General features: G+C 45.0%; 170 protein-coding genes, 2 tRNA genes, 2 pseudogenes, 1 riboswitch and 3 other annotated features (2 of these 178 cut by a window edge). Of the genes and pseudogenes, 63 read left to right on the forward strand and 111 right to left on the reverse strand.

The genetic code is table 11. From position 1 onward, the window contains the following. Positions 1 to 272, reverse strand: the start of a protein-coding gene (locus tag U4956_RS01040) for an RnfABCDGE type electron transport complex subunit C (RefSeq protein ID WP_323088353.1). It extends 1,039 nt beyond the left edge of the window; 272 of the gene's 1,311 nt are visible here — the first part of the coding sequence; the start codon lies at positions 270 to 272; its stop codon lies beyond the left edge, outside the window. Positions 273 to 1,334: 1,062 nt separating this feature from the next. Between U4956_RS01040 and tnpA the strand changes: the two genes are divergently transcribed. From tnpA to rd, 4 genes are all read left to right on the forward strand, one after another. Next, positions 1,335 to 1,835 (forward strand): IS200/IS605 family transposase, encoded by a 501-nt coding sequence (tnpA, locus tag U4956_RS01045; RefSeq protein WP_323091422.1) that lies wholly within the window; start codon positions 1,335 to 1,337, stop codon positions 1,833 to 1,835. Continuing rightward, positions 1,766 to 3,475 (forward strand): hypothetical protein, encoded by a 1,710-nt coding sequence (locus U4956_RS01050; RefSeq protein ID WP_323088356.1) that lies wholly within the window; start codon positions 1,766 to 1,768, stop codon positions 3,473 to 3,475. The genes tnpA and U4956_RS01050 overlap by 70 nt, the downstream gene beginning before the upstream one ends. A gap of 594 nt (positions 3,476 to 4,069) precedes the next feature. Beyond that, positions 4,070 to 5,296, forward strand: coding sequence for an FAD:protein FMN transferase (locus U4956_RS01055; RefSeq protein ID WP_323088358.1), 1,227 nt, complete (start codon positions 4,070 to 4,072; stop codon positions 5,294 to 5,296). A gap of 182 nt (positions 5,297 to 5,478) precedes the next feature. Then, a complete protein-coding gene (rd, locus tag U4956_RS01060; RefSeq protein WP_323088359.1) occupies positions 5,479 to 5,640 on the forward strand; it encodes a rubredoxin in 162 nt (53 codons plus the stop codon). 106 nt (positions 5,641 to 5,746) lie between these two features. On the opposite strand, the gene U4956_RS01065 is transcribed toward rd, so the two are convergent. Continuing rightward, a complete protein-coding gene (locus tag U4956_RS01065; protein WP_323088360.1) occupies positions 5,747 to 6,031 on the reverse strand; it encodes a hypothetical protein in 285 nt (94 codons plus the stop codon). Between the two features lie 169 nt (positions 6,032 to 6,200). Between U4956_RS01065 and U4956_RS01070 the strand changes: the two genes are divergently transcribed. The 3 genes from U4956_RS01070 (at position 6,201) to U4956_RS01080 (ending at position 7,542) form a co-directional block, all read left to right on the forward strand. Then, complete coding sequence (locus tag U4956_RS01070) at positions 6,201 to 6,674, forward strand: sigma-70 family RNA polymerase sigma factor (protein ID WP_323088361.1); 474 nt, start codon at positions 6,201 to 6,203, stop codon at positions 6,672 to 6,674. 23 nt (positions 6,675 to 6,697) lie between these two features. Then, a complete protein-coding gene (locus tag U4956_RS01075) occupies positions 6,698 to 7,285 on the forward strand; it encodes a zf-HC2 domain-containing protein (RefSeq protein WP_323088364.1) in 588 nt (195 codons plus the stop codon). Between the two features lie 125 nt (positions 7,286 to 7,410). Continuing rightward, the gene (locus tag U4956_RS01080) at positions 7,411 to 7,542 is read left to right on the forward strand and encodes a hypothetical protein (RefSeq protein ID WP_323088366.1); all 132 of its coding nucleotides are present in this window, start codon (positions 7,411 to 7,413) and stop codon (positions 7,540 to 7,542) included. 513 nt (positions 7,543 to 8,055) lie between these two features. Here the strand turns inward: U4956_RS01080 and U4956_RS01085 are convergent. The 5 genes from U4956_RS01085 to hpf form a co-directional block, all read right to left on the reverse strand. Next, positions 8,056 to 9,681 (reverse strand): transposase, encoded by a 1,626-nt coding sequence (locus U4956_RS01085; RefSeq protein ID WP_323088133.1) that lies wholly within the window; start codon positions 9,679 to 9,681, stop codon positions 8,056 to 8,058. Positions 9,682 to 9,849: 168 nt separating this feature from the next. Then, the gene (gene ileS, locus U4956_RS01090) at positions 9,850 to 12,579 is read right to left on the reverse strand and encodes an isoleucine--tRNA ligase (protein WP_323088368.1); all 2,730 of its coding nucleotides are present in this window, start codon (positions 12,577 to 12,579) and stop codon (positions 9,850 to 9,852) included. A gap of 37 nt (positions 12,580 to 12,616) precedes the next feature. Then, positions 12,617 to 12,827 (reverse strand) — a binding site (T-box leader). Further along, positions 12,822 to 13,727: a YlmH/Sll1252 family protein gene (locus U4956_RS01095; protein WP_323088369.1), complete on the reverse strand. Its 906-nt coding sequence runs from the start codon at positions 13,725 to 13,727 to the stop codon at positions 12,822 to 12,824. (Overlaps the previous feature by 6 nt.) Continuing rightward, positions 13,727 to 14,212, reverse strand: a complete 486-nt coding sequence (locus U4956_RS01100) for a cell division protein SepF (RefSeq protein WP_323088371.1) — start codon at positions 14,210 to 14,212, stop codon at positions 13,727 to 13,729. Before U4956_RS01100 ends, U4956_RS01095 begins: the two co-directional genes overlap by 1 nt. 790 nt (positions 14,213 to 15,002) lie before the next feature. After that, a complete protein-coding gene (gene hpf / locus U4956_RS01105) occupies positions 15,003 to 15,533 on the reverse strand; it encodes a ribosome hibernation-promoting factor, HPF/YfiA family (protein ID WP_323088372.1) in 531 nt (176 codons plus the stop codon). Between the two features lie 557 nt (positions 15,534 to 16,090). Between hpf and aroF the strand changes: the two genes are divergently transcribed. From aroF to U4956_RS01125, 5 genes are all read left to right on the forward strand, one after another. Next, positions 16,091 to 17,104 carry a 3-deoxy-7-phosphoheptulonate synthase gene (gene aroF, locus U4956_RS01110; RefSeq protein ID WP_323091425.1) on the forward strand — a complete coding sequence of 338 codons (1,014 nt, stop codon included), beginning with the start codon at positions 16,091 to 16,093 and terminating at the stop codon, positions 17,102 to 17,104. Next, on the forward strand, positions 17,105 to 18,061 hold the full coding sequence (locus tag U4956_RS01115) for a TIGR01212 family radical SAM protein (protein WP_323088373.1): 957 nt from the start codon (positions 17,105 to 17,107) through the stop codon (positions 18,059 to 18,061). A 187-nt stretch (positions 18,062 to 18,248) separates the two neighbouring features. Then, entirely contained in the window at positions 18,249 to 18,656 is a 408-nt protein-coding gene (locus tag U4956_RS01120; RefSeq protein WP_323088374.1) for a recombinase family protein, read from the forward strand. A 1-nt stretch (position 18,657) separates the two neighbouring features. Then, a complete protein-coding gene (locus U4956_RS14370) occupies positions 18,658 to 18,843 on the forward strand; it encodes a hypothetical protein (RefSeq protein WP_416347404.1) in 186 nt (61 codons plus the stop codon). Positions 18,844 to 18,858: 15 nt separating this feature from the next. Then, positions 18,859 to 20,595, forward strand: coding sequence for a zinc ribbon domain-containing protein (locus U4956_RS01125; protein WP_323088375.1), 1,737 nt, complete (start codon positions 18,859 to 18,861; stop codon positions 20,593 to 20,595). Between the two features lie 456 nt (positions 20,596 to 21,051). Here the strand turns inward: U4956_RS01125 and U4956_RS01130 are convergent, their stop codons facing one another. The 5 genes from U4956_RS01130 to U4956_RS01150 all read right to left on the reverse strand — a co-directional run bounded on the left by U4956_RS01130 (position 21,052) and on the right by U4956_RS01150 (position 26,413). Beyond that, positions 21,052 to 22,116 (reverse strand): TRAP transporter substrate-binding protein, encoded by a 1,065-nt coding sequence (locus U4956_RS01130; protein ID WP_323088377.1) that lies wholly within the window; start codon positions 22,114 to 22,116, stop codon positions 21,052 to 21,054. Positions 22,117 to 22,131: 15 nt separating this feature from the next. Beyond that, positions 22,132 to 23,421, reverse strand: a complete 1,290-nt coding sequence (locus tag U4956_RS01135) for a TRAP transporter large permease subunit (protein WP_323088378.1) — start codon at positions 23,419 to 23,421, stop codon at positions 22,132 to 22,134. Beyond that, positions 23,418 to 24,011, reverse strand: coding sequence for a TRAP transporter small permease (locus U4956_RS01140; protein WP_323088380.1), 594 nt, complete (start codon positions 24,009 to 24,011; stop codon positions 23,418 to 23,420). Before U4956_RS01140 ends, U4956_RS01135 begins: the two co-directional genes overlap by 4 nt. 276 nt (positions 24,012 to 24,287) lie before the next feature. Next, on the reverse strand, positions 24,288 to 25,049 hold the full coding sequence (gene aroD, locus U4956_RS01145; RefSeq protein WP_323088382.1) for a type I 3-dehydroquinate dehydratase: 762 nt from the start codon (positions 25,047 to 25,049) through the stop codon (positions 24,288 to 24,290). A 164-nt stretch (positions 25,050 to 25,213) separates the two neighbouring features. Further along, positions 25,214 to 26,413 carry an MFS transporter gene (locus U4956_RS01150; protein ID WP_323088384.1) on the reverse strand — a complete coding sequence of 400 codons (1,200 nt, stop codon included), beginning with the start codon at positions 26,411 to 26,413 and terminating at the stop codon, positions 25,214 to 25,216. A 1,743-nt stretch (positions 26,414 to 28,156) separates the two neighbouring features. On the opposite strand from U4956_RS01150, the gene U4956_RS01155 reads away from it, so the two are divergent. The 5 genes from U4956_RS01155 (at position 28,157) to aroE (ending at position 34,772) form a co-directional block, all read left to right on the forward strand. Continuing rightward, positions 28,157 to 29,107, forward strand: a complete 951-nt coding sequence (locus tag U4956_RS01155) for a LysR family transcriptional regulator (protein ID WP_323088385.1) — start codon at positions 28,157 to 28,159, stop codon at positions 29,105 to 29,107. Between the two features lie 202 nt (positions 29,108 to 29,309). Then, complete coding sequence (locus U4956_RS01160; protein WP_323091427.1) at positions 29,310 to 31,283, forward strand: FAD-dependent oxidoreductase; 1,974 nt, start codon at positions 29,310 to 29,312, stop codon at positions 31,281 to 31,283. Positions 31,284 to 31,502: 219 nt separating this feature from the next. Continuing rightward, positions 31,503 to 32,390 (forward strand): quinate/shikimate dehydrogenase, encoded by an 888-nt coding sequence (locus U4956_RS01165; protein WP_323088387.1) that lies wholly within the window; start codon positions 31,503 to 31,505, stop codon positions 32,388 to 32,390. A 477-nt stretch (positions 32,391 to 32,867) separates the two neighbouring features. Beyond that, entirely contained in the window at positions 32,868 to 33,707 is an 840-nt protein-coding gene (locus tag U4956_RS01170) for a shikimate kinase (protein WP_323088388.1), read from the forward strand. A gap of 195 nt (positions 33,708 to 33,902) precedes the next feature. After that, positions 33,903 to 34,772, forward strand: a complete 870-nt coding sequence (aroE, locus tag U4956_RS01175) for a shikimate dehydrogenase (RefSeq protein WP_323088390.1) — start codon at positions 33,903 to 33,905, stop codon at positions 34,770 to 34,772. 527 nt (positions 34,773 to 35,299) lie between these two features. On the opposite strand, the gene tyrS is transcribed toward aroE, so the two are convergent. The 9 genes from tyrS to U4956_RS01220 all read right to left on the reverse strand — a co-directional run bounded on the left by tyrS (position 35,300) and on the right by U4956_RS01220 (position 49,826). Then, entirely contained in the window at positions 35,300 to 36,538 is a 1,239-nt protein-coding gene (tyrS, locus tag U4956_RS01180; protein ID WP_323088391.1) for a tyrosine--tRNA ligase, read from the reverse strand. Positions 36,539 to 36,603: 65 nt separating this feature from the next. Further along, positions 36,604 to 36,799, reverse strand: a binding site (T-box leader). Between the two features lie 192 nt (positions 36,800 to 36,991). Then, positions 36,992 to 38,434, reverse strand: a complete 1,443-nt coding sequence (locus tag U4956_RS01185; protein WP_323088395.1) for a 6-phospho-beta-glucosidase — start codon at positions 38,432 to 38,434, stop codon at positions 36,992 to 36,994. Between the two features lie 158 nt (positions 38,435 to 38,592). Beyond that, on the reverse strand, positions 38,593 to 40,521 hold the full coding sequence (locus tag U4956_RS01190; RefSeq protein ID WP_323088397.1) for a beta-glucoside-specific PTS transporter subunit IIABC: 1,929 nt from the start codon (positions 40,519 to 40,521) through the stop codon (positions 38,593 to 38,595). Positions 40,522 to 40,568: 47 nt separating this feature from the next. Beyond that, the gene (gene licT, locus U4956_RS01195; RefSeq protein WP_323088398.1) at positions 40,569 to 41,435 is read right to left on the reverse strand and encodes a BglG family transcription antiterminator LicT; all 867 of its coding nucleotides are present in this window, start codon (positions 41,433 to 41,435) and stop codon (positions 40,569 to 40,571) included. Positions 41,436 to 41,811: 376 nt separating this feature from the next. Then, positions 41,812 to 42,060: a hypothetical protein gene (locus U4956_RS01200; protein ID WP_323088399.1), complete on the reverse strand. Its 249-nt coding sequence runs from the start codon at positions 42,058 to 42,060 to the stop codon at positions 41,812 to 41,814. Positions 42,061 to 42,465: 405 nt separating this feature from the next. Further along, on the reverse strand, positions 42,466 to 44,859 hold the full coding sequence (gene leuS, locus U4956_RS01205; RefSeq protein WP_323088401.1) for a leucine--tRNA ligase: 2,394 nt from the start codon (positions 44,857 to 44,859) through the stop codon (positions 42,466 to 42,468). Positions 44,860 to 45,357: 498 nt separating this feature from the next. Continuing rightward, complete coding sequence (locus U4956_RS01210; protein ID WP_323088403.1) at positions 45,358 to 46,302, reverse strand: NAD(P)-dependent oxidoreductase; 945 nt, start codon at positions 46,300 to 46,302, stop codon at positions 45,358 to 45,360. Positions 46,303 to 46,765: 463 nt separating this feature from the next. Beyond that, the gene (locus U4956_RS01215; RefSeq protein WP_323088404.1) at positions 46,766 to 47,950 is read right to left on the reverse strand and encodes a cation:proton antiporter; all 1,185 of its coding nucleotides are present in this window, start codon (positions 47,948 to 47,950) and stop codon (positions 46,766 to 46,768) included. Between the two features lie 502 nt (positions 47,951 to 48,452). Next, the gene (locus tag U4956_RS01220; RefSeq protein ID WP_323088407.1) at positions 48,453 to 49,826 is read right to left on the reverse strand and encodes an IS4 family transposase; all 1,374 of its coding nucleotides are present in this window, start codon (positions 49,824 to 49,826) and stop codon (positions 48,453 to 48,455) included. Positions 49,827 to 50,193: 367 nt separating this feature from the next. Next, positions 50,194 to 50,265, reverse strand: a riboswitch (Fluoride riboswitch). A gap of 351 nt (positions 50,266 to 50,616) precedes the next feature. On the opposite strand from U4956_RS01220, the gene U4956_RS01225 reads away from it, so the two are divergent. Further along, a complete protein-coding gene (locus tag U4956_RS01225; RefSeq protein WP_323088408.1) occupies positions 50,617 to 51,879 on the forward strand; it encodes an MFS transporter in 1,263 nt (420 codons plus the stop codon). 297 nt (positions 51,880 to 52,176) lie between these two features. On the opposite strand, the gene U4956_RS01230 is transcribed toward U4956_RS01225, so the two are convergent. From U4956_RS01230 to U4956_RS01250, 5 genes are all read right to left on the reverse strand, one after another. Next, positions 52,177 to 52,317, reverse strand: coding sequence for a hypothetical protein (locus U4956_RS01230; protein WP_323088410.1), 141 nt, complete (start codon positions 52,315 to 52,317; stop codon positions 52,177 to 52,179). Positions 52,318 to 52,692: 375 nt separating this feature from the next. Next, positions 52,693 to 53,322 carry a GNAT family N-acetyltransferase gene (locus U4956_RS01235; RefSeq protein WP_323088412.1) on the reverse strand — a complete coding sequence of 210 codons (630 nt, stop codon included), beginning with the start codon at positions 53,320 to 53,322 and terminating at the stop codon, positions 52,693 to 52,695. Positions 53,323 to 53,342: 20 nt separating this feature from the next. After that, on the reverse strand, positions 53,343 to 53,540 hold the full coding sequence (locus U4956_RS01240; protein ID WP_323088413.1) for a hypothetical protein: 198 nt from the start codon (positions 53,538 to 53,540) through the stop codon (positions 53,343 to 53,345). Beyond that, complete coding sequence (locus U4956_RS01245; RefSeq protein ID WP_323088415.1) at positions 53,537 to 55,228, reverse strand: ATP-binding protein; 1,692 nt, start codon at positions 55,226 to 55,228, stop codon at positions 53,537 to 53,539. The genes U4956_RS01240 and U4956_RS01245 overlap by 4 nt, the downstream gene beginning before the upstream one ends. Continuing rightward, positions 55,225 to 55,968 carry a response regulator transcription factor gene (locus U4956_RS01250; protein ID WP_323088417.1) on the reverse strand — a complete coding sequence of 248 codons (744 nt, stop codon included), beginning with the start codon at positions 55,966 to 55,968 and terminating at the stop codon, positions 55,225 to 55,227. The genes U4956_RS01245 and U4956_RS01250 overlap by 4 nt, the downstream gene beginning before the upstream one ends. Before the next feature lie 597 nt (positions 55,969 to 56,565). Here U4956_RS01250 and U4956_RS01255 point away from each other — a divergent pair. Then, a complete protein-coding gene (locus U4956_RS01255; protein ID WP_323088419.1) occupies positions 56,566 to 65,304 on the forward strand; it encodes an InlB B-repeat-containing protein in 8,739 nt (2,912 codons plus the stop codon). 198 nt (positions 65,305 to 65,502) lie between these two features. On the opposite strand, the gene U4956_RS01260 is transcribed toward U4956_RS01255, so the two are convergent. From U4956_RS01260 to U4956_RS01270, 3 genes are all read right to left on the reverse strand, one after another. After that, positions 65,503 to 67,191, reverse strand: coding sequence for a Na/Pi cotransporter family protein (locus U4956_RS01260; protein ID WP_323088420.1), 1,689 nt, complete (start codon positions 67,189 to 67,191; stop codon positions 65,503 to 65,505). Further along, a complete protein-coding gene (locus U4956_RS01265) occupies positions 67,188 to 67,730 on the reverse strand; it encodes a hypothetical protein (protein ID WP_323088421.1) in 543 nt (180 codons plus the stop codon). The genes U4956_RS01260 and U4956_RS01265 overlap by 4 nt, the downstream gene beginning before the upstream one ends. Positions 67,731 to 68,081: 351 nt before the next feature. Then, positions 68,082 to 69,122, reverse strand: a complete 1,041-nt coding sequence (locus U4956_RS01270; protein ID WP_323088422.1) for a pyruvate kinase — start codon at positions 69,120 to 69,122, stop codon at positions 68,082 to 68,084. 587 nt (positions 69,123 to 69,709) lie between these two features. Here U4956_RS01270 and U4956_RS01275 point away from each other — a divergent pair. From U4956_RS01275 to U4956_RS01285, 3 genes are all read left to right on the forward strand, one after another. Further along, on the forward strand, positions 69,710 to 70,579 hold the full coding sequence (locus tag U4956_RS01275) for an HAD family hydrolase (RefSeq protein WP_323088424.1): 870 nt from the start codon (positions 69,710 to 69,712) through the stop codon (positions 70,577 to 70,579). A 540-nt stretch (positions 70,580 to 71,119) separates the two neighbouring features. Next, positions 71,120 to 72,211 (forward strand): N-acetylmuramoyl-L-alanine amidase, encoded by a 1,092-nt coding sequence (locus U4956_RS01280; protein ID WP_323088426.1) that lies wholly within the window; start codon positions 71,120 to 71,122, stop codon positions 72,209 to 72,211. 24 nt (positions 72,212 to 72,235) lie between these two features. Beyond that, on the forward strand, positions 72,236 to 72,808 hold the full coding sequence (locus U4956_RS01285; RefSeq protein WP_323088428.1) for a GNAT family N-acetyltransferase: 573 nt from the start codon (positions 72,236 to 72,238) through the stop codon (positions 72,806 to 72,808). A 113-nt stretch (positions 72,809 to 72,921) separates the two neighbouring features. Here U4956_RS01285 and U4956_RS01290 read toward each other — a convergent pair whose 3' ends face one another. From U4956_RS01290 to U4956_RS01350, 14 genes and pseudogenes are all read right to left on the reverse strand, one after another. Beyond that, positions 72,922 to 73,296: a hypothetical protein gene (locus U4956_RS01290; RefSeq protein WP_323088429.1), complete on the reverse strand. Its 375-nt coding sequence runs from the start codon at positions 73,294 to 73,296 to the stop codon at positions 72,922 to 72,924. A gap of 67 nt (positions 73,297 to 73,363) precedes the next feature. Beyond that, on the reverse strand, positions 73,364 to 73,819 hold the full coding sequence (locus U4956_RS01295; RefSeq protein ID WP_323088430.1) for a prepilin-type N-terminal cleavage/methylation domain-containing protein: 456 nt from the start codon (positions 73,817 to 73,819) through the stop codon (positions 73,364 to 73,366). Continuing rightward, on the reverse strand, positions 73,809 to 74,507 hold the full coding sequence (locus tag U4956_RS01300) for a hypothetical protein (protein WP_323088432.1): 699 nt from the start codon (positions 74,505 to 74,507) through the stop codon (positions 73,809 to 73,811). The genes U4956_RS01295 and U4956_RS01300 overlap by 11 nt, the downstream gene beginning before the upstream one ends. 267 nt (positions 74,508 to 74,774) lie before the next feature. Beyond that, positions 74,775 to 74,915 (reverse strand): RRXRR domain-containing protein, encoded by a 141-nt coding sequence (locus U4956_RS01305; RefSeq protein WP_323088433.1) that lies wholly within the window; start codon positions 74,913 to 74,915, stop codon positions 74,775 to 74,777. Positions 74,916 to 75,201: 286 nt separating this feature from the next. Next, positions 75,202 to 75,633, reverse strand: coding sequence for a type II secretion system protein (locus tag U4956_RS01310; protein ID WP_323088434.1), 432 nt, complete (start codon positions 75,631 to 75,633; stop codon positions 75,202 to 75,204). Further along, complete coding sequence (gene comGC / locus U4956_RS01315) at positions 75,590 to 75,913, reverse strand: competence type IV pilus major pilin ComGC (protein WP_323088437.1); 324 nt, start codon at positions 75,911 to 75,913, stop codon at positions 75,590 to 75,592. Before comGC ends, U4956_RS01310 begins: the two co-directional genes overlap by 44 nt. Before the next feature lie 208 nt (positions 75,914 to 76,121). Beyond that, positions 76,122 to 76,802, reverse strand: coding sequence for a FadR/GntR family transcriptional regulator (locus U4956_RS01320; RefSeq protein ID WP_323088439.1), 681 nt, complete (start codon positions 76,800 to 76,802; stop codon positions 76,122 to 76,124). Positions 76,803 to 77,079: 277 nt separating this feature from the next. Further along, positions 77,080 to 77,445 (reverse strand): HTH domain-containing protein, encoded by a 366-nt coding sequence (locus tag U4956_RS01325; RefSeq protein ID WP_323088441.1) that lies wholly within the window; start codon positions 77,443 to 77,445, stop codon positions 77,080 to 77,082. 1,973 nt (positions 77,446 to 79,418) lie between these two features. Beyond that, entirely contained in the window at positions 79,419 to 79,682 is a 264-nt protein-coding gene (locus U4956_RS01330) for a DUF1653 domain-containing protein (RefSeq protein WP_323088443.1), read from the reverse strand. A 462-nt stretch (positions 79,683 to 80,144) separates the two neighbouring features. Continuing rightward, positions 80,145 to 80,474 (reverse strand): annotated as a pseudogene (locus U4956_RS14375) (IS200/IS605 family accessory protein TnpB-related protein); the annotation flags it as partial. 18 nt (positions 80,475 to 80,492) lie between these two features. Then, a complete protein-coding gene (locus U4956_RS01335) occupies positions 80,493 to 81,551 on the reverse strand; it encodes a hypothetical protein (RefSeq protein ID WP_323088444.1) in 1,059 nt (352 codons plus the stop codon). Between the two features lie 215 nt (positions 81,552 to 81,766). Next, complete coding sequence (locus tag U4956_RS01340) at positions 81,767 to 82,432, reverse strand: IS607 family transposase (protein WP_323088445.1); 666 nt, start codon at positions 82,430 to 82,432, stop codon at positions 81,767 to 81,769. Between the two features lie 252 nt (positions 82,433 to 82,684). Further along, positions 82,685 to 83,389 carry a YoaK family protein gene (locus U4956_RS01345; protein WP_323088446.1) on the reverse strand — a complete coding sequence of 235 codons (705 nt, stop codon included), beginning with the start codon at positions 83,387 to 83,389 and terminating at the stop codon, positions 82,685 to 82,687. 379 nt (positions 83,390 to 83,768) lie between these two features. Continuing rightward, complete coding sequence (locus U4956_RS01350) at positions 83,769 to 84,623, reverse strand: MurR/RpiR family transcriptional regulator (RefSeq protein WP_323088447.1); 855 nt, start codon at positions 84,621 to 84,623, stop codon at positions 83,769 to 83,771. A 368-nt stretch (positions 84,624 to 84,991) separates the two neighbouring features. On the opposite strand from U4956_RS01350, the gene U4956_RS01355 reads away from it, so the two are divergent. Continuing rightward, the gene (locus U4956_RS01355) at positions 84,992 to 85,849 is read left to right on the forward strand and encodes a Cof-type HAD-IIB family hydrolase (protein ID WP_323088448.1); all 858 of its coding nucleotides are present in this window, start codon (positions 84,992 to 84,994) and stop codon (positions 85,847 to 85,849) included. Positions 85,850 to 86,237: 388 nt separating this feature from the next. Here the strand turns inward: U4956_RS01355 and U4956_RS01360 are convergent, their stop codons facing one another. Then, positions 86,238 to 87,080 carry a DUF3737 family protein gene (locus tag U4956_RS01360; RefSeq protein ID WP_323088449.1) on the reverse strand — a complete coding sequence of 281 codons (843 nt, stop codon included), beginning with the start codon at positions 87,078 to 87,080 and terminating at the stop codon, positions 86,238 to 86,240. Between the two features lie 321 nt (positions 87,081 to 87,401). On the opposite strand from U4956_RS01360, the gene U4956_RS01365 reads away from it, so the two are divergent. After that, positions 87,402 to 88,088, forward strand: a complete 687-nt coding sequence (locus tag U4956_RS01365; protein ID WP_323088451.1) for an alcohol dehydrogenase catalytic domain-containing protein — start codon at positions 87,402 to 87,404, stop codon at positions 88,086 to 88,088. A 222-nt stretch (positions 88,089 to 88,310) separates the two neighbouring features. Here U4956_RS01365 and U4956_RS01370 read toward each other — a convergent pair whose 3' ends face one another. Both U4956_RS01370 and U4956_RS01375 read right to left on the reverse strand, forming a co-directional pair. Next, on the reverse strand, positions 88,311 to 89,684 hold the full coding sequence (locus tag U4956_RS01370) for an IS4 family transposase (RefSeq protein ID WP_323088407.1): 1,374 nt from the start codon (positions 89,682 to 89,684) through the stop codon (positions 88,311 to 88,313). A gap of 211 nt (positions 89,685 to 89,895) precedes the next feature. Then, on the reverse strand, positions 89,896 to 91,755 hold the full coding sequence (locus U4956_RS01375) for an ISL3 family transposase (protein WP_323088453.1): 1,860 nt from the start codon (positions 91,753 to 91,755) through the stop codon (positions 89,896 to 89,898). A 246-nt stretch (positions 91,756 to 92,001) separates the two neighbouring features. Between U4956_RS01375 and U4956_RS01380 the strand changes: the two genes are divergently transcribed. The 3 genes from U4956_RS01380 to U4956_RS01390 all read left to right on the forward strand — a co-directional run bounded on the left by U4956_RS01380 (position 92,002) and on the right by U4956_RS01390 (position 94,604). Beyond that, positions 92,002 to 92,391 (forward strand): zinc-binding dehydrogenase, encoded by a 390-nt coding sequence (locus tag U4956_RS01380; RefSeq protein WP_323088454.1) that lies wholly within the window; start codon positions 92,002 to 92,004, stop codon positions 92,389 to 92,391. A 340-nt stretch (positions 92,392 to 92,731) separates the two neighbouring features. Then, a complete protein-coding gene (locus U4956_RS01385; protein ID WP_323088455.1) occupies positions 92,732 to 93,679 on the forward strand; it encodes an ATPase, T2SS/T4P/T4SS family in 948 nt (315 codons plus the stop codon). Then, a complete protein-coding gene (locus U4956_RS01390) occupies positions 93,567 to 94,604 on the forward strand; it encodes a hypothetical protein (RefSeq protein ID WP_323088457.1) in 1,038 nt (345 codons plus the stop codon). The genes U4956_RS01385 and U4956_RS01390 overlap by 113 nt, the downstream gene beginning before the upstream one ends. Positions 94,605 to 94,807: 203 nt before the next feature. Here the strand turns inward: U4956_RS01390 and U4956_RS01395 are convergent, their stop codons facing one another. From U4956_RS01395 to U4956_RS01425, 7 genes are all read right to left on the reverse strand, one after another. Further along, entirely contained in the window at positions 94,808 to 96,172 is a 1,365-nt protein-coding gene (locus tag U4956_RS01395) for a hypothetical protein (protein WP_323088458.1), read from the reverse strand. Between the two features lie 85 nt (positions 96,173 to 96,257). Beyond that, on the reverse strand, positions 96,258 to 98,381 hold the full coding sequence (locus tag U4956_RS01400) for a RecQ family ATP-dependent DNA helicase (RefSeq protein ID WP_323088460.1): 2,124 nt from the start codon (positions 98,379 to 98,381) through the stop codon (positions 96,258 to 96,260). A 236-nt stretch (positions 98,382 to 98,617) separates the two neighbouring features. Continuing rightward, positions 98,618 to 99,250: an MBL fold metallo-hydrolase gene (locus U4956_RS01405; RefSeq protein ID WP_323088461.1), complete on the reverse strand. Its 633-nt coding sequence runs from the start codon at positions 99,248 to 99,250 to the stop codon at positions 98,618 to 98,620. A 148-nt stretch (positions 99,251 to 99,398) separates the two neighbouring features. Further along, the gene (rpmG, locus tag U4956_RS01410; protein WP_323088462.1) at positions 99,399 to 99,548 is read right to left on the reverse strand and encodes a 50S ribosomal protein L33; all 150 of its coding nucleotides are present in this window, start codon (positions 99,546 to 99,548) and stop codon (positions 99,399 to 99,401) included. A gap of 318 nt (positions 99,549 to 99,866) precedes the next feature. After that, the gene (locus U4956_RS01415; RefSeq protein WP_323088464.1) at positions 99,867 to 101,951 is read right to left on the reverse strand and encodes a penicillin-binding protein 2; all 2,085 of its coding nucleotides are present in this window, start codon (positions 101,949 to 101,951) and stop codon (positions 99,867 to 99,869) included. 346 nt (positions 101,952 to 102,297) lie between these two features. Next, entirely contained in the window at positions 102,298 to 103,671 is a 1,374-nt protein-coding gene (locus tag U4956_RS01420; RefSeq protein WP_323088465.1) for an IS4 family transposase, read from the reverse strand. 329 nt (positions 103,672 to 104,000) lie between these two features. Next, positions 104,001 to 104,882, reverse strand: coding sequence for a YitT family protein (locus tag U4956_RS01425; protein WP_323088466.1), 882 nt, complete (start codon positions 104,880 to 104,882; stop codon positions 104,001 to 104,003). Between the two features lie 718 nt (positions 104,883 to 105,600). On the opposite strand from U4956_RS01425, the gene U4956_RS01430 reads away from it, so the two are divergent. Both U4956_RS01430 and U4956_RS01435 read left to right on the forward strand, forming a co-directional pair. Beyond that, positions 105,601 to 105,675: transfer RNA gene (locus U4956_RS01430), tRNA-Cys, on the forward strand. Between the two features lie 7 nt (positions 105,676 to 105,682). Beyond that, positions 105,683 to 105,770, forward strand: a tRNA-Leu gene (locus U4956_RS01435). A gap of 363 nt (positions 105,771 to 106,133) precedes the next feature. Here the strand turns inward: U4956_RS01435 and U4956_RS01440 are convergent. The 5 genes from U4956_RS01440 to U4956_RS01460 all read right to left on the reverse strand — a co-directional run bounded on the left by U4956_RS01440 (position 106,134) and on the right by U4956_RS01460 (position 112,679). Further along, positions 106,134 to 107,324 (reverse strand): DHHW family protein, encoded by a 1,191-nt coding sequence (locus tag U4956_RS01440; RefSeq protein ID WP_323088467.1) that lies wholly within the window; start codon positions 107,322 to 107,324, stop codon positions 106,134 to 106,136. A gap of 80 nt (positions 107,325 to 107,404) precedes the next feature. Next, positions 107,405 to 108,700 carry an MBOAT family O-acyltransferase gene (locus U4956_RS01445; RefSeq protein ID WP_323088468.1) on the reverse strand — a complete coding sequence of 432 codons (1,296 nt, stop codon included), beginning with the start codon at positions 108,698 to 108,700 and terminating at the stop codon, positions 107,405 to 107,407. A gap of 407 nt (positions 108,701 to 109,107) precedes the next feature. Further along, positions 109,108 to 109,725 (reverse strand): hypothetical protein, encoded by a 618-nt coding sequence (locus U4956_RS01450; protein ID WP_323088469.1) that lies wholly within the window; start codon positions 109,723 to 109,725, stop codon positions 109,108 to 109,110. Positions 109,726 to 109,998: 273 nt separating this feature from the next. Beyond that, on the reverse strand, positions 109,999 to 110,742 hold the full coding sequence (locus tag U4956_RS01455) for a Bax inhibitor-1/YccA family protein (RefSeq protein ID WP_323088471.1): 744 nt from the start codon (positions 110,740 to 110,742) through the stop codon (positions 109,999 to 110,001). A 134-nt stretch (positions 110,743 to 110,876) separates the two neighbouring features. Further along, on the reverse strand, positions 110,877 to 112,679 hold the full coding sequence (locus U4956_RS01460; protein ID WP_323088473.1) for a hypothetical protein: 1,803 nt from the start codon (positions 112,677 to 112,679) through the stop codon (positions 110,877 to 110,879). 728 nt (positions 112,680 to 113,407) lie between these two features. Between U4956_RS01460 and U4956_RS01465 the strand changes: the two genes are divergently transcribed. Together U4956_RS01465 and U4956_RS01470 are read left to right on the forward strand one after the other, a co-directional pair. After that, the gene (locus U4956_RS01465; RefSeq protein ID WP_323088475.1) at positions 113,408 to 113,638 is read left to right on the forward strand and encodes a hypothetical protein; all 231 of its coding nucleotides are present in this window, start codon (positions 113,408 to 113,410) and stop codon (positions 113,636 to 113,638) included. Between the two features lie 738 nt (positions 113,639 to 114,376). Beyond that, positions 114,377 to 116,365, forward strand: coding sequence for a DUF885 family protein (locus U4956_RS01470; RefSeq protein WP_323088477.1), 1,989 nt, complete (start codon positions 114,377 to 114,379; stop codon positions 116,363 to 116,365). Positions 116,366 to 116,718: 353 nt separating this feature from the next. Here the strand turns inward: U4956_RS01470 and U4956_RS01475 are convergent, their stop codons facing one another. The 4 genes from U4956_RS01475 to U4956_RS01490 form a co-directional block, all read right to left on the reverse strand. Further along, positions 116,719 to 117,060, reverse strand: coding sequence for a hypothetical protein (locus U4956_RS01475; protein ID WP_323088479.1), 342 nt, complete (start codon positions 117,058 to 117,060; stop codon positions 116,719 to 116,721). 413 nt (positions 117,061 to 117,473) lie between these two features. Then, a complete protein-coding gene (locus U4956_RS01480) occupies positions 117,474 to 119,168 on the reverse strand; it encodes a proline--tRNA ligase (RefSeq protein ID WP_323088480.1) in 1,695 nt (564 codons plus the stop codon). A 137-nt stretch (positions 119,169 to 119,305) separates the two neighbouring features. After that, a complete protein-coding gene (locus U4956_RS01485) occupies positions 119,306 to 120,511 on the reverse strand; it encodes a U32 family peptidase (RefSeq protein ID WP_323088481.1) in 1,206 nt (401 codons plus the stop codon). A gap of 2 nt (positions 120,512 to 120,513) precedes the next feature. Then, positions 120,514 to 121,398 (reverse strand): U32 family peptidase, encoded by an 885-nt coding sequence (locus tag U4956_RS01490; RefSeq protein ID WP_323088482.1) that lies wholly within the window; start codon positions 121,396 to 121,398, stop codon positions 120,514 to 120,516. 593 nt (positions 121,399 to 121,991) lie between these two features. On the opposite strand from U4956_RS01490, the gene U4956_RS01495 reads away from it, so the two are divergent. Then, positions 121,992 to 123,002 (forward strand): aldose epimerase family protein, encoded by a 1,011-nt coding sequence (locus tag U4956_RS01495; RefSeq protein WP_323088483.1) that lies wholly within the window; start codon positions 121,992 to 121,994, stop codon positions 123,000 to 123,002. A 281-nt stretch (positions 123,003 to 123,283) separates the two neighbouring features. Here the strand turns inward: U4956_RS01495 and U4956_RS01500 are convergent, their stop codons facing one another. The 6 genes and pseudogenes from U4956_RS01500 to U4956_RS01525 all read right to left on the reverse strand — a co-directional run. After that, positions 123,284 to 126,757 (reverse strand): glycoside hydrolase family 2 TIM barrel-domain containing protein, encoded by a 3,474-nt coding sequence (locus U4956_RS01500; RefSeq protein ID WP_323088484.1) that lies wholly within the window; start codon positions 126,755 to 126,757, stop codon positions 123,284 to 123,286. 459 nt (positions 126,758 to 127,216) lie between these two features. Further along, complete coding sequence (locus U4956_RS01505; protein ID WP_323088486.1) at positions 127,217 to 127,993, reverse strand: amino acid ABC transporter ATP-binding protein; 777 nt, start codon at positions 127,991 to 127,993, stop codon at positions 127,217 to 127,219. 12 nt (positions 127,994 to 128,005) lie between these two features. Then, a complete protein-coding gene (locus tag U4956_RS01510) occupies positions 128,006 to 128,659 on the reverse strand; it encodes an amino acid ABC transporter permease (protein ID WP_323088487.1) in 654 nt (217 codons plus the stop codon). Positions 128,660 to 128,681: 22 nt separating this feature from the next. After that, entirely contained in the window at positions 128,682 to 129,539 is an 858-nt protein-coding gene (locus U4956_RS01515; protein ID WP_323088488.1) for an amino acid ABC transporter substrate-binding protein, read from the reverse strand. A 764-nt stretch (positions 129,540 to 130,303) separates the two neighbouring features. Next, complete coding sequence (locus U4956_RS01520) at positions 130,304 to 132,055, reverse strand: zinc ribbon domain-containing protein (protein ID WP_323088489.1); 1,752 nt, start codon at positions 132,053 to 132,055, stop codon at positions 130,304 to 130,306. A 22-nt stretch (positions 132,056 to 132,077) separates the two neighbouring features. Beyond that, positions 132,078 to 132,627 (reverse strand): annotated as a pseudogene (locus U4956_RS01525) (IS607 family transposase); the annotation flags it as partial. Between the two features lie 828 nt (positions 132,628 to 133,455). On the opposite strand from U4956_RS01525, the gene U4956_RS01530 reads away from it, so the two are divergent. From U4956_RS01530 to U4956_RS01540, 3 genes are all read left to right on the forward strand, one after another. Next, positions 133,456 to 134,361 (forward strand): ABC transporter ATP-binding protein, encoded by a 906-nt coding sequence (locus U4956_RS01530; protein WP_323088491.1) that lies wholly within the window; start codon positions 133,456 to 133,458, stop codon positions 134,359 to 134,361. Between the two features lie 160 nt (positions 134,362 to 134,521). Then, positions 134,522 to 136,180, forward strand: a complete 1,659-nt coding sequence (locus U4956_RS01535; protein WP_323088492.1) for a hypothetical protein — start codon at positions 134,522 to 134,524, stop codon at positions 136,178 to 136,180. After that, positions 136,177 to 137,616: an ABC transporter permease gene (locus U4956_RS01540; protein WP_323088494.1), complete on the forward strand. Its 1,440-nt coding sequence runs from the start codon at positions 136,177 to 136,179 to the stop codon at positions 137,614 to 137,616. Before U4956_RS01535 ends, U4956_RS01540 begins: the two co-directional genes overlap by 4 nt. A 677-nt stretch (positions 137,617 to 138,293) precedes the next feature. On the opposite strand, the gene U4956_RS01545 is transcribed toward U4956_RS01540, so the two are convergent. Together U4956_RS01545 and nifJ are read right to left on the reverse strand one after the other, a co-directional pair. Further along, positions 138,294 to 138,746 (reverse strand): hypothetical protein, encoded by a 453-nt coding sequence (locus U4956_RS01545; protein ID WP_323088495.1) that lies wholly within the window; start codon positions 138,744 to 138,746, stop codon positions 138,294 to 138,296. A gap of 289 nt (positions 138,747 to 139,035) precedes the next feature. Continuing rightward, complete coding sequence (gene nifJ / locus U4956_RS01550) at positions 139,036 to 142,569, reverse strand: pyruvate:ferredoxin (flavodoxin) oxidoreductase (RefSeq protein WP_323088496.1); 3,534 nt, start codon at positions 142,567 to 142,569, stop codon at positions 139,036 to 139,038. A 1,220-nt stretch (positions 142,570 to 143,789) separates the two neighbouring features. Between nifJ and U4956_RS01555 the strand changes: the two genes are divergently transcribed. After that, positions 143,790 to 145,100, forward strand: a complete 1,311-nt coding sequence (locus U4956_RS01555) for an enhanced serine sensitivity protein SseB C-terminal domain-containing protein (RefSeq protein ID WP_323088497.1) — start codon at positions 143,790 to 143,792, stop codon at positions 145,098 to 145,100. Positions 145,101 to 145,243: 143 nt separating this feature from the next. Here the strand turns inward: U4956_RS01555 and U4956_RS01560 are convergent, their stop codons facing one another. The 4 genes from U4956_RS01560 to U4956_RS01575 all read right to left on the reverse strand — a co-directional run bounded on the left by U4956_RS01560 (position 145,244) and on the right by U4956_RS01575 (position 149,332). Further along, a complete protein-coding gene (locus U4956_RS01560; protein WP_323088498.1) occupies positions 145,244 to 146,518 on the reverse strand; it encodes a HipA domain-containing protein in 1,275 nt (424 codons plus the stop codon). Further along, entirely contained in the window at positions 146,518 to 146,865 is a 348-nt protein-coding gene (locus tag U4956_RS01565) for a helix-turn-helix transcriptional regulator (protein WP_323088500.1), read from the reverse strand. Before U4956_RS01565 ends, U4956_RS01560 begins: the two co-directional genes overlap by 1 nt. A 422-nt stretch (positions 146,866 to 147,287) precedes the next feature. Next, the gene (locus U4956_RS01570) at positions 147,288 to 147,788 is read right to left on the reverse strand and encodes a pyridoxamine 5'-phosphate oxidase family protein (protein WP_323088502.1); all 501 of its coding nucleotides are present in this window, start codon (positions 147,786 to 147,788) and stop codon (positions 147,288 to 147,290) included. A 269-nt stretch (positions 147,789 to 148,057) separates the two neighbouring features. Continuing rightward, positions 148,058 to 149,332 (reverse strand): glucose-6-phosphate isomerase, encoded by a 1,275-nt coding sequence (locus U4956_RS01575; RefSeq protein ID WP_323088504.1) that lies wholly within the window; start codon positions 149,330 to 149,332, stop codon positions 148,058 to 148,060. A 436-nt stretch (positions 149,333 to 149,768) separates the two neighbouring features. On the opposite strand from U4956_RS01575, the gene U4956_RS01580 reads away from it, so the two are divergent. Both U4956_RS01580 and U4956_RS01585 read left to right on the forward strand, forming a co-directional pair. Next, positions 149,769 to 150,230: a divergent PAP2 family protein gene (locus tag U4956_RS01580; RefSeq protein ID WP_323088505.1), complete on the forward strand. Its 462-nt coding sequence runs from the start codon at positions 149,769 to 149,771 to the stop codon at positions 150,228 to 150,230. A gap of 15 nt (positions 150,231 to 150,245) precedes the next feature. Further along, positions 150,246 to 150,656, forward strand: a complete 411-nt coding sequence (locus tag U4956_RS01585) for a NifU family protein (protein ID WP_323088507.1) — start codon at positions 150,246 to 150,248, stop codon at positions 150,654 to 150,656. Positions 150,657 to 150,927: 271 nt separating this feature from the next. Here the strand turns inward: U4956_RS01585 and U4956_RS01590 are convergent, their stop codons facing one another. Beyond that, positions 150,928 to 152,883 (reverse strand): hypothetical protein, encoded by a 1,956-nt coding sequence (locus tag U4956_RS01590; RefSeq protein WP_323088508.1) that lies wholly within the window; start codon positions 152,881 to 152,883, stop codon positions 150,928 to 150,930. A 756-nt stretch (positions 152,884 to 153,639) separates the two neighbouring features. Here U4956_RS01590 and U4956_RS01595 point away from each other — a divergent pair. The 3 genes from U4956_RS01595 to U4956_RS01605 all read left to right on the forward strand — a co-directional run bounded on the left by U4956_RS01595 (position 153,640) and on the right by U4956_RS01605 (position 156,275). Continuing rightward, complete coding sequence (locus tag U4956_RS01595; RefSeq protein WP_323088510.1) at positions 153,640 to 154,209, forward strand: XRE family transcriptional regulator; 570 nt, start codon at positions 153,640 to 153,642, stop codon at positions 154,207 to 154,209. 29 nt (positions 154,210 to 154,238) lie between these two features. Next, on the forward strand, positions 154,239 to 155,117 hold the full coding sequence (locus U4956_RS01600; RefSeq protein WP_323088511.1) for an MBL fold metallo-hydrolase: 879 nt from the start codon (positions 154,239 to 154,241) through the stop codon (positions 155,115 to 155,117). A 783-nt stretch (positions 155,118 to 155,900) separates the two neighbouring features. Next, positions 155,901 to 156,275: a transposase gene (locus tag U4956_RS01605; RefSeq protein WP_323088512.1), complete on the forward strand. Its 375-nt coding sequence runs from the start codon at positions 155,901 to 155,903 to the stop codon at positions 156,273 to 156,275. Positions 156,276 to 157,117: 842 nt separating this feature from the next. Here the strand turns inward: U4956_RS01605 and U4956_RS01610 are convergent. Then, complete coding sequence (locus tag U4956_RS01610) at positions 157,118 to 157,861, reverse strand: esterase family protein (protein ID WP_323088514.1); 744 nt, start codon at positions 157,859 to 157,861, stop codon at positions 157,118 to 157,120. Between the two features lie 173 nt (positions 157,862 to 158,034). On the opposite strand from U4956_RS01610, the gene typA reads away from it, so the two are divergent. Both typA and U4956_RS01620 read left to right on the forward strand, forming a co-directional pair. Beyond that, on the forward strand, positions 158,035 to 159,879 hold the full coding sequence (gene typA / locus U4956_RS01615) for a translational GTPase TypA (RefSeq protein ID WP_323088515.1): 1,845 nt from the start codon (positions 158,035 to 158,037) through the stop codon (positions 159,877 to 159,879). Positions 159,880 to 160,158: 279 nt separating this feature from the next. Next, positions 160,159 to 160,956, forward strand: a complete 798-nt coding sequence (locus U4956_RS01620; protein WP_323088517.1) for a histidinol-phosphatase — start codon at positions 160,159 to 160,161, stop codon at positions 160,954 to 160,956. Between the two features lie 176 nt (positions 160,957 to 161,132). On the opposite strand, the gene U4956_RS01625 is transcribed toward U4956_RS01620, so the two are convergent. The 4 genes from U4956_RS01625 to U4956_RS01640 all read right to left on the reverse strand — a co-directional run bounded on the left by U4956_RS01625 (position 161,133) and on the right by U4956_RS01640 (position 167,199). Then, positions 161,133 to 161,483, reverse strand: a complete 351-nt coding sequence (locus tag U4956_RS01625; protein ID WP_323088519.1) for a hypothetical protein — start codon at positions 161,481 to 161,483, stop codon at positions 161,133 to 161,135. Positions 161,484 to 161,527: 44 nt separating this feature from the next. Next, positions 161,528 to 162,460 carry a pyridoxamine kinase gene (locus U4956_RS01630; RefSeq protein ID WP_323088521.1) on the reverse strand — a complete coding sequence of 311 codons (933 nt, stop codon included), beginning with the start codon at positions 162,458 to 162,460 and terminating at the stop codon, positions 161,528 to 161,530. 269 nt (positions 162,461 to 162,729) lie between these two features. Beyond that, on the reverse strand, positions 162,730 to 164,103 hold the full coding sequence (locus U4956_RS01635) for an IS4 family transposase (protein ID WP_323088523.1): 1,374 nt from the start codon (positions 164,101 to 164,103) through the stop codon (positions 162,730 to 162,732). Positions 164,104 to 164,577: 474 nt separating this feature from the next. After that, positions 164,578 to 167,199, reverse strand: a complete 2,622-nt coding sequence (locus U4956_RS01640) for a valine--tRNA ligase (protein WP_323088524.1) — start codon at positions 167,197 to 167,199, stop codon at positions 164,578 to 164,580. A gap of 274 nt (positions 167,200 to 167,473) precedes the next feature. After that, positions 167,474 to 167,716: a binding site (T-box leader), on the reverse strand. Positions 167,717 to 168,238: 522 nt separating this feature from the next. Between U4956_RS01640 and U4956_RS01645 the strand changes: the two genes are divergently transcribed. Together U4956_RS01645 and U4956_RS01650 are read left to right on the forward strand one after the other, a co-directional pair. Further along, positions 168,239 to 169,603 carry a sodium-dependent transporter gene (locus tag U4956_RS01645; RefSeq protein WP_323088525.1) on the forward strand — a complete coding sequence of 455 codons (1,365 nt, stop codon included), beginning with the start codon at positions 168,239 to 168,241 and terminating at the stop codon, positions 169,601 to 169,603. A gap of 342 nt (positions 169,604 to 169,945) precedes the next feature. Then, positions 169,946 to 171,115, forward strand: a complete 1,170-nt coding sequence (locus U4956_RS01650; RefSeq protein WP_323088528.1) for an aminotransferase class I/II-fold pyridoxal phosphate-dependent enzyme — start codon at positions 169,946 to 169,948, stop codon at positions 171,113 to 171,115. 92 nt (positions 171,116 to 171,207) lie between these two features. Here the strand turns inward: U4956_RS01650 and U4956_RS01655 are convergent, their stop codons facing one another. From U4956_RS01655 to U4956_RS01705, 11 genes are all read right to left on the reverse strand, one after another. Further along, on the reverse strand, positions 171,208 to 171,810 hold the full coding sequence (locus tag U4956_RS01655; protein WP_323088529.1) for a hypothetical protein: 603 nt from the start codon (positions 171,808 to 171,810) through the stop codon (positions 171,208 to 171,210). Positions 171,811 to 172,336: 526 nt separating this feature from the next. Continuing rightward, positions 172,337 to 172,918, reverse strand: coding sequence for a hypothetical protein (locus tag U4956_RS01660; protein ID WP_323088530.1), 582 nt, complete (start codon positions 172,916 to 172,918; stop codon positions 172,337 to 172,339). A gap of 239 nt (positions 172,919 to 173,157) precedes the next feature. Next, positions 173,158 to 173,430, reverse strand: a complete 273-nt coding sequence (locus U4956_RS01665) for a hypothetical protein (protein WP_323088531.1) — start codon at positions 173,428 to 173,430, stop codon at positions 173,158 to 173,160. Between the two features lie 557 nt (positions 173,431 to 173,987). Continuing rightward, positions 173,988 to 174,737 carry an ABC transporter ATP-binding protein gene (locus U4956_RS01670; RefSeq protein ID WP_323088532.1) on the reverse strand — a complete coding sequence of 250 codons (750 nt, stop codon included), beginning with the start codon at positions 174,735 to 174,737 and terminating at the stop codon, positions 173,988 to 173,990. Beyond that, positions 174,730 to 175,620: an ABC transporter permease gene (locus U4956_RS01675; protein ID WP_323088533.1), complete on the reverse strand. Its 891-nt coding sequence runs from the start codon at positions 175,618 to 175,620 to the stop codon at positions 174,730 to 174,732. Before U4956_RS01675 ends, U4956_RS01670 begins: the two co-directional genes overlap by 8 nt. A 400-nt stretch (positions 175,621 to 176,020) precedes the next feature. Further along, positions 176,021 to 177,082: an ABC transporter substrate-binding protein gene (locus tag U4956_RS01680; RefSeq protein WP_323088535.1), complete on the reverse strand. Its 1,062-nt coding sequence runs from the start codon at positions 177,080 to 177,082 to the stop codon at positions 176,021 to 176,023. Between the two features lie 626 nt (positions 177,083 to 177,708). Then, complete coding sequence (locus U4956_RS01685; RefSeq protein WP_323088536.1) at positions 177,709 to 178,782, reverse strand: hypothetical protein; 1,074 nt, start codon at positions 178,780 to 178,782, stop codon at positions 177,709 to 177,711. Positions 178,783 to 178,851: 69 nt separating this feature from the next. Beyond that, positions 178,852 to 181,425: a DEAD/DEAH box helicase gene (locus U4956_RS01690; RefSeq protein ID WP_323088537.1), complete on the reverse strand. Its 2,574-nt coding sequence runs from the start codon at positions 181,423 to 181,425 to the stop codon at positions 178,852 to 178,854. Between the two features lie 698 nt (positions 181,426 to 182,123). Further along, on the reverse strand, positions 182,124 to 182,684 hold the full coding sequence (locus tag U4956_RS01695) for a GNAT family N-acetyltransferase (RefSeq protein WP_323088538.1): 561 nt from the start codon (positions 182,682 to 182,684) through the stop codon (positions 182,124 to 182,126). A 253-nt stretch (positions 182,685 to 182,937) separates the two neighbouring features. Continuing rightward, positions 182,938 to 184,119, reverse strand: a complete 1,182-nt coding sequence (locus U4956_RS01700; RefSeq protein ID WP_323088539.1) for a toxic anion resistance protein — start codon at positions 184,117 to 184,119, stop codon at positions 182,938 to 182,940. A 263-nt stretch (positions 184,120 to 184,382) separates the two neighbouring features. After that, positions 184,383 to 185,111, reverse strand: a complete 729-nt coding sequence (locus U4956_RS01705; protein WP_323088540.1) for a hypothetical protein — start codon at positions 185,109 to 185,111, stop codon at positions 184,383 to 184,385. A 384-nt stretch (positions 185,112 to 185,495) separates the two neighbouring features. On the opposite strand from U4956_RS01705, the gene U4956_RS01710 reads away from it, so the two are divergent. Further along, on the forward strand, positions 185,496 to 187,466 hold the full coding sequence (locus U4956_RS01710; RefSeq protein WP_323088541.1) for a hypothetical protein: 1,971 nt from the start codon (positions 185,496 to 185,498) through the stop codon (positions 187,464 to 187,466). 224 nt (positions 187,467 to 187,690) lie between these two features. On the opposite strand, the gene U4956_RS01715 is transcribed toward U4956_RS01710, so the two are convergent. The 7 genes from U4956_RS01715 to U4956_RS01745 all read right to left on the reverse strand — a co-directional run bounded on the left by U4956_RS01715 (position 187,691) and on the right by U4956_RS01745 (position 198,936). Next, a complete protein-coding gene (locus U4956_RS01715) occupies positions 187,691 to 188,338 on the reverse strand; it encodes a hypothetical protein (protein WP_323088542.1) in 648 nt (215 codons plus the stop codon). After that, positions 188,322 to 188,810 carry a sigma-70 family RNA polymerase sigma factor gene (locus U4956_RS01720; protein WP_323088543.1) on the reverse strand — a complete coding sequence of 163 codons (489 nt, stop codon included), beginning with the start codon at positions 188,808 to 188,810 and terminating at the stop codon, positions 188,322 to 188,324. Before U4956_RS01720 ends, U4956_RS01715 begins: the two co-directional genes overlap by 17 nt. A gap of 334 nt (positions 188,811 to 189,144) precedes the next feature. Beyond that, a complete protein-coding gene (locus U4956_RS01725) occupies positions 189,145 to 190,545 on the reverse strand; it encodes a glycoside hydrolase family 1 protein (RefSeq protein ID WP_323088545.1) in 1,401 nt (466 codons plus the stop codon). Positions 190,546 to 190,804: 259 nt separating this feature from the next. Further along, positions 190,805 to 192,685: a beta-glucoside-specific PTS transporter subunit IIABC gene (locus U4956_RS01730; RefSeq protein WP_323088547.1), complete on the reverse strand. Its 1,881-nt coding sequence runs from the start codon at positions 192,683 to 192,685 to the stop codon at positions 190,805 to 190,807. A gap of 396 nt (positions 192,686 to 193,081) precedes the next feature. Continuing rightward, a complete protein-coding gene (locus U4956_RS01735; protein WP_323088548.1) occupies positions 193,082 to 195,238 on the reverse strand; it encodes a YhgE/Pip domain-containing protein in 2,157 nt (718 codons plus the stop codon). Between the two features lie 580 nt (positions 195,239 to 195,818). Further along, entirely contained in the window at positions 195,819 to 197,522 is a 1,704-nt protein-coding gene (gene ptsP / locus U4956_RS01740) for a phosphoenolpyruvate--protein phosphotransferase (RefSeq protein WP_323088549.1), read from the reverse strand. Positions 197,523 to 198,294: 772 nt separating this feature from the next. Next, entirely contained in the window at positions 198,295 to 198,936 is a 642-nt protein-coding gene (locus U4956_RS01745; protein ID WP_323088550.1) for an ECF transporter S component, read from the reverse strand. A gap of 331 nt (positions 198,937 to 199,267) precedes the next feature. Here U4956_RS01745 and U4956_RS01750 point away from each other — a divergent pair, with 331 nt between their 5' ends. Continuing rightward, positions 199,268 to 199,609 (forward strand): cupin domain-containing protein, encoded by a 342-nt coding sequence (locus U4956_RS01750; protein WP_323088551.1) that lies wholly within the window; start codon positions 199,268 to 199,270, stop codon positions 199,607 to 199,609. Between the two features lie 266 nt (positions 199,610 to 199,875). Here the strand turns inward: U4956_RS01750 and U4956_RS01755 are convergent, their stop codons facing one another. After that, positions 199,876 to 200,868 (reverse strand): macro domain-containing protein, encoded by a 993-nt coding sequence (locus tag U4956_RS01755; protein ID WP_323088552.1) that lies wholly within the window; start codon positions 200,866 to 200,868, stop codon positions 199,876 to 199,878. A gap of 922 nt (positions 200,869 to 201,790) precedes the next feature. On the opposite strand from U4956_RS01755, the gene U4956_RS01760 reads away from it, so the two are divergent. After that, positions 201,791 to 202,453, forward strand: coding sequence for a hypothetical protein (locus tag U4956_RS01760; protein WP_323088554.1), 663 nt, complete (start codon positions 201,791 to 201,793; stop codon positions 202,451 to 202,453). A 367-nt stretch (positions 202,454 to 202,820) separates the two neighbouring features. Further along, the gene (locus tag U4956_RS01765; protein ID WP_323088555.1) at positions 202,821 to 204,209 is read left to right on the forward strand and encodes a hypothetical protein; all 1,389 of its coding nucleotides are present in this window, start codon (positions 202,821 to 202,823) and stop codon (positions 204,207 to 204,209) included. A 125-nt stretch (positions 204,210 to 204,334) separates the two neighbouring features. Here the strand turns inward: U4956_RS01765 and U4956_RS01770 are convergent, their stop codons facing one another. Then, entirely contained in the window at positions 204,335 to 205,306 is a 972-nt protein-coding gene (locus tag U4956_RS01770; RefSeq protein WP_323088556.1) for a MurR/RpiR family transcriptional regulator, read from the reverse strand. Between the two features lie 589 nt (positions 205,307 to 205,895). Here U4956_RS01770 and U4956_RS01775 point away from each other — a divergent pair. The 6 genes from U4956_RS01775 to U4956_RS01800 all read left to right on the forward strand — a co-directional run bounded on the left by U4956_RS01775 (position 205,896) and on the right by U4956_RS01800 (position 210,102). Then, positions 205,896 to 206,171 (forward strand): sulfite exporter TauE/SafE family protein, encoded by a 276-nt coding sequence (locus tag U4956_RS01775; protein ID WP_323088557.1) that lies wholly within the window; start codon positions 205,896 to 205,898, stop codon positions 206,169 to 206,171. A 118-nt stretch (positions 206,172 to 206,289) separates the two neighbouring features. Next, positions 206,290 to 206,988 (forward strand): hypothetical protein, encoded by a 699-nt coding sequence (locus U4956_RS01780; protein WP_323088330.1) that lies wholly within the window; start codon positions 206,290 to 206,292, stop codon positions 206,986 to 206,988. An 84-nt stretch (positions 206,989 to 207,072) separates the two neighbouring features. After that, the gene (locus U4956_RS01785) at positions 207,073 to 207,372 is read left to right on the forward strand and encodes a transposase (protein WP_323088329.1); all 300 of its coding nucleotides are present in this window, start codon (positions 207,073 to 207,075) and stop codon (positions 207,370 to 207,372) included. Between the two features lie 17 nt (positions 207,373 to 207,389). Then, a complete protein-coding gene (locus tag U4956_RS01790; protein WP_323091419.1) occupies positions 207,390 to 208,313 on the forward strand; it encodes an IS3 family transposase in 924 nt (307 codons plus the stop codon). Positions 208,314 to 208,766: 453 nt separating this feature from the next. Continuing rightward, on the forward strand, positions 208,767 to 209,591 hold the full coding sequence (locus U4956_RS01795; protein ID WP_323088327.1) for a transposase: 825 nt from the start codon (positions 208,767 to 208,769) through the stop codon (positions 209,589 to 209,591). 7 nt (positions 209,592 to 209,598) lie between these two features. After that, positions 209,599 to 210,102: a sulfite exporter TauE/SafE family protein gene (locus U4956_RS01800; protein WP_323088558.1), complete on the forward strand. Its 504-nt coding sequence runs from the start codon at positions 209,599 to 209,601 to the stop codon at positions 210,100 to 210,102. A gap of 371 nt (positions 210,103 to 210,473) precedes the next feature. Here the strand turns inward: U4956_RS01800 and pcp are convergent, their stop codons facing one another. From pcp to U4956_RS01815, 3 genes are read right to left on the reverse strand one after another with little or no spacing between them, the layout of a single operon-like run. Next, entirely contained in the window at positions 210,474 to 211,118 is a 645-nt protein-coding gene (gene pcp / locus U4956_RS01805; protein WP_323088560.1) for a pyroglutamyl-peptidase I, read from the reverse strand. A 14-nt stretch (positions 211,119 to 211,132) separates the two neighbouring features. Further along, positions 211,133 to 212,086: a DUF979 domain-containing protein gene (locus tag U4956_RS01810; RefSeq protein ID WP_323088561.1), complete on the reverse strand. Its 954-nt coding sequence runs from the start codon at positions 212,084 to 212,086 to the stop codon at positions 211,133 to 211,135. Continuing rightward, a complete protein-coding gene (locus U4956_RS01815; RefSeq protein WP_323088562.1) occupies positions 212,083 to 212,781 on the reverse strand; it encodes a DUF969 domain-containing protein in 699 nt (232 codons plus the stop codon). The genes U4956_RS01810 and U4956_RS01815 overlap by 4 nt, the downstream gene beginning before the upstream one ends. 361 nt (positions 212,782 to 213,142) lie before the next feature. On the opposite strand from U4956_RS01815, the gene U4956_RS01820 reads away from it, so the two are divergent. Together U4956_RS01820 and U4956_RS01825 are read left to right on the forward strand one after the other, a co-directional pair. Further along, complete coding sequence (locus U4956_RS01820) at positions 213,143 to 213,430, forward strand: helix-turn-helix domain-containing protein (protein ID WP_323091428.1); 288 nt, start codon at positions 213,143 to 213,145, stop codon at positions 213,428 to 213,430. A 42-nt stretch (positions 213,431 to 213,472) separates the two neighbouring features. Further along, a complete protein-coding gene (locus tag U4956_RS01825) occupies positions 213,473 to 213,847 on the forward strand; it encodes a hypothetical protein (protein ID WP_323088564.1) in 375 nt (124 codons plus the stop codon). Between the two features lie 772 nt (positions 213,848 to 214,619). On the opposite strand, the gene U4956_RS01830 is transcribed toward U4956_RS01825, so the two are convergent. Continuing rightward, a complete protein-coding gene (locus U4956_RS01830; RefSeq protein ID WP_323088565.1) occupies positions 214,620 to 215,705 on the reverse strand; it encodes a hypothetical protein in 1,086 nt (361 codons plus the stop codon). 306 nt (positions 215,706 to 216,011) lie between these two features. Here U4956_RS01830 and U4956_RS01835 point away from each other — a divergent pair, with 306 nt between their 5' ends. Together U4956_RS01835 and U4956_RS01840 are read left to right on the forward strand one after the other, a co-directional pair. Continuing rightward, positions 216,012 to 216,311: a transposase gene (locus tag U4956_RS01835; RefSeq protein WP_323088329.1), complete on the forward strand. Its 300-nt coding sequence runs from the start codon at positions 216,012 to 216,014 to the stop codon at positions 216,309 to 216,311. A 17-nt stretch (positions 216,312 to 216,328) separates the two neighbouring features. Next, positions 216,329 to 217,069, forward strand: a complete 741-nt coding sequence (locus U4956_RS01840) for an IS3 family transposase (protein ID WP_323091429.1) — start codon at positions 216,329 to 216,331, stop codon at positions 217,067 to 217,069. 545 nt (positions 217,070 to 217,614) lie between these two features. Here the strand turns inward: U4956_RS01840 and U4956_RS01845 are convergent. Then, complete coding sequence (locus U4956_RS01845) at positions 217,615 to 217,911, reverse strand: hypothetical protein (RefSeq protein WP_323088566.1); 297 nt, start codon at positions 217,909 to 217,911, stop codon at positions 217,615 to 217,617. Between the two features lie 141 nt (positions 217,912 to 218,052). Here U4956_RS01845 and U4956_RS01850 point away from each other — a divergent pair, with 141 nt between their 5' ends. The 3 genes from U4956_RS01850 (at position 218,053) to U4956_RS01860 (ending at position 221,125) form a co-directional block, all read left to right on the forward strand. Beyond that, complete coding sequence (locus U4956_RS01850; RefSeq protein WP_323088569.1) at positions 218,053 to 218,352, forward strand: hypothetical protein; 300 nt, start codon at positions 218,053 to 218,055, stop codon at positions 218,350 to 218,352. A gap of 5 nt (positions 218,353 to 218,357) precedes the next feature. After that, complete coding sequence (locus U4956_RS01855) at positions 218,358 to 219,146, forward strand: abortive infection family protein (RefSeq protein WP_323088570.1); 789 nt, start codon at positions 218,358 to 218,360, stop codon at positions 219,144 to 219,146. 434 nt (positions 219,147 to 219,580) lie between these two features. Beyond that, positions 219,581 to 221,125: a transposase gene (locus U4956_RS01860; protein ID WP_323088574.1), complete on the forward strand. Its 1,545-nt coding sequence runs from the start codon at positions 219,581 to 219,583 to the stop codon at positions 221,123 to 221,125. A 193-nt stretch (positions 221,126 to 221,318) separates the two neighbouring features. On the opposite strand, the gene U4956_RS01865 is transcribed toward U4956_RS01860, so the two are convergent. The 5 genes from U4956_RS01865 to U4956_RS01885 all read right to left on the reverse strand — a co-directional run bounded on the left by U4956_RS01865 (position 221,319) and on the right by U4956_RS01885 (position 228,316). Continuing rightward, entirely contained in the window at positions 221,319 to 225,287 is a 3,969-nt protein-coding gene (locus U4956_RS01865) for an Eco57I restriction-modification methylase domain-containing protein (protein ID WP_323088576.1), read from the reverse strand. A gap of 14 nt (positions 225,288 to 225,301) precedes the next feature. Next, positions 225,302 to 226,306: a restriction endonuclease subunit M gene (locus U4956_RS01870; RefSeq protein WP_323088578.1), complete on the reverse strand. Its 1,005-nt coding sequence runs from the start codon at positions 226,304 to 226,306 to the stop codon at positions 225,302 to 225,304. 54 nt (positions 226,307 to 226,360) lie between these two features. Then, a complete protein-coding gene (locus tag U4956_RS01875; RefSeq protein ID WP_323088580.1) occupies positions 226,361 to 227,176 on the reverse strand; it encodes a TIGR02391 family protein in 816 nt (271 codons plus the stop codon). 91 nt (positions 227,177 to 227,267) lie between these two features. Further along, positions 227,268 to 227,819 (reverse strand): hypothetical protein, encoded by a 552-nt coding sequence (locus U4956_RS01880; protein ID WP_323088583.1) that lies wholly within the window; start codon positions 227,817 to 227,819, stop codon positions 227,268 to 227,270. Then, entirely contained in the window at positions 227,789 to 228,316 is a 528-nt protein-coding gene (locus tag U4956_RS01885; RefSeq protein WP_323088585.1) for a hypothetical protein, read from the reverse strand. Before U4956_RS01885 ends, U4956_RS01880 begins: the two co-directional genes overlap by 31 nt. 1,075 nt (positions 228,317 to 229,391) lie before the next feature. Between U4956_RS01885 and U4956_RS01890 the strand changes: the two genes are divergently transcribed. Continuing rightward, positions 229,392 to 229,844: a PH domain-containing protein gene (locus U4956_RS01890; RefSeq protein ID WP_323088588.1), complete on the forward strand. Its 453-nt coding sequence runs from the start codon at positions 229,392 to 229,394 to the stop codon at positions 229,842 to 229,844. A gap of 790 nt (positions 229,845 to 230,634) precedes the next feature. Here U4956_RS01890 and U4956_RS01895 read toward each other — a convergent pair. Further along, positions 230,635 to 230,686: the 3' portion of an MATE family efflux transporter gene (locus tag U4956_RS01895; protein ID WP_323088591.1), read on the reverse strand. 1,328 nt of this gene lie beyond the right edge of the window; the window shows 52 of its 1,380 coding nt (coding positions 1,329-1,380); its start codon lies beyond the right edge, outside the window; the stop codon is at positions 230,635 to 230,637.

The following is a 230,686-nucleotide window of genomic DNA, read 5'->3' on the forward strand; positions in this document are numbered from 1 at the left end:
AGGCTGTTGTGCGGACGTTTGGTAACTCCTTTAACCGTTCCGGATACACTGGAGTACAGAGGAACCGGAAAGGCGGATTTGGTATTGGCAAGGCGGGTGCCGATAAAGACATGATCGCCTTCAGAAACCAGCAGTTCGATCTGAGTATTGTTGCCGGCAAACAGAGGAATATAAACCTCTTTGGCTGGCATGAGTCTCTTCACGTCGCTGTGATCTGTCAAACCTTTTTTACCAGGAATGTGCTGACACATTGGCCCTAATAAAAGTGACATACTCTTCTTCCTTTCAGTTACAATCGATTCAATTTTAGGCAGGCATCCCATTAAAATCAATTTTGGCCCATAATCCATGGTTGTTTTACCCAAAAATAGCATGACTTCCGCAATCCAATCCCATAACAGGGCGGATTTTTCCCATAAGAAAAAGCGGAAGATGGTTTAGCTCTGCCAAGGAAAATGGAGGGGCTTACGAATGTCGGAAATCCTTATCATAAGAAACTCTCATCACAATTCGAAGCGTATTTTTTATCCTCGCGCAAATCGAAAGTTAACCCGGATTATTATGGCTTATGGTTTTGGGAAATACTACAAAAGATTAAAAGATTCTGAAAAATCGTTATTGTTTTAGTGAAATTTCGGTTAACAAACAGGTAAATCCGCGCATTTTATCTTTGCTTCATTCTTTTTCCATCGATTTTCTATAATTTGTCATCATGTTTCAGTCTGAAAACTATTTTTCAGGCATATTTTTCCCGAAGTTCAGGCGCGGGCGTTTCCCCGTCCAGACAATGAAGTTTCTCCCTTTTTTCTTTTCTTCCTCTTCCGCCCTCTTTTTCTTCCTTTTCCTCCCTCTCTTTCATGATTTGCTCACTGCTCATGATCTGTTCATCCTTCTGGAGGCTTTCTGTGGGTTTCCTTTCGATTCGTCAGGATCCAATTTGAACACCATAATCCGGGCAGACGCTGATGCTTTAGACTGCCAGAGCGATAGGTTATCAAGCTAGGGCGAATACCCCATGGCTTGCCATGGGGATGAAAGCCCTCTGAAAGATGCTTTTGAGACTTAATGATGTACAAATAAAATGAATGCGTTTTCAGTTTTTGCATTGCGCATTTTTTGCGTCTGATATACAATAGATATAGAAATGGAAAGCACTTTGTCAAAGGATGCAAAGCCGCAGAATATCGCAGAATATGCAGATTAATATCAGTCTTCCCAGAGTCTGGAAAGAATTGCTTGAAAACCTGGCCCGAATTATGGCTGCTGAAGAAAAGCATAATTTAAAATGGCATGATCTGATTCGAAGAGCGGTTAAAGAAAATCCGAGCTTCCAGATGAATAAATCCAGGCATTCGTCACATTCAACCTATCTGTGTAGGTACCATCTGATCTTCTGTCCCAAATTCAGGTTCAGGGTATTGAAAGATGGTGTGGATGAGACATTGAAAGAAATTCTCCAAAAGATTTGCGACCGCTACAGATACGAAATACAGGCGATGGAAGTCATGCCCGACCATATTCATTTTTTCTTATCCGCTCCTCAGACAGCGGCACTAACCGATATTGCCTGGACGATTAAAAGCATTTCCGCCATAGAACTGTTTAAAGCCTATCCCGATTTAAAACATTTTTATCAAAGGTGTGGACGGCTGTGGAGCAATGGCTATTTTATTGCCACCACAGGCGATGCTTCAGCTGAAACCATAAAAAAATATATCGAAGATCAAAGAAAGTCATCAGAACCCACTTGGAAAGGAGAACGCGTATGTCCAGAACAAAGAATTCCAGAGCTGCTCAGGCTAAAGCTGAATTATCCGATGCGGATAAAAAGCTGATCAAGGAACATCACAAGCATACAGCCAGACACACTCTGAAGCTGGAGCTGGCACTGACCGAAGACGAGAAGCGTCATGCTTTTCATATGGCTAATAATGCCAGAATCCTTTCCAACGATCTGACAGGGTGGATCTCAAAACGCCTGAAAGACCTGTTCCGCACAAAAGCCTACCGTGCACATCTTGCCATGTATAAAGAAGTCATGGAACGAAAGGTTACAACAGAAGAGGAACAGGAGCAGCAGGATCAGGACCGTGAAGCAGTCAGTCAGCTTCTTGCAGAAGATCAAAAGAAGTGGCGGGTTACGTTCGACGATCTTCGCCGCTATACGCAAAGCCGCTATCAGAATTTAAAACTGAACGCTCAGATTGCGCTTACTGTGGCTGAAGACGTCTGGTCTGGTGTCGAAAAAGTTCTTTACTCTGAGGGGAAGCATCTGCACTTTAAAAAACGGGGTGATCTTCCGGTTCTGCGAGGAAAACAGGTAGATCGGGCCATCATGCTCAAATTGACAGAAAAAGACGGAAAGCCACGGCTGACCGTAAGCATGAAAGGGGTATGCACAAATGCGAACCTGCTGATCAGAAAAAATGACATTTTCGCGCGCCGGGAACTGTATCGAATCCGCTCTTTTATGCAGCATCCTGAAAATGAGATTTTCTATGCCAGAAAGTGGGAGGAGACCCAGATCGCCCAGGATACTTACCGCCCCTGCTATGTATCCATTAAATGTGAGCAGATCAGAGGGAAACTGCGTGTGTTTGCCATCATCACCATCGAAGGAAAACCAGTCAATAAAATTCGAAAGGATGGTTCTGCACGCCATTCCAATGGCAAAGGCGTAGTCGGAATGGATTTAGGAACCCAGTCAGCGGCTGCCTATTCTGCAGGAAAAGACGTTCTTTTTATCAATCTTGGAGAACGAAATCAGAACTACTATCCAAAAAAAGAAAAACACATTGCCACTCTGCAACGAAAGCTGGATCGTCAGAGAAGAGCAGGCAATCCTGAACACTACAATGAAGACGGTACGATCAAATGCGGCATCCCAAAAAGAAAATGGAAAAAATCAAAGCGAATGCGCCAAACAGAAAACCATCTGAAAGAAGAACAGCGCAAGCTCGTCCTGACAAGAGAGTACGTACATAAACAGACAGTCAACACTCTGCTTTCTATGGGAGATGTTCTTGTCACAGAACCCTCCAATGCTCGCAAGCTTGCCAAAAGAAGCTCCAGACCAGCTGAAATCAATGAGAAGACTGGCAGATATAAGCGTAAAAAACGTTTTGGTAGGAGTATCAACCGTCGTGCGCCAGGCACGCTGTTCGCACTTGCCAAAGCGGCTTATGGTTCCAATTTTCACACCGTTCCTGGTAAATTTCGGGCCAGCCAGTACGATCATACGGATGACAGCTATAAAAAGAAAAAGCTGTCGGAAAGGACAGCTGTATTAAGCGATGGAAAGAGAATTCCAAGGGATTTATATTCCGCTTTTCTTCTGGCTAATGCCAGCAACGATTTTTCCTGTGCAGACCGTAGTCTGTGCATTGCCAATTACGAACATTTAAAGAAGGCTTCAGACGCTTTTGTCCAATACGCAAAAACGAATCATATGCATATTTTGAATTCTGGTATTTAATTGTCGGATGCTTTAGACGTTTTACCAAACCACTGACCATGGTGCAGTTCAAAGAAAGAAGGGCTTTTCCGGATTTCTGAACTGGGACAACCTGGATTCGTCCGGGCCCCGAAAGGGTTCTGGCACACCGGGACATGATAGCGCAGGAGGTCTCATTTGCCTCATGTCAAAAAGACTCATTTGTCGTTCTGATCACTGTCCTGTCTGCTCAGGTGCTTTGTTCATAAATTCAAGATGTTTATCGTCTTGGAACCTCCACCGCTTGCGGTGGGGTTTGGTCAGAGTTGTTTGTGGACTCTCGATTTTTACGCATGACCCGATAGATTGCGGTCTATTGCGATTTGAATGAATTTCTTATATATTGGCCTTTCCCTGCTCCTGCTGACAAACCAGCCAGTTTCAATGACCAGAATATTCATAATTTCTGAAGCTCTTGAAAGATGGAGTTCCTGAAAAAAAGATCCATCCAGATTTCCAGGCCAGGAAAATCCAGCTGATCGTTTCAGATCTTCCCCCATTTCAAGATCTGCAAAAAAATCCAGAACCCTCAGCGCAGCCAGTGAACATGACCAGTGAACATGAAAGGATACAAATATGACACCATCTTCCCCCGAAAATAAAAAAACAGATTCTTCAATATATATTGAAGAAAAAAAAGAAAACGAAACATCTTCGCCCCATGAGAAAACAACAAGCAAAAAAGATCCAAAAAAATCCGAATCGATTACTGGATGGATCGTTCTAGCCTGCTGTGTTCTTGTTCTTTGTCTTTGCGGCTATTTTTACCTGCAAAGTCCAAACCGGGCTGGCAATGAAATCAAAAGCCGCTCCATTACCCTGACCGATGTCGGCTTCGATACGCCAGTAACCTTCAAGACTACCGGAACCGAAAAAGACTTCAACAAGTACGTGGATATCATTGAATCCACGTATCAGGAATGCAATGAACTTTTCGATGCCTTCCATACCTATCCCGATAAAGTCAGCCTCAAAGAAGTCAATGACACGCCGCGCCACACACCCGTTGAAGTCGACCCAAAAGTCATTGAAGTTCTTCAGGACTCACTCAAGGCCCATGGCGTCAATTCCAAATTTGATGTCAGCCAGGGAAAACTGACAATGCTCTGGAAGCAGGCTTTTGGAGCGCAGACGCCTGCTTTGCCGGATGCCCAAGCCATTGAAGCCGCCAAAAACCCGGATTCGATGGATGCGGTTGTTGTCAAAGACAATACAATTACGCTGACCAACGAAGCAGCTGCACTGGACTTTGGTGCGATTGCCAAAGGCTATACCACTCAGCTGGCCGCCGACCGTTTGACTGAAGCGGGTCTGGAATATGGCTTTTTAAATGCTGGCGGCAACGTCATCCTGATTGGCGAAAAACCAGAAGATGAAGACTGGGTGGTCGGCATTCAAAATCCGGATGAACCGAATTCCCTGCTTGTTTATCGAAACCGCAAGCCAACCTGCCTGGTCACTTCTGGTGACTATCAGCGTTATATGGAAGTCGATGGTATCCGTTATGCGCATATCGTCGATCCAGATACCGGTTATCCGGCAGCGAATATGCGTTCGGTTACCGTCATCCATGAAGATTCTGCCTATTGCGATGCCATGTCGACCGCTCTTTTCTGCACAAGCGTTGAAGAAGGGCAGAAAATCTGTGAAGAATTCGATCTGGATGCGATCTGGATTGTCGATAAAGGAACTGTTGATCTCGTCCCGGATCTGTCCACTGATGCGTTTGATATTTATATCACCGACGGACTCAAAGACCAGGTTAAACTCAAAAACCAGGTTGAACCCAAGCAGGCTTCTTAATCCTGTTCAAACCTTGCAGGGATAATAAATGTATCCTGCTTTGAAAGAGAGAAAAAGAACAGAATCTCCCCTCCACTCAGGTGGTCAATCTCAAAGGTGCAAAGCGCGATCATGCTATAATGGTCCTGTTCAAAAACGATGCTGCCCCGCTTGAGGCGGCAGCAATCAAAGGAGAAAAATTTATGGATAAATATGTTTGCACGCTTTGCGGATACGAATACGACCCAGCTCTTGGCGATCCAGACAACGGAATCGCTCCAGGCACTCCATTCGAAGACCTGCCAGAAGACTGGACATGCCCTCTTTGCGGTGCTGCTAAATCCGACTTTGAAAAAGTTGAATAATCATCCTGTTCTCTAAGCCGATAAAAGCCATCCAATTGCGATGGCTTTTCTTTTGGCTTTTTTATGCTTTGAAAACAGTTTCGATCCATCCACCGTTTTCATTCCGCTATATGGCTGCCAGGCCATAGCGTTTCTTTTTGCGGTTTTGCGGTTTTCTATCGATTTCAGAAGATCCCTTCTTCTGGACCAGAGACATCATCATCCATAAAGACAGAAACAGGCAGTCAAAATCCGGACTCTTTTGCTTTGATTCAAAGACTGGTTTTGCAGACACATCCAAGATAAGAAAGCCGCTGCGGCAGTCTTGAAGTGAATTGCGTTTGCTGAAATCCTGACTGATCTGCTCAATCCAGATACTGTCCCCTGCCTTCAAACTTGGTTTTGAATCCATCAAGGCCTGGCTGGATCTGCCATGATGCCCATCCTGACCCGGCTGACTTGATGATCAAGAGAGTGATAAAAGATCATCAGCTCATTTTTAAATCCACTCCCCGAAAAAAATTTTATTTTTTTGTAACAAACGTGGGATCGAATTCGTCTAATCAGTGAAAGGAGGAAAAATGAATCAGGATCTAGAGCAGCTCTACCAGGCCTATTCCAGAAAAGTTTATTGCTATCTGCTCTCTCTTTGCCAGAATCCGGTCCTTGCGGAAGATCTGATGCAGGATATTTTTCTGAAAGCTGCCAAAAAAATCGATACGTTCAAAGAAAACAGTTCTTTGTCTTCATGGCTCTGTGCCATTGCAAAAAACCTTTACTATGACGCGATGCGCAAGCAGAAGAACACCGTTGCTCTCGAAGAAGAACTGCTGGTCTTTGATCCAAACCAACGGGATCTGCGCATCTTCAGCTGTCTGCATGATCTGTGCGACCCATACCGGGAAATCATCTATCTTCTCGTTTTCTGTTCCATGAGCTTCAAAGAAATCGGCGAAATTTTAGGCAGATCCGACACCTGGAGCCAAGTCATGTTTTACCGAGGCAAAGAAAAACTGCGTGCTTTATGGCTAAAGAAAGAGGGGAAATACCTGTGAAACCGTCAGAACATAGAAACAAAATGAATCGATCACCATCGAATACTCAATCGGCTGATCAAAAGAATAAGATCCAAAAGAATGTCCTTCATCCAAAAAACGAAGGAGAACCAAATCAGGATCCGGATCAGACATTCAGTGTTTCATCATCAGTCGATGACACTGCTCAAAAAGGGATGGAAGCTGTAGACAAAGCTCAAATTCTTCCTGCGCTTCCAGCAGACAAGAAGCCAGGTCAAGCTGATCCACAGGATTCCATCTGTGAGATCGTCCATGACCTGCTTCCGCTTTATACAGAAGGGCTTGCCACTCCTGCATCCGTTTTGCTCATTGAGACGCATCTGGAAAGCTGCCCTGATTGTACGATTCAGCTCAGAACATTGCAGGAAGCTGAACCAAAAATTCAGTCTTCCTTGGCCGATCATGCGCTCACCTGCGCTCTGAAAAAAACACATCAAGCAATGCGCAGAAATCATATTCTTCTGACTATCCTGCTGGTATTCTGTCTTGCATTAGGAAGTATTCTTGCCTGGAGCAGCTATCAGAATGTCAGGATGAATGCAGATGATGTCTATATCGCCAGCCAGAACGAATCTGAAAAAATCAACTGACGCTGGAACTGAAAACAACCAGCCCAAAGGAAGGTTTTCTGTCCAGTTCTGTTCAAGAAGTTGAAAATGGAATCTATGCCGTGGATCTTTATGGAGGCGCCGGTCTTTTTGATCAGTCGAAAACGATGGAACTATCTTTCACACAGCCAATCCATGAGATTCGTGTTGGTGAAGAGCTGATTTATCAGGATGGACGGCTGATTACGGAAGCTGAACTCCAGATTCTTTTGAATGCGCTGCATCCTGTCGCTGGATAGAACTGCTCTACATCTGAAGCGGCCAATTCTGCTCTGGAAAAATGAAGGAGACAAGAACCTGCGATGACCAGACTCCAGAAGCCGTACAAAATGGAGTTCTGCTCTGGGGCATCGCTGTTCAGAAGGTCAGCCATCCGGCAAAGATTTGATTGAAAACATAAAATGAACAATCGTCACCCCGATCCGATCGTTATGTGAAACGGCTGTCGTTTCGGTTTTTTTTGTTGCTGCAGTTTTCGCATAGCTGCCCGATCAGAATACTGAATTTCGGTGAGTTTTGCCTGGGCGAAGAAATAAAAAAGTGCATCATCAGACTTTTAATCAAGTCGAATGATGCACTTTCTCATTATAGGAGTAATTTGGTAATCGCTTGTTTCTCTTTTTGATCAGCCAGACCGAATTGAAAATCGGCCGGTCAATCTAAGTGGATCAAATATTAACCCTTAGATAATCGAAAAAGTAGAAGCACAACTTTGGATTTTAAACTAGTTTAGCTATACACATCAATGACTGTTACAGATGAGTATAGCCGCGCATTCTACTTCGTTCCTTATCAAGGTTTAGATGAGTTGGAATTTCTATATCTAAAATTTTATAAAATTGTTTTACGTGCTTGTTAGGAACTTCGATCACAACTTTTTTATTAGGTCCTAGGCAGCACATCAACGATTGGGTTTTCCCAAATAATCGTGATGTAGATACGCCGGTATTTTCCATTTGTTTTCGAACGAGCAACAGAATGATTGTATCGATAATATCGTGCAGGATTTTCCCTCTGACTGTTGTATCGCTCCATTTTGAAAGAGGAAGCAGTTCCAAATATTCTTTACTGGTTTTGAAAACTGTCTCTATCTCAGTGCGGCAGAAATACCGATAAAGCAAATCTTCAGGAGAAGTATCGATGTTGGATAGAAGAACAAAATATCCGAATTTGACAGTCATCCAGTCCTTGTCTTTATCCTTCATCTTTTGAAACTCATCTTTGTGGTCTTCAAGATAATCAATAAAGTGGTAAAGCGCATTGTTCTGATCTACATAAACGTAGGCGTATTCGTCATATTTTCCGTATAGTTTGATTTTCTTCTTTCTTCCGAAATAGGTGTGATCCTTACGAACAAACTGGTATTTCCCTTTATTTATCTGGTCTTTGAACTGCCAGTAGAGTTCTTTGAACGGGTACCCCCGTCTGGCTGGCATCCGGCTGATGACGGATTTTGAACTTCCAATATGGAAAGCGGCTATCAGCGGCTCACATACATAGCCAGCATCAAGAACCAGCGATTCAATTTCAATATCCAAAGTCGAAGCGACATCATTGACAATGTTCATCACCGTGCTTAAATCCAGCACATTGCCAGGAATGATGTCATACCAAACTGGCAGGCCAGTCGCATCGTCTAAAACCAAGACCAGGCGGATTTGAATTTCAGATGACGAAAGTCCATGGCAGCATAGTGCATTAAAAGGGTTGTTGGTAATCTGGTTTGGAAGAGGAGTAGAGTCTACGTAGCATCCCTGGCCAAATTTTGGATTTTGTTTCTTCATCAGCTTTATAAACTCTTTGAAGAATGCCACCCGGGTTTTATCGCTTCCCAGCAAAGAGAAAAAAGCTGTATCGGAGTGTAGGGATTGAATTGGCAAGTCTTCAAATAAATAAGATGCATAAGATTTTTCAAGAAAATCATCACAGCCAATTTTTGATCCATCTCTGAGAACTCCATGAAGAATATGAGCAAGAACCCTTTCCAGTTCTTCTTTTTTTGGAAAAACCGTTTTGAAAACCTCCAGCAGGCCACGTTTTTCTAAAAATTGTAGAAGTAGATATGAGTCACCAAAAACCGTATGAATTTGCGGCTCTGGGAAAACCAGCTTACATTGGTTCTCTTTTTCTTCTTCTGAAACAGGAGAAAAAGTATCCGTAGTCACGTTATAGTGAACTAAACCACGTGTTGGAGAAAGAAAAACCCCGGATTTCTTATCCTCAGCAAGTGAAATCACCTTGCCAAGACGTTCTAAAACCTGTTGAGCAGAATGGTTTTTCCTCTCTGGCGCATAAATAGACTTAACAATGGCCGCGGACCCAGAGACTATGTTATTTTCAGCATCACGAACGATTTTCTGAACCTTGATATAAGCCATAAGTAGAAGCACACTCCTCTATGCTTCAAAGTAGAAGCACATTTAGTATAGTTCTACCGAGGAAGATATGAAATTTAATTGATGCTTAAAGGGTTTGTTGGAAAAATAGACAGTGTGCTTCTACTTTCCTGATTATCTAAGGTTAACTGTTTAATATCCTTCTGAACCTTATGCTTTTTCAAGCACAGCAGCGCAGCGATCGCAAAGTCCGTCTTCGTGCTCGGATTCTGTGTAGTTCCAGCAGCGTGGGCAGACATGACCGGGAGCATGAGTGACTTCGATTTCGCTGACTTCATAAGGAGTCAGGTTGTCATCAACGAACTGAACATCGTAAACCATCAGCCACTGAGCCGGGTTGGTAATGACAGATTCAACCTGTTTTTTCAGCTCGTCACTGACATGGATGCGCAGAACAGCTTCATTGGATTTTTTGAGCAGACCCGAACGTTTTGCTTCTTCGAGAGCTTTCAGAACATCTTTTCGTAAGTTGAGCGCAGCTTCCATATCGGCTTTCAGATTGGCATCATCATGGTCAAGACCACTCTTGATGAATTTTGCCAGATGGATGGATTCCTCATCGAATTTCATCAGGTCGTTGAGTTCTTCTGTGGTATGAGCGAGAATCGGAGCCCAGAGTCTTGTCAGCATGGAAGCAGCCAGATACAGAACAGTCTGCACTTGTCGACGATCGCAGCTGTCTTTGGCATCGCAATACAGGATGTCTTTGGTGTAGTCGAGATAGTAGCTTGACAGTTCGTTGGTCATCAGGTTGGTCAGAGAAGTGACAACATCAGAGAAACGATATTCGTCATAGGCTTTTTCGCAGTCCTCTACAGCTTCATCAAGCAGAGCAAGGATGTACTTGTTCTGACGGGAGAGGGTGTTGACATCCACGAGGTCTTCTTTGGTGAACTGGTTTTCATCCAGGTTGGCCACTAAGAAACGGAAAGTGTTTCTGACTTTACGGTAGTTATCGGAAACCTGTTTGAGGATCTTTTTGCCCATAGAGCAGTCCGCCTGGTAATCAACCGAGCAGGCCCACAAACGTAAAATGTCGGCACCGAATTTCGAAGTGATTTCCGATGGAGCCATGGCATTCCATTGCGATTTGGACATCTTCTTTCCGTTTTCGTCCATAACGAATCCGTGAGAAAGAACCTGTTTGTATGGAGCCTGACCATAAACAGCGGTTCCTACGATCAAAGAAGAGTTGAACCAGCCGCGATACTGGTCACTTCCTTCAAAGTACAGGTCTGCTGGATAGCCAAGGCCGCGTTCGATCATGGCACCAGTGTGGCTGGAACCAGAGTCGAACCAGACGTCCATGGTATCTGTTTCTTTGGTGAACTTGCCGTTTGGCGAATGTTCGCTGGTATAGCCTTCAGGCAGCAGGTCCATGACATCTTTTTCAAACCAGACGTTGGATCCGCCTTCGCCGATCAGTTTGGCCACGTGAGCAAAAATTTCTGGATCCATTAATGGAGTTCCGTCTTCTCCATAAATAATTGGAATTGGAACCCCCCAGGCACGCTGTCTGGAGATACACCAGTCAGAACGATCAGAAATCATGTTGTGCATACGGCCTTCGCCCCATGCTGGAACCCAGCCGATGGAGTGAATCTGGTCGAGCAGTTTATCCCTGATTTTATCGATAGAGGCAAACCACTGCGTCGTAGCACGGAAAATGATTGGCTTTTTGGTGCGCCAGTCATGTGGATAGGAGTGGACAATGTCTTCATGATCGAGCAGGCAGTCTTTTTCTTTTAACCAGTCGATGACGATGCCATTGGCTTCATCAACGGTTTTGCCGGCCAGGCGTGGTCCGCAGACTTCCATCATGCGGCCCTGTTCGTCAACGTTAACAAATACAGGCAAGCCATATTTTTTACCGATCATAAAGTCGTCCATACCAAAGCCAGGGGCCGTATGAACAAGACCGGTACCGGAATCATCCGTTACATGCTCACCAACCATAACCAGCGATTCAACTTCTGGATACAACGGATGCGTTGCGGTCATATATTCGAGATCTTTACCTGGGATGATCTGGATCACTTCGTAGTTTTCAATTCCAAAGCGTTTCATCAGATCTTCAACCATGGAGTTCAGAACAATCAGATTACCCTGGTCTGTTTTGACGCGGGCATATTCAAATCGCGGGTGAACGGAGATCCCCAGATTGGATGGAATTGTCCATGGCGTGGTTGTCCAGATGACAAAGGAGTCGTCAGCACCCAGAATTCCCTTACCGTCTTTGACCGGGAATTTTACGAAGATGGTTGGTGAAGTCACATCTTTATATTCAACTTCCGCTTCAGCAAGCGCGGATTCTGAAGATGGAGACCAGTAAACAGGTTTGAGACCCTGATAGATCAGGCCATCCGCAGCCATCTTGCCGAAAATTTCAATCTGGCGGGCTTCAAAGTCAGGTGTCAGTGTGATGTAAGGATGATCGTAGTCACCGATGCTGCCTAAAGCCAGAAAACCTTTTTTCTGCCGTTCAACCTGCTCGAGAGCATAGTCGTGGCAGATCTTGCGGAATTCAGGAATTCCGATTTTCTTGCGGTCATACCCGAGTTTGGTTACAGCGGTTTCGATTGGCAAGCCATGCGTGTCCCATCCAGGGATATAAGGAACGCGATAACCTTCCATGAATTTTGATTTGTTGATGACATCTTTGAGAACTTTATTTAAAGCATGACCTAAATGGATGTCACCGTTGGCATAGGGAGGACCATCGTGTAATACGAAAGGTTCAGCCCCTTCTCGTCTTTCAAGCATTTTTTCGTACAGATGCTCATCCTGCCAGCGCTGCTGGAATTTTGGCTCTTTTTTAGCCAGATTTCCACGCATCTCAAAGCTGGTCTTTGGCATCTGAAGCGTGTCTTTATAATCCATTTTGCATCTTCCTTTCTACATAAAAAAAAGCCGTCCCAAAAAGGACGACTGTGCGCGGTACCACCTTAATTCTTTGAAGCTTAAACTTCCAAGCTCTTGCAGATAACGGTCTGTTCCCGGAAAAAGCTACTGAGTTTCGCCTTTTCGGCTCCAAAGGGATACCCATCAGAACGCTCATACAGCCTCGCATCACCCGGCTGCTTTCTGGAATCCTTTTCTGGTGGACCTGTCTTTGTCATTGCCTATTGATATTTATAGATGTGAACGATCAATCTGCCTTTTCTGCTGACGCCGTCGAGTTCCCCAATCCGGAATTTCCCGACTCGCCGCACAGAGATGGTGTCATTATTGCACAAGGTTTTCACAGATTCAAGAACCACGTCATTAACCTTAACAAAGCCTTGACAAATCATGTCTTTTGCGCCTGTTCGCGAACAATGAGCAAGCGCACTGACAATACAGTCTGCTCGCATACTGGCCGTATTGATTTTCAGATCCTCAAAACTGGCTTCAGGCATTCCCTGCACGCCAGCGGAGTGAAATTCAACGGGAACATGGCCAATGCGGGTAATGGTCTGTTCGATGTATTCTTTCAGGCTGGGCAGGCAGACAACATAAATCGACTGGTCATCGACCGCAATATCGCCAATCGCATCGCGCTCCAGTCCAGAGTGCATCAGTGCCCCCAGCACATCCGAATGGCTCAGGGTTTTCATGCGGGAGTCATAAGCGGACTTTAAAACGACCACAAAGCGCTCATCCACCTCTTCTTCCCGTTGAGCGGGCGAATCTTCCTTTTGCGTATGCAAACGCCCATAGCTGTCTGCCCCATCCGGATCGATTCCATTTTCAAAAGCGGCAGCCTCATTCCAGTCCGGTTCATCCCAGTTGTCAAAATTCCAGGATGAATCCCATGCCATGTCTTCTTCAAGATCGGCTTCACTTGCAACGACAAGTCTTGCTCGGGTCGCCCCTGCTCTGCCGCCTTCAAAACGATGTTCTACTTTGCCGCAAAGTGTTGCGGCCAGATTCTGCTCGGCCGGCGTTAAAAAACCGGTCATGAACGGTTTTCCTGATTTCTCGTAACGGGCAATCCCATTCGAGATCTGTTTTGAAAACTGTTCATGTCCGGTTAAAGGCTGTGACATTATTCGACTTTGTCTTCTTCGTCTACGTCGCCTGCTTTGCCAAGGTTAATCGATCCGGCCACGCCGATATCACTTGGGTAGCAGAGAATAACATTCTGACCAATCTTCTGTACATTACCATCCAGCGCAAAAACGACACCAGACAGGAAATCGATTGTACGCTGAGCGTATTCACGATCCAGTTTGTGCAGATTGACCACAACGGCTCTTCCCTCTTTTAAGCGGGAACCAACGACTTCTGCTTCCCCAAAGCTTCTTGGTTCAAACAGAACCATTTTGGTTTTTTCATCGAGTGGCGCTGGTCCATTGTGCGTTTTTGTTTCGTATGTGTTTGTATTTGCTGCCGGGACAACACGGTTAGGAGTTGCACTGACAGTAGATGTTACTGGTCTATTAACAGGCTGTTCAATAATTTCTTCTTCGCCTTCGTATTCTTCTTCATCATCTGGTTCAACGAATGCCTTAAGCTTATCCATAAATCCCATGATAGAAACCTCCTCTGTCGGGTGTATAGTAACACAAGTTCTAATGGTCTCAAATAACAGAAACGGGACACCAAATAAAAAAACGTAAGAAACCAATTTCTCCCATTTTCTGTAGCTGAGCCTGATTTCCGTCGCGATAAATGAGTATTTGAACTAACTGACATTATATCGTATTCGCCTGCAGATGCCCGGGGGATTCAATCTTTCATCTGAAAAGTTAAATTGAATCCGCCTTTTGTATGATAAAAATTTGAAAGAGAAAAGGCTTACGTGAAATGAATAGAGCTTTCATTTTTTGCAGTCTTTCTTCACCATCCAAGAATCTCTCTCTGGGCAGACAATCTGTACTCATTCTGAAACCGAGACCTGACAGGAATCTTAGCATACAGTAAGAATCACTCCTTCCTTTTTCGCTCAGTTTAAAACTCTGCACTCTTTTCTTCCTGCCTTCTCTTCTTTTGTGGACCTCTGTATTCTGTTATCTTTTTCTTTGTGTTTTTTCCACTATCCTGGATCCGTTTCAGGCTGTTCACAATCTATGCTCAAATTTTTAGACCAGAAAAAAACATCCGTCCTGAATCAATCCTTTCTCAATGTGCAGCCAGGGTAAACATTCCTGACTTCACTTCCAGACTGGACCGCTCTGGCATGAGCCTTCTGCTCCTTTTCCTGCATCCAGAATCTATAAACATTTTGAAGACCGGCTGTCGAAACAGCCGGTCTGAATGGGTTTATGAAAGGGTGGATTCGAGCCTGGAGATGGTTCGAACCGGTATGGCAGAAAATTCGGTTATTCGGTTTCAATCAATCCATAACCGCCATCGTTGCGGCGGTATACAACGGCGATCTTGTCGGTTTCATCATCTGTGTAGATGAAGAAGTTGTGGCCGAGCAGATCCATCTTGGCGATCGCTTCGTCCAGGCTGAGTTTTTCAGGAACGACGCTCTTTGTTTTTACGATTTCTTCGTCTGGATCTTCTTCGCCTAACAGATCATAATCCAGGAATGCTTCGTAAAGCGGAGTGCCTTTTTTCGAGCCAAGTCTTGTTTTCTGGCGGCGGATCTGGTCTTTAAGTTTTTCGATCACTTTATCGATGGCATTGTACATGTCCGCATCAGAAGTTTCCGCACGCAGAATCGCAAATTTTGTAGGGATTGTGACTTCAATTTTCTGTTTTGTCGGATAGGAGGTGAGCAGTACTCTGGCAGTATCTTCATCGCCAATCAGGAAGTACTTCTCAAGCCCTTTGAGTTTTTTGGTTACTCGATCCTCGAGGGCCTGGGTTACAGGAAAATTCATTCCAACAATGTTGATTTTCATAGAATCACGCTCCATTTCAGAAAGGTTCAACCATTTGAACCTCTTAACTATGGCTCTATTGTATGTCAGATTCAAAGGTGCGTCAAAATATGCCAAAATGGCCGATTTATCATCAAATCTGACCACCTGCTTGCATATCAGTGGATTCTGTTTTCTGAAAAGGAATGTAAATCTGCGAACTCTGTTTTCCTGATTCATTCTGATTTGATCGAATTTGCCGATGTTTTCGGCAAAAAACGAGCTCTTTCTCTGCTTTGCTTTCGCTCTTCGTCCTCATTTTGATTATCATAGGAAAGACACGCTTTCAGAGATGTTCCCCTTTTGCATTCACGGTTTTGAAATTCGAAAAGGAAGAAAAAAAGAAAAAAAGTTGTTTTCTGTGCAAATATTCGCATTTCTGCGAGTATTTCTGTCAAAACTTCATCTCTGTCTCTTTTCGGGTTCCGTTTGATGCGTTCTAAACAGACCGACAGCTTTATTCTCAAATGGTCTGGGGGATCTGCATCTTTGAAAGTTCGATGCAGTTCGTTATGAAATCTGCTGGAAAGGATTTTGAAATGATTATTACCCTGAAAAAGACCGCGCCTGAAAATGAAGTCAATGAGCTGATTGACCTTCTTGAGTCGCGCGGACTGAAGATCACAAAGATCGTCGGTGAAAACTATGACGTATTTGGCCTGGTCGGTGATACCGCTTCGCTTGACGAGCGTTCGATCCTGGCCAATCCGATTGTCTTTAACGTTCAGCGTGTAGCTCAGCCTTACAAACTTGCCAACCGTATGTTCCATCCGGAAGATACCATTGTCGATGTCAACGGGATTAAAATCGGCGGTCAGAAAATCGTCATGATCGCCGGCCCCTGTGCGGTTGAAGGCGAAGAGGCCATCTGCTCGGTTGCGGGCAAAGTTCTCGAAGCAGGCGCCGATATGCTTCGCGGCGGAGCCTATAAGCCCAGAACGTCTCCATATTCCTTTCAGGGCATGGGAACAGCCGGAATTGAAGCGCTGTGCAAAGCTCGTGAAAAAACCGGTCTGCCAATTGTCACCGAATTGATGAGCATTGATAAACTTGATGAATTTGTCGAAAACGTGGATATCATCCAGATCGGCGCCCGCAATATGCAAAACTTTGACCTGCTTAAAGCTGTAGGCCGCACCAATAAACCGGTTCTTTTAAAACGGGGCCTTGCCAATACGATTGAAGAGTGGATCATGGCGGCTGAGTACATCATGTCTGAAGGCAATCCGAACGTGATCTTCTGTGAACGTGGTATTCGTACGTTTGAAAAATATACCCGCAACACCCTCGATCTTGCTGTCATTCCAATTCTGAAAGAACGCACTCACCTGCCGGTCATCATTGACCCAAGCCATGCTTCGGGAGACTGGAAACTGGTGGAAGCGCAGGCTTTAGGCGCGATTGCCGCCGGTGCCGATGGATTGATTATTGAAGTCCATGAAGATCCTGCCCGGGCCTGGTCTGATGGAGCTCAGTCTTTGAAACCGGATAAATATGCAGAACTGGTCACTAAAGCCAGAGCCATTGCTAAAGTTGTAGGCCGCACGCTTTAAATGAACCAGATTCTTGATAACCCCTTTCCCTATTCCGATACCAATAAGCGTTACCATACCTTCTCGTATGCGATGAAAAAGAAATATGGAAAGAAACTGGCCAAGATTCCCCTCAACGCCGGTTTTACCTGCCCAAATCGGGATGGAAGCAAAGCCTATGGAGGATGCCGGTTCTGCTCGTCTGAAGGCAGCGGGGATACGATTCTCTGTGCCGGTGAGGATCTGAAAACGCAATACGAAACCAATCTGGAAAGAGCCAGACAAAAATGGCCCAAAGCCATCGGCATGGCTTACTTCCAGTCTTTTTCCAATACTTACGCTCCATTGGAAGAACTCAAGAAAATCTACACACCCTTCTATGAAAATCCCGAAGTGAGTGCAATTTCGATTGCCACCCGCACGGATTGCTTCACCCAAAAGATGGCCGAATGGTTTTCACAAATGCAAGCCAAGTATAACAAGCAGACCTGGCTGGAATTTGGCCTGCAAAGCATCCATCCTGCCACAGTCCAGGCCATGAACTTTGCCCATACCCCCCAAGATGCCTTCCAGGCCACTTCCCTGTGTCACAAATATGGACTGGCTTGCTGCCTTCATCTGATCAACGGTCTGCCTGGGGAAAGCAAAGAAGATATGCTGCAAACCGCCCGGTTTGCGGCTAAACTCCATCCGGATGCAATCAAGATCCATATGCTCCATCTGCTGGACAACTCTGCTCTGGGGCAGGCGTATCGAAAAGCACCCTTCCCTTTACTGACTCAGGAAGAGTATGTGGAGATCGTCTGTGACCAGCTGGAAATCCTGCCGCCGGAAATCATCATTGAGCGTGTAACTGGTGATGGCCTGGCCAGTGATCTGATTGCTCCATTATGGACAATGAAAAAGACGATAACTGCCAATGAAATTGATAAGCAGCTTTTAGCCCGTGACAGCTGGCAGGGCAAGTTTGTCTCCTGATCTCCCCCTGCTCTTATTTGGCTAAAAACGAAAAGGTCGTTCACCTTCTCTCGAAACTTTGAAAGATAAGGTGAACGACCTTTTTCAGTTCTTCTGGTAAAACGGATTTTAACAGTTGGTTATATTGGGTTTTTAAGGAAAAAGCAGGCCACAATGAATATAGATGGGTTATTATAAATACATGAGAATGAAGACGTCACAAGCCTGCAAATACCTTGGGGTTGCCAGGCACACCTTGTACAAAATGATTGAAGATGGAATGCCTGCCCATCGCTCTATTGGCGGACACTACATGTTTGACCAGGAAGAAATGGACCAGTACATTGGCAAAGCTCCTGCTCTTCCTGAACGAATGGCCGTTGGCTATTGCCGGGTTTCAACCAAAAAGAGAAAAGATGACCTTGAAAGACAAGCAGATGTGGTTGAAATCTATATGCAAAAGCAAGGCTGGAAATATCAAATCATTGATGATACTGGATCTGGGATGAACTATAAAAAGCCGGGGCTTTTAAAACTGATCGATCTTTTACTGGATCCGAAAGATCAGCCATATTATCATTACACACAAAGACAGGCTTCTTCGTTTTGGCTTTGAGTTGATTGAATATATTGCCAAAAAGATGGATACAGAAATCGTAGTTCTTAACCAGGGCGAAGAAAGAAACAGCGCCCAGGAATTAACAAATGACTTGATTGCGATCATTACTGTATTTTCAGGACGGCTGTATGGCTCCAGAAGTAACAAGAACAAAAAATCATTGAGGAAAGTAAACGGCTGTTGAAAGGAGATGGAGCAGATGAGCAAATCGAAGAAAACTATTCAGATGGTTTCAATCAAATTGAATGATGACCAGCAGATGTTCGCCGAGAATTTGTTTACTGCTTACATGGAAACCTATAACCTGCTCTCTCCTATTGCCTGTTCCATCAATTCTTATGGACGAAGTGCAGAAAAGATCCGGGACGATCTGCGCAAGCAAAAGCAGGTGTTAAAAGACATCACGACTCATGTTGCAAAAGTAACTGGGATCGCTTTTCCTGATGGAATGCTTCCATCCTGGCTATGGACAATGGCTTTGCATTCTGCAGTAACGAACCGCAAGTCTATGGATGAAGAAATCTTCAGGCGGATTCAGGAAGAGCTGTATGCAGATTACAAGATGACGGCCCATGAAGCGGCAGTTGTCATGTACGTGGCGAAATCTCCCAAAGTCTTCAAGAAGATCCTTCAAAAAAGAATGTTTGAAGTCCCTAAAAAATTTTCAAACAAAGAGATCAATGGCCATCTGCGGCAATGCGATCCTAAGCGGCTCCACAAACTCATTGCCCACGCAGCAAGAAGATACAGGCAATACCTTCACCCAGTTCATACGAATAAAAATACATGGATGAAGATCGATAAGAATGGATATGGCATCCAGCATAAAAATGGAACGACTTTTATTTCTATGCACAGCTTAGGCAGCCAGAAAGAATTCAATGTTGAACTGAAAGGAATCTTTTATACAGCCAAAACAGGCAAGACGAGAAGCAATCTTACTGTTGTCTATGACCGGGACAGGAAATGCTTAGTTTTCCAGAGAATGGTTGAAGTCAGAAACCGCCCGAACCAGTCAGAGACAAAGGTTGGGATGGATGCGGGAATCACGTCACTGCTCAGCACTTCCCATGATATGGCTTCTGCTTCTTTAAAAGAAGAAAAGCTTGCCAAGAAGGAAAAAGAACTGAAAGAGAAAAAGAGCAAGGCGGCTCAAACGCTTGACCATACAACCTTCAAGCAGTTCAGCTATTCTGCTTCTGATTTTCTCAGCGAGCGGGGAATCCAGCGCAACCGGATTCGAGACCGCAGGAAAAATGCCTTAAAAGAAGCAGACCAGATCCAGTTTTTGCTTAACGATTCGCAATCAAAATGCTCAGAAGACGAGAAAAAGAAACTGGAAGACCAGATCTATGCCCTTAGACGCAAAGCCAAGCGGATTGAGGAAAACAACCGAAGAGGAAACAAACGCTTTCGCAGGCAGTCCCAGAGAATCCAGGATCATTTAAAGACAATCACAAATGAAGAGATTGCCTTAGTTCTCAAAGCGGACTCGGATATTGGGCACATCATCATGGAAAATCTGGACATCAGGGGACAGGCAAGCACCTGGTCAACACTAAACCGCAGGCTGTCAGGCTGGATTTATGGCCTCTTGCAGGAAAGAGTGGAATACAAAGCTGGATTGAAGTCAATTAAAACTTCGTATGTCAACCAGGCTTACAGTTCCCAATACTGCCATATCTGCGGAAGCAAAATCCAAAGAGACAAATCTCATTATGAAAATGCGCGTTGTAAGCTGCATGGACAGTTCAATGCAGATATCAACGCCGCCCATAACCTCGTCTGGATATATGAAAATCATCCTGAAATCACCAAATGGACTCCAAGAAAAACGGTCCAGCAGTTTTATGAAAAAAGATCTGAATGTTATAACCAGACCGTGTGCAGCCTTATTGCATCATTAAAAGGGTTAAGCAGTGCAAAATCTGCCTAACCCTGCGTAATTAGTTTTTTCTGCACAAAAAATACGAACCAAAAACAAGTGCGAACACCAGGCACGAACCCATAGAAAATCCCCATATGAGTTTTGAACGCATATTTGTTTACTCCCCCTGCCGAAGCCGGCGGCGGAACGATCTTCGGATTGTGCCAAAGTCTCAAGGCTGGTCCTGCGTCGGCAAGGGGGATGCGGGATGCCAGTACTGCGATACTGGGCTGTATCCCATAAAATTTGGATTTGGATTCCCTTCGGGGAATTTTGGTCCTCAAAGCGGGGCTTAGATAAGGATCTTGTATCTTAACCCTTCTCCCGCCGGCTAATGCCGAACACTGTTCGCAGACAGGGATGTAACCGTTTTATCCTATCAGGGATAAAACAACCTCATTTAACGAAGGGAACAAATTGTCATTGATCAGGTTATCTTTGACAATTCAACCAGACAGGAGGCCATCAATCCACAACGCCGGCCGTATACGCCTGGTAAATATCGGGATCAATCGCCTGTTCGATCTGACTGTAAACACTTGAAGCCTTATGGCGGATTTCATCTCGGGTTTCAGGATCCAGCTCGATGATCTGCGTTCCACTGTTTTCGATTTCTTCAATCTTCTCATCAATCCGCTCATCGGACATTTCGCGGGCGTATTCAGTGGCAATCGAAGCTGCTTCATCGAGAATCTTTCGATCTTCATCAGAAAGATCCTGATAGAACTTGTCATTGACAATCAGGGTGATCAAATGCGGCAGATGGTTGGTTTCCACCACATAATCCTGCTGCTCATACAGCCGGTTGGAGACGATCACTTCATAGGGGTTTTCCTGGGCATCAATCGTGTGTTGCTGCAGGCCAATATACACTTCCGAAAAAGACATTGGTGTTGGCGCCGCGCCGATCGCTTTCCAGAAGGCCAGATGATACGGATTTTCCATTGTCCGGATTTTCTGGCCTCTGAAATCAGAAATGGAATGGACGGCTTTATTGGTCGACATCACGCGAAAGCCCTGATCGGCAATGCCAAGCAGATGATACCCACCATTGGTATAGACGGAATCAATTTCTTCATGGAAGTTGGGATCATCAATGCGCACGCGCAGATCTTCCAGATTATCAAAGACACAAGGCAAATCGAAGACAGCCAGATCTTTCATGAACGTCACCTGTGGGGCTGTATTCTGAACAACAAAGGGAATATCCCCATCCACACAGGATTCCAGCAGGTCCCGATCCCCGCCCAGAGTGGAGTTGGGATAGACTTCAATTTTCATACGGCCATCGCTTAAGCGGTTCACTTCCGAAGCAAAGGTTTCTGCATAAATCTGGGTGACCGTATCTTCTGGTGAAGCCGTTGCCAGCGGCCAGGCAAAGGTTTGCGTGTCCTCATCAAAAGAGCAGCCGCAAAGCAATGATCCGGCCAGGACAAATCCGCAAACCACGCCTGCAAAGCCTTTTTGAAGCCATCTTCTTCTTTTCTGTACAGGGACATCTTTTATTTTCTTTGAGGATTCAAATTTCACAACAAGCTCCCCTTTCTACAGAAGGCACAGCGAAATCGCTGGAATAAACGTAATCAGAAGCAGCGCCACCAAAAACAGGCCGATCATCGGCATAGCTTTTTGGGAAATCTTCATCAGCGGCACATCCGTCAGGGAACTGGCCACAAACAAGTTGACACCAATTGGCGGAGTGACAAACCCAATGGCCAGATTGACAACCATGATGACACCAAACTGAATTGGACTCATGCCAATAGCCTGCACGATCGGCAGCAGGATTGGCGTCAGGATCAGAATGGCTGGCGTTGTATCCATGACCATGCCAACAATCAACAGGAAGATGTTGATAATCAACAGGATGATCACCGGACTGTGGAAGTTATTCATGATCATTTCCGAAACCACCTGCGGCACATGCATCAAGGTCAATACGCGGGAGAACGCTGTGGATGCAGCCAGGATAAACAAGATCGGTGTATAGGTACGCAGGGCTTCCACCATGATTTTGACGATCTCATTGACCTTGATGCTCTTGTAAACGAACATACTGATGATCAAAGCGTAGAAGACCGAAATTACTGCAGCTTCAGTTGGTGAAGCAACCCCGGTATAAATGCATCCCAGAATGATGACTGGTGAAAGCAGGGCGAAAAAACTTTCCTTTAGTACCTGAAGCAGGCCTTTATCATGGAGAGCCTGAACTTCTTTATTGATCTTTTCCTTGTCTTCTCCATATTTATGGCAATGGAAAATCGCATAGCCCATTAACAGAAGTGCGATCAGGATGCCAGGAACGATACCCGCTAAAAACAGATCGCTGACCGAAGCCCCGGAAGCCATGCCATACATGATAAATGGAATGCTTGGCGGAATAATGACCCCAAGGCCTCCCGCTACCGCAACAATGGAGGAACAGAAGACTAGATCATACCCAAGCGAGGTCAGGATGGGAATGGTCATCGATCCAACTGCTGCCACTGTAGCGGGACCGGATCCGGAGATCGCCCCATAAAACAGGCAGGTCACAATCACCGCGCACGGCATGCCGGCGGGCAGCTTGCCTAAGAAGTAAGCAAAGACATCAAACAGACGTTTGGAAATTCCACCTTTGGCCATGATGATTCCGGATAAGACAAACATTGGAACAGCCAGCAGCGGGAAGGAATCCAGGCCGCCAAACATCGCCCGGATCAGGTACTTAGCTCCAACGGTAAATGAAGGATCAACAATGGATGGCAATACTGAAGTGATGCCAAGCGAAATGGAAACTGGAATGGCAATGATTAACAGCAGGGCAAAAATGACAAATAACAACAGTACATTCATTTGTTATGCCCTCCTTTTTTCGAATATTTCTTGGGTTCATTTTCTACACTGTTGGCTTCAATGAAGGATTCTTCCGTATTTCTTTCCGGATGAGCCGGATCATATACGTTCTGACCGAGCATGATGCGAAATTCAATGATCCATCTTTGCAGAATCCGGAAAGCAACGAGTACAAACGAAACAAAAGGCGCCGCCTGCACGTAGTACATCGGCAGCCCGCAGGCTGGTGAAACCTGACCATTGTGAACAGAGGACATCAGAAAGCTCCACGCAAATGGAATCATGTACACAACAAACGCCAGCTCAATGGTGTGGTTGATGACTTTAAGAACAGCACGACTGTGTCTGCTTAAAGAAGCTGCAAACTGCTCAATCTTGATGGAAATACAGTATTTCGTGCAATAGCTGACACTTAAAAACCCGCTCCAGATAAACAGGTAGCGCGTCAGTTCCTCAGACCAGGACAATGATGTCTGCAAAACATAGCGGGAAAAGACCTGGATACCCATAATGAGAGTCATCGCCGCCAGAAAGACACACAGCAGCGACTCTTCCAGATAAGCATCCAGCCAGTTCCAGATCTTTTTCATGGAATTTCATCCTTTCTTTTTTCTTCTGCCTGACCAGAGCAGGCCAAGCCAAAAATAAATCATTCTAAATCGATGATAGCAGTACTGGCCTTCATTTTGCCCAGCAATTTGTGAAACTACACGGAATTGTATGGGTTTTGATGTCTGCTTTGGACAATTATTTCCTGCCTATCCTGCTTCCGATCCAAAAAAGGCCAGCTCCGAAAATGGACTGGCCTTTGAAGTCACCACAAGACAAGACGAGCAGATCTGTCCTGTGGAAACCATTCTGTTTTCTTACATCGCGTTGTGAATGTCTTCAAGAACAACATCCAGATCCAGTACACCCATCTGACCTGGAGCAGAAGCTTTTTTGGCTGCACCGAAAGTCATGCTGGAACCAAAAGCTTCACCGGCCAGACGGCTGATCACGCCTTTTGGGCCCATGGACATAGTAATGATTGGACGATCCGCAAAATCGCTGGCCATTTCTTCAGCGGCTGCAAGCAAAGTCAGAACGTCTTTTGTACTCTGCGGCATTACAGCAATCTTTGGAATATCGGCGCCAAGATCCTGCATTTTGCGCAGACGGTAAACGATATCGGATTTGGAAGGAGTTTTGTGGAAATCGTGATTGGAAGCGACGACTTTCACGTTGTTAGCATGGGCGCCTTCGATGATTTCTCTGACCACGTCATCCCCGCTGAAGGCTTCAACATCAACCAGGTCAACCAGGCCGGTTTTCGCTGCATTGACATTGAGAGCAATGTAGTCTGCCATTTCGATTGGCTTTTCGCCGCCTTCTTTAGACGTACGGAAAGTCATCAGAATTGGAGTGTTGCCTAAAGCTTCACGAAGGCCTTCGAGAACCTCTTTGACCTGGCTGAAGTCATCGCTGCCTTCAAACCAGTCAACACGCCATTCAACGACATCAAGCGGCAGATCACCAAATGTTCTGGCTTCATTGACGATATCTTCTTTGGTGACGCCAACGATTGGAACAATGATTTTTGGTTTGCCGGATCCGATTTCAAGATCCCGTACTTTTACTGGATTCATAGTATCCTTTTTCCTTTCCGGGGATGAAGCCTCATCCCTGTTTTCAATCTTTTTTTTATGGCCTAGCTGTCACATTGTGGACCCTGAGCCGGTCAGACTGTGACCGGGTGGATCCGTATCCTCAATCTATCCGGGAAGATCAGACAGCCGGCCGATTTTTACGATTATTCAGAAACCATTTTGGAGTAACGCATGTTCACAAACAGACCAAGCGCCACACCAATGGCAGTTAATACGATATTCATGACCATAACGCCCGAAGGAGTCATGCTGGAAGCTGCCGTCAGGATGGTGTAGTTGCAAAGAGAGGAAGCAATCATAACCAGTGCGGTAACCGTTCCTTTGATTTTCGGGAAGATCATGTTGCAAACAGAAGTAACGATCTGTAACAGTCCGCCGGCACCAGCCCAGCCAATGGCAAAGGAACCGATAATCATCATGGCCTGACTTGGCATAATCAGAACAAGAATTAAAGTCGCCAGGCAGATCACTGGGTAAAACAGGATGAAACGTACATCTTTAATCTTACGAGTCAGGATGGCTGTCACAACCAGCGCAATCAGGGTGCCGGCTGAATACCAGGTCTGCATGATGGATGGGTTTTCCCAGCCAGCTACCGACGTGGCAAAGTTCTGCGCACAGTTGAGCCATAACTGGAAAGTACCTGTGCAGGTAAAGCCGATCAGGATCATAGCGATGGACTCTAAAGAGAAGTGGGTTGTCTTTAAAGAAGAAATAAGACCTTCTTTTTTCGCATTGTCACCTTTTTCAGAACCAGGAACCGGAACGATCAGGATCAGCACCAGCAGGACAACATAAGCGATACCGCAGATGTAGAACAGATGATTATAGGAAACAAGGCCGGAAGCCGTTGTCGCCACAGTCATACCTAAGATGAATGGCAGAATCATCTGGGCAATGGAGATGAATAATTTAATTCCCATTGTGGCAATGGAAGGGGCTTTGTACCAGATTTCAGCAAGGCCCGGATAAATCCCTGTATCCAAAAAGGAGTTGGCAATACCACCGATCACAGCGCAGACATAAGCGATGGAATAACCACCGTTTGCACCGGCATTGAAAGCCAGGGCAAGACCGATCAGATAGATCGCATAGGAGGCCGATCCGATGGCGATCGAAATCTTACGGCCGAGTTTATCGGAAAGTGGTCCGGCAAATGGCAGGGCAACCAGTCGGCCTAAACCAAGAGCAGCGGAGATGGCTGTGATCGACATGGCTTCAACACCCCATGCCGCACCAAGGGCTTCTTTAATGACTGCCTGTCCAAGAATCGAACATCCGATACCGTGGATGAAATAATTCAGGTACATGATCAGCAGTGCTGGCAAATACTTTTTTTTCATAAATTTCCTTTCTTTTTTAGGAGGCTCAAATCGCATTTTGAATCGTCACAAACAAAAAGCAGCGGACTCTCCTGACGCCGGTGGCGTTTACATGTTCATGATATATACTTCACAAACTCAGGTCTAATACCGTTTTTCTTCGAAATTGATACGATTTTTCTATCAATTTGGCAATTCCTGATTTATATTTTCCTTATATATGAACGGGTTTTATGCATTTTTACTATCTAATTTGTGAATTCACAAGCAAATTTAACTTTTGGTGAATGTTATGGGTTTTATTGTTGAAGATAAATTTCAAAATCTGCTCTAGTGTTTTTTGCCTTTTGGAGATTCAAAATCAAGTCTTGCCATATGTCTTGCCATATTTGGAAATGATGTTTTTAACTCCTGGACCGGTCTGTTTCTTAACCTCTAAAGTCAGGTCAATGACCCGTCCAAACTTCTTTGCAATTTGGATGGGTATCTTTGCCTGTCGTATGAAGTTCTGTATTTTCCGGACCGGAACCGGGTTTTGATTCTTTCCTTCGCGATCCTGAAAACAATTTCGAATATAAAAAATAAGAAAGTAAGACTGGAAGCGGCAGAATCCCTATCGCCTATTTTTTGCCACTCATAGCATTCAGGCATCTGATTTGAATCAATCTGGGCAAAAAGGGGGCAGATTTTCAGGTGGCTTTTTCTTCGAAAAACGACCTGCCCGAAAACTTTCCCAAAACGACTCTGTCATGGCCGCTCTTGGCAAAGCCTGAATCCAGCCGAAAGATCGACCGCACATCTGGTATGAATACAGAGACATAGATACATAGATTTGGAATTCCTCCAGATCCAATACCAGATCCAATAAAGGATGGATTTTGAAGAGAAATATCAGGACGTCCCAGACCCACCTGCTTTTGAATGCGTAAAAGGCAGAAAAGGACGCACACATCTTAAAAACCAGGATTCCGGAAACTAAAAGCTAAAAGCCCGAACAGATGGTGAGCTACAAAAGCATCGAAGATATTAAAAAGGCATCAAAAAAAATAAGCAAAAGAGAAATAGACAAGAAAGAGAAATAGACAAGAAAGAGAAATAGACAAGAAAGAGAAATAGACAAGAAAGAGAAATAGACAAGAAAGAGAAATAGACAAGAAAGAGAAATAGACAAGAAAGAGAAATAGACAAGAAAGAGAAATAGACAAGAAAGAGAAATAGACAAGAAAGAGAAATAGACAAGAAAGAGAAATAGACAAGAAAGAGAAATAGACAAGAAAGAGAAATAGACAAGAAAGAGAAATAGACAAGAAAGAGAAATAGACAAGAAAGAGAAATAGACAAGAAAGAGAAATAGACAAGAAAGAGAAATAGACAAGAAAGAGAAATAGACAAGAAAGAGAAATAGACAAGAAAGAGAAATAGACAAGAAAGAGAAATAGACAAGAAAGAGAAATAGACAAGAAAGAGAAATAGACAAGAAAGAGAAATAGACAAGAAAGAGAAATAGACAAGAAAGAGAAATAGACAAGAAAGAGAAATAGACAAGAAAGAGAAATAGACAAGAAAGAGAAATAGACAAGAAAGAGAAATAGACAAGAAAGAGAAATAGACAAGAAAGAGAAATAGACAAGAAAGAGAAATAGACAAGAAAGAGAAATAGACAAGAAAGAGAAATAGACAAGAAAGAGAAATAGACAAGAAAGAGAAATAGACAAGAAAGAGAAATAGACAAGAAAGAGAAATAGACAAGAAAGAGGAATTCTTATGACCTTAAACCAGCTGCAATACTTCTGCAAAGTTGCAGAATTCGAAAACTACAGAGCCGCCAGTGAAACACTGCATGTCAGCCAGCCTTCCCTGTCCAGGTCCATTGCTTCTTTAGAAGAAGAATTAGGAATCAGTCTGTTTGACAAGAAAGGGCGCGGCGTCATTCTGACGAAAGCCGGCAGGATCTTTTATGAAAAGGCGATTCAGATCGTCAATGCCTGCAGAGATGTAGAGTCCCGCATGATTGAAATGTCCAGGGGCGGGGGCAAAATCGACATCGGCTACATTTTCCCGCTGGCTGGACGCTTCATCCCTCACCGCGTCCGTTCTTTTCTGGATCTGCCGGGCAATGAATCGATCAAGTTCAGCTTCTGGCAAAGCCACACGCCGGCAATCATGAAGCGCATCGAGTCCGGAAACCTCGATGTCGGCTTTGGCGGGTATACCGATAAAACCGATCTGAACTACTTTCCAGTTGAAACCCAGGAGTTTGTCATTATCACTCCAAAAAACCACCCGTTAGCCAATCAGAACGAGATTTCCATTGAAGAATATGCCAGGCATCCCATTATCGGCTATGATCGCCAGTCCTGGATGGGCATCCACACCCTGGCATTGTATGAGGAATTCAACGTCAACCCAGAGATCGTCGTGGAATGTCCGGATGAATACACGATTCTCTCGCTGGTGCGCGAAAACTTCGGCATTGCCTTAATTCCACGCACCGACACCCTGGATGAATTTGTCGGCATCAATGTCCATTCCATCAAAGGCTACAACCTGGCTCATCAGATTTATATGTTCTGGATGAAAGATCGTGAACAGCTTCCGGTCGTTGAACGTTTCATTGCGTATATGAAAGAACTCACTTACAGCCAGATTGATAGCGACAGCACATCAAAAGTTTACTTAAAAGATATTATTCACTACGATTCGTTTGATTTATGATTGAAGCGTCACAAACAAAAAGAGCGGGTCATCCTTTGGATTGATACATTTGCGAACACTCTGTTTCGCATCGATAACAAATCGAAAAGGTGAACACATGAAAACAGAATATCCAAAGATTTTTGAGCCACTCACAATCAAACGTACGACCATCAAAAACCGGATTGCCATGACTCCAATGGGCACCAACTAACGTACGACCATCAAAAACCGGATTGCCATGACTCCAATGGGCACCAACTATGGTGAAACCAGCGGCGAAATGAGCAACCGGCACATGAACTACTATAATCTGCGGGCCAAAGGCGGAACCGGTCTGATCATTCTGGAAAATGCCAACGTGGAATATCCAGTCGGCTCCAATGGAACCAGCCAGATCCGCATTGACCACGACAGCTTCATGCCCCGTTTCTATCAGCTTGTTGAAACTCTGCATAAATCCGGAACAACTGTAGCCATCCAGATCAACCATGCAGGGGCTTCTGCTTCCAGCGCCAGAACCGGTATGGAAACTGTTTCCTCTTCGAATATTCCAACCAAAGTCGGCGGCGAAACTCCCCGTCCAATGACTCGCGAAGAAATCGAACACACCGTTAAAAAATTCGGTGATGCAGCCAAACGTGCCCAGGATATCGGATTTGATGCGGTTGAATTACATTGCGGCCACTCCTACCTGCTGTCCCAGTTCATTTCTCCTTACTACAACAAACGCACTGATGAATTTGGCGGATCCATGGAAAACCGCATGCGCTTCCCGCGTATGGTTCTTGAAGAAGTCAGAAAACGTGTTGGACCATTCTTCCCCATTATCGTGCGAATCTCAGCAGAAGAGCGCGTTCCAGGCGGAAACACACTGGAAGATACACTGAACTATCTGGAATACATCGACGAATTCGTTGATATGTACGATGTTTCCTGCGGTCTGAATCCATCGCTGCAGTATCAGATCGACTCCAACTTCTTACCAGATGGCTGGCGTCATTACATGGCAAGAGCTGTCAAAGACAAATTCGGCAAACCAGTCATGAATGCCGGAAACTACCGCGATCCAAAAATTGTTGAAGAAATCCTGGAAAGCGGCGACGTGGATATCGTCGGCATGGGCCGTGGGCTGATTGCGGATCCGGACTGGGTCAACAAAGTCGAAAATGGCGATGAAGCCATTATCCGTAAATGTATTTCCTGCAACGTTGGCTGCGCCGGCAACCGCATTGGTGTCAACCGTCCAATTCGATGCACCGTAAACCCAGCCGTTCCAGAAGGCGATCTGTATAAGAAACTGCACGTTAACAAAAACTGCAACGTCGTTGTCATCGGTGCGGGTACCGCTGGTCTTGAAGCGGCCTGCACAGCTGCTGAAGTTGGATGCAACGTCTTTGTTCTTGAAAAGAATGACCATGTTGGCGGCCTGTCCACCTTCATTTCGGATCTGCCAAGCAAGACCCGTATGAAAGACTTCCCAAAATACCTCGAAGAACGGGCTAAACGTCTTGACAACCTGTATCTGTTCTTAAATACAGAAGCAACTGTCGACAAGATCCGTCAGTTCAAACCAGACATCATCGTCAACGCAACGGGTTCTGTCCCTGTATGCCCGCCAATCAAAGGTCTGCGTGAAAACGTAGCTGATGGTCATGTTCAGGATATCTTTGGCATGATCAACGCTGTAAACAATGGCGAATACCCAGATGAAAAATGTGAAGGCAAAAACGTTGTGGTTGTCGGCGGCGGATCCGTTGGGCTTGACGTGGTTGAATACTTTGCTCCACGCGGTGCTCACTGCACAATCATCGATATGCTTCCAGCTATCGGTATGTTAGCTGACCCAATCACCAAATGCTCGATGCGCGAAACTTTCGATCAGTACGGGGTCAAAGAATACGTCAACACAGCTTTACAGGAAGTCAAACCCGATGCGTTCACCGTAAAAACTCCAGATGGTGAAATCATCGATATCCCATTTGACTATGGTTTCAACTGCCTGGGCATGCGTTCCAACAACCCTGTCCTCGATCAGGTTAAAGCCGCATTCGAACCAGAAGGTGTAACCGTCTATCCAATCGGTGATTCCATCCGGGCAAGAAGAATCATGGAAGGAACCATGGATGGCCGGGCAATCCTGAATGTTCTTGAAAGCAAAGGATTCATCGATCTTGACCCAATCTCTGCGCACTAATTTTCTGAGTTCTATCTTTACTCTCTAACGAATAAATCCCCCTTCTTGGCTGTCCGGGCTATCGCTCAAATCAGTCCGGGCAGTCTTGCAGGGAAAATTCAAGCTGAAAATACGGCTTGCGCTTTACAGCCTTCCAAAGCCATGTACGCGCAACCCCATCTAAGAATCATCAAACATGCTTCCTGAACTAACAGGAAATCTATGAAGGAGAAAAACACTATGCCAAACATTACTGGACACACTGAACTTGTCGGCCTGATGGCTTACCCAATCCGCCATTCCCAGTCCCCGACCACTCATAATCTTGCCTATGACAAAAACGGCGATGATGTTATCCAGCTCGCTTTTGAAGTGGACAACGATTCTCTCGAAGCTGCTGTTGAATCCATCCGGGCTTTAAAAATGCTGGGATCCAACATCTCCATGCCAAACAAAACCGTCGTTCATCAATATCTTGATGAAGTCGATGATGCAGCCCGTCTTTGCGGCGCCATCAACACGGTTGTCAACACCCGTGATGAAAACGGCAACGTGACCGGCTATCTGAAAGGCTACAACACAGATGGCATGGGCTATTGGCAGGGTATCAAAGAAGAAGGCATCGATTTCAAAGGCATGAAACTGGTTCTGATTGGTACTGGCGGTGCGGCGACAGCGATTGCGGTTCGCGGTGCACTTGATGGTCTTGGATCCATCGATATCTTCAACATCAAAGACAAATTCTATCCACGCGGCGAAGAAATCGTAAATATCATCAACGAAAACACCGACTGCAAAGCTGAAATGCACGACCTGGCTGATCTCGATCTGCTCAAAGAAAAAATGCACGCAGCCGATATTTTCTGCGATGCAACCGGCGTTGGCATGCATCCACTTGAAGATCTGTCCAACATTCCTGATGGCTCCTTCTTCAAACCAGACCTGATCGTAACGGATACTGTTTATGCCCCAAGAGAAACCGTCATGATGAAACAGGCCCGTGATGCCGGCGTTAAACAGGTTTACAATGGTCTTTCCATGATGCTCTTCCAGGCACTGATTGCCATTGAACTTTACACAGGCAAATCCACTCCAGTGGACTACATGAAAGAACAGTTAGGCATCTAAGGCAACGATCCAGATCAAACGACGATCCAGATTAGACAACAACCTGCCAAAACACACAATCGAACACTTCAATCAGGCTGAGAGCATTCTCAGCCTGATTGTGTATCTGCGACCTTGTCGACATATAACTGCCCTTCCATCACCAGCTCACGCCATTCTGCTCCTTCTTCAGCCAAGATTACCTGGTCTGAACCTAGGGCTTTTGCCGCTTTGTTTCCATGTTTTCTGATCGTTGTGACAAAATGATTCCGGAATTTCGAACAGAAACCGCTGAAAACATCTTGAAACAAATGTAAGCGAAGCGACATTTCTTTACAGTCTTTGTCTATGCTGGTTATACTTCTTGAATATCGGGCTTGCTTTGCCAGACACTGAATGCCATTTAAAAAAGTCTTGAAATATCGTGATCTTTCAGAGTCAGGACTAATTGAAGCCCGTGTATTTAACCCGCGTATTTAAAAGGAAAGCAAAAATAGAATGGATAAACTAGAAAAACTCAGAAATGACCTTTATATGTGCGATGAAGTCATTATTGACATGCTTCGCATGCGTTGTCAGATCGTTCAGGAACTGGTCAACTACAAACAGGAAAATGGAATTCCGACGGTTCAGCCGCAGGAAGAAGAGCGCAAAAAGAAAAGCTTCAATAAGAAACTTGAAGATTATCAATACCGCAAATCCATCATGAAGGTGTACGACCGGATCCTCTACCAGTCCAAACGGATCCAGTCCCACGAACTGTTCGACCTTAACGTCTTTCTCATCGGCTTTATGGGCGTGGGCAAGAGCACCATTTCCGCAGCCTTAAAAGAAGTCTTTGCGATGGACGTCATTGAAATGGATGAAATCATCGCCCAGCGCAATGGCATGAGTATCTCGGAAATCTTCGAACTTCATGGAGAAGAATACTTCCGCAATGAAGAAACCAACCTGCTTCGTGAATGCGAGAATAAGAAAAACCAGATCATCTCCTGCGGAGGCGGAGCTGCCATGCGTCAGGTCAATGTCGATGAAATGAAAAAGAGCGGTAAAGTCGTTTTGTTAACAGCGTCTCCAGATACAATTCTCGATCGGGTCCAGGCCAGCCACGACCGTCCGCTGCTTGAAAACAACAAGACCATTGAACATATCACTAAACTTATGGAAGCCCGCGAGCCAGCCTATCTGAAAGCGGCTGATATCGTCATCAACACTGACGGGAAGTCGGCTTACGAAATCTGCGAAGAAATCATCGCCAAGATTCAGCCATTCCGCGAAGAAGCCCAGGCGAAGGCTGAAGCAGTCAAAACAGAAGAAGTTCAGCCAGCCCAAGCTTAAGTCAGAAAAAACAGCAGGAAGCCCTGCCAAACTAAAATAAACCAGAATAAAACAAGACCAGTCTTCCTGGATTGATTTTATTTCAGATCGCAAATTACAATTATACACAACTCTTTTTGATGAATCTTTCATCACCCCCATCCATCCGTCTATTTGGAGGGATACGAACCCAAAACCGAAAGGAATAAGGAAATTATGTCTGTCCCAATTACTGGCCATACCGGCCTTCTCTGCCTACTTGGCAGCCCTGTTGAACACTCGATTTCACCTGCCATGCATAACGAAGCCTGCGATCAGTTAGGCCTCGACTACAAATATCTCGCTTTTGATGTGCCCGAAGAAGAAATGCCTGCTGCTGTTGAAGGACTCAAACGTATGCATGCCCGCGGCTGGAACATCACTATGCCTGGCAAAAACATCATGTGCAAACTGGCTGATGAAGTCTCCCCTGCTTCTGAAATCACTGGCGCCTGCAACACCATCGTTAATGACAATGGCAGACTGACAGCCTACACCACAGATGGCATTGGCTTCATGCGTGCTGTTGAAGAAAACGGTGTTGAGATCATCGGCAAAAACATGACTCTGCTGGGAGCTGGCGGTGCTGCTTCAGCGATTCTTGTTCAGGCTGCTTTAGATGGTCTGAACCAGATTGATGTGTTCAACGTTCGCGATGCCTTCTTCCCTCGTCTGGAAGAAATTGCGGCCAAACTCAACGAACGCACCAAATGCAAAGTCATCGTTCATGACTTCGATCATCCAGAAGAACTGGCTGAAGCGATCAAAAACAGTTCCATCCTGGTTAACGGAACTTCCGTCGGTATGGCTCCAAATACTGATGCGACTCTGATCACCGACACTTCCCTGCTTCGCCCAGATCTGTTTGTTTTCGATGTCATCTACAACCCTCAGGAAACAAAACTGCTCAAAGACGCCCGCCAAGCCGGATGCAAAACAGCCAATGGCATGTATATGCTTCTTTACCAGGGCGCTGCTTCCTTCAAACTCTGGACCGGCCAGGATATGCCCGTTGAGATCATCAAGGAAAAATATTTCTCGAACTGATCCTGTTCAAAAACTCCATTTTGCCATATTCACAATGTAACAAAGCTGCAGTAAGATCCTTCCATTTGAAAGAAGAGCTTACTGCAGCTTTTCGTATCTTCATTTTTCAAAAATTTGCTGCTTCTCTAAAAAAGTGGTGGGATTGGCAATAAAAACCTCCTTCTCTGCCACCAGACTCTCGAACCGGCTCAACAATCGAATTCATCCTGAAACAATCTAAAACAGACGACTCAAGCTGTCAGTCATCTGCAAAAATGAGATGAAAATCATCCACTTTATGAGCTATGGGAATGCACTGCCGTCTTTATGAAGGCCGTGCCCCCAGCGTTTCTGATTCTTTTCCATATTTATGCAATCTGAATTTATATAATCTGGCTTTCTACAGTGCGGTTTTCAATGTTCTTCTGCTGAAAAAGCCCGGATCCATCCAATATTGGAAATATCGAAGGATTCGGGCTGAACCATCTGGATTGGAATTGAACAGGATCAATTCTGATGCTTCGGACAGTCTGTTTGTTGAAGGATGACTACGCTTCTTCTTTGAGAACGATGGCGTAGTTTTTCTTTTTACCGCGGCGGATCAGGATGACGTCATCAACGTAAGCCTGAGATTTGTCGATCATCATGGCTGGATCGTTTACTTTGACGCCGTTGAGAGAAATAGCGTTGCCTTTGGTCCATTCACGGGCTTCGCGTTTGGAAGAAGCAATCTTGCCACCAACAAGAATATCTTCAAGCTTGCCAGCAGGCAGTTCGATTTTTTCCATGTCCGCTACAGCCTGACGACGCTGTTCTTCATTCAGATCCTGCAGGCTTCCAGTAAACAGAGCGCTGGTGATCTTTAATGCAGTATCGAGAGCCTCCTGACCATGCAGATCACGGACAACTTCTTCGGCCAGACGTTTCTGGGCTTTACGGGCGCCTGCATTTTCTTCCACTTCGCGTTCTAAGTCCATGATGTCTTCCACGCTCAGGAAAGTCAGTTTCTTAAGGTATTCAATGACTTTGGAGTCTTCGGTATTGACCAGAAACTGGTACATCTGGAATGGAGAAGTTTTTGCAGGATCAAGCCATACCGTTCCAGTTTCAGATTTACCGAATTTGGTTCCATCCGCTTTCGTGATCAGCGGCATCGTCAGACCATACACTTTTGTTTCAGCGCCATGTTTTTTACGGATCAGTTCCAGACCAGAAGTGATGTTGCCCCACTGGTCCTGGCCGCCGATCTGCATGCGGCAGTTTTTATCTTCAAACAGATGCAGGAAGTCAAGAGCCTGCAAAATCATGTAAGAGAATTCCGTGTAAGAAATACCTGTTTCCAGACGACGTTTTACAGTTTCCTTGTTGATCATATAGTTGACATTGAAGAATTTACCATAGTCCCTTAAGAAGTCGATAATGGACAGATCTTTGGTCCAGTCGAGGTTATTGACCATTTCAAAGCCCCAGAGTTTGTCAATCTGGTTATGCAAAGCGTTGAAGTTGTGTTCAAGATCTTCTTTTGTCAGCATTTTACGCTCACCAGTCGCTTTTGGATCCCCAATAAATCCGGTAGCGCCGCCAACAAGCATCAGTGGATGATGACCGTGCTGTTCCAGACGTTTAGCCATCAGCAGCGAGCTGTAATGGCCGATGTGTAAAGAATCAGCCGTTGGGTCAGTACCAATGTAAAAAGTCAGTCCGCCATTGTTGATTTCATCTTCGATATCGGGAGAGGTGACATCATTGACCAGACCTCTCCATTTGAGCTCATCGTAAAAATTCATTGTCTCTATCCTCCAAATTTCATATTTCTATTAAAAAACGATGAATAAAAAGAAAAACCGCGCCTGTCAAGGACGACAATGCGCGGTACCACCTTACTTCATCAAACTTCTTCGTTTAATGCACTTTTCCTTTAACGCAGGATTACGTTCCATCGGAAAGCTCCAAGGTGTATTCGACAGTCCGCTTTTATGCCTTGCACCGACCGGCATTTCTCTGAAAAAAGACGGGTTCTGTGTACTATTTCTCTTCAACGCTTGTGATCTCGATTATAACGTAGAGAATTCATTAATCAACTCTCTTCGCATTTTGACGGATAATTCTGCCTGAAAAAAGAAAGCAAAATAGGCTGCCCGCTCTTTTGGTTCAGAATCGACCTTCTCCGCCAATTTTTTAATTCGCTCATTTTCCATTGGAAAATCGATCGAAGCGAAGATCGTCAAGTCCATTGTGGATCAGTTGTTCGAAAGGTCCTCACCATTGGAAGCGATGACCTTCTTATACCAGTCAAACGATTTTTTCTTGTATCGTTTGAGTGTTCCATTGCCTTGATCATCGCGGTCGACGTAAATAAAACCATAGCGTTTGCTCATCTCACCAGTCGAAGCGCTGACCAGGTCAATACAGCCCCAGGAAGTATAGCCAAGTAAAGGAACGCCATCCAGCTCAACAGCATCTTTCATCGCCTGAATATGCGCTTTGAGATATTCAATACGGTAATCATCCGCAACTGTCCATTCGCCATTTTCGTCTTTGATCAGTTCATCTGTTGCGCCCAATCCGTTTTCAACGATAAATAATGGCTTCTGGTAGAGATCATACAGAGAATTCATCGTCGTGCGAAGTCCCAGCGGATCAATCGCCCAGCCCCAGTCACTGGCTTTCAGATAAGGATTTCTGACGCCTTTAAAAGCATTCCCCACCTGTTCTCCTGCCTCCGGACGAGTCGAAACGCAGCGCGTTGAATAGTAGGAGAAGCTGATGAAATCAACAGTATTGTCTTTGAGCAGGTTTTCCTGGTCAGGACTCATTCCAAGATCCAGTCCCATTCTTTCAAACATCTTCTGGGCATATCTTGGATACTCGCCTCTCGATTGCACATCGATAAACAGCAGGTTTTCACGTTCCTTTTCCTTGGCCAGAAATACATCTTCCGGCATTGAGCAATATGGATAAAACTCTCCCGCCGCAACCATGCAGCCAATCCTGTTTTCAGGATTGATTTCATGACCGATCTTTACTGCCCAGGCACTGGCGAGCAGTTCATTGTGAGCAGCCAGGTATTTAGCCTTTTCCTGATCTTCTCCTTCTTCAAATTCCAGACCTGCTCCCATAAACGGCAGGTGTAAAATCATGTTGATTTCATTGAATGTCAGCCACCACTTTACATACGGTTTAAAACGCGTGAACAGCACAGTACAGAGGCGTTTGTAAAATTCGATCAGTTTCGGATTTTTCCAGCCGCCATACTCCGTAATCAGATGCATCGGGCAGTCAAAATGTGTAATGGTGACCAGTGGTTCAATACCGTATTTTTGCAGTTCTTTAAAGACATCCTCATAAAACTGCAGGCCTTCTTCATTTGGTGTTTCTTCATCGCCATTTGGGAAAATCCGGCTCCAGGCAATCGACATCCGGAAGACCTTGAAGCCCATCTGCGCAAACAATGCAATGTCTTCTTTATAATGGTGATAAAAATCCACTGCTTCCAGACCAGGATAGAAATGATTCTGGTCCAGAGCATGCGCATTTGCGGTTCCACTCATTACCTTTCGGCGATCCGCTCCCCAGGGTGTGACATCTACATTGGCCAGCCCGCGACCGCCTTCATTCCATCCGCCTTCAACCTGATTGGCAGCCGTTGCGCCGCCCCATAAAAAATCATTTGGAAAACTCATACTTTTATCCTTTTCTCTTTTTAATCGTTGTGTATTGTTTATTTCTGCGTTCTTTTCAATGGATCGTCAAGGATTCGTTATTGATTCATCATTGATTCAGCGTAGAAACTGGTTTTAAAAATGTCTGTGAGCCAAGGACTCACAGACAGCAAGAAAAATTAACGAAATGCCCGTCCGGCAACGTCTCCGGCTTTCACCTGGCCAGGCACACTGGCCAGAACATCAGGGAATTCGTTGATATTGGTCACAAGAACCGGCGTGATTACGTCATAGCCAGCTTTTTTGACTTCATCGAGTTCGACATTCAGAATCGGAGTACCGACTTCAACTTTATCACCCGCTTTTACGAGCGCATGATAATGTTTACCGCCAAGATTGACTGTATCCAGGCCGACATGAATCAGGATTTCCGCTCCATTTTCAGAGCGCAGGCCAATCGCATGCTCCGTATTGAAGACCATCACAATTTCACCTTTGATCGGAGAAACAAAGTGGCCATCTTCTGGAATCATCGCAAAGCCTTTGCCGAGGATTTCCTGGGCGAACGTTGGATCATTGACTTCGGCTAAAGGAACCAGTTTTCCATTGACTGGAGCGGCAATCTCTACGGATGTTTCATTGAGAATAGATCCAGAGGCTTTTGTGCTTCCAGCCTCTTTTTCTTTGGGTTCTTCTTTTTCAGTTTCTTTTTTGGTTTTCATTCCCGCTGCAGCTTTCAGTCCTTCATTTTCGTCTTTGAACAGTACAAAAGTAACCGCAAAGGAGACAACAAAAGCAATGGCTGCCCCGATGCAGGCATGCATCAGATCATAAAAACCACGTTCACCAATGTAGCCAGGCAGAGTCATCAGTCCTGGAGATCCCCCCGCATAGTTGCGAACAGCCATCAGACCGACATACAGACCACCACAGGCCCCACCAACGCAGGCAGCAATCAACGGTGTTTTATAGCGCATGTTGATTCCGTATAAAGCAGGCTCAGTAATTCCGCACACAGCCGTGATCCCGGCGGAGTAACCCAGTTCGCGAACTTTCAGCTTTTTGGTCTTCATCGCAACCGCAAAGGAAGACGCGCCCTGTGCCATGTTGGAACAAAGGTTAGCTGGGTGAACAATAGTATCGAAACCGGTGGTCATACGGTTGTTGATGCCGATTGGGATGATTCCATAGTGTGTTCCGGTCATAACTAACAGCGGGAACAGACCACCAAGCACTAATGGAACCAGCCAGCTTACATATGTATTGAGCAGGTTGATGCCATCGGCAATCCAGGAAGCCAGGATATAACCAATCGGACCCAGTACCAGAAGACCAAGCAGACCAGTCACCAGAACAGTGATCAGTGGTTTGGTGAAGAACTTAATCGCTTTCGGACTGATTTTATCCGCAAATGGTTCAATGTAGCTCTGGGCTAAGACAATCAGAATGATTGGAATTACCGAGCTTGAATAGGTTGCACTGTAAACAGGCAGCCCTAAAAAGCTGATGGTTGTCTGGGCTTCTTTGGCAGCAGCAACCATCGATACAAAATTTGGATGTAGCAAAATACCACCTAACAGCATAGCGATATAGGGGTTGCAGTTGAATTTCTTTGCTGCAGAATTGGCCAGCAGGATGGGCAGGAAGTAAAACGCTACATCGGCCATGAAGTTAATAATCTGATAAGTTTCAGAGGAAGTATTCAGCCAGCCAAACGCGCTGCATAAAGCCAGTACAGCTTTGAGCATACCAGCAGCCGTAATGGCTGGAAGCACCGGGGTAAAAATACCCGTGATGGTATCGATCAGACGGCTGCCAAGACCTTTCTTTTCTTCTGGGGCTGGAGCAGATCCTTTTTCTTCCAGCCTGCATGCCTGAGCAATTGGTTTGTAGACATGATTGACATCGTTGCCGATGATCACCTGATACTGTCCCCCGCTCTGGACAACGCCCAGAACGCCAGGGGTTTCTTTGAGTTCGTTGGTTTTTGCAAGACTTTCATCTTGCAGGTTAAAGCGGAGCCGGGTCGCGCAATGAGTCAGACCGGTGACGTTTTTTTCGCCGCCAACCAGGTCCAGAATTCTGGTGCCAAGTTCCTGATAGTTCATAATGGTCCTTTCTGTTCTGTGTATGAATCCTGTAAGAGGATCACTTCTTATAGATCGTTTCGGTTGTTCTGATTGAAAAGATCAATCAGCCGGTTGATGTGAATCGAGAGATAAATGAGTTCCTCATCCGAAAGCTTCTTTCCGTATTCGGTCATAGTGAGATTGGCTACCTTCAAAGCACAAAGATATGCCTTTTTGTAACTGCTCTTGATCATCTGGTATAGACCGGGATCAGTCTTTGTTTCTTCTCCCTGCTTTTCGGCAAAAAGCCGACGGGAAAAATACTTCAGATGTGTCACAAATCGTTCATACTGAATCGATTTGCGATTAAGTTCAATCTGGCAATCGTATTCCACCAGCGAGAGAATCTTTCGAATCAGCTGCATCATTTCATTGGTTTCCGACATGGAATTCATCTGGCTGGTTACATTGATGAAATGCAGAGCGATAAAGCCTGCTTCATCTTCCGGCAGCAGTTCTCCTGTATATTTCTGGATAATCTGCAGCGAAACCTTTCCAATTTCATATTCATGTGGGTAAAACGAACGGAGTTCACTGAGCAGGGCGTTTCGTAAATCCAGACCTTCACGGTGTCGTTTCACAGCAAATGAGATATGATCCGCCAGGCTTATTGTCAGCCCGTCACTGAGCTCGGTGTGCAGACTGTTTTTGCCATAAGCCACAATTTCATTGACCGCCTGCAAAACTTCCAGGGGAGCTCTGGCCAGAATCAGCTCCAGATCCTGTTGTTCTTTGGGGGTGTCGAGACGGTAGATCTTCTCAACTTTCAGACAGTCAATTTCATCTCCTGGTTTTTTCTTGAAGCCAAGACCGCTGCCCATGACCAGAATTTCATGACCTTTCAGGTTCCGGGAGCGCACCAGGTTGTTGTTAATGACTTTTTCAACGTTCATACTTCCTCATCCTTTCTGTGCAAACCAACTGTACTGTAAGTCAAGACAAAAAAAGGCTATACCTGCAGACACACGAAAAAGCGCCAGAAATCTAAGTGCTTTCTTTGGTTTCGTGTGTACATAAGGTATAGCCTGGTCGAACACAGTAACAATCCGTTGTACGTGGACCATTTAACCAGATCATCAAGACGATGTCAACATAGATTGGTGTTCTTTGTTGATAGGCTCGATGTTTTAACCTTCCTTCACGACTCTCCTTACGGTCGGAGCGCTTCGGCCTATCTACAATTGGCGATGAAAACCCGTGGTCACTGAACTTTCACCAGAAAATTAAGCATCCTGCCCCGTACACAAAAAAAGCTCAAAGTCCAACGCTCTAAGCTCTAATAAAAACCATTCTAAATTTTGGCTTTGCTTGGCGATCTATACAATTCTGAAGATACAACTTGATGAGCGTCTGATAGGGGATTTTGCATTCCGCTGACTGACTTTTAAAATAATCAACAATTTCATCACTCAAGTTGATGGTAATCTGCTTTTTCAAAACTTTGGCATAAGAGTTTCCCTTTCTTTGGCTGAAATCATATTCATCAGTCATAAATCTCACCTTTACTTTCCAAATCATCCGTTTCTTCCTTCCGAATTGCCCTCCTGGCAGATACGATTCGAATGACTTCCTCGTCTTATCACTTACTTTATGCAAAGGAAGTACGACAAAACTTTCTTCAGATTCTTCCAGAGAGCGTATGAACAACAACCGATTGGCATATCACCATTGGTCGGGATGTTGAGGACAATCGATATCCTTCGGCTATACAGAGAGCCGCTAACTACTATGGATAAAGCACTGTCGATAATTTAGGCAAAAAAAACGCCCCAAATGCCAGGCATTCGAGGCGGATTCAATTTCAAAATTTTCAGATCCAAAGACCAGGCTTTCCAAATCAGAATCTTCAGATTGGCCTGTAAAGCCAGACTCGAAAGCCAGAAGTCAGCGTCAGATTCCAGAGTCAGCGTTCAATTTGCTGGACTACTTGGCAACAATGTTGACCACTTTGCCTTTAATGACAATGACTTTCTTGATTTCTTTGCCTTCGATATGTTTCTGAACTGATGGTAAAGCCATCGCTTCTTCTTTTAAGGCATCTTCAGCTGTGCCCACTGGCGCTTCAAACCGACCACGCACTTTACCATTGACCTGAACGACGATTGTGTTCATTTCTTCAACGAGCTTCGATTCATCCCAGGTCGGCCATGGTTCATAAGCGATCGTATGATCGTGGCCCATGTGCTGCCAGATTTCTTCACCTAAATGAGGAGCGAAAGTGGAGAACATCTTCACGAAGCCTTCGGCATAAGGACGATAGATCGATTTGGCCTTATAGGCTTCATTCATGAAGATCATCATCTGAGAAACGGCTGTGTTGAAGTTAAGCGAATCAATGTCGTTGGAAACTTTCTTGACTGTCTGGTTATAGACTTTATCTAAAGCCCCGTCGTTTTCATCGCTGTAGTTGGCAACGCTTGTGAAGTAGCGCCATACACGTTCAAGCCATCTTCTGGTTCCATCCAGACCGGTTTCAGACCATGGCAGACCGGATTCGAGTGGTCCCATGAACATTTCATACACACGCAAAGCATCCGCACCATGAGATTCTTCGATTTCATCGGGGTTTACGACGTTGCCGCGGGATTTGGACATTTTTTCGCCATTGCTTCCCAGGATCATGCCCTGATGGAACAGTTTCTGGAATGGTTCTTTTGTTGGAACGACGCCTAAATCATACAGAACTTTGTGCCAGAAACGGGCATACAGTAAGTGCAGAACGGCATGTTCAGCGCCACCGATGTAAAGATCGACGGGCAGCCAGTGTTTGAGCAGTTCAGGATCAGCAATTTCATCGTTATTGTGCGGATCAATATAGCGCAGGTAGTACCAGCAGCTTCCCGCCCACTGCGGCATGGTGTTGGTTTCACGCACACCCTTGACACCATCGATTTCAACATTCAGCCAGTCTGTGCAGTTTGCCAGTGGCGATTCACCATTGTCTGCAGGCTGGAAGTTATCCGTTGCAGGCAGTTCCAATGGAAGCTGGTCGATATCAACGGTTCTGGTGGTTCCGTCTTCCATATGGATGATTGGAATTGGTTCACCCCAGTAACGCTGACGGGAGAAGAGCCAGTCACGCAGTTTGTAGGTCGTTTTGGCTTCACCGACATGGTTTTCTTCGAGCCATTCGATCATTTTATCAATGGCTTCCTGTTTGCCCAGGCCATTGAGCCATTCGGAGTTGATATGAGTGCCATCTTCTGTCCAGGCTTCTTTTTCGATATCTCCGCCTTCAAGGACAGGGATAATGTCCAGACCGAATTTTTTGGCGAATTCATAGTCACGGGTATCGTGAGCAGGCACAGCCATAATGGCTCCTGTTCCGTAGCTTGCTAAAACATAATCAGAAATCCAGATTGGGATTTTCTTGCCGTTCACCGGGTTGATCGCATAAGCACCTGTGAACACACCGGTTTTGTCTTTATTCAAATCAGTACGTTGCAAATCCGATTTGGTTGCACAGATCTTCTTGTATTCATCAACAGCTGCTTTCTGTTCTGGCGTCGTGATTTCATCGACATAAGGATGTTCTGGCGCCATAACGCAATAGGTGGCTCCAAATAAGGTATCGCAGCGGGTGGTGAAAACGGTGAACTCTTTATCGTGGCCGCCCACTTTGAAGACAACGTTGGCCCCTTTGGATTTACCGATCCAGTTTTTCTGCATTTCTTTGGTGGACTGCGGCCAGTCAACCAGGTCGAGATCCTCTAACAGACGATCCGCATATTCAGTGATTTTTAAAACCCACTGCCGCATCGGTTTGCGGATAACTGGATAGCCGCCGCGCTCGGATTTGCCATCGATTACTTCTTCGTTGGCCAGAACGCATTTCAACTCCGGACACCAGTTTACAGGGATTTCATCAATATACGCTAAGCCTTTTTCGTACAGCTTCGTAAAAATCCACTGGGTCCATTTATAGTAGTCTGGATGAGAGGTCGCAATTTCGCGATCCCAGTCGTAGGAGAATCCTAAGGATTTAATCTGCTCACGGAAGTGATCAATGTTGGTTTCCGTAAAGATAGAAGGATGGTGGCCAGTCTGGATGGCGAACTGTTCAGCTGGCAGACCAAAGGAGTCAAACCCCATTGGGTGCAGAACGTTATAGCCTTCCATTCGTTTTTTACGGGCAACAATATCTGTTGCGGTATATCCCTCCGGATGGCCGACATGAAGACCGTTTCCAGATGGATACGGGAACATGTCAAGAACATAGTATTTTGGCTTGGAAAAATCACTTGTATCCGTTTTAAAGGTCTTGTTGTCTTCCCAGTACTTCTGCCATTTCTTTTCTACTTGTTGATGGTCGTACATACAATTTTCCTTTCATTTCTATCGAATTCGAACTTACGGTCTGCAGCCTGCCGGACAAAGAAAAAACGCCCTTCCAGAATCCAGAAGGACGTAAACATCATTACGCGGTACCACCTTGGTTCATGATCGAAATTGGATCATGCGCTCGAATGCCTATAAAGCAGGTCTGCTGACAGCTCTTGCGGTGAGATCAGAAACACCGCTGTTTGCTTGCACCAACCGCAAACTCTCTGAAAAGACGGCTCTGTTTCTGTTAGTCCGAAATTTACGCTGTACTGAAACAGTAACAAATTGCGAATTTTCCGTCAATCCCGACGTGCGCAAGCTTCCGGATTCCACAGACTTTCCGCTCATTTTGCAAATCAATACGGGTCAACAGATTTCTGGATTGCCCCAGCTGTTCACTCTTGTTTCCTTATTGTCCGCATTATCCGCGTTATTGTTCGTTTTCCATTCACAAAACAGATCGGCTTTAAGTTCTATGATGTATATCTAAATCTAACAGATTTTGTTGTTCTGCTTTCCATCCAGGAAAGCGTAGAGATTATCGAATACAATCTCAGCCCGCTTTTCCATGGATTCAATCGAATCAAATCCGATATGCGGAGTCACGATCATATTTTTCGCCTGCAGCAGTGGATAGTCTTTGGGAAGCGGCGGTTCCAGATCAAAGACATCAATGCCGGCTCCTGCAATCTGGCCATTGTTTAAAGCTTCCACCAATGCCTGCTCATCTACGGCTGCTCCTCTGGCCGTGTTGATCAGGATCGCGGATGGTTTCATTAAAGCCAGCTGTTCTTTGCCGATCATATGGCGGGTCGAATCCGTTAATGGAACATGCAGCGAAACGATATCCGATTCTTTTAACAGGGTATCCAGATCGACCTGCGCATCGTAAACCGGGTCGGTAATTTTGTGGCGGCGATAGCCAAGAACCCTGCAGCCGAAGGCTTTCAGTAATCTGGCTGTCTGGGTTCCAATTTCACCCGCTCCAACGATGCCGACCGTCTTTCCTTTTAATAAAGAACCGCGCAGGCCCGCTTTGGTCCCACCCTGACGACAGCGCTCTTCTAGTTGACTGACATGGCGGAGCAGATCCGTACTCATGAAAGCGGCCAGTTCAGCAACCGCATCGTTGGCATAGCCAGAGGCATTAGAAATAGCAATCCCCTTTTCTTTGGCCAGTGCCACTGGAATGTGGTCAACTCCAGTAAAGGCTACATCAATAAACTTCAGGTTTGGATCAGCTTCGATCAGGCTGGCATCCATCGGCATATTGGCCAGCATGATTACATCTGCTCCTTCGCTCTCCTTTTTCAGCAGATCAAGGTCGGTTGTGCGTGCATAGGATTCAAAGGTATGCCCCATGGCCCGCAGTTTTTCAGCTTCTTTTTCGATCCATTCTGGACTTACGCCCAGATCTTCAAGCAATACAATTTTCATTCACTTCGCCGCGACAGGGAGACTTTCAGCCCTTGTGAAACTGGCCAAAACAGAAACTGCCGCCCCTTCCCTTCCAGATTTTCCAAAACGAAACCAGATCCAGACGCCTATCTGAAAATTCTCTTCACCTAACCATCTGGATTCCTGCTTCCTTGCTGGAATCATGTCTCATTGCAGTTCAGCCTGTGTCAATTTCTCCATTCGTCTTAAAAACTTCGGCTTCAGCTTCAGCGTCCATCGATCTTATGGACTCCTTCTGCTCATTCGCGCTGATTTCTGGACCATGACTTCTGGCTGATGAACAACTCTATTTTACGGGTTTATGCGAAAGATGTTGATCTGAAGAGGTAAACCTGTTTTGGCAGATTTCTTTTCTGCCAGTTTCCATCGTTTTCTTCGTGATCTCTTCTTCCATTTGGCTCTTCTTCCATTTTGAATCTTTATGACGCAATTCTTTATGGATTCATCTTTCATCCTTGGTCAGCAGCCGTGGATATAGATGATCAATCGCAAAAGCCCCCAGCGGGGCAGTGAGCAGAATCGAGAGGACCGCAAGAGTCAGAACAGTCTGTCCGCATGCCAGCCCCATGCTCAATGGAATCGCTCCAATGGCAGCCTGAACAGTCGCTTTTGGCGTATAGGCAATCATGCAGAACAGACGGCTTTTCGCATCCATGGGTGCAAATCGTACACAAAGCCAGACGCCTGCCATTCGAAAAACCAGCACCAATGCTAACAGTGCAACAGCCTGCAGACCACAGCCAAAGGCATAGCTGACATTGACCACTGCCCCAACCAGAACAAACAGGAAAATCTCAGCCAGAACCCAGATTGCATCTGAAGTTTTCTTAATCTCAGCCGCCGTTTCAGGTGCCTGCCGTTTGAGAATAAAGGCGAAGGTCATAACGGCGAGCAAAGAAGAAAATGGAACCTTGTCGGTCAGTGCATTTTCAATGGCAACCAAAAGAAAAGTAATTGCATAAAACTGAATTGCGCAAATCTCTTTACGCAGGCTGATTTTGGAATAAAACCTGCCAAGAGTCCACCCGCAGGCCGCTCCACCGGCAAGTCCCAGGACAATCGAAACCGGGATATCGAGCAGCATCGCCGGTTGAAAACTGCCGCCAGCGGCCATAGAACTGAAGACCGAAAACAGAACAATGACATAAATATCATCCAGGCTGGATCCAGCCAGAATCATCTGCGGAACTGCCTGCCTGGTTCCATACCCCTGCTCAATCAGCTTGATCATGCGCGGCACCACAACGGCTGGTGAAACCGCCGCAATGACACTGCCAAGCACAGCCGCTTCGATCCAGGTTATATGCAAAATCATTGGCGCCAGAATCACTGTCCCGATAATTTCACAGGTAGCCGGAACAAACGCCATTAAAATGGCCGGCACGCTGCATTTTTTCAGATCGTCCAGATTCAGATTCAAACCGGCTCTGGTCAGGATCACAAGCAGGGCGATCTTACGAAGATCTGCTCCAATCGCTAACGTATTCGCATCCAGAAAATTCAGACCATACGGGCCAATCAGAATTCCTGCTGCGATCATGCCAATAAGCGGCGGCAGACCGATTTTCTTGCAAATCCAGCCAAGGCTCAGCCCAGCCAGAAGAATTAAAGCCAGTGAAAAAAACATCTTCATTCATCCTTTCTCTTCTTTGCTGCTTTCCACCCCAAAAGGCTGCCCAACCCATACATTCTTCCAAACTTCCATCCATAAACGCCCTACGACAGATCCCAGCCTGGTCTGTTTCTGGCATTGGCTCTTCATTGGACAGGTTAATTTCTCGCCAGCGATTTCTTTGTCTTTCTCAGCTGCTCTTTTTCTCGGCCATTCTTTTTTTATTTTTTTCTTCTTTTCTTAGCCGTTCTTTTTTTATTTTTTTCTTCTTTTCTTAGCAATGTCATTTAGCTAGAAAAATATGACCTCAAACTTTGTATAAAAATCAAAGACAAAGTGGATGATAGGAATAGAATTTGCTGCTGATTATATCCATATGCACCAACCAAGCACAAAATATACTGATTGATTTGGCTGTATTCATCAAAATAGGTGCACTAAAAACAACCCTTCGATAAGAGCCGTTTTTAAGAATTGTATGGGTGGTTTGTATCAATAAGATGCGCATATAATGCACTTATCGATAGGTGAACCATATCAAACGATTGGGATGGAGATTTCGCTTGAAGCTCCTTTCCGGCCGAACGGGTAGTTTTTCTCTGAGCAGCTCCTCAGTCAGAGCCTGAAACTCCGCTTTTGTAATTTGACGAATCGTTCGATTCTTCGTCCACTTCGGGGTGAACGTGTTCCTGATAGCCCGTATCGCCTTAGTTGTATTGATTTGGTATTCATAAGTTGTCTGATTCTCTTCTTTATTATCCGATTGAGATGATTCAAGAACACACTTTTTGATCTCGGAAACCAGATTGTAGAAGATAAGGGATGAATAAATCTCCTGAATGATGTATTCTGCTTTTATCGAGTGGATACGTTTCATTCCTATTCCATATTTAAGCCAGGAGAAACTCTGCTCGATTCGCCACCTTAGGTGGTAAATAAATCCAAGAGCCTCCGGAGGAAATTCTGCTTCATCCAGATTGGTAATCAGTCCTTCCCAGACGTTGTCGCCAATCTCGATAGCTACCACCCTGCAGTCAAAATCAATAAATTCAGATTCTTGATCAATCTGTCTCATTGATTTTTTGACCAGGTATTTCATCTGGGGGTTTTCTTTTTCCTCTTTTCTTTGGTGGTGGGTAAGAATGCGGCTGATCTGCTGGTCTTCTGTATGGTCAAGCTGTGTATAAGTCAGGCAGCTATACTCTCGTTCTTTCATACGTATGAGGTATTTGTGCCCTAAGGATTCAATAAGCTTACACAATGGATAAGAAAAATACCCTCTGTCCATGACAAAGAGAAATGTCTCGCCAGGATAAGCTTCATGAATCTCCTTGACCATTTTCATAGCAGCGCCCCGTTCGTCTTTGGACCTCTGGTCTTGAGTGACGATGGCTAAAAATTTGTCATTAAGTACGTCATAGGCTGCGTTAACGTGAATACCGGCCCGGATAATGTTTTCCTTGTTCTTGGTATAAATGATGTAGTCAGGTTCATCTTCATTTGGCGCAACAGGTTCATTGGTTCCGTCAAAAGCGATTACCCTGTGTTCTTTATATTTTTTATCCATGGAATAAAGTGCCAATGTGGCTTTGTGCAGTGTTGAAAATACGCTGACTGGAGTCTTGGCTTTTGTCTGAACAAGTGCCGAAGCAGATGGTCTTACACTGCCCATGCCGAAATAGTTCATGGATAAATCGGAGAGTGTTGATCCATTCCCGATAATGGATGTATTCAGGAAATGGAACAAGTTTATTTTTGATGATCGATAATGACTTCGTGAGAAAGCTCCTGTTTGAGAAGCAAGAATCTTCTCCTGTTTGTAGGCAAATTCCTCAAGGGATTTCATGAATTTTTGATAAATCACGGACGGCGAAGTAACTTTAGTTGCCATATTTTCCTCCTTATAAAGTTATGTTTTCAACGTGATAAGGATTAAATTAGACAATTATAGAGTTGTTGTCAAAGCTAATTTTCGTTAAACCAGAAAATATAAAATCCACCATCTGTGCACGGATGGTGGACAATACTAACTATCAAAAACTAAGCTAAATGACATTGCTTTTCTTAGCCGTTCTTTTTCCTGGCTGGACTGTTTTCTGCTTCTGCGCTCAGGCAGACTGCCCTGGTGTGCGATCATTTTCTGCCTTCCTTTTCAGCCGCCATGAAAAGTAAAATCCAGAGCAAAGAAAGTCAAAGAAAGTTAGAAAGAATGCGCAGGGCAAAAGACAAAAAAGGCTGATGCTTTCTGCATGACAAAAAAGCCTGCAGAAGTCATCAGCCTGATTGGCGGTTTGGAAAACTCCGGGAAGAACTTCATTTCCTTTTGGGTGTCTCGTTTTTTTCTGGCCTTAGTATAGCACTGGATCCTTTCTGATTGCGAAAAATAAGAATCTGGACAAAACAGAAGAAGACGGAAAAGTGAAGAAGACGAAAAATTAAGGAAGAAAAACAGATCTAAAATCCCAGGCATCCTTTGAGCGAGATACACAAACCAAACTTTCAGCCAGTCAACCATTTGCCCATTTGTTGGCAGTCGAAACAAAAGAGGATTTCTAAACGATTTGCCGGCCATTGAAAGCCAATCCAGATCAGACGATTCATTTTCGGGCATGAATTCAGAGCGGGAGGACAGGAGATTCTTTCATAAATGTTAAACTGAACGTAAGAAAGGTGCTTTCAATATGTCAAAAAAGCCAAATAAACTGAAATCTCTTGATTTCAAGTGGATTTTGTATGATGTGGGCAACTCTGCATTTGTTCTTTTAACCGCATCAATTCTGCCCATTTACTTTAACTCGCTGGCCACTGGGCAGGGCCTGTCTGAAGCCGACTATCTGACCTGGTGGTCATACGGAACAAGTATTGCGACCGTCATTGTTGCAATTGCCGGGCCCTTAATGGGAACGCTGGCTGACTTCCCCCACAAAAAGAAAAAGATCTTCTTACTCAATGCTCTGGGTGGTGCATTCCTGTTGTTCTGTTTCTGGATTCCATCGCATTGGGCAGCCTTCCTGATTCTGTTTGTGCTGACCAAGATTCTCTACTCGATTTCTCTGGTCATCTATGACTCGATGTTAGTCGATGTCTGCTCGGAAGACCAAATGGATGAAGTTTCCTCTAAAGGATATGCCTGGGGCTATCTTGGAAGCTGCGTTCCGTTTATCGTCTCGCTGGGACTGATCTTAGGTCAGGGAACCCTGGGCCTCAGTTTCCATGTGGTGATGATTCTGGTCTTTGCCTTAAATGCCCTCTGGTGGGCAGCCTTTACCTTGCCGCTTGCCCGCAGCTATAAGCAGGCTCACTCCATCCCGCCAGAAGGATCAGCTCTGAAAGCAACCTTCAGACGTCTTGGTCATACGTTTAAAGATATCCGTAACCAGAAGAAAGTCTTCTTATTCATGCTGGCCTTCTTCTTCTATATTGATGGCGTGTACACCATTATTGACCTGGCGACCGCTTATGGAACTTCGCTGGGCCTGGATCAGACTGGTCTGTTAATGGCCCTGCTTCTGACACAGATCGTGGCCTTCCCTTCCGCCATTCTGTTTGGCTATCTTGCCAACACCCGTCCGGTCGGTCAGCTGATCAAAATTGGAATCTTCGCCTACCTTTGCATCGCACTCTTCGCTCTGTTCATGCATTCTATCTGGCAGTTCTGGGTTCTGGCCGTAGCCGTCGGTCTTTTCCAGGGTGGATTACAGGCCCTGTCCCGTTCCTACTTTGCCCGGATCATTCCAAAAGATCAGGCCGGTGAATACTTTGGCCTGTATGATATTGCCGGTAAAGGCGCAAGCTTTTTAGGCACAACGATCGTTGGCGTGATTACACAGATTACCGGTCAGCAAAATATTGCCGTCGGCACGCTGGCCATCCTGTTTGTGATCGGAATTCTGATCTTTAATAAAGCAGATAAGCTGGACGATCCAGTCTATGCAGCAAAATAAGCAGCCAGGCAATGGTCTGTAAAAAACAAACAAATTCTGGCAGCAAGCAAATTTGAGCTGCCAGTTTTTTTGTCGTCCCTTTCAGGTGAATCCTTCTGGCGTTGCCATTCTTTAAGAAACCACGAAAAAACGGAGTCCGAACAAGACTCCGTTTTTTCGAAAGGAGGAAAAATGAACAGGAATATCACAGCCATAATCAAAGCCGAATTACAGCTGAATCCATCAAACGAAAGTGAAAAGCAAATTGCTTCTGGTCAGGTGAAATCAAAGTTCATCCCAATGGTCATTTCAGTGAGCTTATTCAATGGCGAGAGCCATTTCTTCTACGGTAAGTTCAGCGCCATCAATCGCAAAGGGGTTAAAGGCATTGACGATGTAGGAAGCCAAGCCAAGGCAGAATAAGGCGGTCATGAATCTTTTCTTCTGTGTTTTTGTCATAGTGCTGGTTCCTTTCTGGTCGATAAGGGATCTGTTTTTGCGGCAGATACAGGAAGGATCAAAACTTGTTCCCCGAAAAGAATACGCGTTTCCGACCAGACTTCAGGTCATTTTCACAGCTGGCATCTTGGAGAATTTAGAGACCTTTTCCTTAAGCTAATCTTAATAGCCGCCTAAAGGTCGATCAAAAAAAGTGCTTAAAAAAATTGTCGATAAGCATCTTGCTGAGGACGATTTTATCCCTTAAAGCAGATGGGTTTAAGCCTTTCTGATAATTTTCACACAAATAGAAAAGAAAGCGTCCTCATAATCCACTTTCTTCACACATTAAATTGTAATTAAATCCACCGTTATTTCATAATTGTGAAATTGATTTCAGATCTGGATCTGTTCTCCTTGCAGGATCTGCTTTCTGGCCTGATCCCACGCTTGCTTTGCCTGTGGCGTCGGTGTATAGGGCTCAAATCCTTCTGATTCATACAAAACAATCGCGGGCCAGGAAGAAGCCTGTGTAGAAAGATAGATCGGCTGATTTTTAAATTCCTTTCCAAATTCATAGCAGCATTTTTGGACTGCCGATCTGGCCAGTCCTTTATGCTGATGAGCCGGGACAGTAAACACCCAGTGCAGCCGCATTCCATTTTTGACTTCTTTATAGGGCCATAAACCAGCCGAACAGGCAAGATTTCCCTTGGCATCGACAATCATGTACAGATGGTCCAATAAAAATTTCTCATCCACTTTCACCATGCGCTGCCACTGGAATTCGGCTTCATCGAGATTCTGGACGAAATCCAGATCGACCAGCGCCTGCTTCCATTGGACGATCAGCTTAGAATCCGGCTGCGCAAACTGATAGTCTTCAACAAGAATCGGCAGCCCTGGCGGCATTGGCGGATTTTTGATCATAATCAACTTTTCATCGCTGTAGGCATGATCCAGTCTGGTGATTCTGTTGCGCATTTTTAAAGGGTTGTTCGCTGCGTTTTCTCTTGCCATTTTCATCTTTCTATCTTCCTCATTTTTCACTGTCCATCCTCATATTTATACTGCCGCTTCATGATATCTGCCGCTTCATTTTTTACTGTTGCTTTACTCTCTGTTTGACTGTTCCTTCCTGTTCCTGCTTTAAAGACCATTTGGTTGACTGTGGCCAATTCTTTTGATTCGCACAACCGAAAAAGAGCCTGTTCATAAAAAACGTCCATGATGGCTGGAATCAAATGGCAGGATCGCTTTTCGTGTCGGTCTCTTCCACATTTGCTTCCATATTCAGAGCTGCTTTGGGAAGACGGACCGTAAATGTGCTTCCCTCTCCGGTTTTTGAGGTGACGTCAATTGTGCCGCCAAGATTGTCGACCGCATGGCGGACAATGGCCAGACCCAGACCGGTGCCGGATTGAGATCGGGAAGGGTCAGCGGTAAAGAAGCGCTCAAAGATCCGCTCTCGGTATTGTGATGGAATCCCCATTCCAGTATCCCGTACTTTTAAAACCACTTGCTTCTGATCCGAATCCACTGTCACCCAGACTTCACCTTCCGGACGATTATAGTGAATTGCGTTTTCGATCAGGTTTTTGACGATGGATTTGAGGTCCACTTCACTGCCATCCACCCAGGCACTCTTTCCTTCAAAATGGAGCGTTACATTGCGGACTTCCGCATTGTGTTTCAGTTTTTCGACACACCGTGCACAAACTGCATTGAGGTCGGTTTTCTGATCCGTTGTGACGTTTTCATTTTCCAGGCGGGACAGATGAATGATGTCGTTGACCATGTCAGTCATACGGGAAGCTTCCTGATAGATATAGCTTGAAAAGCGGGGAACATCTTCTGCTTTGACCAGACCGGAATTGAGCAGTTCGGCAGAAGAGGAAATCGTCTGCAGGGGCGTTTTGAGCTCATGCGTCACATTGGCCGTAAATTCCTGCCGGCGCTTTTGCATCTCCAGCTTTTCTGTCACATCCAATGCCAGGATAAATGCACCCAGGCATTGGTCATTGTTGCGCACCGGTGAGGCTTCCAGCGAATAGATTCTCCCTTTGCGCTTCCAGTTTTTCTGTTTATTGTTGCCGGCCAGCGCCTGATGAACCATTTCATCCAGATCTGGATGGTCTTGAATCTGCCAGTCTTCATGGAGACTGAAGATTCTGGCTGCTGCCGGATTGGCATAGATCAGCCCGCCTTCCGTTGACACCATCAGCAGGCCTTCATCCATACTGGCGGTCAACGCTTCAAATTCACGGTTTCTGGTTTCCAGCTGTAAGAGCTGCTGGTGAATCTGCCGATTGCCTTGGTCCAGTCTTTCCAGAAGCGGGCGCAGCTGCTCGTAGGGAATATTGTCCAGCGGCTTGCCAGGATCAATCCGGTTGATCGGATCCACAATATTATTGCTTAAAATTCTGGCCAGTCCCCAGACAAACAGCAGCACCAGCGGCAGAACAAAAACCAGGGGGAGAACAGCCTGGAAGAACAGATTGAGCATTGAAGAATGAGACTGGCTCAGTCTTAAATACGATCCATCGTTGAGCAGAATCGCACAGTTATAAGTCTCTTCCGAGATTGTATGAGAATGGCGGATCGAAAAGCCTTTGCCCGTATTCATCGCCTGCACGATTTCATCGCGGTCTTTATGGTTCTGTTCCAGACCCGGATGGGCAGAGTCATAGACAACCATTCCATCGGAATCAATCAGACAGACGCGCACATCCCCCAGCGCAAGAATTTCAACTTCTTTTTCGGGATCAATGCCCTGATTTAAAGCCGAAGCAACCAGTTCCGTTTCTTTTTCCAGCTGGGCGACAGATTCTTGGACAAATGCCTGATACAGAGCATAGACCGTAGCGCCGACAGTTGTAACCATCACGATCAGGCACGCCCAGAGAATCGAGCGGTAAATCCGTTTGGTCATGACTTTGATGACAGGCGATACCCAATCCCGCGAACCGTTTCGATTCGCTCCCCTGCCTCTTGAAGTTTTGTACGCAGCGAGCGGATATGAACATCGACTGTTCTTGTTTCCCCCGCAAAATCGGTATGCCAGACTTTATACAATAGCTCATCCCGGCTGAACGCTTTTCCTGGATTTTTAACAAGTAAAGCAAGCAAGTCAAATTCTTTACGGGTCAGATCCAGCTCTTCATCCGCCAGCCATGCCTTGCGGCTGTCCAGATCCATGTGGATCAATCCCGATTCCAGCAGATCCCGACAGGAAGCATCCGGCAATTGGGCCTGTTGGCAGCGGCGCAAAACCGCTTTGATCCGGGCAACCATTTCCATCATTCCAAAAGGCTTGACCAGATAGTCATCAGCGCCTTCTTCAAGGGCCTGGATTTTGTCATATTCCATACCCTTAGCCGTGGTCATGATAATTGGAATGGTCCGGGTCGCCGGATTTGCCCGCAATCGTTTTAAAACTTCCATCCCATCGGTATTGGGAAGCATGATATCCAATAAGATCAGATCCGGATGATGGTCTTCCAAAGCTTCCCAGAAGGGAGCAGCTTCTTCAAATCCCTGGGCTGTAAATCCAGTCGAGCGCAGGGTATACATCAAAATATCGCGGATATTCTGATCATCTTCAATGGCCCAGATTTCACTCAATGTAAGTACCGTGCCGGCCCGAACGGCCGGCTTTCCTTTCTGCTTCATTTCGTTTAATTATTGGAGCTTATTATAGTCAAGACAAAGAATATCATCATCTGGTTGATTTGATTTTTTCGATTCTCCATGAAGGCAATTACAAATTCAGTGCACTCCTAGTTTTCACATCTGATCCGTGTCATATAAAAGGAATATTGATGCTCGTTTTAGATATTTTATTCTTCGGGTCATCACCAAGCATATTCCTTAACTGTACGAATAAAAAATTAGACTTTATCAGTCTTCTTATTCCAACCATCATTTTAAAGCAAACTATCAAAATATATCTATAAGTACGGTTAAAATCAGCCATTCATCTTTTATATAAAAACCATAAAGAAAAAAACAGTCAAATGTATATCTATATATTTTCACTTTATACAAAGCGTTATTAACACTGATAAAACCATCCTCAAATCTTCTGTCTTATCTGATGCATCAGAAAAATCTTTCATTTCAAGCCACATGACCATATAATTTAAAGATGTAATAAGTTCATCAAAAGATGTATCTTATAAGGATAGTTATACTCATTGCTATATAACTGTATGGATCGCTGTTTTAGATTAGAAAGGAAGGACTATATCAGTGAGACGACATAAAAATATGGCTAATTTTTGGTGCAGAGCTGCCAGTGCAGCCCTTTGTGTTGCGCTCAGCACAAATATGATGGAAGTCTCTGCAATCGACACCTCCCAGGATCCGTTCGAATCCTCCACTATTGAGGGGGGGCAACAGGAACCTGATAATTCCTCTACTCTTACAACCCAGCCGGAATCAGACAAAACAGAACTGTGCAAACACCATAATCATGACGAGAACTGCGGCTACACCGAGGACAACCCCAGATGCAGCTTTATCTGCCCCATCTGCCCCGTGGAAGAGCAGATTGACGCTGTTCTCGAATTGATGGAACAGCAAAAAGAGCAGGAAACAGATTTAAACGAAGACGACAAGCTTGATCTTTTAAAACAGGCTGCGAAAGCCAAGAAAGCTTTTGACGATCTGGAAGAGGAAGAAAAAGAACAAATCGATCCGGATAAGATCGAAGAATTCCTCGAATTTGTGGACAGCCTGGAAATTCAGACACCAGACAATGCCGATGGACAAGAGCAACCAGATTCCCCATCCACTCCTGCAAACCCACCGCAAATCGATACTGAAGCGCCTGACAGACCTCAAACAAATCTGGATAACACACAAAACCAGACCCAGACAGGTGACACTGCCACTTCCTCTGAGTTTGTGGAGGATCCGGATACCCCAACAGTGAGCAATGGAAGCGGGCAGAACCAAACAGTCCCCTCATCCACGACCTCACAGCCGTCGAAATCAGATAATCCACAACCAGATAATCAAGAAACAGACGTGGACTCATTAAAGCCGAGTGAAGAAGACAAGCCCAACCTTTCAAACGAGGAGGAGCCGAACCCAATCGAGGAAGATAACGAAAACAACACTTCCTTCGATTCTGTGGATACCTCGAATATTCAGGCGCTTAGCGAGGAGACCGACACGAATCCAATCACTGGAATGAAAATTGTTACCGCCGAGATCTGGGCAGAAGGCAAGGAGAATCAATCTTTGTTAAAAGAATCCTCCCCAAGTGAACCTTCTTTAGAGGAGACTTCTTTTTCCATTGATTTTTCTAAACAATTTACCCTGCACCTTGTAGTCGACAGTGAGCTGAATCTGCCAAATAAAAAGGTGGAGATCACAGTGCCTGATGGACTGACTGTGGTGGAATACCCGATTCCTGACCGGGGCGGAATGGCAGAAAGTGTAACCCCTGAAAACATTGACCAACTGCAAAGTGAGAATAATTACGGGGAGTATCGTCCAACAAACGGAACCATCACTTATTCTCTTAAAGCTACGGCACAGCAGAACAGCTTTAATATCGTTCTAGCTCCAGATCTAGTTCTCTGGAACAGAAGAGCAAAACAAAAACTTACCGATTCATTGAAAATCAAGGTTTATACGGCTAATGCGGAAGGAACCGACCAAGTATTCCAGACAATCTCCGCTACCCCTACAATCACAGGTAAATACAACAGTACTTCGAGCGACACCAGAGCCATCCAGACCGGCCCCAGACTGTCCAGTGTTGGTGTAAAGAATGGTGTGCCTACAGCCGCAAACGAGCCGTTTGCCTTGCGCCAAATCTGGCTGAACCCGGACAAAGACTACATCGACATGCCTCAGTTTTTCAAGAAACTGGAAATTACCATTGCTCTGCCATATTACAAAAAAAATAATCAGAACGTTTATGCACAATTCGATCACATAACCTATGATCCTGCCGGACAGTCCACAAGACTTAATCTTCTAAACCCAGAAAACTATAAAGATGCGAAAGGTGACTATAAAGACAGTTTTACATTCAAAACGGAGCCCAACGATACTCAACATACCGTCAAGCTTATATGGGAAAACCTGTATCTGGAGTATGGACAGGAATACTTCACGCCCTACTTCACGTGGGGAAATAAATGCGAAGCCACTTTGGAAAAATCTGTCACATGGAGCAACAGCTCAATTTTTAGTACTGGCAATGTAGCACCAACATGCTATCAATATGAGAAACCACCCGCCTCCGGCTCTTCTGCAGCGGTGTGCGGATTAATCACCTGGCAGGATGGCACGACATGGTACCCCTGGAACCATAAGTTTGCGAGCCTCAATTTTACACCCCATTCAAATGAGAGCATGAGCGTTGTGGGCGGCTCCCTTCCCCCCATCTACAATGCATTTGGCTCCGATCCCAGCATTGTCTACTGCCTGGGACAGTTCCAGGTAGTTAATCACGGCGGTGATAAAAGTGCTCCAAAGACAGTAAAATTCTCCTACACAAATACGAATGAAATCGGTGTGACCGCTCAAAAGATTCCTGCAACCAGTGGAAATCTCGTTACAGTCCAGTACCAGACAACAAAAACTGGTGATGATACTTGGACATCGTACAGCACCCCTCTTACCGCCCAAGACGGCTTTGTCACCTTTACCGCTCAGATGGCAAATCTTGCAAAGGACGAGTATTTTACCAAAATCAAAGCGGATGTCGGCTCCTATGAAAGAGACTACGTTGGCTATGTGGCCTCTCGATCCACAGATCCCACATCAGGATGCGGCACTACCTTCGGTAAACTTCTAACTGCTGAGACGAGTACCTATTCGGGGTTTGCTACGATGAAGATGCATGACATATCCAGTGATCAAAACAATATAAAATCCGGTACCTTTGCGGTTACCATCACAAATGAGACCACTGGTACCTACGGCGATAACAAACCAAAGGGCGAAATCCCCCTGGCTATGGAACAGGCATACAAGCAAGGCACCCTGGAGCGGAAACCGATCCTGAGTAAAACCACCGCGACAGCCGGAGATACGATTACCTTCAACGGTCTGCTCAGCTCCTCTGCTTTTCCCTATTCCACTAATAATATTGCAACGGATCCAGAAATCTATATCCACCTGCCAGAAAAGATAACAGTCAGCAATCTCAAACTGTACCAGGAGGTTGGCAGAGTAGCAGATAAGGTTTTCTTGTTTGATTCAGTTATAGAGACGAATGCAACCCCTACAAGAACCGAAATTTCCAGCGAAACATATACACTCACAGCGTTAACACCTGCTGAGGCTGCAGCCAACACTGCTGCTAAAACTGGCTATAAACTGTACAAAATCACCTTTGAGAAGGCCACCACTCCTGTCAAGGTCGGCTGGTTTACCAATACGCTGGGACAGTATCAGATCGGAATTTCTTTTGATATGGAGATTGCTAAAGATGCGGACGCGATGACTCTGGATATGCGTGACTGTGTACGATTCAAAAGCAAATCTCTGACATCTACATCAAACGACGGCACTCTCGCACAGTACCAGGTTATGGGCAAGCAATATAGTATTAATGGTAATAATTATACAGTTACCGACAATGGGGTACGGTATAGTACCTTCAATGTCAACGCAACGGGTACGAAACTGTCTGTGGTAGCAGCTCGGCTGGGTTTGACCTTCTCCTTCGGGGCAAGAATGACAGATAAAGGTTCTAAAGCTGAGTTTGATCCGGAAAAGTATTCCAACTTTGACATTAACAAGCACACGGTCTATCTGAAGGACGCAGATCATGTGGTGGATATGCTGTTTACCCTGAAGAATGAAACCGGCAGGGAGTTCTCTAAAGAGGATGCTCATGCCTTCTACTACTTTATCCCAATCCCCAAGAAGGGAGATTTCTGGGACAGCCATATGCAGGAGCAGCCCTTTGAATTTGATATGAACCTGACTCGTGAACCAGACCTGAATGGTACTTCTGCTCATAACATTCAGGTCACCTACGCAACAGATATCGACTCCAACGCAAAAGCCGGTGACCCGACGCACTATGCTACCGTTACTAATAATTACAAGGCAAAAGAAGAGCTGTTAATTGGATGTGAGACCGAAGAAGAAAAAGCTGCAAAATGGAAAGAAGTCAAAATGATCCGCATTGCCGCAAAGCCTGAAATTAATTCTATCTCGGAAAAGGCGGAGCTTAGAGTCAACATGCGTCTGGAACCAACGTTTAACGAGAATGCAGACTTGGTAGGCAGCGAGATCAACTTCGGACCATGTGGCGTATCTCCCTATTCTGTAGGCAATACGTCCAATCGAGGCCACAATCCCCTGCCCCGCATTCAGGTAGAGTTCCAGACGGGCAAAATTGCTGGAAAGATTTTTATTGATAAAGACTTTGATGGCCAATACAAGGAAGGTGTTGATGAACTTTACACGGGTGAAGTGAAGATCGAGGCCAATCACAGCAACGGCAATGACTCCTGTTCTGAGGGGGAAAATGCACATAAAACAACCGCTAAAGAAGGAAAATTTGAATTTACCGGTCGCCGGGCGGATACCTACCATGTGATCGTTCACAATCCCGGCAGCACTGATGCTAATGATCCTAATTCTTTACGTTTTTCCATTCCGGAAAGCAGGGGAAAATTCTCATTGGGTGAGGAAGGGAAAACCGCCACAGCATCCATCATTTTGGATATGAATAAGAATCCTAATGACCTCGCCGCTGCACAGCCACTATCGATCGGCTTTCAGCAGCCTCATACAGTAACATTCAAGGTAGATCATGGAACAGTGGGCAATAAAACAGATGCAACTCAGTCAAAGATCTGGCACAATGAGGTCTTTACCGAAATTCCCATTGTCATCGCCGATGAAGGCTATCGATTCACTGGAAACTGGACGGATGAAAGCAACAAAATATATACTTCTGATCAGCTCAAAGAAGTGAAAGTTTCAAACGATATGAACTTTACAGCGGAGGTTAAGAAACTCTATTTCCTTACTTATGACCTCAACGGTGGTACTGGAGCCAGTGCCCCACAATCCACCTTACATATCGAAGGCGAGATGGTTAAACCGGAGTATACCAACACACATCAATTGAAAAAAGGCGATAAAACAATCTTTGTTGGTTGGAGTACAGAGCAGATCCTGGGTCCTCTCACTGAAGATGCGACACAGGATGATATCGGCAAGATCATCACAAGTGATGAGCATAGAATGCCCGCTTACGATGTCACGCTCTATGCCGTGTATGCCGTGGACAACAACGACAATGGCAAACCAGATTACCGTGATGGTGCCGTCCATATCCGCTACCATGGTAATAACAATGTGCGTACAGATATCATTTGTCCTCACCACCACGTCGTAGGGGAAACGGTGAGTCTTTCCACAAATGGTACAGTTGCCGGAAAATCTGTGAAGCATGGGGCCTCAGCGTCTAATGCTGCACACGAAAGCAGCTCACACTCTTTTACCTACGAACCCAATATTTTTGTTGGCTGGAGCACATCACCAATTCTGGGTCAGGTTATCAAAACCTACGCTGAGTTCGCTACATTGCAAGACAGCATTAAGACAGAGGTGACCCTGCTGGAAAAGCCGGGGGCCGATGGTTCCCAAGAAGATGCCAAAGACACAAGTAAGTATGCTGATGCAGATGGCAACACCAATGTTTACGCCGTCTGGGCGGCTGACCGCAATAACAATAAAATAGCTGACTATTTAGAAGAACGTAAGCTGACCTATGATGGCAACGCTCAACAAGAGGGCCGGGTGGATCATTTGCCGCCCGAGGTTACCCAAACAACGGACCATACACCTCTTCTCCCTAAGGATCTTGTCACTTTGACAGGTGAACCTACCCACACCGATGTAGGGAATAAAAAAGTCATTTTTATCGGCTGGACTGAAAATAAAACCAATTCAATTTTCAGCCGAGCAGATACTGCTCCAATAACAGTCACCGAAGTCACGATGAACAATGCTGGCAAGACGGTGTATGCCGCATGGGCTTACGATGAAGATGATGACAACGAAGCCGACGTGCTCGAGACCTATACCCTCACCTATGATCTCAACGAGGGCACAGGAACCATACCCGAAACACAAACAAACATTCAAAAGAACACCCTGATCACCTTGTCTGACCAGAAGAATTTTACCCGAAATCCCAATGAAATTTTTATAGGGTGGAGCAAAGACTTTCATACGAATGCGCTTCCCGCAGAACAAGACGTGGAGAAAGTAAAGGCGAACCTTTTCCGTCCTGGAAGCAAATATCATATTGGAGCCGAGGATGTGACTCTCCATGCGGTATGGGCTGTCGATGTAAACAATAACGGTATACCTGATTATAGCGAGGAGCATGTCCATATCCGTTACCATGACAATACTAAGGATCATAACGACATTATTTGTCCGCACTCACATGTAACTGGGGAAATGATAAAATTTTCCAATGATGGTCAGGTTTCCGGCAGAATTGTGGAGCACGAACAAGCCGCAGATGAGGCTACTAGTCTGGTCACAAACCATTCCTTGACCTATAAACCCAATATCTTTATCGGCTGGAGTACATCGTCATCTATTTTGGGTAAGATTATCGAAACCAACGCTGAGTACGAATCATTGAGAAACAGCATTGTGACAGAGATTACAATGTCCGCCAAGAACACAAATGCTATCTCTAAAAAAGGCTCCAGAGACATCAGTCCTTCCTATGATGAGGAAGGCAACCTCCATGTTTACGCCGTCTGGGCGGCCGATGACAACAACAATCATGTGGCGGATTATTTAGAAGAGCGGAAGCTGATCTATGACAGTAATGCTCAACAAGGCGGAAATGTCGCAAATATGCCGGAGGCGATTACAACCACAAACAATAAACCTCTCATTTCCGGCGATACAGTTACTTTGGCAGACACCCCTACCCCGACTCACAGCAAGGTAGACGGCAAAACAGTGCTCTTCCTCGGCTGGACGGCAGCTCAAACGAACAAAATCTACGACAGGACGGATACTGCGCCCACTACAATCAACGAAGTAACTTTTGCTGATTCCGATGTGACGGTCTACGCAGCCTGGGGCTACGATGAAGACAATGACAGAACAGCCGACGTGCTGGAGACCTATACTCTCGCCTATAATCTCAACGATGGCACCGGAACCATTCCGGCTACGGTGGCAAACATCGCAAAGAACACAACAATCACATTGTCCGACCTGAAAGATTTTACCCGAAATACCAACGAGGTCTTTGTGGGTTGGAGCCGCGAAAGGCATAAGAATGCACTTTCTGCAGAAGAAAAAGAGGAGGTAAGTCGGTTCCTGCTTCTTCCAGGAAAGGTCTGTGAGATTGGAGCGCAGAATGTGACTCTCTATGCAGTATGGGCTGTCGATGTTAACAATAACGGCATACCTGATTATGGTGAAGACCACGTCCATATCCGTTACCATGCCAATACCACTGATCATATGGATATTATTTGCCCGCACTCACATGTAGCCGGCGAAACAGTGCAGCTTTCCAATGACGGTCAGGTTTCTGGCAGAGCCGTTAAACACGATCAACCAGCAGCTGATGCTGACGGCAAAGTAAAAAACCATACCTTTACCTATGGAACGAATGTCCTTATTGGCTGGAGTACAACATCAATTTTGGATAAAGTGATCAAAACCAAAGCTGATTACGAAGAGCTGAAGAACAACATTGTGACCGAAATCGCCTTACCATCAAAGTCAGAAGAAAGCATTTCTGAAGAAGATGCCAAAGGTAACAGTCCTACCGTTGATTCAAATGGCAACATCCATGTATACGCTGTCTGGGCCACTGACCGCAACGGAAACAAAAAGGCGGATTGTCTGGAAGAGTATAAGCTGATTTATGATGGAAACGCTCTCCAGGGGGACAGCGTTACAGGCGTTCCGGATGAAGTTTCACAAACGTCAGACGGCAATCCCCTCCTTTCCGGTGACACGATCACTTTGACAGGCACACCTGTCTACAGCGATACCAGGAATAAAAAGGTTATGTTCATTGGCTGGACCGAAACCAAAAGCCCTTCAATTTTCAGCCGCGCAGATGTTGCACCGACAACAGTCACTCAAGTCATTCTAAACAATGCGGACATGACGGTGTATGCCGCATGGGGCTACGATGATGACAATGACGGAACAGCCGATGTGCTGGAGACTTACACTCTCACCTATGATCTCAACGGCGGCAAAGGTACAGCCCCGGAAAAAGTATTGGGCATTCCAAAGAATACCGAGATTTCACTGCCCAATGAGAAAAACTTTACAAGAAATTCCAATGAAATCTTTGTAGGCTGGAGCGAAACGAAGCGTGTAGCAGCGCTTACAGCGGATGAAAAAGAGGAGAAAGTAAATCAGTTCCTGCTCCTTCCGGGAACAAAATATCGGATGGGGCCAGAGGATGTGACTCTCTACGCTGTATGGGCTTTGGATGCTAACAGCGACGGTATTCCTGATCATCAGGCAGTCTATACCGTGACCTATAATCTGAATGGGGGTACCGGTGCCAGCGGCGTATCGTACGCCAAAAAGCAAGTCAAGCCAGGTGACACAGTGACAGTCAAAGCGGCACCAACGCGCAGCGGTTATACGTTTACTGGCTGGTTCGATGGAGAAAAAAATTATCAGCCAGGAGAGAAAATAACCGTTTTGAATGCAGATCTGGCACTGACTGCTCAATGGAAGAAAAACACAGATTCAACCGTTCTGACCAATGTGACAACGCCCATCAATCCCAACACGCCAACCAATACCACACTCTCGAACAGACCTACAAACACAACAACTTCGAACAACCCAACAAACACTTCTACCCCGAACAAGGCGGATAAATCGAAGAACGATCCTCCCCAAACAGGAAATGAGACCAATCTGGTCTTATGGCTGACAATTTTGGGAATTTCATTCATGGGCCTGATCGTTGGATGGCTCGGCATCAAGCGCAATTTTGGCGCTAATTAAGTAATAAGTAAAAGTACAGTAACACAGACTAAAAACGCGGCAAAGCAAGTAGACAAATCGTACCTGCTTTGCCGCATTTTGTTTAAAGAACCATAGAACAACCAGATTTTTGCTGGCTGTCACAACAAAACGCCGCCTGTTTGAGCGATTGGATCGACTCCAGGCGGCGGCATTGGCATCAAAGCCGATTATAGAGGATTAATTGTGCAGGCTGGGCGTATAGGCCAGTGGAAGCGGCAGGCCTGAGCTTTTCTGCCAGGATTCTTCATCCGCCAGACGAAGACATCTCTGAGAAATGCGTTCATAACAATCTGCAGCTTCAAACACCAGCCAGGCACTTTGCGAGCGGTTGTTTTCAATATAAGCATGCCGAATTCCCGCTAAAGTCTGTCTGATTTCCAGACAGTCCTTCTTGGTCTTTTCAAACTGGGCAGCTCGTTCGTCAGCCGAACGAGAACGAAGTCCGGCCTGCATGTGAACTTCCCGCAGCGCATTTTCGCAAAGCGAAGAGATGGTGTTGATTTCTTCAATGGCTCTTTCATGCAGATCTTTATCCGACACTGCTTCTTCATTCATTTGGCCGATATGAAGACAGTCTGAAGCAATCTGGTGTAAGTCGCGGGCGGAGAAAACAGCCCGCTGGACAGCTCGGCGTTCCGATTCATTGAGCGTTATCTGATCAATGCCCGCACAGTATTTTTTGACTTCCATGCATGCTTTGAGAACTTCCTGTCCTTCATGGGCCAGTTTTTGCTGGTCACCATTTTCAACCAGGCATGCTCTGGAATCGCTGATCAACCCCAGGCAATAGTCGCGGATCAGTTCAAGTTCTTTGCCTAAAGCGGATAATGCAGCATTTGGAACGGTCTGGAAACGTGGATCCAGAATCAGGACGGCATCTGCAGCTTTGTTTGCGCCATGGGTATGAGGAACCAGATACGAAGAAAGCTGAACAAGTTTTCTGCCAAACGGAAACAGGATTAAAGTCGCAAAGACGTTAAATCCAGTATGGAAAATCGCCAGTCCGGATGAGGAGACATGAGCCGCCATCATGGATGGATACATCATGAAGAAGATCACGGCCAGGATCCCGACAATCGCTGCACCGATAACGTTGAATTCCAGGTGGATCATTGCGGCTCTGCGCGCATTGGTGTCCCCCGAGACTGCCGAAAGAACAGCGGTAATGCAAGTTCCGATATTCTGCCCTAAAGCGATGAAAACAGCCGAACCCCAGTTCACGGCTCCAGCCATCGCCATGGTCTGTAAAATCCCCATGGACGCTGATGAAGACTGGATGATTGCGGTAACACCAGCCCCTGCAAGAATGCCCAGTAATGGATTGGAGCCAAGTGTCTGGAAAATCTGCTGGAAGATTGGCGCATCGACAAACGGTTTGATCGCTCCAGACATATTGCCAAGCCCGGTAAATAACAGACCAAAACCGATCATGATCTTGGCTCCATCTTTCAGGCGGCTGTTGCTTGCCATCATATGAATGAATACCCCGATCACCAGTAAGATGGGCGCCAGAAATTCTGGTTTCAAAAAAGCAGCCCATTCTCCCATGGAGACAATCCAGGAAGTCATGGTGGTTCCAATATTCGCTCCCATAATGACACCACACGCCTGATTCAGTGACATCAGTCCGGCATTGACGAAGCCGACAACCATCACGGTGGTTGCCGAAGAAGACTGGATGACGGCTGTCACCAGCGCTCCTGCTAAAAGACCCATTAAGGGATTGTTGGTTAATGCTTCAAGCAGCTTTCTGGTTTTATCCCCGGCTGCCTGCTGCAGACCCTCGGCCATGACATCCATTCCATAAAGAAACAGGCCGAGTCCGCCAAAAAATAATAACAAGGCTTGTAATGCCTCTGTACTCATACTTGTCCTCCCGCCAGGAGCAGCAGTGTTTTATCGTTCTCCTCTTGGGGAGTTTTCAATAATTCTTCAAATAAGACACCAATATACTGTAAAGATGGTAATACGGACTGTTCTTTCAGCGATTTGATGGATTGTAAAGTTGCTGCGCTTCGGCCATACGGCTGGTTGAGCTGGTCAAAAACGGCAGCCGCTTCTTCCATCTGTTTCTGGGCCAGTTTTCGTTGGTCCCCTTTGAGCTGACTGGCCTGCTCTAAATATAAGGAACAGGCATTATTCAGATAAAAAAGCGGCATCTGCTCTTGAGTGAGTTCTTCATCTTCGCTCAGTCTTCTGCATCGGAGCAGCTCCTGTTCAAAGTACTGATTGAGCTTGCGCTGGGCAGCCCGGCGCTGGGAGCCTTTCGCGGCTTTTGCGCATTCACGAAGCAGATTTCCAAGATCAAGACGGATGATCCGTTCACTGTTTTTTGCCATACGATAAAGAATTTCAAAAACAATCCAGGAAACCAGAACGGTTCCTAAAATAATCAGCATCGTCATGTAAAGATTCCTCCTGACACTGCCAGCTTAAAGGAAAACAGATTCTGGCTCTATCACGGTTTGGAAAAGCTTCTGTAAAGTTTGTGTAAAGTCAGTCTTTCACTATGGGTCCAGTCTTTTGCCTCCGCCAGATCAGATCTTCATCCTGATTCGATGTCTTTGTTGCTTCAAGCCATTGACGACTCTCTTTACTGCAAGATAAGTTACAGACCGACCAGACAAGTGACAGACCCAAAGGTAAAGCAATTTCAGCTTTTAAAAAGCGCCCATCAAAAAGCCCGCCTGAACAAGAAGACGGGCATTAGGGTCTGATGCAGGGATACAAAGACAGGATCAGAAGCATTTTTTGAATTACAGAGTTTTGAATATTTCCTGAAAGGATTCGGGATCAGCTTTGAGCTGGAGAGCTTTGTGGGCAATCTGGCAGAAATATTCCATGGCTTCCAATGGATAAAGAGAATGAGCCGTTTCGCCGGTTAACATGATGGAATGAGCTCCTTTCATGACCGCATTGTAAGTATCGCTCACTTCAGCTCTGGTCGGGGAGGGATGGTGTTCCATGCTGTCGAGCATCTGGGTCACGACCATATAAGGCTTACCATGCTTATGACACATGTCTTCAATGTAGTTCTGAACAGCTGGCATCCATGCCAGGGTGCATGAAGCTGCCAGGTCACCGCGGGCAATGACGATTTCATCCGCAAGTGGAAGAATCGATTCGAGATTGCGAACCCCTTCAACATTTTCAATTTTGGCCATCACGGTGCATTCCGGTGCATATTCCTCAATAATCGAACGGATTTCTTTGAGGTCCTGCGCATTCTGAACAAAGGGGACCATAACTCCGGTAACACCCATCTCGGCCGCGACTTTCAAGTTTTCAATATCCTTGGCATAGAGAATTGGCAAGGAGGAGTCTTTATTCTGAATATGGAGACTTTTGCCTGGTTCAAACAATCCATCGCCTAGAACTTCTGCCTTCCAGCTGAGTCCTTCTTTTTCAAGAATGCGTAAAGGGATATTGTCATCGCCAATTCGGATCATGTCTCCAGGCTCAAGACAGACAAGCACATCACCGCCAACTGGAATCTGTTCGCCAACAAGAACGTGGTCTCCGGTTTTCGCCTCAAAGGCTTCAAACTTGCCTAACCGGCGTTCGCGCCCTTGCAGATCAATCAGCAGTTTGCATGGCCGGCCGGTATTCTGTTTTGCTTCCTTCAGGTTTTTGACCCATTCCTGGTTGTCCTGTAAAGATCCATGGGACAAATTGAGACGGATTCCAGTCATCCCTGCCTCAAGCATTTTTTCCAGAATCTCGGTTTCATGGCAGGAAGGACCAAAAGTACCATAAATTTCAAGCTGCGCGTCGTGGTGTTGCATCTGTTCTCCCATTCTTCTCTCTCCAATCTTTTATTTCTATCGTTTTATCCATCGATTTATAAGCAAAACGTCTGGACTGATATTCTGTTCTGTTTCCATCATATTGATTTTTAATCAATCAACCAGCAGTTTTTTGGTCAATTTCAGATTTTCTTTTATTTGGCATACTTTAACAGCCCAGCAGACCGCCATTTTACCAGATCCATTTTGTTCTTACATCCAGACGGCCTTGAACGAAACGCAAATCAGGCTTATAAGCAGTTTCGTTCCAAATCTATTACGCAATCATCATACGCAACATAATGTGCAAGCAATGTTTGATTATGCAACGAATTCATCTGTATTTCTTTTCTGTCTCAGTTTTTGGTCCTCAGAATTCATTATTTTGATACAACTTTCTCACTGTTGATCGATCAATCTTTTCCAGATTAGAATCTTGCATGGAAAGAAACATTCCTTCCAGTCTTCTGGTTCGAAGCACGAATTGCGGAAATTATTGACCTGTTTTTTTGCTTTCTGCTCCTGTACCATCAGATTTGATCAAAGATTTCTTCTAAGAAGAGCAATTTAAATCTTTCAGGAAGCGGAAAGGAGATCTCATGTCAAATTCAAAAGTTATTTTCGTTGATGTTGATGGCACATTAGTGGATTACGAAGGAAAACTGCCAGAATCCGCAGTTGCCGCAATCCGTAAAGCTCGTGAAAACGGCCATCGCGTCTACATGTGTACCGGGCGTTCGCGCGCCGAAATCTATCCCCCGCTCTGGGAAATTGGACTGGATGGTCTGATCGGCGGCAATGGCAGCTATGTAGAAGACCATGAAGAAAAAGTATTCCACCAGGCCTTAACTGAAGAGCAGATTCACAAGATCGTCGACTGGCTGCATGAGCGTCATCTTGAGTTCTACGTTGAATGCAACAGCGGCCTGTTTGCCAGTGAAAACTTCATGACTTCCGGCATTCCGACCGTACGTCAGTACAGCAAGCGCAAACACAAAGACGGCGCCGATACGATGACCGTTCGCGATGCGTTCCCGGACATGATCGAGAATGAAACCGACCTGTATCGCCCGGATGCCAACAAGGTCAGCTACATTCTATCCAGCTATCAGGACTATCTTGACGCGTGCAAAGATTTTCCAGAACTCAAAAATGGAACCTGGGGCGGCAAAGGCGAAGAGGCACTGTTCGGTGATTTCGGTGTTCCCGACATTGACAAGGCCGTTGCGATCAATACCCTGCTCGAGCATATCGGACATGATCTTGAAGATACAATTGCCGTTGGCGATGCGAAAGTCGATATTCCTATGTTTGAGTTGTGCAACGCGAGTGTCTGCATGGGCAGCGGCGGCGATGAAGCCAAAGCAGCAGCTGATTTTGTCACAACCGATGTCGATGATGACGGTCTTTACAATGCGTTTGTTCACTTTGGTCTGATCGATCCAATCGAAACGTACGAAAAAGCGTAAGAAGTAAAAATTTGATTCTGTATCCTCATCTATATTCCATGACATCTTCCGTTATCAGGTCTGTTCGATCTCGATAAACACCATGGCTCGGCAGCCACATGCCACAATGAAAGCAGTGAATGGATAGGCGCTGTTTCCAAAGTAAATGAATAGACCCTGTGATGAGATTTCTGTCAGTGCCTGATTCCATTCCAGGCGGCAGAAATCTCTTTTTACGTTCGATAAAGTGATCTAAAGTACAGGCATTTCATTTTATTCATTATCGATTATGGTTGTTAAGACAGGAACCTTTTCCTATTTCTTGTCATGTGCAAACTGACTGCTTAGAGTTCTGCCTGCCCTTCTTGCAATTTCTAAGTGAAAGGGATTGCAGGCATGACAATCAATTAACTTTTTAAAAGAACCATGTTTTCCTGTGGGAAATGGCTCTTTCAGGTTGCATCAAAACACATCTGGGTACAATCTTTGTTAGGATTATCAGGGCATCTTTGCCTTTACCTCAGGGCAAAACCGAACCAATCCAAAAGAACGGAGGGCGAAATGCAAGATCAAAAACCAGTCCGTAAACGGAAGAAAAAAAGACGCTTAAGAAAACGGATCCGGATCTTTCTTTGGTGCATGACCGGAGCGTTATCCTTATATACAGCCAACCTGGGTGTCAAAGCCTTTGGAACTCAGCCTGGCTCCACTGCAGTTCAGACGGTTGCCAAAGCTGAAGATATGAACAGCCAGACAACCTCCTCTGCAAACAAATCAAAGACACAATCCGATTCCTCTGTGGTTTCTTCGGATGATGAGTCAATATCCAATTCCTCGATGATTCAGGAAGATGATCAGCCTGAAAACACATCGCAGGAAAGCCAGAACGAAGAATCACAGGTTGAAGAATCTCAGAGTGAAGAAAATTCTGCCGATCAGAATCAGGCCGATGCAGCAACGATCGGCATTAATGAGGCTGCAATCACTGACAATGAACCCATTGCCCAGGAAAGTGCTTCTTTAAATATTGATCCACAAGTCGAAACCATCGCAACCATTCTCGTGGATGCAGGCCATGGTGGAATCGATCCCGGCATGACCGTTACCGATGAAAATGGCAACATCATCTGGACCGAAAAAGAAATCACTCTAAAAGCTGCCCAAGAATTCAAGGAAGCGATGGCGATGATCAACCCATCCATCCGCGTAGAACTGACCCGGGACAGCGATACATCGACCTATACCGATATGAATACCTACAGTGACATCAACGAGCTGAACACTCGCATGGATAAAATCAACCAGACCGGGGCCAACTACTACCTCTCGCTTCACTGTAACTCTGGAAATCCAAGCTTTTCCGGCGTTGATCTGTTTATCAAACCAAATGATGACTTTTCCAGCACCTTAGCCCAGCAGGTTTTCAGTGCCTTCGACGCGATTGGCTGGAGCGAATCCAAACAGGTTACGACCGTCGATCAGTACCCGCTGCATGTGGTCACTCTTTCTCCAGTTCCCTCCATGCTTGTGGAAATGGGCTATATGACCAATGAAACGGATCGGGCAAAACTGACAGATGATCAGCAGCGTACCACACTGATGCAGCAGCTGGCAGCTGCTTATTCAGAAATGATTCTTTCTCAAAGACAATAAGAAACAAAAAAATAAGGCGACCCTATGATCACTCTTCGAAATGTCAGAACGGATGATCTGGATGCTCTGCATCAGATTCATCAGGCGACTTCGTCCAATCCCAATAAAACACCAGAACAATGGCAGCTTGCCTATCTGAAATATGTGGACTACTATCCACGCTTTGCCTTTGAAACAAGCTTTGTTACCTGTGATGAAAACGGTAAACCACTTGGGTATCTGCTTTGCGAAAGCGATGCCGACCGTTTCTTCAAATTGATGAGCGAGGCTTATCAGGAAGAAATGGATGCCATTGTCCCAGGCAGTTTTGAGCGGTTTATGAACTCTCAGTCTTTTCTGCAGACCTTCAAAGATCAGTACCCTGCCCATCTTCATATTGACCTGCTTCCCTCTGCGCAGAACATGCATCTTGGCAGTAAGCTGATGAAGCAGCTCATCGAAGAATTAAAAGCAAGAAATATTCCCGGCGTACTGCTCGGGGTTTCCAAAACAAGACCACAGGCCATTCACTTCTACAAAAAACATGGCTTTGAAGTTCTGGAAGAAGAACCTTCTGGCTATACGATGGGGCTGAAGCTGGACGAATCCGCAAAATAATTCCAATTCCCTTTATAAATCAACGCCAGACTCCGCTGATGTGAGTCTGGCGTTTTTCTAATGCATGCCTTTGGCCATTGATTGTTTTTCCTGTTTCGATCAGGCTGACCAACTCAGCTCGTTTTCGATCGGCCCTGATATTCAATTTTGATTATTCCGGTTTCGTCGTAATAGACGTCAATGATAAACTTTCTTCCGTTTTCGATATAGGAACATTCCAGAAACGTCGTCTGGTCGCGAAAAAAGATAGCGTGATCCAGTATCGTTTCATTGCGGCTGGTCGAATCCAGGTCCAAAGCGCATCGTCTTTGCCAGGAAAGATCCCCGGCAATTGTTTTGGCTCGTTCCAGAATGGCCAGATCCAGCTCACTGCGCCGGTTTGCCTGCAGAAGACAGGCTTTGGATTGAATCGTCAGGGCTGTCCATGAGCTGAAAAGCAACGTGAACAGAAACAGAATCAAGGCCGGTTCAAGGACAAATCCGTTCAAAGATTCTGAATGTTTTTGTCTGTCCGCTCCTTTTTTCCTGCCCGATTTGAGCAAATTTGTTCTGGTTTTATCCAATCTGGAATTCTTTGACATGACCTTGTTTCGAATAGCGTAAATACAGCTTTCCATTCTGGGTGAAGAATTCAATCGCATCGATGTGCTCCATCAAAATTTCATATCCTGGCTTTTTGACCAGCCGGTTTTTGTCCAGTTGGAGCGTCTCTTGTCTTTCGTGCTCTTCCAGAATCAGCTGATCGTTTTGGACCTGAGCAATCTTGGAAAGAGACACCATTTCCCGGATCTGCAAGATGGCAAACTGTTCCTGATCATCCAATGGAAGATGCAGTGCCTGATGAGCGGTTCGGACCTGAACAAACAAAATGGAAGCAAAAATTGAAGCAATCAACAAAGCCATCAGCGCTTCAATCATCGTAAAACCATTGGCTGGAGCCTTTTTTATCTTCCGTTTTCCCAGCCCATTCTTGTTGAGATTCATTTGCCCAAAACCCAGCTTATCTGGCATTCTCCTGAATTTGAGCCATATCCTGAGTGACTTCCAGTGTCTGACTTTTGGCAAGAGCACTCACTGAACTCAATAACAGAAACCCAGTGATCATGCACACAACCAACGCCAGCAGGGCTTCCGTTAACAGAAATCCATTGGCCTGCTGTTGCGATTGTTGGCTGTGGGGCATACGCACCGTAAAAGTCCGTGAGTTTGGATGGAATGATCTCTGATTGGTCTGTCTTCTGGGTCTTTGAATGGTAGACTGGGATTTACGATTTGTTGAATATCGGGATTGGTTTTCTCTGTTTGAACCGTCTTTCTTCCAACCGTTCTGGTCTGGAATGTCCTTGAATCTGTCTTCCTGATTTCGACTCTCCCTGTTCCAGCCAGCCTTCCTCTGGTCATCCTGGTTCCAGTTGTCTTGATTCCAGCCCTCTTTGTATTGGCTTTTGTGCTTCCAGCTCTTTCGGTTTCCGTTTGCATCGAAACGGTTATTGCGGCCACCTTGCCTTTTCTGTCGGGAAACTTTGCGTGTGTTTCCGGATTTTTTTCTGACTTCCATGTCATTGATTTCATCCCATAGATCTTTCATTTCTTTTTTGGCGGGACTGTCCCACTTCTTCGCCTGATACTGGTACAGACTGAGCTGGCGTTTGCGGTTGGAAATCATTTTACATGGGGGCAGGTCACAGGGAATCCACATGTCCTTTTCCAATCCTTTCTTGCCTGCCTGTGATTTTGGGGCCTGTTTTCCCTGATTTTGAGTTGGTTGAGACTTTCTGTAAGATCTGCGTCTGCACTCTTTTTCGTGCAGAGTCATTGGTTGTTTAGTCATCTAATGCGGCAAGGAACCCCCATAACTTGCGTGGGAGGAATTTCCGCCTGCACCTCCTGTTCGATATTTACAATATTGTTTATTTTGCTTATCAATAAGCCATCCATTCGATGACTCAAGTCGGTTTAATTTCTTCTAAAGCTGAATGGTAAAAGGAGTTCTCTTTACGACTTCAGCTTTCTTTGCTTTTAAGAATCTGAAAACCTTTTTGCAGTGTCTGGTTGGCATCAATGGATTGCCATCCACGTCCAGAACATAGGTCAAAGCTTCCGACATGACAGATCCCTCCTTTCGGTAAATAAACCAGCCCGAAGGCTGTAAGGTATCCTTCGCCAATGTTGTCAATGCTTTTACGCTCAACTCACCACCTATTACCCCGAACAGGTTTTGAAAGCAGAACCACAGAGCTTAAGACTAGAACGATATCTTAAAGGTGTGATGGCATAAACAACAAAGTTCGTATGATCCAAAGACTAGATTCACCAAGGCTACCCACAGACGACAGCCGAAGCTGTCCTGTCAAACAATAGGGATCTTTCAACCTCCGTGGCTTGCCATGGGGTCAATGATATTCAATTCTTCCTCTTCCGCTTCCAATCTGAAAGACAAGGCGGATACTCTGATCATATTGGCGGCAGGTCACACTTCCGCCTTTGGTGATGTTGCCATTGGCATTAAAAGTGACGACCTGCTGGGTGCAGCTGATTGTTGATGGATATTTCTGGTAGCTGGTCGGGGTATCCACTGCTCGGGCATCGATTGCCACGGTTCGGCTTTCGCGATTGGCCAGTGCCTGGAACTGTTCAATCTGGATGGTGTTCAGCAGATTGCGGGCAAATAAACCCAGGCTTATTCCTGGTCTGGAAGCACCCATAAAACCGGTCAGAATGACCACAATCAGCATCACCACCAACATTTCCAGCATTGTAAAGCCGTTCCTTCTTTGCGGCCTAATGGGTGGCCTGACCATCCTGAATCCGGACTGTGCTTCCATCCGGGCACTTGTCCTGTCCTTCTTTGAGATACCCTTTCGAGATCAGTTCAGAAATCTGGGTGGGTGTCTTCTCCTCATCAATTTCGTAGAGCAGAATCTGCGAATTGACGATCTCGAGAAGCGCTCCGCAGCCTTTGGCGCGGATGATCTTCTCTTTTTGCTGGATGTTTGGCAGCGTGATCAGCAGCAGCAAAGCCACCACAAGCATCACAATCATCATCTCGAGGATGGTGAAACCATTCCTTTTCTCTTGTTTTCTGTGTCTGATGTCATAACTCATATCAACACCTCCACCCTGATATACGCAAAATCCAGAATGCGTTTCGGCAAGTGGATGAAATTTATGAATTTAGAAAACCAAAAATGATTCAGGCCATAAAAAAATCCGGCCTGCAAAAACAGGTCGGCCATACATGCCAAGATTAGACTGACCAGAAATATCGTCAGCAATTCTCAGCAGTTCAGGAATGTGTACATTGAATATCGAATTATTTTTTATATTGGTTAATGTAGGTATAATGCTTTTCAAGTCCGCTTAAAGCCAGCGGCAAGTCACCCCGGATCACCCCATAAGCCAGATCATCATGCGCACTTTCCAGCTCATTACGGCTTTCCATCTGCTCAATGATTGCAGCACGCATGGTCTGAATATAGGTGTCCATCAAATCCGTCAGAGCTTCATAACTGGCAATCAGAAAATCATTGCGGCAGGCACGGACAATAATGCGATGCAGTTCACGGTCATAGAAAATCTGCTTCTGTTCTGTTGGCGCTTTTTCCAGGCCAATGATCATCTCTTCAAGTTCTGATTTTTCGTCGGCATCGATGCGTTCGATGGCCAGCGGCAGAGCAGCTCTTTCAATGGCCCAGCGAAATTCTGTCACCGAGCGATCATTCATGCCCTTAATGAAATACATGAATGCAAGCATTTCGGCCATGGTATGGTCAAAGTTACTCGAAAGATAATTTCCCGAGCCCTGTCTGGAGTAGAGAATCCCCATATTCTCTAACAGACGCAGCCCTTCACGCACTGAGTTGCGGCTGATCTCAAGCCGCAAAGCCAGATCCCGCTCAGTGGGCAGCCTGTCTCCTGGCCGCAGGCGGCCTGCCTGCACTTCCTGTTTGACATAATCAATCAGCCGCTTATACGTCCTGTTTCCTTGATCCATGATAGACTCCTTTCAATGTCGCTTCTTTGCTGCTCATCTTTCCAATGGCTTCCAATGGCTGTGTTAGTGCCAATGACTATCATATATTGGCATAATTTTGCGGGTTTTTCGACTGACAATCTAAAGCAATATTTTCATTCAAATCAATTTCTTTTCGATTTTTCATATTCAGACTCACTATTCCAAAAGACGGCTCTACTGAAGGGACACATAAATATTCTCAGCCATAAAAACAAATGGAAACACCCCCTGAAAAAAGGAAACGCCAGCCATCAGGCTAGCGTTTCCTTTTTTCAATATCGTCGCGAATAATGATCTTTTTGAGACTGTCAATCTCAAAACGTAAAGCGTCTACCTGACTTTGTAAATCGCGTTCTCTTTCCAAAGGTGAAAGGTTGGTTCTTTCTTCCATCTTCTTGGTAAGTTTGTACGCGAAATTGCTGATCCGGTACTGTCCCAGAGTTTCAGGATCATAACCAAGCTCTCTGAAAATTTTGCTGGGGCCTTTGCCCTGCGTATACTGATACCAAAACTCATTTTTAAACACCGGTGTAAACCGGATTGTTTTTTCAGAGACGTATTCGGTATACGGATTGGCACGGAGCTCTTCCATCTGCTCCAACGTAAATCTCGTCTTTTTCATAAGACTACCCCCTGCGCGACACCCACAAGTATGGATACGTGCATATCCTATCTATAGTATTTCATGAATTCAGCCAAATGTGTCAATATTTTATACAGAAAAATATTTTATCCCTCATTTATTTTCCGGAATCTCACATCCAGAATCGATTCGATTTACTTTATTCATGCAGGCAGAGCAAACTATCCCGTTTAGCGACTCTCTTTTTTCATCTCGTATTTTTTACTCACCCAAATTAGACAGACTGTAATTTCTTAACATGTGATATATGCATTTTACTCTCCTGAAGACTGTTTAGGCCAAGACTTTTTCGAATTTTCAAAAAATTTCATTCCCCCTGCCATCTATGAAAATGAATCTGAAAACGCTTTGAAAACGATTTTACCAAGTTGGACACTTTAGCGTCTGATCAGGAAATAATTACCACACCCCCGAAATTGTCTGGTATTCTACAGACACAGGAGGAAGACAGAAAGCCTCCACAAAGAAAGAGGTGAACAGGATATCAAATCAGGCGTCAGTAAAGACGTTAAAATCATCCGAAAGGATCTCCGACCAGAAGCGCCAAGGCACCCTGTAACAAGGGAATCCAAACAGGCTTTGATTCCAAGGAATCAAAAACCAGATGCAGATCCAAAACGCTGAAACTATTTCCAAACCGATCCAATAGAAAGCAGGATTGATGCCAGGAAAGGTGTCCATGACACAAGAAAAGCGAATTGGAGTTCCACCAGCTTCGGTGTAAAGAAATCGAAGGTGGACAAAAAGCCGGCAGTGAAACAAAGCTGTCGCAAGCCTTTGCCACGAACCAGAACAAAACATTTCCAATCACAAATGTCGCAAACATACCTTCTGTTCTGGGGTAAAGAAGACTGAACATCCGGTAATGATTGCAAAAATCAGAAGAATCTGAAATCGAAGTCCAGAACTGGAAACAGAAATGGAAAGATACAATCATCAGATTCAAGCATAAACATTCACAAGCAAAGAAATGAGAAATCAGATCGAACCTGAAAACATGGATCGAGGATGGATCGGATCTGAAGCCAGAAACCATGAATGCTAAGCGTTGATTCATAAGCCGAGCCGAAAATGAATGGATTCATCCAACGTAACGAAAAATCGGTACAGAATGAATACAGTCATTCGACAGAAACACAAAAAAGTTCAGAGATCGAAAGAGATCTGAATAGAAAACAGAAAGACTCGCAACTTCAGGACTACAGACTGAGCCAGAGCCATAGACCAGGTGGGTTCAGGTGAACAGTGAAGTTTATCAAAGAAACCGGAAAATCGAATCAAGATAAAAAAGGCAGACTTCATCAGAAGCAAGCCGTTCAGTAAAGGAATAGACGGTTCAGACAGAAACAAAGAACCGATGTATCGTCAAAGCAGATGACAAACAAGCTGGAACTGAGAAACCAGGGATGATGGCAGGCACAATAAGCAGCCAGACATAAAACTGGAAGATCAGAAGAAAGTCAGTCTATGGAAGCCTGAAACGTGAAAAACGAATTGAAATGACACCTGAAACTGTGTAAAGAAACAGACGAAGGATCCGTTCATGAAAGGTTGAAAAGCAAAAGATCTGTGTAAAGAAACAGAAACGAGCCAGACCATCATAAGCACTCAAAGATCATTTCAAAAAACAGGAACCAGAAACTGGCCAGACCAGATGGAAAAAAGCGGGCGTGTTTTATGAAGCCATATCGATGGACGGCAAGCCGCTAAGTTCATAAAACCAATAAAACCTGATATACAATACAAAAACCGATATCCGAAACCTCAGGGCTGCTGAACCGAAAGGAACAGCAGCCTTTCTATTTGAAAACCAGAAGGCTGATCTTCCCTTTCTGCTTGCTTCCTGCCAGCTGATCGAGGAAATCTCGTCTGCTTGAACAGTTTCCGTTTTCGCACACAGGGATCGGGTCCGGAGCATCAACCAAACGTTTCTCTGGTACTCTCCTGCCAATCTATCTGGCTTTCGACGGAATCTCGACAAGCTCGAAACGATATTCCTGATCAGCATCCGGATACTTGACTCGATCAACAGGCGATAAGAATTCTTCAAGCGGTCTGATCCACAGGTCCCCCTGCCCATACAAAGGCCGATAGATCACCATTTCTTCCTGCGTATCGGCATTCTGGCCAAGTGCTTCGACCAGGTAATAATTCCCCTTAAAGTGACGGTAGACTCTGTGCAAGGCAATCTGTCTTGCTTCATGATTCTGATTCATTGAATTATCCTCTTTCCTTAAAGCGTATCTTCAATCGGGTATTTTCAGTATTCAGGTAATGACAGCCAGCGGTTTAGACTGGTCGCTATTGCCTTCGTCCCTCAAATCCCCTTTTCCGTACATACGCCTGACGGTAAAGCAATCTTCCTGAGTACTACAAAATTCTCCGCATAGTTCCACCAGGCCCTTTAGTCAGGCGAACCTGACTAAAGGGCCTGGCTTCCCATACGGGGAGTGCATCCCATAGACCCGGAAAATTCAAAATTGTCCCATAAAGCAATGATTCCCTTATCTCTTGGAGGAGAAACGACAGTACAGAACACTTATTAACAAAAGTAAAAACATATCGAACGAAGTCATCATCCGTTCAAAAATACAAACTATGAGTGTTACGGACTATTGGTGTCAAATAAACATAGAAGGCAGAGTTGGCTTATCGGCCGTTTCATACAAATGGCAATATCAGGAGTGGAAGCCTCTGGCCCTTTGAGCAATCAGCCATGCGGCTCCGGAGTGAATATTCATTTTACGTGCTTTACAATAAGGTCTTGCATGTTTAGATGTATAAGCTGGGTTTACTGCTGTGGCGGTAACCCCTTCTTTAAAACATCTTCTTTGAAGTCCCTGTTTATATTGAGAATAGGCCAGGCTGTGGACCATTCGATTATAGTCTTTCCCTTTTCTGGAACTTGCTTTCAAAACGGAAGACTTGGTCTTGATAAAATCTAAATCTTCATAAGCGATATCTTTACCGATACTTCTGGCCCAGGAAACAATTTTCTTGATTGTTTTAAGAAGTTCGTCTTTTCCCTAGGCATTCTTTCCATGGTTGGGGAGTTCAAATCTTTTGAAGCCCAGGATATTTCCTGACTCATCCGTTTCACAGGCCTGAATAAACCCTTTGTTAAAGTCAAGACCAATATTTCCATGACTGCTTTCCGTAAACCAGGGCACAGAATCCTTTTCAAATGAAACCTGCAGATACCAGGCTTTTCCTCTTCTGAGGATTTTTCCTGTCAGCGGCTTCCTGTCAAATGAATTGTTCTTATGTCTTAAAAGCTCTTTATCCAGTTCGTCCAGATGAGCTGATCTGCTTTCACCAGGAGCTGGCCGCCAGCTGAATTTAACTTTTCCCTGTACTGCCTTATCCGGTTTACCGCGCTTCAACGGTTTTCCTGGAAGTACAGAGAGAATATAAACCCCCTGTTCATCTGTCATTTCCAGATGACACTGCTGGTTTCCAAACGTTTCTTCACTTCGTGGAATATAAGCCATCATTCGATCTCTCGATCTTCTGAATTCATGTCTCCATTCCTTATGGTTTTTAAATCCGTTTTCTTTGAGATGCCATTGCGCGTTGAAACGTTTTTTGGTGCCATAGCACATAGATAATTTTTTCGACTTGATGGTTTCTTCCAGTTTCATCTTTCTGGATTCCATGCGGTCAATGCTTTGCTTCATGAAGTGAAGAGTTCTTTTCTCTTTTCGATAGAACACAAGTTCCTGCTCGCTCAATTTGTTCCTGGCGGCTTTCTCTTTCATCTTATTTAGCTTCTTGATTCGTTTTTGGTACTTCTTTTTCTTGCTCTTCAGTTTTTCTTTTAAAGACGAGAGTTCGATTTTCTTTAATTCGAGAAGGGACTTTCTTCTGCCTTCCACTGTTTTGACAAGTGAATTGGCAGTTCTCTCTTTAATTCCAAATTTGTTTTTCAGCCAGTCTATTTCAGAACAGGTGGAAAGTTCAGGATGATTCATGTGGTGCCAGACCAGTCTTTGCATATGGTTCCATTTCTGAATCTCAGTTTTCTCAAAAGCAATGAGAGAGGACGCAGTTTTTGGATCAAGTCTTGCTTCAACTGTAGTCATCATATCAATCATCCCTTTCTAAATTTCGAACAGGTACAAATTTTTGTTACAATGAAAATTATTTGAGTAAAAAATAACATAGAGACGCCGTGACTGCAGACCGAATGCCATCATGAAAGTTTGAAGCGAACTTTCAAAGCGGAAGATGCTAAAATAAATGAACAAGTAATCCTCTGACTATATTTTTAAGCATCCTGAATGGATAGAAGCCGCCCCTGTTATTCTTGCTCCTGGATTTTTTCTATCTTCTGGCGAAGCTTCTTTTTCTCACTTGCCCGAATTCCATACAGTCTTCCAGAAAACGAAGCAATGAGTGAAAGCAGGTCGTCAACCAGTTCTTCCTGTGGACTTTTATCTTCGCCAGCCTCTAAAACAATAATTTCCGTTTGATGGTCTTCAAAAAACCATTGAAGATATTCAAACCCAAACCTTGTCAGCCGATCTTTATGGGAGATAAAAACGCGGCCAACATGATCAGTACGAACAAGCTGGACAAGTTTAAGTAAACCTTTTCGCTTTGTGTTCAATCCAGAGCCTATATCTTTAATGATTTCCAGGTGGTTCAGCTTGTATGACGAAGATAACTCCAGATCCAGAATGATTTGTCGATCAAGATCACCATTCTTTGCCTGTCCATGGCTGGATACCCTTGCATAGATGATGTCTATTTTCGGATCTTCCTCTGCGAGCAGCTTGTATTTCTCGAGCAGCCGAAGAACTTCTTCTCTTGGAATTAGATATCTGATTCTTGGCCCATCAACAACCATATGTTCTATTTCACCTCTTGCTGCCCAAAAGTACGGTGTCTTAGGATTGAGGTTGAGCATACGTCCCAGCTCTCCGGTTGTATAGTAGTCTTTTGTCAATTCTGATAACTTAATCATATTAGGCCATTTTGTTTTGATGTAGTTATTAATAGCTTTATTTTACCTTAAATAACCAGTTTGTCAACCTGCTTCTTACCCTGTCCACGGCATTCATTCTGAAATTCTTCCATTCCTAAATCCCGACTTTTCCAAGTTGTGATGAAATTCCGACCATCCAGCAGGAGCATGGATCAAGCTGCATACCTGTTTCTCTTTTTTATTTTTCATCGCTGCAAAAAAACGTTCCGCCTGGAAATGACTCTTCCGGCCTTACAGAGCTGTCTCGTCAATTTCCCGGATTCGTTCTTTATCAAGAATCTGGGGATCATAAAACATAAACATCAATGAAGCGATCAAAAGCAGGCAGCTTCCATAAATCGCATAGTCCCCCCACAGATCACAGGCTGCTTTCCCAATCCCGGCCCCAATAAAGAAAGTCAGTAAAACACGAAAATAACTGAAAGCAATTGCTCGATGTCCCCTGCCGCCCTCAGAAAAACTTTGAACCAGCTGATCCATCATGGAGCGTAAATTACCAATGCACATGGTTGAGGCAAATGGATACCCGTGGACTTTCCGGAAAGTCTGAACCTGCAAAGCGCAGGCAAAGGAAACCAGACAGTTGGCAAATGGGTCGTACCCGATCCAGGGCGTAACCAGAAGCAGGGCAATTTCGATCAGCAGAATGCTCTGTCTCCAATGAAAACCCGAATGTCGGAAGCGGCGATGAAACTTTTCAGCCACAGCAATTCCCGCCGCAAAAGAGAGAATCGGAAACAGGTAATGAACCAGTCCTGAAAAATCTCCATCGACCAGTTTTGCGGCCATCAGAACAATGTTTCCGGTCTGGGCATTTGCGAATACTTTTCCTCTGGCAAAATAACTGTAAGCATCCTGATAGGCTCCCGAAAGAGTCAGAAAGGTTATGGTCCAGAATGATTCTGACATCTGGATCTGAGAGGTTTTCAGCTGCATCCTATCCCACCTCGATCACAACGGCTGCAAACAGACATCTATTTCAACTGATTTTCGAATCTTCCATTCATAAAACGATCTTCACGATCAAAGAAGAATCTGCAAAATTAGCCCGGCATGAAATAAATGGCCTCTTTGATCATCCTATCCAGATCAGCCTGACTTGTCCAACCATCCTCTTCCTTTCAAATGAAAGCGTTTTATCCCAAGACTCCCCTGTCCATTCTGCTCACTTTCAGTCAATTTGTTTTTTTTTGCCTTTCCCTTCTCCACCGCTTTTATCAGCTTTTATCGGCTTATCCCTGGCGGACTAATTTTTCGTTATCGATTTGGTCAATTCTATTCCTGTCTGTCTGGTTATTCATTTTGCTGGTCATTATTATCGTCCTTTAGATCCGATAATCTTGTAGGCATTGGCCTTGCGAAGCCGATTCGCCTGATAATCGAGTTGGAAATACGCCGCAAACAGAACATCCAGAAGCCAGTTTAAGGAAGCCCGGGTGGAAAATGAAGAAATCCTGGCCGCATGATCTTCTTCGTTGGGTAAAAACAAACGATAGGCTGTATCGGAAGGGGCCAGAGCCAAAGTCCTGGAACTGATCAACAGCCACGGCCTCTCTGTCTTCTGAAAATGGCGGATCAGAAATGGTGCATTCCACCCTCTTGCCGCCATGGTAATCACAATCGGAAAATCATCTGGACCGCACTGGGCCGCTTGCAGGCGTTGTTCATATTCGTCCATTGGAACCAGCACAGTCTTGTTGATCTCAGCCATCTGAAAACGAAAACTCTGCGCTGCAGGAATATTGCTTGCGGAAGTAAACACGACAATCCGGCTTGCCTTGCGCATAGCCTGAATCGCCTTTTCAAGATCTTTTTGAACCAGTAAAGACTGGGCCATCAGGATGCTTTGGCTGTAATCTTTTTGAAGAGAGCTGGCGACCGTAAGCAGATCATCCTGCTCCGTAAAGGGATAGCTGAAATCCAGGGCAGCTGTCTGCTGATTCCACTTTACTGCATCAGCATTCATCTGTAAAAGAGGCGCCCGCAAGCCGGAGAATCCGCAGTGGGGACAGAATCGGTACAAAGCCGCCCGGGAAACATAGCACTCACTCATAATGGTTTCAGCATTCAGATTTGCACAACGATGCCCATTCTCAATAAGATACTGGGCAATGGTCTGTTCAGTGATCGAAAAATCTGGATAAGTCTGCATCCAGGCAAAAATATTCATCTCTCTGTCTCCTTTCTTCGCGGTTTCCTTGTTTTACTTTGTTTCTCATTTTTACTACAGATCAGGAACAGGATTCAACAAGGAAAGGCATTTCTGTCTGTTTTATCAAAGGATCCTGATCTTCAAATATTCATTTCTTTCTCCTTCAACAATCTCCCATTCTTGCTTCTCTCTTCGTTTTTCCTTATTTTGTTTTTCATTCTTTTTTGGACGTTTTTTCAAAATTGTCCTTTCCAGACAATTTTGTCTCGGTTGTCTCAAGCAAAGCTTATCTCGCCTGTCATTTTGAGATCTCTGTTTCAGCTTTGGATAAAGTCGATATTACAATTTGGTTTTCAGATATACTCTTCTTGTCAAAGGAGAAAACGATGAAAGACAAAAGTGGAAAAGAAATTTCTGAGAATTTAAGAAACGACGCCAAAAACATTCGGCTTGTGATGGCAGACGTAGACGGCACTCTGCTGACGAACGATCAGGTGGTGGATCCAGAGACAATCAAAGCCATTTCCAGACTTCGCGAAAGTGGAATTCTGTTTGGGCTTTGCACCGGACGCGAACTGAAAAGTGTTCTGGACTCCCTCTCTGCATGGGGAATTGAAGGTTTGGTTGATGCAGTTGTCGGTAGTGGCGGTGCCGAAATTGCTGATCTGACACTGGATCACTCAGTCAAACAGTATCCATTGAGTGGAGATCTGATCAAAAAAGTCATGAGACATTATGCCAGCTTACCAGTAAACTTTGTCATTCCAGAAGATGGCTTGCTGTATACGTTTAAAGATGACGAGCTGATCAAGACGCTTTCTGAAGGTGATCAAATTCCATATAAGGTTGTGGATCCAGATGCTTTCCTGGAAAATGAACATTTAAAAGTAATGCTGACATTCAGACCCGATCTGATGCCAGCCATTAAAGAACATTCAAAATCCTTTCACTCCCCAGATTTCATAGGAGCCCCACTGGTTACAGCTTCTATTTTATTTGAGTATATGGATCCACGCGTTTCCAAACCAGCCGGCCTTCTGCAGCTGCTCAATTGGCATGGCTGGACTGAAAAGAACCTTTGCTCATTTGGAGATGAAGACAACGACTTTCCAATGACTCAGATGGCCGGAATTGGAGTTGTGATGGAAAACGGCTCGCAAAAAACCAAATCTGCAGCTGACTATATCACAGACGACAACAACCATTCCGGAATTGCTACATTTATTAACGAATTTCTTGTATGAGTACCTTTTGTAAACCGCAGCTTCCTCAGAAAAGCCACATACAGTTCCTGCTTGTCTGGTACCAGCCGCTGTTCAGATTGAATCCGATCAGACAGACTGAAATTCAGTCCTGTCTCATCAATCAACGATCAACGAATAGGACGATAACAGAGTGCAGATGGATACTTTCCCCTGTTTCAAGCTTCTCCATCTGTTGTTCTTGACTTTCCTCTCTTTCAAAGACTGCTTTTCAAAATAGATGCTTGGTTTTGAATTGCAGGCTGCGAATTGAATCTTCTGTCCATTTCGGTCCAAAATGTGACAGGCAAAGATTTCGTATGACAAACGATAAATCCCCGAAAGCTGATAGAGGCGGCTTTCGGGGATTTATCGTTTGGCACAATCAAAATCAGGCTTTATCGGTTTCAATGACTACGCCTTTGGCCTGGTCAATGTCCATGATGATCTGTCTGGCATAAGGCACAACAATCGTTCCGGATAATGGGTTTTTGATGCTGTCGATTGGCTCAGTTAAAGTGGCATCCACTTCAGAGCGTTCAAAAGAAAGGTCAGTATCAATCATCTTGCAGTCAATCAGCTGCAGATTCTTGCAGTAACACAATGGCTGGGTTCCGATGATGGTGCAGTGCTCAAAGGTAATGTTTTCACTGTACCAGGCCAGATATTCACCTTTCACCGTACAGTTGCGCAGGATCACATTCTTGGCATGCCAGAAAGCATCTTTGGTATCGAGATTGCAGTTTTCCAGGACGACATTCTTTGTATACTGAAACGAATATTTGCCCTTGAAGTCAACATTGCGCAGATCGAGATGATGAGTGCGCATCATGAAATATTCACTCACCGCCTGCACATGATTCATGCTGACATGGTGAGAGTGCCAGCCAAATTCCGGAGAATCGATCTCGGTATTTTCAATGCGGGCATCAGAGCATTCGCGCAGCGCTTTAATTCCGTTCAGTTTGGAGTGATCGATTTGAATATGGTCGGAATACCACAAGGCTGCCCGACAATTTTCTGTCAGCGTAGAGTTGAGAATCTTCAGGTGGGAATCATGCCAGAATGGGTAGCGAAGATTGAAGAAGCAGTTGTCCGCAACAATCTGGCAGCCTTCTTTTAGAGCACTTTCGCCATCAGCAGGACCATCAAACTGACAATCCTTTAAATAAAGTCCATCGGCATTATAAAACGCACGTTCAGCGTCAAAACTTTTTCCAGTTACGGTTTCCATGAATTATTCCTCCTCAAATAGATTGACCTTTTGGCTCGTTGGTACAGTTTTTATTCTAATGATCTTGCCCACAAATAGGAAATATTCAAAACGCATATTGAAGTATGCCTTCAAGGCATGGGGCAGCCCACAAGGAGGGAATATTCTCTTTGGATACTCTATTCGTACCCGTTGGACAAGACAGCTTTCAAGGGATCTATCCGGCAAATTCCGCTCTTTTTTGGATTTGAGCGGCCGTTTATAATAGACAGGAATCTCATATCCGAAAAGAAAAAAGCTTCTTTTCTGGAATGAAACCAATAAGAAAGGGAGAATTTTCAGATGAAAGGAACATATTTTTTAGGCGCTCACCACGATCCAGTCTTTGAAGTCCGCCAAATGACTTTCGATGATCTTGGCGATCATGAAGTCCTGGTCCGCAACAAAGCTTGCGGCGTCTGTGGAACCGATGTCCACATTTATCACGGCGAAGCTGGAAGTGCAGACGTCACTCCACCTGTCGTTTTAGGCCATGAATTTGCCGGAATCGTTGAAAAAGTCGGTAAAGGCGTTACCGAACTGAAACCTGGCGATCATGTGGCAATGGATCCAAATATGTATTGTGGTCATTGCGATCCATGCCGTATGGGCAAAAAGCAGAACTGTGAAAACCTGTTTGCGTTAGGCGTAAACGTAGACGGCGGCTTTGCCGAATACACCCGCACGCCTGCTTCCCAGTGTTTTAAAATCGATGAAGACATTCCGTTTGTTGAAGCAGCAATGGCTGAGCCACTGGCATGCGTTTTGCACGGTATCGATCTGGCCAACATCAAACCTGGCAACAGCGTTCTGGTCATCGGCGGTGGAACGATTGGTCTGCTCATGGTTCAGATGGCCCGCTTGTCTGGCGCTTCCACAGTGATCCTGTCCGAACCAGTAGAAAAAAGACGTGCACTGGCTCTTGAACTCGGGGCTGATGCAGCTATCGATCCGATCCATCAGAACCTCAACGCAATGTCATTTAGCTAGAAAAATATGACCTCAAACTTTGTATAAAAATCAAAGACAAAGTGGATGATAGGAATAGAATTTGCTGCTGATTATATCCATATGCACCAACCAAGCACAAAATATACTGATTGATTTGGCTGTATTCATCAAAATAGGTGCACTAAAAACAACCCTTCGATAAGAGCCGTTTTTAAGAATTGTATGGGTGGTTTGTATCAATAAGATGCGCATATAATGCACTTATCGATAGGTGAACCATATCAAACGATTGGGATGGAGATTTCGCTTGAAGCTCCTTTCCGGCCGAACGGGTAGTTTTTCTCTGAGCAGCTCCTCAGTCAGAGCCTGAAACTCCGCTTTTGTAATTTGACGAATCGTTCGATTCTTCGTCCACTTCGGGGTGAACGTGTTCCTGATAGCCCGTATCGCCTTAGTTGTATTGATTTGGTATTCATAAGTTGTCTGATTCTCTTCTTTATTATCCGATTGAGATGATTCAAGAACACACTTTTTGATCTCGGAAACCAGATTGTAGAAGATAAGGGATGAATAAATCTCCTGAATGATGTATTCTGCTTTTATCGAGTGGATACGTTTCATTCCTATTCCATATTTAAGCCAGGAGAAACTCTGCTCGATTCGCCACCTTAGGTGGTAAATAAATCCAAGAGCCTCCGGAGGAAATTCTGCTTCATCCAGATTGGTAATCAGTCCTTCCCAGACGTTGTCGCCAATCTCGATAGCTACCACCCTGCAGTCAAAATCAATAAATTCAGATTCTTGATCAATCTGTCTCATTGATTTTTTGACCAGGTATTTCATCTGGGGGTTTTCTTTTTCCTCTTTTCTTTGGTGGTGGGTAAGAATGCGGCTGATCTGCTGGTCTTCTGTATGGTCAAGCTGTGTATAAGTCAGGCAGCTATACTCTCGTTCTTTCATACGTATGAGGTATTTGTGCCCTAAGGATTCAATAAGCTTACACAATGGATAAGAAAAATACCCTCTGTCCATGACAAAGAGAAATGTCTCGCCAGGATAAGCTTCATGAATCTCCTTGACCATTTTCATAGCAGCGCCCCGTTCGTCTTTGGACCTCTGGTCTTGAGTGACGATGGCTAAAAATTTGTCATTAAGTACGTCATAGGCTGCGTTAACGTGAATACCGGCCCGGATAATGTTTTCCTTGTTCTTGGTATAAATGATGTAGTCAGGTTCATCTTCATTTGGCGCAACAGGTTCATTGGTTCCGTCAAAAGCGATTACCCTGTGTTCTTTATATTTTTTATCCATGGAATAAAGTGCCAATGTGGCTTTGTGCAGTGTTGAAAATACGCTGACTGGAGTCTTGGCTTTTGTCTGAACAAGTGCCGAAGCAGATGGTCTTACACTGCCCATGCCGAAATAGTTCATGGATAAATCGGAGAGTGTTGATCCATTCCCGATAATGGATGTATTCAGGAAATGGAACAAGTTTATTTTTGATGATCGATAATGACTTCGTGAGAAAGCTCCTGTTTGAGAAGCAAGAATCTTCTCCTGTTTGTAGGCAAATTCCTCAAGGGATTTCATGAATTTTTGATAAATCACGGACGGCGAAGTAACTTTAGTTGCCATATTTTCCTCCTTATAAAGTTATGTTTTCAACGTGATAAGGATTAAATTAGACAATTATAGAGTTGTTGTCAAAGCTAATTTTCGTTAAACCAGAAAATATAAAATCCACCATCTGTGCACGGATGGTGGGGATCTTACGCAAATGTAGTTTTTAACACTAGTGATCAGTAGAAGCCTCTCATTCTGACTATTTCTCATTCATGATCATTGTTTAAATGACCGTTTTGTCTTCCCAACGTGATTTTTCAATCCAGTCTGCTAACAAAGTTCTGGCATTTAATCCACCACACGTTATACTAGATTGGGCATAAAACTTATGGAACAGGTGTTCAATGTTGGCTCTGCCAAACATGGTACGTTTGACAAGCTTATAGCGGCAGTTGCCGCCTTCAACGAACCCGCTGCTATGCTCATAGGATATTGCGTTCTTGACCGGCGCAATATCTTTTTTTATGCCGTTTATAAAGCCTTGGATTCTACTCTCCTCATATTTGGTACAGAACCAGTCAAGTTTATCTGGATTGTCTCCCATCAATGTCTCATGGAAATCCTTCCAGAGCTGATCGCAGAATCTCACTGCAGGATACTTATCCAGAATCTGTTCGTACACTTTCGCAACTTCAGTCTCCTTCATCTTGTCCCGATCGCTGGTTACCATGTATTTCACGATGTCGTAGCGTTTGACCTGAACCGCTTCAGTGCCCCTGTCATAGTCAAAAGGCTTTATGAGTTCGTCTTTGAGATGAGTATTCTTCATCTGATGAATATAATGCAAGACCGTACCATAACAGGCCTTGCATCCTTTAGATTGCAGGTATGAATAGATGACAGCGGGTTTATGGCCATCAATAACCATTTTATAAATTATATTGGTATAGTTATCCATGTCTGTCTTATACTTTGGTCGCTTTCTAACCTCTTTTATTCCTTCAACTTCCTCTTCCGTCATCTTCAGGTATTTTTTTAAAGTCGGATAGGAGATGTCATATTTCTCCTGAAAATCCTTGAACTTAGGCTTCACGGTCTCAGCCCATTCTTTTCGCAAAGAACAGATCATTGCGTACTTATCAGAACAGACTTTTGCCTGTCTTTCATACTGTTCTGCGTAAAAATCGTCACTTTTGGCTTTGTCTTTGATGATCTGGCAGTTTGTTTCGGCAACGGGTGTATTGTCATATTCCACTTTTTCTGCAACAGCAGGCGCGGCTTTCTCTGTCTCAGGTTTTACTGAAGTAATCTCTCCATCCTTTACATAGAGTGTAGATGGAATTTCACACTTCAAAATATCCTTAATACGGCCTACAAGATTCTGGAATAAGTGGAAACGGTCTGCTATCTGAGTACAGTCTGGCAAGATCTCAGAAATCGCTGAAGCAAAAGCGGAAGCACGATCACGGGTTACAATCTTAACCTTCTGGTGTTTTTTCAGCCACTCCTTAAGTGCCTGGCCATCTCTTCCATCAAGCAGCGCAATAACCTGGTGCGTTTTCAGATCGTAAATAGCTGTGTGGTAGGTTCGCCCTTTTCTGGAACTGACGTCATCGACACCAATGGCCTTGATATCAGGGTTATCTACGATTGTAATGTTTTTGTAGATTCTGGTGATGGTATCATGGCAGACATCAATGCCCATGGACTGGCACACGTGTGCTGCCACATTTGCCGAGCAGAAGAGTGAAATAGACAGCAGAAAAACAGTAAGTTCGTCACTTTTCCGCTGATTAAAGCGGTATCCCTTGACAGGAAGCACAAAAGTAACTTTCTTACCATGCTTATTGAAGTAGACAAGGCGTTCCTGGCGAATATGAACATAAGCAGTCTGGCCTCCAACAGGCATGATCTGACAGATGCGTTCCTGATATCCATTTGTGGAAATACATTTTTCACCGTTTGGTCCACTGATTTTCCCGGTTTCTGGAGCATGAATACGAAAAAAGTGGAGGCAGCCATACTTGTCCCGATAATCCTGTCGGTCAGCGTCTTTAATCAAATCTTCACCAAAGAGAGAGGACTCAATATCGTGAACAGGCTTATTCTCTTCGTGAATACGGATAAAACTCAGTTTGTTCATTGTCACCACAGTCCTTTCAGAAACCCCTTAAAGAGCATGAAATTCTATGATAATGAAATAAGCAATAATGAGCAATAAGGTTATTGATTATAGATGCTTAACAAACCTAATAAAGATAATTAATTTATTTAAATGATCAAAAAAGGGACTGTCATTGCGGACAATCCCTACTGATCACCAGTGTTAAAAACTACATTTGCGTAAGAACCGATGGTGGACAATACTAACTATCAAAAACTAAGCTAAATGACATTGAACCTCAACGATGAAATCAAGAAAATCACTGGCCATGATGGATGCAATGTAGTCATCGAATGCGTCGGCAAACCATTTGCGGTCAAACAGGCCATCGAAGCAGCCGGCTATAATGGCAACATCCTGCTGTTCTCGGTTCCAGCACCAGATTCAACAGTTGATCTGCCACTCTTTGATGTCTACAAAAAAGAACTGCACATCACTGGCTCTATGATCAACCCAGATACTCATCAGCGAGCTGTAAACCTGATTAATGGCCGTCGTCTGGAGCTGGGCAAACTGATCACCCATACTTTCCCAATTGAAGAACTCGAAGAAGCCATCAAGACGCAGATGGGCGCTGAATCCATTAAGGTTATGGTCTGTCCAAAAGAAGACTAAGCTCGTTTTCCTTCAATCCAAATTTCGTTTTGGTCTGGTCCTGATTCCCATCAGAATCTGACCCAACTCATTTTCCATCTCCTGCCAAGCCCTGCCAAGGTTGAAGAGCCGTCAGGAATCTCAAGCGAAGAAGCGTTCTGGTCCTTCTTCGCTTTTTTCATTCCAATTTTTGATTTTCCTGCCCGCGCGGCTTATTTTCTGCATTCAATTCCCTTCCCGCACGGATTTTCATGCTCTTTCTGACGATTTCGGATCCATTTTCTTCTTTTGATCGTTTCTTAAATCCGGTATCACAGCAAAAATACATTTTTGCGTATAGGCAGGTGAAGGGGGTCATGTTATGCAAGAACTCTGCCGCCTGCTGCTCAATTGTGCTTTACGGCGCCAGGCTACGGATATTCACCTTGAACAAAAAGACAACCAGCTGGATATCTGGCTGCGAACGCCCAATGGGCTGGAAAAACTGGAACAGGATTTATTTCCAACGGACTTTCTAGAATATCTGAAATTTATTTCCGGCATGGATCTTTGTTCTCCCTATAAACCACAATCCGGAGAATTTTCCATGCCGCTTGAAAGTACTGCGCTGTCGTGCCGGTTTTCGATGATGATGACTGAACAGGTGCGAACCGGGGTGATTCGGCTTCTGCACTCCAGCAACCATTTCCAGCTGGCGGATCTATCCAGCTCTGCAGCGGCCATCGAGCGCCTGCGTGAATTTACATCCGTTGAACATGGGCTGGTGATCAGCTGTGGACCGACCGGTTCGGGAAAATCGACCACTGTCCATGCTCTGCTCAATGAAATTCTGCATGAAAACAACCGTAAAATCGTCACCCTGGAAGATCCAATTGAAATCCAGGAACCCGAAATGATTCAAATCCAGGTCAGTGAAGCCAGGGGGATTACGTATGAAACCGGAATTGAAGAACTGATGCGTCACGATCCGGACATCCTGTTTTTTGGAGAATGCCGGAGCAGCTACAGTGCAAAAATGGCGCTTCGTGCGTCACTGACAGGTCATTACGTTCTGACTACTCTGCACAGTGGCAGCGGTGTGGAATGTCTGCATCGTCTGCTCGATCTGGGCATCGACCGGGAAGAACTGCGGGTGGTATTAAAAGGAATATTTGTCTGTCGGCTGATCAATGCCGGCGACCACAAGGAGGCACTTTATGAGATCTGGAACGAAAAAGAAATCCAGGCCCTCTTCCAGAATGAGCTGGAAGCAAGTCCAGGCCTTTCTTTTACAGCCTGTGCAAAAGAGATCGGACTGGCCGGTTATTGAAAAACAGGAAATGGAAGTCTTCAGTCTGCTTGATCAAAGCGGGCTTTCCTTCCAGCAGAATATCGAACTCTCTTTTAGGCAGTCACAGAAAATCCATGACCTGCTCAATCAAGGTGTTCCCTTCTATAAAATTGTCAGCCACCAGAAAGGGCAGCGAATGAAGCGGATGGGGGTGTTAATGGATCACTTTGCGCTGTCGCAGGCTCTTGAATACGATCTGCGCCTTCAAAGCGCAAAGACGGTCATGACCCGCAAGCTCTTTTCGCACACTGTCTATCCGTTGATGATCATGGCGTTTGCGACAGGTCTTGTCTGGTTCTTTTCACTGACGATTCTTCCAGCCTTTGGTGAATATGCTTCAAACAATAATGCCCTGCTGGACACTCTGAAGGTCTTTACCTCTGTTTTCTGGATAATCCTGGGCGTTTTCGCTCTGTTTCTTGGCGCCTTGTTTGTCTGGCCGGATGTGGACAGTTCAAGATTCAATCCCCTGTTCCGGCTTTCCCTGGTGCGGATTGTTGCCAGTATTGAATGTGCAGCCCTGTTTGAGTGTACCCAGAACAGCAGTCTGCCTACAAGCCAGACCTTGCAGCTGATGCAGAATACCGGAAGCTTTCCGTTTGCGGCTTTGCTGGCTCGAAAATGGTCTAAATCCCTGCGTAAAGGAAGATCGTTGTTTGAATGTGTTCAGAAAGATTCCCGGCTCGACTCCTTGTTTGTACAGTTCTTTGAAATCGGACTGAACGCTTCCATCATGGAAAAAATGATGCAGGCTTACCAGAAAAGCGCACTGATGATTCTGGAAAAGCGGATGAAAAAACTGGCAAACTACACCCTGTATCTGGCTTATGGTTCTGTAGGCATTTTAGCTGTCAGCGTCTATCAGGTCATGCTTGCTCCGCTTTCGATCCTGGAAACCTTGTAGGTATGCTTTCTGGCTTTTGTACTGACAAGAAAGTTCAGCCCAAAGGCATCACGACAACAGGAAACAGAAAAACCAGTTCTGACTTCTGAGAGATATCCAGAAATTGGAACTGGTTCTTTTACTTTCTGATCTTGATCGAATTGGTTTGGCAAAAAGATTCCCTGTTTGAGCAAGCAATTCCCTGTTTGAAAGGATCGGATCGATCAAATGCCAAGCGTAAGCGTCTCATAGGCTGGTTTTTCTGGCTTCTTTTCAGCTTTCAAAACTTCACGAAGCTTGATTTCAGCTTTTTTGAGTTCCTCGTATTTTTTCATGATCTTCTGATGTCGAAGTTCGGATAAGGTCATGTCTTTTGGGACTGTCACCTTGGTAAAGTCAGTGTCTTCGGGATCAAACTCTTCCTCTTTATAGCGATTGAGAACCTCTTCCAGGGCACTCAGGCCATTCTGGTGATGAAGATCAGCCAGCTTCATTTCCCCCTCATAAAGATAGAAGAATTTCACAGATTTCTTTTCCAGCAGCATCTGGATGGTATTGCGCAGCGTTCCAGAGCTGACCTGCAGATTTCCATAGCGATTGACCGAAATCGGGTTGAATACTGCAAGTCCAAAATTGGCTTCAGCGGCCATGATCCGGTCTTTTTCCATCTGTTTTTTCTGCAAAGTGAGTTTGGGATCATGGACTTCAATGATCTGCAGTTTCCATCCATCTTCTACTTCAATCCTTGGTTTTGGCAAAACGGTATAGATCGAAACATAAGGATAGAGCGGTTCTCGCAGATAGTCGGCAATCTGGCCATCAACACCTTTGCTGGAATCACCAAGCATCACTTCAATCCCTAATCTGCAGATTTTCTCCAGGGACTCCTGGATATTTTTCGGAATTGCTTCCTGGCTGCGGGAACCCGAAATGAAGACTTTGCGACGAACCGCAGGTTTTGGATTTTGAAGATTGTGTTCCATAGACTTACCTTCCAAACTTTTACTTTCAATATTCTGCATGGTCTGGGAGCGCTGGTTGTGGACTTGGCTGTGGCAGATCAGCTGTTCTGGAGATGGCTGAAAGCGAGGGGAAAAAGCCAGCAGATTTCCTCTTTTGAGCTTGACGTTCACCGCTTCAAAATGAAGCAAAGGATCAATTCCATCCTCCACAAAAAGGATCGCCTTTCCGGGAGTCTGAGCAAGCTGAGCCAGGCTGGAAACAACCGGAATGCCCCCCTCAGAAAGAAGGGCCGAATTTCCCAGCATGAAAAGCAGCTGTTCTTTGCCGCTCATGATCTCCCTTGCCGCTTTAGGCAGACTCTCCAGATCAAACCAGAAGGAAATCCCTCTGTTTTCCAGACGATAGAGCTGGCTGGACAATCTGGCCGACTGGCTGATCAGCTCATTCATCCGCTCTTTCCAGCCCTCAGGAATGTTTGTTTCCTGGATTGGATCCTTTAGAAAAGCATCCAGATCACTCTGGGATACTTCTTCAAACAAAGCCTTCATCTCGGTATTCATTAAAGGTCTGGAGGCCAGACCACTAAAGACAAGAATTTTATTTTTCTGATCGGCTGTATATTTCATTCCATTCCCCCCACGGCTTTTTGTAGTGACTGATCCTGAAATGCAGATCTGTAGAGATTGCGAAAGATTCTTTTGTCACTGTCTTTTAATCGCCTTTTCCGGTACGAACCAGTGCAAACGGCGTTACACTCTGCGCACCAGCTTTGCGCAGTTTATACGCGCTGACCGTTAAGGTCCACCTAGAGTCTACCATATCGTCGACCAGCAGAATCCTTTTTCCCTGAAGAATCGACTTTCGTTTCGCATTGACCTCAATTGTTTCCATCGCATTTTTCTGCTGGAAAGCGCTGTTTTCCATCAGCTTCTGAAGCGTATCGGTCTGCTTTTTATCGAGGGCATCTACAAATGGAAGGTTCAGCTTCTTTGCCAAAGACATGGCAAAATCCAAAACCAGGAAAGGATGATTGCAGCTTGGAATCGGCACCACGAGATCGATCTTTGAATCTTTGAGCTCCTTGGAAAGAAGCCGGGCAGATCGATCCACTAAAGCAGGCGAGAACCGGCCATATTGATATTTGCCGGCTTTGACGGCCTGCCCAATATCACTTTGATATTCCTCACTGAGCACCCAGCCATCTTCCATCATGAAATCTGGATCCATTTTTGTTTTCTGATCCACTGGAATGGCCCACTGTTTTCGTTTTTCTATTTTTGGACTGCGGCCGCCAAGATAGGCCTTGACTGTCTGGCGGCTTTGATCACTCACACAAATCTTTACAACTGGGTGGTGCAGGCAGGCTGCACAATGTCCACAGCTGCCAGCATCTGGCGCATTGAGTTCTTCACCGAGCTGCTGCATGTAGCATCTCTGGCTTTTACAAAACCGCTCCATTTTATTCATCTCGTTTTGCCGTTGATGAATGATCGATCTTTGCAAAACCTCTTCCGCCCTGCGATCAAAAGGAATACTGAAGTTTCGAAAGTATTGCGTGACAGCTGACTTGTTTGTGGATGATTTTGGCACTCTTTCGTGATAGATCAAAGCCCGGATTTCTAGATACTTCAGCGCAAATTTAATCTTTTCTACTGGCAGATTGACTCGCCGCTCCATTTCCTTGGTTGTCAGCCCCCTGCCATCGTAAGGAAAGCTTTCAAGCAGCTCTTCCAGTTTATTGGCCGGAATCAAAGAATTTGTTGCAAAGTGTTCCAGTATGCGGCGGTCTTCTGGTCCATGAAGCAGGAAAATGAACGACTCCACCCCATCACGGCCGGCGCGTCCGATCTGCTGGTAATAGGCAATCATGTTTTCCGGCATCTGGAAGTGGATGACAAAACGAATCGACAAATTATCGTAGCCCATTCCCAGTTTGGATGTCGTTACCAAAACCTGAATATTCTCTTCTTCAAACTCACGCAAAATCTTTGGCGGATCAAGTTTCTTGCCATGATAGCTTTCGGCTTCAATGCCGATCGAACGAAGCAGACCGGCGATCATATCGCAGTCGCCCGTGGTATGGCAATAAATCAATCCCTGGCTTTTCGGCTTTTTAGAAAACATCTCCACCAGCCAGGCCAGTCTTTCCTCCCGGCTCATTTCTGGTTCAATTTGGATGGAGAGATTTTTCCGCATCAATGGGCCGCGCAAAATCAGCAGATCCTGTCCAAGCTGGGCGCGGATATCTTCGATGACCTTGTCGTTGGCGGTTGCTGTGGTCGCAAGAACAGCCGTTCTGGCAGAAAAAGAATCAATCTGACGTTTGATACGCTGATAGTCAGGCCGAAAATCATGCCCCCATTGCGAAATACAATGGGCTTCATCGACAACGAACAGCTCCAGATTAGGAATCTGCGAAAACCATTCATCAAAACGGGGATTGGCCAGCCGCTCGGGAGAAATGATCAAAACATCAATCGAATCCTCTTCCTGGATCAGCTGCGTAATCTCTTCATTGTCAAAAGAGGACTGGTCACTGTTAATGGTCCGGGTGGTGATGCCAAAAGCTTTAGAGCTTTCAACCTGGTTGGCCATCAAAGCAAGCAGCGGACTGATAATGACCGCCGGACCGGAGCCTTGTTCGCGCAGAATTCTGGCTGCAATAAAATAAACCAGGGATTTTCCCCAGCCGGTTTTCTGCACAACTAACGTCCTGCGCCTGGCCACTACGTTGACAATTGCTTCCAGCTGTCCAGGACGAAATTTCGCCTCTGGCCCATAGGCTTCCCTTAAAATTTCCGCGGCTCGAGTGATTATCCAGTTCTCATACTTCATAATGCATTTCCATCCCCGCTCTTTTTCTTTTGCTCGAACGGATTCTGATCTTACGCCTATAGGCGCGCCTGCCCGATCTTGCCCTTTTCAAAGTGAAAGTTTTCTCAATGAATGCCTATACCATACTAACAAGCGGTCTTGCTTCTGTATACGCCTTTAGAAAGCGCAAAGTATTGAACCAAAAAAAGAAAAGGCGCCCATTTTCTGAATGACTTGGAAAACGGTCGCCTTGGCCTCTAGAACAGGTTATCGTAAAGCAGATATGGATTATGGCTCTGCTCATAGAACAGAGTCGTTGATGGTCCATGCCCCGGATAAACAGTATAGTCCTTTTTCAAAGACTTCAAAAAATTCAGCGTCTGCTTCATCTGGGCGGCATCACCGCTTGGTAAGTCAGTACGGCCGATGGACGATGCAAATAACACATCCCCGGTAAACAAATCGTCTCCGATTTCAAGAATCGTCGAACCAATGGAATGACCTGGCGCATAGTAGGCGGTGACATCAAACGTGCCAATCTTGTTGGCCCCTTCTTTGAGGGCAGCTGGTTTTGCGTTTAAGGCCATATGAGGAATGCCCATAAAGCAGGCCGAGGAATTCTTTTCGGGTTTGCATAAGAAATCAAATTCCTGCTCATTGACGTAAACGTCAACCCCAAACTCCTTGACCAAATCATCTACGGCACCAATATGATCAAAATGGGCATGCGTCAATACAACGGCATCCACTTTCGCTCCAAGGCCTTTGATCAGATCGGCGATCATTTTTCCTTCATCCCCAGGATCGATAACCAGGGCATGATTTTCATCATTGAGTACGATATAACAGTTGGCCTGAACAGGTCCAACTGGCTTGCAGATAACTTCCATTCTTTCACCTTCCATTTCAAAACAGAGGCAATACCTGGTGGATTCAAGACAGGTATTGATCACGAAGTCCTGTTTAAGTTTATGATAAACAAAGAACTCTGAAACGGGCAGTCACAGGCAAAGAAAAAGCTGCAGATAGCTGCAGCGATTATTTCTTCTCTTTGTGCTCTGTCATTTTGTTGCATTTAGGGCAGTATTTTTTAATATTCATGCGTTCCGGATGTTTTTTCTTATTCCGGGTGCCGATATAGTTTTCGTTACCACACTCAGAGCATTTGAAAGTGATACGGTCTCTCATTCTCTAACCTCCTCGCTCTTCACCTGACCGATTATAGCACAACGAACCAAAAGCTTTCAATCATAGAAAAACCAATCTTGTGCCTTCAAGAGCCAGAAATTGACAGTTTTTCAGGATACAGCAGTCTTCTGGGCGATCTTTTCCCCGACTCGGACATCAGATGATTATTTGCTAAGGATAAAATTTCATCTGATACAGATAATATTCATCACAAAGAAAAAGCCAGAAACTGCCATCAGGCAAACTCTGGCTCAAAAAACAGGCCCGTTTGCCAACAAAGCTCAGCCTGTTTCTGGTTTCCTGCATTGTTTTCACGCCTTATTGGGCTGTGGCGTGTTTGAGATTATCCTGCGGATAGAGTTCAAAATATTTCTCTAAGACAGGCGGAACAACATCCGTGGTACAGATATTTCCGGATACGGACTGCGAGTTAACTGAAGATGTTGGAGCTGAGCATGCAAAGGCAACGGTTGGATTTTCGATCGGACCGTAGCCAATCAGGTTAGCCGTTGTCCAGTCTCCAACTTCAGCCGTCCCTGTTTTAGCCGCCATGTTGTATTCGAACGTTTCCAGCGGGGTTCCACAGTTGCCATCCGCAACACAGGCCCGGAAGCCTTCCTGAACGCGTTCAAGATACTGGGTGTTTTCTTCTGGCAGCTCACTTTTTAAGGTGACTTCCGAAAGGTCAAAGATCTGATCGCCATTGACTTCAGTTGCGTATTTATAGAAGCGCGGCTGGTACATCTTGCCGCTTTCCGCAACAACGCCCGCATACTGCATCAGCTGCAGCGGTGAATAGGTATCAAGCTGGCCAATCACGTAGTTCAGAACCATTCCCGGGGTATTATTGCCAGCTGCATAAACGGACACTTCGTTTGGCACATCGATTCCCGTCTGGTTGCCAAGACCAAACATGGAATAGTATTGGCGCATTTTATCCAGTGTACCTGGCACATCCTGAATATTCAGAGCATCTCCCGGCGCATAATTATAGCCGCCCAGGCGCATACCGATATTAAACATGTAGACGTTGGAAGAAACCGACAGGGCTTCAACTTCGTTGACTGGGCCATGGTTTTTAAAGGAACCCAGTTCCTGGCCGCCGACATTGATGACTTCATCGACAATGACTTCTCCAGGCTGGATCACCCCTTCAGAAAGTCCCATGTAGACAGTAATGCCTTTGACACAGCTTCCCGGGTTGACCAGCGAAGTATAGTTGCCTGCAGCGTAATAAGAAAGCTGGTGCGTTTGTGGATCCATCTGATACCCTGACAGTGCGAGCACATCGCCCGTTTTTGGGTTTTCCATACACATGAACAGCGAATAGAAGTTTTCACGGTTCTTTGTGCCTCCATAGCGCAGCAGCGTGTCTTTGAGCACACTGTCGAGCGTCTGCTGGAGTTCGATATTGATCGACAGATAAATGTCATGTCCTTTTACAGCCGGCTGCAGAATTTCCTTGCGGGCCAGACCATTGGAATCATAGGTGATTTTGGCAATTTCACTGGTGCCGGAAAGAATATCATTGTACTCGTATTCCAGTCCGGACTTTCCGACCTGGGCATTGTACTGGAAGCCTTTAGCCAGATATTCATCAACCAGATTTTCCGGCAGACCTTCCGTCGAAGTGGAAACTGAACCTAAAACATCACTGAGCGTCTGACCATAGGGGTACTCACGCTTCCAGCCGTTGAAATCGACATCAAATCCAGGAAATTCCATTTTGTGTTCAACCAGATAGGAAGCGTCATCATCATCGACATCCTCCTTGATGACACTCGCCTGACCGGTGGAGGCATTTTCAGCCATCCGGTCATAGATGGCAGCCGCAATCAGACTGCGCTCTTGCGCCTGATCAATCAAGCCCTGATCGATGGCGGCAAGCTGAAGCGCCCGGACTTTAGAAGATGTGATTTCGCCATTTTCGTAGGCGGCGCGTTCTTCATCGCTGAGCAGATTCATTCCGTTATAGGCTGGATCTTCTGGATCCAGCATGGAAAGCGTACGCAGATACGCATCTTTCAGCTCAGATAAAGAGAAATCATCTTTGGTCATATGGAAGACGGCTCCAATGCGGTCCGCATAAATCAGGGAATCTTCATACGTTGCATTGTTGGGCGCCGTATAGACGATATTGTGCGAAGGGACGGTTTTGGCCAGCACATTGCCGGCCGAATCGTAAATCTGTCCTCTTGGAGCCGATGTATATTGTTTAATAGACGTGTAATCATCCTGTTTTTCGACGTAAGCCGTATGCTGGATGGCCTGAATATCAACAAGCCGGGCCAGTAAAATCGTAAACAGGCTGACAATCGCCAGCGCCAGAATCAGAATCCGGTTCGAGACCGTTTTCTGCCGTCCGCTCTGGGCGCGGCGCGATCGGTTGCTGGATTTTTTCATCTTATCCCCCCAAACATCAACCTATTATAACAAATCAACTTTGTGAAATATATAAAGTTCTTATTAAATAAGAATCAAAGAGAAATTAAAGAAATTGTAATCGGGATCCAATGTCATTTAGCTAGAAAAATATGACTTTAAACTTTGTCTCAAAATTGAAGACAAAGTGAATGATCGAGACTGAATCCGGTCCTCATCCATTCATATGCACCAAATAAGCACAAAATATATTGATTAATCTGGATGTATTCGTCCAAATAGGTGCACTAAAAACAACTCTTTGATAAGAGCTGCTTTTAAGAAATTAACAAGCACATAACATTCGTTAAATGCGCGTATAACGCACTTATCGGTAAGTGAACCATATCAAACGATTGGGATGGAGATTTCGTTTGAAGCTCCTCTCTGGTCGAACAGGTAGTTTTTCTCTGAGCAGCTCCTCAGTCAGAGCCTGAAACTCCGCTTTTGTAATTTGACGAATCGTTCGATTCTTCGTCCACTTCGGGGTGAACGTGTTCCTGATAGCCCGTATCGCCTTAGTTGTATTGATTTGGTATTCATAAGTTGTCTGATTCTCTTCTTTGTTATCTGATTGAGATGATTCAAGAACACACTTTTTGATCTCGGAAACCAGATTGTAGAAGATAAGGGATGAATAAATCTCCTGAATGATGTATTCTGCTTTTATCGAGTGGATACGTTTCATTCCTATTCCATATTTAAGCCAGGAGAAACTCTGCTCGATTCGCCACCTTAGGTGGTAAATAAATCCAAGAGCCTCCGGAGGAAATTCTGCTTCATCCAGATTGGTAATCAGTCCTTCCCAGACGTTGTCGCCAATCTCGATAGCTACCACCCTGCAGTCAAAATCAATAAATTCAGATTCTTGGTCAATCTGTCTCATTGATTTTTTGACCAGGTATTTCATCTGGGGGTTTTCTTTTTCCCCTTTTCTTTGGTGGTGGGTAAGAATGCGGCTGATCTGCTGGTCTTCTGTATGGTCAAGCTCTGTATAAGTCAGGCAGCTATACTCTCGTTCTTTCATACGTATGAGGTATTTGTGCCCTAAGGATTCAATAAGCTTACATAATGGGTAAGAGAAATACCCTCTGTCCATGACAAAGAGAAATGTCTCGCCAGGATAAGCTTCATGAATCTCCTTGACCATTTTCATAGCAGCGCCCCGTTCGTCTTTGGACCTCTGGTCTTGAGTGACGATGGCTAAAAATTTGTCATTAAGTACGTCATAGGCTGCGTTAACGTGAATACCGGCCCGGATAATGTTTTCCTTGTTCTTGGTATAAATGATGTAGTCAGGTTCATCTTCATTTGGCGCAACAGGTTCATTGGTTCCGTCAAAAGCGATTACCCTGTGTTCTTTATATTTTTTATCCATGGAATAAAGTGCCAATGTGGTTTTGTGCAGTGCTGAAAATACGCTGACTGGAGTTTTGGTTTTTGTCTGAACAAGTGCTGAAGCAGATGGTCTTACACTGCCCATGCCGAAATAGTTCATGGACAAATCGGAGAGTGTTGCCCCATTCCCGATAATGGATGTATTCAGGAAATGGAACAAGTTTATTTTTGATGATCGATAATGACTGCGTGAGAAAGCTCCTGTTTCAGAAGCAAGAATCTTCTCCTGTTTGTAGGCAAATTCCTCAAGGGATTTCATGAATTTTTGATAAATCACCGACGGCGAAGTAACTTTAGTTGCCATATTTTCCTCCTTATAAAGTTATGTTTTCAACGTGATAAGGATTAAATTAGATAATTATGGAGCTATTGTCAAAGTTAATTTTCGTTAAACCAGAAAACATAAAATCCACCATCTGTACACGGATGGTGGACAAAAACTAAGCTAAATGACATTGAATCGGGATCAAAAAAATACGGGTCACATCAGCCCGTATTGATCTCTTTTCTTTGAATCTGCACTTCTGCTTTATTCCTGAACCAGACGATTTTTATATTCGACCAGCAGTCCCTGCGATCTTTATGTTGTGGTTTTCAGTTTCGTCTCTTTCAATCGTCCGCTCTTTTCTATTTTTACTCAATCGGCTTTTCAAAGAAGTTGCCATAGAAGTTGAGTGACTGGTAGACGTTGATCAGACAATGCGGATCTGCCTTGCGCAGCACATGGCAGACATTGGTGACTTCATAGGAAGAAATCGTTGATTTACAGATGTAATACGTCTCTCCTTTAAATGCCCCTACACATTCAATAATCGACATTCCGTGACGAACCGTTGCCATAAAAGCTTCGACAATCACTTTGGGATCTTTGCACGTAATTTCGATCGTCACCCGCTGGAACCGTTTATACGTCCGGTTAATAACAGTTGTCGACAGAAACTGGAAGATAATCGAGTAGGCACAATAAATCCAGCCAAAGCTGAAACCGTAGGCAATATACATCGCACAATTGAAATAGAAGACAATGTTGAAAATCGAACGGTGAATCTTCTTGGCTACGTATTGCGCAATAAAGTCGGTCCCCCCCGTCGATCCGCCAGCGGTTAAGGCAAGCGAGCATCCAGCCCCCCAGAGAATCCCGCCAAACAACAGGTTAACGGTGATGTCATAGAAAAATGGCTCAAAATGCAGAACTTCCAAAAAGACGGAAACCAGCACAAACTGAACGGCTGACAGCACGACAAATCGTTTGGAAATTGCCTTGGCGCAAAACAGGGCGACTGGCACATTCAGCAGAATAATCAAAACGGATACCGGCCAGTTAAAGCCCATGGACTCTCCAATGCGGCTGACAAACAACGATATCCCGGTAAACCCTCCAGAAATCAGGTTGCAGGGATTCATGAACACCTGCATGACAAACGCCTGCAAAAACGCAGAAAGAATGACCTGGATCAAAGAAATGACAAAGGCCGCTTTCTTGTTCTGTTCGAGCTTCTGATAAAATTCAAACATATACCCCTCCTGAGCAGATACATTTCTTTTCCTTTTCCGAGCTTGTCTCTTTTTCAGATCTTGAGTCCAATGCTTCGAAATCCAGGACTCTGCTCATTTGTTGCTTCCATTGTAACGAAGATTCGCAGATTGAATTGCTCAGGAAACAGTCTTTTCGACGGATTTCAAAAGAGCATTATCGAATCGCTGGAATGATCTGCTTACATTTCTTTCTTTGATTTACAAACCGGTTTTGTTCATCTTTTAACCTGTCATTTCGTATTGAATCTCATGGGAAATTCTCTTTCTGCCTCGCTTTTAAGGGCTGCTGGGATGAATTGTTCGGATGGGTTGCGATGAATTCAGCTGTCTCTACCTTGCTGGAACATTTTGCCCTCGTTTTTTCTTTCCTGCACCCCGCCATATTGTCTGAACAGACTTTTTGCCTGATCATTTTCCAGTCGAAAGTCTCTTCCCTGTTCGTTCGGGTTCTGTTTTTTTGTCGATTCAACTGGATTTTTAAAATAGCTTTCGTGAATTCGAATTGATTCTGGCCGCTGTGTTACAAACTTTGAAGACAATCCAAAGAGAAAAAACGTCTTTTCATTCCAGTTTTGGGCTGAAATCAGAAGAATTTAAATCTATATGATTTACTTAAGAAGTTTTTTTCAAAAAAATCATATTTAGCCTTGCACCCTCATTCGTTCTTTGGTAAATTAAATGAGCGCTTGAGGCAAGCGGTTCCGTAGCCAAGTGGCTAAGGCAACAGACTGCAACTCTGTGACCGTCGGTTCAACTCCGACCGGAACCTCCATTATGTTGGGATCGTGGCGGAACAGGTAGACGCAACGGACTTAAAATCCGTCGGTCATTGCGACCGTGAGGGTTCGATTCCCTCCGTTCCCACCATTTTTTGAAAAAAGCGTAGCGGCTCAAACGCCGCTTTTTTTATTTCTGTTTTCTAAGCGAAACCAAATGAACCCCGCTGAATGCGAAATCCATTCAGCGGGGTTCATTTTTGTTATAGGGGTTCATTTTCATTATGGAGGAATCAGAAAAGAAATAACCCCTACAGGCAGCCAAACTTTTGTGCGTCATGAAAAGAGAATCAGCAGCCTATTTATTGGGGATTCATATCCAACTGATCCGGAATATAAACTTGCTGACGCTTTCAGGACTTATTTCCTTTCGAGGCTTCTATTTCTGGACTTCTTATCGCAAAACTTCCTGTCTCTTATGGCCACTTGTCTCTTGCGACCACTTGATCGACATTCATTTCATCGATTGTGAAGCGTTGAGAACCGACGTCGAATACAGAAACAATACATCCTGATCCTTAAAATCAATGAGGGATTTCAGCCGCCAGTGCGGCAGATTGCGCAGATCAATCAAAGTTGTCTTCGAATACCCACCAGCAAGAAGCGGAACCATAGAGGAGCCGTAAGAGTCCGAAAAAACAATCAGCTGTCGATTTGGATCGGCATGAGGATTGTCAATTTCAATCATTCCTGAACTTCCGCCCAGAAAGATCTGATACGGATCCATTCCCTGCGCTTTATCGAGATCATAAATCGCACTGACTTCCGGCTTTCCCGTGTCATAGCGTCTGACAGTCCAGTCTTTCATTTCCTCATTCCAAAGACAACGCAGCGTATCTGATCCTGATGGAAGCATAGTTCGTCCACCTGTCTGGCCGATAAAGTCGTTTAAAGCCGTTTTTACCGTATAGGCATCTAAAAGTCTTACTCCCATTGAATCGGCCAGCCTCGTGGCCGCATCGAGGATTTTTTCCTGACGCCAGTGGGGATCGGTATAGTAGTAATCATCCAGCTGCAGCGTATTTCGAAGATCGATCCAGTTTCCAAACTCCATTTTCTCTTTCGCCTGCTCAAAGAACGCTTCATAATCCATATTCAGGTATTCATCTTTTTTGAGGAAATAAGATTTATCGGGAATAATCGACAGATAGACTTTGCACGAAGTCCCCGCCAGATCCTTCTGGACAATGTCCGCAAAAATTCCGGCAGCGTAATCCAGAGAATCTTCATGAATTTCCCGTTCAACCTGAATCAGATGCTTGTCGTGACTGATAATGCCATCGTCATCCAGATTGCCAAACACATAGCGGCTGGATAAGGATTTGATCTTCAGCAATTGTTCTCGAAATCCGACATGGTCCGTGGCAAAGTCTTCAAATTCTTCCTGCCACTGGCCGGAAAGAATCGCTTTGGCCTCCAATTTTGGAAAAGGGGCCAGCTTTCGCCGCTCAGAGTAAGACAGATCTGTATTTCCAAAAAGCAATGTTCCCGCAAGAAAGCAGCCCAGGACACCAAAAAACAGCACTGAGGTGAGGATGGAGCGTTTTCGAGAAGCTTCATCTTGCGTGCGCTCTGTTTCCAGCTTTGCGATCTTTGTACCCTTTGAAAGCGAACGTGCTGGTTTCGAATCTATTCTTTTTTTCACGCCAGCCCCTCCTTTCGTTTATCAGATTGGTTTCGATGCAGGATTCGTTCACCAATTCATCTTTGCTGCGACGCGTGGACTTAGAAGCGGAAATACAGAAACGGATTAAACGTTCCCGCCGCCAGCCAGGCGATGCAGAGAACCAAAACCAGAACCATGCCTGCAGGCTCGATCCAGCCCATCTGCGCCTGGCTGATCAGATGATGATATCGCCTCTTCCAGAACGGAAAACAACCCGCAATTGCCGCGAAAAAAAGAACCAGATTGGAAAGCAGCGTGTATATCGTTACACCATTGGTAAGAGGCAGTCCGCCAAACCCAAACATCGCCTGCAAATCAGACTGAAACTGCGCGAGCGAATCATCATAGAAAAGCACAAAGGAAAGAAGGATCCCGCAAAGAAAAATCAGCCGGTACCACCAGGTCTTCTGCCACGAAACAGGAATCACGAATTTTTCCAGCGTCAGCAAAACAAAGAACAACAACCCCCAGAGCACAAAATTCAAGGCTGCTCCATGCCAGAGTCCCGTTAACAGCCAGACCACAAGCAGATTGAAAATCTGCCTGGCTTTTCCCTTCCGGTTTCCGCCAAGGGGAATGTAGACATAATCGCGAAACCAGCGTGTTAAGGTCATATGCCAATGCCTCCAGAAAGCGGTGAAGTTTCCTTCCAGAAACGGATAGTCAAAGTTTTCCGGCAGCTCAAAACCCATCATCTTCCCTAAACCGATCGCCATATCCGAATAGCCTGAAAAGTCATAGTAAATAAACAGGGTGATAGCCAGTCCATTGAGCCAGTAAAACACAACCGAAGGTGTACTGACACTTCGAAAGAAGACACTCAGACTGGAAAGCTGATTGGCGATCAATACCTTTTTAGCCAGCCCGCAGACGAACTGAGCAGCCCCTTTCTGGGTTTTCTGCCAGGAAAGATGCCGATTTCTGTCATCGAGCTGTCTTTCGATTTCGCTGTAGCGCACAATCGGTCCGGCAATGAGCTGAAAAAACATGCAGACATACAAACAGAATCGAAGCAGTGACTTCTGAACCGGGGTCTTTTGGGTATAGACATCAGCCAGATAGGAAAGAATCTGGAAAGTATAAAAGCTGATGCCAATCGGAAGAACGATCGTCTTGACCAGCAGATCGGCATTAAAGATCTGCCCGGCGATAGCCGCAAAGAAGTTGAAATACTTAAACCAGAAAAGCAGAGCGCAGATGATTCCCACACCAGAAATCAGGGCAAGCTGGCGCCTTTTTCCGGTCAGCTTGTCCATAAACAATCCGCATCCATAGCCCACCAGACACTCCAACCCGATCAGAAGCAGCCATTCCGGGCGCGACCAGCCATAAAAAAGCAGACTGAAACCAAGCAAGACAAAATTTTTCCATGATCTGGAAGCTGCAAAATAGCACAGCGAACAAAGAGGTAAAAACCAGATCAGAAAGGCGATTGAACTGAATTCCATACCTTGAACTTACCTGAAAAACAAAAAGTCCGTTCCGCCTTGCCCAAAAGTTTTTCCAGACCCGATCCATACGAAAAACAGAAAATCCCATTCAGATCAACATCCCCAGAAAATGACCATTCAAACCACCATAAGCGTACCGGCCGAAAGCATGACAACAAGATCACAGAAATCGCTCCGGCATGATCACAGAAAACTCTTCAGCCTGACCATAGAAAGCGGCACGCAAAAAAGACACCCAGGATCGTAATCCAGAGGTGTCTTTGAAAGACCAGTTTCTTGACTGAACTCTTTTAACTTTTTATCAGACTGTCTTATTCTTCAAATTTTCCCGAAACCATTACGGCATTGGTCATGACTTCTTTAACCGCTTTGACGAATGGTTCAATCTGGCCAGTCTGGCCGAAGCTGACAACCAGGAAGTTGTCCTGTAAGAACAGATCATATTCATCTGGGAACGTGCACATCCAATGGTTATCCAGCAGCCCCTGTTCGATCTTTTCAAGTAAAGCGCTGGTGTCTACACCGTCTTTGAGCTGCCAGGCAGAGGCAGTAAACGAGTTGGCCATCATGCCATTCATCACGGAAGCGCCATCCACACTGTCTTTAATTAAGGATTCCGGAACCACCAGCGCTGCGCGCAGCTGATCTTCAGCACTCAAATCCAGAGCCAGAGGTTCACTTTCACTGACGTTTTCACCGACGCCGCCAATAATCATAGGTTTATCTTCATCATTTTCTTTTTCCCAGATCGCCATTAACAAGGCCTGTGAATCACTGAAATCAAATGCCTTTTCATCGCTGGATACTTCACTGCTCACATTTTGGGTACAGCCGGCCAGTCCCACCATAGGTGAAAAAACCAGAAGCGAAGAAAGAGCCAGCTTTGCTGCCTTGCTTATTGAATGACGAAAAGATGGAGTTGGATACATAGAAAAATCCCCTTTCTACAGGTTTTACGACAGATTTCAAAACAAAATCTGGACCGTAGGCCAGAATGCTTTGCTTCAGTTTTCAAGTGTTCAAAATTCTCTTGCAGATCCAGAAGCAGACGCAAAGGGCAAACGCAAGATTTAAAGATGATATCCTCATATTTACAGGATGGTTTTCTTAAGCCTTCAACATGAAAAAAGATCTGTCGAATCGTCTTCATTATAAAAGAAGAACCAACAGATCAATTTCAAACTGACTTGGTTTGTTGTGGGCTAGCGCCGGCTGCTCGAACCGGATCCGGCCGCAAACAGGCGTAAGACATACAGGAAAATATTGATGAAATCCAGGTAGAGTTCCAGTGCAAAATACACGGTCCATTTCTGTCTGGATGGTTCATCGCTTTCGACTTGCGCCATGATGGTTTTCATGCGCTGCACATCCCAGCATGTAATGCCGGTAAACAGAATCAGGCCGATGGACGAATAAAGAAGGATGCTCATCGATGCGCCAAATAAGGCTAAGACAAGCGAAGCCACCAGCAGCACAACCAGACCGACCAGGCAGATCAGACCCAGACTATTGAGATTTCGTTTCGTGGTCAGGCCGACAAAGGCCAGGCAGAAGTAGAACACAGCACTGATCAGAAACGCGTAGAACAAAGTAGATCCCGTGTAAACTACGCCTAAGGAGCTGAATGTAATGCCTGTTAACACGGCATAGGCAAAGAACATTGTCCGAAGTGTTGCCGCACTGGCTTTTTGCATCTGGATGCCAAAGGCTGCCGCAATGCCCAGCTGGGCAATCAGCAGCACCAGGCTGATCATCGGATGAGCCATGAGGTAAGATGTGCCTCCTAAAATCAGGAAAGCAAAAGCAATGCCCGCCGTAATGACAAGGCCCAGGCCCATCTGCAAAAAAGCCAAGGTCAGATACGACTGACTGGCCTCAAAGGTCTGCTGGACAGGAGTCTGTTCAGGCGGAATTGGTGGAAGATGATCCATGGAATATTGACTCATAAAATTTTCCTTTCTGGAATGATTCTCCAATCAAAGACAGGACCGAAAGCAAGCTTTCGATCCTGTAGAGTTTCTAGTTCTATTGTAGCTGGAAATGAAAATTTCCCAAGAGATCTTTTCAGACCGCCATGCGATTAGTTGTTTTCCTGATCAGAAATCAGCTCTTCAGCCTCTTTCTGGGCATTTTCGCGCAGAATGGCTTTGGCTTCATCGGCAACAACTGGTGCACCGTCTTCACTTTCATTGATTAAGAAGCTTAACAGTTCACGGGCAGCATCTTCAATGCCGGCCCGGTTGCTCTTATCAAAGCCAAGGTGTGTATACACTTCTCCTAAGTAGATGCCGTTTTCTTCCAGGTTGGCCATGACCTTATCGATCAGTGGATCGCACAGATCCTGTTCCTGCATCGGACCAAATGGGTTGGCAAAGTAAGTCTTCGACAGACCTTTTTCCTGCGTCGTGCCTAAAGCCATCCGCGTACCGGCTTTGCAGGTTTCCTTGAACTCTTCAATTGGCAGTTTCTTCATGCCTTTCGCGTCCGTGTAGTTGTTGGCGTAGCAAAACAGGTCAATTGGATGATTTTCCGTAATGAACTGGTAGCTGGAAGCTGGAACAACCATGCGCGCATTTGGATTTTCAGGAGCAAAGAAGACCGAACGGTCCATATCTTTGTATGGAGTTCCTGGATCCAGGTCATCCAGACGGATGAATGCACCAGTTTCAGTGCCCTGACCATAAGGAACGCCGTCTTCAACATGGATCGTTCCCATATCATCAAAGACAACCTGAACGTCACGGATCAGATCTTTACCCACCATCTTCAACGCTTCAATCGATTCAGATTTACCGGCGCCAGAGTCGCCCATTAAGATCAGACCTTTGGAACGTCCATCGTTGAGAACGATGTTGACCATTGCTCCATGAATTGGCAGCCAGCCGTTTTCCATCATCGCCAGGTTGTGTAACGTTAAGGCCATTTTCTTGAGATAACCAAAGTATTCCATTCTTGGATGATCAGAAATGCGGCCGACCCAGATATTGTTTTCTTTATCGTGGTAGTACTTGGTTTCGTTAAGGCCGTCTTCATTGCCGTAGATCATGATCAGATCTGGTTTCATTTCGGATTCTTCAACCGTGGCCAGCTCAAACAGGTTGACCATGGAAAGCGCCAGGGAAATGTATTTTACGTTGAAATAAACCAGGCATAACAGCTTGCCAACTTTTAAAGGCAGGCAGAACCAGGAATCTGGATTGATATACAGATTGTCCATCGGGTTGTCCTTCGTTTCGGTAAACATACCCGTACGTTTGGAAGAACCCGGGTGAAGAATCATTGGAGTCCGAAGCATGACCGTATCGATCATCGGAACGTACCGCAGCTGCAGATAATCTTCAGAATAGAAGTTTTTTACCTGGTGAACGGAGAAGCAGGCATTGGTTCCAGCCTGAACCTGACGATAAACCAGGTTTGGACGACCCATGATCTTTTCTTCATACAGACGATAAGTCCGTAAGATCAGATCGTTGAGGTCCGAGTCACGGCGAACCAGAGTGTTAATACCAAAATCAGGATCACTGGAAGAATTCATGAAACCAAAACGTTTCAGCGAGCGCCAGCCATGATAGATTTCTTCAATGACAGTCAGTAAAGTCTGGCGGTCACGCGCAAGCGGGTTATCTGCCAGTTCGTCATAATCAAAGACAATAAGCTGTCTCATGTAAGAGACCAGCTCATGAGCTGCATCCTGTGGTTCCAGCTTTCCATCCTGAGTCAGATAGTTATAAATTTTCGGGTAGGTTTCTTTCTGGATCCGGACAAAATATGTGATGAACTTTTCAAAGGTCCGGCTCTTTAAGAGGACTTCACGGTTTTTCGGATAGGCACGGTTGTAGTTCAGAACGACCTGACCGTTGGCAATACTGATTTTCTTTAACATAGATATCCTTTCCTCAATGAATCTGCATATGTCTGTTCCTATTCAATCTCTTCTAGATCAGAAGATCTTGTCACTCCAGACTTTCGCGCCAAAGTGAGCATCTGTCAAAGATAACTCTCTGATCACTTTCTATTTGGAGTGCTTATCCCTGAAACAGCAGAACGGTTAAGAACAGGTGAATCATATATTACTTTTCCAAGGTTGTAAATTTAACGAACATGAATCATGAACAAATGTATGCATCTCATGACCATTTATCCGCTCTCATTCTGCCTTTTCACCGTCGCATTTTAAAGAATAGTCGCTTCTCTTTTTGTGTAAGCGCCCGCATTTTTCTGATGCAGCCTCTTTGAAGGGAATTAAAAGTCCTTGCTGGCCAGTTTTGCCATTTTAAGGGCAGTTTGAGTCATTGCACTCTTTATTTTTTCTTTATGAACTAGAATTGATGTATCCATATTTTTACACATTCCCAAGTTCCCCTCCCAAATTCAGACGCATTCTTTCAATTTTTCCTGGGGATCCTCCAGCTTTTTTTGGGAGCGGATTTTGAGCCTTGCGCAGACAAGATCGATTCAGTCTCCACATTTTCAGGACAGGATTCAAATATGCACATCTATCTGGTTTTTCAAAAAGATTTTGCGTTTATGTTGCGCGCGTCGTGAATCGATGGTACAGTTTTTGTACCAAAAGCCTCGAATAATCATCATAGGGCGAAAGGAGTAATTGAAATGACAAAAACAACAACTATTTCGCAAAGCGGCCACAACAACATCATCTCAGCCAAAGAGTGGCTGTCAGAGCGTGAAGAGATTCTGGAAGAAAAATTCTTCGACTACTGTGATGATTTTCAGCACAAAGTCGAGACAGACACTTTATCTTTCAGAGAAGGCGCCTTAATCTTCCTTGCAGGCGGACTGGCCTGCCAGATCTTTATCTGGTTTACTTCCCTGTTTTCCTGATTCCAACCCTGCAAGCTCCACTTTTCTTTAAGATGCACGTTTTATGCAGTTCTGATGAAACGACAAGCGGATGCCTCAGAAACTGTCCGCATCGTTTCCAGCTTTGATCATTGTCTGCCTGCCCTGGCTTTTTTGATCCGGTGAAGGCATAGGCCGGAAACATGATTTTTTACTCATTCTCATTCTTCTGTTTTGCAAGAAGAAACTATCAAGGACCCGCAGCGCTTGCTTTCAGGCGTTCCGGGTCCTTTTTTGGGAAAATTGCCACCTTTCGGCTGGGCGCTTTTCGCTTGTATCTTTTTTAAATCTGTACCACTTTTGGTCTCTGGCTCTCTTAATTTGCCTGTTTTGCTGAAAACACGCTCAGGCAGCAGGCATTAAACAGCAGGCATTAAACAGCAGGCATTAAAAGAGATTGATCTGCCTGGAAAATGAAAAGGTCCGGTTACAATTTTGCGGATTTGAACTGACCGTCCACAATTCTAAAGTTCTTTGAAATTTTTTCGAAACCTTCTATCCGTCAACGATTGTTGAAATCCGGATTTGATATGATATTAAACAGTTAATCTTTGATAAGAGCAACCTGCAGATTTCTTTCCGTATCTTTGAGAAACAGATTTTATCTTTCAAAGAACAGGGCGGTTTTCTGCCTTTCATTTCTGAAACCCGATAGTTCTGGCTGATCCTCTTGAATGCCATCACAAAATCGGGCCAGTCTTCTCTAGATAAAGGAGTTCTATGAAAAGCCAAGCCAAAAAATACAAGAACCGGCTTCTGCTGGTCTTTTTAAGCGCTCTGCTTGCTGCTGGATGCACCCAGCCCAACACCCAGTCAAGCAGTCAATCCGGTTCTTTGACAAGCGAGTCAATCTCTTATGAGGCCAAAGCAGTCTCCAATACTGAATTTGAAAACTTCCTCGATCAGTATGTCGTGAAACTGTGCGAAACCAGCTATCTGCTCACCCACCGCTATTTTGAACATCCGGAAAACTACGGCATCGATCTGGACAAATGCAAGATCACGCTGGGAACTTTTATTCCAGACCCCGAAGATCTCGCCTTTGAAAAGAAAGCCCTGTCGATTCTGGAAAACTTTGAAGACACCAACCTGAATGCCACCAACAAGCAAATCCGGGAACAGCTGATCTGGGAGCTGAATCTGACTGTCAACCTGTCCGACGAAAAGTTTGAATATCTCGGTTCAATCTGGTCAGAAATCTCGGGTGTCCAGTCTTCGTTAATGGATACCTTCTCAGAATTCCAGCTGTATACCGAAAATGATGTGGAACCCTTAGTCGCTTTGATCAACGACGTTCCCCGCTACGTGCAGGAAGCCCTGGACTATTCCCGCAAACAGGCCGAAGCCAAAACGTTTGCGATTGATCTGGATACCGTTGTGGCCTCCTGCCAGTCCATCGTCAATTCCAAAGACGACTCTCCCGTGACCAGTGAGCTGATGGCTGAAGTCGATGCGCTGGGACTGGATAGCGAAAAGGCTGAAGCCTATAAGCAGCAGATCCGGGAGGCGCTCCAGGCATCGTTCTTTCCCTCCTTCCAGGCGATTATCGATGGTCTCAATGGCCTGAAAGACAAAAACGGAACCATCAAGGGCATGGCCTCCTATAAAAATGGCCGGGAAGCCTATGAGTATGTCTTACAGTCTTATGCCGGATCCAATGATGATATTGAAGTCATGAAAGAAGAAATCCGGACCGCCATGGATGATGCCGTGACAGAATACCGTTCGATTCTGCGCACCAACACCGAAGCCGCTCTGGTTGAAGAGCCGGAAACCAAGTTCACCAGTGTCAGCGAAATCATGCCGTTTCTGGAAGAACGCTATCCGGCTGAATTCCCGATCGTCAAAACCATGGACTATGAAATCAAGGAACTCTCCCCTGAACAGTCCAAAAACGGAGTCATGGCCTACTTTGTCGTTCCGCCCATCGACTCCAGACGCCCGTACGAAATCCGCTACAACGCCCGTGACTACGGAAGCGATCCATCCAGTCTAACCCTCTATGATACATTTGCCCATGAAGGCATTCCGGGTCATATGTACCAGGCGCAATACAATCGTGACCACTTCAAGCATCCAATCCAGTACTTCTTAAGCTCATTTGGCATGCAGGAAGGCTACGCGACCTATGCAGCCTACCAGACCATCCCATGGACGGGGATTGATGAAGATACAGCCCGCGTGTGGGAGCTGACAGATCAATACTCCAACTACTCCGTGCTGTTGATGGATATCCAGATCAACTATGATGATTATTCTCTGGATGAATTTGAAAATGTCTGGGGAAAAGGCAGTGAAGCCATCTATAACCAGCTGGCAGAAAATCCAGGTGTCTTCTTTGGCTACTACTATGGATGTCTGAAAATTTTGCAGCTGCAAGACATCGCAAAAGAATCTCTTGGCGATCTCTATGATCCAGTCTCCTTCAATAATGCGCTTTTACAGGTCGGTGACGTCAATTTTGGACTGGTTGAAGAAAACATACAATCCTACATCAATAACGCCCGCTCAAGCGCGTATGGAAGCAAAGACAGCCAGAAAACGGATAAGGCCGCTTCTGATCAGGCAAACAATCAAGCCGGCGACAACTCTGAAAACAAAACCTCTGCTTCCTCTTCCAATGATTCTGAAAACACCGATGCCCCCGAAGAAAGCGGCCCGACAAACCAGGGCGGCGACTTTGAAGAAGAATACTTTGACGAAAACTAGTCCGAAAAAACAGACCAAAAAAAGACCGGCAGGCACAATCAATCCCCAGCCGGCTGTCTGCTGAAATTCAAATCCAGTTCAGGCCAAATCCAAAATCTGGCATGAGTGAATCTTGCGATTCGCTCATGCCTTTTTTATATCTGGTGTTCAGATCTGGAGATCTGGCTGTTCCTTGCCTGCACGCCTGACTTTAGCCAAACAAAGCTGACAGTTCTCTTCTACGCCAGAATCCAGACCAACAGAAAGGATGGATGAAAACAGCCAGGAAAGTGAAAGGAAAGCGAAAAGAAGACACAAAAAAAGCCCGCGTTTTGCGGCGGACAAACATGACGGATTTGAACATCAGCTTCGAATCAGTCTGATGTCTTTTTGAATCCTTTCTTTTTTACAAAGGCTTTAAGACTTTCGTATGTTCCTGGGACTTTATCTTCTCCCATGGTCTGAAGAAAATGACGATGAATGGCACGGATAGAGACACCAGGCACCTGCAGCATTTTTTCAATGGACTCTTCATACTGGTCCCATTTGCTGAACTCTTTTTTCTTTTTTCTTGCTGGTACTTCGCCAGCTTCAAAATACTTTTTCACCGTTCTGCGGTCGAGATCGTAAGCTCTGGCAAGTTCAGAAATGTTTGGCTTCATGTTTAAATCTTTTAAAAGCTGAATATTGGCAACCAGCTCGTCTTTTTTATTCATGGTTACCCTCCTGACTAACAGTTTCCACGAAAAGGATCGGTTCGTCTACAAAAAGGCATTATAAGAGTACACAAATCTACATTTTTCGATATGATCATCCTATTTTTCGCATTTTTTGACGCGATTTGATAAACATCGCAAGAAGACGCCTTTACTCCCAATCCAGGTCAAATTTTTACCCGGACAAAAAACCTGTAATCCAATTTACACGAATTCTCACACAAAAAAAGTGCCCGAGTATCAGGCACTTAAAATAACATATTATTTGTGAAAAAGTTGCGCAACGCATGCCGCTTTTTCGGTGATTTTGTCTCATTCCGCAAAAAAAGCGATCAAAATGGCAGCTTTTTTCAAAAAAAGTAAATTCTTTCTGTAAGCGGAATTTCAAGCAATTAACTTTTTGGGAAAGCAGTCTATTTGGCGTAAATCTCGTCAAGCAGGGCTGGCAGATCTTCCAGAGCAATTTCAGTTTTCACGCCATCTTCACGACGCACGTATTCAGCCATGCCGCTGGCTACACCTTTACCCAAAGTGATGCGGTGTGGAATCCCAATCAGTTCCATATCTTTGAACTTGACGCCTGCCCGTTCGGTGCGGTCATCGAGAAGAACTTCATAGCCTTTGGAGGCTGCATACTCATAAAGTTTCTGCGCTTCTTCTACCTGCTTGGCATCTTTCATCGACACGATGACAAGTGCAGCACGGAATGGAGCCAGATTATCCGGCCAGATCAGACCCGACTCGTCATGATGCTGATCCGCAACGGCGGCCATGCAGCGTTCCAGACCGATGCCATAGCTGCCCATCCAGACAGGCTGGAGCTGGTTGTTCTGGTCAGAGTACATCAGGTTCATGGCTTTGGAGTATTTGGTGCCCAGTTTAAACAGGTTGCCGACTTCAATTCCATGTTCAAAGGTCAGATGTCCGCCGCATTTTGGACACAGATCGCCTTCACGGACCATAGACAGATCGGCAATCACTTCTGGCTTGAAGTCTTTCAGGTTCACATTTTTGAGATGGTGGTCATCTTCATTGGCGCCAACGATAAAGTTTTTTTTGTGAGCCACCTGACGGTCCATATAAACCGGCAGCTTCAGTCCAACCGGACCGGCAAACCCAATGCGGGCACCTGTCGCTTCTTTGACTTCTTCTGGTGTGGCCAGATTGAGTTCAATGGCATTGAGCAGTTTGCCGGCTTTGGTTTCGTTCAGTTCACGATCCCCTGGCAAAACGAAGGCAACGAGATTGCCATCGGCGTTATAGATCAGAGTCTTCACAAAATCAGAAGGCTCTTTTCCCAGAAATGCGCTGACTTCTTCGATGGTTCCGGCATTTGGTGTATAGATTTTTTCCATTTCGAGTTCAGGGCTGTTGTCATCTTCGAGGGTGTCAACAACTTCTGTGATTTCTTCGTTGCTGGAAAAATCGCAATGGTCACAGCCCACGACAATATCTTCGCCAATGGAAGAAATTGCCTGGTATTCTTCAGAAAGCAGACCGCCCATCAGGCCGGTGTCGGCTTTGACGATTTTGTAGTTTAAGCCTAAACGGTCAAAGATCTTGTTGTAGGCATCGTACATATTCATGTACGCCACATCCAGGCCGGCTTCATCTTTATCAAAGGTGTAGGCATCTTTCATGATGAATTCGCGCACGCGGATCAGGCCGTAACGAGGTCTGGTTTCATCGCGGTATTTGGTCTGAATCTGGTAGAGATTATAGGGAAAGTCTTTCCAGGATTTGCCATCCATGGCAGCTGCCATCGCAAACAGTTCTTCATGGGTTGGGCCAAGAACGTATTTCTTGTCATAACGGTCTTTGAGTGCAAACATGTTGGATCCAAAGGATTCACGTCTTCCGGAAGACACATAAACGTCCTCTGGAATCAGGGCCGGCATGAGCAGCTCCTGAGCTCCGTGTTTGTCCATTTCGTCGCGGACAACGTGTTCAATGTTGGCCAGGACGCGTTTGCCCATTGGCATAATCATGTAAATGCCATTGGACAGTTTCTTGATCATTCCAGCCCGGACAAGCAGGTTGCTGGAAACGGAATCTTCATCTTTTGCGTTTTCACGCAGGGTATAAAAAAAGCTGTTTGAAAGTTTCATAGAGTTATTCAGTTTCAGGATGTTTAACGGCAGATTTCCTTTCTGTTGTATCCTGTCTTTCTGCCTTGATGTGATAACAGTGTATTGTTTTTTGTTGAAATTGCCTCATCTTTGTGTCGAAAGAGGCCAAAACAGGCTTAAATCCGCTGTTTACGAATCATCGAGCCCGCAATGGAAGGGCCTTCCCATTTCAGGTAAACAATGTCCATTGGATGGTTGCAGACCTCCAGCACATTGCCATTTTGGTCGAGGATTTCGGTAATGAGATATGGATACGGCGCAATGCCCGGACCAAACAGTTCCGCTGGCGTATTGGCCGCAAAATGGTTTTTGACCTGAACTTTCAGATACCCCGGCTTATCGGGTTCAAGAACCAGGCCGATATATTCCTGGGTCACGGTTTCATCATGCCGGCGGTAGAGCTGCACGTTTTCATCTGGCAGCCCGTGATAAAAGCCAGGACCCGTGGGTCTGTTCTCTGCCCGGTTCAGTTCGCTGACAATCTTTGCTACGAATTCATCAGACGCTGTGCCATTCTTTTCGATTTCATCAATCAGCCGGCGATAGGCGCCAACCACGACGGCCAGATAGTAATCCGATTTCATGCGGCCCTCAATTTTCAGGCTGGCCACGCCGGCATGAATCATCTTTTCAATCTGGTCAGCCGCCTGCAGATCGCGGCTGGACATTGAAAACATCGTATCCGGATCGCTGATGGCTTTTTCACCATCATAAAGAGTATATTTCCACCGGCAGCTTTGCGCACAGCCCCCGCGGTTGGCATCCCGGTTGGTCATATGGTTCGACAACACACACCGCCCGGAAAAAGAAATGCACATCCCGCCATGGATAAACGCTTCAATCGGGACGATCTTTCTGGCACAGATTTCTTCAATGGCTTCCATTGGCGTCTCGCGGCCCAGAACCACCCGGTCTGCACCAAGATTTTTCCAGAACTGAACGGCTTTTTCATTGAGAATGGAGCGCTGGGTAGAAACATGCACTTCAAAATGACGGTTTTCCATTTTCAAAGCTCTGGAAATGATGGCCGGTGAAGCACTGATGATCGCATCAATTCCCGCCACATCCAGCGCCTGGAGATACGCTTCCAGGCCATTGAAATCATCCGGGTGCGGAATGATATTGACCGTTACATGAACCGCTGAGCCATGTTCATGGGCAAACTGACAGAGTTCAGCGATCTGGTCGAGATTAAAATTCGAAGCCCGTGAGCGCAAAGAAAACTGCTGGCCTCCAATATAAACCGCATCCGCCCCATAGCGAATTGCGGTTTTTGCTTTTTCAAGATTGCCGGCCGGGGCTAACAATTCAATGGCGGCCATTTTCATTTCTCCTTTCGAATCCACGAAGGGGCAGCAAAGATCGTCGGCTGAATGTCAAAGGATTCAGCCCGTTTTGGATGCTCCAACAAAGCCCTGTATTTTTTCAAAAGCCTGGCACCCCACATGTTGCCCTGTAAAAAGGCATCAATCCGAAAACGGCCAATGCCAGCGTTTTGCAGTGCAAGCAGATGGGCGCCAGCCTGTAAGGGCTGGTCCGCCAGAACATGGGTTCCCTTTTCATCCTGCCAGATCGGCAGTCTGGCTTCGCGCAGCTGTTCTTGAATGGTATAGATCCGGCCTTCTTCAAACCGATCCGATCGTTCAATATAGCGCAAATAGTTTTCGACCAGCGGCCGGCGGCTTTCCATCCAGGTATAAAGCCCGGCAATCAGAACCTCAATTCCATCCGGCCGAATGGACGTATGCGCCGCATCTACCATTTCTTTGAGCGAGAGTTCATGGCCAAGGCTTGCGGCCTGAAGTCCCAGATCCAGATAGAAACTGGCATCTTCACCCGAACAGATCAGCGTTTCCGGCTGAATGATCAGTTTGTTTCTTACCGGTGTTCCGGTTTTCTGTTCGTATTCATCGGCCATCGTGATATAGCCGTCATCCGCAATATAAAAACCATCTGCGCCGGCATCCAGCGCCGCAAAGAAAGTGGTCTGTATTTCAGGGTAAAGTTTCTCTTCGACCATGGCTTGCGCATTGATCAGAGTCTGAATATTGTGGTCATGAAAGAACCTGACCATCTCAGGCAGCTGATCCAGCGTGGCAATCGCCCGGCTTCTTGCCGAAAGTGGATCAAGCCCGATGACCACGGCATCAGGCTGGCTTTCAAGTACAGGCTCAAGATCTTCAAATGTATCAAGTGCTAAGATCAACATGAGACTTTTCCTCCATCACCTCATTATAAAAAACTTCCAGATGAATACAAATTCCGGCGACTGCCCACAATTGGAGGGCACTGGAAAGAAGCCAATTGGCCGGAATTTGACTGCGCCCGAACCTCTCTTTAGATCAGGCGTACCTGTCCTATCTCTTTACCACTCTGTTTTTGCCCTGAATTCCGGGCGTTTCCTCATCAGTCGTTTCAGACTGTTTTTTGCTTTCTTCCCGTTTCTTCCCGTTTCGCTTTGAAAACAGCACCTATCCATTCACCGTTTTCATTCCGGCATGCAAACGCCAAGCCATGAAGCTGCTTTCCCCTCTTCTTTTTTTCTTTCTCTGGATATCCTGTACAGCTGAAAGAGTCATCGAGTCCTAAGCAGACAATCACCTTTGCCGAAACGGACGTTTGAAATTGCAGGGATTTTCTTTAAACTGTCCAGGCGAAAATGTGAAATGGTCAAATCAGTATCGTGAATCCAAAAAGTGATATGTCGATTTTCCTTAAACAGGCTACAATAGGAAACAGGATAAACCGCTTTCAGGGCGGATTGACCTTTGACTCAGAAAATGAAGAAAGGATACTCCAATCATGATTCGATTATTAGAAAAACGTCCCGACGGGGTCTGCACGTATGAAATGGAAAACGATCAGCTCAAAGTGATTGTTTCCAGCTACGGGGTGACGCTGATGGAAATTGACATGAAAGATGTGGATGGTGCCCAGGAAAATGTCATCTTAGGCTATCCCACCGTTGATGACTACCAGAAAAAGAGCGGCACCTACTTTGGCGCCATTGTCGGCCGCACGGCCAACCGCATTGCGAAAGGAAAATTTACCCTCAATGGCAAAAACTACGATCTGGCTTTGACCAATGGGCCAAACTCCTTACATGGCGGCCATGAAGGCTTTTCCTACAAAAACTTTGAATCCCGCATTGAAGGCAACGATCTGATTTTTACCTATCACTCTGAAGACATGGAAGAGGGCTATCCAGGCAGCCTGGATCTGACCTGCACGCTGCGTCTGGAAAACAATGAGCTCAACATCCTCTATGATGCCATCAGTGATCAGGATACCCTGTGCGCCCTCACTCACCATACCTATTTCAACCTCAACCAGACCGACAATGCCGCAAAGCATCTGCTTCAGATTGCTTCCCAGCGTCATGGTCTGATCGATGATCACGTATTGGCAACCGGCCAGTTCCAGGAAGTGGCCGGTACACCGCTGGATTTCCGGACTGCTCATTCCATTGAAGATGCATTTGATTTCAGTGATGAGCAGATTCAGTATGCCAATGGGATTGACCACCACTTTGTACTGGAAAAGACAAAACCAGCTCTGCGCCTGAGCGATCCAGTTTCCGGCCGCACTGTGGAAGTCGAAACCACCTTCCCGGGTCTTCAAGTCTACTCGGGCAACTATCTGGAAGCAGAAACCGGCCGCAATGGTGTTGTCTATGGTCCAAACTATGGCATTGCCATCGAACCGCAGTTTGTTCCGGATTCGATCCACAACCAGGAACACCCCGATGCCATTCTTCGCGCCGGCAAACCCTTCCATCAGGAAATTCTTTACCGATTTGTAAATGAAAATTAAATCTATTTAGATTTAGATTTATAACTATATCAACTGTTTTCGCCCCTTATTTGGAAGATTTCGTGTTCCAATGCTTGATCCAACGCTTGATCCTGCAAAGACCTGATCTTTCCAGATAAAAACCCGAGCCATGGATGTGGTTCGGGTTTTTATCTGGGCTCATGCGAGCTTTTGAGCGGGCGATGTTGAACATAATGATTTTATGTTTACCGCTTTCGTTTCAGCAGTCGAAACAGGCAAAGCAGCAGGCCAGATACGACGATAACCGCCTGAAGTGTCCTTCATAAATCTTCCAAATGGTCGTCGGATTCAAAGCTTTCTGGCGGTTGTTCATCCTTTTTTTCTTTTGGCTTTCCATTTTCAGGCTGCCTGGACAGATCTGGATGCACATCCGATGAAAAAGCCGGATGGATTTCGCTGTTGGTCTGTGTCTTTGGCGCTTCAGGCATGCGCAAAGATCGTCTTAAAGGGACACTGTAAGAGGCTTCGACAGCAGGAGCGGACTGACTTTCAGGCTCAGCAAACTGGCTTTGTTCTTCCTGCTTTCCAGGTTTTGAATCTGGTCTGGAATCTGGCCCAAGCTTTGCTGGGGTTTGGGCGGTTGAAGTCTTTTTCGCAAACCCTCCAGATGCAGAGCCTGGCAGATCAAATTCACTGATCACTTCTTCAATCCTTTCGACAACTGGTTCAACCGGTTCGAGTTCTTCCCGTTCTTCTTCAAGATCATAACGATCGCCGGTTTCCATCTCCGGATTGGCTACATCTTCACCTTTTGGAAATGGCATCGGCGGGAAGGTAAGAAAGAAAGCAATCTGGCGGCTGTTGCCGGCATGCAGGCAATCGGCCGGATCGACTGGTGTTCCCCAGGAATCGACTCCCCCGACACCCATATGCTGTGAAGCAATGCGCACAAAGGTTCCAGCGACCGGTCCGAGTTCTTCCTGGTGGTTTGCTTTGTGCAAAGCCTCAAACGAATACGGCAGCACAGAAGCTTCAAATGGCTTGCCGACTTTGGAAAAACGCATGCACTGTCCTTTCGGATTGAACAGCTCTAACCAGCGCATTTCGGTGCGGTTGCCAGTCTCCTGGGGGCGCAGATACGGCTGAAGGTCCTGTAAAGCCGTGGAATTGAAGACCCCCAGTTTTGCGCCTTCCTGCCGGTCGATGTAGTTTTCCTGCGGACCATTGCCATAGTAAATGAACCGATCGCACTTTCTTGGCAGTTCAAACTGAAGACCGAAGACGGGCAGATCCGGCAGCAGACGGCACGGATCCATCGACAGATCGACACCAATGGTTCCCGGAGCGGCAATGGAATAGGTCAATGTGCAGCCGGTTCCACTCGGGCATGGATAGGGCAGCTGGTAGCGATAAGTCAGCGTGGCGAACATGCCTTTTTCATCAAAGTGTTCTTTGAAGTCCGTCACTTTCGCAAACAAGGAAGCCGCATACCAATAGGAGCTTGTCTGATCAAAGCCATAGCCGATTTCATTATCGGTATAGGCATGGGCAAAGACGGGTTTTGGTATGGATTTGAGCCACTCCTGGCCATCATAACGAAGCGAGACCAGTCCCTGGGCATTGAACAGGGCTTTGAACTTTCCAAATTCATACCCAATATTTTCTGTGCCTTGAATGCGGTGGATCAGATCCGGAACCGAGGCATAGTATTCCGTTTTGCCCGCCGTCTTCTGACCGAAGCTGACTTCATCTCCTGGCTGACCATAGGCTGTTTCACAAGCCAGCAGCGCACTGACTGTGCAGACGCTTTCCTGGTCGGTATCGACCCAGTCGATATCAAAATGACGATATTCACCAGGCTGCAGGTCAACTTCAAGTTCTCCGCTTAAAATCAGTGTGTTTTCGATCCGCTGTTCATAAACGAAGCGATAGCCTTTTGTGTCGACAAACAGATTGTTATTCAGAATCTGAACGCCCTGTTCATCCGGAACAATACGGATTGGCGCATACAGGGCTTTGACTTCCTGCATTTTGGCAGAGGGTCTGCGGTTGGCAAACACCAGACCATCGCCGCTGAAGTTGCCATTGTTTGGATAGTCGTCAAAATCACCGCCATAGCCAAGCACCTGCTGGCCATCTTCGTTGGTATAAGCGATGGCCTGGTCGATGTAATCCCAGATAAATCCGCCCTGATAGTGCGGATACTGTTCCAGCTGAATATAGCGATACATCCCGCCAAGGGAGTTGCCCATTGCATGCATATATTCACAAAGGATGACCGGCTTGTCCGGATTGTTTTCAAGAATTTCTTTCAGCTCATCCACCTGGGCATACATGCGGGAATAGACATCCGAACATCCCGCATAGTCAGGCTGGCGGAAACTGCTTTCGTAATGCAAAGGTCTGGTTGGATCTTTCAGGCGCAGCCAGGCAGCTTCTTCAAGCAGATCATCGCCATACCAGCTTTCATTGCCTAAAGACCAGAACAGAATAGACGGATGGTTTTTATCCCGCTCATACATCGATTCGGCCCGATCTAACAAAGCATCCCGCCATTCGATCCGGTTGCCTGGCAGTGCATCGTTTCCATCTTCAATTCCATTCCATTGCCATGTGCCGTGCGTTTCGAGGTTTACTTCGTCCATGACATACAGACCGAGTTCATCGCAAAGATCGTAGAACTCTTCCTGGTTTGGATAATGGGAAGTCCGTACGGCATTGATGTTGTTTCGCTTCATGGTCAGAAGATCGGCAAGGATCTCCTCACGGCCAATCGCCCGGCCTTTGGCTGGTGAAAACTCATGGCGGTTCACGCCATGCAGCATCAGCCGCCTGCCATTCAGGCGCGCAATGCCATCGACAATTTCAATCTGCCGGATGCCCACTTTCTGGCTGACCACCTCCTGCACAACATCCTCTTGATCGAGCAGACGGACTTCCAGGGTATAAAGATCTGGTTGTTCGGCAGACCAGAACCTGGCCTTGTCCAATTCAAAACATACATCCCGCAGTTCTGTCTGCTGACGCAGCAGGATTTCACCCTCTGGGTCTTTGAGCGTCAGTTCGAAATGGTCAGCCCCCTGGTCATGCAGCTGCACACGGATCCGGCCTTTCTGGTTTTCGGGATCGACCGTTGTGGTGACCTTCAGATCTTCCAGATGGATTTTCTTGCGGCCCTCCAGCTGGACGGAGCGGAAAATACCGGAAAACCGGAAGAAGTCCTGATCTTCCAGCCAGGAACCAGAAGAGAACTGGTACACGAGGACAACCAGCTGATTATCCTTTTCGGCAATCAGGTTTGTGACGTCAAAAGAAGCCGGTGTAAAGGAATCCGTCGAATAGCCGACAAACCGGCCGTTGAGCCAGACATAAAACGCACTTTCAACCCCTTTAAAGACCAGTCTGATGTCTTCTTTTTCCAGGCGGGGATTCAGATCAAATTCCAGAACGTATTCAGCCTGCAGATTTTCGGATGGCGTTTTGCCATACGCGACTTCTTCTTTTCCATCCCAGGGATAGGCAATGTTGGTGTAGTGAATCTGTCCGAAGCCATTGAGCTGAAGATGGGAAGGAACCTGTATAGGTACAAACGATTCATCATTTAAAAAGCCTGGCAATCCATCACTGTTCCAGACTGGGTTTTCACTCGCCCGCACCATCCATGTGCCATCCAGCAGCTGACTTGCCTGCGCATCCGGAAGGTTTCGGTGCATGGAGCTTGTGGGCTTAAGACGATTGACCTGAACGGTTCTGGGATTTTCCAGCCATCTGCGGTCCGCTTTGGTTACAGTCATATTCAATTATGTCCCCCTTGTGACAAAGAATTCATTTGGTTTAAAAGCGGCAAAAACAGTCACTTCGAATGGGATACCTGATCAAAAGATACGGTTAAAAGATACGGTCAAAAGCCGCAATCAGAAAATAAATCCTGAAGAAATGTATTCCTGGTTTTTGCCTGCTGTTTCTATTTTATCCGCTTTGAAAGCAAGATCACTCACAGTCCCTCCATTTTACAGACCATTCAAGCCCTATTTTTCCAGAAGCAGAAACTGCGTCTGTAACCTCTTTAAAAATCCACTCCTCTTTTGCCTGCCGCTGATCTTTCTCACTCGTTTTATCAAACGCGAAAAATCGCAGATTGCTCTGCGATTTTAAACCATTCAATTTTCAATCTGATCGAGCAGGCACTGGATCTGTCAAAATCCAGTCACTCGTTTTGGAAGTCGAACAGCCCTGAGCCAGGCCCTTTCAACTCAATGGCTGGACAGCTTGCCGATAAAGTCCCGGACTCGCTGGTTTTTGGAGTGAAAAAGTTCATCCGGCGTTCCCTGATCGACAATATTGCCGCCTTCCACAAACAGAATACGGTCAGCCACCTCGCGGGCAAATCCCAGCTCGTGCGTGACAATGATCATTGTGATATGTTCTCTGGCCAGTTCTTTGAGCAGCTTGAGCACTTCAGCGGTCAGTTCCGGGTCGAGCGCGGATGTTGGCTCATCCAGAAACAGAATGCCAGGCTTTAAAGCAAGGGCTCTGGCAATGGAAACCCGCTGCTGCTGTCCGCCGGAAAGCTCACAGGGGTAGGCGTCGTATTTTTCGCTTAAGCCGAACTGATCGAGCAGTTTTTTGGCCGTGGCTTCAATTTCCTGCAAGGTTCCCACTTTGTTGATCAAAGCGGGATTGACCACATTTTTGAGGACGGTATAGTGCGGAAACAGGTTGAAGTTCTGGAAAACCAGACCAAAATACTTGTGCATCTTTTTCAGTTCATTTTTTTCAATATACTGACTCTTTCCGCCTTTGCCATCAGCAGCCATGCAGACTGGATGGCCGGAATAACTCATCGATCCGCCATCCATCGTCTCCAGCAGAGTTGCACAGCGCAAAAGCGTTGATTTTCCCGATCCGGAAGGTCCGATGATGGCAATCACTTCGCCTTTGTTGACCATCAGCGATATATCTTTGAGAACCTGGTTGTCACCAAAGGCTTTTGACATATGTTCGATTTCTAACAATGTTTCTTGGCTCATATCCCGGTCCCTCTAAATCTTGTAGTAGCGATAATGCTTTTCAATCTGTTCCATCGCCCAGGAAACAACCAGATTGAACAGGTAGTAGTACAGACCAGCAATCATCAGCGGAATGATCGTACTCGATGCTGCTGAGATCTGTTTGGCCACCGTAAACATCTCAGCCAGCGCAATCGCAAAGGCCAGGGATGTATCTTTGACCAGGGTAATGATCTCGTTGGTCACTGCCGGCAGGACCCGTTTGATCACCTGGGGCAGAATGATGTGCCAGAACGTCTGCCATTTGGAATAGCCAAGAACCTGCGCCGCTTCATACTGGCCTTTGGGAATCGATTCGATCCCGCCGCGGTAAATTTCCGCAAAATACGCCGCATAGTTGAGTGAAAACGCAATGATGACCGCGATAAACCGGTAGTCGTCGGAAATCCGCATCCGGAAGACATACCACGGTCCGAAATAGACCACGATCAGCTGCAGCATCAATGGCGTTCCGCGCATGATGGAAATGTAAATTTTGGTCAGGGCAGAAACGATTTTATTGCTCGACATTCTGCCAAACGCGACCACCATGCCAAGCGGCAAAGCGAAAATCAGCGTCAGTGCAAAAATCTCAAACGAGACAAACAGTCCCTGCCCCAACTGAATCAAAGTTGTCTGTAAATTCATATTTAACCTTTTTGCCGGTCAATTATTTATTTTTATATTCTTCGATGCAAAGGAAGTCGCCAAGATTGTATTTATCGGCCAGCTCGGTTACTTTTCCTTCATCATACAGAGTGTAGATATCTTCCTGAACTTTATCCTTCAGTTCGGTATTGCCTTTCAAAAAGCCAATGCCATACTTTTCTGAAGCGAGCAGATCATCCAGTTTCACGAAGGCATCACCGCGGTTTTTGAGCTGATAGTCGGCCACACCAACATCCAGGGCCAGAGCATCAATCCCACCTGCTTCCAGATCCATAAAGGCAGTATTGTAGTCGCCATACTGAGTCAGCTTGGCAAAGCTGTTGGTCAGATCGGCATTTTCATCCGATTCCAGGGCAGCCAGAGCCGAAGAATCTTTCTGAACGCCGACAATCTTGCCCGCAAGATCAGCCGGCGTGCTGATGCCAGAATCAGCCGGAACGACCCATACCTGAGAGTTATCGATGTATGGATCACTGAAGGTGTAAGCATCTTCGCGGCCATCCATCGTGAACCCGTTCCAGATGCAGTCAATCGAGCCGCTGGACAGTTCCATGTCTTTGCTGTCCCAGTCAATTGGCTGTTTGACCAGTTCCCAGCCCTCTAAATCGGCAACCGCCTGCGCCATTTCCAGATCAAAGCCCGTGTACTCACCGTTTTCATCCATATATCCATAGGGTGGGAATTCCGCATCAAATCCAACGGTAAATGTCTTTTTGTCAGCCAGATTTGAAGCAGCTGCACTTGTTGTCGAGCCGGCTTTGGAGTCGCTGGCTGCCTGACTGGTTCCAGAACTGGAAGAGCACCCGCTGAGCAATACGGCGGATACAAGAAATGCACAGGATAAAGCTGAATACTTCATAAAATCCTCCTCTTTTGGATGCAGGTTTTCAGGTTTTCTTTCTGAAAACACTCTGTAAATCTTGGTAAGATTCCTGCAACAGGTTTCATTCTACCATCGCAAAAGATTGAGCGGCAATGCTGTTCACTATCTATGCCCTCGTGTATATGAATTCCAGTCATTTTCCGGATCAAAACCCAAAGATTCATCCGCAATGCTGGCCTTTTTTTGCAAATCCATTTTCGGTTTCGTCCTTTGAATCCCGCTCTATTGGCTTGTGATCAGGGACAACACATCCTTGCACAGACGATTCAAGACCGGCTTATTTTCATTGTCTGTTTGAAATGCGCTCTCCTGTTCGGATTGGATTTTTTCCCGCTTCAAATTCTTTTCAACCCTTCAATAAATGAGTAGGATTTGTCCTCGGAAGGATAAAATGTACTCATCCCTGTCTGCGAACAGTGTTCGGCATTAGCCGGCGGTCGAAGGGTTAAATTGAATGGTGATCCAAAGCCTTGTCTTTTGGACTCCACTCTGAATCTTCAATCTTATCTAAGTCCCGCTTTACGCACCGCACTTTCCGGGGAAAGTACAGCTTGTAATTTTAAGGGGCATACCCCAATCTCGCAGAATTGGTCCCCCTCAAAGCCCGTCCGGCGCGGTACAGGCCTGAGTTTTAAGAAACCCGAAGATTTCACAAAACAGCTCCGGCCGGGCTTGATGAAAGCTCGGACAGTCATTATGGCTGTCTATTCATTTGTTTACTTGGTTAGTTAGTTAGGGAGTTATGGTGTTACTTGACTGGTTACTTGTTTTACTTCTTGTTTTGTTTCTTGTTTTGTTTCTTGTTTTGTTTCTTGCTGATTCTTTAACTGCTCGATTCTCTCTTCATAAAGCTTCTTAATGCTCTCTCGGGGAGTCCATTTGGTGATTTCCGGATGATTCTCATAAATCCATACAAGATTGGACGCCGCATTGATATCGGCGTTCATTTCTTTGTGCACAGGACAAAACGCCTTTTCATGAGCTGATTTGTCGCGGGTAACCTTTGCTCCGCAGATGTGGCAGTACTGGGAACTGTAGGCCTGGTTGACATACGAGACTCCGATCTCCTTCAGGCCGGCTTTATATTCGATTCTCTCCTGCAGGACACCATACATCCATTCCGAAAGCAGGCGGTTCATTCGCTTATACTTGCTGGTTGCCCCTCGGATATCCAGATCTTCCATTACAATATGGCCGATATTCTGGTCTGTCTTCAGGACCAAAGCAATTTCTTCGTTGATCAGGCATTCCAGATGGGCCTGGATCTTTCTGGACTGGCGGGCAAAGGACTTTCTACCACGGGTATTGTTCTTTCTGATCCTTTCTGCCTTGCGCAAAAGCGAGTATGTTCGTTCTTCGCAGGCTTTCTTTTCCTGAGGGGAAAGATCTGGCTTTTTAGAGGCAAACTTCTCCTGGTCAGCCTGCTTTAAAAGATTTTTTCTTCGATCCCGCATCCGGTTTCTCTGAACTCCTCGCGCACTCAGAAAATCAGAAGCAGGATAAAAGCATTCTTTGTAAGTTCTTTGGTCTAAAGTTTCAGCCGCCTTGCTCTTGTTTTTGCGCAACGCCTGTTTTTTATCTTCAGTTTTCTTCTTTTTAAGTTCAGCAGACAAAATATTATTGGAAGTGCTGAGCAAAGAAGTAATTCCAGCATCTACGCCAACGTTCTTCTCTGACTTGGAAGGATGGTTTCTTACTTCGACAAGTCTCTGGAAGACCAGACGGTTTTTTTCACGGTCATAGAGCACAGTAAGGTTGCCTCTGGTCTTTTCTTTTTTGGATGTATAGAAAATCCCCCGGAGTTTGACTTCAAATGGCTCCTGGTTTCCTAACCCCATCAGCTGAATGATTGTTGTATTCTCTTCATGACGGATTGTATAACCGTTTTTGTCAATTCTCATCCAGCTGCCTTTGTTGGTATGAACTGGTTTATGGTACTGTCGATACCTTCTTGCCGCATGAGTGAGAAGCCGGTGGATTCTGACAGGATCGCATTTTTTCAGGCGGCCAGCGATATCTTTATTGGAAATCTCCAGAGGCTCAAACCGATGATTTCGAATGATTGGTTTAAACAGCGAAGGCGTCTTGACCACATAAAATACAACTGAGGCTTCCTGGGCATTCATCTTGTACTTCGTATAGAGTTCATCCTTGATACGGCGGATGATCTCTTCCTCCATGGATTTACGGTTTGTGATGATAGACTGCATAGCACATGTCCAGAGCCATGAAGGAAGCATTCCCTTTGGAAAAGAAATACCCGTCAATTTAGCTACGTGATTGGTCGTATCTTTAAGAAGCTGTCGTTTTTCAGCGCGGATTTGGTCCCGGCACTTTTTCCAGGACTTTCCCATCAACTCAATGGAACAGCCAAAAGGAGCAAGAAGGTTATAGGTTTCTCTCCAGGCGAGAAATAAGTTATCTGCCTGTCTGCTCTGGTTTTTGTCCAGTCGGACGGACACCATCTGAATTGTTTTTTTCGATCGACTCACCTTCGTTGTCCTCCTTCGGCAGTTTCCTGGTTTCTTCAATTATTTCCTTATTCTTGTTGCTACGTGAACCATATAAGATATAAGCGGCCAGAAAAAACAGTAATGATGGCAATCAGGTCGTCTGTGAGTTCCTGGGCGCTGTTTCGTTCTTCTCCCTGATTGATGATTACAATTTCTGTCTCCATCTTTTTGGCAAGATATTCAACCAGTTCAAAGCCGAAACGCAGCAGGCGGTCTTTGTGGGTAATGACAATGTGGCTGACTTTTCTGTTTATAAGCAGATCTATCAGTTTAAGCAGACCTGGCTTTTTGTAATTCATTCCAGATCCAATATCCTCAATAATCTGGTATTGCCAGCCCTGCTTCTGCATATAGATCTCAACAACATCTGCCTGCCTTTCCAGGTCCGCCATTCTTTTCTTTGTAGAAACACGGCAATAACCAATGGCGGTTCTTTGCGACTTTTCTGGAGTCTTCCCAAGATAGACATCCAGCTCTTCAGAATCAAACATATAATGGCCGCCAATAGAAAGATGATAAGGCAGGTTATCAGTTTTGATCATTCTGTACAAAGTATGTCTGGTAACTCCAAAATACTGGCAGACCTACGCGCTTTCTATTTCTATATTTATTGTACATCAGACGCAAAAAATGCGCAATAAAAAGACCGAAAACGCATTTATTTTATTTATCCAGATGGGCCTGACAAATGTCCCTTTCATGGTCAGGTTGACTAAAAACGTTCGCAATTAATGATCATAACAAACTCTAAAATGTTGATTTCAGGCGTAAACGTTCATATATAACAGACAAAAATTTCTTTTAGCGCTTTTGTCGGTCGCATCTTATCCATTATTGAATCTCAAAAGCATCTTTCAGAGGGCTTTCATCCCCATGGCAAGCCATGGCGTATTCGCCTAGCTTGATAACAAAGGACATGTTGGTGACGATGGACATGCAAAGAATAGTGGACAGGTGAAAAATGGAGGATGAGCCGATAACGGAATTTCAATCATTTAGCCCTTATTATTTTAAAATTGCCTTATTTATCCAACTGTTAAATCCCGTTTTCAACAAGAAATCCAACGACCAAAAGTATACGACTTGGACGGCCAGATTTCCCGTCAGGCACTTCCAGTTTGTACTTCCATCATGAACATTGGCCTTTGAACTCCAGTTCTGTTCAGGAATCATTGCAGATCATGAACCTGCCTGTCAGCAGTGGTTGTGTGCGTTTGAATTTCAAAGCAAAATAGCAGCCGATGTTATATGGTTATTTTTTACCATTTTGGTTAAAACCATATCATCCTGATAAAAATCAGAGAATTTGGAAAACTTTAATTGAATTTTTATGTTTCTGTTTTCGAAGAAAGGTATTGTTAAATGAGAAAGGAGCGGCTATGGAAAAAACACCCATGATTGAAGTGCGGCATGTGACCAAAGAATATCCCGTCACGGATGAAAAAGTTGTCGCCCTCGACGATATCAATCTCACCATCAACAAAGGAGAGATCTGCTGCATATTTGGTCCCTCCGGTTCCGGAAAAAGCACCCTGCTCAACCAGCTGGCCGGTCTTGAAAAGCCAACTCGCGGTGGAATCCGGATGAACGGCACCGTCATCAGTTCTCTCAATGAAGCGCAGCTTGCCAGCTTCCGGCAGAAAAACCTGGGATTCATCTTTCAGGCCTATAACCTGCTCCCTTCCATGACTGCTTTAGAAAATACCGCCATGCCGCTGATGTTTCAGGGCATCAACAAGAAAACCCGCAAGAAAGCAGCAGCCTACATGCTCAAGCAAGTCGGCCTGGCCAATCGAATGGATCATTATCCAAACCAGATGTCTGGCGGCCAGCAGCAGCGAGTTGGCATTGCAAGAGCCTTTGTGAGCAAACCAGCCATTATTCTGGCGGATGAGCCAACCGGAAATCTGGACTCCAAGTCCTCAAAAGAAGTCATGGATATGATTCAGGACTTTGCGCATCGCTACCATCAGACCATTGTCCTGGTTTCTCACTCCCCAGATGCAGCTCAATATGCCGACCATATCGTTCATCTCTTTGACGGGCGAATTGTCAAAGAAGAATTCAGGACCCCCAAACCGTCAGAAAATTCTTCGACTGCGTCAGGTTTATCTTCGGAACAAAAATCAGTTCTGGACTCTAAGTCCAGTCAAAACCAGGTGAAAAGACACAATTGTGATTTGCAGGACTCTGTACGTGAAGAAGATCAGACCTCTAAAACACCTCCCGCAAATCCCAACTCAGCGCAAACAAATCCAGCAGATTCAAAGGCTGAACTGGTTTGAGCTGGACATCCTCTTTTACAAAACCACCTGCATTGAAGATCCAGATCTCATCCAGAACAATCTGGAATTTCAAAGCCATACATTTTCACGAATTACAAGGAAAAACAATCAACAGACACGCCAGGCGCAATGCCAAAGGCGTGCAAGAAAGCTGAAGACCATGAAACGACATCCCCAATTGTTGATTGCAGGGGCACTGTTTGGCAGTTTACTCATCGACAGCGCTCTTCCCTGCACCTGGCAGCCCGTCTATGCCTACGACACCGAGACGACTGCCCATCTTAATCTTCTCTGGCTTTACATCTATGAACCGGATGGCGACTTCTCAAACTCCTGGAGACGGGAAGAGTCCAAGACGGTTAAATTCTGCTTCCAGAGCAGTGACAAGGCCACCTCTGAAGCAGTCCGCAAAAAAGAAATTGCAGTCAACCAGCCGATTACCTCCATCGACTTTGACCTGCTCAGCTGTGATTTTTCTACCGACCAAGAACCGGTCGTCACCCTGCTTTCCAGCCAAAACCAGTATCTGACCTTCGAAGTCACCTTACAAGATGTGTATTGGACGGGTCCAGGTAACAATTTCTACTGGTACATCAGCTACCCGGACAAACAGCTCAATGGCACCATGGGCACCTTCCCCGTTCAGATTCTGGAAGAAGCTGCCCTTGCTGCCCCTGATGCTTCCAAGGATTCCGATTCAAATCCGATCTATTTGGCGGATACCCAAGGATCAGATACCACCACCGCCAACCTGGATTTTAATGACACCCAGACTACGATCCCCCAACAGACCCCGCAGGTTGTCAATGAAACAACCGAGCGTCAGGGCGAAGAAATGACGCCAATCAGCTCCCCGGCTCCAAACCTGATCATCAGGCAGTATTCGTATGGAGCAGATTCTGTTACGGCTGGAACGACCTTTGATTTGAACATTGAATTCTACAATACCTCACGCAAAATTCCGGTTGAAAACATCGTCATGTCCGTTGAAACGGGAGAAGGCTTATCCATCGCCAATTCTTCCAACACCTATTACTTTGAAAAGCTGAACGCCCAGAACGCTCTTTCCCAGACGATCAAACTCAAAGCCCTTGGCTCAGACCAGACGGCTTCCCCGACCATCACTGTCACTTTCTCCTATGAGTATGTGGATCTGGATGTGCGCCAGAGCCGGACCAGCAGTGAAAAAATCGCGATTCCGGTTTACCAGCAGGATCGCATGGAAATTACCGAACCCACCCTGCCAGAAGAAATCCGGGCAGGCGAAGAGATGATTTTCAGCTTCCCGTATGTCAACAAAGGCAAAAGCACCCTCTATAACGTCAGCGCAACTGTTGAGGGTGATATTCCGGCTTTGCAGAAAGTGCAGAATCTGGGCAATTTCGAACCCGGAAAATCCGGAAACATCGATATCATCCTTGAACCGGATCAGCCCGGTGAATTCCCGGTGAAGGTGACCCTGACTTACGAAAATGCATCCGGTGAAGAAATCCATAAAGACTTCGAATATACAGTCAATGTTTCGCAGATGGACATCCCCGTCGATCCGATCATGCCCGAACCTGAAATGCCGATCGAAGAACCGCAGTCTCATTCTGGCATGGGCTGGATGATTGGCGGTGGAATTGTGGCTGTAGCAGCGGTTGGCGGAATCCTTTTCTGGCGCAAAAAGAAAAAGAAAACAGCCCAACATCAACAGGATGATACGGACTGGTTTCCTGATGACCCACAGCCAGAAGAACCTTCACAACCAGCCCAGCCAAAGCCGGAGCCAGTAAAAAGAGATTCAAAACCAGATTCCACAAAGGAGTCCCAATGAGTTTTAAAGATATCCTCCAGACCGCTTTTCAGAATCTGAAACGCCATAAAAGCCGGACCATTCTGACTTCCCTTGGCGTAGCCATCGGCTGTGTTTCAATTCTGATTCTGGTCTCGATCGGCATCGGGATGGAGGAGAACACCAAAAAGATGATGGCCGGCATGGGTTCGCTCAACCATATTTCCGTCTACTCCTATGGCTATTCGCCAAATGGAACACCCGCCTCAGCGCTGAATGATGAAACAGTCGCCATGATTGAACAGATCGATCATGTCAAAGCGGTCACCCCGGTTGGCAGCCTGGATAACTACTCCGTCGCAGCAAGTGCCAAGGATGGTATCTATGTCACGGATTGGACCTCTATTCTGGGACTCAACGAAAGCTACCTGAAAAACAGCGGAATCAAAGTTCTGGAAGGAACCGCCGATCTGCCGGCGTCCACCAGCAACCGGATTCCGGTCCTGCTCGGGGAGCGGATGGCCTATTCTTTTCGGGATACCCGTCGTCCAGAAGGAAAGAACCGGGTTGATTACTATGGCGATTCGATGAACATGTATTATGGCGTGAATGGCGCTGTCATGATTGATGAAAACGGCAGTGAAATCAGCTCTTACGAACCGCCAGATCCGTATTTTGATCCCCTGACAACGGAAATCACGCTGGAAGTTTCCAATTATGACTCTTCCGGCAATGAAACCAAAGTCCGCTTCCAGCTGGTGCCGATGGGCATTGTCAAAGAAGACTATGAACTTGGCTACCAGACGGGTGAAGGGATTGTGATGCGCAACGAAGATCTTAAGACCATTACCAATCAGATTAACCGCGAAGCGGGCAAGCCAGCGCAGAAAACAGCCTATACCAACATCAAAGTCGATGTAGACTCTGTCGAAAATGTCGAGGCGGTCCAGGATGCGATCAAAGAAACGATCAACGATGAAAGCGTCGAGGCCTACAGCCAGATGGACTCGGTCAAATCAGTCGAGGAAATGTATCGCAATACGCAGCTGGTTCTTGCGGGACTGGGTTCCATTTCCCTTCTGATTGCGGCGATCGGCATTACCAACACGATGGTCATGTCTCTGACCGAGCGCAAACGTGAAATCGGCATCATGAAATCACTGGGCTGCAAAACTGGGGATATTCAGCTGATCTTTCTTTGTGAAGCCGGATCGATTGGCTTGATCGGGGGCATCGCAGGGGTTTTGATTTCCATCCTGATCAGCATGGGCATCAACTACTTTGTCTGGGACAAGATGGGAAACTTCTGGGACTTTCTGGTCTGGATGTATACCCCGGGCAATGCGACTTCAGTTTTGTCCTGGTGGCTGATTGTCTTTGGCCTGGTATTCTCGATTGGAATCGGTCTGTTAGCCGGCTTTCTGCCTGCAAGAAAGAGCGTCAAAGTCTCGGCATTGGAAGCCATGCGCTATCAGTAAGGCGAACAGCCGCAAAGCGAAAAACCAGCCCCAAAAAATCAAACGATCAAAATCAAACGATCAAAATCAAACGATCAAAATCAAACGATCAAAACGAAAAAACGAGAAATTCTGTCAGGAGCAGCACAACTTTATTTGCTCCTGGCAGATTTCTCGTTTTCTTTTCAGTCTTCGCGGTAATTGAAACAATACCCTGTCCCTGACCATTGAACCTGACATCAGATCTTTATTCTTATTCAAATGCCCGATACAGCCCTCATCCAGGATTTCCTCGTCTTACTTGACCGAATATTTCTATTTCATGTCCTGTCGGCGTAAGGTCCTGGCTGCGCTTGATTTTGGATTCTGGTCCATTACCAAAATTTCGATGGATTGAAAATTCAAACACTCAAATCATGGCAGCCAACAGGGGCTTTTGACCAGGTCTTTACAGTTACAGTCAAAAGCAGATGGTCAATCCCCCTGATCGGCCAGTCATCCGCCATCGCTGGCTGGTCAGAGGAACATGAAGATGTGCTGCAAACGGATCTGAAACGCATGGTGGTGAACAGTCCCTTTGTCTGACTGTCGTTTCCAATCCGATGTCCTTTCGTCAGATTTGTTTCGATCTGTTGTCAGATGCTTTTCAGGAAGACACTTTTTGTCCGTCTGGTTCAGATTCTTGAATCCAGATTCTTTTATTCCGATTCTTTTTGTGAATCCTTCTGAGAATCTTTGTCCCCTGCCTTTAAAGCATGACCCTGTTTTACCTCTTTGAGGTGCTGGGCGCGTGCTTCTCGAAACTGCTTGCGCGTGACATAGCTTTTGAACGAGTTGTAGCAGTTGAAAGGATTGTCTTCAAGATCCGCATACTTATTCTGGAAGTAGCGGAAGCTGGAAGCCATTGTAATGCCATAGGTCACCAGCTGGTCGCGGATTTCTTCTTCATACGGATCAAACTGTGATTTCTTGGGCTTACGCTCACGTTGTTCTGGATTTGGATCAGCCCAGATCTTTGCGACTGTCTGTCTGGTCATTCCATATTCTTCGGCTAACGCGGAGAAGTTGGGTTTGATGGGAGGTGTACTGTTCTTCATCACGAGGATCACAGCCCTGACCTGATCCATCTTTTCTTTTGTTGCTCGATACATTGAAAGTCTCCTTGCGGTTGACAGCTTCTTTCTTCCAGGTGGACAGTAAGCGGGTTTGACCACGATGAAACGAAAAGAAACCGTCTGTTCATTCGAACCATTACAGTTATTATCTATGATTTGATGAACAATGTATCATTAATTTACCAATTTCCAAAAGATTGTGTCAATTTATGGGTTGTTCGGTTATTTTTCATCGATGAAAGCGAAAAAAAGCCACAGCAATTTCTTGCTGTGGCAATTTTTCACTTCAAATTTTTATGAATCAGAAATCCGAAATTCTTATCGATTAAAGTCCTTCTTTTTCGATTGCTTTCAGACGGTCGCGGCGTTTCTTAGCATCTGCTGCTGCTTTTTCAAACATAGCATCAGATTCTTCTTTGCCTTTCAGTTTAACCAGCTGAGCATAACGTGCTTCTTTGAGCATGAAGTCTTTCATCTTCGAGTAATCTGGTTCTTTCTTGTTATCGATTGTTAATGGCTGTTCCTTGTTATCTGGGTTGTAGCGATACAGATCTACATAACCGCATTCAACGGCTTCTCTCTGTACCTGCTGATGGTTGCCCAGACCGCCTTTAATACCGTGTTCAGCACATGGTGCGTAGGCGATGATCAGGGATGGTCCATCGTAAGCTTCAGCTTCGCGGAATGCTTTCAGAGTCTGGTTCTTATCAGCACCCATGCAGACAGAAGCTACATAAACGTGGCCATAAGTCATAGCAATCTGACCGAGGTCTTTCTTGGCAGTTGTCTTACCACCAGCAGCGAACTTCGCGATGGAAGATCTCTGGGAAGATTTGGAAGACTGTCCACCAGTGTTGGAGTAAACTTCAGTATCCAGAACGAGAACGTTAACGTTTACGTTGTTGGCCAGTACATGGTCAAGTCCGCCGTAACCGATATCGTAAGCCCATCCGTCACCACCAACGATCCAGTTGGATTTGTCAACGAGGTCGTAGCCAGCAAGAGTCTTCACGTCTTCATCGTAATCAGCTTCTGCAACGAGACGTTTGATTTCTGGTTCGAGTTCTCTCTGTTTGTCGCGGTCGTTGCCAGCGGCAATGTAAGCTTCCATTTTTTCCTTCAGTTCTGGAGCAACTTTATCAAGGTTGTCTTCCATGATCTTCAGGATCTTGGATTTGTTCAGGTTGTTGGCAAGAGCCATACCGTAGCCGTATTCAGCGTTGTCTTCGAACAGGGAGTTTGCCCATGCAGTTCCGTTTCCGTCTTTGTCTTTAACGAATGGAGTCGATGGGTTAGCACCGCAGTAGATGGAAGAGCATCCAGTTGCGTTGGCAATCTGCATGTCTTTACCGAACAGCTGAGAAGCTAAGCGGTAGTATGGAGTTTCACCGCATCCTGGGCAGGAGCCTGGAACTTCGAAGTAAGGCATCTGGAGCTGAGATCCCTTGATTGTGGATTTCGGGAACAGATCAGATTTGTATTCAGTTTCTTTGAACAGGTAATCAGCAAGCGGATCAAGGTAGAGCTGAGAGTTAACGTCAACCATCTTGAGGGCTTTCTGGCCTTTTTTACCTGGGCATTCAGATACGCACAGTCCGCATCCAACACAGTTGGTTGGGGAAACCTGTACACGCCATCTGAGGTCGGAATCCTTTTTGCCCATTAATGGCAGAGTTGCGAATTCCATTGGAGCTTTTTCAACTTCTTCTGGAGTTAAAGCAAAGGTACGGATTGTTGCATGTGGGCAGACGAAGGAGCAGAATCCGCACTGGATGCAGTTTTCTGGATCCCATTCTGGTACATGGACAGCAATGGTACGTTTTTCGTTGAAGGCTGCATTGTTCTGCATTGTTCCGTCAAGGACACCATGTTTAGTGAATGCAGAAACAGGCATGTTGTAACCTTCAAGTCCGTTGATGCGTGCTGCATATTCATCCCAGTAAGCATTGCCAGTAGGTTTACGCAGTTCGCTGACTGGCAGGTTGGACCAGTCTTTGTCAACTTCAACTTCTACCAGACCATCTTTACCCATATCGATCGCTTTGTAGTTGAGCTGAACGATATCGTCACCCTTCTTGCCGTAGGATTTCTTTGCAGCTTTCTTCATCAGATCTACTGCTTCATCATATGGCAGAATCTGTGGGTTCAGAGCGAAGAATGCGGACTGAAGGATTGTGTTGGTACGACGACCCATGCCGATCTGATCAGCGATCTTGTTTGCGTCGATGATGTAGAACTTAGCATCTTTGTCAGCCAGTTCTTTTTTCAGACGGTTAGGCATGTGTTTAACGATTTCATCTTTGTCAAAGGAGGTATTCAGTAAGAAAGTTCCGCCTTTTTTCAGGTTGTTAGCCAGATCGTATTTGAACATGTAGCTGTCCAGAGATACGGAGATGAAGTCAGCGTTGTTGATATAGTAAGTTTTGTGGATTGGTTCGGAACCGAAACGTAAGTGGGAACGAGTTACACCACCGGCTTTTTTGGAGTCGTAAGCGTAGTAGCCCTGTGCATACATGTCAGTGTTGTCACCGATGATCTTGATGGAAGATTTGTTAGCGGAAACAGTACCATCAGATCCAAGACCCCAGAACAGACATTCTGTTGTTTTGCCATCATCGATTACGAAGGAATCGTCAGCTGGTAAGGAAGTGTTGGTCACATCATCTTCGATACCGATTGTGAACTGATTCTTGAGTTCGTCGCCTTTGAGGTGATCAAATACAGCTTTGATGTGTTTTGGAGCAGTGTCATGGCTTCCTAAACCATAACGGCCGCCGATGATCTGCAGGTCTTTGTCGCGAAGAGCTGCAACAACATCGAGGTACAGAGGTTCGCCTAAAGCGCCGCCTTCTTTGGAACGGTCAAGAACTGCAATTTTCTTAACTGTTTCTGGCAGAACGTCAAGCAGGTATTTTGTGGAGAAAGGACGGAACAGATGAACTTTGATCATTCCGACTTTTTCGCCGTTCTTGTTGAGTTCATCAATAGTTTCTTTCGCTGTTTCAGTTACAGAACCCATTGCGATAATGATGTTTTCTGCATCAGGAGCACCATAGTAAGTGAATGGTTTGTATTCACGGCCTGTGATCTCGCTGATTTTTGCCATGTAGTCATTTACGATTTCAGGTACAGCTTCGTAGTGTTTGTTACGAGCTTCAACACCCTGGAAGAAGATGTCGTCGTTTTCGTTGGCACCACGGGTAACTGGGTTTGTATGTGGCTGCATTGCGTTTTTCTTGAATTCAGCCAGTGCTTCGTAGTCGATCAGATCTTTGTATTTTTCTGTATCGAAAACTTCGATCTTGTCTACTTCGTGGGAAGTTCTGAATCCATCAAAGAAGTGCAGGAATGGTACATGTGCTTTGATCGCTGCAAGGTGAGCGACACCAGCAAGGTCCATAACTTCCTGTACGGAGTGGGATGCGAGCATTGGGATACCAGTCTGACGGACAGCATAAACGTCGGAGTGGTCACCGAAGATGTTCAGAGAACGGCTGGCAAGAGATCTTGCAGCAACATGCAGTACAACTGGAAGGTTTTCACCAACCCATTTGTAGATGTTTGGGATCATCAGCAGCAGACCCTGGGATGCTGTAAAGGTTGTTGGCAGGACACCAGCCTGTGCAGCACCATGGACAGCACCAGAAGCACCAGCTTCAGACTGCAGTTCAGCGATCTTCACGATTTCGCCGAAAGCATTCTTGCGGCCCTGAGTTGCCCAGGTATCCATGACTTCAGCCATCGGGGAAGATGGAGTGATTGGGTAAATACAGCTCATATCTGTTAACGCATAGGCATTATGAGCAGCAGCAGTATTACCATCCATGGACTGGAAAGTTTTTGTTGCGTTTTCTACCATGTAGAATAGTTCCTCCTTTGAATTTTGAACCTACATTCGGATTCATTATATTCGGATTACATAGGGTTTGAAAGAGATTTATTGCCCGTGGAAGCGTTTGCACGGTTAGTTTCAAATAACTTGAATGCCATTTTTACCAAACGCACCCCTTCTGACCGAATGAGTTTGAAACCACTTAACATCCCGGGCAATCCACAAAAAAGTTCCAAATCTAACCATTTTTAATCTGCTCTTTTGAACAGATGATTTTTCTGGACTCTGAATGTCACGAAGTTTCCGAAGCAGAATCAATTTCACGCGACACCATTATCCTCCTGATCGGATAATTTCCAAAGTCAAAGTAAATTAATCAGGCAATTTTCTTTTCCTTTGCGTCCTTTCTGCTTAGAATTTCCCATTCTTTTCTTGTTGAAAATACAATTCTCTCTTATGCGCAGACGTTGTGAAGTTTCATAAAGAATTCAGTCAGCCTGAATTTGAATCTTCTCTCTTTTTGCGTTTTCTTTTTCGTTGCAGTTTGTTTACACGCGCTTTTCCATCTCTTTCAGAAGTCGAAAATTTATACAGTTTTTCTTTACCTCTGCGCTCCACTCTCATTCTGTCTGTCTACTCTCTGCCTGCCTCTTCCTCTTTCTTTTCTCTTTCCACTGCCTTTTCTCTTTCCACTGCCTTCTTCTGACTGTCTTGAGCCCCTTGCAGCCATCTTCTCAATCGCTTTCTTCTTTTGCGCCTTCCTTCTTCCCTCCCTGTCTTCCTTCTTCTTTCAGTGCTGTCATCGACTCTTTCTGTCTCGAGAGAACACCTGGTCTGCATGAGCAAACATGGCCCATGAGAAGATCAATCCAAAATCACATCCAAAGAAGGTCTGCCCAGAAAATCAAAACCATCCGGATCATGCGAAAAATCTGAGGTCCATTCGGGGAATCAGGCCCAATTCTTCCAATTTTTCCGACTGACTTTATTAAATCCCATCGGACAGATAGAATTTGAAAGGTTGAAAGAGAGTTTGCGTCGATTTCTCTTTCGTTTCCATTTCCCGCTCCGGATTCTTCGGCTCTTTGATCAGCCCCGTCTAGTTCTTGCCAAACGCACCAAACCACCCCATCCGGCGTGAAATCGAACCATAAAGCCTTTTAGTTTTGAACTGAAATTCTTACTCCAATTTCGTTGAATATCCCTTACAGTCATCCATTGAAACCATATCCAAAGGAGATCTCATTATGGCTAAACCCAACCCGAACACCGAAAAACAGCGCGAACTCCTGTATGAAAAACTACAGGACATCCGCGCCAAAAAATCTGATGAAGAATCCAAACAGGCTTTGAATGAAGCTGTTGAACTCTTATTAACGACCTCGCTGATTTTGCCAGTGGCTTCCAATCCAGAAATCCAGGCCGGCAATCCCGAACTTCCTGAAGGCGAAGACAAAAAGGTTCCAAAGCTTTCTCCCTTTACTGTGACCAACCAGAAAGGCTTCCAGCTCTTCCCTTTTTTTACCAGCGTTGATCTGATGCAGAAGTTCTTTGACTTCCCTGTTCAGACTTTCCTGAATGTAGACCTGAATGAATATCTGCCTTTACTGAAAAATGCCAAAGGCGTTTCCGGCATGGTGATTAACCCCTCTGACCAGGGCAGTTATCCATTCCCGACATCATTTTTAGATGCTCTCTATCAAAGAAGCATTACCCCACAGGCTGAACAGACAAAGACTGAAGCTGCTCCAAAAGCAAAACCAGAAGCAACACCGAAAACGGCCAAATCCAAAACTGAAGAAGGCTTTGATCATCCAGAAAAACTCCAGCAAGTTTTGGCTGACTTTCGCAAGATTCAGGACCAGGATTCCTATCTCAAAGCCGCTGCTGCTTTGATGAATTCTGCTGTTTTTGTTCCCGTCTACCCGCCTGAAGAAAACCAGAAACCAGCCCCCGACCAGAAGCAGCAGCTCAAACCTATGCTTGTTTCCGGCAAAGGCAAAGACGAGAAACTTTTCGTCTTCTTTACTGACTACAAGCAGCTGACTGATTTCACCAAAAATGCACCGGTCATGCCGCTGAAAATGAAATTCCAGGATCTGATTCCAATGCTCGAAAGCACAATGAAAACCCTGCGTGGTTTCGTCATCGACCCGCTCGGTGTCAACCTGGTCTTTGAAACCCGCTTTATCCAGCAGTTCAAAGAAGCCTATGGCAATCACAGCGGTCTGCAGATGAAAGAGTCCGGTGATCTGCTTGAAAACCTGCGTGAACCAAAAGAACACAACCAGGAATTAGAAGCAGCCCTGATTACCGGCGGCTTCCATATTTCAGAAATCCGGACTATGTATCTCAAAGAGCATATGGATTCCAAAACCGGAAATACTGGCTGGTTTGTTCTGGTTGAAAGTGACAAACACGATCCAGAACTGTTCAGCCAGCTGGCAAAAACGCTTGGTAAAACCGCCGGAAACCGTGAAGTCGGCTTCATGTTCGTCAATCGCCAGCAAGCCCAGCACTACGCCAAAGACAGCGTGCCTATCTACTCCCGTATGTAATCTCCAAATCAATCAACACGAAATCGAAAGGCGAAAACCTTTTCGATTTCGTGTTTTTTGTTTGCCTGGACATAACGCGATTCGCTTGTCTCGAAGACTTTCTCAGAAAAATCATGGAATGACAGTTCTTTGATTGCGCAGGTCTATTTTTGGCTGGCCATAACCTGGGCGGCTCGATAAAAAGCAGGTTCCATTTTTTTGATCTGCTGCTCGGTCAAACCATTCGTATACGCGATTCTCTTCCAGTTTGCGGCAACGGTCCGACATGTTTCCTGAATGCTCCTGCTGGCCCACTCTTGGTCAAGATCAGCATATCGAGCAAATTCAAGCAGGTTTTCGATCGTATAGTCCGGATTGTTTGGAGTGATGCAAAGCGAACTCTCATGACCTTCCAGACTTGGATTGACATCATACATTGGCGAAAGCGTCCAGCCCTGTTTCTCGAGAAGAAAGCCATGGTTACGAAGATGGTCATCTGTATTGTTGACCGCAAACGAAAAGACTATCCGCCAAAACAGCTCCTGAATGTCTTCTCTGGGTCTGGATCCATGACTACGCAGAAAGGCAACCAGATCCAGATAGCCAGCCTCGTCATCCTGATTCTCCCATTGCCCCAGCAAGCCCATCGCACTGACAAAATGGATTCTTCTCTGTCCTTTGCGATCGAATCGCTTCGTTAAAAAGATACTTTGATTTGGGAAAAGTGAAGAGAGGCAAAGTTCCGTTTCAGGAACCCGAATCTGGCAAAGCACAGCCAAATCAATCATTGTTTTTTCCCATGCGCCCATATTGGTTTTATCCTGAGTGGATGGAAACTTTGCGATCCAAAGGAATCCATCTTCATCTTTCACATTAACTTTGGATCTGGCCCCGCCCAGCGAACACCCCAGCCAGATCAATTCTGAAAGCCCAGGATCATGCTCTTGCATTTGGAAGAATCGAACCATGCTCTCCAGCCTGGGAAGATCTGCAACAGATGGCATTTTGCAGCACTGCTCATCTGGACCCAGAAATGACTTTCCATCATCTTCCGAAAACCGAAAGGCTCCCATCCGCGTAAAATCAGCGACTCCAAGAAGAAAATCGCTTTCCAGAAGTCTTGGCACCAGACCGTTTTCCTTTTCAGCTTTCAGCTCTTCTCTTCGTTTGAGCAATGCCCTCCCCCAGTGATCTGGAACAGAATCCAGAAAAACATCCACCGCATGAAAAGAATCCAAAGACTGTTTTCCAGAAAACCATTCAAGCTGCGGATTGAGGCAAAAACTCCAGGGATGCTTAAGCAAGTCCTGGGAATATTCAAAGAAATACTTTTCATGACCATGGCTGGATTCAATCGCCAGGCTGCCAACCAGAATAGGTTTGCAGAGATTTGCGTCGAAATAAACCTGGACAATTCGCTTCCTGACTTTTTTCTTCATCACTTTCGGCTGGCCCGCTTTCTTTGATCCAGTTTGGCATCCTGCAAAAAATGGCCAAGTTCATCTTCTTGAGCCACTTTCAAAAGATCTTTATCCAGCCCGTTGAGGGCATGCAGGACAGCTGCATAGGCACCCATAGAGACAGACGGACTTCCCTTCTCGATTGCCCAGATTGTGGTTCGGCTCACACCAGAACGTTGGGCGATAAGTTCCACTGAAAAATTCCTCCGCAGCCTGGCCAGACGAATCTGGTCGCCCATTGTCTGCAAAATCTTCAATTGCTTTGGCAAAAGTTTAACAGCTTTTTGTGGCATATGAATTCTCCTAACATTTAAATATATAAACATAATAGAGGTTTTCGTTTATATATTCAAACATTATCCACCAACGAATGAATTGAGATTTCTTTAGTCTGCTAACAAAAAAAAACGCAAAATCGAAGATCAGGTGTGGGATCTTACGCAAATGTAGTTTTTAACACGAGTAATCCTAGCGAATGAATAAGCTTGCATCATTCATATTGTTGATTAAATAATCAATACCTAATTCGAGATGAGTTGGCCTATCGCATCTTGGGTTATTGGGCTTAGCGGCAATTGCTATCGTCGATAATAATGATGATAGCTAAACACAATATTTGCGTAAGAGCCCAGGTGTGTCTGGTCATATTCGATTTTGCGTTTTAACTTTGTCTTCCTTTTTGATTCCAGCCTGTCAAATCCTCTTCTGGCTGGTTATTGCTGTTGCGCGATGAAAGTTCTTTTTGGCTTTATTTCTTGATGACAGGGGGCACCAGTTCAATGGACTGCTTGCCCGTGATATGGTCAATTTCCATTTCCAGCATCTCCAGCGCTTTCCACGTTCCATCAATTTCTGCCGTCAGCCTTTCTTCGGGCATTCCTTTGCCATATTTTCGGCCTAATTTTTCAATGGCGGAACGCTTTTGTTTTTCGTCTTCAATCCTTTGGACCTGTCCAAAAACAATGACGCTTCGATACAAGGTAGTAAACTTTTCAGGGACGATCTGGTCCTGATCGATCACACAGAATGATGCTTTCGGATCCCTGCGGATTGCATCCAGTTTGTGTCCTGACTTGGCACAATGGAAATACAGTTTTCCATCTGCATAAATATAGCTGATCGGTACCGCATAAGGATAGCCTCCATCGCCGGATAAAGCCAGAACACCAGCAGTCTGGCGATTGAGAATTTCTTCTGTTTCTTCTAAGGAAAGCTCTTGTCTTCCTCGTCTCATCTTTCTAAATTCCATAGAGTCCTCCTGATATTTACCAAAGTCCATTGATTTGAACCAACAGTATCCTGCCTTTTCAATATTAATTCCCGAATACTGCATTGGATTTTTTCATGCTCATTTTTGGATTTGTATCTGGCAGTTTCCAGTAAAGCCTGATATTGAACTCTATTTCCGATCATCTTGTTTCTGCTTGTTTTCGTTGTGCTGGTCATGAATAAAAAAACCTGCCTTGGATCAAGACAGGTTTTTATTCAGAGTGAAATTGTGATCAAGAACTGGAAAGACTATTCTTTGCCGAGCAGTTTGAACATGTTCTTCTTATAAACTTCGACACCAGGCTGGTTGAATGGGTTGGATCCATTGAGCAGTGTGGTCATTGCAATGGCTTTGAAGAAGAATGCACACATGTTACCGAAATCGTAAGCAGTCATTCCAGGCATTGTTAAGACGATGTTTGGAACTCCGCCAGTGTTTTCGTGAGCATCAAGAGTACCCTGGGCAGCCATTTTGTTCACCCAATCGATGGATTTGCCAGCCAGGTAGTTCATGTTATCCAGATTTTCTTTATCTGATGGGAACGGGAAATCTACAGGTGGCTGATCCACATACAGGTTGGTTTCGAACAGAACTTTCTTGCCATCCTGGATAAACTGGCCTAAGGAGTGCAGATCTGTTGAGAAGACAGCGGAATCTGGCAGGATGCCCAGACCATCTTTACCTTCGGATTCGCCGAACAACTGTTTCCACCATTCAGCAACTTTCTGCATCTGTGGTTCGTATTCAACGAACATTTCTACATCGTAGCCCTGGTTTTGCAGGATGCGGCGGGCAACTGCATACTGATAAGATGGGTTTTCATCAATATTGGCGCTGCCATATTCTTTCATGCCATCGCCGAGACCTTTGAGTACGTCTTCAATGGAGATGCCGGCAACTGCGATTGGAAGCAGACCAACTGGAGTGATACCGGAGAAACGTCCACCGATGTCATCAGGGATAACGAATGTTTCGTAGCCTTCTTTGTCAGCTAAGGCTTTTAATGTACCTCTTGCACGGTCGGTTGTAGCAATGATACGATCCTTGGCTTCATCACCATATTTGTCTTCCATGAACTGTTTGAGGATACGGAAGGCAATGGCTGTTTCAGTAGTGGTTCCGGATTTCGAGATGACATTGACTGTCACGCGTTTATCCTTAATGTATTCCATCACCTGGTTGATGTATGTTGAAGAGAATGTGTTACCAGTGTAGATGACTTCTACTTTCTGGTTCATTGGATAAAGACCGTTAACCATTTCGATGCAGGCACGAGGACCTAAGTAGCTTCCACCAATACCGCATACAACAAGTACATCACTGTTGTCCTGGATTTTTTTAGCGGTTGTCAGAATACGGGCAAATTCTTCTTTGTCGTAATCCTGTGCCCAGGTCATCCAGCCGGTGAAGTCGCTGCCAGCACAAGTTTTATTGACGAGTGCAGCGTCGAGTTCAGCTACTTTGTCTTTCCACACGCTTGGAGACTCATTGAGTTTTGCATGGGATAAATCAAGTTTGATCAAAATTTTTTCCTCCTAAATCTTTGGTTAGGGCTATTATACCATTGCTCACCTTTTGAGATACCCATCCTGTGATTCATTCCCAAGGAAAGTCTCTATATTGCACATTTCGGATTATATGACTCTTTTCGGGCCTAAAAATATCGGATCAAACTCAGAATCGGACCAGATCCAGCTTTCAAAAGGAACTGCGATAAGCGGCCGGTATGAGAGTTTTATTCCTTTAAAAAGGATATTCTCTGTCCTTTGACTTGAGTGATTATCAAAGCCGGATGGATAAATCGGCAGTGCTATACTCTAAACGAACCACCTGATTTTCATGATGGTTTTCGATCTCAATCTGGGATTTGCTTCTGGTAAAAAGAGAGAAAAATTCTCTTTTCTTCTCTGTCAAAACCAGGAGCCCATGAAGTTTTTGATACGAAGTAAGGAGGGCAATATGTTTCCATCTTCGCTCTATCCACTGCTGACTTCACTATTTGCCGCGATTCTTGCCCAAGTTCTTAAAATTCCGGTGTATTATTATCAGACTGGGAAATGGGAACCGAAGTGGGCAATAGCGTCCGGCGGTTTTCCCTCCAGCCACTCCTCGACAGTGACAGCCCTCTCGATGGCAATCGGGATTCAAGAAGGCTTCAATTCCGCACTTTTTGCGGTTACTGCCGTCTTTTCTCTTATCGTAATGTATGACGCTTCGCATGTTCGCTATTACACTGGTAAGAGTATTGCGCTGACCCAGGAACTGATTAAGGATATCCGGACTTCCGGAACTGTCAGACTGGACAGCCCCCTGTACACTGAAAAACTTAAAACTGTGCTTGGCCATAAGAATGTCGAAGTATTGGGCGGTTTTCTGATCGGCCTGATCCTTCCGTTTCTGATGGCTCCGGTTTTCGCATAAGAAAGGAAGATAACCATGTCTGAAGCAACTGAAAAGAACGTATCAGAATCTGTAAATGAACCTGAAGCAGCAAAAGCTGCCAATCAGGAAACTGTAGAACCTGTTCCATCCACAATCGATCCTGAAGGAAGCGAACAGCCTGTTGAAATCAAGCCTCTTGCGGAAGGTGAAAAACTGACCCGTGCCCAGCGGAATGCCTGGGAAGAAAGAGCCAATGATATCATTGATAAAATCCGTCCTTACATCCAGCACGATGGCGGCGACGTTGAACTGCTTGGTATTGATGAAGATGGAATCGCCTATGTGACCTTCTTAGGTGCCTGCGCCGGATGCATGATGGCCGGAGAAGATTTCTCGACCGGCATCCGTCTGCTTCTGTTGGATGAATTCCCAGAACTGCGCGAAGTTGTTCTGGTTGGCGCTTAGATTTCGCACCCATTTCATTCCTGCCTTGTTTATCTCTCGTAAAGTTCGGCTTTCAGATTTTCTGAAGGCCGTTTTTTTCATGGCTTTTCATCCTCCACAGTCCAACAATTTCTTCATTTGGTCATTCTCGCGTTTTGTAAATTCACCATCGTCTGGCAAATTCCATCGTCCAACCGTTCGCTGGACGCAAAAATCCCCGTCTAAAACCTTCAGACCTGATTGAATCTGATCTTCGAAGAGTTGAGGCGGGGATAAGGTTTGGCATAAGCAACTATTTTTCTGCTTCCTTGCGCTTATCGTTTTGCATCAGTAAAACCGCAAAGTTTTCATTGAGGCAGTCAAGCTGAATTTGCAAGGCCGCTTCATTAGAGTGAGGATTGGCCAGTTTGGCCTTGGCTAAAAGCCACTGTTGCAGCGACTCGGGCATGCGGCTAAAAAACTGCCACGAATAAGGAAGAACCCCATATGGATACTGAAGCTCCATTCGATCCATCGCACTCAGTGACATACCGCCAGCCAGGTTGGTATTGAGCCAGTCGACTGGAATGCCATTCATCACCATGCCATGAATCCGTTTCATGGCAGCTAAAGACAGATTCGGCTTTAACAGCATCGTCTGTTCGGCAACGAATTTCCGGCGATCAAGAAAGCGCTGCACCTTGCTGGAGAATAAGTAGGTGCGGACCAGCCCATAAAATGGCGCTTTGCTTCGGGCAAGATACTGCCCGGCTTTATTTCTCGATAAACCGGCGGCAAGGCAAGAAGCCAGCAGTCTGGTTTCCTGGGCATTGAGCGGGTGAGTGGCCAGAAATTCATAATCTTCCACATCCAGAGCCTCTTCCACTTCCGGGCTGAACCATCGAGTTCCCTCTTTTTTAGCAACGGGCGGATAGACAAAGGTGCGGGCTGGAGTGGTGAAGCGGTCAAGCATTTGCTCATGGCTTCTTTCGAGTTCATAAAGCGGTAAAAAGCGGTTGTTTTCAATCGACCATTTACGAATCCGGTTATTCAGCCAGCCTTTGACATACAGCTTTGGAATCGGATGACTCTGGGAAATCCGCTCCAGAAAATCGTCAAGCTGATGAACTGGCATCTCGGTATATTGCCAGGTTCCACAGGGGATTTCTTTGTCCGCTTCCAGATCTGCTGCCAGGCATTCCGCAAGTGATGTCTGCAAAAGATGCAGGGTTTTATCCTTGCACATCAGATAAATCGTATCTTTCATGCGGCCGGTTTTTTCAGGCTGTTCAACCCAGTCCATCAGCAGCTGTTTTGATTTTGATTTCCAGTCTTCCTGCTCAATTCCGCATCTTGCCGGATCCAGCAAAGAGACAAAATGATTCGCATAGCCATTCGCAAAGGTATCGAAGTCTTCCTGTGGAAAAGGCAGTTCAGCCTGCTTCTGGTTTGCTTTTAAGGTTTCATATTGCGCTTCAAGCCGGTTTGGAGCACTGGTTAAAATCAGTTCTCTGAGATCTGGATCTGCTGCCAGATCGGCTGCTTTGGCCAGAAAAGCCGGTGTGACTTTCTTTTTCAGCCATTTTTCAAACTGGCCTTCATCCACCAGCTCTGGAATCCGTTCAAATAAAGTCTGAACGCTTTCCCTTGCCTTGCGCTCAACCAGATCCAGATAGATATCCCTGGCCTTCAACAGTTTCCACTTACGCGCCATCAGACTTTGCAGGTGGACTTTTTCGTAAAGACTACTGATCCGTGCATCTGATGAATCTTTACTCAAAGCCCCAAGTAATCTTGCACTCTGCAGTCCAACTGAGGTCGAAAGATCAGTTGGATCCATCTGCGCTGGCAGCTGGGTTTTGCGCATCCAGCTGCTGACCAAAGACGCTCTGGCTTTTCGTTCATCATAGCGGATGAGAAATTCACAGCCCGGATACTGTTCCTTGAGAAAGGAAGAAGCCAGATTCAAAGCTTTCTGTTCCAGCTGGCTGGCCTTAATTGGATAGGTGATTCCAAATCCGCAAAGATCTGCGATTCGAAAAATCGTGTCCAGATAGTCCTGTACAAACGGAACCGCCGCTTCTTCCAGCAAGGCTGGATCGAGATGTTCCAGGCGGCTTCCCTTCACTTTTCTGGAAGCTGCGGCCTGCAGACGGTTATCGACGTCTTTAAGCCGGGAATAGGGGCAGGCCAGCAGAAACAACTGTTTCTGATCCCCCTTTTCCGTCAGTGAAAACCAGACGATGACCTGATCTTTTTTCAATGCCATACCCCTCATCCTTTCTATCCGCCGCTCTTTCAACTGAATTGACTGCTTTTTTGCAATGTCTGCTATTGGTATCTATGTCTGTTCTCTGACTTGCGGCGGCTTTAAGCAGTATTGGTTGGAATGCTGTTTATTGTGTATGAATTTTCTATAGATTTGCGTTTGTTTCTGGTCTTTCCAGATACTCTTTCTATTCCGGCAGTCCCCTTATCTGCCTGGACTCATCAACCTTCAAGCAACGTGTTCGATTGTCCCTCCTGTCGAGTCCTGAATTCAATCGATTATGGATCTGGAAATCCTTATTGTTTAGTGTAACGCGAAATTCCGATCAGATGTGTTCTTTCTCAACAAACCCTGATTAGAATTCTACCTTTTCCTGACTGCAAATGGACCTTAACCTGCTAAAGGTTGGATAAGATTGGATCCAGGCAGCCTGAAAATGACCTGAATTCGAGGTTTTCCCTTCAATTCGCTTCCCCTTTAGTCAGTTCTTCGCCGTTCGAGCGTGTATGCGATAACATACATCTGTAATCATTTAGCATTCATTCGAATCCATTTCCTGCCCATCAGACTTCAAAAAAGGTCACGATCCAAAGCGGCCGCAAAGCACAATCAAAAAACAAGAAACACAACAAAGAGCAAAAGCAAGAAGCAAAAGCAAGAAGCAAAAAACCGGAAGCAAAAAACCGGAAGCAAAAAACCGGAAGCAAAAAACAGGAAATCCCGGTTTAGATGCTCAGAACCCAGGAGTAATCCTTTATGCCAGACCTATCCAGTTTCCAAAGCCAGGTAAATATCGGCCAGCGCCTTAAAGAACTTCGTCAGCAGCAGTCCCTTTCTCTGGAGCAGACGGCTGCTCTTTGCCAGGTCAGTAAACCTATGCTCAGTCAGATTGAGCGCGGCTCTTCTATTCCAACGATCACCACACTCTGGAAAATTGCAACCGGACTGAAAACGCCATTATCTTATTTTCTTCACTCCCCTAAAGCCGAATTTACACAGGCTTCTGTAGATCCAGCTTCCATGATTACCGCCGAAAACGAAAAGATGAAAGCCTGGGCACTTTTTCCTTATGACCCTGTACGCAGCCATGAAACATTTTTCATCGAATTTGAACCTCATTGTCATCATCACTCCCCACCCCATGCCAAGGGCGTAGAAGAATACATTCTGCCCATTCAAGGAGGCCTGACCATTATCCTGAACGACCAGCCAATCGTTCTTCAAGAAAACCAGGCTCTTCGTTTTTCAGCGGACCAGAATCATACGTATCTCAACGATTCCGACAAGCCTTGTACTGTCTATAATATGATTTTTTATCCTGGCTGATCAGCCAGAAAATGAAAGGGAGCTTTATTATGTATGAATTGATTCAAGTTTCAGAACACTGTTTCTACATTCAGTCTTCAGCTCGAATCGGACTTGTTTTGCTTAATGAACAGGACGTAATCCTCATTGACAGCGGTAACGATAAAGAGGCCGGGCGGAAAGTCAGAAAAATTCTGGATGCCCATCACTGGACTCTCAAAGCAATTTACAACACGCATTCCAATGCGGACCATATTGGGGGAAACAAATACTTGCAGGACCAGACCCACTGCAAGATTTACGCTCCGGGCATTGAACAGGCTTTCACCGTCTTTTCTTTATTAGAACCTTCTTTTCTTTATGGCGGATTTCCCCCTTCTGCTCTCCGTCATAAATTCCTGATGGCCAAACCAAGTCAGGCCCAGCTTCTCTGTGATGAAAACCTGCCGGATGGCTTTGAAATCATTCCTCTTCCCGGTCATTTTTTTGATATGGTCGGCTTTCGAACACCGGATCAGATTGTCTATCTGGCAGATTGTCTTTCCAGTTTGGAGACCTTAGAAAAATACAAAATCAGCTTTATTTATGATGTCAAATCCTATCTGGAAACACTTGAAAAAGTAAAAGGGCTCCAGGCCAGACTCTTTATCCCCGCCCACGCCAAACCAACTGCGGATATTGTTTCACTCGCCCAGGCAAACATCGATCAGGTTCATGCAATTGCCAACCATATCGTTGAACTCTGCCACACACCGATGAATTTTGAAACTCTGCTTGGCCGTCTGTTTTCTGATTACGAGCTGGACATGAACTTCGAACAGTATGTTTTAGTGGGAAGCACCCTCCGTTCTTACCTTTCCTGGCTGAGTGAATGCGGCCGGATTCACTATGATTTTTGCAACAATCAACTGTTGTGGTTATCTATCTGAACGAGAAAGTCGTGCAAAAAAAGCGCCTACAGATTCATCTTGTCTGGATTACAACAGAAAGACTCTTATCCACTATCGAATGCAAGTCTTGTCACAAATTGGCAAAGGATTTTGAATGGAGAAGCCAGGCAATGGTTTTCCATCAATAGTTTTCATCCTATTTTGAAACAGAACAGGCCCATTCGGACAAAATCTTTCGAAAATTTGGAATTTAACAAGGGGGACATCCCTATTTTTGTTTTAAAATCTACCAAATTTGCCATCCAGCTTAAGGAAACTGCAATCTGTCTTTGTCAAGACTTTATTTCGTTATATAATGAGTCTGCCCGGGTGACCGGACAAACCTCCTTTCTATTTTTTATGCTGAACCGCCGCTGATCATAAATGGCGGAGAGAGATCATGAGATCTTTCGGGAAAAGGCACTGTGACGTCCAGTGTCTTTTTTTCTGCTCTTTTTATCGTCATTTTCCCAATTCTAACTTCTGAACCATCCTTTTTCGATCCGTTTCAGTCTTTCCAATCCATCCCCGCTTTCTTTGTCTTTGGCGGCTTTCTGGCCGCTTACTCCGGCCTCATCATCCTGTATTTTTCGCCTTCTTAAAATATCAACCGCTTTCCTTTTGTGAATCTGCTACAGATTGACCTTTGTTGCCGGCAATCGGTCTAGGACCATCTTGCAGCGGACCTATTCCCTGCTTTTCCGGCCGTCTCCACCCCCCTTTCTTCTCTGTTTCAAATTTTGTCGATCTGGAAACAGTCTTTCAATTTCTCCGAATATGAAAATGTCAGGGCCAAAGAAAGGGGAAAAAGAAAACCCCCAGATGAAATACCTGGTCAAAAAATCAATGAGACAGATTGACCCAGAATCTGAATTTATTGATTTTGACTGCAGGGTGGTAGCTATCGAGATTGGCGACAACGTCTGGGAAGGACTGATTACCAATCTGGATGAAGCAGAATTTCCTCCGGAGGCTCTTGGATTTATTTACCACCTAAGGTGGCGAATCGAGCAGAGTTTCTCCTGGCTTAAATATGGAATAGGAATGAAACGTATCCACTCGATAAAAGCAGAATACATCATTCAGGAGATTTATTCATCCCTTATCTTCTACAATCTGGTTTCCGAGATCAAAAAGTGTGTTCTTGAATCATCTTAATCAGATAACAAAGAAGAGAATCAGACAACTTGTGAATACCAAATCAATACAACTAAGGCGATACGGGCTGTCAGGAATACGTTCACCCCAAAATGGACGAAGAACCGAACAATCCGCCAAATTACAAAAGCGGAGTTTCAGGCTCAGACTGAGGAGCTGCTCAGAGAAAAACTACCCGTTCGGCCGGAAAGGAGCTTCAAGCGAAATCTCCATCCCAATCGTTTGATATGGTTCACTTACCGATAAGTGCGTTATACGCGCATTCAATGAATGTTATGTGCTTGCTAATTTCCTAAAAGCAGCTCTTAGGATCAGTTGGATATTAATTCCCCAATAAGTAGGCTATTGGTTCTCTTTATATAAAGCAGAAATGTTTTATATAATGCAGAAATGATGGCAGTCTGTAAGGGGGTTATTTCTTTTCTGTTCCTTATCAAAGAGTTGTTTTTAGTGCACCTATTTGGACGAATACATCCAGATTAATCAATGTATTCTGTGCTTGTTTGGTGCATATGAATGGATGAGGACCGGATTCAGTCTCGATCATTCACTTTGTCTTCAATTTTGAGACAAAGTTTAAAGTCATATTTTTCTAGCTAAATGACATTGAACTGATTCTTCTGAAAAAAGCAGATGGATCAGTCAAAGAAACAAAACAGCCATGGAGTTTGAGTGCTCCATGGCTGTTTTCGTATCCATTTTTTTGTTGAGTGACAGAAGAAAATCTGTAACTTTCCTTTTTTGAGAAGCTGTTCAGTTTCGGTCTTTGATGGCGCCTGATCTTTGATGTCTCTGATAGTGGCCAGAACTGAATAATATTTCCAAAGGCTGAAAAATCTGAATTAAACCATTTCTGGCAGATACGTCATAATCTGCTTTTCCCAGCTTGGCCAGTCATGCGGCGTATCTTCGCCCCAGAAGTAAGTCGGAATCTGAATTCCCTTTGCATAAAACAGATCGGCCATGCGCCGCAGATCTCGGGCAGTTTCGTTTTCCCATGCCCCTAAGCCGACAACGATGCGGGCATCATTGTTATTGTATTTCTGAATATATGGATGATTCGGATCCATATTGGGCAGATACGCCAGCGGGCTGTTCTGGTAGAAATTACCGTCGAAGTTATTGTCGTAAATATAGGCCGACATGTCATAAACCCCCGACATGGCCAGCAGCTTGGTAAAGCGATCCGGAAAGCGCAAGAAGAAATTGACCGCATGGGTAGCCCCCATACTGGCTCCCATGACCATCATTGAAGCATCCTGACTTTGACCAGCCTTGGCAAGAGCAGATGGAATCAGTTCATTCATCACATAATTCACCCAGTTTTCCTGCTGGGCCATACGCCAGTCACTCCGGCCATGACTTGACCAAGTTTCTGTATCAACCGTATCAACCACCACAAACTGAATGCGGCCTTGATCGATCAGATCGCCCATTAACTCAAACATTTTTCGGTCTTCCCATTCATAAAAACGGCCATCCTGACAGGGAACGATCAGACACAGAATGCCATCATGGCCATACATTTTAAATTCCATATCCCGGTTGAGGTAGTTGGAATATTCTTTAAAGTATCGTCCTTCCATAAACAAACCATTTCCTTTCTCGAAATATTACCTATTTTGTCACATTTTGTGGTTAAAAAAAATCCCATCTGTACCGCAAAAAAGAATCGTCACAGATTTGTCGTGTTTAGCGGTTTGAATTTGGCCGAAGTCAAGACTATAATTCCCTTGACTTTCCATGAAATGAGGTTCCAATGTCAGATAAAGAAAAGATTATCAATATCGCAGTAATCGCCCACGTTGATGCTGGGAAGAGTACTCTTGTCGATGCTTTCTTAAGACAGAGTGATGTTTTCCGTGACAACGAAGAAGTCGTTGACTGCGTCATGGATTCCAACGATCTTGAACGAGAACGTGGAATCACGATTTATTCCAAGAACTGTTCCGTCATCCATGATGGCGTAAAGATTAATATCGTCGACACTCCGGGTCACGCCGACTTCTCCAGTGAAGTTGAACGAATCATGGGTACCGTCGATACTGTTATCCTGCTGGTTGATGCCAGTGAAGGTCCAATGCCTCAGACTCGCTTTGTTCTGTCTAAGGCGCTTGAAATCGGTCTGAAACCAATTCTGCTGATCAACAAGATCGACAAAAAAGATCAGCGTGCTCAGGAAGTCGTCGATGAAGTTTATGATCTGTTCCTGGATCTGAACGCAACCGATGAGCAGCTGGATTTCCCGATCCTGTATGGTATTGCCCGTGAAGGCATTGTTCAGTACGATCTCGATACGCCATCCGAGAATATCGAGCCATTGTTCCAGACTATTCTCGACCGCACCAGCCCTTATCCAGATCTGGATGACGAACCGGCCCAGATGCAGGTTTCTGCCCTGGCTTACGATGACTATATTGGTCGTCTGGGCATCGGCCGGATCAAGCGCGGTGTGCTGCGCAAAGGCGACAGCTATATCCGCACGAACAATGATGGCCTTGAAAAAAAAGAAACCATCTCCAACCTGTTTGTCTACAAAGGACTTTCCCGAACTCCAGTCAAAGAAGCCCACAGTGGTGATATTGTTGTCATTGCTGGGATGCCTGATGTTTCGATTGGTGATACAATCTGTGATCCAGAACACATTGAAGCTCTGCCGCATATCCCAATTGAAGAACCAACTCTGTCCATGAACTTCCATGTCAACAAATCCCCATTTGCGGGCCGTTCTGGTAAATACGTCACCAGCCGGAACATCAAAGAACGTCTGGAAAAAGAACTGGAAGTTAATGTTGGTCTGAAAGTTGAGCCAACAGACAGTGCAGATTGTTTCAAGGTATCCGGACGTGGTGAATTACATATTTCCATCCTGATTGAAAACATGCGTCGTGAAGGCTACGAACTAGCCATCTCCAAACCAGAAGTTATTCTGCACCGGGATGAAAACGGCCAGAAAGTCGAGCCAGTCGAAGAAGTTGTATGTATCGCCCCGGAACAGTATTCCGGTACAATCATCAATAAACTGACTTTACGAAAAGGAACCATGATCAACATGGATGAAGAAAACGGCTACGTCAAACTGACTTACACCGCTCCAACGCGTGGTCTTCTTGGTTTCCGCAACGAATTCATCAACGACACGCATGGTGAAGGTACATTATTGCGTCGTGTTTCCGGCTACACTCCATACACCGGTGAAATTCCACAGCGTATGTTAGGTGCCATGATCTCCACCGAAACAGGTACCGCCATGACTTACGCCTTATGGAACCTGCAAGAACGCGGTTCCCTGTTCATTTCTCCACAGACTGAAGTCTATGAAGGCATGATCGTCGGTGAATCAGCCCGCAATATCGATATGGACGTTAACCCGCTCAAAAACAAAAAGCTGACAGCCATCCGTTCTTCCGGTCGTGATGAAGCCATGCTTCTGACTCCGCCGCGTGTCTTCTCTTTGGAAGAAGCGCTGGAATGGATCAACGATGATGAACTGGTTGAAGTTACACCTGAAACCATCCGTCTGCGCAAAAAGGGGCTGACCGCTCAGGATCGTCGTGCTCTCTATCGCGAAAAGATGTCCGCAGCAGCAAAAGAACAGAACTGATCCAGAATTTGAAGTTTGCTTGTCCTTGGAAGCCTTCTGCCTCATCCTTTAAATGGGATGGGGCTTTTTTGATGACTGACCATTTCTCTTTCCCTGATTTTGAAAGGCCTTTTTTCCAAAATCGAAAAGGTCATTTTCATGCAGGAAAAAGCGAAAAATCGTTCAGAAAAAAGCCTGTCCTTTTGGCGGATTTCGTCCTGCTATAATGGTTCTGATCAACTGTTTCTCTTTTTGAATGAGATCCGTTTTTCTCAAATACTTCTTGAAAGCGAGACTCCTATGAACAATCTAATGGACTACAATTTCCATTCCCATACCTGGCGCTGCAAACATGCTCAAATGGTCGACGATGAAGAATTCGTTAAAGCCTATATTCAAAATGGCTTTAAAACCATAGCTTTTACCGACCACACGCCGCAACATCCCGTCATCGATCCGCGAAAAAACATTCGGATGGACTTTGACCAGCTTGAAGACTATCTGACAAGCATTGAAAATCTTAAAGCCAAGTATCAAGACCAGATCGACATCAAAACCGGTCTGGAAGTTGAATACCTGCCTGAACTGGAACCATTTTACGATTCCATTTGCGATCGTCTGGATCTGATGATTCTTGGCCAGCATTTTATCCGCCGCCCAGACGGTACGCTGGTCGTCATGGGCAGTGAAGAAGTCAACGATGAAGATGTTGAACGCTATGCCCACATGGTGGTTGCTGCGATGGAAAAAGGCAAAATCTCACTGGTCGCCCATCCTGACTACTATATGCTCAACCGCACAACGTTCGGTCCAGCCCAAAAAAAGGCGGCTTGCCGCATCTGCGAAGCTTCTTTACGCACTGGCATTCCACTGGAAATCAATCTGCTTCCACCTTACAAACTCAACCAGGGCATCATCGACAAAGTGACTTATCCGTGTGCTGATTTCTGGAAGATTGCTGCCGAATACGGTGTTCATGCCATCTATGGACTGGATACCCATCACCTGCCGCAGATCGGCAACTACAAAGATTCCATTGAAACAGCCAGAAAGCTTCTAAGTCCTGCAGCCATTGATCGCCTTCATTTCGTCCGTTGACGCTTTACCGCCGCAAACTCTGCGGCCTTTTCTTTTTGACACATCTAACCACACTCCCACCAAACCGAAAACCACCCGCAAATGCAGAGGATCGAAAAATCAAAATCCCCACGAAAAATGCGCCGCAAAGCCTGCTCTGAAAGCAGGTCTTGCGGCGCAAAAACATCGATTGTAAATTATCTGTCTTCGTCTGGACAGGTGCTTGTGGTCGATTGTAAAACAGGTTTGCCTTCGTTTTCCAGTCGTTCTTCATCCAGCTCGATCGCATTGCAAGTTTCGGGCCCCCAGATCACATAAAATGAAGCGGAGTGCTGCTGAATGATTTCCAGCGCACTGGCAATGGCTTTCCAGCTTGTTCCTTCAACTGGCCAGTTAAATACTTCTGTAATTCTCACATCCGGATCGGCATAGAGGCTGCGCTTGAGTTCTGGCATGCTCATCGAGGGCAGACTGTAAAACTTGCACAGAAAATCGGCTGGATCCTGTTTGGGATCGATCGTTCGCGCATCAAGAATATACGATTGCATGACTGAATTATACGTCCCCTTCCTGGCAGCTGGCCTCTTGAACCTCAAAAACTGCCTTCTTCCTGGCCCTTTGCTTCACATTGCCAACACAAATCGCAAAGGACCATCTCAAACGCCGTTCCTTCTTCGTCGGGAACGTGAAGCTTTTTGGTTACCTCCAAAGATTTGCGGACAAAGTCGCCGGCCATTCTGGCTGCCTGTTCCAATGACTTTTCATGAAGCAGGGCGCCAGTCAGAACCGCACAGAACAAATCTCCGGTGCCCGATCGCATCTGGGCACTCTTTTTCGATTCAATCCAGTGTACCTGACTTCCCTTTTCCAGAGTGCAGTCACAAATGTTCTGACCTTCTTCCATCCCGGAAATGACAACCTTCCTGGCCCCCATCTCTGTCAGTTGGATTGCCATGGCTTCGATCTCCGTCCGCAAAAAATGCTCTTTCCACTCTGTATCGGTCAGAAGACAGGCTTCCGTCAGATTGGGAAGCAGAACATCCGCTCGATCAGTCAGGGTGCGCATCGCTTTTTGCAAAGCCGGCGTGATGGTCGGATAGGCTTTTCCATGATCCCCCATAACTGGATCGACAACAACCAGCGTATCCGGCTTCTGGAACAGATCGAGAAAATGCAGGACGTGATGAATCTGTTTTTCACTGGATAGAAAGCCTGTCACAATGGCATCAACTTCCACCTTCTGCTTTTTCCACTCCTCCATCATCAAATCCAGGTCTTCCGTAAGATCTCGAAGGTAGAAAGAAGGATAGCCGGTATGGTTGGAAAGAACACAGGTAGGCAGAAGCAGGCATTCAATTTGCATGACAGAAAGAACAGGCAGCTGAACACTCAGAGAACACCGCCCAAGACCTGACAGATCATTGATCAGGGCAGCTTTTTTCTGATGCATACCGGGTCTGTTTTCTGCCGATTGATCCGCTTTCTGGGGTGCCTGCTTTTCATTTCGATTTCTGTTTTCTTCCATACGGAATTCCTCCTTTTTGATGCCTTGGAATCAATGTCATTTAGCTAGAAAAATATGACTTTAAACTTTGTCTCAAAATTGAAGACAAAGTGAATGATCGAGACTGAATCCGGTCCTCATCCATTCATATGCACCAAATAAGCACAAAATATATTGATTAATCTGGATGTATTCGTCCAAATAGGTGCACTAAAAACAACTCTTTGATAAGAGCTGCTTTTAAGAAATTAACAAGCACATAGCGTTCATTAAATGCGCGTATAACGCACTTATCGGTAAGTGAACCATATCAAACGATTGGGATGGAGATTTCGTTTGAAGCTCCTCTCTGGTCGAACAGGTAGTTTTTCTCTGAGCAGCTCCTCAGTCAGAGCCTGAAACTCCGCTTTTGTAATTTGACGAATCGTTCGATTCTTCGTCCACTTCGGGGTGAACGTGTTCCTGATAGCCCGTATCGCCTTAGTTGTATTGATTTGGTATTCATAAGTTGTCTGATTCTCTTCTTTATTATCCGATTGAGATGATTCAAGAACACACTTTTTGATCTCGGAAACCAGATTGTAGAAGATAAGGGATGAATAAATCTCCTGAATGATGTATTCTGCTTTTATCGAGTGGATACGTTTCATTCCTATTCCATATTTAAGCCAGGAGAAACTCTGCTCGATTCGCCACCTTAGGTGGTAAATAAATCCAAGAGCCTCCGGAGGAAATTCTGCTTCATCCAGGTTGGTAATCAGTCCTTCCCAGACGTTGTCGCCAATCTCGATAGCTACCACCCTGCAGTCAAAATCAATAAATTCAGATTCTGGATCAATCTGTCTCATTGATTTTTTGACCAGGTATTTCATCTGGGGGTTTTCTTTTTCCTCTTTTCTTTGGTGGTGGGTAAGAATGCGGCTGATCTGCTGGTCTTCTGTATGGTCAAGCTCTGTATAAGTCAGGCAGCTATACTCTCGTTCTTTCATACGTATGAGGTATTTGTGCCCTAAGGATTCAATAAGCTTACACAATGGATAAGAAAAATACCCTCTGTCCATGACAAAGAGAAATGTCTCGCCAGGATAAGCTTCGTGAATCTCCTTGACCATTTTCATAGCAGCGCCCCGTTCGTCTTTGGACCTCTGGTCTTGAGTGACGATGGCTAAAAATTTGTCATTAAGTACGTCATAGGCTGCGTTAACGTGAATACCGGCCCGGATAATGTTTTCCTTGTTCTTGGTATAAATGATGTAGTCAGGTTCATCTTCATTTGGCGCAACAGGTTCATTGGTTCCGTCAAAAGCGATTACCCTGTGTTCTTTATATTTTTTATCCATGGAATAAAGTGTCAATGTGGATTTGTGCAGTGCTGAAAATACGCTGACTGGAGTCTTGGCTTTTGTCTGAACAAGTGCTGAAGCAGATGGTCTTACACTGCCCATGCCGAAATAGTTCATGGACAAATCGGAGAGTGTTGCCCCATTCCCGATAATGGATGTATTCAGGAAATGGAACAAGTTTATTTTTGATGATCGATAATGACTTCGTGAGAAAGCTCCTGTTTGAGAAGCAAGAATCTTCTCCTGTTTGTGGGCAAATTCCTCAAGGAATTTCATGAATTTTTGATAAATCCTGTGCGGCGAAGTAACTTTAGTTGCCATATTTTCCTCCTTATAAAGTTATGTTTTCAACGTGATAAGGATTAAATTAGATAATTATGGAGTTATTGTCAAAGTTAATTTTCGTTAAACCAGAAAACATAAAATCCACCATCTGTATACGGATGGTGGACAAAAACTAAGCTAAATGACATTGGCCTTGGAATAGTCTTAAGTCAAACAATCCCTCATTTGGTTCAAAGCTGTTCATTCGTTTCGAAGTCTAGAGAAATTCTAATCTGAAAACAATCATTTCTCCATTTTCAGCAGACCAGAAGCCGGCAAAGATCCTTTTCTTTTGCGCACAGAAAAGCCGCAGGATCAGAGTCTTCGTTTTCATTTGCGAAGATCTGTACCAGCGGCTTCGATCTCTTGATTGAACAGTCAGTCCTTCAAAAAGCTAAGAAGATGGAAAAGAATCTGGTTTCCATCAGCATTTCTTCCAGGTCTGATTGAATAGCTTGTTTTGGCGCTCCATTACGCCTTGCGGGCTTTCATCTGTGCCAGCGATGCTTCGGTCTGTTCTTTTAAGGCTTTATTCTTTTCAAGTTTGGCGTTTTCCTGATCGATTTTGGCCTGTGGCGCTTTGTTGACAAATCCAGGGTTGGACAGCATCTTTTCACCGCGGGCAACTTCTTTTTCAAGACGGGCAATCTCTTTTTCGAGTTTGGCAATTTCAGCTTCTACATCAACCAGATCGGCCATGGCTGCATTGAGCTTGAAGCCCTCTACGTCGCGAACGAGCAGATCTTCGCTTTCCAGGGCATCCACCAGAACGATTTTGGCCATGCCTTCAAGCAGAGCTTTCCCTTCTTCGCTTAACGCATAAGGCATGCCCTCGTTGTCCGTGAGCAGAATGTTGATCTCTTCTTTTGGTTTGAGGCCATACTGCGTCTTGATTTCACGGACCGTTTCGATGCCTCGTAAGATCAGGTTCATATCGGCAACGGCTTTTTCGGATACTTCGAATTCTGGAACTTCTGGCCAGTCTTCCAGGTTGATGCTTTCTTTGCCAAGGTTCAGAGCCGTATAGATGTGCTCCGTTACGAATGGCATGAATGGTGAAAGCAGAATCAGGATGGCTTTCAAAACGTAAACCAGAACCGCAATCGTATTGGAACGAACTTCCTCATTGGAAGAGTTCAGAGCCGCTTTGGACAGCTCAATATACCAGGAGCAGAAATCATCCCAGACAAAGCTGTACAGTTCGTTTCCGACCATAGCCAGCTCATAGCGGTCGAGATTTTTGGTGACATTCTGAATGGTTTCATTCAGACGGCTTAAAATCCACATGTCCGCTTCAGACAGTCTGGTAAAGTCTGGCGTATAGGTGTGGTTTTCTTCCATCTGCATCTGAACATAGCGGGCTGCGTTCCAGATCTTGTTGATGAAATTCCAGCTGGAATCCAGTTTGGTTTCATCAAAACGTAAGTCCATGCCAGGCGCAGAATTGGTCGTCAAGAAGAAGCGCAACGCGTCAGCGCCTTTGTTATGGATGACATCGATTGGATCGACACCATTGCCCAGCGATTTGGACATCTTGCGTCCCTGCGAATCGCGGATCAGACCATGAATCAGAACTTCCTTGAATGGACGGTTATTGGTCATATGACGGCCCTGGAAAGCCATACGGGCTACCCAGAAGAAGATGATATCATAACCGGTCACCATTACATCGGTTGGATAGTAACGCTTGTAGTCATCCGTGATTTCCGGCCAGCCCAGGGTAGAAAATGGCCACAGGGCGGAAGAGAACCAGGTATCCAGAACATCTTCATCCTGAACCCAGTTTTCGATATCTTCCGGAGCGGTTTGCCCAACGTAGATTTCACCCGTTTCTTTGTGGAACCAGGCAGGAATACGATGTCCCCACCACAACTGACGGGAAATACACCAGTCTTCAATGTTTTCCAGCCACTGGTTGAAGGTATGTTCAAAACGCGGCGGAATGAAGGCGATGTGCTCATCGGTTTTCTGGGCATCCAGAACAGCCTGAGCCAGCGGTTTCATGCGCACAAACCACTGTTTGGAAAGATATGGTTCAGCAATAACGCCGGTCCGTTCGGAGTGGCCAACGTTATGCGGGTGTTCTTCAATATGGTCAACCACACCGGCTGCTTCGAAGTCTTTGACTAAGGCTTCGCGGCATTCAAAACGATCCATCCCCTCATATTGATGAGCCATTTCATTCATTGTGCCATCCGGATTCATACAGATTGGCATTTTCAGGCCATATTTTTTAGCCAGTTCAAAGTCGTTGGGATCATGAGCCGGCGTACATTTCATAACAGCTGTACCGAAGTCCATATCGATATAGGAATCCGCCATGATGGGCAGAGCTTCGCCATTTGCCGGGTTAATCGCATGCAGACCAACGATGTCTTTATAGCGTTCATCATCCGGGTGAACGAAGATTGCCTGGTCGGCAAACATGGTTTCTGGACGAGTGGTCGCAATGACCAGTTCCTTGCCCGTTTCCTGAACGATGTATTTGAAGTAATACATCTTGCCTGGAATTTCTTTATAGATCACTTCGATATTGGACAGCGCAGTTTTTGCCTGCGGGTCCCAGTTGATAATGCGTTCCCCCTGATAAATCAGGCCTTCATTATAAAGCGTGCAAAAAACTTTATTGACGGCTTTATTAAGGCCTTCATCCAGTGTAAAACGCTCGCGGGTGTAGTCCAGAGACAGCCCCATGGTTGCCCACTGCTTACGGATGAAGTCAGAATATTCACCCTTCCACTCCCAGGCACGTTTTAAGAAGCCTTCCCGGCCCAGATCATAACGGGAAATGCCTTCAGACTGCAGGCGGGCATCAACTTTTGCCTGTGTTGCAATCCCGGCATGGTCCATCCCTGGCAAATACAGAACATCATAGCCGCGAAGACGTTTATACCGGGAAAGAATATCCTGCAAAGTGTTGTCCCAGGCATGTCCCAGGTGCAGTTTTCCCGTTACGTTTGGAGGTGGAATGACGATTGTAAATGGAATTTTGGATTGGTCACCAGCTGTGAAATAGCCCTTGTCAATCCAGTTCTGATACGTCTCGGGTGTTTCCACCAGGTTATGATCATACTTTTTGGAGAGTTCTTTCATAAAAATCCTTTCTAGATGCCGGTCGTTCCGGCTTGCCATGCATGAAGATTTAAACGTACAGCCCGGATTTAGACATGCGTCCAGATCACCAGGCTCAGATCAAAGGCAAAAACTGATCGATCTCAGAAAACAGCCTCTGAAATTCTTCTGGAACATTGTGATTGCGCTGCAGGCCATGGCTGCCTGCAAGGATGTGGCAGATCAACGTACAAATCAATGCGTGCAGACAGGTCAGACAACCTGGCAGACCAACAAAAAAGGGTTTTCCATCCTGCTTCAGGACGAGAAAACCCGCGGTACCACCTAAATTGCTTCAGTCAGTTGAATTCTGTATCCGCTCTGGATTCTTCTTCACTGCCGAAAACCTCTTCGCCTAACGCTGCGTCGGCGTCAGCTTCTACTCCATTCAAAGCCGCTGCTCCCAGACTACCTTCCCCGTCCTGTCAGGTTTCCTTGCACCAACCGGAAACTCTCTTGCTTTCTCAGACCGGGTACTCCTTCTGTTCCTCGCATTTATGTTCAGTTTAATCATTTTCTGCCAAAAAACAAGAATCGCACCAGTTTCCGGCAAAACTTGCCTTTACTCCACAGCTTTTCCTGCTCCAGATCAGCGCGGCCAGTCATATTTTGTGCAATCAATTCACTTCAGCAGTCCGCCCATTTCATTTCGTACCATAGGCAATTTCTCTCCATCCAAATTGCCAGACAGTTTGGGCGGACATTGCCTATGGGCTTGTCAGGAAGTTCTTCCGCCCGGTTTCTTTTACAGTCCCTATTTTTCTGGGATTGCTTCATTTATTTGGCATGATTTCAACTGTCCGCCATCTTTTCTTCTTTAAAAAACCCTTAAGTTTCCCAAGAATTCGGCTATTTTTGGGTTTTGTCCGACCGCTCATTTTGGATGGGTAAAAAAGGCCGGTATACTCAAGCCAGGCAAAACTGGAGGACGCATAGCTCTGGTCTGCTTGAAAGTCGATCGCGGTTGCTCTGGCTGCCGATTGATTCCATCGATTGATAGAAAGGATGAATATAAACCTCTATGCAACGAGAAAAACTTGGCTCCCGGCTGGGATTCATTCTGCTTTCGGCAGGATGTGCCATCGGTATTGGCAATGTGTGGAAATTTCCCTACGTCGCCGGCCAGAATGGTGGAGCTATCTTTATTCTGATTTACCTGTTCTTCCTGGTCATTCTGGGCCTGCCAGTCATGACCATGGAATTTGCGATCGGGCGCGGGGCGCAGAAAAGTCCAGCCTCGATCTATAAAACCCTTGAACCTCCGCATTCACACTGGCACTGGCATACACCTTTTGCGATTGCGGGCAACTATCTGCTGATGATGTTTTATACAACAGTTGCCGGATGGATGCTGAAGTACTTTGTGGATACGGTCCTGGGGGCTTTTGAGGGCCTGAATCCGGATGGCGTAGCGGCCTATTTCAGCGGCACCCTCGCTGATCCGGTTGGTGAAGTCGGCTATATGGCCATTATTGTTGCTGCCGGCTTTGCGATCTGTGCCATTGGCTTACAAAATGGTCTGGAGCGGATCACCAAAGTGATGATGAGTGCCCTGCTGATCCTGATGCTTGTTTTAGCAGGAAACTCTTTGTTTTTAGAAGGAGCCGATGAAGGTCTGAAATATTTCCTGCTTCCCGACTGGAATCGATTTCTGGAAATCGGACCACTCAATGTCATTGTGGCTGCCATGAACCAGGCCTTCTTTACCTTGTCTCTTGGAATTGGAGCCATGGCGATTTTTGGATCTTATATTGATAAAGATCGCTCTTTGCTGGGAGAATCACTCAACATTTCCCTGCTGGATACCCTGGTCGCGATCTGCGCAGGGCTGATCATCATTCCGGCCTGCTTTGCTTTCAAGGTCGATGTCACATCTGGACCCAGTCTGATCTTCATTACGCTGCCAAATGTCTTCAACCAGATGCCGCTTGGCCGTCTTTGGGGATCGTTGTTCTTTCTATTCATGACCTTTGCGGCTTTTTCAACCGTTCTGGCTGTGTTTGAAAACATTCTGGCTTCCTGCATGGATACCTTTGGGTGGAGTCGTAAGAAAGCCTGCCTGATCAATGCGATTGCGATCTTCATCCTCTCGCTGCCCTGTGCTCTTGGATTCAACCTGCTCGCCTCCATTCAGCCACTAGGCGCTGGCAGTACGATTCTCGATGGTGAAGACTTCCTGGTTTCCAATATTCTGCTGCCGGGCGGCTCTTTGATCTTTGTTCTGTTCTGTACGTCAAAACTTGGCTGGGGCTGGGACAACTTCAAAAAAGAAGCCAATATGGGCAAGGGCTTAAAAGTCCCGGAATGGATGCATCCCTATTGTAAATATGGTCTGCCCGTGATTATCGCGGTGATTCTGGTCATTGGTCTGCTGCCTAAAGCTTAAATTCTGGAGAACCTGCAGGTTCTCCTTTTTCAATGCCCTTTTCTTTCAATGTCCTTTTTGCCCGAACTGTCTTTTTCTTTGACTTAATTTGCCCTTCGACTTTCTAACTGGTTTGGTTTCTGTTTTCAAAAGGATAAAGGCATGACTGTAATCAGCCCGACTCATTCAGGATCCAGTTTTCTTGATCTTGCAGGCAGGCAAAGTGAGAGTAAAATTGCCAAAAAGCCATAGAGTTTGGCAAAGGCAGGCAGTGTTTTCAATTTCTTTCAGAAACTCGCATTATAATACCTAAGAATTTTCAAAATTCGAATTCATCCCAAATTAAGAAAGTCAGGTAACTCTATGAAATATGCTGCAAAGCGCGTCAATGACATCCACGCGCCTTCCTTTTCCGACCTTGCCGCTTCCAAAACTTCCTATACCAGACGGACCGGTCAACAGGTCATCGACTTTTCCGTTGGTTCTTCCAACATTCCTCCTTGCAAAGAAGTCAAAGAAGCGATCGCCAAGGCTGCTCTGGCTGATGAAAACTATCAATATACCCTTCAGCCCTCCAGCGCAGTTTTAAAAGCTGTCCAGGACTGGTATGCCCAACGTTATGGCGTCGAACTGGCTGAAGAAGAAATCTTCCCGCTTAAGGGTTCCCAGGAAGCGTTAAGCCATCTGCCGATGGCCCTACTGGATCCAGGCGATCTGATGCTCATTCCCGATCCCTGTTATCCAATCTATCGAACTGCCCCTTTACTGGCAGGAGCAGAAACGTACTTTATGCCCATGCGTAAGGAAAACGACTATCTGATTGATTTTGATGAAATTCCTGAAGAAATTGCCAAAAAAGCCAAACTGATGCTGGTTTCCTATCCTTCCAATCCAACCGGAGCGGTTGCCGGCGACGACTTTTATGAAAAGCTGATTGATTTTGCGACCAGAAATGAAATCCTGATCATTCATGACAACGCCTACAGCGAACTGATTTTCAATGGTGAACCTGGCCGCAGTTTTCTGTCTTATCCAGGGGCAAAGGAAATCGGTGTCGAACTCAATTCATTTTCAAAATCCTATTCCATGGGCGGAGCGCGAATGGCTGTTTTAGTCGGTAACGCCGATCTGGTTGCCCCGTATTCCAAACTGATGAATACAATCGATTTCCAGAGCTTCGGCCCAGTCCATGCTGGAGCCATTGCCGCCCTGACCCGATCAGGAGACTTTGTCAGACAAGTTCGTGAAGAATACAAACGCCGTGCTGAATTTCTGATCGACCAGTTTGCCCGTGCCGGCTGGAAAATTGATCCGGTAAAAGCCACAATGTTTGTCTGGGCTCCCATCCCTGATCAATATGCCGATTCTTCTGAGTTCATGAACGTCCTGCTTGAAAAGGCTGGTGTGCTGACCAACCCCGGAACCAGTTTTGGCAAGGAGGGTGAACGATTTGTCCGCCTGGCATTAGTGCGCAGCGATGAAGAAGTAGCGGAAGCCGCCAGACGAATTGCCCAGTCTGGCCTGTTCGCCTAAAAGGTAAAAGAAGCAAAAAAGCGGTCCCATTATGTCTGCCATGTTGGGGGCCGCTTTTTCAATTCAGCTTTTATTTTTAAATCTGATCGGAGTTATTTTCGAAAGCTGGTGCAGCCTGGACTTTTTTCACTTTTAATCAGTTCAGCAGCCGACGAAATGATTTCCCTTTTCCTTTTTGCTTTCAGATAAATAGCGTTTACCCATTCACACATTTCTGGGTTAAGCTCCACAGAGCTCGCCTTCAAAATCGAATCAAAAATAATCTGATTCTTGAATGGCAGCAGGGCTGTTTCAACGCTGGCTGGAAGATCATGAGATGCAGTCAGCTCGTCCCACGATGAAAGAATCGGCTCAACACAATAAACGCGAGAAGTGTTGGTCGCAATCAGAATGGCTCCTTTTTTTACAATCCGATCGATCACAAAGGTCGTGTTGACTCTATATTTCCATTTTTGGATAATTTCTAATTCATCGCTACTAAAATGGCCAGGATTTTCAGATACATATTCGTCAATGACTTCGCGATGACCAAACATATAGGAAGCAATGTTGTAGATTGTTTCTTCGTCCATAGTGACGATAGGACGGCCCTTTTGTGTGGCTACATGGGAAATACAATATCGAGTATCAACGAACTGCAAAACCGAAAGCCACAATTTATAAAACAATTTGACATCTGAACTGGATAAAGCCATACAATCCTCCCTCATATCAATTGCCTGCTGTTGCCGGCGATTTTTTCTCCGATGCTGTGGTGGTACCAATAATTTTCCATAATAGAAGTACTGAACAACTTCAACTCAATGTAAAGCAATGCTTTCTTCTTGATCGCCAGAATATCTATCAAACTGCCAGAAAGAAGAAAAGCCTGGTCTTCCTTGTGGAAACAGAACCAGGCATAGATTATCAAAGCGGATCAAAAACTGAATTCATGGCAAGCCATCAGACAAAACCCAAATCTGTTCCTGACTCATTCACGAACTCAAGTTCTCTCAAAAGCGTATCATCCTCTTGCCAGCAAGATCCTGCAGCCTATATCAAGATTCAATAAGGAACCGCTAAATATTAATTACCAATAGATAAGCTCGCTATCCCTTTATACAAAGTGATTTCGACGATTATCCGTTAGATCAAATATTAACTGTTTAATAGCATTGGGCCATCCTGGAAAATCAGCACGCAATCTGCGATCTCAAGCTTGTCTTTACGATTAATGAAAGGTTACGCCTTCCTTTTTTCACTTTGAATCAGCCTTTTTGCCGTGTCAATGATTTGGCCGGCCCTTTTGGCTTTCAGATACTTTTCTTTCAACTGGCTTTGTATGCCTCCACCACAAGACACAGGCTCTCCCTGCATCACAGAAGCATAGGTGATCTGGTCTTTAAAGGGGAGCAGAACAGTTTGAATGATCACTGGCAGGCTCTGGTTTCGAACCATTTCCTCCCAGCTTGAAACCAATGAACTCACGCAATACACCTCTCCATCCAACGAAACCAGCATTGCTCCTTTTTTCAGAATCCGCTCGACATAGAAATATCCCTTGACTGGATACTTCCACGTACGGATAATTTCCAGTTTTTCGTCGTCAAAATGGTCCGGATTCTCAGATAAATATTCGTCCACGATATTGAGATGCTCAAACAGATAAGAAGCAACGCGGGCGATTGCCTGGACATCCAGCCCTACCGGCTGTTCCAGCACTTTCGGGAGGCTGTCACTGATGTGGTAATGATTATTAACGAACTGTAAAAGCGAAAGCCATAATTTATAAAACAAAATAACTTCTTTATTCGATAAAGCCATAAGATTTTCTCCTTGTCCTGCTGATTGTCGACGATTCTTTTCACTGCTCTGCTGTCGTCGAAGACCGCTTTTTTCCATTATTGAAAATCCAGAGCCGAATGTAAAACCTGGTTCTGTCTTTTCCCCTGAATTCAGATCCATCTTTATCGTCTTTCAACGAATTGAACCTGATCTTTTCCATCTGGATTTTTCACTTCAGTTTCCAGTTTGACCGCACCTGAAAAGGGATGGCAGAAGCTTTACTTCTTTTCACTTTCAATCAGCTTGTCTGCTGTATCTATGATTGCTCCAGCTTTTCTGACTGTCGAGTAGACTTCCTTGAGATTAGAACGCACGCCTGGACCAAACATCATTGGCATCTTCCTTAACAAACCATCATAAGTGGTCTGGTTCTTGAATGGCAGCAGAGTCGTTTCAATCATTACTGGCAGCTGCTGGTCTCTGACCATCTCCTGCCAGTTTGAAACGAATGGACTGACGCAATAAACTCGATCATTGTCTAAGATGAGCATACCTCCTTTTTTCAAAATTCGTTCCAGAAAAAAGCTGCCATTGACCGCATATTTCCACGAACGGATAGTTTCCAGTTCTTCCTTATCGAGATGGTCAGGATTTTCAGAAGCATAGTCCTCAAATATTTCACGATGTTCAAACAGATAAGAACTGACACGGTCGATTTCTTCTGGGTGTGTGTTGAGTACGTCGGTTTCGACCAGAACCTCTGGCAGACCACCTGTAACATGATTACGATTATTGGTAAACTGTAAAACTTAAAGCCACAGTTTATAAAACAGCTTGATATCTTCCGTTGAGAAAGCCATAAAAATTCCTCCTTTGTCAGTTTGTTGTCGAGATTGAGCTTTTTAACTCTCTTGGATGGCAGCAGACTTTTCAATCTTTCTGGTTCTTTTTTATTATTCAAAAGTTACGGCCCAGTGTAAAGCAAGCTGTCTTTCTGACAGATTTATCTCCCTTTCAGGTGCAAAAAAATCCAGCTATTTATCTTAGCTGGATTTCGTAGAGGCGATCTTAACTGCCTGCAATGGAGCTTGGAAGCAGTTTTTGGAAGTCAGATGTCATAGCAATGAATCAAATCTTCAAGCGTCAGTTTCTTTTTCTCTTCGCCCTTGAAGTCGTGAGTAATTTTTCCGTCCTGGAAAATCAGCAGCCGATCTCCGTTTTCAAGCGCGTCTTTGAGGTTATGGGTAATCATCAAAGCCGTGATCTTATTTTTGGCAATCAGGCGGTTGGTGACTTCCAGAATCTTTTTGGCACTGACTGGATCGAGGGCTGCAGTATGTTCATCGAGCATCAACAGTTTAGGCGGATGGGCTACAGCCATCATTAAGGCTACCGCCTGACGCTGGCCGCCGGATAACAGACCGATCGGCGTTTTCAGCCGGTCTTCCAGACCCATATCGAGTTGTGAAAGGATTTCTTTGAACTGTTTTTCTTCTTTCTTGCGAACGGCAATCGCAAATGGGGAGCGGCCAGAGGAAATCGCCAGCCCCATATTTTCTTCAACAGTCATATGGGGAGCTGTCCCCTGAGAAGGATCCTGGAACAGCCGGCCGATGGTTCGGCTGCGCACGTGTTCAGGCTGGTCGGTGATATCCACACCATCCAGAATCACCGATCCGGATTTCACTTTTGCCGAACCGGTAATGGTATTGAAGAAGGTCGATTTGCCGGCTCCATTTGAGCCTAAAATCGTCACAAATTCACCGGGATTGATTTTGATGGAGACGTTGTCCAGCGCCTTTTTTTCAAGGGTTGTTCCCTCATTGAAAATGACGGTGACCTCTTTAAGTTCAAGCATTTTTCTTCCGTCCTTTCATGCGGCGCTGGTTGGCCATGATCTTTTGAATATAAGGAATAGAAATGGTGATCGCAACCAGAACCGAAGAAACCAGGTTCATGTCGGCTGCCGCAAAGCCAAGACGCAGCGCCAGGGTGTACAGAATCCGATACAAAACCGCACCCACGGCCGCGGCGATCAGACCCATGCCAATGTTGCGCGGGCGCAGGATGGCTTCACCGATAATGATGCCGGCAAGACCTAATACCAGCATCCCGGTTCCACCGGAAATATCGGCAAAGTTCTGAAACTGAGCCAGCAGCGCCCCAGAAAGACCAACCAGCGCGTTGGAAAGGCTCAGTCCTAAAAACTTCATGTTGTCGACGTTGATCGAAGAGGACTTAACCATCATTTCGTTATCGCCGCTTGCGCGAAGCATCAGACCCAGATTGGTTTTAAAAAACCAGTAGAGCACGGCAATGATGATGGCCACAATGGCAAGCAAGACCCATAAACGTGTATTGGGATTGGAAAGAATCGTTGGAGCAGGTTTTCCGCCGATAAACAGGTTGATTGTCGGGGTATTGTTCATGATGCGCAAGTTGATGGAATAAAGACCTGTCATGGTCAGAATTCCAGCCAGCAGTGGCTGAATTTTCATTTTGGTCTGTAAAAACGCTGTGACACATCCACATAAAGCTCCTAAAAGCATTGCGCAAAGCAAGCCTAAATTTGGCATCCCCTGTAAAGTCATCATGGCGCAGATGGCTGCCCCTGTAACAAAAGAGCCATCAACCGTCAGATCCGGGCTGTCCATGATGTTGACGGTAATGTATTCGCCAAGGGAAAGAACCGCAAAGACCAGTCCTAACTGAATGGCATTGAGAAGTATTGTTCCGTTCATAAATTCCTTTCTGTTTTTTATCTGTATGTTTTTGAGAGTTCAGGAAGAAGCGATCAGGCAAAGGCCTGACTTCCTGCGATTCTGACTGAATTTATCCTATCGATCAGAACCAAAATCTTTCCTGTCAAAGTCTGACTTTTGGCAATGATTTCCACTGTTTTTCATCCTCTTTGGAATTCATCCTCTTTGGATTTTCGGTTTTCCAAAAAAAGAACGGCGGCCTCAGTTCGGGCACACCGTCTTACTGTTGTCCGGAAGCAGAAATCAATCCGAGATTTTGTTTGATGCCTGCTCATTTCTGCTGTTCAGTTTCTGTTCTTGATTAGAAAGAGCGGGCAGTCCTGGAATAGTTGTCATTTGTCTGATCAGAACAGCCGATCAATCGTTCGATGAACCTTTCTTACTCTTCACCAGTTACTTTGACCAGGTTTTCGGAGTTTTCAATCTCAGCTGGAACCTCCACTTTGGTCTTGCCGTTTTCTTCTAAAGCCTTGAGGACATCTTCATTGATGTAAACATTGAGATCATCTTTGAAGACTTTCACAGGCATTGTCGCCGGATCCGCACCATTGAGAATATCGATGGTCATCTTGGCACTTTCACGACCGAGATCTTCATAGTTGATGCCGACGGTTGCAAACCCACCGGTTTCAACCATAGAATCCGCGCCCACATAGTAAGGAACACCAGCATCTTTGGCCACCTGAGCTAAGGAAACCATACCCGTTGCAACCGTATTGTCGTTAGGAGAGAACATGGCATCTACACTGTTGGCCAGTTCAACGGCTGCCTGCTGCATGGTGGTGTTGTCAGTTCCTGTTTTTTCGGTTACAGTCAGACCTTTCGATTCGGCGTATTCTTTAAAGCGGCTGGTTGTTGCCACGGAGTTGGCTTCACCTGGGTTATAGAGCATGCCGACCGTTTTGATATCTGGTGTCAGCTGGAGCATTAAGTCAACGATCTGTTCGACCTGAATTTCATCACTGGTTCCGGTGATGTTTCCACCAGGTGCATCGAGGCTTTCAACCAGGCCGGCAGCAACTGGATCCGAGACTGCAGAGAAGATCACGGGTGCTTTGTCAGCATAATTCTGAGCCGACATGGCTGTTGGTGTCGCGATGGCTACGATTGCATCGACGCCATCATTGGCATATCCGGTCATGATGGAATCCAGGTTGGATGTCTTGCCAGCAGCATTCTGGTAATCAATTTTCAGATTTTCACCTTCGATATACCCTTCCTGGCTGAATTCATCGAGCATGGCATCACGGATGGTATTTAAGGAAGGATGATCGACTAACTGAGCCAGGCCAATGGAATAGACTTCCGTAGTGGCTGCACTGGTCGAAGAAGCAGCACTGGATGTTGTCGATGAAGCCGGAGCTGACGAAGAAGAGCACCCTGCAAATAAAGCAGCAGCCATCAGCGCGAAAGATTTGCGAAAGTAATTCATCGTTTTCATAACATTTCCTCCTGTTTTTCTGATAGTCCATTCAGAGCAAGGCTAAAAAAAACTGTCCTGTTCCATGATCAAAACACGGAACAGGACAGATTAATTTCTGCGGTACCACCTGTATTGGCTTGCGCCCACTCATCGAATGCTATCACATTCTTCTTTCTATAACGGGAAAGGCCCGGCTTCGCTACTGTACAATGAGTTCACGTCGCCCTTGGAAGTCCATTTGCAGAACGGTAATCATCCGGCTTACACCCTCCCGGACTCGCTGTCATCCCTTTTTCTGTTTGATCTCTTCCGCATCGGTTTTCAATACAAGTTGTTGATGGTTGAAATATAGTGGATTGTCTTCAAAGTGTAAAGGCAAAGGTCCTGACTGTGCCAATATTGTGTAAAAACGGCTGATTTTTTTTCTGAAAACCATCCTTTTTCAAGTTTCATCGGCCAGAATTGCCGAACTTTTTTCAGGCCAGTTTAAACCAGGACGATCAGACCCAGTTTTGACTGTTCAACTCTTCCCTGATATTTGAAGCGCGGCTTCTTTGACATTGGAAGTGCGCAGTTGACAGTTTTCCTCCTTGATTTCTGGCTTCAGCAAAAACAGGCGCTCAGAAATCTGACTTTTTAATTTTTTAATAGAAGTCAGAATTTCCATAACGGTCGATCATGTACTGATACCAGTGTCGATATCTGCTGCCGCAAGGTTCCTGGTTCATCCGCTCCTTGACCGTGACCAGTCCATCGATTAATTTCGGAACATCCAGTGAAAACGACACTTCATCTGGATCTACGTTCAGATCACCATAGATCGAATTGACTGGTGTGTACGTAGCGACCAGACTCCAGTCGTCCGGATTGTATTGTCTGACTCCATAGACATAGTTGGACTTGGTAGATTTTGTTTTTGAAGCTTTCGATTGTACCGTCTGTTTTACCATCTTTTTGGCAGAAGGAGCAGGCGGGGTCAGTTTTTTGAGAAGGGATTTAGTCGATGGAAAATCTAATTTATCGGCTTCTTCGAGCGGAAAAAGTTCTGCTGCTTCCTGCCAGTCAATCGCTCTTTCCAAAAGACCAGTCATGCAGTCTTTTCTTGCCTGCTTGGTGACAGGAAGATCATATTGTTTTAAATACGTACTCGTTGCCGGCTCAATTCCCTGGTAAACAAGAATCATCTCTTCAGGCACATGCCGGGTTTTCAGGATGCTTTTAGGATTTTTCTGGATTTCATCAAACAGATCCAGCATCCGCCAGACTAAGATCACAGGGGGAGTTCTATTGAAAATGTAAGAATCAGAAACTGGCAGAAACTCTTTGACCACCGTCATTGCTTCTTCTTCGGAAAATTCTTCGGCCCCTAAAATACGGTCGATATTCCGATCAAGCCATCCCTTTTCCGTGAAACGGAAATCTGGAAACCTGACATCAGACTGCAAAGCGAGATCTACATCCCGAGTATAGCTCCAGTATCGATGGTGCCAGACCTCTGGATCCGCTTTTTTCATCAACGCAATCACATCGTCAGACAGATTCACGTCTGTCGTCCGGACTCCAGACTCATCTGTCGTGGCTCTGACAAGTTTATCAAACAAGTAGGAGCCAACCTTTATGGCGGTTTTTGGAATTTTCATCTGCTTTTCTAAATATTCAAGCAGCGGGTCATAGACTGCCTTACCGTAGACCGTTGGTTTCGTTTTCGCTTTTTTCATTGTTGGTCATCCAATTTTCTTCTTCAGAAGAATCCAGAGGACATATTCTCCTTTCCCTTACAAAATCTATTATCCACGCCACTGAATTGCCCGCATCAGTTCTTCCGGAGTCAGTTCAGTCAGTTTTTCTGCATCCAGATCATTGATGACCTGATCCGCCAGATCCTGCTTCTGGGCAAGCATGGTGCTGATAACTTCTTCAATCGTATTGGTCGAAACAAACTTATACACCGTGACATCGTTTTTCTGCCCGATCCGAAAGGCCCGGTCACTGGCCTGGTTTTCAACAGCCGGATTCCACCAGCGATCAAAATGGATGACATTCTGGGCCGCTGTCAGGTTCAGACCTACGCCAGCTGTTTTTAAAGACAACACCAGGAATGGAAGCTTACCATTCTGGAAATCTTTTACAATCTTCATCCGGGCTTTGGTAGAGGTGCTGCCATCAATGGAAGCACCCTTTTGTTTGAATTCTTTCTCCAGCAAAGCCACCAGAGCGGGAATAATCTGCGCAAACTGGGTAAAGACAATGACTTTCTGGTCGTTTTCAGCAATGGTCTGGGCAATATCACGCAGTGCTGCAAACTTACCGGAACGCGAAACTGAATAGTCCCCCGTCTTCTGAAACTGTGCCGGATGATTGCAGATTTGTTTAAGCTTGGTAATAGCAGCCAGAATCTGGAATTTCGCCTGGAAAGACGGAACTTCCCGAAGGGTCTTTTCAAGGGTTTCTACTTCTTTTCGATACAGCACAACCTGTTCCTTGCTTAAATCCACATGGACTTCAATCTCATTTTTTTCCGGCAGATCCGAAATGATGGTTTTATCCGTTTTCATACGCCGCATGACAAAAGGCGCAATGATCTGTTTGAGCTGAGCCAGACCCTCCGCATTGTTTTTGAAATAAGAGAATTCATCCCGGGTTCCAAGCAAACCTGGATTGATGAAATCAAAAATTGACCATAGTTCGCCAAGATTGTTTTCAATTGGAGTTCCCGTTAAGGCGACTTTAAAATCTGCATTCAGCTGTTTGATTTTTTTAGTCTGCTGGGCCTGCGGATTTTTAATGGCCTGCGCTTCATCGAGAATGATGCAGTCCCAATGGACAGTTGTAACATAGTTCGAGCGCAGACACTTCTGATAGGTCACTAAGGTAATGAGCGAATTGACCTGTCCTTCTGGCGGTTCGTTTTTGCCATCCAGAATGGTATAGCTCATCCATGGCGCAAATTTACGAATTTCCGCAACCCAGTTGCCAACCAGGGTAGCAGGAACGACAATCAGGATCTTTTTCTTATTGCGATTGCGCATATTTTCGATCTGCGAAAGAATTTCAACGGTTTTTCCAAGACCCATATCATCAGCCAGGATAACGCCTAAATGATGCTGCTCCATCCGATCCAGCCAGGAATAGGCCTGTTTCTGATAGGGACGCAGCACTGGCTCAAAGCCTGGGGGCAGAAGATGGGGTTCAACGGGATGATTCAAGCCGCATCTTTGCATAATCCAGTCTTCATAACTGATTTCCAGCTCTGGGACATCCTCTTCTCCATCTGCTCCTTCGCCCTGCATCGCAAACAGGGTACTCAAAGACTGGCTAGATTCACGGAGCTTCTGGAATCGTTCGAGCAGCGTGGTCAGCTGCGCATGGCTAGCATCAACCCATCGATTATTGATTTTCTGATAGCCTTCATCACGGCCAAGAAGCTCTTTGGCCTCTTTTTCGGTAATTGGCTGGCCATGATACATCATTTCCGGAACATAGGAAAGCAAGGTCTCTGAACTGATCAGGCCTGGACCATCGTTTTCAGAGGACCAGATAAACTGGAGTTTGGAAGACTTATTATTCATCCATTCCGGAAGCATGCAGACAATGCCAAGTTCTTCAAATTTTGGAATATCGTGCATGAACTGCAGGGCTTCATCATCCGTTAAGCGCAGCGGCTGCAAAATCAGTCTTGTCTGGATCAGGCGCTTGATAAACTCGCTGCCAGCAGCGGCCTGATCTAGCCTCTTTTCCAAAGTGCTCGTTCCATAATACGATCTTCTTTGCTTTTTCAATGCTTTGGCAATGGAAAGCCATTGAACTCCAGCTTTATTCTTCACCGGGACCATGGCCAGAAACGCAAACGGATAGTCTGGATTATCGGGAACATCACTCAAAAAGAAATGAAGCTGATCGACAACAGTTGAAAACTTCTTTTCACGCATCAGTTTCAGCAGACTGCCGCTGGAACGATTGGCATACTTATTCAGATCCAAATAAAATTCCGTAAAGAGAGCCCGCAGGTTTTCTGGATAGAAAAATGTAGAATGGATTCCATCATCCAGCTTTTCTCCGATCTCCGTCGCTTTGTCATAGTGCAGCTCGATCCGGCGAACAGAAGATGAGGAATACAAGTCTTCTGTTCCAACATATCCTGGAATATGATTGATCACTGTCACAAACTCAAGAGCCAGACGCTTAAGCAGTTTCATCTGCGGTGAGGTAATCGCTCCATCAAATAACAGAAGTCTGCTTAAAAAAGCTCCCTGAGAACGTCCATAAGCCTTGATCAGCACTTTTTCTTTTGCTCTTTTCGAAGCCCGCTTTGTATTCAACAGTTCAAACTGCGTTCCATCAATGTTCGCATCCAGTATCATCCGCTTTTTCTCCTTTTCTTCTATCCGTTTTCTCCTGCTTAGAATTGATTACACAATTCCGTTTTTTATTTCAGTTTTTCAATCATCACATAGATTTACCTTGAGTACAACCTTTTCACAGTCAAAGACCATTCCTGCTCTTTCGAAACTTCGCTTTCTCTTCGTGTTAAGCTGTTTCATAATTATGCAAAATCTGAAATAATCTTCCTTCGAAACGTTCTGCAGCTTTTAAAGAACCAGCATCTTAAGCAAAATCGTGCTCGATTCCAGGTCAATCCGGCTGGCCCGGCTGCTCTATTAAACGTTCTTTGTGGAAAGATATCTTTCCTCTTTCTCTAGAAGCGACTGATGGACCGAAAGCTGAGATTCATCCGGTTTTTGTTCTGGCAGAATCCAGCAAATTTCTTGAGGATGGTCTGCATGAAATCGCAGACTGAAGGCAGATCGTTACCCTGACCAACTCTCTGATCCAATCTACAGTCAGCTCCAAGATAAAATCACTATCCTCTTTGCCTCTCAAATTCTTGAAGAAGACAAAGCCTGCTAAGCTCAGTTCCCGCACTCTTCTTCTTTGGAATCAGCTGCTATACCAATCTCAAATAAGACGAGTGGTTTGTTCTTCGAAATGCTGCCCCAACCCAAACTCTCTACTCAGCCAGAAAGCTTTTCCCGTCAGAATCGAACTAAAAAAACAGGCTTCAGACAGCCTGATCTTCTTGTTCTTTGCATTTCTTCCAATCCTCAAAAGTCATACGGTTGATGATTTCATCCCGATATTCATTGAGAAGCGGTACGGGCATGTGATCGACGGTGTGGTCGAAGACAAAGCCGATTTTCTGCTGGGCACGGGCGGATTTGGCGTTATTTACATAATGACCGCACCAGATCGTTTTCATGCCAAGTTCTTCAAATCCATGGGCAAGGAGAGCTTTGCTGGCTTCAATGACATAGCCATGGCCCCAGTAGGGTTTGCCAATCCAGAAACCAATTTCGCATTCGCCTTCTGGATAGATGTGGTCATTGCGGCTGCTCAATAAAGAAATTGCACCAATGGGCTGGTTGTTCTCTTTCAGGCAGATGGCATAGTTTTCTGGTTTAGAGAAAACTGTCTGAATAATTCTCAGGCTTTCTTTCTCATCCTGATGGGCTGGCCAGCCGGCAGCCGGGCCTACATCGGGGTCTTTGGCAAGTTTGTAAAGAACTGGCGCGTCCTCTTCTTTCCAGGGACGCAAAATGAGTCTTGGGGTAGTAATAATCACTGTTTTTCCTCCATATATCGGATATTAGGCAAGATGTCAGGCAAGGCTGCCCCACCCAAACTGCTCAGCAGTTTGGGTGGGGGTGTTGGCGAAGAGTATGAAAGGCTTTGGTCGAAAAATGCCTCTTTCGCAAGTGATCCTGAATATATCTTCATCAATCAACAACTTAAAAACAGGGCACCTTAAAAAAGCACCCTGTAAATCGTCTGATCGTCGTGAATCAAAAATAAACAGCCAAATCCTGAAAAGCCATTTACTCAGGCAGATGAGGCAGATTGCGGATATCCTCATCCTGTGAAATGCCATCTCGATAAGCTCTGGCCGATTCAATTTTCTGAATGCGGCGTTCGCCTTCGTCAGCCATTTCTTTGAAGGCATCGAGCTGGTTTTTAAGCTGCGGCAGAGCTTTCTGCTTATAGCTGTCCACTGCATCAAGGGCTTCAAAGGTATTCTTAAAAGCTTCCCGGAGGGTTTCGACACTGACATTGGCTTCCATGGCCTGCTGCTGGATCGATGCACCCTGCTGCTTGAGCATGACAGATGTGGAGCGGATCAGGTTGTTGGTCGTATCGTTGATCATCTTCACTTTATCAAGCACAATCTTCTGGTTGTATAAAGCGGAAGCAACGGTTACGGCAGTTCGTAAAGCCGAGACGGTTACGTGCTGGGCTCTTTCAACTGCGCGGATCAGCTCTTTGTTATTGCGGCGGACAATTTCCATCGCAAAATAGCCCTGCTGGTTGACGGCCTGCATCTGCTGAAGATCCATCACCTTCTGGCGCAGCGGGAACAGAATTTCATCCTGAATGTATTTAATTTTTTCGGGGTCTTCGTTATTGATCTGCGCTTCTTCCAAAGCTTTGGAGACGGCTTCATCCATCTGGGTGCCCAGTTCAACCTGCTTGCCCAGTTTTACCGTCAGATCGCGCAGCGAAGCCTGTTCGATTTCAAGGGTTGTATTGTCATTGATTAAAGCGCGTTTGCCGGCTTCAAGGGATTCCATGATTTCTTCAATCTGGGAATCTGCTTTTTCATATTTCTGGAAGTAGTTTTTGACGGGATTAAACATTTTGCCAAACAGGCTGTTGTTATTGAAGTTAATCCCTGTTGGATCGAGTTCTTTCATTTCACGGTTCAGCTTGGCCAGTGAATCCACCACCTGCCCGCCTTCGGAACCGGTTTTGGACAGGTCGTTGAGGGTCTTTTCCAGCATTTTATTTTTCTCGCTGGATTTTACGACGATATCTTTACCAAAGCTGTCAATGGTGTTGGCAATATTCCGTCTTTCTTCAAGAGAATCAAGATTGATTCCCATTACTTCTTTTGCGTTTTCTGCCGCCATATTGGACAGGGCAGTTTTCTGCTGGGGCGTCGGATTTAAAGGTTCGGTAACCTTTTCCTTATCGAGCGCATCCACATCCATACTGAAAGCCATATGTTCTCCTTCTGCCTGATCGGCTGTTTATCGGTTCGCTCCTTGAGACTGGAGCGGTTGGTTTACATGCATCATGCCTGATCTAGTTATATCAAAGAGTATCTGTCATGATCAGAACAACATTCTTCCTTCAACGAAATTTGAGAATTTATTCAGAATTGGTCCAGACAAATCCAACATATTGTCAAGAACCTGAGCGGACTGGATGAAAACCGTGTCCGGACTGATTCTGAATTCAGGAAGATCCGGAATCTATCAAAGAATTAATGCTGCTGACGATACAGCTTGGTCTGTTCAGTCAGCTGGCTTAATTCCTGCATGGCCGGCAGATCATCCAGATCGCCCTGCGGGTTAGACAGATTGTTCACTTCCTGAAGCAGACGGTCAAACCGGATCAGGATTTCTTCGTTTTTCTTCAAATCCGCCGCAATGGCATCAAAACTGGCCTGGTAAGGTTTGATCGCATCTGTGTATTCCTGATGGATTTTGAATAAATGCTCATAGCCATCCGCATCAAAAATCGCGATCCGGTTAAGAATCTGCGTAACATTTTCATCAAACAGATACAGACAACGGTTAATCGTTTCCGCAAATTTGGCATAACTGATCCGGGAACCCTGAAAGTAGGACTTCAAAGCCACATCCAGCTGTTCACTCTTCTTTTCCATGCGGACGCACTGGTTATCAAGCTCCCGCATCTCTTTTTTAAACACTTTTGGATCGGCTTTCTTGACTGCCTTCAAGGTTTTTCGAAGCTGCTCTTCATCCAGCAGCCCCGCCATTTCCATATCCTTATTCGAATTCTGCTTTTTATCCTTTGGCCCTTTCACCAAAAGGAAAATTCCGATTCCAAGCAGGATCAGACCTGGCCAGAAAAATCCGGCTCCAGCTCCAAAAACGCCGCTTCTGATTCCGGAACTCGTCAGAAGACCGCCGCCTAGCCCCAATACAAACAGGCTGATCAGCCAGGGAATATTTATTTTTTTCTTCATTTTTTTCACCTTGAAACCAATATACCATGGATTCGCCACACTTCCTGAAGCAGACTGACGGCCTGTTTCATTCTTCATATTTTCAATGACCTGATTGAAACTCAGACAGATTTTTCTGAAGCCGCCCAAAAAGCGTGTAGAGCCAGACATTCCTTTGTCAAAAGAATCTAACTTTCTTTTCTGTAAGACTAGAACATTAATTATGATATTTTTCTTATCTATTATTTATTTTACGTTCGATAAATATAAATATCTGGTTGTAAGTTGTTCATAATCGGTATTGACGATTGAATATATCCGCTTTTTAATTTTTCATGAAAACAAGTATGTTACGATCAGATTAATTCAGTGACTTCACGCTGATAACATGGAGATAAAATCATTATGGCTATTTATCGAAATCTTAAAGTTGATATTCCAACCAGTCATGTGCTCTTTGAAAAGCACAAAAACAGCGACTGCCCCATTATCAAGTACGTGATCGAAGCTCCCTACAACCGCGAGAAAGGTTTTCCACAGCCAAAGCGCGTCACGATCGGCCATCAGTGTGCGGATGATCCAGCCAAAATGCATCCGACCACGCAATACCAGAAAATCTTTCCAAAGCAATGGGAGAATCTGATGTTTGAATCCAACACGCCCCCTGTTAAACGCATTGGCGTTTTCACTTTGCTTCAGGCAATCAACCAGAAAACTGGTCTTCTCAATCTGCTCACCCAGATTTATGGCGTTCAAAGTGCCTATGCATTGCTCGAACAGGCCCTTTACCCTCTTCTCTATCCAAACAAGGACACTTTCCAAGAGCTCCAGTCTCTTCTGACTTCATGGCCGCCTTTGGGAAATGAGGTGCTTTTCGTCGCTGGTTTTGAGCATCAGGATTCTGATGCAAAAACAAAGACAGATTCAAAACAGAAATCTGAATCTGCCCTCCCCGCACTGTTTTTCCAGAACCAGACCAAAGATCAGGAATCTCTGTTTCGCAAAACATGGGCCGCTAGCTGCCTTGGCACAGGTCTGAAAAAGGTGTGGCTTTGCGTGGATGGTTCCAACCAGGATTGGAGCCACTCTGGTGTAAAACTGATGGAAAATGACCATCTAAACAATCCGGACTTAAAGCCTGAACCGATCAGTTTTGCCTGTGCGCTCAACGAAGAAGGCAAACCTGTTTTCTATGACGTTTTTGAAGGCGGGCTTACCAATTCCAAAGCTCTGGTCAGAACGATTCACCATCTTGAAGATCTTGGCTTCTTTTTAGAGGGGATTCTGGTCACGCGTGGAGTGTGCACCCCTGCTTTGCTGGAACTTTTTTCAAGTCTTGCCCTTCCCTGTCTGATTCTGGTCAATGATCCGCCAGCTTCCTGTAAAGAACAATGGATTGAGTCGGGAAAAGCCATGAAAATGAATCTGGATTATCTCATTCCATTCACCACTCTGTTTGGGATGCAGATGGAAATGCCAGTCTTTTCCAGTCTGGACAAGCCTCAGAAAGTCGCGTTGCTCTATGATTTCCAGCAGGCTCACTTACAAACCACAACCCTGCTTGATCAAGTGTTCCATGCTCAGGCTGCCATTCAAGAGCAGCTGGATCAAAATCGGCCCGTCCAGATTGATCCGGAACTGGAAAACTTTTTGATCATCGATTCAGAAGGCAGCGCTCCTGTCCGGATCAATCGGCCTGCTTTGCAGCAAGCCATTGACAGGCAAGGTCTGGAGGGGTGGATTTACTCGTCCGACCTTACGCTTTCTGAAATTCAAAACATTCAGACAAGACAAAGCAAGATGGAAAGCTATCTGAAAACAATGAAGATTCAGCTTGGCTATGGCCAGTATCCGGTAATTCTCAATTCAACTGTAAATGTTCTCTTTCTGATCGGTTTTCTGCGCTCGATCATTGGTTACGAACTTGAACAGGCCGCCAGCCTCTGTCATACCAACCTGAAAGCCATTCTGGAAGAAATCCACGATCTGCAAATCCACAGGCATCATGACAATTATGTCTACGCCCACAATCAAAGCGATGAACTCCAGACTTTCTTTGAATCGCTTGGCATTCGGGATATGCAAAGCCTGATCTATCTGTCCGTTGCTTTTGAAAACCATCGTTTGGTCGGTCTTCACTCCTCAAACCCCGATCAAAAGATCAATCCGGCAACTCTTACAGACATCGCCTCGCCTGCACCCCGCCGACGCGGCGTCAAACCTGGAACGATCCGCGGTCCCTATAATAAAAACGGAGCCGCCCGTAAAAAGCCAGGCGTTCCGGTTGGCACCAAGCGCGGCCTCTACAATAAGGATGGCAGTCTGCGTAAGAAACCCGGCCGCAAATCCAGACAGGACGAAAACAAACCAAAATAAGCAAAACCCAAAAGCGCCCGCAAATTCGACTCTTTTCGAACTTGCGGGCATTTTCTCTTTGCCAGTCTTTCGCTTTCAGATCTTCTTGCCATTCTGAAGACTGGCTCTATTTCTTAAGAATGTTGATCTTAATGATATTGATATTAATAATATTAAGGATATTAACGATGCTGATCTTCTGGCTATGAAGATTGGCTCCATCCATTCAAGCCATCAGTTGTGGACTATTTTCCAACTTCCACATAGTCTGCTTCTTTTTTGCCGTTAAACGGTTCTGAATAGACGGAGTATTCAAATCCAATGACTTCACCATCCTCTTTGTTTTGCTGAATCTGATAATAGTTCATCGTGCCCTGAACTTCCATCTTGACGTAAACGATATCGCTCTTTTCAAACAGTTCCGTCAGATCCGCACTCTTTTCATGGTCAGTCAAAATGATGCGGCCGTCTTTATACTGGACAGACTGGGCAAAAGTCTCATAAACATCTTGTGGGGGCAGTGGCGTTTCATGGCCAAACCGGTCGATCTCAACGCCACCGCCGCCTCCGATTTCCTGACCATCGGATGTGGCAAAGGTGTAGCCGCCCTGACCATCTGGAGTGGCTTCGATTTCAACCTGCTCACCATTGAACCAGCCATTGATCATGGTTCGAAAGCCGCCAAGATCTGCGGCATACGCGCCAGTCGCTCCAAATAAGCAAATCAGGGCAGCAGCGGCTGTAACCGCCATTGTTTTTGTCTTTTTCATAGAATTTTGCTCTCTTTTCTGTAAGTCTTCAATCCGTACCGGCTCAGGATCCTGAAGGATATTCATCGCCTGCCGATAGCGTTTCTGATTGTCGAGAAAAGCAGGATCATTCTTCTTGTTCATCGTTCCAGTCTCCTTTCAGTTTTTCTTTCAGCTTCTGGCGGGCGCGCGACAATCTCTTGCGCACTGCTGCTTCACTGATGGAAAGCATCTCCGCCATCTCTGGGGCGCTGTAATTTTCGTAGTAGTACAACTGCAAAACCATTCTTTCTTGAGCAGGCAGTGAACAAATCACATTAAACAGTTCATGTGCCTGGTCATCCTGGTGCTGGGCGGTTTCCTGAATCTGGTCAATGGAAACCCTGTTGCGCCTCCAGAAGGCCCGTCGTATGTCTTTGGCCTGATTCAAAACCGTTCGAAACAACCAACGGCGTATGTGTTCTTCATTTTCGAAGTTCATATCCTTCTGGTAATACTTTAAAAACGTGCTCTGTACGGCATCCTGGGCATCTGCCTGATTTTGCAGGACGGAATAGGCAGCCAGATACAGGTTTTTCTGGTATTTCGCCATGAGATATTCAGTATCCAGCTGCATTCTCTTCCCTTCTTTCTATCTTGCGCAGATGCGATGGTAAATCTGTGGTGTTGGTTTGGATCATGAATCGTATGTTGAAAGGTCCTTTCACCTATACCACGATTCAGACCTCGAAAGTGTGACCGGAAGCCAGAAAAATTTTGATTTTTTAAAGAGCCGCTTTTTGAAGCACAAAGATCATCTGACAAAGAAAAAGCAGCGAATAAAAGTAATCAACAATAAGGACGATTTAAAAAGCGAACGAAAAAGGGACAGACATCTGCTGTCTGTCCACATTGGGGTTTCTTGATTTGGGTTTCTGGATTTGGGTTTCTGGATTTCAGTTTCGCAGCACTTAGAGGTTGGCTCCATTCTGGGCAATCGTATCCTGATACCAGTAATAGCTGTCTTTTGGATAGCGCTTCATGTCTTTGAGCTCCGTTTCGCCGCGGTTGACGTAAACAAAGCCATAGCGTTTCTTATATCCCTGATGGGTGCTGACCAGATCAATCAAAGACCATGGGCAATAGCCGATCAGATCCACACCATCCTGAATGGCCAGGCCGGCCTGTTTAAAGTGACGGGTCAGATAATCGATTCGATAGTCATCATGGATCGATCCGTCTTCTTCTAAAACATCCAGACTGCCAATACCGTTTTCGGTGATCAGTAAGGGCAGGTGGTAGCGGTCGTAAATCCGGCGCAGGGTTGTACGCATGCCCACTGGATCAATCTTCCAGCCAAAGTCGGTATTCTGAAGCAGATCGTTTTCTTCGGCACGGAAGACACCCTCTTCACCTACCATTGTCTGCTGGTCGCCATTTCTTGGCTGGCGGTCATGGCCATCGTTTTTTGCCGCGGAAACCGTCGCGGTCGCATAATAGTTCACGCCCAGAAAATCCGGTCTGGCATTTTTGAGAATTTCCATATCACCTGGCGCAATTTCTGGTGCCAGGCCTTTTTCTTCTAAATAAGCCCAGGCCAGTGGATTGTATTCACCGCGTACGTAGACATCCATATACAGCCAGTCGCGGATCGCTTCCCAGTTGTCAGCAGCGATAATGTCTTCGGGCCTGCAGGTTTTTGGATAGACCGCAATGATGTTCGGTGCGGGTCCGATTTTGGCTTGTGGGTCCATCTCGTGGAGCAGAATGCAGGCCTTTGCCCCGGCGAGGAACATGTTGTGATTTTGTTGATAAAGTTCTTTCTGGCTTGGCACTTTGCCAGGATACATCGCATTTGGATGGTTGATCATGACATTCTGCTCGTTGATGGTCAGCCAGTATCTGACCTGACCCTTGAATTCTTCAAACATCAGGCTGGCATAGTCTACAAACGCATCGATGGTTTCAGGATTGGACCAGCCGCCTTGTTCATGCAGCGCTAAGGGCAGATCAAAATGATAGAGCGTAACAACAGGTTCAATGCCGGCATTGCACAGTTCATCGATCAGATTGTGGTAGAACTCCAGGCCTTCTTCATTGATCTGGCCGGTGCCTTTAGGGAACACGCGGCTCCAGGAGATCGAGAAGCGATAGGCTTTGAGACCAAGCTGTTTCATCAGGGCTACATCTTCTTTGAAATGATGGTAATGATCACTGGCATCTTTAAAGTCAGCCTGGTTGATTGGGCGATGAAGGTCCTGGACCGAAAGCCCTTTGCCATGGCTGTCGGCGCAGCCTTCAACCTGATAGGCGGAAGTCGAAGCGCCCCAGAGAAAATCTTTGGGGAACGTACTTGGTTTTGAATAGAACATGGGATTTTCCTTTCTGCCGGGTGCTCCGGCTTTTATCTTTTGACTGCTTTATTGACTTGAATATTCGTATCTGGTGTCTGTTTACAGCTCCCAGGAAGGCCAGAGAGGATCACTCTGGTCTTTGGGACTGTAAGAGAGGGTGTTTTTTCACAAAGCCAGGAAGTTATCAATTTGTCTGGCTTCACTGGCTTGTTGGTGTTTTGAATGGCTGGCTTGAATTCTTGCCCAACTCAACGATAAGAGCGGGGGTTGAATCTTCTTAGTTGAATGTCGGGTTTTCGACAACATTGACCGATTTGAAATCTGGGGTATTGGTCACCAGAACCATAGTTTCAGTTGGGTAACCAGCTTTTGCGATCTGGTCGACATCAAAGTTGAGCAGCATCTGGCCTTTTCTGACGATGTCGCCCTGACTGACTTTGGCATCAAAGTATTTTCCATTCAGTTCGACTGTGTTGACTCCGACATGGACGAGCACTTCAATGCCATCCTGGCTGGTCAGGCCGATTGCATGTTTGGTTGGAAAGAACACGCTGACTTTGCCATCAAATGGCGCAACCACTTCTCCTTTAGAAGGACGGATTACAGCACCCTGACCAAGCATGCCAGAAGCAAAGGCTTCATCAGGAGCGGTATTTAATGGCAGGATCGATCCTGGAGTGGTTGCCAGAACAACCGCGTTTTCTGGTTTTTCCTGATTCATGGACAGGACTGGTGTTGGTTCCTGGCTGGAGCTGGTGTTTGTATTTGTTTCTGTTACGGTTTTGGATGCAGCTTTCTTTTCAAAAGCGGAAGCGAGGATCCAGGTTAAAACAGCGGAAACGACGCAGGCGATGACGATGGAAATCAGGATGTTGTAGAAGAAAGTCATCGTATTGTCGCCAATGTAAAGCAGAACAGCTGGCAGACCCGAAGATCCGGTAGCGAAACGGTGCGTGTGGGTTAATCCTGCATACAGACCACCGCAGGCACCACCAACCATGGATGCATATAATGGATATTTCTTTGGTAAGTTAACGCCATACAGTAATGGTTCGGTAATTCCCATAAAAGCAGTGATGGAACCAGCCGTTGCAAGCTGTTTTTCTTTGGCTTTCTTTTCGCGGAAGGCAACCACTGCACCAGCCGAAGCCTGAGCCATATTGGAGCAGACACATCCAGGACCGAAGATTGAATCGTATCCAAGGTTTGCCATCTGCATGACACCAAGGGGAGCAATTCCATTGTGGATGCCAAACATGACCATAACTGGAAGCAGACCGCCGACCAGTACAGCTGGCGCCCATGCAGCATTTTCAGCCAGGAAGTTAAATACAGTTGCCAGATACTGACCAACGATATTTCCAAGCGGACCAATGACAGAGAAGGATAAAGTTCCCATGATGATCAGCACGAGCATTGGAACGAAGACCAGGTTGACCGACTTTGGCATCGCTTTATTGAGCCAGCGTTCCAGATAGGACTGAACAAAGACGATCAGGATAATTGGAATGACGCTGTTTCCATAATTCACAAGCTGGAATGGAATGATCTCAAAGAAGTTTACAGCTTCCTGGGCAGCAACCATGCCTGTCCAGGTTGGGTGAAGCAGAATCAGCGCCGTAGCAGCAGCCAGGATCTGGTTGCATTTCAGTTTTTTAGCTTCTGTGTAAGCAAGCATGACCGGTAAGAAGTAGAAGACGGCGTCCGCAAACATGTTGAGCAGAATATAAGTCTGAGAATCATTGGTGATGACATGGAAGACAACCAGTAAAGCCAGAACGGCTTTGACCATACCTGCACCAGACAGGGCTGGAATAACCGGCTGGAAGACGGAGGCCACGAAATCAATGACGGTATTGAGTGCGCCTTTCTTTTCCTCTGGCGCATCGGCTGTTTCTTTCTGGTCAAGACCGGCCAGTTTTTCAACTTCTTCGAAGACATCAGCTACGTGCGTTCCGATGACAACCTGATACACACCGGCATTCCGGATGACCCCGGCAACACCATCCATATTTTTGAGGACTTCATCGTGAGCGATGCTTTCATCTTTTAATTTGAAGCGAAGACGAGTCTGGCAATGGTATGCCGTGTTGATGTTTTCTTTGCCGCCGACCTGTTCGATAATGTCAGCCGCAAGTGTTTCGTACTTTTTCGACATGAACTTTCTCCTTAGCTTTTTCCTTACGTTCTTTTTTCTTACTTGAAGATCCGACTTCCCTTTTATTTCTGGGCCCTTTGGGATGTCGGGTGTTCCTTGTTGCACCTGTAAAATACCAATTTCCAAGCGATCGAAAAACCGTTTTCAGACAACACGAAACTTAGTTTCACCTTTTTTCTCAAATTCAGTTTCATCGATGAAATAACGTGAAACAGAGCGTAAAGACGATATAAAGGTTTTGAAATATGGTTCATCTGTATCGAAAAAAAGTAACTTCCACTGCTTTTCTCTTCCTCCAGCCACAAAAAAAGCCGCCTGTTTTTCCTTTTACAGACGACTTGGTTTCATTTTGGATCACTCATTTCACTCATCAGATCCGAGCAATCATAGATTCAATCAGCCCATCAGGCCGGTTTCTTCGACTTTTTCTTCGATGTAGTCTTTCATTTTGATAATTGGCTTGCGCAGGACCAGGCCAATCAATAAGGAAACCAGGATCCACCAGATCATTCTGGATAAGGCCATCCAGTAATAGTTTCCATACATGCCGCCCACGCATTCCCGCATGGCGTTGATCGCAAAGTTGAACGGGAAAAATGGATAGAGTTTCTGGTAGAACGCTGGCAGGGTTTCAATCGGGAAGGTACCGCCCGATCCGGCCACCTGAATGACCATCAAAACAACTGCTAATGCCTTGCCGACATCACCAAAGGAGATCGTTAAGGTATACATCAACAAGGAGAATGTCACCGCAGTTGCCACCCCCGCAAAGATAAACAGTCCCGGATTTTCGCACTGGATATGGAGCAGATACAAATCTCCCAGGCAGATGACTAAAGCCTGCAAGACACTGACCGTCATGAAAATCAGATAACGGCCAAGATACGCCTGGGTTGGACTCAGGCCGCCAAATTCTTCTTCATCTTTCACTTTCGTTTTTAAAATGGCGACATTGACCAGGGCACCGACCCATAAAGCAAGCGTGGTATAGAAAGGCGCCATGCCGGAGCCATAATTTTCAATTTTATAAACGGAATGCTGATTAAGCGAAACCGGCTGTTTCATAAACGCACTGATCAACGCTGGATCGCGGTCTAACAGGTCAGCCAGTTTTTTCAGGCTTTCATCTGCTGTCGAGTTCTGGATCTCGGAAATGATTGTATCCAGCTTGTCAATGGCCTGTCCTAAAAGGTTCTGGGACTGATCCAGGGCAATTGTGCTTTGGGCAAGCGTTCCACGAGTGGCAGAAATGGCACTGTCAATTCCCTGCTGGAAATTGGCAACCCCATCTACCAGGCCGCTGGCCTGAACCAGTTTGTCATTGATCGTATCATTCAAACCCATCAGACCATCACGGACCTGGTTCTGGAACAGGTCGAGGACATCATTCTGGGTGTTGGCAAGATTCGAAAGCGCCTCCTGGACGGAATCAATAGTCCGGGCTGGCAGGCTTTCGCCATCCTGAACCGATTCAATAGAACCATTCAGGTCATTGATCGTATCAATCAGACGGTTATTGTTATCCGTTACGCGGTCGATCATCTCCTGCAGCCCAAAGACCTGAACCGGCAGGGCATCCTGAATTTTCTGCAAAGACTGAAGCAGTGAAGAATCGAGGGATTCCATTTTCTGCAGCGGATCGACAACCGCCTGCAAACTCGCAATCACGCCATCGCGATTGCCTTCCAGATCGGTTTCAACGTTCGAAACGGCTGTCTGCGCCTGACCGATCTGATTAGAAATCGAGCCCATCACGCTGGTCAGCGAATTGAGCAGCGCCTGCAAGGTATAATCTGTATCATTGACATCACTTGCCGCATCGTTGAGATCACTTTGAATGGCATCGGTATCCAGATGCAAAGAATCAACGGCTGCCAGAGAGCTGTCGAGCGCTTTGGTCGACGCGGTAATGGAAACTAACAGGGTCTGGTAGCTTTCCAGAGAACTTTTGGCCTCATTGAGCGTGGAGACGACTTTGCCAGTTGTCTGGGAGCTGTTGTCCTGGATTTCCTTGCTGGCATCGCGGATGACCGTGCTCAAAACCGAACTTGCGGTTTCAATGAACGCTTCATTGACCTGCAGCTGAACGGTGTTGACCCCGGAATTGGTGATCTTTGGAGCAATGGCATTTTTCTTTTCGTTGACGTAGTAATCAATCACTGGCTGTTTGATGTCCAGATTGGTAATCGACAACATATCTTCGGAGAAATCTTCCGGAATGATGACGGCCGCATAGTATTGGGAATCATCGACCCCATGCAGGGCCTGCTCTTTATCGACAAACTGCCAGCCAATCTGATGGTTATTGGCCAGCTGGTCGACGATCATTCCCCCAACATTCAGCTTGGCTCCGGCAATCTCGGCCCCTTTATCGGTATTGGCTACTGCGATCTTGATGCCGTTGGTATTGGAATAAGGATCCCAGTTGGAGTTGATATTGAACCAGGCATAGAGGGCAGGAATGATGATTATTCCGATCGTGATAATCGCCGCAAACAGATTACGGCTGATTTTCTTCAGGTCCCGCTTGTAGACCTCCCAGATTTTTTTCATACTAAACCCCTTTTTGAACTTCTTGGCAGACATACAGAACCAAAGATCTAATCCCTTGCCTGATCGTTCAGGCAAAGCAGTCTGGTCACCCAGACGTTCAGAAGTCTTTTGGCGCCTTGATCTGGAAATTGCACAAAACGAATGATTTTCATTTCCAGACAGATTCTGTATGTATGTTCTTTTTAATATTTAATCAAGGGGAAAGATTGTCGACCACTGAAGTGACTGTTTCAGTTTTTTGATGGTTTCCAATCAGAATTGAATCCAGAAAGAGAAAGAGCGATAGACAGAAAACGAAAGGTAGAAAACGAGAGGTAGAAAACGAGAGGTAGAAAACGAGAGACAGCCGGACAGTCAGATGTCCGTTGATTTTGCGTGTTTTCGGCCCTGTTTCTTTGCTTGATCCGTCCATCGTATTTCCTGCCTCCTGGTTCAGGGCGAATCTCCTTCATACCTGCCCTCATTTTTGCCGTCCTCTTTGCTGTTCTATACGCTTTCAGCCCAGAGAAAAACCCTGATCGGGTTCAGAACCGGATCAGGGTCAATTGGCTTCTTGTGAGAGTTTCAGAGCGAGTTTGGCTTAGTCAACCTGGGATTTAACGTAGTCGAGTACTTCTTCTGCTGTATCCATGGACAGGCACTTTTTAGCGAGTTCCTGCATCTCAGCATAGCTCAGGCCGTTAACAACTTTGCGTGCTTTCAGGATCTGAGTTGCGGACATGGAGAATTCATCCAGACCGAGTCCGAGCAGGATTGGTACAGCGTAAGGTTCGCCGGCCATGGCACCGCACATGCCAACCCATTTACCATTCTTGTGAGCACCCTGGATCGTCATGTTTACCAGACGCAGGATGGCTGGGTTATATGGCTGATAGAGGTAGCTGACTTTCTGAGACATACGGTCAGCAGCCATGGAGTACTGGATCAAATCGTTTGTACCGATGGAGAAGAAGTCTGCATATTTGGAGAATTCGTCAGCCAGTACAGCAGCGGCTGGGATTTCAACCATCATACCAACCTGGATGTCATCGGAAACAGCAACGCCTTCGGCAAGCAGTTCAGCTTTGCATTCTTCAAACAGAGATTTTGCAGCCTTGAATTCGTTGATGGTGGCGATCATTGGGAACATGATGCACAGTTTTCCATAAACAGAAGCACGGCACAGTGCTCTTAACTGAGTTTTGAAGATATCCGTACGGTTGAGGCACAGACGGATTGCACGATAGCCCAGGAATGGGTTCATTTCTTCTGGGAATTCGAAGTAGGACAGTTTCTTGTCGCCGCCAATATCGAGAGTGCGGACAACAACTTTTTTGCCTTTCAGAGTTTCAAGAACAGCTTTGTAAACTTCGAACTGTTCTTCTTCTGTTGGGAAGTGGTCATTATCCATGTAGAGGAATTCAGTACGGAACAGACCAACACCTTCACCACCGTTGGCAACAACCTGTTCAGCGTCTTTTACGCTTCCGATGTTACCAGCAAGTTCAACTTCATGATCATCTGTTGTGATGGACTTAGCGTTGATCAAAGTTTTAAGGGCAGCCTTTTCTTCTTTGTAGGCTTTTTCCTTTTCAGCCAGTCTGGCGATGGTTGCTTCATCAGGGTTGATGAAGACTTCACCATCCAGAGCGTCCATACCAATGACATCACCAGTATTGACTTCGGCTAAGACACCACCGGTACCAACAACAGCTGGAATTTCCAGGGAGTTTGCCATGATTGCAGAGTGGCTGGTTTTTCCACCGATTTCAGTCACGAAACCTTTTACGAATTCATTAAGCTGAGCGGTATCGGATGGGGTTAAGTCATGAGCGACGATGATCGTTGGTTCATCGATAGCACTCAGATCTGGAATGGTAAGACCGAGCAGGTTACATTTTAAACGGTAGGTAACGTCTTTGACGTCAGCAGCTCTTTCTTTGAAGTATGGGTTGTCCATTGCTTCAAACATGCTGACCATCATGTTGGAAACCTGATCTGCAGCGTATTCAGCATTCACGCCATCGTTTTCAATCATAGCTTTCATCTGGCCAACAAGTTCAGGGTCATTGGCCATCATTAAGTGAGCGTCGAATACTTCGAGTTCTTCTGGTGCAAGACGTTTAGCGGCACGTTCTTTGACACCTTCGATATCTGTGATGGTTTTTGCCAGAGCGCTTTCGAGTTTTGCAACTTCGTCAGCAGCATTGACGTCAGTCTTTTTTTCGATGACAACAACAGGCGACACAAGCTTGTAAGCTTTAGCAGTCGCAACGCCTGCTGATGCAGCAATTCCTTTTAACATTCCTAATCTCCTCCTGTATTTGAATGCGTTTTACATCACGAAAATTGTATCAGATTTTCACAGAACCGAGGAATTCTTTTTCTCATTCCGACCACCGGATTGATTTCTTTGTGATTCGTTTTATGGTTACAGGACAGTTTATCCGGCTCACTCATTCAAATACTCAAAACTGCTAATTCCAATCTGTTCTTTTCTTCATAATTATCGCCCTCTTCTGTTCGGTTTCCTTTACTCATTCTGGTCGTCAGAATATTCAGAATCTGCAAGTACTCTCACGCCTTGATCCAATCCAGAATCCGAAGATACAAACCGAAAAGATGCAAATCATCAAAATCCAAAATCTGCCCAGTCATGTAACAGCTAACAAAATCAAGGATATAGAGAAGCAATATAGAGATAGGAATAAAATGATAATCAGATGATTTCATGTTAATCATCAAATGACGGAATATCTACAGAAAAGAAATACGAAGGCCAACAGGAAAGCGTCATGCACGCAGCACGTAAAGACAGCCAAATGAAGATCACAAAGACAGCCAGTTCGAGAATTGGCCAGAAATCAGGAAATGAAATGAAGAGGACCTAATGTCAAGTACAAGAAAGAGAGCAGAAGGCAAAACGAGGACTAAGAATAAAACGTGAACAGAGAACAAACCAGATCAAAGAACAAAAAAAGAGAGACCCCAGCATCCCTCTTTTGAATGATTCAATTTTGATTGGGTATCTGATTCTTACCCTGGCCAAAGCGGCTGACGGCAGGAGCAGATACAGCTTAAGCTGTTGCTTCTTTGGTTTTTGGAACCCCAGCCATGGTTGGTTTGATGGCTTTGGCAAGCGCCATGCTGACAAGACCAGCCGCAGCCATTTCGCCAAGACCATTGGTGACAATCACCAAAGACAGGTACATCAGCAGCGTATCCGGAGACTGTCCAATTGCCTGAGCGTATTGTGGACCCCATAACAGATAGATCAGACCCAGAACCATCAGGGTATGACAGAAAGTGGCCAGCACTCCTGCAAACAGAGCTGCCAATGGACGATTGAATTTTTTATTGAAAAGCTGGAAGAAAAGCCCAGCAAAATATCCAAGTAAGATTCTAGGAACCAGAGCGATGACAAGCGAAGTCCAGTTGCCGGAGATTCCGCCAATCGTAACAAATGGCGAGAAGACAAAGGAAGCCGCCGATGGAGTCATGGTTGCGTTCCATACGGAAGTCAGGCCGAAGACCAGACCTAATGCGGCGCCATAAGATGGACCCATTAAGATGCCAGCGGCGATGACGGGAATGTGCATCAGTGTGATGGACAGGAATGGGGTGCGGATGTATCCAAGCGGAGTCATCAGCAAAACCAGTTCAATAGCCAGGAACATTGCGAACAACGCCATGTTCTTTGTTTTTTGATTGCGTTTCATTATAATCCTCTACTTTCGTTTCTCTGTGAATACGATGTAAACATTGATACCATAAGGCGTTTTGACACCTGAAAGCTGGCCTTCCTGGGGATCGGCTGCCTGTGTCTCAAGCAGAATAAATCAGGCTGGAATCAAAATGCAATCAAATCTATACCGTCTACCAAATTTTCCAATAATTCATCCACACAAATCCCGCAAGAATGCCTTTTCATTTTCTATGATTTTTTTATAGAGCGTGCCTTCTTGGTTATTTTTGGCAGGAAAGGTAAACTGGACCGTAGAAACGCAATCTACTCTTCCATCAACTAAACCAGTACGAGAAAGGACAATTATGATTCGCAAAGAAGAATGCACCTCTGTTGAAAATTTGATGGGCGGCAAAGGCACTGTCAAGCTCTATCACATCCAGACCAAAGAAGAACTGGGAAAAGCCGGCCGGCTCTATGCCCGGGTTGTTCTCGAGCCAGGTTGCTCCATTGGGTGGCACCGTCATACCGGAGAAACCGAACCTTACTACATTCTAAAAGGTGAAGGAACCTTCATCGATAATGATGGCAGCCGCAGCACCGTAACTCCAGGCGATATCTGCACGATTGAAGATGGTCAATGCCATTCCATGGAAAACAACAGCTCTGAACCACTGGAATTTATCGGTCTGGTTTACAACCTGTAAAGCTGCAGCCAGACTGTCATCTTTTCTGATTACTCTACTCTGATCACTTCAGATTTCCAGACAGATTTCCTTTGATCGTGACTTTTGGCAAGTCATGATCATTTTTTTGTCTATGGCAAGAAAAAACGCCTGATTGTTCAACCAGACGTCTTTCAACTTTCGTTTTTGATTCGATACAAACCATCACTGGATTCGCTTTTTTCAGGAACAATTCTTTCCATATAGTGCTTTATAGTGCTTTAACCAGACAGATGCTGCTGAGAAATTTAACTGAATAAATAGGAAACAAACTTTTTATATGTTTCCATCTTGCGACAGGTAATTGTTACATTCAGCTCTGATTTTGGATGGGCGTTAAACCAGCCTGCGGCAACAATGACTGGAAATGGAAGGTCATCTTCAAGGTCTGCTTCTTCATTGCCGATTGCAGGGATAGCTATGGATTTGACGCCCATTTCATCCGCTGCACTCAAAATCTTGGTGATAAACATTGTCAGTGTGCTTTCATTTTCTTCCATGGGCAAAGCCGCATGGAAGATTTTTGAAGCCTTCAGATTTGGAGCATCGGTAACCACCATTGTTCCCGGTTCTGGAGTTGCGCTGGCAAAGCAGTGCTCTTTCAGTTGTTCTCCACAGGCTTCCAATAAAGCCTGGGACCCGGGTTCATTGAAATCAAAGGGTACGTACGCTGCATTGACGACCACTTCTACATCCTGAGTGCAGGCTTCTCCATGATCGATATACAACATGGATTCCCGCTCTGGCTCTTCTTCCTCTTCTTCCTCCTCGTCGGATTTAAGAACCATTGTGAGCAGATCTTTATTGAGCAGAACAGACAATGACCATGGGTTCATGATCAGTCCGGAAGACGCTTCATCATTTTTAGCCAGGGTTAACAGATCACCGGCCGGAACCATTCGATAATCGGTCGGCTGTCCAAGCTCCATCTCCTCCTGGCTTGTAAATACCGTATAGGCGATTCCGCCTCGATTCATGGCAACTTTCCGGTAATCCGTAACGGGTCCGGATGTCATTTTTCCTAAATTCAGTTTTGGGATAGTCAGTAAATCCTCACTGGATTTGGGTTCCAGCGGTACATAAAAGCACTGCCCGGAACTGACAAATTCACGTAAAGCTTCAATCAGCTTCACGATGTTTTCCTGGGTATTGGCACGCTCCAGTTCATGGATTGTATCTTCAATTTTTTTACTTAAAGCACGATCATTTGTCGGCTTTTCATCAGGTCGGGTAGTATTCATACCGTTATTTTAATGATCTTTGTCAAGGAAATTCGAGACCTTGCCCACCATAAAAATTAATCATTTTAAATGATTCGAATCGGATTTAATTGTTATCTTTTACGTTCCAAAATGTTTGTTTCATCCCTGAATAAAGCCGGTTCAGATACAAAATACAAAATTTTGAAATGATTTGAGAAAGCCTTCGATTGTTTCGCAGACCATTCGATCAGACAAAGCCAGCCGGAACCTTCAAGCTGTTAAATCCCGTTTTTTCGTTTTCCATCTGTTATTCAAGCCACTCTCACGTTTGTACTGATGGAATGCTAAAATACTTCTGTTGGCCTGAGCACCAAAAAGCGATCTGACCGTCTTTGTCTGAATCCTGTTCAACAAGATAAATCCATGCCTGCATGCATAGATGGATGAATGGATCAGATCAACTTTTCCGCTTTTAAAAGTCGATTCATTCTGCTTTTAAGACTTTGGATCAAAAGAGAAACGATGCCCCAGCCGACAATCTGTTCGTTGTCTGATCCGCTCTTTATGCCGGTTCTGTCATGTCAGGCTCGCTCTTTTTGCCGACTCTTGTCCGGCTGGATTTATCCTGTTGACGTTTGTTTGCCTGTTGGCGGATCTTCATGCATCAGATTTAAAAAACTGAAATTTAGAAAAGGAAAAATATGAAAAAAGTTCTCTATTATCTAGGGCTCTTACGCAAATATTGTGTTTAGCTATCATCATTATTATCGACGATAGCAATTGCCGCTAAGCCCAATAACCCAAGATGCGATAGGCCAACTCATCTCGAATTAGGTATTGATTATTTAATCAACAATATGAATGATGCAAGCTTATTCATTCGCTAGGATTACTCGTGTTAAAAACTACATTTGCGTAAGATCCTTATCTAGCCCAAGTCAGCCTCCTGCTCTGCTCGCTCATGCTTGGCTTTGTAACCACCGAACAGATGGCGCTGCTTTGTTATTCCTCCTTATTGGCCGGCATCCTGTTGATGGTCGCTTATGCGGTTGGGACCAAAACCAACTGGGCCGGACTCTTCCTGTATGCGACGGTTGCCTGCTGCCACTGGTTTTATCTGAGTGTTGCCAATGACACCGCCCCGATTGCGATGGGATGTCTGGGCGCGTGTCTGCTGCTCTCGCTGGTCTTCCTCTATCTGACCATCCGCAAACCCTTTGATCTGCGGCATCTGCTTTCGTTTACGTTGTTTGCGAAAGTCGCTTTGATTCCAGAACTGCTTTTGAACTATCTGATGGCCAAAAGCAGCGGCGTGGAAATGTTCAGCTATTTCAACTGGGTATTGCTGGCACTGACTTCCCTGTTTGCGATCAGCTGCCTGGTGGCCATGTACCGTCGGCAGATCATTTTGCAGTCCTGGGCGATTGTATTGGGTGTGTTCCAGTTTTTCTTCTTTACCGACATCATCTCAAGTGCTGCCATGCTGATTATGGTTGCCCGGTATCAAGAACCAGAACCAGAAGTTCATGAACCGCTTTACAAAAAATCCGCTTTTGCGCCCAATAAAGCACTCAAGCCCAAAAAACAGACTCCCAGGCAGACTCAAAAGAAAGCTCGCAAATAAGACGCAAGACTATGCCGAACTCTGCATCAGACCCCTTATGAAATGGTTATTCGCTCCTGTCCATAGGACAGGAGCGTTTTTTTAAACGTCGTCATAAAAAAACATTGGTTTTTCTACTGAGGGAAGATATATTGAAATCGATTCTACACAGAAATTCTTCATCGGTCTGACTCCCTTTGCTTCGTGAAAGGAATTTGGCTGGCTTGCAGGATTGATCACAGACTGATGGAAATTCGTCCATTTTTGCAAATTCATTAAACCAAACGAATCCTCTGGCCCATCTGGCCGTATATGAATATAGGTATTCGATTCCAGCAAAAACTTTTAGACCCTTTATAAAGCAGAACCATTTGAAAGGAGATGTTCTATGCCACGTAAAAAATCTACTCAAACCGTTTCAAAACGGAAATCCGATCCAAAAGAGGTCATTGACAAATTCTCCGAAATTCTGGGCTTCAACCCTGATTTTCCCTTCGAAGAAGAAGAATTTGCGGCAGTCATCTACGATCCTGAAAATCCTCACCTGGAAATTTCTCATGCCAGTGAGCTGTTCGATCGGATTCTCCATGATCCATCCTTACACAATGACAAAGAACTTTACAAGATGCTCAGCGAAGAACTCAGTCCAGAAGCAGACGTTGACTACCAGATTCGAGATGTAGGATCCGTCCTTTACCATTACTTTGATGGTTGTTTTGAATGGATTCTGGAACACCAGGACCTGTTTACCGGACGCACTTTCTTTTATGGCCTGAATGCTGAATTTCTGGCCGCTTTTACCGCCTGGCGCTTTCCCGACATTGAGGTGTGCTGGCTGTCGACGACCGATGAGACCCCTGATGATCCAAAACGAAATCTCAACCCAGATACCAGATCCTTCCCCTGTCTGATCAATGACTCCCTATCCAGACAGCTCAATCTGGAAAACCTGCATCGGATCGATCTTGCCAATCCAAGTGCCTGTGGATCGTTTCAGACCATCGTCCTTTGCGCGGTCATGAATAAATTCTGTCTGGATAAGGAATGCAACCCTTTGAAAGAGCCATTTCCACCACTCAACTATCGTCAAAAGGCCCGCGCCTGGTTCAAACAGCTCGACCAGGAAGTTCTCGATCTGCCAGATCTTCTTGAAAAGGGTGGAAACGTTGTCGAGATCATTCATACCGAGGATGATCTGGCTTCGTTTACCTGGAAGATCAAAATGTTAGAGCTTGGGATGGAAATCGTCCCGGAAACCCATTCGTTCTATGATGACTCTGGCATTGTGCCGACCGAGATTTCCCTCATGGCCTACACGGATGAACCCATCGACCGCGAAAAAGAAATCCAAAAGCTGTTTGAATATATCAGAACCCTTCCCTTTGGTTTTAAGGATCGGGAAACGATTAGAGCCCAATGGGGGCGTAACGTGCTGGAATCCTTCCCCTTCAAGCAGGAAAGTGGCTTTCTGATTCAGGCTGAAAATAACGAAAAAGTCCATGGATGGATCTGCACGGGAACCCTCTATCTTCCAAAGCCAACTTTCATCTATTTCACTGATATTGACCTGAATATCGATCCCTTTCTGGACTTCAACGCCGACGAGCAGCCTTTGCGCAGCCCCTTACTGGAAATGTTTCCCGTCAAGCGCCAGCAAGATGTCCAGGCCTTCTTTGAAAAGAAGATGACCGCCTTGCGTTCCAGCAAAAAATACCGGATCACTCCCCATCAGTTTGGAAGTAACCCGGTTGATTCAAATCCATACGAAAAGAATTAACTCTTAAGGACCGAATTCTTCTTTTCGATCCCTTTGTTTTTGACCATTCTTCCCTGTCTTGTGAATAAGACAGGGATTTTTTTATGGGCTGGATCAGCTGCAGAACGTTTCTGCGAGTGGAACCTTCAGGAGCCAGTTTTGGAAAAAGATGAAGAATTGGATGACTTTATCTCTGCAGATAGATCATCATGCTCTGAATGTTCATCCAAAACCAGCTGGCCTTCTTCTTCAATGATACGATTCTGTACCTTGCGGCGGGTTTCAATCAGTTTTGAATAATAGAGCTTGTAGTCCAGATTCTTCTGATAGTTCGTGGAAAAGTAGCAGGCATACAGAATTTCAAGCAGCAGATGAATGGAGTTTTGCGAAGCAAAGGGACCGATTTTGGAATATTGCTTTTCCCGGGTCGAGACCTTCAGGACCACATTAGCCGCTTTAGAAAGACTGTTATCCCCGACACTGGTCAGCGCCAGAATGGGAACCTGCCGCTGTTTAAAAAAGGGCAGCGTTTCCAGAAGGGCTGGTGATTCTCCTGAATAAGAAACCACAATGGCCAGATCTTTCTCATCCAGTCTGGCTGCTTCTAAAAGCAGATCTCCATTGAGCTGACAGATTGACGCCTCCCTGCCAATCCGATGAAGCCGGAAGATAAACAGCTCACAGAGATAGGTCAGATCACTCAGCGCAAACATCTTGATATGGACGGCATTTTTCATCAGCCGCACCGCCCGGTTAAGCGTTCCATACTCCAGCAAGTCAAAGGTATCCTTAGCGCTCTCCTGAAACAGCGAAGTCAAAGATCCGGCGATTTCCATATAATTTTCGCCGGGCTTAAATGGAAAATTGGCATCCTGATTCTGGAAGGAACTTGCCAGATACGCCTCTTCCTGCAGATAGGCTTCTTTCAGTTCACTCCATCCAGAATATCCCAGTTTTTTAGCAATGCGCACCAGCAGACTTGGTGAAGTAAATGTTTCCTTGGCAATAGCTGAAGCTGAATAGTCAGCGAGTTCCATTTTCTTTTCCAGAATAAAATCCACAATCACCTTCTCTGTTGTGGAAAATGGATATTCCTTCAGCCGATCCTGCAGCAGCATACAAGCCACCTCCCTCTCCATTTATTTACAGAGATTTCAAATTCTTGTAAACAGGTAAGTGTAAAAAGACGAATAGATTTGTAAACAAAAAAGTGCTGTCACCATTGGATAAAAATAGTTGATGAACAACTGAAACTCTGGCTTCGATCCTCTGGAAATCAGCCAGTGGTCAGTCAAAACATGGCTGACCAACAGTCAATCTCCTGAAAACCGACAGTTAAAATCTGCCGCCCAGTTCCCTCCAGTTAAAGAGCAGTCAACAAAAGGTAAACAGGAAGCAATTCCCGCCTCGATCCATCTGTTTTTTCCAGCTCTTTGCAAAGTTGCACCTGAATCCAAAAGAAATCTGAACCCAGATTCCCTCCTTGATCCAGGCAGGCCTGTTTCCTATCCAGACAGGCCTTTTTCAGATTATCCATTAAAGATAAAACGTCCACTTTTGTAAATTCTATTTACAAATCCGTCTATCCCAAAGTGAAAGTTTGTGAACAGTTTTGATAGCCGCTTTTCAAGTATTTCTTCTTTTGAGGCTGGCTTTTAAGATAAAGCCAGATAAACAAAAACACGATTATTAAAGGAGAAATTAAATATGAATGGAATTGACATGATTTTAGCAGCTGCTTTTGCGGCTGGAATCGTTCAGGCATTAACCGGATTTGGAGCCGGCATCGTCATGATGATCGTACTGCCTGTATTCTACGCGATCCCGCAGGCAGCAGGAATTTCACAGGCCATCTGCCTGGCGATCTGCGCAATGATGACATTCCAGTACCGCAAATCTATCCAGTGGAAAAAAGCCCTCAAACCGATTATTCCCTATCTGATGGTTTCAAGCCTAAATTCCCCACTATATACAGAGATGTAGTGGTCCGAAAGTCCTGATATTACTTTTTATAAAGAAATATCAGGACTTTTCTCTTGACTTATTAAGTATGTATAATCTATAATATTTACAAGTTATACATATGTTTTGGAGGCCTGCTATGTCATCTCAAGTGAAGGTTAAAGGTAAAAATGGTCGGATTTATGTTTATGAGGTTGAGTCATTTTGGAACAAAGAGAAGAAAAAACCTGATTCTCATCGTAAATGCATCGGCCATATCGATGAACGGACGGGAGAAATCGTTCCGAATCGGCCTAGAGCTAAAAATGGAAACGGACTTCGTCAATCTAAACCAGAGTCACAGATTACTGTAACTGGCAGCGGCAGTTTTTCGATTGTGGATAAGGCCGCTCGTGAAACGGGGTTAATGGACTGCCTTAAAAAAGTCTTCCCAAATCACTGGCCTTACATTATGACCTGCTGTGAATTTCTAGCCTCTACCGGTGATCCGCTCTACTTAATTGACCGCTGGTCTGCTCATAATGAAACCTACCTTCCTAATGGTTTAATCAGCCAAAGAGTCAGTGAGCTTCTGCAATGTCTTACCTTGTCAAAGCAGCAAGAATTTTTCAGAACATGGATAGCTCATAATGAGTCTAAAGAATACTTTGCCCTGGACATCACAAGTGTTTCATCCTATTCCGAATTCATTTCCATGGTGAAGTATGGCTATAACCGCGATCATGAACCTCTTCCCCAGATTAATCTTCTGATGATTACAGGGCAGAAAAGCAAGCTTCCTATCTATTTCATGCCCCTTGATGGCAAGATCAAGGATGTAAAGGTGAAGTTAGAATAATTAGTGGACAAACCGAATAGAGTTTATTCCTAACCGGTTCTATGTCATAGAGTTACAATTCGAAACGAACAGGAGAGTATTTCTATGGCAAACAAACGGAAACAAATTACTGAAGAGCAGCGAAGAGACGCTCTTCAATATGTTAAAGACCATCCCGATCTGACGATGAAAGAATGCGCAGACAACCTTGGAATTGGGCTGAGCACTTTGAGTCGATTCAAGACACAGGCCAAACGCTCAGAGGATGGTGAACCGGAATTTATTGGATCTGGTCATTATACCAATCCAGTTGAAAAGGAAAATGCCCGTCTCCAAAGGGAACTCAAAGATGCTCTTGAGGCGCTAAAGATCTTAAAAAAAGCTATAAGCATTCTGGGAAATTAAACTCCACGCTCTATAGCCTGGTACACGAAGAAAGCGAAAAAGGAGAAGACTTCTCCGTGGCCAGAGTGCTTAAACTACTCGGCCTCTCCAGATCTGGTTATTATGCCTGCCTCAATCGAAAACCCAGTAATCAGGCGATACGTAAAGAAGATGTGAAAAAACAAATACAAAAAATATATGATCAGAGTCACCAAAATTACGGTGCCCCGAAGATTGGAGTTCTTCTACGCAGGCAAGGCTACACGATTACAGATCGAACCGTCGGTACCTATATGAAAGAGATGGGTATCCGGGCACAATGGATAAAAAAGCCACAGCGGCCTTCAATTATCCCAGGAACGGATCAAAAGCTCAGAAACATTCTGAAGCAAAAGTTCAATCCTGATCAACCAAATGCGGTCTGGTGTACTGATATTACCTATATTCACACCCGACAGGAAGGGTTTGTCTATTTAACCTGTATCATGGACCTCTTTTCAAGAAAGATTATTGCCTGGAAATTATCCAGAACCATGGAGGCTGAAGATGTTCTGGAAGCGCTGGAAACGGCTAAAATCAGGCGAAAATCCGATCGGCCAATTGTATTGCATACAGACCAGGGTATCCATTTTACCTGCAGCCACTATCAGAATCTGACTTCCGATATGATTCGCAGCTACTCCAAAAAAGGGTACCCTTACGATAATGCCTGCATTGAATCCTTCCATTCTCTAATCAAAAGAGAGTGGCTTAACCGATTTGAGCTGGAAAATTACTGGCAGGTCTATCGCTTATGCGATCAGTATATCGAGAGTTTCTATAACCCGGTACGAATTCATAGCCACTGCAATTACCTGTCTCCAAACACCTTTGAGCAGATGAAGGCAAGTTCTAATGCACAACCATTTACAAATGAAAAACAGAAAACTGCATCCGCAGAAAAAACGGATAGTGGAGGATGATAGCCGCGTTGCCAGGATCCAGTTCTCGAAAGGCGCAGCCGCTCGAGAACGTGAGCTGTCATACGGCATCATAGATAGCTTGAAAGACTTTCACCGTCGCTTCGCTCGATGGAAGACCTGAGTGCACAGGCGGTCGTAGGCTGACAAGGGTTTAAGCGACAGCGGCCCTTTTCAGCCGTAGACCGAATGTGCGACGATGGTCATCGAGCAAGCGACGAGTGAAAGTCCCACACACCTCACCGGAGCGAGCTGCGGTCCAGCGTGCCACGCTGGTGCAGTCCAGCCGCAGAGGCTGGTCGCCGATAGGCGAAACGGAAAACGAACAAATAAGGCTAAAGGAAAGCCGCAGAAAAAAAGTAGTTAGGGCTTCTACTGATAAGAAACCTCTATTTTAGTTGTACTAAATCTTGACATAGGACCAAGGCACTGAAGTCCGTTTTGGAGAACCAGACGATGATTACCCCAAAAATGCTTTCTTTGATCATGGATAAAGGATTTTTCTCGTTATACAACCTGGAGGCTCTCTATAAGGACCATTTTCACTTTGCGTTAGGTGTACCTTTTACCAGTAAGATCGCCAAAGAAGCTGTAGAAAAATACAGAGATACGATTGAAAGCCACTACAATGTGGTGAGTGTTGCAGGTGATGAGGTTTATGGAGTAACAGAGCTGCAGAAATGGGAAGGCCATCGTCTCTATCTCCATATTTATTTTGACAGCGATAAAGCTGCTGGAGAAAAGAAAGCATTCAATCATAAATTGCATACTACTTACCAGGCGCTCTGCAACGATGAAAAGGTAAATGATGAGAAATTCGTTGAAACGTATTTCACCATAAAAGAGACAAAAGTCAGAGGACGCAAGGTTCTCTATAACGATGCGGCCATCGAAAGCCATCTAAAAAACAGAGTGGGCTGGTTTGTCATGGCCAGTAATTTCATCAAGGATAAAACAGAAGCATTGACCATCTACAGAGAGAAAGACTGCGTTGAAAAGTCATTTGATGACCTGAAAAATCAGATGGATATGAAACGATTGAGAGTCCACAGTGAAGAGACAATGAACGGGCGGATATTCATACAGTTTCTGACATTGATCCTGGTTGTTTGGATTCGTCAGAAGCTTTCAGAAGTGAAATGGTCCAATAAGTATTCCTATCAGGAAATCATGAATGAGATTGGAGAACTTAAGAAAATCAGCGTGGAAGGAAAAAGAAAAAATCTGACTCTGCAGACAACCAGTCTACAGAATCAGATTATGGAACTATTCGGCCTTTAATGGACATGTGTATAAAGGCGGGAATTTAGGTTCAAGCTTATGCATTCAATTCTCAACTCACGTCAACCAGGAGATTCTGGTCCGAATTTTCGGTGGTTTTCTGGTTCTGCTTTCCGTCTACTACCTGTTCTTCAACAAGAACACTGGCCCAAAAGAAATGTCCAAGCCAATGTCTGCTCTCTACATTGTCGCTTCCGGTCTGTGTGATGGTCTGTTTGGAATTGGCGGCCCACTGATGGTGATCTACTTCCTGAACCTGACTCAAGACAAAAAAGAATACCTTGGAACGATGCAGGCGTTTTCCATCCTCAACGTCCTCTGGAACACCCTGTTCCGACTTTGCAGCGGCATTCTTACACCTGCCCACTTGCCAATGATCGCTGCGGGCATGGCAGCAATCCTGATTGCGTCCATTCTGGCCAAAACAGCCGTTGAAAAAATCGATGACGCTAAACTGCGCAAAATGACTTACCTGTTGATTGGTATCTCCGGTCTTCTGAACGTTCTCTAAAGACAAAAGAATCCAATGCGATGAGCAAACCCTACTCACCCAGAAACTGACAGCTTTTTCCTGCCCCTTTCAGATCCAAGACTCACATCTTCCCGATCAAAGATGTTGAGTCTTTTCATTTTCTCGCTTTTCGCTTATTTTTTGCTTTTTTTCACTTCGCTCCTGCTTCATCCTGACTTCTAAAGTTCAATCCTCAGGATTGCCAGTCAAGCCATTTCCCACCCGACTTCGCATCCAAAATCTTTCTGTACTGTCGCAAAAAGGTGAAAGGTAAAAAAAAAGGCGAAAGACAGAAAAAGAGAACCTGTCTGATTCTTTTTTGGACGGGTTCTCTTTTTTGCGTCGTTAGATTGTGAATTGCCTGGATGAACTTAATGAGTATCGCCAGTATGAAGCTCAATATCCGTGTCATGTTCGATAACGGCTTCCACCGCTTTTTCAAGACCTCTGGAAATTGTCTTCAGATCCATGGACGGCGTGCCATTGGCTTTGTTGACGGCCTGCTCAGTCATGAACGGAACATGGATAAAGCCGCCTTTAATTTCCGGGAAGAAATGCTCAATCTGGTAAAGTAGTTCATACATCAGAAAATTGCAGACATACGTTCCGGCGGTATAGGAAACAAATGCAGGAATGCCGGCATCCCGGATGGACTGAACCATTGCTTTGACAGGCAGAGACGTGAAATAAGCAGTTGGACCATCTTCGCGCACAGGAGTGTCGAAAGGCTGATAGCCGGCATTGTCAGGAATCCGGCCATCCATCAGGTTAATTCCAACCTGTTCCGGCGTAATTGCGCTGCGTCCGCCAGCCTGGCCTACACAGATCACGACATCCGGATGATTGGCTTCAATTCCTTCCTGCAGGACTTTTCCGGCTCTTTTGAATTCAGTCGGAATCTCCAGCTTAACAATTTCAGCGGATTTGATGGTATCAGGCAGCAGTTTTACTGCTTCAAAAGCTGGATTGACGGATTCATTTCCAAATGGATTAAAGCCAGTAATAAGAATTTTCATGAAAAGACCTCCTGTTATTTCAGCGCGATCATCATAATGATCTGAACAACAATCATAATTCCGGCAATCAGAACCTGATTTTGGATAACACCAAACTGCTTTTTCATATTCAGCAGGGCAACTGGAACGGTATTGAAGTTGGCTGCCATCGGCGTGCAAAGCGTACCACAATATCCGCAAGTCAAAGCAAGCATCCCGATCACAGTCGGATTGGCACCATAAGCCAGGACAAATGGATAGCCGATGCCCACCGTCATGACGGTAATTGCCGCAAAAGCATTTCCCATGATCATCGTAAAGAGCATCATTCCGATCGCATACACAATGATTCCAACCGTCACGTTTCCTTCTGGAATAATGTTTCCGACAACCTGGGCAATGACTTCTCCAACCCCAGCCTGGGTGAAGACTGCCCCAAGGCAGGCCAGCAGCATTGGCAGCATGGAAAGAGGACCAACAACAGAAAGCATGCGTTCAGAATCTTTCATAAACACTTTAAAGGTATTGCCCTTATTCTGGAACATCAAAATGATCATGGCCAGAACAACACCAATCGCAACACCATTCAAAGCAGAAAGACCAATTCCAAGTCCGGTCATTGCGCAAAGAATCGCAAAGATTCCAATACATAATGTCGGAGCAAAAATTTTCATTCCAATTTTCTGATAATTTGCCTGGGTTTCCTGAACTGTTGGAACATCCGCATGTCCCTTCGCCACTTTCTTAAAGACAGCTGGCAGACACATGAGGACAACCAGAATTCCAGAAACAAGCGAAGGAAGCCACTGGCCAAGGGCCAGAACGATTCCTAACAGAAACCAGAAAATAAACGTTCCGACCTGAGAAGGATTTTCTTTGTCTTTCAGGTTTTTAAAGGCTGTATACATGCACATAAAGCCCATAAAAATGTAAATGATTTCCATTACTTTTGCGCTGAAGGCAATTTCAGGATTTGTAAAAAAACTCATTTCAATCCTTCCTCCCCCAGTTCATCCTGGTAATACTTCTTATACAGACGACGGTCTTTGACATAGTAGTAAATGATTGCCAGCACCGTCGCGATCACACAGACAGGAATTTCAATCAGCGCCAGATCAATCAGCTCAACATGAATGCCAAGCCCCTCCAGCGTGCCCTGCACAAGCAACGCGCCAGAGCCGCCGACAAACAGAACCTGACCAAAGAACCAGGTAATGTTTTCCATACCAGAAGCCATTCCCTTCAGCTCTTCCATATGATCTTCATTCGGTTTATGTCCTTTGGCAGTGATTGCTCCCTCAGCCATTGGCATGATGACTGGACGAACAAAGCCGGCAACGCCGCCAAAACCAACATTGAAGGCCGCAAAAATCGCACGCATGACCCCATAAATGCCGATAACCATGCCACTGGTCGCTCCTTTAAACTTACCGATCAGCCCAGCAGCCGCTTCCCGCAGGCCATTGCGCTCAAGCGTCCCGGTAACAAGCATGACAATGATAAAAATTGCCATATTTCGATTTGCGACAAACGTAGATCCGATTGTTTCAAGCAATGCGACTGGCGACATTCCGCTTACCAGGGCTGTAGCCGCTGCAGCAAGCAGAATGACCAGAATCGAATTCCATTTCAACGCGAATCCCACGATGACGATTACGATTCCAATTAAACAGAACCAATTCATAAATACACCTCTTTTCAATGTTTCAACTATATCGGTCCCTGCCCTCGTTTTCCATTCTTTTTTACTGGGTAATCAGAATCGCTGATAAATGAAAGGATTTCATCCTGGTCAGGTTCAGAAAGCAAGGAGAAGCAGTGGTCCTAATCTATGCCTCCCATAACCGTTTTTAAGATCCGTCCCCAAAATCGGACAGGTTTTAAAGAAGCAAGATTCTCACCAGATTCTCATCAAAAATGGATCAGGCAGGACAGCGCAGCATAGGTCAGCCAGAGCGAGCCAGATCTCCAACGAAAAGCGGATTGTAGCAGAATTTGTCAATTACATCTCGACACACATCAATCATGCGATAGTCATTGCCGATATATGCAAAGAACTTGGTGTCAGCCGTTTCTATGGTTCTCGGCTCTTTTCCACCTACCAGGGGATTTCGCTGCGTGATTTCATCTGGCAATCCAAAGAAAGCGAGGCCAAACGGATGCTTGAAACCACGGATCTGTCCATTCAGATCATTGCCTCTTCCCTTGGTTATGAAGACCCGCTCTACTTTTCTCGTCTGTTCCGCCAGACAACAGGCCTCTCCTGTACCCAGTGGCGCCAGGGACAGCGGCTCCACTCCCATGAAGTATCAAATCAGAAATTTTCCGGATGACTTCTTATATACAGCCTTTGTACTGCCTTATATGAAGTTGCTATGTTTCTTGCTTACCACAGGATCCTACTGACTTCACTTTCAGCCAATCCGATTTGTGAATTGACTGAAAGTGAACGAAACCGTACCCCTCAAATACCATTACCATATGTTGATCAACCACCGGAAAAAGGTGAACGGAAGCATAATTATCTGGAACTGGTAGAGAAACTCGATCATGTAGATGCCTTCGATGGCGATCTAATCAGAGCCATGGCAGATAAGGTGATGGCGTACAAAACAAAAGCTTTGTGTTCTACTTTGTCGGCAAGAAATGGATCCGTCGCGATCCGGGGAAGAATCGAAAAACGCACAAAAGCTGGTCTCAGTGTAGAGGCCAGCTTTTACGAATCAAAAAAGAAAAACGCAGACTCATAGTGTTTACGGTCTGCGAAAAGAATGATTTCTTTTTGGTCTACATAGATATTTTAGACAGATTTTTGGACAGCATCAATCACTCTACAAACAAATCTATACCTCGTCGACAACATTCGGTCGCTTTCAAAGCACTGTGTATGCCGACGAAATCTGTTTGAGAAAATGACTCTTGATGTTCGCCACTTCTTTATATAAAATGAATCTACTAATTGAGGTACAAACCATGTAAGTTCATCTTATAATTTGCACTTGAAAGGGCGGCCAATCCCCGCTCTTTTATTTTAATCGGAGCAGAATCTATCCAATGCTATTCAGTTAAGAGATTCTGAGATTTAAATACCATTCGAATAGTATCAGCTCTTTTCTGGCTCTTACGCAAACAGTGTGTTTAGCTACCATCACTATTATCGGTGATAGCAGTTGCGGCTAAGCTCAATAACCTAAAACAAGATAGATGAACTCATCTCGAATTAGGCACTGCTATTTAATCAACAACATGAATGATGCAACCTGAACTCACGGAGAAATTATACCGATTGGACTAAATTTAGATAAAGTATCCTTTTACAAAGTAAGTATTGAGAAATGTTCTCTGGATCAAGCGTCTATTAATAGGTGAAAATACACCGATAAAGCCAATGTAATCCTAGATAAAATAGTTCGTTTTTATTTTAATCAAAGTGTATTTATAATTTTTGACCACATCGACATATTCTGGGCGTGCGTTCAGGATGCAAGCTTATTCATTCGCCAGGAGCATCAGTGTTAAAAACTACATTTGCGTAAGAGCCAACTTTTCAAGTACTATTCCATAATATGGTTTTTTCTGAATACATTTTTCTATGCTGTCTATTCTATCGGATATATTTTGACAACAATCACTAATTATCCCACTTACTTCAGACCTATATTCTAATTGGTTATAAATTTCTTCATTGCGTAGTTTAAATGTTTCTTCATTCTCTGGTTCATAAAAGTCTCGATCATCGTAATCGTCGTCTTCGGAACAACTATATTCCCCCTCTTCTTGCCTGATTAGTTTCTCTTGGAGACTATCAAGGCTATTATTTGATATTTCATAGTTTTTCATAACCTGTGAGAGGAGAGATGAATCTGAAAGAATAGCTTCAACATATCTGTCACAAGCCTTTAGACTTTCTTTCCTAGAAAGATCTCTTTTTATCCATTCCGGGATATTCTTAATCACATTTGATGGATAAACTGATTTCAGACAGTCTTCATCTGGATGATTAAGAGAATCATATGTCAGTGAGGAAGTCAAGATACAATCAGATACACAAGCAGTTATCCATTCATAATATATAAGTATCTTTCTTAGTTCATCAATCTCAACGTCACTTAAAAACTCCATTTTATCGTTGAGTGTTCGTTTGAAAACCGGAATCATTTCAGGCAATTGTTCCCATGTTATTTGGACAATATCCTTCGGTTTATCCTCTTCAAGCATTTCATCTTTATCACATAAACTTCCAAACCCTTCATGAGTTTTCTTTCCTGCTCGTTGAAAAGAGGTCTGCTGCATTCCAATCAGCTTATAATTTTCGAACCTTAAAACAATTGAATAATATTCATGTAATTCATACAAAGCCAATTTATTATGTTTAAAGTTATTGAACAATTCAACAAAAAATGTAAAGAGGCAAGAGGAAATTATACCTGTAGCAAACGTAAAACTAATATTGTACGTGAAAGATTCCTGAGGAATCCGAGAGGCGATAATTCCAAATAGCACACTGACAACTATTGATAAAACCAAACAGCCAAACAGTGTAATTTTTGGATAAAAAGCAAGCAATAGAAACCGCCATACTTCTTTTATTCTATATTTAAATCTCATATACACTTCCTTAAATCAATTTATTATACAATCTAAATTCCCGTACCTATACAAAGGGTTCGCTAAGCTCGAACAGCTCTATGATCTGGTCCTAAAGCTTTGTAGTCGTCAGGACCAGATTTTTGTTTTTCCTCTCCCGAATAAGTCACCTATTTCAGCTCTCCGATCTCGTCCACGATCTGGGCTGTAGGAATATCTCTTAGTCCATTGAAGTTAGAATAATTAGTGGACAAACCGAATAGAGTTTATTCCTAACCGGTTCTATGTCATAGAGTTACAATTCGAAACGAACAGGAGAGTATTTCTATGGCAAACAAACGGAAACAAATTACTGAAGAGCAGCGAAGAGACGCTCTTCAATATGTTAAAGACCATCCCGATCTGACGATGAAAGAATGCGCAGACAACCTTGGAATTGGGCTGAGTACTTTGAGTCGATTCAAGACACAGGCCAAACGCTCAGAGGATGGTGAACCGGAATTTATTGGATCTGGTCATTATACCAATCCAGTTGAAAAGGAAAATGCCCGTCTCCAAAGGGAACTCAAAGATGCTCTTGAGGCGCTAAAGATCTTAAAAAAAGCTATAAGCATTCTGGGAAATTAAACTCCACGCTCTATAGCCTGGTACACGAAGAAAGCGAAAAAGGAGAAGACTTCTCCGTGGCCAGAGTGCTTAAACTACTCGGCCTCTCCAGATCTGGTTATTATGCCTGCCTGAATCGAAAACCCAGTAATCAGGCGATACGTAAAGAAGATGTGAAAAAACAAATACAAAAAATATATGATCAGAGTCACCAAAATTACGGTGCCCCGAAGATTGGAGTTCTTCTACGCAGGCAAGGCTACACGATTACAGATCGAACCGTCGGTACCTATATGAAAGAGATGGGTATCCGGGCACAATGGATAAAAAAGCCACAGCGGCCTTCAATTATCCCAGGAACGGATCAAAAGCTCAGAAACATTCTGAAGCAAAAGTTCAATCCTGATCAACCAAATGCGGTCTGGTGTACTGATATTACCTATATTCACACCCGACAGGAAGGGTTTGTCTATTTAACCTGTATCATGGACCTCTTTTCAAGAAAGATTATTGCCTGGAAATTATCCAGAACCATGGAGGCTGAAGATGTTCTGGAAGCGCTGGAAACGGCTAAAATCAGGCGAAAATCCGGTCGGCCAATTGTATTGCATACAGACCAGGGTATCCATTTTACCTGCAGCCACTATCAGAATCTGACTTCCGATATGATTCGCAGCTACTCCAAAAAAGGGTACCCTTACGATAATGCCTGCATTGAATCCTTCCATTCTCTAATCAAAAGAGAGTGGCTTAACCGATTTGAGCTGGAAAATTACTAGCAGGTCTATCGCTTATGCGATCAGTATATCGAGAGTTTCTATAACCCGGTACGAATTCATAGCCACTGCAATTACCTGTCTCCAAACACCTTTGAGCAGATGAAGGCAAGTTCTAATACACAACCACTTACAAATGAAAAACAGAAAACTGCATCCGTAGAAAAAACGGATAGTGGAGGATGATAGCCGCGTTGCCAAGATCCAGTTCTCGTAAGGCGCAGCCGCTCGAGAACGGGGCCAGTCATACGGCATCATAGATAGCTTGAAAGACTTTCACCGTCGCTTCGCTCGATGGAAGACCTGAGTGCACAGGCGGTCGTAGGCTGACAAGGGTTTAAGCGCCAGCGGCCCTTGTCAGCCGCAGACCGAATGTGCGACGATGGTCATCGAGCAAGCGGCGAGTGAAAGTCCCACACACCTCATCGGAGCGAGCTGCGGTCCAGCCGCAGAGGCTGGTCGCCGATAGGCGAAACGGAAAACAACCAAATAAGGCTAAAGAAAAGCCGTCAAAAAAAGTAATCAAGGCTTCTACTGATAAGAAACCTCTATTTTAGTTGTATTAAATCTTGACATAGGACCAAATTTCTGGTTTCTTTTCCGGAGCGGTTGAAGGCATCAAGACAGCCGCTTCCAATGCCTGGAACTGGATCAGCGAGAAAACGCAGTCCATCTGGAATGGCATCAAAGACCACATCATCAACCCTATTTCTGATGCCTGGAATAAGGTTAGTGAGGTCTTCGGTAATATCTATAACTGGATCAAAGAAAAAATCGAGGGAGCCAGGGATATTGTTTCCGGTGCGATTGATGCCATAAAGGGATTCTTCAATTTCGAGTTCCACTGGCCACATATTCCGCTGCCGCATTTCTCCATTTCCGGTTCCATCAACCCTCTCGACTGGTTTGATGGCGGTCTTCCCTCGATTGGCATTGAATGGTACGCTAAAGCCATGCCAAGCGGCATGATCCTAGACGGGCCCAGTGTGTTTGGAATGAGAGGTAATACACTTCTGGCTGGTGGCGAAGCAGGCAAGGAAGTCATCGTTGGTGCGAACTCCCTCATGGGGATGATCCACTCCGCTGTTCAAAGCAGCATGATGACCCGCTCTTCCACACAGCCGCAAGCAATGGAGATCGACTATTCCAGAATTGGTCAGGAAATGAAAAACGCTGTGTTAGCACTCAGCCTGGAAGCCAATCTTTCCATGGATGGAAGAACGCTGGCCAGACAACTGGTAAAACCGATGGACCAGGAGCTTGCTAGATTGTCGAGAGGAAGATAAGAAGCATGAATTTTAATTACATTTTTCCAGATAATTTTAAGTCACTGTTTGAAATGTATGCTAGAGCGATGAAGTTAGATTCGCTGATTGAACCCTTAAGTAGATGTGAAATCAAGCATCATGATCTAGGATTTGCTTATTATGCTGGGTTACGTGGATATTGGGATTACCACGCTCTAGATGTTGACATAATTGGCATGAAGCAAGATCTTGACATCATTGAAATGAATAAGAACAGTTTTATTATAGTTTTCGATAAAGCTCTTGATCCTGAAAATACCGGTCTTGTAAGTAGAGAGTTCTTATTTATTCCGAATTCTCAACCGTCTGCTTGCTTTGACTCTCAATCAGCTGTCACCTTGCCTGATGAAAGTGATCCTTTATTAAAAACTTTAAGTTTCGATATTATTGGAAAAATTGAAAATGGAGAAGCTGATCTAGCATTAGACCGGCTTCACACATACACAACTAAATTCATCAGGAATAAATGTGAAGATATTGGTCTGGTAGTTAAAAAAGAAAATGGAGATAATCTTCCTCTCCAGAGCCTAATGGGTAACTTGTGTAAATACTATAGAGAAAACAATTTGATTGAGAGCGAATTTTCACTGAGAGCTTTAAAATCATCAATCAGTCTAATGGATGCATTTAACGAGGTAAGAAACAAGCAAAGTTATGCGCATGTCAATCAAGTGTTAAACAAAAACGAATCAAAACTTGTTGTTGAGATAGTCACATCGATTTTAAACTTCATACAAGTAATTCAGCCCGATTATTCTGAATTTAAATGGTAGAACTTTTTACTTTGAAAACAACCCCTCGGCTAACAAGGCAATTCTTTGTCTGCCAGCCCTGGTTGTAGATTGGATATTGATATTTTGTTGAAATACCAACATAAAATGCTACTTGAGGACGTAGTACCCCCTTTCCCCCGTTAGTCTGTACTAATGAATTATGGGATGCCTAAGACTATCTCACCAGTCATTTCTGAATAGACATTTCCTTCTTCATCGACAGACGACTCTCATAAATTCGAAACACCTTTAGGCTTCATGGATTTTATATTCACCATTTTTCGTTTTTCCTACATTCAGAAGCGAAAGATGGTATTTTTTATTTGAATAAATATTAACTTTTTATTAAGTGTTGGATTGAGCGTTGAAAACTTAACACTTTTCTGCAGGCTCCTGCCGATCAGAAAAACGACTTTTAGAAAGGAGCAGTCGAGATGTTAACCGTTTCTAGTACTCACCAGGATTTTTTACAGGATCTGAATGGCCGGATAGCCATCATGCGCTCTTCGCAAATTGACAGGCTTAACGATCTGTCATACGCCATGGCTTTAGGTAAGGTCACTCTGCTTAATCTGGATCCAGTTATAGATGTGATTTCTCACCTGTATTCCTCCAGAGGGCGACCTGCTGCCGATCCACGGATGCTTATTCGTTCTCTGGTTCTTATGTATCACTTCCAGGAAACCAGTATTCAGTTATGGCATGACCGCCTTGAGTACGACTTTTTACTCCGGGTACTTTGCGGCATCAGTGGACGCAACCCAGCAGTCGGGACCTATTATTCCTTAATGGATCGACTTTATCTGTGGGATATTTCTGTGAACATCCTTCCCGCAGGAAAGAATAATAAGCCTAAGAAAGCTAAAAAGCCAAAAGGCAAGCCGGGACGAAAGCCAAAAAACTCTGCCAGTCCTCCAGATTCTGATATTGATCAGTCCGGGACACCAAATCCAACCAGAAAGGGAGAAAAAATGAACCTGAATCCTCCCGGGGCGACAACCTCCCTGGCGATTCAGGCTCAAATGGGCGAGATTGACCCAGAAAGGTCTATCAGGATTCTTCAAGCTCTCTTTAAAGAAATTGCGGTGGAACCATCTATCGCAATGGGCCTGATCGATCCGGGTAATCTCATTCTTTCGGGTGATGGAACCGCTGTCTATGTTCACGCAAACAACAGAGGTCATCATCTATTAGAATACACTGGAACCGAAAAATTTGATACCCTTCGTCGTTATTCTGATCCTGATGCCAGTATTGGTTTTGACAGTGATAAGGGAGATTACTATTTTGGCTTTACAGGCTATTTTAACGTTGTTCATAACTCCGATAAAAATATTGATCTGCCAATCCACTTTATGATCGAATCTGCCAGAGAACACGATTCAACCATTTCGATTAAAGCAATAAACCAGGTCAGGCACTTATATCCGAACATAAACATTACTCATCTCTGTCTGGACAGCGCCAGTGATAATGAAGCGACTTTTCAGCTGTGCGAAAACTGGTCTATCAATCCCGTTATCGACCTCAATAAAAGAAGAGGAAAAGGAACCGAAAAAGGCAGCGTGACCATTTCCTCTACCGGCAAACCAATATGCAAATCAGGCGAAGAGAGGTGCTGTACTGGTTTTGACAAAACACATAATGCCTATAAATATCGCTGCCCGTATGTTATGAAGCGAATTTCGGAGTGCTCCCACCGTGACGAATGTTCCAAAGGTACCTATGGCCTCTCCGTCTATTTGAAGTGTAACAGTGCCAGAGAAAGGGCTATGCAGAAGCATGGAACCAAAGAGTGGAAGACAGTTTATAACAATCGGACAAGCTGTGAGCGACTCAACAATCGTTGTCTGAATGATTACGGTCTCCATAAAACGAAAACACGTACTCAGCGCCGGATATCATTTGTAACCTTTCTTGGATGTGTAAACATTCATACAGATGCCTGGTTAAAAGAGGAAAAGGCAGCTAATAATTAGTGTAAAAAAACAAACTAGTATTCCTACTTTTTTTAGTGCGGCCTTTTTTTCAGATCGACTGAAACTGACTTCTCAAAACTTTCTTTGAGAAAGACAGAACTAATAAAAGCCGCTTAGCTGATATTTTCTTAATAATTTGTTAATAATTCATTCAGATTCCTCCTAGAATTTATGAGAGTGCTCAAAATGTATTTTATTTGATTTTTGAATTTATGTATTCCCATTCCGCGTCTGTAATTGCCCATACCTTCCTCAAATATTCGTCTGTGTACTGCCGATCATATACTTTTAAATCAGGAACAAAAATGAATTGTTCTCGAGTGATGTGTTGAGAAACAACAGCTTGCAATAAAAGGAATCTAGCAGTTTTCGTGAATAAGTATGATCGGAAATTCTCTACTTCTTCTTTTGTTTTTGCTGAATAAACGACGAAGAACGACTCGGTACATGCTGTGCCAGGGGGAAGAATGAACGTATTGTTATCTGTATAAAACCCAATGGGTTTATTGAAATCCGTTTGCCCAGCAATTGGTGCAATGGGCGCTACGAACTTCCATTTATTTAATAGATCAAAGTTATCAACCACATCTTTTGGATCTGCATATTTCAGTCCAATCTTCTGAATGAATCTACAAGGAATTCCTTGCTCTTTTGGTGGATAGTTAGTAGACAAGCCAAAAGGTTTTCTGGCTGAACAAATCTTATTTAAAAAGCAGCCGTGATGTTTTTTAAGAATTTTCTCCAGTATCTCCACAGATTTGTTATCCCGAATAAAGACTGGATATTTATTAAGTTCACGAATCATGACGTTTTTTTCAGAACCTTTAACATTTACCACTTCTGTTTTCGTAGATGTTTCTTTGTAAGATGATAAAAAGTAACATACTCCACCAGATATATCTACCTCTGGAAATACATCAGTGGATGTCGGGAAATCAATCAACTTCTTGACATGCTGACTACTCAGCATTGTTTTACGGAAATCATTCAATCCCTTCCCACCCGCATACCATCTAGATGGCATTATTAAAGATGAAAATTCTGGTTTGAGTGCTTCTGCTGTTAGCACAAAGTAGTTGTAAACTGCTTTTGCACTCACACCGTGTCCCGAATCCATCAACTGATATGGCGGATTTCCGACGATTGTTGAAAAGTGCAAATCATCCTCTCCTTTATGAACATTTAATCCCCAGAACCTTTTTGAGTTTACTTTCTTGATGAACTCGCCCTTTTTGTTTTCGAGGGTGGTAATCAGATTCTTGAAGGAATGAAGATTTGGCCTTCCAGGACCATATCCCAATAGCGTCCGTTTTGTAATAGTTTTAGCCATTGGTGTTTTACAAACTGCAAAGATATTATTTTCGACAATTGATTTCCACAATTGTCTTTGATCTAATTCAGGATTCTTTTCTACCTTATTCCTAAAAACCGAATAGCAAGAGTATAAAGGATACAGTCCAGTCTTCGAATTAATATCCAAAATTTTAGGGTCATCAACTTCGAATATCGCACTTGTTGCTTCTCCTTGGACGACATAACGAGGTAAGTCAAGCTGGTTTTCGTATTTTTCATCAAAGAAGCACCAGCCACCTATTGTGTCCGCTAACTGCATATTCACTACTCGCCAAGGAGTCAGTACTGTTTCCTTATCAGGATTTTTGAAGGTAGAGAAGATATCGGCAATCTTTTTTACCCGCTCAACCGGTTCAAGTGTATCTGCTTGTCTAGCTGAGTTTCGAATACGTCTTCCAGCTGCAATGAAAATCTCTTCGTCATAAAACCGCCTTAGTTTTCTAAACTCTGCTTTTGTAACCCCATTAGGCATGAACTCTTCCCAGGAAGCATCATCAACTAATTTGACGAAGGTATCAAGGTCAATATCATCTGAATATGGCACATCAGCTCCATATATAAGCAAAGGCATCCGGGTCGAAATCTGACGCAGAATCGAAATAGCTTGAGCTCGGTTCTTTTTCTTTTCTTTCAACTCCTCAAGTCTGGCCTCTTCTTCAGGGGTCAATTGTTCCTTCTCTTTCTTTTTCTTATTGATTTCTTCCTCTTCTTCACGCTCTTCATTGGTCAAGCCAGTTTTGTTGATATCAATCTCCTTGTTTTTTTCTTGTGCTTTTGATTTACCGATCGCAGTTTGAAGATCTTTGAACATTTCAAGATCTTTTTCATCCAAGGTGAAAAGTTCATCAGTATAAAGCCTATTGTCATCAAAACCGTGTTGAACTACTTTTTCGGCATAGGCACGCTTAAGTTGTTGGAGAAGCTTTGGAGTATCATAAGGCTTCATTTCGGAGCCGGAGATCGCAATCACAGGGCAGTAATTTAAAAATTTTCCCAGAATCTCACGATCCCTTTCTTTTGTAGATCCAGCTTTTGAGGATACTTTGACCGCATCTGCCACCATTTTTAGTGTTCGGTCAGGAGCAAAATCGAAAACATAACCGGCGTCTTTGATTTTTCCGTTAATATTGGCTGGAGACTGCACTCGGAAAATAGTCTGTAGATAATTGGCCGCAGAGGTACTGTACGATCCTGAAAGCATGAATACGCCTGTCCACTCTTTAACGGTGACTCCTGTGGTGAGTTTTCCACAAGACAGAGTGATCGTATAAGTGTCATTCAATGCGGCTCTGTTAATTGCGTTTCGGACTTTCGTCAATGCTTCCTCGTTAGGATCTTCCGGATTGCCATCGCCAGCAACGTTGACGATCTCAAATTGACCACTACCAAAAACAGGATGCTTCATCATCAACTTCGACAAAGCTCGAGCTTCATCGACTCCTGGAACCATCCATAGAGTGTGTTTGAAAATATCACGATATTCAGCTGTCGAAAACGGATAGGCGCTTGTCTGACTTTCTTTACTCATCAGATTCAGGAAAGACCAAACATCCTTTTCATGAACGAAATCGCCCACATGTGCTCCCTGGGGCATATCTTCATGGTCGTACTTAAAATCACCTGTGAAGGTACGGAAGAATTCTTTGAAGTTGAAGGCTTTATCCTCGAAAGAAGTATATGCAGAGCTTCCCAGGGCGTCTCCAAGATCATATGTATAAATTTTCAGCTCTGGAAGATCAGAATAAGGGTTAGAATCCCCAAAATGAAGTTTGTCCCATTCAGATTTGGATTCCTGCTCCATGACATAGTCCCAAGTGTAGATGGCATCCTCTTCATAATCGTCAAGAATGTTGAATGGTGTTCCAGACAACGACAAAAGCTTCGTATTTTTGTGTACCAATGTCTTGATTGTTGTATCACCAAGAGACGTTTGGGTTCCTTCGTGGGCTTCATCCACAATCACACAGTCCCAGTCTGTATCGAAAATCTCGTCATTCTTCTGATAGCCACCCTTTTTTATCTTTGCAGACTCTCTCAAATCTTGGATGGACGCAAAATAGACGAAGGGATTATCTTCCTCGGCCAATTGCTCAAAAGAGTAGCCTTTCTTTTTCGATCCATAGCGGTAGTCAGTATTACGAAAAATCTTTCTGAAATCTTCGAACCAGCCTTCATTAACTACTGGCCTATGAGTTACGATGATCGTCTTCTTAAACTTCGCTCTTTTGATAATCTCCAAGCCAACAAATGTTTTTCCGTATCGCATTTTTGCATTGATCAAGAATCGATCCGATTTTTTGAAATGTTTTACCGCTCTGGAAATACACTCTTCCTGTTCTGGTCTGAAAATTATCGGAGCAGATACCATTTTTCCGTCTGGGGTGAAATAGGCCTTGTTGCTTTTCACTGCTCGGATGGCGGTCTTAGCAGCATCCAAATCAAGTTCAAACCATTCAGAACCAGTTGTATCATCGATACGCACGTTCTCGATTCCAGAATTTTTTAAGACAGAGTGAACGTCTTTATCTGAGAAAGCTTTGGATACCACCAAACCATTTTCATTGACATCTTTTACTGCCAGCTCTGTCCAAAGAAGGTCATAATGGATCCCAGCTGTCTGGGTATAGCTATCAATCCGATCACGTGCAGCTTTGTTGAGTTCCTTTGAATTTGGGTTCAGTTGGTCTCGAGGAGTTTTAGTCTTCAAGGAGGCCTTTCCAATTTTCAATTTTCCGTGATGCGCCTGATCAGGAATGCCAAAAACATAGATCAAATTATATTCAAAATTATCCTCGAAATATGGTTTCATAGTCTTTTTTCTCTCTATCGGTTTAACAAGCTTCGGAATTCTATTATTTCAGGCTTACCATCTGTCTTATTTGTCCAATCCGCAATCAAACAGTAAGGACTGTCTCCTGAATCAAAAAGGGCTGAGTCTTCAAAAAATGTGATCCCATCTTCATCTTCCTCAAAACCAAACGTCAATTGCTCATATGGCTTGACCGGTTTAGAAAAAGGTAGGCAGTTAGTCAATCCATCCATCTGCCATACATTCCAAGAAATAATCTCGGCAATTCTTGAAATCTGCTTGAGCGATGGAAATCGTCCAAATCTATCAAAAAAATACTCGATATAGGTAAATAGGAGATTTTCTCTAGCTAAAAATAAATTATCACCCTGGTACTCATAACCGTAGGTTGATTCGAAAGCTTTAATAACTGAAGCATTCCAAACTTGATCAGATTTTGCGTTTTCGTTAATCACTCTGAATTTTCGGTCTAGCAAACCAATCCGATCTTTAAGCTCTATCTTTTCACCACTCACAGTATCGTAACGACTAACCAGATATGGGGCTTCACCACAAGTAATCTCTAATCGGATATCGGCTACATAATCCTTCCAGGTTTTTCCAGCAGAAAATTGAATAGGGTCTGCCGAGGTTTGCCAACTACCGAAATCACCAACATTGAACGAATTCTCACTGCCCAACCAGGCGTCATCCACTAAATTGTTCTGCATATTGCAGACCCAGGAAGGGGTGAATACTTCTGCCTTATCCTTGGTTCTCGCAGTTTGTGCTGCTTGAGACTTCCGAACGCGTGGCTTTAAGAAGTTTCTCTTTCCAAATTTTACGGTATTAGGATCTAGTTGTTTGTCAGCTCCAAACTGCACTCCAAACTCAAGATGACTGGAAGTTGCCCAAACAATACTTTTTCCCGTCGTATGGTCCTTTAACAAAGTTCGCAGAATTGATGGATATAGCTCGTAAAGAGCTGATTCAAACTCTGTTAGAGACCAGGAATCAATAATCTCTGTTTTCGTTTTCATTGTCCTTATTATACCGAATAGCCGTTTATCTAGCGACCAACCTAAGGATAGCCACTAGTCCCGTTTAACCACCTGGCATTGGTCCAGCCCCTTAAATGCAAATGAAATCAACGAAAGAGCATCCAAAGCTTTCACTTCATTCACAGGCCAATCAAGTTTTAAATTGTGAGCCTGCGGGTTTCTAAACATCAGAAAAATAGCATTAATCAAAGTTCTAAGACCGTTCTGCTCGTTTCTTTCCGTCTCAGTCTCCAATCGATTCAAAACAAGGTATGGATTTTTGGTGGAAAATGCCTTTTCAAAGAGATTTGCTCCATCGCCAGTAAGTCCGGTTAGTTCTCTCACTTTCTTTGATAAACCTTTTGATGCCTCGAAAACGGCCTCAAAGTATTGACCATTTACATATTCTTTTTTTGCAAGGTGAACAACCGATGGGTGAAAGTTCTGTTTTTGAAATTTTGCTTCGCGCTCATTGGCCCTTCGATCTACTTCGTCTAAAGTATCGGCCTTTTCTACCTCAACTATTATTCCGCTAGTATTTATTTCATATCCTTCTAGAAGCAGAACTTTGTTAATCCCGTTAACCAAATACTCATACTGTTCACGATTATCAAAATCAGTATAACGAGCTAGATTGACGGTTTTTTCTATTATATCTTTGAACAAATATTGAGATTGTTCTCTATTGAATTTATATGCTAAACAGTTGAAGAACCATTGCCTTTTGTTTGGAGCAATCGGTAAATCGTATGGTACGCTACACAGATCAAGAAGATGCTGGAGCTCCCTTCCTGTTAAACCATTGGAGGTGTCAGCAATGATATCGCAGATGCTTTCGACTTTTTGTTGGTCAAACTCGTGTTGGTACATGTCATTCGGATCCTTTCTTTAATCAGAATCGATACTTTCTCGACTTATGAAAAGCAGCCGGTCCTACTCATTTATCCGGTAGAATCGGCCCCTAACAGTAACAATATAAAGATTGGTTTTTATACCTCAGTGATATAAATGGTGGTCTGATTTGTTTAGTGATACGATCAATCAATCTGTTTTTGCCTATAACTACATCGAACTTTTTCTTGCCCATGTCGTTACCTTCTTTCGTTTCAATCTCTTTATATAAAATTGTCTTTTTTGCTCTCCACTTTCTAACCTGGCAAAGTGGAGCTTTTTCTTCTTGTTCCTCTTCGATATCGAACAAAGTCATTTGTTCGACCATTGGCTGTGGTACTCCGAGCGGAACTGTTCCACTTAGTCCGTCCATCTGCCAAAAGTTCCAGGTAATGATATTTGTGATCGCTGTTAGAAGACTTAGGTCTGCCTCTTTTTTCCAGATGGTCTGGTAGTAGTCAACAAAAGTCATGAGGAGATTGATGCGACCAATGAGCAGATTATCGCCCTGGTATTCATAGCCATACACACTTTCATAAGCACGTTTGGTCCACTTCAACCAGTCTTCTTCATTGTCTGTATTCTCTGTAACTATACGCAGTTTGCGATCGAGAACCCCCATTCTTTCTTCAATGGAGATGATCTCTCCAGTTGATGCGTTGTAACGTGAAACGATAAACGGTGCTTCGCCACAGGTAATTTCCAGGACTGAGCGGTCAATGTAGTCCTGCCATTTTTTTCTTTGAAATCGATTTTTTCTTTTCTTGTTATCCAGGACTGACTTTTTTCAACATTGAACACGTCTGGTCTGCCAAACCACTCTTCATCGAGGTGATTGATCATCTTATTCACAATCCATGAGGGCGTGAATACCTCTGCTTTGGCTTTCGTTCTTTGCTGCTGAGTCTCTATTGCTTTGAATGCCCGCGGCTGGATAAGAACTGGATTCATTCCCTTGAGAGCCCCTGTTGTGATTTCAAAGCGATCACAGTATTTGGGTCCATATTCGCTGTAACCATCCGTTGCCCAGATAATTTTCTTTCCAGTCGTTTTATCAACCAGGAGTTTTTCCAAGACCATGTTGAGAGGATATTTTCGAAACTCAATGATTTTTTCCATTTCCAGTACCTCCAGCTTCATCATTTGATTTGCTCTTTAGCACCCATTATAAAGGAAGAAACGATCCTGAGGTCGAGGCGTTAGGAGTTCTTGACTATCTGATCTATCTTGTTTAAACACAGTCGGTCATGACCAAAACATACTTGCAGCAAGAATATCAAAATTGATTTATCAACGAAGCTGGTATAAAGATGCCCTTCTTTACCTGAGACACGATTCGTTGTACATTCCATCGGAATTCTTTGTGATTACAGCAACTATTTTAGTTAACAAATCCCATATTCAAGAAGAATTATACGTTCTTTTATTGTAAAGCTGCATAAGTTATTGATTTCAAAAATTATTTGTACCTTTTTGTGAGGTTTTTGTGCTTATCATTTGTGTTTTTAGAGGATGTATTATAATCAAATTTCCGAATGAAGAATTTAACAAACGGTAGTGCAAATGATAGATTCGCCATTTTTGAGCAGCATTTTAATACTTGTGATCGATCTACAGTAGTCAAAACGAAAAATACCCCTGAGCTCAATAGATTCAATTGACTATTTTGCTCTGGGGCATACGGTCTACATCGCACAATTATCTAAGATGGCAATCCAAGTAATTCCATGATGTCATATAATGATTTAATTCTTCTACAAGTGCATATCGACTGGATAAACCAGAAAAAACTCTTTGAACAGTCATTATCCCTTCCCTCTTCCAAAGCCAGGCGAATTCCACTCGTGACTTGAGCAATTCTAGTCAAATTGAGACCTTTCTCCTTAGCTTTCTGAACACCGGAAACGATGGATCCGATCGTTCGTTCTCCAGTGGATTCTCATTTGCTCACAGACCGGCTTTTGAGGCTGATGAATAGCGAGATAAGCCGCTTTATCACCGTAAATTTCAAAACAATTCAAGTTTTATGGTAGGCTTATTTTTAGTCACTCACGCCAGAATATATAAAAACATATAGTGAGAAATTCAGGCTCTTTGGGAATTCAAAGAGCCTGAATTTGAAATCCTATCTGACTGTGAGCAGTGGGCGATACATATAATATGGCGATACATATAATATAAGGAAAGGAAATTTATGGGTATCATGAACAAATTGGGAAGCAACCTGGCGCAGGGGCTGATGGGCAACCTGTCAGAACAGTCTGTTGAAAAACTGACCAGTGAGTATGCTCCCTACCTGATGAATGGCGAAACGATTCAGTCTGGTTTTACGCTGATTCGTGATGCAGTGATCTTTACCAATTACCGGATCATTTATGTGGATAAACAAGGTGCGACTGGCCAGAAAACAAGACTCAACACGATTTATCTTGATTCAATGATCAACGTTTCTGTCGAAACTGCCGGATTTGGAATTGATGACAGCGAAATTAATATCGAATACATCACTTCTCCGTATTACAAAGTCAGCTCGGGTGTTTCGACTGATTCACTCAAGCTGGAATTTCCAAAATGCTATCCGATTCAGGATCTTTACAAGTGGCTTCAGGAAACTGCATTCGCAAATCACACTCGAATCAATCAATAACCATTACAATAAGCAAAAGGGCTGTCCCCTACTGGAGTTGGTGTTTTCCAGTATGGGACAGCCCCAATTTGTTTTACGTTGATTCTTCCGAATCAGTCAATTCATCACTATCGTTCCGATGCGCCCAGTTATAAAAATCCCGAAGAGGATGCCAGTTTCTTGTCAAATAAGATACCGGAATGCAAAAGGGCGCAATGATAAGAAAGGTATAAAAATAGGTAAGATCACCTGTTCTTTTGTAGTAGAGAAAAGAAATGGCGGAAAAAATGATGATCCAGGCGACTACTTTGATCCAGAATTGTTTCATTTTAATCTCCCTTCCAGTTTGGCGATGGAGTGTTGACAGGTTGCCCATAGCTGATCTGATCATTGACCCTCGCCTTTTCCATCGTCTTGTCGATGGCTTGAGTCCCTCCATGAAGCTTCTACCTGACAGCTGGTCGTGTCTGTATTCCCATCGTATTACAACTATCCATTGAGATGAAATTTTAATTTCAAAACTATTACATATTCTGATAGCCAGATGGTATAAGAAACAAGTATCCAGGCTGCTTCTTTGTAAAACAGAAAGAGAAAGAGCTTTTTCAGTAGTCTGATCAGCAGTGTTTTCAATAGGTCTGCCTGGTGCTGACCATCAGCAGGCGGTCCTAAACTAAAAAGATCTCCCGCCGCCTGGAAGTATCTGTCTGAAAACAGACTCTTTCTGGCATACAGGAGATCTGAATGAGATGGATTACGGATTGCTTAGATTCAGCTCAAGATCAATTGGTAAAAAGAGTACTTTGTGTTTTTAAGATTGAGCATAGAGTTCTTGCTGGCGCCTTATGAGCATTGGCATTCTG

It is taken from the genome of Allobaculum sp. JKK-2023 (genome assembly GCF_034745455.1).
GTDB lineage: Bacteria > Bacillota_I > Bacilli_A > Erysipelotrichales > Erysipelotrichaceae > Allobaculum.

Coding starts and splice junctions, on each gene's coding strand:
- U4956_RS01735 (WP_323088548.1), bottom strand. CDS start 195,238: ATGAAAAAAATCTGGGAGGTCTACAAGCGGGACCTGAAGAAAATCAGC.
- U4956_RS01425 (WP_323088466.1), bottom strand. CDS start 104,882: ATGTTTGAATTTTATCAGAAGCTCGAACAGAACAAGAAAGCGGCCTTT.
- U4956_RS01320 (WP_323088439.1), bottom strand. CDS start 76,802: ATGGATCAAGGAAACAGGACGTATAAGCGGCTGATTGATTATGTCAAA.
- U4956_RS01450 (WP_323088469.1), bottom strand. CDS start 109,725: ATGTATCCAACTCCATCTTTTCGTCATTCAATAAGCAAGGCAGCAAAG.
- U4956_RS01335 (WP_323088444.1), bottom strand. CDS start 81,551: ATGATGACTACAGTTGAAGCAAGACTTGATCCAAAAACTGCGTCCTCT.
- U4956_RS01700 (WP_323088539.1), bottom strand. CDS start 184,119: ATGGCTTTCAGTATGGATGTGGATGCGCTCGATAAGGAAAAGGTTACC.
- U4956_RS01385 (WP_323088455.1), top strand. CDS start 92,732: ATGCAAGAACTCTGCCGCCTGCTGCTCAATTGTGCTTTACGGCGCCAG.
- U4956_RS01225 (WP_323088408.1), top strand. CDS start 50,617: ATGTCAAAAAAGCCAAATAAACTGAAATCTCTTGATTTCAAGTGGATT.
- U4956_RS01165 (WP_323088387.1), top strand. CDS start 31,503: ATGCCAAACATTACTGGACACACTGAACTTGTCGGCCTGATGGCTTAC.
- U4956_RS01870 (WP_323088578.1), bottom strand. CDS start 226,306: ATGAAAACGAAAACAGAGATTATTGATTCCTGGTCTCTAACAGAGTTT.
- U4956_RS01775 (WP_323088557.1), top strand. CDS start 205,896: ATGAATGGAATTGACATGATTTTAGCAGCTGCTTTTGCGGCTGGAATC.
- U4956_RS01245 (WP_323088415.1), bottom strand. CDS start 55,228: ATGACCAAACGGATTTACCGCTCGATTCTCTGGGCGTGCCTGATCGTG.
- U4956_RS01830 (WP_323088565.1), bottom strand. CDS start 215,705: ATGAGATTTAAATATAGAATAAAAGAAGTATGGCGGTTTCTATTGCTT.
- U4956_RS01570 (WP_323088502.1), bottom strand. CDS start 147,788: ATGGAATTTAGAAAGATGAGACGAGGAAGACAAGAGCTTTCCTTAGAA.
- U4956_RS01485 (WP_323088481.1), bottom strand. CDS start 120,511: ATGGCCGCCATTGAATTGTTAGCCCCGGCCGGCAATCTTGAAAAAGCA.
- U4956_RS01265 (WP_323088421.1), bottom strand. CDS start 67,730: ATGACGATGCTGATTATTTTAGGAACCGTTCTGGTTTCCTGGATTGTT.
- U4956_RS01115 (WP_323088373.1), top strand. CDS start 17,105: ATGAACCAGATTCTTGATAACCCCTTTCCCTATTCCGATACCAATAAG.
- rd (WP_323088359.1), top strand. CDS start 5,479: ATGGATAAATATGTTTGCACGCTTTGCGGATACGAATACGACCCAGCT.
- licT (WP_323088398.1), bottom strand. CDS start 41,435: ATGAACGTTGAAAAAGTCATTAACAACAACCTGGTGCGCTCCCGGAAC.
- ileS (WP_323088368.1), bottom strand. CDS start 12,579: ATGGATTATAAAGACACGCTTCAGATGCCAAAGACCAGCTTTGAGATG.
- U4956_RS01495 (WP_323088483.1), top strand. CDS start 121,992: ATGATTCGATTATTAGAAAAACGTCCCGACGGGGTCTGCACGTATGAA.
- U4956_RS01215 (WP_323088404.1), bottom strand. CDS start 47,950: ATGTTTTTTTCACTGGCTTTAATTCTTCTGGCTGGGCTGAGCCTTGGC.
- U4956_RS01455 (WP_323088471.1), bottom strand. CDS start 110,742: ATGAGTCAATATTCCATGGATCATCTTCCACCAATTCCGCCTGAACAG.
- U4956_RS01135 (WP_323088378.1), bottom strand. CDS start 23,421: ATGAATGTACTGTTGTTATTTGTCATTTTTGCCCTGCTGTTAATCATT.
- U4956_RS01330 (WP_323088443.1), bottom strand. CDS start 79,682: ATGAATCAGAATCATGAAGCAAGACAGATTGCCTTGCACAGAGTCTAC.
- U4956_RS01100 (WP_323088371.1), bottom strand. CDS start 14,212: ATGGGATTTATGGATAAGCTTAAGGCATTCGTTGAACCAGATGATGAA.
- nifJ (WP_323088496.1), bottom strand. CDS start 142,569: ATGGTAGAAAACGCAACAAAAACTTTCCAGTCCATGGATGGTAATACT.
- U4956_RS01220 (WP_323088407.1), bottom strand. CDS start 49,826: ATGGCAACTAAAGTTACTTCGCCGTCCGTGATTTATCAAAAATTCATG.
- tnpA (WP_323091422.1), top strand. CDS start 1,335: ATGAATAAATCCAGGCATTCGTCACATTCAACCTATCTGTGTAGGTAC.
- U4956_RS01645 (WP_323088525.1), top strand. CDS start 168,239: ATGCAACGAGAAAAACTTGGCTCCCGGCTGGGATTCATTCTGCTTTCG.
- U4956_RS01515 (WP_323088488.1), bottom strand. CDS start 129,539: ATGAAGTATTCAGCTTTATCCTGTGCATTTCTTGTATCCGCCGTATTG.
- U4956_RS01610 (WP_323088514.1), bottom strand. CDS start 157,861: ATGGAAGGACGATACTTTAAAGAATATTCCAACTACCTCAACCGGGAT.
- U4956_RS01720 (WP_323088543.1), bottom strand. CDS start 188,810: ATGCAGCTGGATACTGAATATCTCATGGCGAAATACCAGAAAAACCTG.
- leuS (WP_323088401.1), bottom strand. CDS start 44,859: ATGTACGACCATCAACAAGTAGAAAAGAAATGGCAGAAGTACTGGGAA.
- U4956_RS01560 (WP_323088498.1), bottom strand. CDS start 146,518: ATGAAGAAAAAAGTCAGGAAGCGAATTGTCCAGGTTTATTTCGACGCA.
- U4956_RS01635 (WP_323088523.1), bottom strand. CDS start 164,103: ATGGCAACTAAAGTTACTTCGCCGCACAGGATTTATCAAAAATTCATG.
- U4956_RS01755 (WP_323088552.1), bottom strand. CDS start 200,868: ATGAATACTACCCGACCTGATGAAAAGCCGACAAATGATCGTGCTTTA.
- U4956_RS01125 (WP_323088375.1), top strand. CDS start 18,859: ATGAGCAAATCGAAGAAAACTATTCAGATGGTTTCAATCAAATTGAAT.
- U4956_RS01500 (WP_323088484.1), bottom strand. CDS start 126,757: ATGACTGTAACCAAAGCGGACCGCAGATGGCTGGAAAATCCCAGAACC.
- U4956_RS01170 (WP_323088388.1), top strand. CDS start 32,868: ATGGATAAACTAGAAAAACTCAGAAATGACCTTTATATGTGCGATGAA.
- U4956_RS01835 (WP_323088329.1), top strand. CDS start 216,012: ATGGCAAACAAACGGAAACAAATTACTGAAGAGCAGCGAAGAGACGCT.
- U4956_RS01295 (WP_323088430.1), bottom strand. CDS start 73,819: ATGCCAGATAAGCTGGGTTTTGGGCAAATGAATCTCAACAAGAATGGG.
- aroF (WP_323091425.1), top strand. CDS start 16,091: ATGATTATTACCCTGAAAAAGACCGCGCCTGAAAATGAAGTCAATGAG.
- U4956_RS01710 (WP_323088541.1), top strand. CDS start 185,496: ATGGCTATTTATCGAAATCTTAAAGTTGATATTCCAACCAGTCATGTG.
- U4956_RS01625 (WP_323088519.1), bottom strand. CDS start 161,483: ATGCAATCGTATATTCTTGATGCGCGAACGATCGATCCCAAACAGGAT.
- U4956_RS01760 (WP_323088554.1), top strand. CDS start 201,791: ATGCTTGGCTTTGTAACCACCGAACAGATGGCGCTGCTTTGTTATTCC.
- U4956_RS01780 (WP_323088330.1), top strand. CDS start 206,290: ATGTCATCTCAAGTGAAGGTTAAAGGTAAAAATGGTCGGATTTATGTT.
- U4956_RS01785 (WP_323088329.1), top strand. CDS start 207,073: ATGGCAAACAAACGGAAACAAATTACTGAAGAGCAGCGAAGAGACGCT.
- U4956_RS01640 (WP_323088524.1), bottom strand. CDS start 167,199: ATGAAAGAACTCTCCAAAAAGTATGATCATAACCTGGTGGAAACACCC.
- U4956_RS01685 (WP_323088536.1), bottom strand. CDS start 178,782: ATGAAAAAAGCGAAAACGAAACCAACGGTCTACGGTAAGGCAGTCTAT.
- U4956_RS01715 (WP_323088542.1), bottom strand. CDS start 188,338: ATGAACAAGAAGAATGATCCTGCTTTTCTCGACAATCAGAAACGCTAT.
- aroD (WP_323088382.1), bottom strand. CDS start 25,049: ATGAATCCAGTAAAAGTACGGGATCTTGAAATCGGATCCGGCAAACCA.
- U4956_RS01795 (WP_323088327.1), top strand. CDS start 208,767: ATGATTACCCCAAAAATGCTTTCTTTGATCATGGATAAAGGATTTTTC.
- U4956_RS01370 (WP_323088407.1), bottom strand. CDS start 89,684: ATGGCAACTAAAGTTACTTCGCCGTCCGTGATTTATCAAAAATTCATG.
- ptsP (WP_323088549.1), bottom strand. CDS start 197,522: ATGTTAAAAGGAATTGCTGCATCAGCAGGCGTTGCGACTGCTAAAGCT.
- U4956_RS01280 (WP_323088426.1), top strand. CDS start 71,120: ATGCAAGATCAAAAACCAGTCCGTAAACGGAAGAAAAAAAGACGCTTA.
- U4956_RS01480 (WP_323088480.1), bottom strand. CDS start 119,168: ATGAAACTTTCAAACAGCTTTTTTTATACCCTGCGTGAAAACGCAAAA.
- U4956_RS01765 (WP_323088555.1), top strand. CDS start 202,821: ATGCCACGTAAAAAATCTACTCAAACCGTTTCAAAACGGAAATCCGAT.
- hpf (WP_323088372.1), bottom strand. CDS start 15,533: ATGAAAATCAACATTGTTGGAATGAATTTTCCTGTAACCCAGGCCCTC.
- U4956_RS01420 (WP_323088465.1), bottom strand. CDS start 103,671: ATGGCAACTAAAGTTACTTCGCCGTCGGTGATTTATCAAAAATTCATG.
- rpmG (WP_323088462.1), bottom strand. CDS start 99,548: ATGAGAGACCGTATCACTTTCAAATGCTCTGAGTGTGGTAACGAAAAC.
- U4956_RS01255 (WP_323088419.1), top strand. CDS start 56,566: ATGGCTAATTTTTGGTGCAGAGCTGCCAGTGCAGCCCTTTGTGTTGCG.
- U4956_RS01155 (WP_323088385.1), top strand. CDS start 28,157: ATGACCTTAAACCAGCTGCAATACTTCTGCAAAGTTGCAGAATTCGAA.
- U4956_RS01085 (WP_323088133.1), bottom strand. CDS start 9,681: ATGGCTTATATCAAGGTTCAGAAAATCGTTCGTGATGCTGAAAATAAC.
- U4956_RS01325 (WP_323088441.1), bottom strand. CDS start 77,445: ATGAAAAAGACGAGATTTACGTTGGAGCAGATGGAAGAGCTCCGTGCC.
- U4956_RS01585 (WP_323088507.1), top strand. CDS start 150,246: ATGTCTGAAGCAACTGAAAAGAACGTATCAGAATCTGTAAATGAACCT.
- U4956_RS01095 (WP_323088369.1), bottom strand. CDS start 13,727: ATGTCACAGCCTTTAACCGGACATGAACAGTTTTCAAAACAGATCTCG.
- U4956_RS01665 (WP_323088531.1), bottom strand. CDS start 173,430: ATGCTCATCTTAGACAATGATCGAGTTTATTGCGTCAGTCCATTCGTT.
- U4956_RS01190 (WP_323088397.1), bottom strand. CDS start 40,521: ATGAACTATCAGGAACTTGGCACCAGAATTCTGGACCTGGTTGGCGGC.
- U4956_RS01855 (WP_323088570.1), top strand. CDS start 218,358: ATGAATTTTAATTACATTTTTCCAGATAATTTTAAGTCACTGTTTGAA.
- U4956_RS01675 (WP_323088533.1), bottom strand. CDS start 175,620: ATGAACGGAACAATACTTCTCAATGCCATTCAGTTAGGACTGGTCTTT.
- U4956_RS01460 (WP_323088473.1), bottom strand. CDS start 112,679: ATGTTAAAGAAAATCAGTATTGCCAACGGTCAGGTCGTTCTGAACTAC.
- tyrS (WP_323088391.1), bottom strand. CDS start 36,538: ATGAATTTTTACGATGAGCTCAAATGGAGAGGTCTGGTCAATGATGTC.
- U4956_RS01620 (WP_323088517.1), top strand. CDS start 160,159: ATGAACAATCTAATGGACTACAATTTCCATTCCCATACCTGGCGCTGC.
- U4956_RS01310 (WP_323088434.1), bottom strand. CDS start 75,633: ATGGAAGCACAGTCCGGATTCAGGATGGTCAGGCCACCCATTAGGCCG.
- U4956_RS01680 (WP_323088535.1), bottom strand. CDS start 177,082: ATGAAAACGATGAATTACTTTCGCAAATCTTTCGCGCTGATGGCTGCT.
- U4956_RS01860 (WP_323088574.1), top strand. CDS start 219,581: ATGTTAACCGTTTCTAGTACTCACCAGGATTTTTTACAGGATCTGAAT.
- U4956_RS01210 (WP_323088403.1), bottom strand. CDS start 46,302: ATGAAAATTGTATTGCTTGAAGATCTGGGCGTAAGTCCAGAATGGATC.
- U4956_RS01885 (WP_323088585.1), bottom strand. CDS start 228,316: ATGGAAAAAATCATTGAGTTTCGAAAATATCCTCTCAACATGGTCTTG.
- U4956_RS01730 (WP_323088547.1), bottom strand. CDS start 192,685: ATGTCGAAAAAGTACGAAACACTTGCGGCTGACATTATCGAACAGGTC.
- pcp (WP_323088560.1), bottom strand. CDS start 211,118: ATGAAAATTCTTATTACTGGCTTTAATCCATTTGGAAATGAATCCGTC.
- U4956_RS01660 (WP_323088530.1), bottom strand. CDS start 172,918: ATGGCTTTATCGAATAAAGAAGTTATTTTGTTTTATAAATTATGGCTT.
- U4956_RS01565 (WP_323088500.1), bottom strand. CDS start 146,865: ATGTTTATATATTTAAATGTTAGGAGAATTCATATGCCACAAAAAGCT.
- U4956_RS01670 (WP_323088532.1), bottom strand. CDS start 174,737: ATGCTTGAACTTAAAGAGGTCACCGTCATTTTCAATGAGGGAACAACC.
- U4956_RS01200 (WP_323088399.1), bottom strand. CDS start 42,060: ATGATTTGGAAAGTAAAGGTGAGATTTATGACTGATGAATATGATTTC.
- U4956_RS01070 (WP_323088361.1), top strand. CDS start 6,201: ATGAATCAGGATCTAGAGCAGCTCTACCAGGCCTATTCCAGAAAAGTT.
- U4956_RS01250 (WP_323088417.1), bottom strand. CDS start 55,968: ATGAAGCAGAAAGGAAAGCCGGCCGTTCGGGCCGGCACGGTACTTACA.
- U4956_RS01750 (WP_323088551.1), top strand. CDS start 199,268: ATGATTCGCAAAGAAGAATGCACCTCTGTTGAAAATTTGATGGGCGGC.
- typA (WP_323088515.1), top strand. CDS start 158,035: ATGTCAGATAAAGAAAAGATTATCAATATCGCAGTAATCGCCCACGTT.
- U4956_RS01360 (WP_323088449.1), bottom strand. CDS start 87,080: ATGGAAACCGTAACTGGAAAAAGTTTTGACGCTGAACGTGCGTTTTAT.
- U4956_RS01600 (WP_323088511.1), top strand. CDS start 154,239: ATGTATGAATTGATTCAAGTTTCAGAACACTGTTTCTACATTCAGTCT.
- U4956_RS01880 (WP_323088583.1), bottom strand. CDS start 227,819: ATGGGGGTTCTCGATCGCAAACTGCGTATAGTTACAGAGAATACAGAC.
- U4956_RS01540 (WP_323088494.1), top strand. CDS start 136,177: ATGAGTTTTAAAGATATCCTCCAGACCGCTTTTCAGAATCTGAAACGC.
- U4956_RS01340 (WP_323088445.1), bottom strand. CDS start 82,432: ATGATTAAGTTATCAGAATTGACAAAAGACTACTATACAACCGGAGAG.
- U4956_RS01365 (WP_323088451.1), top strand. CDS start 87,402: ATGAAAGGAACATATTTTTTAGGCGCTCACCACGATCCAGTCTTTGAA.
- U4956_RS01655 (WP_323088529.1), bottom strand. CDS start 171,810: ATGGCTTTATCCAGTTCAGATGTCAAATTGTTTTATAAATTGTGGCTT.
- U4956_RS01300 (WP_323088432.1), bottom strand. CDS start 74,507: ATGTGGATTCCCTGTGACCTGCCCCCATGTAAAATGATTTCCAACCGC.
- U4956_RS01390 (WP_323088457.1), top strand. CDS start 93,567: ATGAGATCTGGAACGAAAAAGAAATCCAGGCCCTCTTCCAGAATGAGC.
- U4956_RS01475 (WP_323088479.1), bottom strand. CDS start 117,060: ATGAATAAAAAAGACGAGCTGGTTGCCAATATTCAGCTTTTAAAAGAT.
- U4956_RS01150 (WP_323088384.1), bottom strand. CDS start 26,413: ATGAAAAAAAAGTATTTGCCAGCACTGCTGATCATGTACCTGAATTAT.
- U4956_RS01580 (WP_323088505.1), top strand. CDS start 149,769: ATGTTTCCATCTTCGCTCTATCCACTGCTGACTTCACTATTTGCCGCG.
- U4956_RS01530 (WP_323088491.1), top strand. CDS start 133,456: ATGGAAAAAACACCCATGATTGAAGTGCGGCATGTGACCAAAGAATAT.
- U4956_RS01810 (WP_323088561.1), bottom strand. CDS start 212,086: ATGAGTTTTTTTACAAATCCTGAAATTGCCTTCAGCGCAAAAGTAATG.
- U4956_RS01270 (WP_323088422.1), bottom strand. CDS start 69,122: ATGGGAGAACAGATGCAACACCACGACGCGCAGCTTGAAATTTATGGT.
- aroE (WP_323088390.1), top strand. CDS start 33,903: ATGTCTGTCCCAATTACTGGCCATACCGGCCTTCTCTGCCTACTTGGC.
- U4956_RS01120 (WP_323088374.1), top strand. CDS start 18,249: ATGAAGACGTCACAAGCCTGCAAATACCTTGGGGTTGCCAGGCACACC.
- U4956_RS01075 (WP_323088364.1), top strand. CDS start 6,698: ATGAATCGATCACCATCGAATACTCAATCGGCTGATCAAAAGAATAAG.
- U4956_RS01050 (WP_323088356.1), top strand. CDS start 1,766: ATGTCCAGAACAAAGAATTCCAGAGCTGCTCAGGCTAAAGCTGAATTA.
- U4956_RS01535 (WP_323088492.1), top strand. CDS start 134,522: ATGAAACGACATCCCCAATTGTTGATTGCAGGGGCACTGTTTGGCAGT.
- U4956_RS01235 (WP_323088412.1), bottom strand. CDS start 53,322: ATGAAAATGGCAAGAGAAAACGCAGCGAACAACCCTTTAAAAATGCGC.
- U4956_RS01065 (WP_323088360.1), bottom strand. CDS start 6,031: ATGGATTCAAAACCAAGTTTGAAGGCAGGGGACAGTATCTGGATTGAG.
- U4956_RS01345 (WP_323088446.1), bottom strand. CDS start 83,389: ATGCAGCTGAAAACCTCTCAGATCCAGATGTCAGAATCATTCTGGACC.
- U4956_RS01055 (WP_323088358.1), top strand. CDS start 4,070: ATGACACCATCTTCCCCCGAAAATAAAAAAACAGATTCTTCAATATAT.
- U4956_RS01825 (WP_323088564.1), top strand. CDS start 213,473: ATGTTTCTTGCTTACCACAGGATCCTACTGACTTCACTTTCAGCCAAT.
- U4956_RS01555 (WP_323088497.1), top strand. CDS start 143,790: ATGGCTAAACCCAACCCGAACACCGAAAAACAGCGCGAACTCCTGTAT.
- U4956_RS01350 (WP_323088447.1), bottom strand. CDS start 84,623: ATGAATATTTTTGCCTGGATGCAGACTTATCCAGATTTTTCGATCACT.
- U4956_RS01395 (WP_323088458.1), bottom strand. CDS start 96,172: ATGAAATATACAGCCGATCAGAAAAATAAAATTCTTGTCTTTAGTGGT.
- U4956_RS01415 (WP_323088464.1), bottom strand. CDS start 101,951: ATGAAAAAATCCAGCAACCGATCGCGCCGCGCCCAGAGCGGACGGCAG.
- U4956_RS01590 (WP_323088508.1), bottom strand. CDS start 152,883: ATGGCATTGAAAAAAGATCAGGTCATCGTCTGGTTTTCACTGACGGAA.
- U4956_RS01230 (WP_323088410.1), bottom strand. CDS start 52,317: ATGACAAAAACACAGAAGAAAAGATTCATGACCGCCTTATTCTGCCTT.
- comGC (WP_323088437.1), bottom strand. CDS start 75,913: ATGAGTTATGACATCAGACACAGAAAACAAGAGAAAAGGAATGGTTTC.
- U4956_RS01605 (WP_323088512.1), top strand. CDS start 155,901: ATGTCAGGGCCAAAGAAAGGGGAAAAAGAAAACCCCCAGATGAAATAC.
- U4956_RS01510 (WP_323088487.1), bottom strand. CDS start 128,659: ATGAATTTACAGACAACTTTGATTCAGTTGGGGCAGGGACTGTTTGTC.
- U4956_RS01140 (WP_323088380.1), bottom strand. CDS start 24,011: ATGAAAAAGATCTGGAACTGGCTGGATGCTTATCTGGAAGAGTCGCTG.
- U4956_RS01285 (WP_323088428.1), top strand. CDS start 72,236: ATGATCACTCTTCGAAATGTCAGAACGGATGATCTGGATGCTCTGCAT.
- U4956_RS01490 (WP_323088482.1), bottom strand. CDS start 121,398: ATGTTGATCTTAGCACTTGATACATTTGAAGATCTTGAGCCTGTACTT.
- U4956_RS01630 (WP_323088521.1), bottom strand. CDS start 162,460: ATGGAAGAAAACAGAAATCGAAATGAAAAGCAGGCACCCCAGAAAGCG.
- U4956_RS01725 (WP_323088545.1), bottom strand. CDS start 190,545: ATGTTCTATTCAAAACCAAGTACGTTCCCCAAAGATTTTCTCTGGGGC.
- U4956_RS01080 (WP_323088366.1), top strand. CDS start 7,411: ATGGAACTATCTTTCACACAGCCAATCCATGAGATTCGTGTTGGTGAA.
- U4956_RS01305 (WP_323088433.1), bottom strand. CDS start 74,915: ATGTCGGAAGCTTTGACCTATGTTCTGGACGTGGATGGCAATCCATTG.
- U4956_RS01890 (WP_323088588.1), top strand. CDS start 229,392: ATGGGTATCATGAACAAATTGGGAAGCAACCTGGCGCAGGGGCTGATG.
- U4956_RS01275 (WP_323088424.1), top strand. CDS start 69,710: ATGTCAAATTCAAAAGTTATTTTCGTTGATGTTGATGGCACATTAGTG.
- U4956_RS01375 (WP_323088453.1), bottom strand. CDS start 91,755: ATGAACAAACTGAGTTTTATCCGTATTCACGAAGAGAATAAGCCTGTT.
- U4956_RS01400 (WP_323088460.1), bottom strand. CDS start 98,381: ATGAAGTATGAGAACTGGATAATCACTCGAGCCGCGGAAATTTTAAGG.
- U4956_RS01865 (WP_323088576.1), bottom strand. CDS start 225,287: ATGAAACCATATTTCGAGGATAATTTTGAATATAATTTGATCTATGTT.
- U4956_RS01745 (WP_323088550.1), bottom strand. CDS start 198,936: ATGAAACGCAATCAAAAAACAAAGAACATGGCGTTGTTCGCAATGTTC.
- U4956_RS01260 (WP_323088420.1), bottom strand. CDS start 67,191: ATGAGTACAGAGGCATTACAAGCCTTGTTATTATTTTTTGGCGGACTC.
- U4956_RS01545 (WP_323088495.1), bottom strand. CDS start 138,746: ATGTATCGAGCAACAAAAGAAAAGATGGATCAGGTCAGGGCTGTGATC.
- U4956_RS01405 (WP_323088461.1), bottom strand. CDS start 99,250: ATGGAAGTTATCTGCAAGCCAGTTGGACCTGTTCAGGCCAACTGTTAT.
- U4956_RS01815 (WP_323088562.1), bottom strand. CDS start 212,781: ATGAATTGGTTCTGTTTAATTGGAATCGTAATCGTCATCGTGGGATTC.
- U4956_RS01470 (WP_323088477.1), top strand. CDS start 114,377: ATGAAAAGCCAAGCCAAAAAATACAAGAACCGGCTTCTGCTGGTCTTT.
- U4956_RS01770 (WP_323088556.1), bottom strand. CDS start 205,306: ATGCTGCTGCAGGATCGGCTGAAGGAATATCCATTTTCCACAACAGAG.
- U4956_RS01595 (WP_323088510.1), top strand. CDS start 153,640: ATGCCAGACCTATCCAGTTTCCAAAGCCAGGTAAATATCGGCCAGCGC.
- U4956_RS01690 (WP_323088537.1), bottom strand. CDS start 181,425: ATGATACTGGATGCGAACATTGATGGAACGCAGTTTGAACTGTTGAAT.
- U4956_RS01465 (WP_323088475.1), top strand. CDS start 113,408: ATGACAAAAACAACAACTATTTCGCAAAGCGGCCACAACAACATCATC.
- U4956_RS01185 (WP_323088395.1), bottom strand. CDS start 38,434: ATGAGTTTTCCAAATGATTTTTTATGGGGCGGCGCAACGGCTGCCAAT.
- U4956_RS01875 (WP_323088580.1), bottom strand. CDS start 227,176: ATGTACCAACACGAGTTTGACCAACAAAAAGTCGAAAGCATCTGCGAT.
- U4956_RS01380 (WP_323088454.1), top strand. CDS start 92,002: ATGACATTGAACCTCAACGATGAAATCAAGAAAATCACTGGCCATGAT.
- U4956_RS01650 (WP_323088528.1), top strand. CDS start 169,946: ATGAAATATGCTGCAAAGCGCGTCAATGACATCCACGCGCCTTCCTTT.
- U4956_RS01505 (WP_323088486.1), bottom strand. CDS start 127,993: ATGAGCCAAGAAACATTGTTAGAAATCGAACATATGTCAAAAGCCTTT.
- U4956_RS01355 (WP_323088448.1), top strand. CDS start 84,992: ATGAAAGACAAAAGTGGAAAAGAAATTTCTGAGAATTTAAGAAACGAC.
- U4956_RS01705 (WP_323088540.1), bottom strand. CDS start 185,111: ATGAAGAAAAAAATAAATATTCCCTGGCTGATCAGCCTGTTTGTATTG.